The sequence below is a fragment of the Enterococcus sp. AZ126 genome (assembly GCF_051714545.1).
Lineage (GTDB): Bacteria > Bacillota > Bacilli > Lactobacillales > Enterococcaceae > Enterococcus_L.
Window position 1 is genome coordinate 1,153,426 of the sequence record NZ_JBIOSB010000001.1, and the last position, 230,686, is coordinate 1,384,111.

The 230,686-nt window shown below is 34.8% G+C and carries 204 protein-coding genes, 3 tRNA genes, 1 other RNA gene, 2 pseudogenes and 3 other annotated features (2 of these 213 running past the window's edge); of the genes and pseudogenes, 36 read left to right on the forward strand and 174 right to left on the reverse strand.

The genetic code is table 11. From position 1 onward, the window contains the following. The 3 genes in view from IGI43_RS05595 to pfkB are tightly spaced (at most 24 nt apart) and all read right to left on the reverse strand, a layout consistent with a single transcriptional unit that may run on beyond the window. Positions 1–234, reverse strand: partial view of a fructose PTS transporter subunit IIA gene (locus IGI43_RS05595; RefSeq protein WP_438756836.1) — the 5' portion only. 222 nt of this gene lie to the left of the window's left edge; only the first 234 of its 456 coding nucleotides appear in the window; the start codon lies at positions 232–234; the stop codon falls past the left edge of the window. Between the two features lie 24 nt (positions 235–258). Continuing rightward, positions 259–1,668 carry a PTS fructose transporter subunit IIC gene (locus IGI43_RS05600; RefSeq protein WP_438756837.1) on the reverse strand — a complete coding sequence of 470 codons (1,410 nt, stop codon included), beginning with the start codon at positions 1,666–1,668 and terminating at the stop codon, positions 259–261. A gap of 1 nt (position 1,669) precedes the next feature. Further along, positions 1,670–2,608 carry a 1-phosphofructokinase gene (gene pfkB, locus IGI43_RS05605; RefSeq protein ID WP_438756838.1) on the reverse strand — a complete coding sequence of 313 codons (939 nt, stop codon included), beginning with the start codon at positions 2,606–2,608 and terminating at the stop codon, positions 1,670–1,672. A gap of 162 nt (positions 2,609–2,770) precedes the next feature. On the opposite strand from pfkB, the gene IGI43_RS05610 reads away from it, so the two are divergent. Then, positions 2,771–3,514, forward strand: coding sequence for a MurR/RpiR family transcriptional regulator (locus IGI43_RS05610; protein ID WP_438756839.1), 744 nt, complete (start codon positions 2,771–2,773; stop codon positions 3,512–3,514). Between the two features lie 268 nt (positions 3,515–3,782). Here IGI43_RS05610 and IGI43_RS05615 read toward each other — a convergent pair whose 3' ends face one another. The 22 genes from IGI43_RS05615 to IGI43_RS05720 form a co-directional block, all read right to left on the reverse strand. Further along, positions 3,783–4,931 (reverse strand): hypothetical protein, encoded by a 1,149-nt coding sequence (locus IGI43_RS05615; protein WP_438756840.1) that lies wholly within the window; start codon positions 4,929–4,931, stop codon positions 3,783–3,785. Continuing rightward, positions 4,904–5,041, reverse strand: coding sequence for a hypothetical protein (locus tag IGI43_RS05620; RefSeq protein ID WP_438756841.1), 138 nt, complete (start codon positions 5,039–5,041; stop codon positions 4,904–4,906). The genes IGI43_RS05615 and IGI43_RS05620 overlap by 28 nt, the downstream gene beginning before the upstream one ends. Positions 5,042–5,300: 259 nt before the next feature. After that, complete coding sequence (locus IGI43_RS05625) at positions 5,301–6,731, reverse strand: PTS transporter subunit EIIC (protein ID WP_438756843.1); 1,431 nt, start codon at positions 6,729–6,731, stop codon at positions 5,301–5,303. Continuing rightward, the gene (locus IGI43_RS05630; RefSeq protein ID WP_438756844.1) at positions 6,721–8,412 is read right to left on the reverse strand and encodes a glycoside hydrolase family 13 protein; all 1,692 of its coding nucleotides are present in this window, start codon (positions 8,410–8,412) and stop codon (positions 6,721–6,723) included. Before IGI43_RS05630 ends, IGI43_RS05625 begins: the two co-directional genes overlap by 11 nt. Before the next feature lie 62 nt (positions 8,413–8,474). Continuing rightward, positions 8,475–9,473 carry a LacI family DNA-binding transcriptional regulator gene (locus IGI43_RS05635; protein WP_438756845.1) on the reverse strand — a complete coding sequence of 333 codons (999 nt, stop codon included), beginning with the start codon at positions 9,471–9,473 and terminating at the stop codon, positions 8,475–8,477. A gap of 573 nt (positions 9,474–10,046) precedes the next feature. Beyond that, complete coding sequence (locus IGI43_RS05640) at positions 10,047–10,727, reverse strand: amino acid ABC transporter permease (protein WP_438756846.1); 681 nt, start codon at positions 10,725–10,727, stop codon at positions 10,047–10,049. Further along, positions 10,728–11,573, reverse strand: a complete 846-nt coding sequence (locus IGI43_RS05645; protein ID WP_438756847.1) for a transporter substrate-binding domain-containing protein — start codon at positions 11,571–11,573, stop codon at positions 10,728–10,730. It abuts the gene before it with no gap. 9 nt (positions 11,574–11,582) lie between these two features. Beyond that, entirely contained in the window at positions 11,583–13,043 is a 1,461-nt protein-coding gene (locus IGI43_RS05650; protein ID WP_438756848.1) for an amidase, read from the reverse strand. Between the two features lie 170 nt (positions 13,044–13,213). Next, positions 13,214–13,456, reverse strand: coding sequence for a hypothetical protein (locus IGI43_RS05655; RefSeq protein ID WP_438756849.1), 243 nt, complete (start codon positions 13,454–13,456; stop codon positions 13,214–13,216). Between the two features lie 494 nt (positions 13,457–13,950). Beyond that, positions 13,951–14,715: a hypothetical protein gene (locus tag IGI43_RS05660; protein WP_438756850.1), complete on the reverse strand. Its 765-nt coding sequence runs from the start codon at positions 14,713–14,715 to the stop codon at positions 13,951–13,953. Between the two features lie 622 nt (positions 14,716–15,337). Continuing rightward, on the reverse strand, positions 15,338–15,766 hold the full coding sequence (locus IGI43_RS05665; protein WP_438756851.1) for a hypothetical protein: 429 nt from the start codon (positions 15,764–15,766) through the stop codon (positions 15,338–15,340). 179 nt (positions 15,767–15,945) lie between these two features. Beyond that, positions 15,946–16,332 (reverse strand): LPXTG cell wall anchor domain-containing protein, encoded by a 387-nt coding sequence (locus IGI43_RS05670; RefSeq protein WP_438756852.1) that lies wholly within the window; start codon positions 16,330–16,332, stop codon positions 15,946–15,948. Positions 16,333–16,411: 79 nt separating this feature from the next. Then, positions 16,412–16,999 (reverse strand): hypothetical protein, encoded by a 588-nt coding sequence (locus tag IGI43_RS05675; protein WP_438756853.1) that lies wholly within the window; start codon positions 16,997–16,999, stop codon positions 16,412–16,414. A gap of 8 nt (positions 17,000–17,007) precedes the next feature. Next, positions 17,008–18,039, reverse strand: coding sequence for a DUF916 and DUF3324 domain-containing protein (locus IGI43_RS05680; protein ID WP_438756854.1), 1,032 nt, complete (start codon positions 18,037–18,039; stop codon positions 17,008–17,010). 849 nt (positions 18,040–18,888) lie between these two features. Then, complete coding sequence (locus IGI43_RS05685) at positions 18,889–23,091, reverse strand: hypothetical protein (protein WP_438756855.1); 4,203 nt, start codon at positions 23,089–23,091, stop codon at positions 18,889–18,891. Between the two features lie 3 nt (positions 23,092–23,094). Then, positions 23,095–24,168 carry a DUF916 and DUF3324 domain-containing protein gene (locus tag IGI43_RS05690; protein ID WP_438756856.1) on the reverse strand — a complete coding sequence of 358 codons (1,074 nt, stop codon included), beginning with the start codon at positions 24,166–24,168 and terminating at the stop codon, positions 23,095–23,097. A gap of 169 nt (positions 24,169–24,337) precedes the next feature. Next, a complete protein-coding gene (locus IGI43_RS05695) occupies positions 24,338–25,057 on the reverse strand; it encodes a WxL domain-containing protein (protein ID WP_438756857.1) in 720 nt (239 codons plus the stop codon). Positions 25,058–25,363: 306 nt separating this feature from the next. Further along, on the reverse strand, positions 25,364–25,675 hold the full coding sequence (locus tag IGI43_RS05700) for a hypothetical protein (protein WP_438756858.1): 312 nt from the start codon (positions 25,673–25,675) through the stop codon (positions 25,364–25,366). A 12-nt stretch (positions 25,676–25,687) separates the two neighbouring features. Then, positions 25,688–26,761, reverse strand: coding sequence for a DUF916 and DUF3324 domain-containing protein (locus tag IGI43_RS05705; RefSeq protein WP_438756859.1), 1,074 nt, complete (start codon positions 26,759–26,761; stop codon positions 25,688–25,690). A 10-nt stretch (positions 26,762–26,771) separates the two neighbouring features. Next, positions 26,772–27,431, reverse strand: coding sequence for a hypothetical protein (locus tag IGI43_RS05710; RefSeq protein WP_438756860.1), 660 nt, complete (start codon positions 27,429–27,431; stop codon positions 26,772–26,774). A 128-nt stretch (positions 27,432–27,559) separates the two neighbouring features. Then, positions 27,560–28,264: a winged helix-turn-helix domain-containing protein gene (locus IGI43_RS05715; protein ID WP_438756861.1), complete on the reverse strand. Its 705-nt coding sequence runs from the start codon at positions 28,262–28,264 to the stop codon at positions 27,560–27,562. Positions 28,265–28,569: 305 nt separating this feature from the next. Beyond that, on the reverse strand, positions 28,570–29,673 hold the full coding sequence (locus IGI43_RS05720) for a tyrosine-type recombinase/integrase (RefSeq protein WP_438756862.1): 1,104 nt from the start codon (positions 29,671–29,673) through the stop codon (positions 28,570–28,572). A gap of 542 nt (positions 29,674–30,215) precedes the next feature. On the opposite strand from IGI43_RS05720, the pseudogene IGI43_RS05725 reads away from it, so the two are divergent. Next, positions 30,216–31,519: pseudogene (locus IGI43_RS05725) on the forward strand (ISL3 family transposase). A 160-nt stretch (positions 31,520–31,679) separates the two neighbouring features. Here IGI43_RS05725 and IGI43_RS05730 read toward each other — a convergent pair. The 8 genes from IGI43_RS05730 to IGI43_RS05765 form a co-directional block, all read right to left on the reverse strand. Further along, the gene (locus tag IGI43_RS05730; RefSeq protein WP_438756863.1) at positions 31,680–32,735 is read right to left on the reverse strand and encodes a DUF916 and DUF3324 domain-containing protein; all 1,056 of its coding nucleotides are present in this window, start codon (positions 32,733–32,735) and stop codon (positions 31,680–31,682) included. A 115-nt stretch (positions 32,736–32,850) separates the two neighbouring features. After that, positions 32,851–35,091 (reverse strand): RICIN domain-containing protein, encoded by a 2,241-nt coding sequence (locus IGI43_RS05735; protein ID WP_438756864.1) that lies wholly within the window; start codon positions 35,089–35,091, stop codon positions 32,851–32,853. A gap of 602 nt (positions 35,092–35,693) precedes the next feature. Then, positions 35,694–36,425, reverse strand: coding sequence for a WxL domain-containing protein (locus IGI43_RS05740; RefSeq protein WP_438756866.1), 732 nt, complete (start codon positions 36,423–36,425; stop codon positions 35,694–35,696). 72 nt (positions 36,426–36,497) lie between these two features. After that, positions 36,498–36,722 carry a hypothetical protein gene (locus IGI43_RS05745; RefSeq protein ID WP_438756867.1) on the reverse strand — a complete coding sequence of 75 codons (225 nt, stop codon included), beginning with the start codon at positions 36,720–36,722 and terminating at the stop codon, positions 36,498–36,500. A 9-nt stretch (positions 36,723–36,731) separates the two neighbouring features. Continuing rightward, positions 36,732–37,046 carry a hypothetical protein gene (locus IGI43_RS05750; protein WP_438756868.1) on the reverse strand — a complete coding sequence of 105 codons (315 nt, stop codon included), beginning with the start codon at positions 37,044–37,046 and terminating at the stop codon, positions 36,732–36,734. Between the two features lie 13 nt (positions 37,047–37,059). Further along, positions 37,060–38,133 (reverse strand): DUF916 and DUF3324 domain-containing protein, encoded by a 1,074-nt coding sequence (locus IGI43_RS05755; RefSeq protein WP_438756869.1) that lies wholly within the window; start codon positions 38,131–38,133, stop codon positions 37,060–37,062. A 10-nt stretch (positions 38,134–38,143) separates the two neighbouring features. Then, complete coding sequence (locus IGI43_RS05760; RefSeq protein ID WP_438756870.1) at positions 38,144–38,818, reverse strand: hypothetical protein; 675 nt, start codon at positions 38,816–38,818, stop codon at positions 38,144–38,146. A 56-nt stretch (positions 38,819–38,874) separates the two neighbouring features. Continuing rightward, a complete protein-coding gene (locus IGI43_RS05765) occupies positions 38,875–39,564 on the reverse strand; it encodes a winged helix-turn-helix domain-containing protein (RefSeq protein ID WP_438756871.1) in 690 nt (229 codons plus the stop codon). A 195-nt stretch (positions 39,565–39,759) separates the two neighbouring features. On the opposite strand from IGI43_RS05765, the gene IGI43_RS05770 reads away from it, so the two are divergent. Then, the gene (locus IGI43_RS05770; protein ID WP_438756872.1) at positions 39,760–40,518 is read left to right on the forward strand and encodes a LytR/AlgR family response regulator transcription factor; all 759 of its coding nucleotides are present in this window, start codon (positions 39,760–39,762) and stop codon (positions 40,516–40,518) included. A gap of 1,021 nt (positions 40,519–41,539) precedes the next feature. Here the strand turns inward: IGI43_RS05770 and IGI43_RS05775 are convergent. From IGI43_RS05775 to IGI43_RS05805, 7 genes are all read right to left on the reverse strand, one after another. Further along, entirely contained in the window at positions 41,540–41,890 is a 351-nt protein-coding gene (locus tag IGI43_RS05775) for a hypothetical protein (protein WP_438756873.1), read from the reverse strand. A gap of 51 nt (positions 41,891–41,941) precedes the next feature. Next, complete coding sequence (locus tag IGI43_RS05780) at positions 41,942–42,424, reverse strand: hypothetical protein (RefSeq protein ID WP_438756874.1); 483 nt, start codon at positions 42,422–42,424, stop codon at positions 41,942–41,944. Between the two features lie 282 nt (positions 42,425–42,706). Further along, positions 42,707–42,994, reverse strand: coding sequence for a hypothetical protein (locus IGI43_RS05785; RefSeq protein WP_438756875.1), 288 nt, complete (start codon positions 42,992–42,994; stop codon positions 42,707–42,709). 186 nt (positions 42,995–43,180) lie between these two features. After that, positions 43,181–43,954 (reverse strand): carbonic anhydrase, encoded by a 774-nt coding sequence (locus tag IGI43_RS05790; protein WP_438756876.1) that lies wholly within the window; start codon positions 43,952–43,954, stop codon positions 43,181–43,183. Positions 43,955–44,540: 586 nt separating this feature from the next. Further along, a complete protein-coding gene (locus IGI43_RS05795) occupies positions 44,541–45,686 on the reverse strand; it encodes an ArgE/DapE family deacylase (RefSeq protein ID WP_438756877.1) in 1,146 nt (381 codons plus the stop codon). A gap of 14 nt (positions 45,687–45,700) precedes the next feature. Next, positions 45,701–47,098: an MFS transporter gene (locus IGI43_RS05800; RefSeq protein WP_438756878.1), complete on the reverse strand. Its 1,398-nt coding sequence runs from the start codon at positions 47,096–47,098 to the stop codon at positions 45,701–45,703. Between the two features lie 2 nt (positions 47,099–47,100). Beyond that, positions 47,101–48,297 carry a M20 family metallopeptidase gene (locus IGI43_RS05805; protein WP_438756879.1) on the reverse strand — a complete coding sequence of 399 codons (1,197 nt, stop codon included), beginning with the start codon at positions 48,295–48,297 and terminating at the stop codon, positions 47,101–47,103. A gap of 189 nt (positions 48,298–48,486) precedes the next feature. Between IGI43_RS05805 and IGI43_RS05810 the strand changes: the two genes are divergently transcribed. Beyond that, positions 48,487–50,823: a helix-turn-helix domain-containing protein gene (locus IGI43_RS05810; protein WP_438756880.1), complete on the forward strand. Its 2,337-nt coding sequence runs from the start codon at positions 48,487–48,489 to the stop codon at positions 50,821–50,823. A 64-nt stretch (positions 50,824–50,887) separates the two neighbouring features. Then, positions 50,888–51,250 (forward strand): hypothetical protein, encoded by a 363-nt coding sequence (locus tag IGI43_RS05815; protein WP_438758818.1) that lies wholly within the window; start codon positions 50,888–50,890, stop codon positions 51,248–51,250. Positions 51,251–51,409: 159 nt separating this feature from the next. Here the strand turns inward: IGI43_RS05815 and IGI43_RS05820 are convergent, their stop codons facing one another. From IGI43_RS05820 to hisS, 23 genes are all read right to left on the reverse strand, one after another. Continuing rightward, positions 51,410–51,673 carry a hypothetical protein gene (locus IGI43_RS05820; protein WP_438756881.1) on the reverse strand — a complete coding sequence of 88 codons (264 nt, stop codon included), beginning with the start codon at positions 51,671–51,673 and terminating at the stop codon, positions 51,410–51,412. Then, positions 51,660–51,875 (reverse strand): hypothetical protein, encoded by a 216-nt coding sequence (locus tag IGI43_RS05825; RefSeq protein ID WP_438756882.1) that lies wholly within the window; start codon positions 51,873–51,875, stop codon positions 51,660–51,662. Before IGI43_RS05825 ends, IGI43_RS05820 begins: the two co-directional genes overlap by 14 nt. Positions 51,876–51,883: 8 nt before the next feature. Continuing rightward, on the reverse strand, positions 51,884–52,078 hold the full coding sequence (locus IGI43_RS05830; RefSeq protein WP_438756883.1) for a hypothetical protein: 195 nt from the start codon (positions 52,076–52,078) through the stop codon (positions 51,884–51,886). 559 nt (positions 52,079–52,637) lie between these two features. Continuing rightward, entirely contained in the window at positions 52,638–52,877 is a 240-nt protein-coding gene (locus tag IGI43_RS05835; protein ID WP_438756884.1) for a helix-turn-helix transcriptional regulator, read from the reverse strand. 420 nt (positions 52,878–53,297) lie between these two features. Next, a complete protein-coding gene (locus tag IGI43_RS05840; RefSeq protein WP_438756885.1) occupies positions 53,298–53,663 on the reverse strand; it encodes a DUF2200 domain-containing protein in 366 nt (121 codons plus the stop codon). Between the two features lie 225 nt (positions 53,664–53,888). Then, a complete protein-coding gene (locus IGI43_RS05845) occupies positions 53,889–55,055 on the reverse strand; it encodes an amidohydrolase (protein ID WP_438756886.1) in 1,167 nt (388 codons plus the stop codon). Positions 55,056–55,153: 98 nt separating this feature from the next. After that, the gene (locus tag IGI43_RS05850) at positions 55,154–56,353 is read right to left on the reverse strand and encodes an MFS transporter (protein ID WP_438756887.1); all 1,200 of its coding nucleotides are present in this window, start codon (positions 56,351–56,353) and stop codon (positions 55,154–55,156) included. Between the two features lie 13 nt (positions 56,354–56,366). Next, positions 56,367–56,600 carry a hypothetical protein gene (locus IGI43_RS05855; protein ID WP_438756888.1) on the reverse strand — a complete coding sequence of 78 codons (234 nt, stop codon included), beginning with the start codon at positions 56,598–56,600 and terminating at the stop codon, positions 56,367–56,369. A gap of 840 nt (positions 56,601–57,440) precedes the next feature. After that, on the reverse strand, positions 57,441–58,487 hold the full coding sequence (locus IGI43_RS05860; RefSeq protein ID WP_438756889.1) for a hypothetical protein: 1,047 nt from the start codon (positions 58,485–58,487) through the stop codon (positions 57,441–57,443). A 23-nt stretch (positions 58,488–58,510) separates the two neighbouring features. Then, positions 58,511–59,212 (reverse strand): response regulator transcription factor, encoded by a 702-nt coding sequence (locus tag IGI43_RS05865; protein ID WP_438756890.1) that lies wholly within the window; start codon positions 59,210–59,212, stop codon positions 58,511–58,513. Continuing rightward, complete coding sequence (locus IGI43_RS05870) at positions 59,213–60,688, reverse strand: sensor histidine kinase (protein ID WP_438756891.1); 1,476 nt, start codon at positions 60,686–60,688, stop codon at positions 59,213–59,215. A 79-nt stretch (positions 60,689–60,767) separates the two neighbouring features. After that, positions 60,768–61,727 carry a DUF4822 domain-containing protein gene (locus tag IGI43_RS05875; RefSeq protein ID WP_438756893.1) on the reverse strand — a complete coding sequence of 320 codons (960 nt, stop codon included), beginning with the start codon at positions 61,725–61,727 and terminating at the stop codon, positions 60,768–60,770. A 186-nt stretch (positions 61,728–61,913) separates the two neighbouring features. Further along, entirely contained in the window at positions 61,914–62,621 is a 708-nt protein-coding gene (locus tag IGI43_RS05880; RefSeq protein WP_438756894.1) for a DUF975 family protein, read from the reverse strand. Between the two features lie 432 nt (positions 62,622–63,053). Continuing rightward, positions 63,054–64,439 (reverse strand): aldehyde dehydrogenase family protein, encoded by a 1,386-nt coding sequence (locus IGI43_RS05885; protein ID WP_438756895.1) that lies wholly within the window; start codon positions 64,437–64,439, stop codon positions 63,054–63,056. A 231-nt stretch (positions 64,440–64,670) separates the two neighbouring features. Then, complete coding sequence (gene eno / locus IGI43_RS05890; RefSeq protein WP_438756896.1) at positions 64,671–65,969, reverse strand: phosphopyruvate hydratase; 1,299 nt, start codon at positions 65,967–65,969, stop codon at positions 64,671–64,673. A 158-nt stretch (positions 65,970–66,127) separates the two neighbouring features. After that, the gene (tpiA, locus tag IGI43_RS05895; RefSeq protein ID WP_438756897.1) at positions 66,128–66,883 is read right to left on the reverse strand and encodes a triose-phosphate isomerase; all 756 of its coding nucleotides are present in this window, start codon (positions 66,881–66,883) and stop codon (positions 66,128–66,130) included. Positions 66,884–66,946: 63 nt separating this feature from the next. Then, positions 66,947–68,137 (reverse strand): phosphoglycerate kinase, encoded by a 1,191-nt coding sequence (locus IGI43_RS05900; RefSeq protein WP_438756898.1) that lies wholly within the window; start codon positions 68,135–68,137, stop codon positions 66,947–66,949. Positions 68,138–68,266: 129 nt separating this feature from the next. Beyond that, the gene (gene gap, locus IGI43_RS05905) at positions 68,267–69,268 is read right to left on the reverse strand and encodes a type I glyceraldehyde-3-phosphate dehydrogenase (protein ID WP_069646063.1); all 1,002 of its coding nucleotides are present in this window, start codon (positions 69,266–69,268) and stop codon (positions 68,267–68,269) included. A 40-nt stretch (positions 69,269–69,308) separates the two neighbouring features. After that, positions 69,309–70,346, reverse strand: coding sequence for a sugar-binding transcriptional regulator (locus IGI43_RS05910; RefSeq protein ID WP_438756899.1), 1,038 nt, complete (start codon positions 70,344–70,346; stop codon positions 69,309–69,311). A 535-nt stretch (positions 70,347–70,881) separates the two neighbouring features. Then, complete coding sequence (locus IGI43_RS05915; protein WP_438756900.1) at positions 70,882–71,757, reverse strand: YitT family protein; 876 nt, start codon at positions 71,755–71,757, stop codon at positions 70,882–70,884. 221 nt (positions 71,758–71,978) lie between these two features. Further along, positions 71,979–72,767, reverse strand: coding sequence for an ankyrin repeat domain-containing protein (locus tag IGI43_RS05920; protein WP_438756901.1), 789 nt, complete (start codon positions 72,765–72,767; stop codon positions 71,979–71,981). A 206-nt stretch (positions 72,768–72,973) separates the two neighbouring features. After that, on the reverse strand, positions 72,974–74,743 hold the full coding sequence (gene aspS, locus IGI43_RS05925; RefSeq protein ID WP_438756902.1) for an aspartate--tRNA ligase: 1,770 nt from the start codon (positions 74,741–74,743) through the stop codon (positions 72,974–72,976). A gap of 33 nt (positions 74,744–74,776) precedes the next feature. Then, entirely contained in the window at positions 74,777–76,075 is a 1,299-nt protein-coding gene (gene hisS, locus IGI43_RS05930) for a histidine--tRNA ligase (protein WP_438756903.1), read from the reverse strand. Between the two features lie 238 nt (positions 76,076–76,313). After that, positions 76,314–76,521 (reverse strand) — a binding site (T-box leader). A gap of 177 nt (positions 76,522–76,698) precedes the next feature. Between hisS and IGI43_RS05935 the strand changes: the two genes are divergently transcribed. Next, positions 76,699–77,628: an aldo/keto reductase gene (locus IGI43_RS05935; protein ID WP_438756904.1), complete on the forward strand. Its 930-nt coding sequence runs from the start codon at positions 76,699–76,701 to the stop codon at positions 77,626–77,628. A gap of 88 nt (positions 77,629–77,716) precedes the next feature. Here the strand turns inward: IGI43_RS05935 and IGI43_RS05940 are convergent, their stop codons facing one another. From IGI43_RS05940 to IGI43_RS05975, 8 genes are all read right to left on the reverse strand, one after another. Continuing rightward, a complete protein-coding gene (locus tag IGI43_RS05940; RefSeq protein ID WP_438756905.1) occupies positions 77,717–79,477 on the reverse strand; it encodes a choline/carnitine O-acyltransferase in 1,761 nt (586 codons plus the stop codon). Positions 79,478–79,603: 126 nt separating this feature from the next. Continuing rightward, a complete protein-coding gene (gene dtd / locus IGI43_RS05945; RefSeq protein WP_438756906.1) occupies positions 79,604–80,050 on the reverse strand; it encodes a D-aminoacyl-tRNA deacylase in 447 nt (148 codons plus the stop codon). A 12-nt stretch (positions 80,051–80,062) separates the two neighbouring features. Next, positions 80,063–82,276, reverse strand: a complete 2,214-nt coding sequence (locus IGI43_RS05950; protein ID WP_438756907.1) for a RelA/SpoT family protein — start codon at positions 82,274–82,276, stop codon at positions 80,063–80,065. 191 nt (positions 82,277–82,467) lie between these two features. Beyond that, positions 82,468–83,115, reverse strand: a complete 648-nt coding sequence (locus IGI43_RS05955; protein WP_438756908.1) for a deoxyribose-phosphate aldolase — start codon at positions 83,113–83,115, stop codon at positions 82,468–82,470. A 17-nt stretch (positions 83,116–83,132) separates the two neighbouring features. Continuing rightward, positions 83,133–83,882: a 16S rRNA (uracil(1498)-N(3))-methyltransferase gene (locus tag IGI43_RS05960; RefSeq protein ID WP_438756909.1), complete on the reverse strand. Its 750-nt coding sequence runs from the start codon at positions 83,880–83,882 to the stop codon at positions 83,133–83,135. A gap of 1 nt (position 83,883) precedes the next feature. Further along, positions 83,884–84,831: a 50S ribosomal protein L11 methyltransferase gene (gene prmA, locus IGI43_RS05965; protein ID WP_438756910.1), complete on the reverse strand. Its 948-nt coding sequence runs from the start codon at positions 84,829–84,831 to the stop codon at positions 83,884–83,886. A 13-nt stretch (positions 84,832–84,844) separates the two neighbouring features. Next, positions 84,845–85,330 carry a DUF3013 family protein gene (locus IGI43_RS05970; RefSeq protein WP_438756911.1) on the reverse strand — a complete coding sequence of 162 codons (486 nt, stop codon included), beginning with the start codon at positions 85,328–85,330 and terminating at the stop codon, positions 84,845–84,847. Further along, positions 85,327–85,965: a DNA-3-methyladenine glycosylase gene (locus IGI43_RS05975; RefSeq protein ID WP_438756912.1), complete on the reverse strand. Its 639-nt coding sequence runs from the start codon at positions 85,963–85,965 to the stop codon at positions 85,327–85,329. Before IGI43_RS05975 ends, IGI43_RS05970 begins: the two co-directional genes overlap by 4 nt. Before the next feature lie 292 nt (positions 85,966–86,257). Between IGI43_RS05975 and IGI43_RS05980 the strand changes: the two genes are divergently transcribed. The 4 genes from IGI43_RS05980 to IGI43_RS05995 all read left to right on the forward strand — a co-directional run bounded on the left by IGI43_RS05980 (position 86,258) and on the right by IGI43_RS05995 (position 88,724). Continuing rightward, positions 86,258–87,550 carry a replication-associated recombination protein A gene (locus IGI43_RS05980; protein ID WP_438756913.1) on the forward strand — a complete coding sequence of 431 codons (1,293 nt, stop codon included), beginning with the start codon at positions 86,258–86,260 and terminating at the stop codon, positions 87,548–87,550. Positions 87,551–87,608: 58 nt separating this feature from the next. Then, positions 87,609–87,802: non-coding RNA, 6S RNA (ssrS, locus tag IGI43_RS05985), on the forward strand. A 68-nt stretch (positions 87,803–87,870) separates the two neighbouring features. Beyond that, positions 87,871–88,149: a hypothetical protein gene (locus IGI43_RS05990; protein ID WP_438756914.1), complete on the forward strand. Its 279-nt coding sequence runs from the start codon at positions 87,871–87,873 to the stop codon at positions 88,147–88,149. Positions 88,150–88,247: 98 nt separating this feature from the next. Further along, positions 88,248–88,724, forward strand: coding sequence for a universal stress protein (locus tag IGI43_RS05995; protein WP_438756915.1), 477 nt, complete (start codon positions 88,248–88,250; stop codon positions 88,722–88,724). A gap of 59 nt (positions 88,725–88,783) precedes the next feature. On the opposite strand, the gene IGI43_RS06000 is transcribed toward IGI43_RS05995, so the two are convergent. The 17 genes from IGI43_RS06000 to ulaG all read right to left on the reverse strand — a co-directional run bounded on the left by IGI43_RS06000 (position 88,784) and on the right by ulaG (position 103,116). Continuing rightward, positions 88,784–89,971, reverse strand: coding sequence for an acetate kinase (locus IGI43_RS06000; RefSeq protein ID WP_438756916.1), 1,188 nt, complete (start codon positions 89,969–89,971; stop codon positions 88,784–88,786). Between the two features lie 25 nt (positions 89,972–89,996). Then, positions 89,997–91,004, reverse strand: coding sequence for a class I SAM-dependent methyltransferase (locus IGI43_RS06005; RefSeq protein ID WP_438758819.1), 1,008 nt, complete (start codon positions 91,002–91,004; stop codon positions 89,997–89,999). Between the two features lie 254 nt (positions 91,005–91,258). Next, positions 91,259–91,597: a competence type IV pilus minor pilin ComGG gene (comGG, locus tag IGI43_RS06010; RefSeq protein ID WP_438756917.1), complete on the reverse strand. Its 339-nt coding sequence runs from the start codon at positions 91,595–91,597 to the stop codon at positions 91,259–91,261. Continuing rightward, positions 91,590–92,057 carry a competence type IV pilus minor pilin ComGF gene (gene comGF, locus IGI43_RS06015; protein WP_438758820.1) on the reverse strand — a complete coding sequence of 156 codons (468 nt, stop codon included), beginning with the start codon at positions 92,055–92,057 and terminating at the stop codon, positions 91,590–91,592. Before comGF ends, comGG begins: the two co-directional genes overlap by 8 nt. After that, a complete protein-coding gene (gene comGE, locus IGI43_RS06020) occupies positions 92,029–92,361 on the reverse strand; it encodes a competence type IV pilus minor pilin ComGE (RefSeq protein WP_438756918.1) in 333 nt (110 codons plus the stop codon). The genes comGF and comGE overlap by 29 nt, the downstream gene beginning before the upstream one ends. After that, positions 92,327–92,773, reverse strand: a complete 447-nt coding sequence (gene comGD / locus IGI43_RS06025; protein ID WP_438756919.1) for a competence type IV pilus minor pilin ComGD — start codon at positions 92,771–92,773, stop codon at positions 92,327–92,329. Before comGD ends, comGE begins: the two co-directional genes overlap by 35 nt. Positions 92,774–92,778: 5 nt before the next feature. Next, complete coding sequence (gene comGC, locus IGI43_RS06030; protein ID WP_438758821.1) at positions 92,779–93,051, reverse strand: competence type IV pilus major pilin ComGC; 273 nt, start codon at positions 93,049–93,051, stop codon at positions 92,779–92,781. Positions 93,052–93,056: 5 nt separating this feature from the next. Beyond that, a complete protein-coding gene (comGB, locus tag IGI43_RS06035) occupies positions 93,057–94,103 on the reverse strand; it encodes a competence type IV pilus assembly protein ComGB (RefSeq protein ID WP_438756920.1) in 1,047 nt (348 codons plus the stop codon). Further along, positions 94,057–95,019 (reverse strand): competence type IV pilus ATPase ComGA, encoded by a 963-nt coding sequence (gene comGA / locus IGI43_RS06040; RefSeq protein ID WP_438756921.1) that lies wholly within the window; start codon positions 95,017–95,019, stop codon positions 94,057–94,059. The genes comGB and comGA overlap by 47 nt, the downstream gene beginning before the upstream one ends. Before the next feature lie 505 nt (positions 95,020–95,524). Next, positions 95,525–96,856, reverse strand: coding sequence for an APC family permease (locus tag IGI43_RS06045; RefSeq protein ID WP_438756922.1), 1,332 nt, complete (start codon positions 96,854–96,856; stop codon positions 95,525–95,527). Positions 96,857–97,132: 276 nt separating this feature from the next. Further along, positions 97,133–97,822 (reverse strand): L-ribulose-5-phosphate 4-epimerase, encoded by a 690-nt coding sequence (locus IGI43_RS06050; RefSeq protein ID WP_438758822.1) that lies wholly within the window; start codon positions 97,820–97,822, stop codon positions 97,133–97,135. A 16-nt stretch (positions 97,823–97,838) separates the two neighbouring features. After that, positions 97,839–98,699, reverse strand: coding sequence for an L-ribulose-5-phosphate 3-epimerase (locus tag IGI43_RS06055; protein ID WP_438756923.1), 861 nt, complete (start codon positions 98,697–98,699; stop codon positions 97,839–97,841). A gap of 5 nt (positions 98,700–98,704) precedes the next feature. Beyond that, positions 98,705–99,343: a 3-keto-L-gulonate-6-phosphate decarboxylase UlaD gene (locus IGI43_RS06060; RefSeq protein ID WP_438756924.1), complete on the reverse strand. Its 639-nt coding sequence runs from the start codon at positions 99,341–99,343 to the stop codon at positions 98,705–98,707. A 175-nt stretch (positions 99,344–99,518) separates the two neighbouring features. Beyond that, complete coding sequence (locus IGI43_RS06065; RefSeq protein WP_010764215.1) at positions 99,519–99,818, reverse strand: PTS sugar transporter subunit IIB; 300 nt, start codon at positions 99,816–99,818, stop codon at positions 99,519–99,521. A 265-nt stretch (positions 99,819–100,083) separates the two neighbouring features. Next, entirely contained in the window at positions 100,084–101,562 is a 1,479-nt protein-coding gene (locus IGI43_RS06070) for a PTS ascorbate transporter subunit IIC (protein ID WP_438756925.1), read from the reverse strand. A 15-nt stretch (positions 101,563–101,577) separates the two neighbouring features. Next, the gene (locus IGI43_RS06075) at positions 101,578–102,036 is read right to left on the reverse strand and encodes a PTS sugar transporter subunit IIA (RefSeq protein ID WP_438756926.1); all 459 of its coding nucleotides are present in this window, start codon (positions 102,034–102,036) and stop codon (positions 101,578–101,580) included. A gap of 15 nt (positions 102,037–102,051) precedes the next feature. Next, positions 102,052–103,116 (reverse strand): L-ascorbate 6-phosphate lactonase, encoded by a 1,065-nt coding sequence (gene ulaG / locus IGI43_RS06080; protein WP_438756927.1) that lies wholly within the window; start codon positions 103,114–103,116, stop codon positions 102,052–102,054. A 194-nt stretch (positions 103,117–103,310) separates the two neighbouring features. Between ulaG and IGI43_RS06085 the strand changes: the two genes are divergently transcribed. The 3 genes from IGI43_RS06085 (at position 103,311) to IGI43_RS06095 (ending at position 105,853) form a co-directional block, all read left to right on the forward strand. Then, entirely contained in the window at positions 103,311–104,075 is a 765-nt protein-coding gene (locus tag IGI43_RS06085; RefSeq protein ID WP_438756928.1) for a hypothetical protein, read from the forward strand. 15 nt (positions 104,076–104,090) lie between these two features. After that, positions 104,091–104,858 (forward strand): DeoR/GlpR family DNA-binding transcription regulator, encoded by a 768-nt coding sequence (locus IGI43_RS06090; RefSeq protein WP_438756929.1) that lies wholly within the window; start codon positions 104,091–104,093, stop codon positions 104,856–104,858. 65 nt (positions 104,859–104,923) lie between these two features. Further along, entirely contained in the window at positions 104,924–105,853 is a 930-nt protein-coding gene (locus tag IGI43_RS06095) for a LysR family transcriptional regulator (RefSeq protein ID WP_438756930.1), read from the forward strand. Positions 105,854–105,921: 68 nt separating this feature from the next. Here IGI43_RS06095 and rlmN read toward each other — a convergent pair whose 3' ends face one another. Continuing rightward, positions 105,922–106,992, reverse strand: coding sequence for a 23S rRNA (adenine(2503)-C(2))-methyltransferase RlmN (gene rlmN, locus IGI43_RS06100; protein ID WP_438756931.1), 1,071 nt, complete (start codon positions 106,990–106,992; stop codon positions 105,922–105,924). A 201-nt stretch (positions 106,993–107,193) separates the two neighbouring features. Between rlmN and IGI43_RS06105 the strand changes: the two genes are divergently transcribed. Then, on the forward strand, positions 107,194–107,697 hold the full coding sequence (locus tag IGI43_RS06105) for a hypothetical protein (RefSeq protein WP_438756932.1): 504 nt from the start codon (positions 107,194–107,196) through the stop codon (positions 107,695–107,697). Between the two features lie 348 nt (positions 107,698–108,045). Here the strand turns inward: IGI43_RS06105 and IGI43_RS06110 are convergent, their stop codons facing one another. After that, positions 108,046–108,780 carry an arylamine N-acetyltransferase family protein gene (locus tag IGI43_RS06110; protein ID WP_438756933.1) on the reverse strand — a complete coding sequence of 245 codons (735 nt, stop codon included), beginning with the start codon at positions 108,778–108,780 and terminating at the stop codon, positions 108,046–108,048. Between the two features lie 724 nt (positions 108,781–109,504). On the opposite strand from IGI43_RS06110, the gene IGI43_RS06115 reads away from it, so the two are divergent. Both IGI43_RS06115 and IGI43_RS06120 read left to right on the forward strand, forming a co-directional pair. Further along, entirely contained in the window at positions 109,505–109,717 is a 213-nt protein-coding gene (locus IGI43_RS06115; protein ID WP_438756934.1) for a hypothetical protein, read from the forward strand. Positions 109,718–109,780: 63 nt separating this feature from the next. Beyond that, a pseudogene (locus tag IGI43_RS06120) lies at positions 109,781–109,927 on the forward strand (transposase); the annotation flags it as partial. Positions 109,928–110,151: 224 nt separating this feature from the next. Here the strand turns inward: IGI43_RS06120 and IGI43_RS06125 are convergent. The 6 genes from IGI43_RS06125 to IGI43_RS06150 all read right to left on the reverse strand — a co-directional run bounded on the left by IGI43_RS06125 (position 110,152) and on the right by IGI43_RS06150 (position 118,875). Further along, positions 110,152–111,975, reverse strand: coding sequence for an ABC transporter permease (locus IGI43_RS06125; RefSeq protein ID WP_438756935.1), 1,824 nt, complete (start codon positions 111,973–111,975; stop codon positions 110,152–110,154). Beyond that, on the reverse strand, positions 111,965–112,714 hold the full coding sequence (locus IGI43_RS06130) for an ABC transporter ATP-binding protein (RefSeq protein ID WP_438756936.1): 750 nt from the start codon (positions 112,712–112,714) through the stop codon (positions 111,965–111,967). The genes IGI43_RS06125 and IGI43_RS06130 overlap by 11 nt, the downstream gene beginning before the upstream one ends. A 108-nt stretch (positions 112,715–112,822) precedes the next feature. Next, entirely contained in the window at positions 112,823–113,524 is a 702-nt protein-coding gene (locus tag IGI43_RS06135) for a GntR family transcriptional regulator (protein ID WP_438756937.1), read from the reverse strand. A gap of 241 nt (positions 113,525–113,765) precedes the next feature. After that, the gene (locus IGI43_RS06140; protein ID WP_438756938.1) at positions 113,766–116,132 is read right to left on the reverse strand and encodes a DNA translocase FtsK; all 2,367 of its coding nucleotides are present in this window, start codon (positions 116,130–116,132) and stop codon (positions 113,766–113,768) included. A gap of 597 nt (positions 116,133–116,729) precedes the next feature. Then, positions 116,730–117,941 (reverse strand): NAD(P)/FAD-dependent oxidoreductase, encoded by a 1,212-nt coding sequence (locus IGI43_RS06145; RefSeq protein ID WP_438756939.1) that lies wholly within the window; start codon positions 117,939–117,941, stop codon positions 116,730–116,732. A 28-nt stretch (positions 117,942–117,969) separates the two neighbouring features. Beyond that, positions 117,970–118,875, reverse strand: coding sequence for a prenyltransferase (locus IGI43_RS06150; RefSeq protein ID WP_438756940.1), 906 nt, complete (start codon positions 118,873–118,875; stop codon positions 117,970–117,972). Between the two features lie 119 nt (positions 118,876–118,994). Between IGI43_RS06150 and IGI43_RS06155 the strand changes: the two genes are divergently transcribed. After that, positions 118,995–119,975, forward strand: coding sequence for a polyprenyl synthetase family protein (locus IGI43_RS06155; protein WP_438756941.1), 981 nt, complete (start codon positions 118,995–118,997; stop codon positions 119,973–119,975). A 203-nt stretch (positions 119,976–120,178) separates the two neighbouring features. Here IGI43_RS06155 and cydC read toward each other — a convergent pair whose 3' ends face one another. The 8 genes from cydC to IGI43_RS06195 all read right to left on the reverse strand — a co-directional run bounded on the left by cydC (position 120,179) and on the right by IGI43_RS06195 (position 130,060). After that, on the reverse strand, positions 120,179–121,939 hold the full coding sequence (cydC, locus tag IGI43_RS06160) for a thiol reductant ABC exporter subunit CydC (protein WP_438756942.1): 1,761 nt from the start codon (positions 121,937–121,939) through the stop codon (positions 120,179–120,181). Next, the gene (gene cydD / locus IGI43_RS06165; RefSeq protein WP_438756943.1) at positions 121,939–123,669 is read right to left on the reverse strand and encodes a thiol reductant ABC exporter subunit CydD; all 1,731 of its coding nucleotides are present in this window, start codon (positions 123,667–123,669) and stop codon (positions 121,939–121,941) included. Before cydD ends, cydC begins: the two co-directional genes overlap by 1 nt. Further along, positions 123,666–124,691, reverse strand: coding sequence for a cytochrome d ubiquinol oxidase subunit II (gene cydB, locus IGI43_RS06170; RefSeq protein WP_438756944.1), 1,026 nt, complete (start codon positions 124,689–124,691; stop codon positions 123,666–123,668). The genes cydD and cydB overlap by 4 nt, the downstream gene beginning before the upstream one ends. After that, positions 124,688–126,106, reverse strand: coding sequence for a cytochrome ubiquinol oxidase subunit I (locus IGI43_RS06175; RefSeq protein ID WP_438756945.1), 1,419 nt, complete (start codon positions 126,104–126,106; stop codon positions 124,688–124,690). Before IGI43_RS06175 ends, cydB begins: the two co-directional genes overlap by 4 nt. A gap of 410 nt (positions 126,107–126,516) precedes the next feature. Beyond that, positions 126,517–126,963, reverse strand: coding sequence for a hypothetical protein (locus tag IGI43_RS06180; protein ID WP_438756946.1), 447 nt, complete (start codon positions 126,961–126,963; stop codon positions 126,517–126,519). 87 nt (positions 126,964–127,050) lie between these two features. Then, the gene (locus IGI43_RS06185) at positions 127,051–127,350 is read right to left on the reverse strand and encodes a hypothetical protein (protein ID WP_438756947.1); all 300 of its coding nucleotides are present in this window, start codon (positions 127,348–127,350) and stop codon (positions 127,051–127,053) included. Positions 127,351–127,357: 7 nt separating this feature from the next. Continuing rightward, positions 127,358–127,852: a nucleoside deaminase gene (locus IGI43_RS06190; RefSeq protein WP_438756948.1), complete on the reverse strand. Its 495-nt coding sequence runs from the start codon at positions 127,850–127,852 to the stop codon at positions 127,358–127,360. Between the two features lie 126 nt (positions 127,853–127,978). Beyond that, positions 127,979–130,060, reverse strand: a complete 2,082-nt coding sequence (locus tag IGI43_RS06195; protein WP_438756949.1) for a DNA topoisomerase III — start codon at positions 130,058–130,060, stop codon at positions 127,979–127,981. A 186-nt stretch (positions 130,061–130,246) separates the two neighbouring features. Here IGI43_RS06195 and IGI43_RS06200 point away from each other — a divergent pair, with 186 nt between their 5' ends. Continuing rightward, on the forward strand, positions 130,247–130,960 hold the full coding sequence (locus tag IGI43_RS06200; RefSeq protein ID WP_438756950.1) for a DsbA family oxidoreductase: 714 nt from the start codon (positions 130,247–130,249) through the stop codon (positions 130,958–130,960). An 88-nt stretch (positions 130,961–131,048) separates the two neighbouring features. Here the strand turns inward: IGI43_RS06200 and IGI43_RS06205 are convergent, their stop codons facing one another. Beyond that, entirely contained in the window at positions 131,049–131,414 is a 366-nt protein-coding gene (locus IGI43_RS06205) for a DUF1033 family protein (protein ID WP_438756951.1), read from the reverse strand. Positions 131,415–131,639: 225 nt separating this feature from the next. On the opposite strand from IGI43_RS06205, the gene IGI43_RS06210 reads away from it, so the two are divergent. Then, positions 131,640–132,035 (forward strand): hypothetical protein, encoded by a 396-nt coding sequence (locus IGI43_RS06210; protein WP_438756952.1) that lies wholly within the window; start codon positions 131,640–131,642, stop codon positions 132,033–132,035. Between the two features lie 149 nt (positions 132,036–132,184). On the opposite strand, the gene mnmA is transcribed toward IGI43_RS06210, so the two are convergent. The 5 genes from mnmA to IGI43_RS06235 all read right to left on the reverse strand — a co-directional run bounded on the left by mnmA (position 132,185) and on the right by IGI43_RS06235 (position 137,166). Beyond that, a complete protein-coding gene (gene mnmA, locus IGI43_RS06215; protein WP_438756953.1) occupies positions 132,185–133,309 on the reverse strand; it encodes a tRNA 2-thiouridine(34) synthase MnmA in 1,125 nt (374 codons plus the stop codon). A 211-nt stretch (positions 133,310–133,520) separates the two neighbouring features. Further along, positions 133,521–133,862, reverse strand: coding sequence for a DUF1831 domain-containing protein (locus IGI43_RS06220; RefSeq protein WP_438756954.1), 342 nt, complete (start codon positions 133,860–133,862; stop codon positions 133,521–133,523). A gap of 82 nt (positions 133,863–133,944) precedes the next feature. After that, positions 133,945–135,090: a cysteine desulfurase family protein gene (locus IGI43_RS06225; protein WP_438756955.1), complete on the reverse strand. Its 1,146-nt coding sequence runs from the start codon at positions 135,088–135,090 to the stop codon at positions 133,945–133,947. 84 nt (positions 135,091–135,174) lie between these two features. After that, positions 135,175–136,071 carry an EamA family transporter RarD gene (gene rarD, locus IGI43_RS06230; protein ID WP_438756956.1) on the reverse strand — a complete coding sequence of 299 codons (897 nt, stop codon included), beginning with the start codon at positions 136,069–136,071 and terminating at the stop codon, positions 135,175–135,177. A gap of 129 nt (positions 136,072–136,200) precedes the next feature. Further along, positions 136,201–137,166 carry a ribose-phosphate diphosphokinase gene (locus tag IGI43_RS06235; protein WP_438756957.1) on the reverse strand — a complete coding sequence of 322 codons (966 nt, stop codon included), beginning with the start codon at positions 137,164–137,166 and terminating at the stop codon, positions 136,201–136,203. A 242-nt stretch (positions 137,167–137,408) separates the two neighbouring features. On the opposite strand from IGI43_RS06235, the gene IGI43_RS06240 reads away from it, so the two are divergent. The 4 genes from IGI43_RS06240 (at position 137,409) to IGI43_RS06255 (ending at position 141,333) form a co-directional block, all read left to right on the forward strand. Beyond that, positions 137,409–138,605 (forward strand): serine hydrolase domain-containing protein, encoded by a 1,197-nt coding sequence (locus tag IGI43_RS06240; RefSeq protein WP_438756958.1) that lies wholly within the window; start codon positions 137,409–137,411, stop codon positions 138,603–138,605. 192 nt (positions 138,606–138,797) lie between these two features. Next, complete coding sequence (locus IGI43_RS06245; protein WP_438756959.1) at positions 138,798–139,553, forward strand: metal ABC transporter ATP-binding protein; 756 nt, start codon at positions 138,798–138,800, stop codon at positions 139,551–139,553. After that, positions 139,550–140,407 (forward strand): metal ABC transporter permease, encoded by an 858-nt coding sequence (locus IGI43_RS06250; RefSeq protein ID WP_438756960.1) that lies wholly within the window; start codon positions 139,550–139,552, stop codon positions 140,405–140,407. The genes IGI43_RS06245 and IGI43_RS06250 overlap by 4 nt, the downstream gene beginning before the upstream one ends. Continuing rightward, positions 140,404–141,333, forward strand: coding sequence for a metal ABC transporter substrate-binding protein (locus IGI43_RS06255; protein WP_438756961.1), 930 nt, complete (start codon positions 140,404–140,406; stop codon positions 141,331–141,333). The genes IGI43_RS06250 and IGI43_RS06255 overlap by 4 nt, the downstream gene beginning before the upstream one ends. 42 nt (positions 141,334–141,375) lie before the next feature. Here IGI43_RS06255 and IGI43_RS06260 read toward each other — a convergent pair whose 3' ends face one another. The 6 genes from IGI43_RS06260 to IGI43_RS06285 form a co-directional block, all read right to left on the reverse strand. Further along, complete coding sequence (locus IGI43_RS06260) at positions 141,376–142,914, reverse strand: ABC-F family ATP-binding cassette domain-containing protein (RefSeq protein WP_438756962.1); 1,539 nt, start codon at positions 142,912–142,914, stop codon at positions 141,376–141,378. Between the two features lie 605 nt (positions 142,915–143,519). Further along, positions 143,520–144,716 (reverse strand): amidohydrolase, encoded by a 1,197-nt coding sequence (locus IGI43_RS06265; RefSeq protein WP_438756963.1) that lies wholly within the window; start codon positions 144,714–144,716, stop codon positions 143,520–143,522. Between the two features lie 15 nt (positions 144,717–144,731). Next, positions 144,732–145,565, reverse strand: coding sequence for a MetQ/NlpA family ABC transporter substrate-binding protein (locus IGI43_RS06270; RefSeq protein WP_438756965.1), 834 nt, complete (start codon positions 145,563–145,565; stop codon positions 144,732–144,734). Between the two features lie 23 nt (positions 145,566–145,588). Continuing rightward, a complete protein-coding gene (locus tag IGI43_RS06275) occupies positions 145,589–146,269 on the reverse strand; it encodes a methionine ABC transporter permease (RefSeq protein ID WP_438756966.1) in 681 nt (226 codons plus the stop codon). A gap of 27 nt (positions 146,270–146,296) precedes the next feature. Beyond that, positions 146,297–147,367 (reverse strand): methionine ABC transporter ATP-binding protein, encoded by a 1,071-nt coding sequence (locus IGI43_RS06280; protein ID WP_438756968.1) that lies wholly within the window; start codon positions 147,365–147,367, stop codon positions 146,297–146,299. Then, on the reverse strand, positions 147,364–148,212 hold the full coding sequence (locus IGI43_RS06285; RefSeq protein WP_438756970.1) for a MetQ/NlpA family ABC transporter substrate-binding protein: 849 nt from the start codon (positions 148,210–148,212) through the stop codon (positions 147,364–147,366). The genes IGI43_RS06280 and IGI43_RS06285 overlap by 4 nt, the downstream gene beginning before the upstream one ends. Positions 148,213–148,279: 67 nt before the next feature. Next, positions 148,280–148,531, reverse strand: a binding site (T-box leader). A 97-nt stretch (positions 148,532–148,628) separates the two neighbouring features. Continuing rightward, positions 148,629–148,863, reverse strand: a binding site (T-box leader). A 192-nt stretch (positions 148,864–149,055) separates the two neighbouring features. On the opposite strand from IGI43_RS06285, the gene IGI43_RS06290 reads away from it, so the two are divergent. From IGI43_RS06290 to IGI43_RS06300, 3 genes are all read left to right on the forward strand, one after another. Beyond that, positions 149,056–149,128 (forward strand) — tRNA-Thr (locus IGI43_RS06290). A gap of 256 nt (positions 149,129–149,384) precedes the next feature. Beyond that, positions 149,385–149,579 (forward strand): DUF2568 domain-containing protein, encoded by a 195-nt coding sequence (locus tag IGI43_RS06295; RefSeq protein WP_438756971.1) that lies wholly within the window; start codon positions 149,385–149,387, stop codon positions 149,577–149,579. Between the two features lie 75 nt (positions 149,580–149,654). After that, complete coding sequence (locus IGI43_RS06300; protein WP_438756972.1) at positions 149,655–150,149, forward strand: GNAT family N-acetyltransferase; 495 nt, start codon at positions 149,655–149,657, stop codon at positions 150,147–150,149. A 69-nt stretch (positions 150,150–150,218) separates the two neighbouring features. Here the strand turns inward: IGI43_RS06300 and rpoN are convergent, their stop codons facing one another. After that, positions 150,219–151,544, reverse strand: coding sequence for an RNA polymerase factor sigma-54 (rpoN, locus tag IGI43_RS06305; RefSeq protein WP_438756973.1), 1,326 nt, complete (start codon positions 151,542–151,544; stop codon positions 150,219–150,221). Positions 151,545–151,603: 59 nt separating this feature from the next. On the opposite strand from rpoN, the gene IGI43_RS06310 reads away from it, so the two are divergent. Continuing rightward, a tRNA-Arg gene (locus IGI43_RS06310) sits at positions 151,604–151,675 on the forward strand. Positions 151,676–152,485: 810 nt separating this feature from the next. Further along, the gene (locus IGI43_RS06315) at positions 152,486–153,790 is read left to right on the forward strand and encodes an ISL3 family transposase (RefSeq protein WP_438755906.1); all 1,305 of its coding nucleotides are present in this window, start codon (positions 152,486–152,488) and stop codon (positions 153,788–153,790) included. A 149-nt stretch (positions 153,791–153,939) separates the two neighbouring features. Here IGI43_RS06315 and IGI43_RS06320 read toward each other — a convergent pair whose 3' ends face one another. From IGI43_RS06320 to IGI43_RS06340, 5 genes are all read right to left on the reverse strand, one after another. Further along, entirely contained in the window at positions 153,940–154,917 is a 978-nt protein-coding gene (locus IGI43_RS06320) for a tetratricopeptide repeat protein (RefSeq protein WP_438756974.1), read from the reverse strand. Between the two features lie 102 nt (positions 154,918–155,019). Continuing rightward, complete coding sequence (locus IGI43_RS06325; RefSeq protein WP_438756975.1) at positions 155,020–155,310, reverse strand: hypothetical protein; 291 nt, start codon at positions 155,308–155,310, stop codon at positions 155,020–155,022. Positions 155,311–155,487: 177 nt separating this feature from the next. Further along, positions 155,488–156,162: an ABC transporter ATP-binding protein gene (locus IGI43_RS06330; protein WP_438756976.1), complete on the reverse strand. Its 675-nt coding sequence runs from the start codon at positions 156,160–156,162 to the stop codon at positions 155,488–155,490. Between the two features lie 4 nt (positions 156,163–156,166). After that, a complete protein-coding gene (locus IGI43_RS06335; protein WP_438756977.1) occupies positions 156,167–157,258 on the reverse strand; it encodes an ABC transporter permease in 1,092 nt (363 codons plus the stop codon). Positions 157,259–157,399: 141 nt separating this feature from the next. Then, positions 157,400–157,981, reverse strand: a complete 582-nt coding sequence (locus IGI43_RS06340) for a TetR/AcrR family transcriptional regulator (protein WP_438756978.1) — start codon at positions 157,979–157,981, stop codon at positions 157,400–157,402. Between the two features lie 340 nt (positions 157,982–158,321). On the opposite strand from IGI43_RS06340, the gene IGI43_RS06345 reads away from it, so the two are divergent. Then, complete coding sequence (locus IGI43_RS06345) at positions 158,322–159,221, forward strand: NlpC/P60 family protein (RefSeq protein ID WP_438756979.1); 900 nt, start codon at positions 158,322–158,324, stop codon at positions 159,219–159,221. Between the two features lie 292 nt (positions 159,222–159,513). Here IGI43_RS06345 and IGI43_RS06350 read toward each other — a convergent pair whose 3' ends face one another. The 14 genes from IGI43_RS06350 to IGI43_RS06415 form a co-directional block, all read right to left on the reverse strand. Further along, positions 159,514–160,791 carry an ISL3 family transposase gene (locus tag IGI43_RS06350; protein WP_438756097.1) on the reverse strand — a complete coding sequence of 426 codons (1,278 nt, stop codon included), beginning with the start codon at positions 160,789–160,791 and terminating at the stop codon, positions 159,514–159,516. A gap of 431 nt (positions 160,792–161,222) precedes the next feature. Then, positions 161,223–163,034: a glutamine--fructose-6-phosphate transaminase (isomerizing) gene (glmS, locus tag IGI43_RS06355; RefSeq protein WP_438756980.1), complete on the reverse strand. Its 1,812-nt coding sequence runs from the start codon at positions 163,032–163,034 to the stop codon at positions 161,223–161,225. Positions 163,035–163,545: 511 nt separating this feature from the next. Further along, positions 163,546–164,379, reverse strand: a complete 834-nt coding sequence (locus IGI43_RS06360) for an energy-coupling factor transporter transmembrane component T family protein (RefSeq protein ID WP_438756981.1) — start codon at positions 164,377–164,379, stop codon at positions 163,546–163,548. Next, positions 164,376–166,085 (reverse strand): ABC transporter ATP-binding protein, encoded by a 1,710-nt coding sequence (locus IGI43_RS06365; RefSeq protein WP_438756982.1) that lies wholly within the window; start codon positions 166,083–166,085, stop codon positions 164,376–164,378. Before IGI43_RS06365 ends, IGI43_RS06360 begins: the two co-directional genes overlap by 4 nt. A gap of 124 nt (positions 166,086–166,209) precedes the next feature. Continuing rightward, entirely contained in the window at positions 166,210–166,761 is a 552-nt protein-coding gene (locus IGI43_RS06370) for an ECF-type riboflavin transporter substrate-binding protein (RefSeq protein WP_438756983.1), read from the reverse strand. Between the two features lie 11 nt (positions 166,762–166,772). After that, a complete protein-coding gene (locus IGI43_RS06375; protein WP_438756984.1) occupies positions 166,773–167,630 on the reverse strand; it encodes an SAM hydrolase/SAM-dependent halogenase family protein in 858 nt (285 codons plus the stop codon). Between the two features lie 227 nt (positions 167,631–167,857). Beyond that, positions 167,858–169,213 (reverse strand): phosphoglucosamine mutase, encoded by a 1,356-nt coding sequence (gene glmM, locus IGI43_RS06380; RefSeq protein WP_438756985.1) that lies wholly within the window; start codon positions 169,211–169,213, stop codon positions 167,858–167,860. Between the two features lie 87 nt (positions 169,214–169,300). Further along, entirely contained in the window at positions 169,301–170,449 is a 1,149-nt protein-coding gene (locus tag IGI43_RS06385; RefSeq protein ID WP_438756986.1) for a CdaR family protein, read from the reverse strand. Beyond that, on the reverse strand, positions 170,446–171,333 hold the full coding sequence (cdaA, locus tag IGI43_RS06390; protein WP_438756987.1) for a diadenylate cyclase CdaA: 888 nt from the start codon (positions 171,331–171,333) through the stop codon (positions 170,446–170,448). The genes IGI43_RS06385 and cdaA overlap by 4 nt, the downstream gene beginning before the upstream one ends. Positions 171,334–171,489: 156 nt before the next feature. Beyond that, the gene (gene nifJ / locus IGI43_RS06395; protein WP_438756988.1) at positions 171,490–175,173 is read right to left on the reverse strand and encodes a pyruvate:ferredoxin (flavodoxin) oxidoreductase; all 3,684 of its coding nucleotides are present in this window, start codon (positions 175,171–175,173) and stop codon (positions 171,490–171,492) included. A gap of 203 nt (positions 175,174–175,376) precedes the next feature. Next, positions 175,377–176,402 carry a DUF3114 domain-containing protein gene (locus IGI43_RS06400; RefSeq protein WP_438756989.1) on the reverse strand — a complete coding sequence of 342 codons (1,026 nt, stop codon included), beginning with the start codon at positions 176,400–176,402 and terminating at the stop codon, positions 175,377–175,379. A gap of 129 nt (positions 176,403–176,531) precedes the next feature. Further along, entirely contained in the window at positions 176,532–176,840 is a 309-nt protein-coding gene (locus IGI43_RS06405; RefSeq protein ID WP_438756990.1) for an antibiotic biosynthesis monooxygenase family protein, read from the reverse strand. Between the two features lie 122 nt (positions 176,841–176,962). Then, positions 176,963–178,303: a type I glutamate--ammonia ligase gene (gene glnA / locus IGI43_RS06410; protein WP_438756991.1), complete on the reverse strand. Its 1,341-nt coding sequence runs from the start codon at positions 178,301–178,303 to the stop codon at positions 176,963–176,965. 44 nt (positions 178,304–178,347) lie between these two features. Then, entirely contained in the window at positions 178,348–178,731 is a 384-nt protein-coding gene (locus IGI43_RS06415; protein ID WP_438756992.1) for a MerR family transcriptional regulator, read from the reverse strand. A 309-nt stretch (positions 178,732–179,040) separates the two neighbouring features. Here IGI43_RS06415 and IGI43_RS06420 point away from each other — a divergent pair, with 309 nt between their 5' ends. Further along, entirely contained in the window at positions 179,041–179,211 is a 171-nt protein-coding gene (locus IGI43_RS06420; protein ID WP_438756993.1) for a hypothetical protein, read from the forward strand. A 304-nt stretch (positions 179,212–179,515) separates the two neighbouring features. On the opposite strand, the gene hflX is transcribed toward IGI43_RS06420, so the two are convergent. The 9 genes from hflX to IGI43_RS06465 form a co-directional block, all read right to left on the reverse strand. Further along, positions 179,516–180,745 (reverse strand): GTPase HflX, encoded by a 1,230-nt coding sequence (hflX, locus tag IGI43_RS06425; protein WP_438756994.1) that lies wholly within the window; start codon positions 180,743–180,745, stop codon positions 179,516–179,518. Positions 180,746–180,748: 3 nt separating this feature from the next. Continuing rightward, a complete protein-coding gene (gene miaA / locus IGI43_RS06430; RefSeq protein ID WP_438756995.1) occupies positions 180,749–181,669 on the reverse strand; it encodes a tRNA (adenosine(37)-N6)-dimethylallyltransferase MiaA in 921 nt (306 codons plus the stop codon). A gap of 936 nt (positions 181,670–182,605) precedes the next feature. Then, positions 182,606–183,124 (reverse strand): hypothetical protein, encoded by a 519-nt coding sequence (locus tag IGI43_RS06435; RefSeq protein ID WP_438756996.1) that lies wholly within the window; start codon positions 183,122–183,124, stop codon positions 182,606–182,608. 15 nt (positions 183,125–183,139) lie between these two features. Then, positions 183,140–185,506 (reverse strand): C39 family peptidase, encoded by a 2,367-nt coding sequence (locus IGI43_RS06440; RefSeq protein ID WP_438756997.1) that lies wholly within the window; start codon positions 185,504–185,506, stop codon positions 183,140–183,142. Between the two features lie 710 nt (positions 185,507–186,216). After that, on the reverse strand, positions 186,217–187,569 hold the full coding sequence (locus IGI43_RS06445; RefSeq protein ID WP_438756998.1) for a DUF6056 family protein: 1,353 nt from the start codon (positions 187,567–187,569) through the stop codon (positions 186,217–186,219). Positions 187,570–187,688: 119 nt separating this feature from the next. Continuing rightward, complete coding sequence (locus tag IGI43_RS06450; RefSeq protein ID WP_438756999.1) at positions 187,689–189,830, reverse strand: glycosyltransferase family 2 protein; 2,142 nt, start codon at positions 189,828–189,830, stop codon at positions 187,689–187,691. Positions 189,831–189,845: 15 nt separating this feature from the next. Next, positions 189,846–193,055 carry a glycosyltransferase gene (locus tag IGI43_RS06455; RefSeq protein WP_438757000.1) on the reverse strand — a complete coding sequence of 1,070 codons (3,210 nt, stop codon included), beginning with the start codon at positions 193,053–193,055 and terminating at the stop codon, positions 189,846–189,848. Further along, the gene (locus IGI43_RS06460; protein WP_438757001.1) at positions 193,045–194,268 is read right to left on the reverse strand and encodes an ABC transporter ATP-binding protein; all 1,224 of its coding nucleotides are present in this window, start codon (positions 194,266–194,268) and stop codon (positions 193,045–193,047) included. Before IGI43_RS06460 ends, IGI43_RS06455 begins: the two co-directional genes overlap by 11 nt. 21 nt (positions 194,269–194,289) lie before the next feature. Further along, positions 194,290–195,096 (reverse strand): ABC transporter permease, encoded by an 807-nt coding sequence (locus IGI43_RS06465; protein ID WP_438757002.1) that lies wholly within the window; start codon positions 195,094–195,096, stop codon positions 194,290–194,292. 285 nt (positions 195,097–195,381) lie between these two features. Here IGI43_RS06465 and IGI43_RS06470 point away from each other — a divergent pair, with 285 nt between their 5' ends. Continuing rightward, positions 195,382–196,356 carry a hypothetical protein gene (locus IGI43_RS06470; protein WP_438757003.1) on the forward strand — a complete coding sequence of 325 codons (975 nt, stop codon included), beginning with the start codon at positions 195,382–195,384 and terminating at the stop codon, positions 196,354–196,356. Then, positions 196,356–197,360 carry a glycosyltransferase gene (locus tag IGI43_RS06475; protein WP_438757004.1) on the forward strand — a complete coding sequence of 335 codons (1,005 nt, stop codon included), beginning with the start codon at positions 196,356–196,358 and terminating at the stop codon, positions 197,358–197,360. Before IGI43_RS06470 ends, IGI43_RS06475 begins: the two co-directional genes overlap by 1 nt. Before the next feature lie 796 nt (positions 197,361–198,156). Here IGI43_RS06475 and IGI43_RS06480 read toward each other — a convergent pair. The 14 genes from IGI43_RS06480 to map form a co-directional block, all read right to left on the reverse strand. Next, the gene (locus IGI43_RS06480; RefSeq protein WP_438757005.1) at positions 198,157–200,745 is read right to left on the reverse strand and encodes a hypothetical protein; all 2,589 of its coding nucleotides are present in this window, start codon (positions 200,743–200,745) and stop codon (positions 198,157–198,159) included. Positions 200,746–200,787: 42 nt separating this feature from the next. Next, complete coding sequence (locus IGI43_RS06485) at positions 200,788–201,738, reverse strand: glycosyltransferase family 2 protein (protein ID WP_438757006.1); 951 nt, start codon at positions 201,736–201,738, stop codon at positions 200,788–200,790. Positions 201,739–202,291: 553 nt separating this feature from the next. Next, a complete protein-coding gene (locus tag IGI43_RS06490) occupies positions 202,292–203,461 on the reverse strand; it encodes a nucleotide sugar dehydrogenase (protein ID WP_438757007.1) in 1,170 nt (389 codons plus the stop codon). Positions 203,462–203,499: 38 nt separating this feature from the next. Next, positions 203,500–205,698 carry a GH25 family lysozyme gene (locus IGI43_RS06495; RefSeq protein ID WP_438757008.1) on the reverse strand — a complete coding sequence of 733 codons (2,199 nt, stop codon included), beginning with the start codon at positions 205,696–205,698 and terminating at the stop codon, positions 203,500–203,502. A 97-nt stretch (positions 205,699–205,795) separates the two neighbouring features. Beyond that, positions 205,796–206,632: a dTDP-4-dehydrorhamnose reductase gene (gene rfbD, locus IGI43_RS06500; protein WP_438757009.1), complete on the reverse strand. Its 837-nt coding sequence runs from the start codon at positions 206,630–206,632 to the stop codon at positions 205,796–205,798. Between the two features lie 77 nt (positions 206,633–206,709). Next, positions 206,710–207,738, reverse strand: a complete 1,029-nt coding sequence (rfbB, locus tag IGI43_RS06505; RefSeq protein ID WP_438757010.1) for a dTDP-glucose 4,6-dehydratase — start codon at positions 207,736–207,738, stop codon at positions 206,710–206,712. A gap of 21 nt (positions 207,739–207,759) precedes the next feature. Next, the gene (gene rfbC, locus IGI43_RS06510; protein WP_438757011.1) at positions 207,760–208,332 is read right to left on the reverse strand and encodes a dTDP-4-dehydrorhamnose 3,5-epimerase; all 573 of its coding nucleotides are present in this window, start codon (positions 208,330–208,332) and stop codon (positions 207,760–207,762) included. Between the two features lie 13 nt (positions 208,333–208,345). Further along, positions 208,346–209,215, reverse strand: a complete 870-nt coding sequence (gene rfbA, locus IGI43_RS06515; protein ID WP_438757012.1) for a glucose-1-phosphate thymidylyltransferase RfbA — start codon at positions 209,213–209,215, stop codon at positions 208,346–208,348. Between the two features lie 120 nt (positions 209,216–209,335). Beyond that, positions 209,336–210,052: a glycosyltransferase family 2 protein gene (locus IGI43_RS06520; RefSeq protein WP_438757013.1), complete on the reverse strand. Its 717-nt coding sequence runs from the start codon at positions 210,050–210,052 to the stop codon at positions 209,336–209,338. Next, on the reverse strand, positions 210,053–210,886 hold the full coding sequence (locus IGI43_RS06525; RefSeq protein ID WP_438757014.1) for a glycosyltransferase: 834 nt from the start codon (positions 210,884–210,886) through the stop codon (positions 210,053–210,055). After that, positions 210,886–211,668: a glycosyltransferase family 2 protein gene (locus IGI43_RS06530; protein WP_438757015.1), complete on the reverse strand. Its 783-nt coding sequence runs from the start codon at positions 211,666–211,668 to the stop codon at positions 210,886–210,888. Before IGI43_RS06530 ends, IGI43_RS06525 begins: the two co-directional genes overlap by 1 nt. A 282-nt stretch (positions 211,669–211,950) precedes the next feature. Then, a complete protein-coding gene (locus tag IGI43_RS06535; RefSeq protein ID WP_438757016.1) occupies positions 211,951–213,087 on the reverse strand; it encodes a glycosyltransferase family 4 protein in 1,137 nt (378 codons plus the stop codon). A gap of 132 nt (positions 213,088–213,219) precedes the next feature. Beyond that, positions 213,220–214,134, reverse strand: a complete 915-nt coding sequence (locus tag IGI43_RS06540; RefSeq protein ID WP_438757017.1) for a YihY/virulence factor BrkB family protein — start codon at positions 214,132–214,134, stop codon at positions 213,220–213,222. A gap of 18 nt (positions 214,135–214,152) precedes the next feature. Beyond that, positions 214,153–214,917: a type I methionyl aminopeptidase gene (map, locus tag IGI43_RS06545; RefSeq protein WP_438757018.1), complete on the reverse strand. Its 765-nt coding sequence runs from the start codon at positions 214,915–214,917 to the stop codon at positions 214,153–214,155. Positions 214,918–215,266: 349 nt separating this feature from the next. On the opposite strand from map, the gene IGI43_RS06550 reads away from it, so the two are divergent. Continuing rightward, on the forward strand, positions 215,267–215,710 hold the full coding sequence (locus IGI43_RS06550; protein WP_438757019.1) for a flavodoxin: 444 nt from the start codon (positions 215,267–215,269) through the stop codon (positions 215,708–215,710). Positions 215,711–215,797: 87 nt separating this feature from the next. Here IGI43_RS06550 and IGI43_RS06555 read toward each other — a convergent pair whose 3' ends face one another. After that, positions 215,798–216,367 (reverse strand): TetR/AcrR family transcriptional regulator, encoded by a 570-nt coding sequence (locus IGI43_RS06555; RefSeq protein ID WP_438757020.1) that lies wholly within the window; start codon positions 216,365–216,367, stop codon positions 215,798–215,800. A gap of 255 nt (positions 216,368–216,622) precedes the next feature. On the opposite strand from IGI43_RS06555, the gene IGI43_RS06560 reads away from it, so the two are divergent. Next, positions 216,623–217,861, forward strand: coding sequence for an aminopeptidase (locus IGI43_RS06560; protein ID WP_438757021.1), 1,239 nt, complete (start codon positions 216,623–216,625; stop codon positions 217,859–217,861). Between the two features lie 583 nt (positions 217,862–218,444). Here IGI43_RS06560 and IGI43_RS06565 read toward each other — a convergent pair. Next, entirely contained in the window at positions 218,445–219,308 is an 864-nt protein-coding gene (locus IGI43_RS06565) for a hypothetical protein (protein ID WP_438757022.1), read from the reverse strand. Between the two features lie 412 nt (positions 219,309–219,720). Here IGI43_RS06565 and IGI43_RS06570 point away from each other — a divergent pair, with 412 nt between their 5' ends. Next, positions 219,721–219,978, forward strand: a complete 258-nt coding sequence (locus tag IGI43_RS06570; RefSeq protein ID WP_438758823.1) for a tyrosine-type recombinase/integrase — start codon at positions 219,721–219,723, stop codon at positions 219,976–219,978. Between the two features lie 71 nt (positions 219,979–220,049). Here IGI43_RS06570 and IGI43_RS06575 read toward each other — a convergent pair. Together IGI43_RS06575 and IGI43_RS06580 are read right to left on the reverse strand one after the other, a co-directional pair. Then, positions 220,050–220,123, reverse strand: a tRNA-Arg gene (locus tag IGI43_RS06575). 93 nt (positions 220,124–220,216) lie between these two features. After that, positions 220,217–220,339 carry a hypothetical protein gene (locus tag IGI43_RS06580; RefSeq protein ID WP_438757023.1) on the reverse strand — a complete coding sequence of 41 codons (123 nt, stop codon included), beginning with the start codon at positions 220,337–220,339 and terminating at the stop codon, positions 220,217–220,219. Positions 220,340–220,516: 177 nt separating this feature from the next. On the opposite strand from IGI43_RS06580, the gene IGI43_RS06585 reads away from it, so the two are divergent. Continuing rightward, a complete protein-coding gene (locus IGI43_RS06585; protein ID WP_438757024.1) occupies positions 220,517–220,663 on the forward strand; it encodes a hypothetical protein in 147 nt (48 codons plus the stop codon). Positions 220,664–220,716: 53 nt separating this feature from the next. On the opposite strand, the gene IGI43_RS06590 is transcribed toward IGI43_RS06585, so the two are convergent. The 11 genes from IGI43_RS06590 to IGI43_RS06640 all read right to left on the reverse strand — a co-directional run. Then, positions 220,717–221,910, reverse strand: a complete 1,194-nt coding sequence (locus tag IGI43_RS06590; RefSeq protein WP_438757025.1) for a GNAT family N-acetyltransferase — start codon at positions 221,908–221,910, stop codon at positions 220,717–220,719. 174 nt (positions 221,911–222,084) lie between these two features. Continuing rightward, positions 222,085–222,498 (reverse strand): DUF3284 domain-containing protein, encoded by a 414-nt coding sequence (locus IGI43_RS06595; protein ID WP_438757026.1) that lies wholly within the window; start codon positions 222,496–222,498, stop codon positions 222,085–222,087. Continuing rightward, a complete protein-coding gene (locus IGI43_RS06600) occupies positions 222,498–222,698 on the reverse strand; it encodes a DUF3188 domain-containing protein (RefSeq protein WP_438757027.1) in 201 nt (66 codons plus the stop codon). The genes IGI43_RS06595 and IGI43_RS06600 overlap by 1 nt, the downstream gene beginning before the upstream one ends. 23 nt (positions 222,699–222,721) lie before the next feature. Beyond that, entirely contained in the window at positions 222,722–222,940 is a 219-nt protein-coding gene (locus tag IGI43_RS06605) for a hypothetical protein (RefSeq protein WP_438757028.1), read from the reverse strand. A gap of 76 nt (positions 222,941–223,016) precedes the next feature. Continuing rightward, positions 223,017–224,471, reverse strand: a complete 1,455-nt coding sequence (locus tag IGI43_RS06610; protein ID WP_438757029.1) for a PTS sugar transporter subunit IIC — start codon at positions 224,469–224,471, stop codon at positions 223,017–223,019. Positions 224,472–224,705: 234 nt separating this feature from the next. Next, positions 224,706–225,026 (reverse strand): PTS sugar transporter subunit IIB, encoded by a 321-nt coding sequence (locus IGI43_RS06615; RefSeq protein ID WP_438757030.1) that lies wholly within the window; start codon positions 225,024–225,026, stop codon positions 224,706–224,708. Between the two features lie 222 nt (positions 225,027–225,248). Beyond that, a complete protein-coding gene (locus tag IGI43_RS06620) occupies positions 225,249–226,646 on the reverse strand; it encodes a glycoside hydrolase family 1 protein (RefSeq protein ID WP_438757031.1) in 1,398 nt (465 codons plus the stop codon). 193 nt (positions 226,647–226,839) lie between these two features. Continuing rightward, the gene (locus IGI43_RS06625; RefSeq protein WP_438757032.1) at positions 226,840–228,132 is read right to left on the reverse strand and encodes a PTS sugar transporter subunit IIC; all 1,293 of its coding nucleotides are present in this window, start codon (positions 228,130–228,132) and stop codon (positions 226,840–226,842) included. 106 nt (positions 228,133–228,238) lie between these two features. Further along, positions 228,239–228,559 (reverse strand): PTS lactose/cellobiose transporter subunit IIA, encoded by a 321-nt coding sequence (locus IGI43_RS06630; protein WP_438757033.1) that lies wholly within the window; start codon positions 228,557–228,559, stop codon positions 228,239–228,241. Positions 228,560–228,595: 36 nt separating this feature from the next. Further along, positions 228,596–228,916, reverse strand: coding sequence for a PTS sugar transporter subunit IIB (locus IGI43_RS06635; RefSeq protein ID WP_438757034.1), 321 nt, complete (start codon positions 228,914–228,916; stop codon positions 228,596–228,598). Positions 228,917–229,065: 149 nt separating this feature from the next. Further along, positions 229,066–230,686, reverse strand: the 3' portion of a protein-coding gene (locus IGI43_RS06640; RefSeq protein WP_438757035.1) for a sigma 54-interacting transcriptional regulator. The gene runs 1,094 nt beyond the window's last position; only the last 1,621 of its 2,715 coding nucleotides appear in the window; its start codon lies off the right edge, out of view; its stop codon occupies positions 229,066–229,068.

Genomic DNA, 230,686 nt, shown 5'->3' on the forward strand with positions numbered 1-230,686 from the left:
TACAATGAGGATACTTGCTTCATCGATGGCAGAACTCTTTGCATGGGGAATAGCAAATCCATCCATCATCCCTGTACTACCTTGTGTTTCACGGTCATTAAAACTTTCTAAAACAACGGAATTATTGGTCGTAATCTGTAAATCTTGTGCATTCTGTGCCAAAAATTGAAATACCGCTTCTTTTGTTTCAACTGGTATTTCGATAAAAACGTGTTGTGCGTTTAATAAAGCCATTTATTTTCAACCTCTTCCTATCACTTAAACTGTTACCTCTATCTTCTCTATTCGGCGTTTTTGAATGATTCCCAGTAAAAATCCACCAATAATTGAACCAACTAAAATAGCCAATACCCATAAAACGCCATGTGTCACAACAGGTAATACTAGAAATCCACCATGCGGCGCTGGTACTTGAACTTTAAATAGATAGGTTAAAACCGCAGCAATTGATGAACCTAGCATCATCGTCGGCAATACCCGCAAAGGATCTTTTGCGGCAAAGGGAATGGCTCCTTCTGTAATGTGCGTCGAACCTAAAATAAAATTGACCAACCCAGCATTTTGCTCACTTGTATCAAAATATTTACGGAAAAATAAAACCGCGAACCCTGTAATCAAAGGTGGTGCAATACACGCTGCGGAAACACCGGCCATAAAGCTGGTATTTCCTTGTGCTAAAAGTGCTGTTCCTGTAACATAAGCTGCCTTATTCACTGGACCACCCATATCAAAGGCGCACATACACCCAACAATGATGCCTAAAACTAAAGGACTCGAGTGTTCAAAACCAGCTAGAAAATCCATCATCCCTTCATTGATTGCAGACATCGGTCCGGCAATCCCAAACATGATCAATCCAGTGATTGCAACACCTAAAACTGGATATAAGAAAATTGCCTTTAGCCCGTCTAAAGATTTTGGTAAAACGTTAAATACTTTGACCAATCCCAACACCACATAACCTGCTAAAAAACCAGAAACGATCCCACCTAAAAAGCCAGTCCCGCCATTACTTGCGACTAACCCACCCACAAATCCAACGACTAAACCTGGACGTTTGGCAATTCCTTGTGCAATATAAGCGGATAGAATCGGCACCATCATCCCCATTGCCAAGCCACCGATATCTTTTAAGGTTGCTGCAAATTGATTGAATTGTGTACTTTCAGGATCTGCAGAATAAATGCCCCATAAAAATGAAATAGCGATCAATACCCCACCACTGACAACAAAAGGAAGCATATGAGAAACTCCGTTCATCAAGTTTTTATAAATACTATGACCGATTCCTTTAACTTCACTTTCCTTTTTCTCTAAATCAGCTACATTGATCGACTTCTCACCGCCCAAAATTTTTCCCTTTCCAGCTAGTGCATCCTCAATCAGCTGATTAGCTTCTTTGATCCCTTTACTAACTGGTACTTCGATGACTCGCTTTCCTGCAAAACGTTCCGCATGGACATCCTTATCCGCCGCAATAATGACTGCATCGGCTGCTTCGATCTCGGCTTTCGTCAATTCATTTTCGACACCGATTTGTCCATGCGTTTCAACTTTGATCGTAATACCTTTTGCTTTTGCAGCTTGTTCTAGCGCTTCTTGTGCCATATAGGTATGCGCAATTCCTGTAGGACAGCCTGTTGCTGCAATCAGTTGATACTTTGTCATATTAAATCTTCCCTTCTATTGTCTTGATCACAATTTGTTTTTCTAACTCTTTAATATCACTAAAATCAGTCAATCCTTTTCTAAAAGCAGTCGAACTGCCAGCAGCAATACTATGTTTCAACGTTTCGTCCAGCGCTTCCTCTTTTAATAATCCACTAATGAATGTTCCTAATAATGTATCACCTGCACAAGCTGTGTTGACGACTTTTCCTTTCGGTGAATTTCCGTAAATCATTCTGTTTTTATCTGCATAAAAGCACCCTTTACTGCCAAATGACAGCAGCACTCTTTGCGCACCTTGGTTGATTAATCGTTTTAAATACTTTGGACTTTCTTCTAAAGAAATTTCTTTTTGATCGAACCAACTTGCTAATTCTTCTTCATTAGGTTTGAGTAAGTAAGGCTGATAGACTAAACAATCCATCACACTGTGGTAACTACTATCTAATACCAAATTAAACTTATTCTCTTGCGCGATACAACTGATTTCCGGTAAAATCATCTCTGAAATTCCTTGCGGTAAACTCCCTGACACACAAAGATAGGAACCTGCTTCAATCGTTCTAATGATTGTTAAAAGTTCATTGATTTTTTCGCTAGGGATTTTAGGCCCTTTATTGACTAATTTGTATTCTGTTTGTTCTTTATTAACTTGAGTGAAGACATTGATTCGCGTGTTTTCTGGTACATGAATAAATTGTGTAGTGATTCCTTTTTCAAAGAGACACTCTTCAATATACCGACCTGTAAAACCACCACTAAATCCAATTGCGGTACTGTTTATATTTAGTTTTTTGAGTATCAACGATACATTGACCCCTTTACCATTGGCTTGAATGTCGTCTTCGAGCGTGCGATTGACTACCTTTGGTTTCATTGTTTCAGTTTCTATAAAGAGATCGATCGCCAAATTCATCGTACAAGTATAGAGTTGAACCATTTTCCTCCCCCTTTCCTCACACTTGTATTATCAACTACTTTCTTATGTAAATGTTTTCATAATCACGGAAATCAGCTGAAAAATGATACAATTTTTATTTCTTTGGGATTAAAATGGTATGATAGAGAAAGGTATATGAAGTAGAATGGAGGAGTCTTCAACATGGAAAAAGCCTTAAGTGATTCAGAAAAATATTTATGGAATTTTATTGATCAGCATCTTGTTGAGATCCCTAATTATTCCATCGTCAAATTAAGTGAAAAAGCGAATGTTTCTACCGCAACGATTGTTCGTGCTATGAAAAAGAAGGGATATGAAGGGTTTACTTCTTTCAAACATCATTTAAAAGACCAATCCAATACAACGATCAACTTTTCTGGTGTTGAAAAAATCGATGCAAAAATCAAACGAGCCATTTTAAAGAATGAACGTGAAGTTATCCGTACGATCAATATGCTGGATAGTGGGAGTATTGAAGATGCGATTCAAAAAATCAAAGCCGCACAAAAAATCGTGATTTTTGCCCGTGGCTTTTCTGAATTGATCGCCCAAGAAATGACGGTAAAATTTCAATTGTCGGGAAAATATTGTGAAATGCATGCTGATCCAAATATCATTACTAGTATGAGTAAAAAAATTACCAGTCATGATATTGTGCTATTGATTTCTTTGAATGGAGAAACGCCTGAATTAGTTACTGCTGTAAAAAATTGTTTGAAAAATGATGTTAGTACGATTACCTTGACTGCTAATTCAAGTAGTTCTTTGGCTCAGTTATCCGAAATCGTCTTCACTGGTTTTAAATCAGAAGGTTCTTATTTTCCAGAATATGAAGTTCGTTCTAGATTGCCGTTATCAGTTATGGCGAGAATATTATTAGATTCTTATGCGATCCGAACAAATTGAGGGGGACAACTCAAAAAGTTCTGAAAAAAATAGCCTATAAATAAGACCTATTAGAAAGACAAAAGAAGGCTAGGATATAACTCTAAGAGTTATATCCTAGCCTTCCCGAATCCGACTGACCGCTTCTGCGCCAATCTCCTTCCGAAAAAATCATCTTCTCACTAAACTTAACTTTATTATTTTATTAAAAGTTATCTATTATATAAAACAAGACAAATGATAGTATACAAAATGCACGTATCCTCATAGCCATATCGTCTCAATGAAACTATTCAGGATATTGTTTTAATAACCCCACATACTCAGGATATTCATGTAAATTATTCTTAAGATGTTTTTTATTATTGCCTAGGAAACTATGTCGTTTAACTGCAAAATAAATCCAAACGCCTAATCCAACTATAAAGAGCATCCCAAAAAGTGGTCCAGTAGCATCTGGAAGAATATCGAATACAGTAATTAACAAACTTAGCAAACTTCCTAAAAGACCAAATCGGCCATTTCTCTTCATTCTTTTTTCGACAGTTGAATCATCTTGACTTAATGGACGGTTGCCGTCTATTTCTATTTTATCCTTAGTTGCTGCTGTGATGATTACAATATAATCGATGCCTTCATACTTGTACGTAATTTTCCAGAAAGGAACATATGTGTATTTAGACGTTAGATCATAGGTAAACTTGGTTATTTTAGCATTTTTATTGCTATCACCAGGCAAAATACTAAGCATTTTTTTCTCTGCTTCTTCTTGGGCAAAACTTCGGACTGAACGTAGCACTTGGGAAACTTTATTTGATGAAATTTTCAACTGTCGAGTACCAGCCGTATAATGTTCATCAAATGGTTTCGTGTTCTCCAAAAAAGCCAAATGGCTGGAACGACTTGCAAATGTTGCAATAGAACCCGTTAGTTCGTCATTGATCATATGACTTTGGAATGTAGTCCCTGAAAAAATATCACTTGAATGATTCCAATCAACAACTGTACGTGTCTTTGTGATTGGCTCAGAATATTTATTGCCTTTCTTATCCTCTTTTGTCACATATTCTGTATAACTTTCAGAACGATTGTAGCCAATATCAGCACCCCACGAACCTTCGTAAGAAATATTTACGCCCATGTATGGTATAAAGACTTGCTCTAACTGAACATTATTGATCTTACCTAAAATGTCTAAAGGAACATTTTCACCTTTGATCAGCCATTCAAAAAAACGTTTCTTAGCTAATCCTTCTGGCACGTGAAATGGAATCAAATCATCAGCCTCATACGTCAGATTATCAAAATCTTTTTCAGCTTTCGTCGTAAATGTAGAATGACAAAAATCGCATGCAAACTGCTGCTTTTCAATATTAAACGTGACAGGTGAACCGCAGTTAGAGCAAAGTTCTATATTTTTATTTTTTTCATCAAGCATCTTTTGAACACTATCTTGTGATGTCCCACAATGAGGACATTTTTTACACTCGGATCAGCGATTGCTCCACCACAAGCAGAACACTGATTTTGAATGAATGAATCTCCCATTTCTTCCCCTCCAAAATTAAACTTTTTCACCTCTATTGTCTCATTGATTTTGTGAAAGGTAAATACATAAATCGCTCTACTTCAGTATATTTTTCACTTATTCCTAATTCATCTATACAAAAAAAGACATCTACAATTTCTATAGACGTCCTTAGTTACAATCAAGCTATCCATTTTTTTACAGTCTCATAATCAATTGCCACGGTTTTTCCTAAACAACTACAAGACCACATAATTCGTCCATTTATCTAGCCAATTGTTATTCTCCTAAATACTCATCATCTGACATCATTACCTCGTTAGGCACACCAAACAGATACGTTAAAATAAATGATAGGATAAAAATACAAATACCAACCACAATATAGGTCACCAATTGGTACGAACTATAAATGTACATTAATGGCGATAAAATAACTGCCAAACCGTATGAATTCGCTTGCACATTTAATAAGGATAAAATAGCTCCACCTAATGCAGAACAACCTAACATAATACCTAACGGCTTCATACCATAACGAATCGTTATTCCAAATAAAGCTGGCTCACTTACCCCTAAAAGTTGGGTCACACCCGCACTAGTCCCGATAACCTTCACATTCTTATCTTTTGCCTTCACACTGATTGCAAAACTCACCGCAGCATTAGCAAATCCATACATCGCACACAACGTGATCAATGGATTAAAACCCGTCGTTGCAAGTAAACTTGTTTCGATCATAATAAACAGATGATGCATCCCTGTCATAACCGCTAATGGATATAAAAATCCAATCAGCAACCCACCAATCCCAAAAGGCAATTTGATCAAGCCAGTAATCAAGTACACCAAACCATTTTCTACAAAGTGTAAAATTGGTCCTAAGACTAATAAACCCGTTAATAGCATCACCAAAATAACGACAAACGGTGTAAACATCAAATCCAAAGAATTCGGCATTTTTCTACGTAAAACTTTTTCCAATTTTGCCCCTAAAAGACCAATTACTAACGCAGTCAAAACACTCCCTTGGTAGCCAACAATTGGAATAAAACCAAATGCCATCAACGGTTCCACCCCGCTATTTATATCTGCTACAGAATAAGCATTTGGCAACATTGGCGACACTAGCATCAACCCGATCACAAAACCGATGATAGGTGTTCCGCCAAATTTCTTAAACGCTGACCAACAAATCAACGCTGGTAAAAAAGCAAATACCGTATCGGTCAACACATTCATAAGTACTAAAACAAACTCAGGAATTTTATCGGCTGAGGTGCCAAAAAATGAAAGAACACTTTCGTTTAAAAAGACTCCTTTCAAGCCTAAAAATAACCCCGTTGCAACAATTCCTGGAATAATGGGCACAAAAATATCTGAAAGCGTCCGAACCGCATATTTAATTGGATTACTTGGTTTTTTCATTTCTTCTAAAGAGGTTTGTTTTTCTAATAATTCATTGTTGTTTTGAACCAAAGAATCATAGACTTTATTCACGATTCCTGTACCTAAAATAATCTGATATTGTCCAGCATTGAAAAAGACTCCTTTTACTTGATCGATTTTTTCGATTTTTTTATCATCGATTGCTTCTCGGTCTTTTACTTCTAAACGTAAACGGGTGGCACAGTGGGTAATTCCCGTAATGTTCTTTTCCCCTACAACGTTTACGATTTCTTCTCCAATTTGTTGATAATTAATTGCCATTGTCACTCACCTCGTTGATTTTTTTTAACAAAACACTTTGATAAGGATGTAGCGTTATTTCGTTTGCTTCACTTACTAGCGTATCATGAGAATTTAAAAGGACTTGAACGGTATTTTTTTCCAAAGAAATCGTTTCTTGTGTGTCACTTAAATTCGTATAACAATACACGGCTACCTCGTTTAACACACGTTTATAGGCGATCACATTGTCTGGTACATTTTCTAAGAAAGTAATGGTACCACTGGTTAGAACCTCACTTACTGCTCCTTGTTGTCTCAGTGCAATCATCTGTTTATAATGGTCTAACACCTGATTTTGCAGTGCATTTCTACTTGGGTTTTCTTCGGTCATCGCTAGCCATGGCACTGTATTTGAAAAGCCACCGAACTGACTATCGTCCCAAGGAAATGGTGTACGCGTATTATCTCGACTCCGCTGATTCACAAATGTGATCGCTTCTTCCGGTGTATATCCTTCTTGAATCGAACGATAATAATTGTCGATACTTGAAATATCATTAAATTGATCAATTGTTTTACGTTCAGCATTTTGCATGCCCAACTCTTGTGCTTGATAAATAAATGGCGTTCCTCGTAAAAAGAAATAAAGCATCCCTATTGCTTTAGTCGCCTCATTTGTTTGATAATCAGGCTTGATAAATTTAGAGACAGCACGCGGTTGATCGTGATTTTCAATGAAATTAGCACCCCAACCATTTGCCTGTAATACCTCTTGTGAACGTTTCAATTTTTCTTTGAATTCCTTTGCGGTCCAATTTGTTCGTTTAAACCAATCAGAACCTGATTCAACATCGATATCTGAATAGTTAAAATCAAAAATCATAGAAAAATAACCATCATCTCCAATAAAATCACCATATTCTTCATAAGGTACACCAGGTGCTTCACCTACTGTCACACAATTATATTTCTCAAACGTTTCTTTTTTTAGTTCATTTAAAAATACTTCGATTCCTGGACGATTACGCGTTTTATTTTTACAAGAAGCTAAGCCATCAACACCATCAGCTGGAAGACTCTCAAAATCTTGGTCCTTTTTGATGAAGGTGATAGAATCGATCCGAAAACCAGCGATTCCCTTATCTAACCAACGATTGATCATTTCATATAAATCTTGGCGTAACTCAGGATTTTCCCAGTTTAAATCAGGTTGTTTTTTATCGAATGCGTGAAAATAATAGACATCTTCATTCGGAAGTTTTTCCCAAACAGAACCGCCAAAAATCGACCGCCAATTATTTGGCTCTGTGTTTCCTTCTTTAAAAATGTAGTATGATCGATAAGGGCTTTCCTTATCTTTTAACGCAGCTTGGAACCAAGGGTGTTCATCCGATGTATGATTAATGACTAAATCTAAAATCACTTTTATCCCTAGTTTATTCGCTTCTTTTAGTAGGCGGTCAAAGTCTGCCATCGTACCAAATTCAGGATTTATCCCTTCAAAATCAGAAATATCGTACCCATTGTCCACCATTGGGGAGGTAAAAATCGGACAAATCCAAATCGTAGTGATCCCTAACTCTTTTAAATAAGGTAACTTCTCTTGAATCCCTTGAATGTCACCAATTCCATCATTGTTTGAATCCTTAAAGCTTTTGGGATAAATCTGATAGATCACTTCTTTTTCCCACCATTTATTGTCTTTATTTTCTATACGCACTATTTATTCATCCTTTCACTACTTGTGGTATCGATATCATATTTTCACAAGAATAAATCCACCTATGTGGATTTACGCTCGATCAGCGATAAAATAAGTTCTTTTTTATTCACTTTATAGGTTGTTCCTTCGATCAAAGCTATCATTAATTTTGTTGCTTCGATTCCTAAGGCTGTCGTTGGCTGATTGATCGTTGTTAAAGGAACTGCAATGATACTTGTACTCGGTTGATTGTCAAACCCTAATACAGCCAAATCTTCTGGTACACGTAATCCTTGCTGAAGAACTTCTTGGATAATTCCAATACCAACCTCATCACTACCACTAAACACAGCATCCGGTCTATCATTTTTGGGTAGAGCCAGTATTTCTCTTGCTACTTTTTGTCCATCTTCCATATTATGGACTTGTTTGAAGATCCACTTATTTTTGATAGATAAATTCTGTTCAGCAAGTGCTCGTTCAAAGCCTTTGGTTCTTCGCTGCCCATGTCCTCCAACTGTTAAATTCCCCCCAGTACAATAAGCGATTTTGCGATAGCCTTTTTGAACGAGGTAGTTTGTTGCCTCATAACTGATTTCTTCTTGATTGGTAGAAATATTGGGAATTTTTGTTTCTGCCAATTTTTCATTGCACAACACAATAGGTCCAAAGTTTGTATAGCTTTCAATCACATGTGAATCGCTTTCAATCGATGTCATGATCACACCTGCGACAATTTGCTGTTTTAGATACTCTAACATTTTCAGCTCTGCTTTTGAGTCATCATAAGTTTGCATGATCAACAGTTGATACCCATATTCTTTTGCTTGTTTTTCGATGGCATCCACTAAATAAGAAAAAAATGGATTAGTGATTCTCGAAATCAGCACACCGATCGTGGTGCATTTTTTTGAGCGAAGTTGTGTAGCTATTGCACTTGGCGCATAATTTAGTTCATCCATTGCTCTTTGGATTCGTTCTTTCTTCTCATCAGAAATATACGGATGATGATTTAAAAAACGAGAAACAGTTGAAACGGATAAACCAGCTTTTTTTGCGACATCTTTAATTGTAGCCATTTCCGTCTCCTTTGTGATATCGATATCATAAATATAGTGTATTTTTTTATTTTTGTCAACAGTCTGAATAATGTTGCGATTGTCCTTTTTTGAATGAACAATCTTTTTAAAAAGTATCCAGACTCTTTTTCTAAAAACAATCAAATCAGAAAGCTTACGAAAACCACTTTTTAGATAAAAATTCACTTCCAAAACCCAAGCAAAATCCGACCACTTATTCCTCTTCTAGCGCTATAAAATCCACATCATTATCACTAGCAATTTCTAATAACTCGTCTACCTCTTCAAAAGATTAATATTCATCGTTCTTTTTTTAGACTCTTTTGCTAAGATGAATCCGCATAACCTCTTTCGTAAAATACCTAAGTCTCTTTTCAAAAATCTACACTATCTCTTAACACGTTTTCTCTATTCATATTCCCCAATATTTTCATTTCGATTCATCTTTATACTGTTTACTATACTCACTTTTTTAAATAAAAAACCTTAATTAGACTTTGCCTTATACCCACAGACAAAAATAAAAACTGTCCAAGCAGCCTCATTATTATCAGCTACTTACACAGAATTATTTTATACTCTCACTTCATTTTTTCCCTTGTAACGATTTAGATAATGCCTTTCTAACCAACCTTGTCCAAAGCCGATTGCTACACATAGTAACCAATAAATCACCGCTACTAGAATATACATCGACATATAATCAAAGGTTCGTCCACCAACGATTTTCGCTTTTTGAAAAATATCTGGAATTGTGATCATTGCAGCCAAAGACGTTCCTTTTAACAAATCCATCGCAACGTTTCCTAAAGCCGGAATCGAAATTCGAAAGGCTTGCGGCAAAATAATTTTGCGCATCACTTTTCCAAACGGCAACCCTAGAGCATATGCTGCATCCCATTGGCCTGCCTCCACACCAGCAATGGAGCCTCGATAGATTTCGGCAATAAAGGCACTACTGGTCAAACTAAAACAAATACACGCTGCAGTTAATGCACTTAACTGATAGGGTAAACCAAAATACAAAAGAAACAATAATACCAAACCTGGAACTCCTCGCAAAAAGGAAATATAAAAACGCACAAATCCTTTGATCAGCTTTGATGGCAACATTCCTAATACAGTCAACATAAGACCCAAGACATTTCCCATCAAAAAAGTCACTACGCTAATACCTAACGTATACGGCAATCCTGTCAGAATAAACGGAATAGAATCAATCATCAAGTGAAAATCAATTTTGGGTATATACATTTATTCTACCGAAACACTTTCTTCAACTTTTTCTTTTGGTTCAACAGAAACATCTGTTTGGAAATATGTTTCAGAAATTTTTTTCATTGTTCCATCTTCTTGCATTTCTTTTAGCGTTTTATCTATTTTTTCACTTAAAGAAACACTGTCTTTTTTCATTAAAAAGCCCGTAGAATTTGCATTAAAATAGACATTCTCTAAAATTTTCACTGGAATATTCGGCAAAGCTCCTACAGACATTTTTTGTAAATAATAGTCATTTAAAATAACATCCGTACGACCATTTGCGACATCAGTCAAATATTGATCATTTGTCGCATTATCGTATGTTACCAATTTTGCACCATATTTTTCGGCTATTTTCATATAATTTGTATTTGGTTCGCCGGCCGCTTTTTTCCCTTTTAAATCTTCAAGAGAGGCAATCCCGGAATCATCACTTTTTCGAACGATCATACTATCAAATGAGTACTTGATTGGAGAAGATAAGATGAATTTTTTCCCTCTATCACCTGACAAACCAAAATCATTGGCTGCCAAATCAGATTCCCCTTTATCCACTGAAGTGATTTGACCATCAACATTGTATTCTTTAAACTCAACATCAAGATTTAAACGTTTTGCCACTTCCGTGATAACATCCACATCATAACCTGTTAATTTATTTTCATCATTATAATAAGAAGAGGGGAATAACGTTCCTGACGTAGCAACAGTTAACTTCTTTGCATCCTCTACTTTTTCCCAGCTATTATCTTGCCCTGCTGACTTATCTTTTGTTCCACCACACGCAACCAACATTAATCCCAATGCAACAATACTTAAACTAGTAAATATTTTCTTCATTTGATCCTCCTATGCTCCACAATAATATTTTGGTAATAAGAATTTCTGCTCTTGTTCAAAAAGTTTTCCAACTTGGAAAAGAATATCTTCGCGGCCTTTAGAGGCCATAAATTGAATCCCCAGCGGTAAACCAGATCCAGCTACATGGGTGGGTAAACTGATCGCTGGTTGTCCCGTTAAATTCGCAAGCTGAGTAAACGGAGTGATTGTTAGACTTTTTTCAAACATGTCATAAATTAAGTCTTTTAGTTGTAAAATGGAAAGTGCCTCCGCTTGGGCTAAGTCTTTACGAATCCGATCACTCTGCAATTCTGCATCGATTTTAGGCGCACTATCAGCGGCGGTCGGCGTTAATAATAAATCATATTCCTCGAATAATTGCTCCATTTTATATGCCGCTTGATCCCACAGATGAAGTGATCTCGTATACTGACTTGCAGGTATCTGTAACCCATATTGGTAGATACCCCAAGTCATTAATTCCATATCATTCTTGGTAAGCGGCCGCCTAATTGCCTCTTGAATCCCTTCAAACATCGCAGCCGTTTCTGCGCCATTCATCAGATAATAGCTATCGATCAATTGACGACCATTGACTGGATACGGAATTTCGGTTACTTCATGACCTTGTTGTTCTAAAAATGTTGCTGCATTGTGTGTTGCTTTTATCGCTTCCGCTGAAACGGATGTTCCGACAGGTGATTCCGTTAAAAAGGCGATTTTCAAGACTTTTTTCCTTGCTGCTGATTGATGCTCCCATTCCGCTTTTGGTGCTTGATACGGTGCTGCTTTTTTTGTTCCACGCAAATGATAAAACAACGTTTCAGTATCTCTCATGGAAACAGTTAAAGCAAAGTCAATCGATGCACCTTGCCAACCGCGCCAACTATTTGGCCCGACTGGTATACTGCCGCGTGTTGGCTTTAGACCGATCAAACCACTAAAAGATGCTGGAATTCGAATCGAACCGCCGCCATCACTTGCACCAGCAATTGGGAATAATCCGCTAGCAACTGCTGCTGCTGCGCCTCCACTAGAACCTCCTGGCGAATAATCAAGATTCCATGGATTTCTAGTAGGTCCATAAATTATTGGATCAGAAATATTTTTAAACCCGAACTCCGGTGCATTTGTCTTTCCTAATGGAATCAGCCCCAATTGTTCTAAGCCTTTAACAAAATTATCTGTTGAACTAGCACGATTTTCTGTAAATAAACGAGAATCAGACGTAGATTTCATTCCTGCTTTGTCTTGTCCCAACATCTTTAAAGGAATAGGCAAGCCAAAAAAAGGACCAGTTTCTGCTCCTCTAGCTTCGTATTGTTCTTTTGCTGATTCTGCATCCCAATCAACAAATGCATTGAGTTCAGGATTCAACTTTTTTACTTGTTGTGTTCGCTCATCGATCCATTCTGTCACGCTTAGTTTTTTGTCTCTAAATTGTGTTGCGTAGTACAAGCCGTCTTTCATGATCATCCCCCTTACAATCCTGATGGTTTTATTATACAGGTTATTGGGGATTTTTTAGGAGTATTTTGCTTGAAGAGAGTTTCTACATATTAAAAGAAAAACTATTTAGAGCTATTATAAAGTACTCTTAGCTAACTTGATCCTTTGAAAATAACAATTAAGCTATTAATCTATTTTTTCCTTCTCTTGATTTTATAAAGAATCCAGCCAGGTACAATAAACCCAACAACTAACTGTATACCAACGATATAAACAGTCGCACGCTTATCATTTGAATCCTTTATATGTAGCTGATTGTCCTCTTTCTTAGCACTTTCCCCCTCTACCTTAAAAGGAATTGTCCACGTCCATTTCTTTTTTATATCCACTTGATAGTTCCCAGATTTTAAATATGCTCCTCTATTACCTATCATTTAAGAGACCATTAAAAATTTGAATTAGGAGCTATTTAAATTACTTCTTTACTTTATCTGGAAAATTTCTCATAAAAACAGTCAATCAGCCTTACTTCTATTTTCAATTCTTTAATAAATAAAAAGGAGTGATTTAATAAAAAAACTGATCGTCACTTAATCACTCGACATTTATTTTATTATCTATTTAAATTTAGGTATTTAGCTATGTTAAATAAATTTTAAAATATTCTCTCCTTTGTTCTCAATTCATTTATATTTTTTTATTTTAAAATTAACTATCATCTATACATTGAAGATAAGGAATATGAAATATTATAGGTTTTTACTGCATCGTAAAACTACTAAATTTCAAATATTTTTTTCTTTAAAATCTTCATCAATCTTTTATACCAGTTTAAGACAATTCAATTCCATGAATACAGCTTCTAGATTTCTTTTTATTCATTAGATATTTAGTTACAATTTTTTTAATTTCAACACATTTAAGTAAATTAATCTACATAAAAAATCGGAATTTTGTAGCTTCCACCATATTTGAACGGTTGATTATAATTTATACCTTCTAATCGTTCTGTTGTTGTTTCATAATATTCGAATGATAAAAAATCTGGTCTTCCTTCTATTGAATCCCAAGTTACACTAGAATTATCTTCAGATGCTTTTCCGTTATGAGATATATTAGAAATTTTCATAGGTTTTCCATCAATATTTTTACTTTTATTTAGCACAGTAACTGATCTAGGACAGTTAGTAAAATATATGATTGGAGCAAGTTCAATAAGATTAAGATTGTTATGCCAGTCTTGATTATTTACCCAAGCAGAATTTTGACACTTCCAAAAGTTTGCATATCTTAAAAGTGAAAAATCATCAATTTTATTTGAGCCAAAGGCAAACATTTGATTAGCTGACGGCAACTGTATAATATCTAGCATATCCGCATTGTCTAAATTAGTATCTGTTAAATCCAAATTCCAAATATCTGGACGGTATTTTTTAATATTTATTAATGGTTTTACATCTGAGATTGGGTTAAATCGAAGTTGGAGATTTTGCAAATTTTTTGGTTGCCACTCAGAGAGAGGTATTAGTGATTTGATATTGTTATCATAGGCGTGAAAAGCTTTCACTCTATCTAAATACTGTGCTCCTTCTAGCGAATAGATATTCGAACTTGAGATATTAACGTAGGTAATACTATTCAAGTCTGCCTGTGTAACAGTATCTGTAGTTTCTTTACCTAAATTTTTTTGCAATATAGTGTGCAAATGTTGGATCTGGAAAAAGTTTATTAATTGGCTCTTTTAAGCGTTGAGACTCTAAAGAGTTTGCTTGAGTCTCACTTATTCCTACAGATACATTTGCTAAAAGAAACAATAGGAAAATGCTCCCTCTTTTTGTATATCTAAACTAAGAGTTCTAGAAGCTGTATTTGCGAAAGCGAATTAAACAGTAATCTAATACTTTCAATTTATTTTTTTAATTTCTCTATTTATATGCTCTTTATTTAACTTAGACATTGTTCTACTTTTTACAACAACATTCTATTGAAAATTTAGTAAAACACCATCAATCTTTTATTTTCATTTATTCTATTCACCATCATAAAATAGTAGAACGTGTTCTTCAGGAATAGGATCTTTTCTTTTTCCCTACAGCCACTGATGTTATCAAAAAAATAGTTATGAATGACATTTAAATCTAAATATCATGATAAATTCTGAAGGAAATACCTTCAGAATTTATCATTCAGTCATCTTAGCTGTTGCATAAAAAGCGGGATTGCCTTTTATATCTCGACTACTTTTAACTGTGCTAAGGATCTAAATTAAAATAAAGAGTATAACTTTTATTGTGCATTTTTATTTTAATTCGGTCTTAAATAGAAAGAGAGTTAAAAACAGTAGAATAGTTCACACCATCTTCGCCCAATGCTCTTCCTTCTATACTGATGCTTACTCTTCCCATTAGATTAAGATTTAATTTGGTTTCACCAGTTTTTCCAGACATTCTAACTATTATTACACGACCCCCTCTTAAAGGCCGAACTACCATAGTGCCTTGAAAACTCTTAACAGAAGTTCTATCTAAGCCTATACTCCAGCGAACAGCCCCCTTGTCTGTATGATCTAATTGAATGTTACCGCCGTTCTTCCAAGAAGTACTGCAAGATATCGGATCAAAAACACTTTCTACTAAATTAATTTTATTTGAATCGTTGACTGTTGCTTCTACTTTTTCAGAAATACCGATATTAAAAAACACGACTGTTAAAAAAGTAATAGCCAAAATAAATTTTTTCTTCATAACTATCATTTCCTCCTTAATATAATCTATGCAATATCATAAATATACAGACTGAAGGAATTACCTTCAGACTTTATGATGTTCATCTTATTTTTTCAACTTTTCTTACCCAAAATTTGTTTATTAAGCGTCCTATTAATTTACCCTCTGTGCACGTATTAACAATGAGAAAACTGCTTTTACTCGTTTGACAAATTTAACTTTTTAAAATTCTGTTGTATTTGTTTTCTATTCAAAAAAAAGACAATTACAACGATTAAGAGAGTACTGCCTACAATCTTACCTAGTAGTGATGAATATTCCCCTGTATTTGGTAATTTTCCAAAATTTTTTTTTTGATTAAGTCTGCCTTTGGGTTTACGGTACATGTCGGTTTCTTCAGTATGATGGTTCTCATTATTTTCAGTATCCTTTTGATTTGGAGTAGTTATAATAATAGACGCGTTGCTTTGACTAGCCGCTGAAACAGCGTGCGCTTCTTTTGCCTGTACAATCATTGTAAAAGAAGATGAAAACGAGAAAATTAATATGATAGAAAGGAACAGTTGTTTCTTTACATCGTTCAAATTATTCACTCCTTTATCTCTATCTTTTCATTGCATTTCGCTCATTTTCTTCGTTCGATTTAATGGGTTAAGACTCGCTCTATTCTTTAACAGTTGGAACGGCAGTCCATGTAATCGACGTTCCATAATTTCCGGCTGTTAAATCTAAGGCATTTCCTGTAACATGTAATCGAGCGTTCAAATCTTTTTCGATTGGTGTTTTCTTATCTCCTGTCGCAATGATTTTTTCTTTAGCTCCATCTAAATCAATGGGATATGCTCCTTCACTCGTGTCGGTTTTCAACGATACATACATACCATTTTGTAAAAAGTTTTTATCACCATAATTTCCTTCTGCCATCTTAGCTGTTACATAAAAAGCAGGATCGCCTTTTATATCCATTCGTTCATCCACTACTTTTAACTGTGCTTTGGTTCCTTCTTTTTCTCCAATTCCCATTGTTTCAATTTCTTTTAGCGTTTTTTCACTTATCTCCATATCCGCAAATGTAATATTCAATTTTTCAGGTGTATCAAATCTCAATGAGCCACTTTCAGCTGCTCTTGTCACTGTCAAGGTCGCATCACTCTTACTACTCACTTCTGTTGCTTGTGCAACTGTTGGTAAAAGACTTCCTAAAACAGCTACTACAACTAAACTCGTTAATACACTTTTTTTCTCAAACATCATCTTTCCTACTTTCTTTTTTTCTTTTTTCGTTTTGGTATCGTTAGAATTACGTTGCGTTTCCACAATAATAGACTCATAAATAAGATGAAAAGCCCTAGTATATAAAATAGAAGATTTCCTCCAAACATTGTTGTTGAATTCTTTATATGGAAACCTTTCGATAAGGCTTTTACTTCATCTTTTTTCAGCGTAATCGTTTGCTCCCATGTCTCAGAAAGTTGTTTTCCATTCACTGATATTTCTACTCGATACTTTCCTGGTGATAATACGTTCTTATCAAGATAAATAACAGGATAGAAACTGGTATTGGGCGCTACTTGACGATTTTTTACTATTCTTTCTACTAATGGTTTTTGTTCTTTTTCTTTAAATACTTTTGTTGTTACAGCCAGCTCAGATAATAATGTTGGCTGAGGATTTTGCAGGGAAGCCCTTAGTTCCGTAGTATATTCATTTTTTTTGACAAGAATTTCTTTAAACACCAGTTCCTGCTTTACTGGACCTTCATTCATTCTCATTTCAATTGGTAAAACATAGGAAAATAGATTCGTCACGCCGCTAGTTGCTTTCTTTTCTTTGCTGTTTTCTGTTACTCTAATGCCACCTAATACTATTCCTTTAAAAGGTTTTTCTGGTGTTTTTATCGTAAAAGTAATAAGCTTCGTTTGATGAGAATCCAAGTCAACTGTCGCTGGTACCGTGACTAAATCGGTTAATTTAACCGTTAGTGTTGGATCATATTTTTTTGAATTTCCATACCCTATAGAAATGTCATCATTTGTATAACAGTTCTCTGCACTAACAGAGAATTGCTTAAATTCCTTGGTATTATTGACAATAGACAATTGAACTTTTTGAGTATGATTTGGTTCTACAACTAAATCATAATACGTATTTATCGCTTCCCGTTGATTCTCCGGAAAAATAGCTTTCACATAAAATCCTTCATGTTCAGACGCTTCACTGACCTGTATTCCTTGCGTAAAGAAAAACAGAAGGAGGAAAAAAAACGTACACCAGATATATTTTGTTTTCATAATTACCCTCCATTGCTAGCAATTATCAGGACAGAATAGCCTAATTTTTATCGTCTTTAAGTTTACATATTTCATTAGTTCTGTATCAACAAAATCAATTTGAGCAAATTTTTTTTTTTTGATTGGCTGCTTCCAATTTCAACGTGATTTATGATATTTCAGCAAAAGAACAATCTGTATTTAAGAAAAAAGAACTGTTGATTGTGGCACTCACTCCTTTATAGACATTATTTTTTTGTATCCGTTTAATTTTCTCCTTTCCTTTTATTAATTTAACCAAAAGAACTTTACATACGTATCAGTTACTTTTGAGTTATTTCTCATTTTAAAAGTCACTATTTTGATTTACTTGATTGAACAAAGTTTAGTTGCTATTTTTATTAACAAGATCATTCTGTATGAATAGATTCTTGATTAACTATGATTAAGTGCGATAGAAACGGTCGAACACTGTATACGTTCGCTACGTTCTTCTACTGGTCACACCAGTCATTCTAACTATCCTTTTTGATTAATTTAGTTGACTACTGTAGTTAAAAAATAGAATAGCCCATCTTAACTACAAAACGGCCTATTTGCTATAGCACAATCTCTCAATCTTTTTTTCAAATAAATACCAATCATCAATTATACTAAATTGACATATGATTCCTTTAAATTATAATAGAAAACAAACGTAATGTAAACTTTCAATATTCCCAACTATTATTTTATGATCTAAAGTGGTTATAATTTTCTACTCATTTCCCGCAAAAAGAGTGAGGAACAAAAAGGTTAGACGTTAGTTTAAAGTTAAACGTTATCCTTTTTGTCTTCTCTCCATTTTTATCCATTTGTTTATAAACTCTCTTATGGTGTATTTCCTACTTGCCATAAAATTTTGGCTTGATAACCACCTGCTACTTTGACCTCGTTTGTTGGAATTTCTACTCTAAAACCTGTTTTTCCTGATTTCCACTCTTCACTTAGCGTATATTCGTTTTTAGTCTCTTCGCTCGTTCGTTCTGCTAGTATTTCTGCATCGCCTTGTCTAAATTTGACTATATTATTATCGTCTTTTTTATAGCCAAGTACATCGTCTGGAAGTGTTTGGGCTGAATCTTGAACATTGGTAAACGGTGTTTCTAAGGTTGCCGTTACTTTCCAGTTTTTACTTTTCTTTCGACTGTCCCAAATGACTAGTGGTTTATCAAATTCGGCATTGTTCACTTTAATAAAATGAAGTCCTTTTTCAATCTTCTGCTTTCCAAAAGACATAGTGGATGGTGCCGACTCAATGAACAGTTTTCCGTCAAATGTATACGTAATGGTTTGCGGAGTTTCACCGATCGTTTGTTTATCCTCCGGTTGCTTTTCCGGTGCCAATTGGTAATGTTCATTACTTATTGTTTTAAGTGCTTCTTTTATCTGTTCGTTTTTAGAAAGGTCTATCTCAGTCCCGATAACCTCTTCAATTACGATTGGCTTCACCACTGGATCAAGCTCTTCATTATCGGTTGTTTTAAATTGAACTGTTAGTTTTTGTGTATTCTTTTTCAGAATCAATTGAATCGTATTATCCTCCGTACTCCCAATTGTATACTTAGGGTAGCTTGTTATAGTTTTTCCCTTCTTATCTGTTGCACCGATTACATTGTACGCTTTCCCCAATTCTGCTAGTTTTGCTTTGATAGCTGCTATATTTTGTAAATCTACTACTGTGCCGTCAGTCTCTGTAAACGTTATTGGGTCTCCTAGACTTTTTCCAGCATCATCAATGAATGAAACTTGAGTCGTTATTTTTGCTGGAGCTTTCTTCTGCAAGATCAACCTTACTGACTGCGTACTTCCTATTTTAAAGTTGGTCATATCTATTGATTTACTGCCAGTAAGAGCATCTTCAGCTCTTAAGACAGTGTATTCTTTTAAATCACCTGTTAGCTTTGCTTTGATAGCTGCTATATTGCGTAAATCTACTACTGTGCCGTCAGTCTCTGTAAACGTTATTGGGTCTCCCAGATTTTTTCCAGCATCATCAACGAATAAAACTTGAGTCGTTATTTGTTTTTCTATCTTTTTAAAGTAATAATTAACGGTATCCGTACCAGTCGAATTTGCAGGCACTTTATAAGCTGTTGGGTCTGGTACTTCTTTGAATGTAACACTTGCTAAATCAAATGCCTCCACTTTTTGAACCTCATAGTTTTGACTGTTTAATGTAGCAATAGTATCCTTCGCGATATCGTTTAAATTAATCGTATTTCCCGCATTATTTTTACTGGTTATAGTGGAAATGCCTTTGATTACTTCTTTACTATCTGAATCAAGAAAGTTAATCGTTGTTGTAATTGATTTCGCTTGCTTTTCCAATATCAACCTTACTGACTGCGTACTCCCTATTTTAAAGTTAGCCATATCTATTGATTTACTGCCAGTAAGAGCATCTTCAGCTCTTAAAACAGTGTATTCTTTTAAATCACCTGTTAGCTTTGCTTTGATAGCTGCTATATTGCGTAAATCTACTACTGTGCCGTCAGTCTCTGTAAACGTTATTGGGTCTCCTAGACTTTTTCCAGCGTCATCAACGAATGAAACTTGCGTTGCTATCTCGACAGGTGCTTTCTTCTGCAAGATCAACCTTACTGATTGTGTACTCCCTATTTTAAAGTTGGTCATATCTATTGATTTACTGCCAGTAAGAGCATCTTCAGCTCTTAAGACAGTGTATTCTTTTAAATCACCTGTTAGCTTTGCTTTGATAGCTGCTATATTGCGTAAATCTACTACTGTGCCGTCAGTCTCTGTAAACGTTATTGGGTCTCCCAGATTTTTTCCAGCATCATCAACGAATAAAACTTGAGTCGTTATTTGTTTTTCTATCTTTTTAAAGTAATAATTAACGGTATCCGTACCAGTCGAATTTGCAGGCACTTTATAAGCTGTTGGGTCTGGTACTTCTTTGAATGTAACACTTGCTAAATCAAATGCCTCCACTTTTTGAACCTCATAGTTTTGACTGTTTAATGTAGCAATAGTATCCTTCGCGATATCGTTTAAATTAATCGTATTCCCCGCATTATTTTTACTGGTTATAGTGGAAATGCCTTTGATTGCTTCTTTACTATCTGAATCAAGAAAGTTAATCGTTGTTGTGATTGATTTCGCTTGCTTTTCCAATATCAACCTTACTGACTGCGTACTTCCTATTTTAAAGCTGGTCATATCTATTGATTTACTGCCAGTAAGAGCATCTTCAGCCCTTAAAACAGTGTATTCTTTTAAATCACCTGTTAGTTTTGCTTTGATAGCTGCTATATTGCGTAAATCTACTACTGTGCCTTCAGTCCCTGTAAACGTTATTGGAGTTCCTAGACTTTTTCCAACAACATCAACGAATGAAACTTGCGTTGCTATCTCGACTGGTGCTTTCTTCTGCAAGATCAACCTTACTGATTGTGTACTCCCTATTTTAAAGTTAGCCATATCTATCGAATTACTGCCACTATAAGCATCTTCAGCTCTTAAAACAGTGTATTCTTTTAAATCACCTGTTAGCTTTGCTTTGATAGCTGCTATATTGCGTAAATCTACTACTGTGCCTTCAGACTCTGTAAACGTTATTGGAGTTCCTAGACTTTTTCCAGCATCATCAACGAATGAAACTTGCGTTGCTATCTCGACTGGTGCTTTCTTCTGCAAGATTAACCTTACTGACTGCGTACTTCCTATTATAAATCTGGTTATATCTATCGAATTATTGCCACCATAAACATCTTCAGCTCTTAAAACAGTGTATTCTTTTAAATCACCCGTTAGCTTTGCTTTGATGGCTGCTATATTGCGTAAATCTACTACTGTTCCTTCGGGCTTTATAAAGGTTATTGGACTTCCCAAACTTTTTCCATCATTGTCAACGAATGAAACTTGAGTTATGATTTGTACTTCTTCTGCTTTTTTCTTTTTAAAGTAATAATTAACGGTATCCGTACCGTTCGAATTTGCAGGTACATTGTAGGCCGTTGGATTTGAAATTATTTTGTAGCTTCCACTTGCTGAATCAAAGGATTCAACTTTTTCAACTTCATAATCTTGACCCCTTAATATAGCAATAGGATTCCTTGCTATATCGTTTAAATTAATGGTAGCTCCTGCATTATTTTTACTGCTTACAGGGGTAACTCCATTGATTGCTTTTTTACTATCTGAATCAAGGAAGTTAATCGTCGTTGTAATATCTTTTTTATCATTTTTGTTCCCAAACATATATCTAATTTCCGTAATACCATCATCTTTTGCTGTAAACCTTGAATCGTCAATCCAATTTTGAGAAGCTCCATACCCTAACTCTACTACTCCTACTAAAGAATACCATTTTGAGAGTTCATTAATGTAACCTTGAATCAGTTCACCGCCACCGCTAGCCGTACGTAAATTATAAGTAGAACCAATGTCTAACCTCAGTGTAAATGGTGGTCTTAAAGTCTGTAAATCGCCTTCATATAAAAAACTAATAGTATATCCTTTTTCCTGTGCTCTAGTTTTAATTGGTTTCGCTACTTTTTTTAAGTAAATATTAACAACATCCGTACCATTCGGATTTGTTGGTATGTTATAAGCTGCCATATCAGGGATTTCTTTATAGCCCAAACTTGCTAAATCAAATGTTTCAACTTTTTCAATTTTATAGCCTTGACCTTTTAATCTGTCGATAGAGTCCTTCGCTATATCGTTTAAATTAATGTTATCCCCCGCATTATTTTTACTGATTATAGGCTTAATACCTTTAATTGCTTCCTTGCTATCCAAATCAAAGATATTAATCGTCGTTGTGATTTCTTTTCTTTGCCCAAATAAATTTCTAATGATATTATTACCCTCATCTGCAGTAGAAAAATGAAAGTTCTCTTGATTGGAAACATAATCTGTTTTGATCTTTTTTTCTTTTGTTATCGGATACTCCTGAGCCTGTACTAGTATAGTATTTGAAACAAAAAATAGAGATAGAGCAAGGAATGCTAGAAAGATGCTCCAATAATACGTGCTCTTCTTTTTTTCAATAGCTTTCTTTTTCATTTTTTATCGTTCCTTTCTCTGTAATATTTTCTTTTGCTTCTTCTCCTTATATTTGGAAGCTCGCTTTCTTTTGTGTCTCATAAACATTAGTAGAAAAATGAACCCAATAACTAGAACAAGAAGCAACACTATAATATAATTCGATGTACTACGTATTTCTATCAGTTGTCTATTCAATTTAGGAATATCTTTCTCACTTACATCAAAATCCTGTTCCCATGACCAAGATTCACCATTTTTTAGGGCAACTTGTGTCTTCATTGTATAAGCACCTGACGTTTCAAGTTTATACTTGAGCGGAATTGGAACATTGATTTGAGTATTTGGAGCCATTCTCATATTTTTTTTGTTTAATTCAAAAATAGCTCGATGATTTGACTTTTTCGTGACTTCAACAGTTAGAGTCATGTCTTCGGCAAAAACTGGCTGACTATTTGAAAAATTTAAAATAAGTTGTGCACTCTTTTTAGCCGTATCAACTGAGATGGAATGAAATTCCAACTCTGGTTTGATCTTCTTAACATCCCCTTCACTCAATAAGACTCCTATTAAAAAAGCAAATTCATTGATAACGATGTCACTTCCCTTTTTTTTCTTCTCCAATGCGTTATCCAGAGGCTTGACTTGAATTCCACCTACTATGTATCCTTCAAATGGTTCAATTGGAGGACGAATGGTTAACGTCACTACCTTATTATTTTTTGGTTCAAGTTCTACCTTATCTGGACCAGTCACAATCTCAGAAAAATCATACGCTAAAGAAGGATCTTTCAGAAAATTATTTGGTCCATATTCAATTACCCCACTCCCATTGGTTTTAGCACTGTTAAATTTTAAGGATAATGTCATTTTATGGGTGGACAAATTATTTAATTTCAATTGAATTGTTTCGTTTTTACCAGGTTGTACAAGTAGATCATAATAGCCTACCTCTTTATTCCGTTGATTTTCTGGAAAAATAACTTCATAAGAAAAATCTTTTAAGGTACTGACGTTTCCTTCTTCGCCAAAACTTATCATTGGATGAACCCATAGAAAACAAACTAGTAGAATTAAATAAATAAGTCGTTTCTTCATGTATTGTCTCCTTTATGTGAACTAATATTAAGAGATAGAGTCTCTATAATCCCTAATTAACAGTCATAGATACTCTATCTTTGAATATGAACGATTTACAACAATAACTGTTAACTAATCCATCTACAATCTTTTCACATTATTTTATTGTTTTTTTATTTTAAATTGACTAGAATGTATCTTCTAAACTCCATGTAAGCTTTGCAGTAAACGTTTTTCCTGCTTGACTTTGAGGTAATGCTACTCGTAATTTTTTGTCTGTGATTTCAGTTGCATAAGCACCTTTAGCATCATTTGGTTTCGCTTTTGTTAAAACTGGAACAGCAGTTTTACTACCAGCAACTACTTTTACAGATTTTACAGTAGTGATATCAGAACCAGCATGTGTAGTCAAGACACCATCTGTAGCTGGATTTGGCGCTTTAGTAATATTACCCTCTTCATCTTTTTCAAGAGCATAGTCTTGTACGGCACCAGTATTAAATTCTAGTTGTGCGTTTGCTAATTTGTCTGCTTCTTCTGTACTACCGTTAACGGCAAAGTCGCTAAGTTCTGCAACAGTTCTCCATTTAGATAAACTTTCACCGTTTTGAACATTTCTATCATCACTCACAGCTAGATAAGTAGATTTGGTTAATGTATCTTTATATACATTAACCACGCCTTTACCTTCACCAGTATTCGGATTACTCCCGAAGTTCATATTGGCTGGAATCCAAGCAATAGCTAAATTGCCTTGTAAAGGATTTTCTCCTGGTTTGCTTCCACCATCTGGATCAATCGTAATTCGTAAATCTGTTTCATCTGCTGCATGTGCATCTGTTGGAACTAGTGCTAGAGAAAAAACCCCCGCTGATACTAGTAATGTTGCTAATAACCCTTTTTTCATTTTGTTTATCACCTTTCTTTGATTATAGACAGGTTAGTAACAGTTATTGTTGTAAATCGTTCATCGTTTTTGTTAACCTAGTAATTTAATTTGTTCTTTTAATAAGACGAATAAATAAATAATCAAGATCAAACTGATCAAAGTAAGAAGTAATAAGCTAAAATTGATCGCTAAATTTGATTTACTCAACTTCAGTCTTCTGATTAAAAAGACATCTCTAGAAAAAGACATTAAAAAATACACTAGTGTTATAAAGGAGATTGCTCCTAATATATACATCCATAAATAATCAATCATCTTCTGCTCCTATATACTATAATAAATTTTTTTGAAACTAATCACGCCGCAAAAAACAATTAGACACGCGATTCCCGATAATAAGAGAATAAACGAAGTAATCATTTGACCTAAATGGGGCAATGTACCATTTTGGAGATTACCTGTATTGGGAAACTTAGGTGTTGGTTTGACCACTTTTTCTTTCTGATTCGTTTGATCATCTGGCTTAATTTGTATGACCAAATCACCTGAGTCTTCATTTCCCACTGCTAACACCGTATGCATTGGAAAGATTGAAAGAATGCTTACCAAAACAAACATTTGCAAAAGCTTTTTCATTGTCATCATCTCCTACTTTTTATTCTTATTTTTCTTTTTCTTTTTTTTGGCAATTCTCAATCGTTTCCATGCCTTCTCCCATTTCTTTCTTCTATAGAATAGTGTACCCATTAACGCCAAGCTCGTAATTGCCATCACAATACTGACTACCTTTAACCAAGTAGGTGTCTTAATTTTAAAAACACTGGAAGCATTGATTTCTTTTGATTCTTCATTTGTAATTTTAAAATCTTTTGATAAATGCCACTCTTCATCATAATTTTTAGCATCCATTTTTAGCGTATAGGTTCCTGAAGGTAAATCATTGATCCCCCAATCCAGCTCAAAGTTAAAGTGACTGTTAGGTGCCAATTTGTAATTTTGAACTGTTTTTTCTTTAATGGCTTTGCCAGACTCTTTTTCTGTCATTGTTACCACAATGTTCAAATTGTCGATGACCTTTGGTTCTGGATTTTGTAAACTAGCTAATACCATTTTCTTACCATGGAAAATTGCGGCTTTAACTGTATTTAGTTTTAATGTTTTGCCATTGGTAAATTCATCTCCATTTTCTGCGGTAATTAAGCCTATTTTGTAATTGTATTCTGTCGACATTCCCTTTTGCTTCTTTTTATCCGGGATTAATCCAACAACAATCGCGCCCATTTTTACTCCTTCATAGTGTTCCTTAGGAGCAGTGACTTGAATATTAACCGTTTTCTCTTCAAAATTGCCTACTGTAATTTCTGGCGTCTCTACTTTTACTAAACTGGTTAAAGGTTCTTTTAGCGTGTCATCTTTATTGGTTAAATCTTCCGTGTAATTAATCGTTCCACTATTTGAGGTCATCGCGTTAACACCATAAATTTTTAAATGAACCTCTTCTTTTTTTGTACTTGCGACACGTACTTGTAGTGTTTGTGTTTCACCTGGCACTGTTTTTATATAGAAGTAACTTTTTTCCATATCAATTTGAGTATTGGGCTGTAATGGCGTCACCACATACCCTAAGTTATTTTCATCTTTCGCATATACTTCTCTCGTTGAAACCAGACTCACAATTACACAGCTGACTACAATGAGTGCACCATAAATTCTCTTTTTCAAAAAAATTCTCCTAACTAAATGAATTAGCTTCAGTATAGATTTCAACTAAATATCCCTCATCTTCCTGTTTGATTTCACTTACTAAGTTGAAGGACCTTTTTATAAAATAAGGTGCCCAATAAGCAATAAACTCGTTTGAATACCTCTCAGCCTCTTCTTGTTGAGAAAACGGACCGGCTTCTTTTATACATTCATTATCCGTATATTGCTCTTGATTATCTTCGTATAAATATTTGGTAATCGCATAGGTAATGTAGACAATCACAAAAGACGCGATGAGCATAACTAAGAAATAAGGCCAACAAAGTGTTGCAAGTAATGAGATAGAGCTGAGTAACGGTATGGTTCCAAAACCAATGATTGTCACTAAAGCCCCTTTCCCAAAACTAAATTCTTTTATATTTTTGAAAAAAAAGAATAAAAGTAAGAACAAACTGGCTAGTAATAATAAAAAATACAATGTGGTGAAGACCATAATTTCTGTTAAATAGAAACTTGATATAAAAATCAATTGAACAACATAGCGTACGTCCTTCCCCACCCAAAAATACATTTCATGATAAAAATTCCAAAAGAATATCAAATAGATAAGCCAACTAATGACAAGTGCTCCTCCAGCTAAATAATACCTTTTATACTTTTCAAAATAGTCCCTACTCGTTTTAGTCACACTACTTACCTTCCATTTCATTTAAATAATCGTTCATCATATTGATTTTTTCAGGTTATTTAAAGTTAGTATTAAACAAATTTGACCCTGAATATTTTGGTACTGTACAGATAATTTATTTCCTATAACTAAACGACAATTCGATAGCCACGCGAGCGAATTGTTTGTATATATTTTTTTTTAAGCCCTTCTTGATTTAGCTTTTTTCGTATGTGAAACACTAAGTTAGCAATTCGATACTTTCGTTTCTCACCTAATAATTTAGCTTCTTCTTTTTTTCCCCATAAATGATTGACTAATTCTTGATAGCTGACTGTCTCACTAGCGTGATCGAGTAGGAAATCAATCAATTTATATTCACTTTTGGTAAAATATATTTCTTTTCCTTCAATTACCATACTGAAATTTTGCAAATTCAACTGGATTTTCTCTTGATAACTAACTAATTCACTTTCTTGATTCGATCCTTCTCCCACGTTGGTTATCTTTTTATATAAATTAGTTGTAAATAATGCAAACTCTTCAATAGTATTATTATCTGCTAACTTTAAAGCTCCATCAGCCCCTAGCTTCATATACATCATGCGCATTGAGAGACTCTCTTCTGCTAACACCCAGATAAATGTTCGTTTATTTTTAATAGATAAGAGTAGCTCGATTGTTTGAGCCGTCTTTTCTTCTTCTTTTATGAAAATCATCTTTGGATTTCCTTCACCATCTAATGAAGTTTGCTCTTCCTTATGGTGAAGGACAGTCCATTGATACTTTTCAAAAACCATTGAAAATTCAGTCGCTAATGTTTGATCAAAGAAAAAGGTTTCTATTTGATTCATTTTCATCCTCCTATTTTCAAAAAATTCATTCAGTCTTATTATTTGCCTATTTCAATATAAGCATATAGACTTATGTTAAAATCATTTCTTGTTTTCTCTCAAAATAAGAAAAAACAACCTTATCCCTTATTATTTCAACTTTTCTAAAAAAAGATGACGGCGAAATTGACGGCGATGAAAAATAATAAAAAAGGTCAGATTCTAGCTTATGGACTAGGATCTGACTTTTTTTTGACACAGCAAAAAACGATTGTTATGTAAAATAGAAAAATGGAGTAGACATAACTGCATGGAACGTGATAATTTTATAATAAAATAGCGAGTTTTTTCATAGCTAACCGTTGGTCATCTATACATGAATGCGTATAAGTATCCAATGTCATTTTAATAGAGGTATGTCCTAATAGCGCACTAATCGTATGGATACTAACGCCTACTTCTAAACAGCGAGTAGCGAATGTGTGACGCAAAACATGGAATCCTACGTTAGGCAGGCCAATTGTTTTTCTTAATTGTGTAAAACGGTAGGTAATGGTTCGCGGTTCTAAGGCCTTTCCATGTTTTCCAACAACATAAGGAGAGCTAGATTGTCTTCTTGCTTTATTTAATTGAATTTTTAAAAGAGAAGACATCGGAATAACTCTACTCGCTCTCATCGTCTTGGGAGAGGTCTCAATAATTTTTGTTTTATGTCGACCTCCTGTGTAATCTAAAATCCGCTGTTGCGTCCGTCTAACATGGATGAGCTCTTGTTCAAAATCAATATCACTCCATTTTAATGCACTAATTTCACCAATGCGCATCCCTGTCTCTAAGGCTAGGAGTATTGGTAAATAATTCATTGATTGTTGGACCACTTTTATTAATTGAGCCTGCTGCTTTCGAGTTAACGCAGAAAGTTCCTTCTTCTGGATTTTTGGGAGAGAAATTAACTCTGCTGGATTTGTATACAGGTAGCCATGCTCTTTTGCACTTTTTAAACAACTCTTTACGAGACGAAAAATAACCTGAATGGATGATGGAGAAAGTGTTCCTTTCATTTTTTGGACTAATTCATCTAAGGATTCTTTTGTAACCTGGTTCAGGAGTAGATGACCAATCACCGGTAAAATATGTTGAGAAAACTTATTTTTATAACTCGCATACGTACTTTCTTTGATTTCTTCTTTCATCAATTGGTTCAACCAAATTGTTGCCCATGCATTAAAATCTCCTTGAAACTGTTGGTGAACTGACGTATGATAAGAAGCGTAGGCTGCTTTCTTTTCAATTAATTGTTTTCGAATTACTTGGTATGATTTACCATAGATATATCCATAATAAATAGAACCATCTTTTTTTCTGGCTTTCGGATAGCGACCTTCCCAGCGGCCATCTTTTCTTTTATAAATGTTTTCGCCTTTTGCCAAACTAACTCATCCTTTCAAAATAATGTGACGGCGGAACGACGGCGAAGAAAAACGAGACGTCATTCGCTAAACGGTAGTCAAAAGCCTATAATTAAGGTTTTAGAGAGAAAAAAACAATAGAAATCAATAACAGAATTAAAATTTTAAAAAAATATCTTGCAATTTCTTAAAATATTGGATAGAATGTTTATAGAGTTGAGAAGTTATTAAAAAAATAGACAATACTTAAATTGAAAGTTTCTTATTTTGAGAGAAAATAGGAAACTTTTTTATTAAAAAACAAGTTATTTTCGCTTCGTTCATTATTGCTCACTTGAATTTTCCTATATTTTCTACAGAATCTCTTCTATAGAAAATTGACCAGCAAAAATTTTTGAATCTTTATGATATAAAATAATTGAGACTGAAATAATAATTGGCTCTATACTTTTTGATGTTGGTGAACAATCACCGGCATCTTTTTTAATGCAAAATAATAGAAAAGACACCCTGATATCCTTTAGAATTAAGTCGTCTAAAACCAATCCAAAGGGGAAGTCAAGATGTCCTATACAAATCTTATCAAAGAAACCTTAGATATTCTAGGCTTAAACATTACTTTTAATGAAAATTCTTTAAAAAAAGAACGTATTAAAGGACGGATCTGCCAGGAATTTTCTGTTACGTTGGACTATTTAACGCACTCCTGTCCTCATTGTGGTGCCCATGAAGACGGATTGATTATTCGTTGGAGCTTTACAACCTGTCTGATTTTACTGAATGATGTTTCTGAATACCAAACATACTTACGCTTGAAGAAACGCCGTTTTTTCTGTCATTCTTGTGATAGAACCTTTGTCGCTGAAACGAATATTATCGAAAAGTGTTGTTCAATCTCAAAGAAAGTGAAGCTTTCGATTGCCGATCATTTAAGAAATACCACGTCTATGAGCGAAATTGCCCGTCAAAAGAAGGTCTCTGTTTCCTCTGTTTATCGCGTATTGAAACAGTTTTACGAACCCCAAAAAATCAATCGACTCATCTTGCCAGAAGTTCTTTGTTTTGATGAATTTAAATCAGTGAAACAAGTCGCTGCCTCTATGAGTTTCATTATGATGGATGGACAAACAAAACAATTACTCGATGTCGTTGAAAACCGCCAGTTGCCTTTTATTAGAACGCTATTTCTCACGATTTTCTTTATCTGTTCGTGAAGGTGTAAAGTACATTGTTTGCGATATGTACGCGCCTTATTTTTCTTTAGTTAAGAAACTATTTCCCATAGCTCAGATTGTTCTTGACCGCTTCCATATTGTGCAACACATTGGACGAACATTCTTAAAACACCGGATTCAACGGATGAATACCTTTCTCCATCAAGGATCTGTAGAGACAAAAAAATACCGTCACTTGAAGAAATACTGGAAACTGCTTCAAAAGAATCAATCGAAGCTTAAGTTTGAAAAACGCCCTTGGCGTCCTTCCTTCCGTGCCTATTTAACAGAAACAGAACTCGTGGATCGGTTACTTCCTATGATGAAGAATTAAAAGCTGGCTATACCTTTTATCAGGATTTTCTCTATGCCATACAAACAAGAGATTACACACGGTTTCACGCGTTATTAGAACAAGATTATTCTAGGCTTCCAGCTTATTATCAAACAACTATTACTACCTTTAAAAAGTGCAAGCTGGCATTAAAAATGCGTTGGATTTGCCTTATTCCAACGGTCCTTTAGAATGCTTGAATAACCATATCAAAGTATTAAAGAGAAATACCTATGAGTTTCACAACTTCTATAATTTTAAATTGAGAATTACTTTATGTTTTGGCACAGTACTTTTTCAACCGAATAAAAAAACCTAGAGGCATTTCCCTCTAGGCTTCATCATTGATTTAATTCTTTGGATTTTCTTCATCAACATTAGTTGGCAAAGAGCCTAATAATTATAAAAAAAGCCTGATTTTGATGCACAATATCAAAATCAGGCTTTTTTTATATCATACATGACTCTCTCTTTTTCTATTATTTTTTCTTTCTATTCATCCTATTTAAAACGGCATATAGTACAATAAACAGAATTACTATTGATAATCCAGTGATATAAACAGCCGCATGTTTATTATCGGAATCTTTTATGCGTAGCTGATTCTCCTCTTCCTCAGCACTTTTCCCCTCTATCTTAAAAGGAATTGTCCACGTCCATTTCTTCTTTACCTCTGCGGAATTTATTTTTATATTCACTTGGTAGTCCCCAGGATTCAAAGGAGTCCCTTCATCGTCTGTCCAAGTAAAAGGTAAGTAAAAGTTTGAGTTAGGAGCTATTTTTAGCTTAGTTTGTTTTAGTTCATGTGATGCTTCACCATTAGAATGATCAATAAGTCTCGCTTCAACCTCCACTTCTTTAATGAATAATGCAGAAGTATTTTGAATAGGTATGTTGATTCCGTTTAAATAATCAGAGTGAACTGGTATTATTTTTTTTGGATCGACTACTAATTTTGGCTCAACTCTTGTTAAATCAACGTTATTTCTTAATTGAACCCCTAAGGAATAAACAAATTTATTGTTGATTGATCCACCATCATAATTGGTTTTACTGCCCTCTTTATCATATATGTAGATTCCGCCTGCAATGATACCTTCATAAGACTTGCTTGGCATTTGAATCGTTACTTTAGTTATAACACTTGATTGCTTTGGTATTTTCACTTCATTAACCGTTTTACTTATATCAGAAAAAGCATTGATAAGTGAAGGGTCCTTTTTCTTATCATGTTGACTATAATCTACAATGCCATTATCATTTGTCGTTGCAGTATTGGCTTCTACTTTAACTATTCGATCTTCTTCGGTAAAATTTGATAATTGAACCTCTAACTCTTGCATTTGTCCAGGATTTAAAAGTAGATCAAAATATGTTTTTGATTTGTCGATTTGGTTTTCTGGTATGATTGCTTTTACTTCTATAGGCGTTACGATTCCAGTGTCTACGCCTTCTGACAAAGTAGTTATTCCCTCACTGAAAAAGATAACTACTATCAATAATAGTCCTCCAAAAATAGCATGCATTTTTTTCATGTCCGTTTCTCCGTTTCTACGTAACTTTGCAGTTATGTATCTTGTTAGTCAAAAATAATGATGCTCCTTATTATTGAATAGGCAGCAGCAGCATTTTTAAAAGGCCTACATCTGTTTAGGGTCCATTTTCAATTTCCCAAAGAATCGTTCCGGTGTAGTTCCCGACTTTATCCATTGAGTCTTTTGGAATAACAAGCTTGATATTAGTATCAAGATTAGCTATTTTACCTAATGTAAAATTATATAGATATTGCTTGGGATCTTTTGTTCCATTTGATTCTGCTACCGTTGAAAAATCCTTCGAGTTGATTTTCAAATGATTGGCAAACTTAATATAGCCATCTTTTATTGTGTAACTAGGATCCAATACGTTGAAAATATCTTTTTCAAGTTTCGCTTTTACTGAAAAATTACCTTGTCCCTCTGCTCTACTATCGTGAATTGTTAAAATAGTATCAGCTGTAGCAATCAATGGAATGATTTGCATTCGTTCTTTGCCAAGATATCTCCCTTTAAATTGAAAAGTATTTGGAATAGAGTCGATCGTCAGATTTCCTACAAACCTCACAATGATTTCTTGGGAAATTTGATCTTTCACTACATAGTTCTCTACTTCTGTTCGATTGCCCAAAGAATAGTCCCGTTTTTCTCCTTCAACATTTTCAACTTGATTTATGATCGATGCAATTTCTGGATCATCTAATAAATCGATTTTTTCACCGATTCTTCTTTTAACACTAGCATCTGCATATAGCTGAATAGATGGATCTTCCCCTTTTTGAAATTTCACTGTAACATTGCGCTCTGCCCCAATAACCGTAACAGGTACTGTAATTATTTCTGTTTTATATTTGTTCATTATAGTAACTTTAGCCTCTTGGGGCCCAAACTCATTTGTATTGATTCCTTCGATTTTTGTTGCCGTAACAACATTCCCCATCTCATCATGTAAATTTTTGACAAAATCAGAGGGTTTTAAAGTATTGATAGGTGTTCCTTTTTTGATCGTTTGTGGCACTGCCTCACCAGTTGGTGTCGGGTAAACTAATTTATATTTTTCATTGACTTTATTCGATTGAAACATTGAATCTGCTCTTGCATAAATTTCAATATAAAATGTCCCCTCTTTAAATTGACTTGTATCAATCTTACTAGAAAAAGTCGAATCGCCTAATTTATCTATTGCAATTCCTTTTTGGTTCAGTACAGGTTCATCTGTGTTAAATACTGAATATAGGTTATACGTATTATAACCAGGTCCTTTAAAATCTCCTGTTACAGTTAGTTCTTCTCCAACATAAAAAAATGATTCAGAATGTGGATAAACACTTGATATATTTAAATTTTTGATTTCTGGTTTTGGAATGTCTCTAACTTTATCTAAAATCCATTGTTGTTTTGTATCTTTTTTATTTAGATACACTAATGAGAGTGGACTTATACCAGAAGTAATATTGTTTTTTGAATAATAGTAATTGAAATTGCTGTTTTTAATCCGGACTATACTTTGCCCGGTTGGAGTATTTCCTATTAGTTGAAAGTCAAATGTGTTTTTATTCCCTAATGGTGTTTCGAAAGAGGCTTCATTTTTTATTACTTTTGGTGGGTTACTTTGGATTTCTTGCGACACTATTAAATTCTTTTGCTTGTAATTCGAAATTGTATAAGCATTATCACTAGGCTTAAATAAAATCATCCATTGTTGATTGCTCTGATCTGGACCTAAAGGATACGTAATAATCTCTCTATCGACGCCAACCCCACCAGATACATCCCATCCATAGCTATTCGTCGCTACGGAACGTATTTTATACACACCATTCATCGTTTTCAAATTAAATTTCTGAGCATCTCCTCCGTTATCTGGTGACAGTGTGATTAACGCATCATTAAGTGGTTTACTCACAGTAAGATAGGTTGCCGTCTTCCTATTCCTAATCTTATAATATATCCCTTCGGTTTGAATAATATCCCAAATATAGTCGTCAGTGAATTCAGTGTAACTATTGATAGGAACTGTAAATACAGTTATTTTTGCAGTATTTCCCTCTGTACTTCCGATAATTTTCTGCGTGTCATTTCCTGAATATATTATGTACCCATCTTTTTCTGGTCTATATTCATAGCCTAATAACTGGTTCCCTTTTCCATGAGCTGCGTATGTAATGAGCGATTCATAGTTTGGCGAAGTATTGTTTTGATTGATATCAACAGCCAATGTTTCATTTACTTTCGGATAAGCTACATATAAATCATCAGATATCACTTTTTCTGCTGATGCTGGTGTAGCAAAATAGAAACAGAAAAAAATAAAGCTAAGGATTTCAAAGATAAATAGTATTTTTTTCATAGACATAATTATGCTCCTTCCTCTCTTTAATGTCTTAATTGATGTTTAATATTAAATTTAACTAATTTGAATAAAAGAGTGGAAAACAAAAAGGCAAATCTTTATTTTAGAGGTAACAGTGATCCTTTTTTCCTTTCCATTTATTTTGTTCATTTATACGCTACTTTATGACATATTTCTTTCCTGCCATAAAATTCTTGTCTGATAAACACCTACAGCTACGATCTTATTTGTAAGAATTTCTACTTAAATTTCTATTTTTCCTAATTTTCAATCTTCACTTAACGCATACTTTTTTAATATCTTCGCTTTTTCGTTCTACTAATACTTCTGTAAAATGTCTGCACAACAATTTGCGAATGTTTACTAATTGTTCGTTTACCACTGGGGTGATCCATATGTTGATAGTGTTTTTACCTCTGCTTTTCTAATTTATAATTCAACTCAAGCTCTTGATAAGTTACTGAAACTGAAAGATAGAGTCTCTATAATCCTTAATTAGCAATCACAGATACTCTATCTTTGAATATGAACGATTTACAACAATAACTGTTAGCTAATCCATCTATAATCTCTTCACATTATTTTATTGTTATTTTTGTCTAATTTTATTGGAATGTATCTTCTAAACTCCATGTAAGTTGTGCAGTGAATGTTTTTCCTGCTTGACTTTGAGGTAAAGCTACACGTAATTGTCTGTCTGTAATTTCAGTCGCATAAGCACCATTAGTATCATTTTCTTGCGCTTTTGTTAACACAGGAACTGCAGAACCACCGGCAGTGGCTTTTACAGGTAAAGCTGTAATGTCAGTCCCTTTATGTATAGTCAACACGCCATTTGTTGATGGATCTGGAGCTGAAGTAATATTTCCTTCTTCATCTTTTACAAGAGCATAATCTTGTACGGCACCAGTATTAAATTCTAGTTGGACATTTGCTAATTTGTCTGCTTCTTCTGTACTACCATCAACAGCAAAATCGCTAAGTTGTGCAACTGTTTGCCATTTTGCCAATTTAGCACCTTCGGCAGCAGTTCTATCATCACTTACTACTAGATATGATTTTTTAATTTCTTTATCTTTAAATACTTTAACAGCACCTGAACCTTTACCAGTATTTGCATTTGTCCCAAAGTTCATATTACTTGGAATAAACGCAATAGCTAAGTTTTTTTGTAAAGGATTTTCCCCTGGTTTACTTCCGCCATCTGGGTCAATCGTAATTTGTAAATCTGTTTGATCTGCTTTTACGACTTCTTCTGCATGTGCATTTGTTGAAGCTGTTGCTAGGGAAAGAACCCCCGCTGATACTAATAGTGTTGCTAATAATACTTTTTTCATTTGTCTATCACCCTTCTTTGATTATAGACAGGTTAGTAACCGTTATTGTTCTAAATCGTTCATCGTTTCATGTTAACCAAGTAATTTAATCTGTTCCTTTAATAAAACAAATAAATAGATAATCAAAATTAAGCTAATTAACGTAAGAAGTAATAAACTAAAATTGATCGCTAAACTTGATTTGCTGATCTTTAGTCTTCTCACTAAAAAGATATCTCTTGAAAAAGTCATTAAAAAATACACGAGCGTCACAAAAGAAATCGCTCCTAATATATACATCCATAAATAATCAATCATTTTCTACTCCTACATATTATAATAAATTTTTTTGAAACAAATCACGCCACAAAATATGATCAAACAGGCGATTTCCGATAATAAGATAATATACGAGGTGATCATTTGTCCTAAGTGTGGTAATAAACCATTTTTAGATTCACTTGTCTTCGGATATTTAGCTGTCGGTTTTCCCGATATCTTTTTATCGGTTAGTTTATCGGTTGGTTCGATTTGTATGACCAGACCATTCGATGATTCTTCATTTTCCACAGCGAATCCTGTATGCATCGGAAAAAACGAGAGAATAGTTGCCAAAATTAGCATATACAAAAGCTTCTTCATCTTCTCCACCCCTTTACTTCTTATTTTTTCCTTTCTTTTTCCTTTTCTTGGCAATTCTTAGTCGTTTCCACGCCTTCTCCCATTTTTTTCTTCTATAAAAGAGCGTACCCATTAGCGCCAAACTTATCATTGCTATCGCGATACTGACTATCTTTAGCCAAGTAGGTGTCTTGATTGCATAGATACTTAATGCATTGATTTCTTTGGCTTCTTCATTTGTGATATTAAAATCCTTAGACAACTGCCATTTTTCATCAGCATTTTTTGCATCCATCTTTAAGGTATAGGTTCCTGAAGGTAAATCATTGATCCCCCAATCCAATTCAAAATCAAAGTGGCTATTAGGCGCTAATTTGTAATTTTGAACTGTTTTTTCTTTAATGACTTTGCCGGATTCTTTCTCTATCATCGTTGTCACAATGTCCAAATTGTCGATTACTTTAGGTTCTGGATTTTGTAGACTGGCTAAGACCATTTTCTTTCCATGGAGAATCGATGCTTTGACTTCATTTAGTTTTAACGTTTTCCCATTGGTAAACTCATCGCCATTTTCCGCTGTAATCAAGCCTACCTTATAATTGTATTTTGTCGAGATTCCCTTTTGTTTCTTTTTATCTGGCACAAGCTCAACAACGAGCGCGCCCATTTTTACTCCGTCATAGCCTTCTTTTGGTGCTGTCACTTGAACCTGGACCATCTTTTCTTCAAAGTTTCCAACAGTAATTTCTGGTGTCTCCACTTTTAGTAAACTAGATAGAGGTTCTTTCAGCGACTCATCTTTATTAGCTAAATCACCTGTATAGTCAATCTTCCCACTGTTTGAGGTCATCGCATCGACACCATAAATTTTCAAATGAATCTCTTCTTTTTTTGTACTTGCGACACGCATTTGTAGTGTTTGTGTTTCGCCTGGAATTGTCTTTATATAAAAGTAGCTTTTTCCTACGTCAATTTGAGTATTCGGTTGAAGTGGTGTCACCACATATCCTAAATTGTTCTCGTCTTCCGCAAAAACTTCTCTCGTTGACACTAGACTGACAATCATACAACTTACTATAAAGAGTGCGCTATAAATTATCTTTTTCAAAAAAATTCTCCTAACTAAATGAATTGGATTCGTTCTTATTCTTTAAAGTATAGATTTCAACTAAATATCCTTCGTCTCGATGTTTGATTTCATATACTAATCTGAATGAATGTTTGATAAAATAAGGCGCCCAATAGGAAATAAACTCATTTGAATACGTTTCAGCCTCCTCTAATTGAGTAAATGGACCTGCTTTTTTTATACATTCATTGTCTATATAACGATCTTGATTGTCCTCATATAAATACTTGGTAATAGCATAAGTGATAAAGAGAATCACAAATGAAGCAATAAAAATCGCTAAGAAATATGGCCAACAAAGAGTTATGAACAATACGCAAGAACATAAAAACGTAATGAAACCAAAGCCGAATATCATAACCCATGTTATTTTTCTTATTTCTCCTTCTTTTTTATTTTCAAAAAAATAGAAAAATGATAAAAACAAACTGGACAGTAGTAATAAAAAATAAATAGATGTGTATACCATGACTTCCGTTAAATAAAAACTTGATATAAAAATCAATTGAACAATATATCTAACGCCCTTATCTACCCAAAAAGACATTTCCTGATAAAAGTGCCAAAAAGATATTAAATAAATGAGCCAGGAAAAAATGAGCGTTATCCCAACCAGATAATACATTTTATACTTTTGAAAATCGGTATTACTTAATTTAGACACGTTGTTTACCTTCCATTTCCTCTAAATAATCGTTTACGGTACTATTTATTTTCAAGTTACTTATAATTATTATTGAACAAATACCCATTAGATCTGACTGTTTTGACAATTTGTGGAGAACTTACGTCTTTTTCTAATTTCAATCTTAAGTGAAAAATGATATTTGCTATTCGATAGTTTTGTTTATCATAAGGCAACTCCCATACTTGTTCGAAAAGCTCTTTATATGAGACTGCTTTTGGAGAACATGAATATAAAAGCGAAAGTGTTTTAAACTCCTTTTGTGTCAAATAAATCGTTGTTTTATTATCAAGTACTACACAGAGGTTTTCATTGATCAATTTAAATTTATTTTCATTCTTCTTTTTGATTGTTTCTTTCTTATTTTTCTCTAAGGTTTCCTGTATCAATACCAATCCATTATGTATCGCTTTTACTATTTCACCTTGATGCATCGTTTCATTGAAAACACTGATTGCACCTATGTTATATAATAATAACCGGTCATTTCCGTTACTCTTTTCTTTGTATATCCAAACTGGACAAGAATTAGATTCTACAATTTTCATATAAGTATTGCATATATCCGCAAGCTGAGAGGCTCCTCCTAAAATAAAGTAAGCATCACACTTATCTTTTTCAGTAAACTCCTCTTGTAAACTAGTTTCAATATCAGAATAGAACTGTAATTTGTGGTACCAATTTTCTTTTTCACCATTTAACGCAATAAAGCCTAATTTAACCATTGTTATCCTCCCAATTTTACTTTTATTAAAAATTAATTTGTTTTTTATATCACTTGACATAGTTTATTCTTTTTTCAAACAGAACGAAATACCTTGTAAGCGTTATAAATTCCTAACTACAAAAATAATTTATCTTTATTTTTCAAAAAATTAGTGTTACTATCATTCATAAATAAAAATATTAAGGAGAAACAAATGATTACATATGTTATTGAAGATGATAATCAGCAAAGAAAACAAATCATTCAATATTTAAATGAATGTAAAAATATTTTTTTTGATTTAGAGTTGTCAAACCTGTCTAATCATTTAACGTTTATGGAAGAAATTCCTAAATTGACGATTAACGACAATGATGTTTTTTTCTTGGATATTGATTTAAAGACTACCTATACTGGAATTGATTTAGCTTTAGAAATTCGAAAGTATAATACAAAATGTTCTATTATTTTTTTGACTAGTATAGAAGATAAAGCCATCAGTGTATTAAATAATAATATCTTTCCTTTAGGTTACCTGATTAAAAATTTTAAAAACCATTCCGAAACAAAACAAATAATTACTGAGATGATAAAAAAAAGTCAGCTAACTTCCAAAAATTTTTGGCGCTTTAAGCAAGACAAAGTTGAATTTTCTAGTGGTTCTGAAACGTTGTTTTTCAATGTGCGTGATATTTGTTATATTCAATCATTAAAAGGTTTTAATGGACGCGTTTTAGTCAAAACACTAAATGAGGAAACAATAATTGAAGCAAAAATCGGAGAAATTAAGAAACAGTTACCGCAGAAATATATGATGACTTCTTTACAATCCTATATCCTTAATCTTGAAAATATTATTTCTATTGATAGAAAAAATGAACAGATTTTATTTGATGGACAACAATTACTTCCAATTGGGGCCAAGAGCATTGACAAGGTAAAAAATGAGTTGCGGGTATATAGCGATGATTGATAATGATTAATTTATCTTTTTACTACGTCGGTTGATTTAACACTCGTGACACAGTATCTACGGTCTCATACGATAATCTTGATGATTTTCTATGATTAGCTCTTCCCAACTAAGAAAAGTTGATTTATATTGAAATTAAGAGCGAGCATGACTATCTAGTGACTACACTTAAAAATACTTACGTTAAAAACTCTAAAATCGCCTTACAGGATTTCTCTCAAACTTATTTTTTCCTACAAAAATCAACACACAGAATTTCAAAGGAAAACAACTTTTTGTTCTCGTATTTTCTATACTCAACATAAAAAATTCCAACGTACAAAACTTCCTGAGGACGTTTATACGTTGAGAAAAATTGAGTTGAATCGTTTAGAGTATTATTAGCTTTTTAAACGACTTGGTTTTTAGACTATAAAAAAATAGATGAGTAACAAACTACTCTCCTTCCCATATTTCTATTATTTCAACTATTTTTCAGATTTGGTTGCTCTAAACTATATTAAAAAAAGCTTAAGACTTGCATCCTAAACTCAATATCTATCTTTACTTTTACTTATTTCTAATTTGTATATTGTTGAAACGAAGACCCCTTTTTTTTATTGTCTCGTTGTAAAAATGCTAGTAACAAAGTTTATTATCATTAAATATCTCTTCACCGAAACTGATTTTTCTTCGGGTAAATCAGAAATAATTCCTTGTGGTATAAACTATCCATTCAACACTTTAAATCGATAAAACAAATCAGTACCATATTTATGAAAAAAAACACGTTCACCAAGGTCGGATGAATTTAAGCTAAACAGATTTTCTTTAATTCGACGGTCCACAAAAGCAATTATCTTATAAGGATTCATCGTTTCAAATACCTTTTACTATGACGTATAGGCAAATAAAGGTTAAATTCATTGATAGACAGCCGTAATTAGCACTCTAAAAGCTTTATCTTCCCAAATTAATAATTAATACCGACTATCTTTTCAAACGATTACTTGCCATGATCTCTGTTCTTATATAAATCAATTCAGACAACTGCCTCAGTTGTTTTTTTTGTATACGGACGAACATTCCATGCAACGATTGTTTTATCTTTGAAAAGAAATTGGATTTCTTGAGATTTATAAGTGCCTTTTGGTCCATGAATAATTGGTTCTAGTCTTGTTGAACCAATATCCGTTGGTAAACCAAATTTAATTAGTGTATTAAAACCTAACTTATCAACTTTTCGATATAATTCTTCAGCGTTTTCTTTCGCATAATAGCGACTTATGATAAGGCTATCCTCATTCATAATATAGTAGGTATTTACAAATCGCCATGGACAAAATAAGCATAGAACAAGATAGATTGGATTTTGTGGTCTGATTTTCTTCATCTTTTTTTCCTTATCGCTAAATTGATTTCACGTAATTTTTCACTTTTAATATTACTCTGTCGGACTGTTTTGATCAGCTAATTCATCGATTTTTTGTTTATGTGATAGAACTATGTCCTTAAGCTCTTTGACCGTTATACTATTTTTATCTGTCTTAGAATCAACCTTAGTACCATTTTCGTCTATAGTTGCTTGTCCTGATAGGATCAATCCGTCTGAAGACACTAAAATTCTATCCGAATCATCATGAGACATTTCTAAAAGATCGATAATCGAATCTGTATTTGGACCATTAAATGTTTCATATATCTTTTTTGCGTCAGCATTTTTAAGATCTACCGAAAATGCCTCTCTATTTCTTTCACTAATTTTTTTCATTGATCGTTCAATTGTCTCTTGGTCTAACACTTGCTTTTCACGTTTTGTTTCCTCTCTATTTTGGGTTTGTGCCTTCGATTTGTTATGGACCGTAACCGTTGCAAGACCAACTAGTAAAAATAGTGAGAAACTGATCAGATAAACCTTCTTTTTCATGATAACGACATCCCTTCTTGGTAAAAATCAATGCCAACCAATATCAACATTTTTATTAAACGATTTACTGCAAACTTTGCTGCATAAAAATAGTAATATCATTGATCGCAGATATACTTTTTCAAACAAAAAATATTCGTTTTCTTTATGTTTACAGCTTTGAGTGCTTTTTGTGTACCCTTAAATTGAAAAAAGTAAGAAAATAATCAGTTTTTTCTGATTAATGTCTTACTCTTTTTTCTTCTTATATTAATTTATATTGTTTTAATTCTTTTCATACGATTAATTGCTTAGTTTTATCAATTCAGTGCCTGCTTTATCCCATAAATTATTCATCATATCATAATACTCATCATCCATAGCAACATCCACTACCATTTTCGTTTGATTACCTACTGGCTCAAATACATAGTGTTCAGTCATCTCTGCAAACTCAGGCACTTCCACATACTTACCATCAGTAACTTCTCCTAAGAAGGCAAACTTGATTTCTTTATCTGGTTCAAAGATAACAACTTTAGAAACCAAACCATTCCCTGTCTCATCAACAAAGGAAATCGTTTCGTTCAATTTCATCTCACCAACATAGGTTGAACCTTCTTGAAAAGATGCAGCCCATAGTTTATATTTGCTACGATCAACAACGAGTTGCCAAGCCTTTTTGGGGCCACAATTAAGTATAATTTCTTTTTTTTAGTGGTTAACACTTTAATGGCTCTTTTTCACAACTTCTAATGATCAGAATTGATCCTATCATTATTCATCATGTTCTAAAATTGAACGATCATTTAACGGTTGAATCTTCCGATTATTGTGTGAATATAATTTTTTGAAGTCTTCTATTTGAGCTGACGATACCTCAACAGGTTCTTTCATCACATACCACTCTACATTTTCATTTAGTGGTGGCGTAGTTAATGAGCCTAGATAATGGTAATAGCTTCTATTAGAGGGAATCATATCGTTTATATCTGTAATTGGATCGTTTTTATCATTATTTACATCATCCAATACTTCTTGAAATCCTTTATTTTCAGTACCTTCTTTAAAGAAAACACCAATAACTGCAATTCGCCCATCTTGCGCAGTATTTACAAAATGCGCTTCGATTGGATAATGTTTTCCGTCAACTGTATGTTCACTTTCCGCATGAAAATGAAATTGGCTTAATTCAAAATTTCGTCCATTGATCACTGCTTTACCACCATCAGTGATTTGAATGCTATGCCCATTATTTTCGGCTTTTGTCACATCTTTTCCATAATCAATTGTGAGACTTCCAGCATCTGGTGTCATTTTCTCTGCTTTGTCGGTAACGATATCAATCGGTGATTGCATCTCTCCTGCAGAAAATTCCCAGTCTTCTTGATCCTCATAATCAATATGCTCAGATTTTTTTGCATGCGTTGTTGTTTCTGCAGTAGCTTCTTTCTTTTCTGATGCGTCACTCGTACTTTTATTTGATGAACAGCCGACAGCCAAAACAGCTATACAACTTAAAAGTAACAGAGAGGGTCCTTTTCTTTTCATTTTACATCCTTCTTTCTATAACATACTCTATATTATAATTTATCTATTATCAAAATAAAAGTTTTTTTTAAGATTAATCTAACTTTGATACATCTAAAACTAAGGTTTTATTTATATAAATTCAGTCAATAGAGGATATAATAGAACCACGGAAACTTCTCTTTCTTCGCTCGCCAAGTATTGCGCATCATTAGCTGTTCAAGTAACCGCTGTGATTTGCAATAAAAAACAGCTCATCTTAAAATGAACTATTCAAATCAGAATATAAAAATAAATTAGAAGTTCAACATCCTTTAGCAACCAGACAATTTATCACTAATATTATAAGCAAAATAATTCCTATGATCAAAGAAATTTTATGCTTCTTTTTTCATTTCAATCGCTCCTAGCTATTCCTCAATTTAAAATCTACAATCTTCCCTTGAATTGTATTCACCTCAGCTGCATAAGATCACTTTTGACCATACTCAACCTTTACACAAAAACAGCTTGGGACATATGTCCCAAGCTTCACAATAACTAATTTAATTCTTTAGATAATCATTCACCAACATTAGATGACCAAAGCCATCTTTTTGACTATTGTTTAATTCAAAAATTCTTTTGCAATATTTTCATTGATCGTGATCATTTGGTAAAAGTCATTGATGTTTACGAATTCATTTGGCTGATGAGCATATTTTGTTTCACCAGGTCCTAGGATCAAAATAGGGAATTCTTTTTTTACGCGCTCAAATTGTGAACCATCAGTATAACCAGTCATGCCAAACGTATTTGCTGTTTTACCAGTAACGTCAGAAACAATTTTTTGGGTCAATACAGTGAATGGATCGTCAAGTTCAGTTTTCATAGAAGGTAAATCATTGATAAACTCGATCTCTGCTTTAAAATTTGGAACGGTCGTTGTTAATTTATCCAGCATTTCTTTAAATTGTTGTTTTAATTCAGAATGATTTTGTGCTTTGATCGTTCGAATATCGATTTCTACTGTACATTTATCGGGCACAACATTGGTTCCATTACCGCCGTTGATAATATCCAAGCTGGAAGTTGAACTACCCACTAATTCGTCCACAGATTGAGAGAAATCAAACGTTTCTTTAAAGGCATTCAAAACTAAAAGCATATGCTCGATCGCATTGACTCCTTGATCAGGCATTGAACCATGCGCTGTTTTTCCATAAGTCGTGATGCGAGGCCATAAAGCGCCTTTGTGAGCCACACCGATCTCCACATCTGTAGGTTCACCGATTACTAATGCGTCTAAATCATCTGCATAGCCTTTATCGACTAATTGACCAGAACCGATCGCACTAGTTTCTTCTCCAACCGTAGCTAAAAGTTTGATCGTGCCTTTGAAGTTTGAACCAGCTTCTTTTAAACGAATCATCGCAACAACTGCTGCAATCAAGCCTGATTTCATATCACATGTACCGCGACCGTAAAGTAACCCCTCTTTTTCAATCGCTTCAAAGGGATCTTCATCCCAAGGAATTTCACCTACAGGAACCACATCTATATGCCCAGAAAAACCTAAGACAGGGCCTGCTTCATTGCCTTTTAGTGTTGCAACTAATTGATTTCGTCCCTCGCTATATTCTACTTGTTCACAGGGTATATCATACTGTTCAAAAAGGCTTTGTAGTTTATCCGCAACTAATTTTTCTTTGCCTAAAATACTTTTGATTTGAACGACTTCTTTTAATAATTGTAATGCTTTTTGATTATCCATGGTAATCTCTCTCCTTATACTTGTTTTTCTTTTGGAATAATAAATACGATTGAACCTAAGGCTAAAACACAGAAAAGAATATTTGTTAGTAAGCCAAATGTAGCTCCTTGTGTATAATTACCACCAGCACTAAAGCCATTGTAAACAGCAGCAGAAATCGCGACTCCTAACGCTCCACCAAGAGAGCTGGCCATTTTATAAATACCTGAAGCTACTCCAGCTTTTTCATTTGGGACACTGGAAATTGCCGTATCTGTTGATGGCGTCGCATATATACCAAGTCCCATTCCAAATAAACTATAGCCAATAAAAACTAAAATGAAATAGGAATTCCCTGTAACCATCGTTAAAGCCATCAACCCAATCCCTATGCCAGAAAGGATTGCTCCCCATAACATTGGTTTTTTCGCGCCGATCGTTTGCAATAATTTTTCACCGATCCGAATTGTAATCAAGACCAGACACAAGTAACCGATCGATAACATCCCTGTTTTAGCGGAAGAAAGACCCCGTCCTTGTTGAACATAGGTGTTAATCACAATCAATGTGCCAGCAATAGCATTCAACAAGAAATTAGAAATCGTTGCGCCAAGATAGCCACGGTTTTCAAATAAAGAAAAATCAACAAAACTATTATCGATTGCTTGTTCCATTTTATAAAAAGCGATCAGCCCTAAGACAACTATCACAACTAAAATAAGCACGATCGGACTTGTCCATCCTAATTCAGATCCTTTAGAAACGGCAACGTTTAAAGCAACCATTGAAACGATAAATAAAAGCAACCCAATTGAATCGAATTTACTATCACTGTCGCTAGTGACCTTACTTTCTGGGGTACCAAAAATCAATAACGCACTACAAATCGAAATAATAATCGAAAAAATAAAAACATAACGCCAGCCTAATGAACTAGCAATCGCTCCGCCAAAGAACGAACATAAACCAGAGCCGCCCCAAGAACCTATCGACCAATAACTTAGCGCGCGTTGACGATCTTTGCCTTCATAATACGTTTTGACTAAAGCCATCGTTGCAGGCATAATACAAGCGGCTGACAGTCCTTGTAAAATCCGACCGCCGATAAATAAAATGGGGCCGTGTGCAATCACTAAAGCAACTGAACCGATAACACTTAAAATAAGTCCAATATATGTTAATTTCATTCTGCCTAATTTATCCGCTAAACCGCCGGCTACGACGATAAAAATACCAGAGAATAAACCAGTCATGGAGATTCCTATGTTTAAAACACCAGAAGAAACACCTAAGTCACTTTGTACGGCTGGCGCCATATTCAGTAAAGATTGAGCAAACAACCAATAAGTCAATACGCTTAAAACGATCCCTATCAGTAATTTATTTGTCCCTTTATATGTTACAGCCTCAGCTGTATGTGTTGTTGCTTTCATGATTAAACTCCTTCAGATAAATAGTGTAAAACAGCTGCACCCATTGATTTTGCAGCTATCAATAAACAATCTTCATCGATATAAAACTTCGGATGATGATGTGGATACATCGGTGTTCCTTCTTTATGAGCACCAACAAAAAAGAAACAACTTGGTCGTTCTTTTGCATAATAAGCAAAATCTTCAGAAGGAGTTTGTGGCCCACATTCGATTAATTGCTTCACTTCTGGGATTTGTGCTTCTGTCAATGCTTTCACAACCATTTCAGTCGTTTTAGCATCGTTGACACAGACTGGATAATCATTGGCATAGTCAAGTTCATAGCTGATGCCAAATGTTTGGCAGATGCCGTCTAGAATTTGTTTGAATTCTTTTTCCACGATGGTGCGAGTTTCTTCTTTCATAATCCGTACATCGCCTTCTAGCGTAACAGAATCTTTGATGACATTGGCTGAACCTTTGCCGTCAAATGAACCGATCGTGACTGTTGCAGTATCAAAAGGATTGATTCTGCGGCTGACGATTGTTTGAACAGCTGTGACAAATTGAGAAGCTGCTACGATCGTATCATTTGCATCTTGCGGTGTTGAACCATGTCCGCCTTTTCCGTGCATCACTATTTTAAAGGTTGCTCGTCCAGTGTGAACAGGTCCTGAATGATAAAGAACATCGCCGACCGTCATCAAACTCATCACGTGAATCCCTAAAACATGATCCACGCCGTCTAAACAACCAGCTTCGATCATTCCTTTAGCACCACCTGGTGGTACTTCTTCGGCTGGTTGGTGGATCACACGAATCGTTCCTGCTAATTGCTCTTTTAGTTCAATCAGACAATCCGCCAAAATCATCATATAGGCGGTGTGCCCATCGTGTCCGCAAGCATGCATGACGTTTGGTATTTTTGAAGCAAAAGGCAGTCCAGTATCTTCTTGGATCGGCAACGCATCGAAATCAGCTCGAATTGCTAGGAACGGTCCTTTCTTACCTCCATGAATATCAACTAAAAGACCATTACCGCCGCCCACCTTTGTTTGAACAGCACAATCTTTGCCAGCGTAAAAATCAGCGATGTATTTTGCTGTTTCTGTCTCATGAAAAGATAATTCTGGGTTTTCATGAAAATGCCGGCGAATCTTGATTAATTCAGCTTCTTTTTGTTGCAGCAGTTTGAATAGTTGTGTACGTAAATCGTCCATTTGATTTTCTCCTTTCAAATACAATTCATATTCTATGCTTAATTAAAAACTTCACAATGCTAGGAATTTCCAAATTTCAGAAATTCCTTTTTAGAATAGTCAGATTGGAAAATAAAAGATCATTATTCAAACGATTTTTTCTCATTTAAGTGGTAAAATAAGATACAAATAACTAAAAGAGGTAAGTAAATGATTGTAAATGAAAATTATCAGATGAATTATCAACAACTGCAGACAGAACAAGAGGTGCAATGTAAAGAAACGACCATTTTGATTGTCTTGAAAGGAAGTATGTTTATTACTATAGAAGAAACAACTGATCAGGTAAGTGAAGGAGAAGTGTTTGTAATCAATATAGGAGATCGGATTCTCTTAGATAGCAATCTAGAACAAAGTTGTACTTATTTGGAATTAAGAATTAATAGTGTTTTCTTTGCGACTCAATTTCCTGCTTTTTTCTATACTCGCTTTGACTGTACACCGATCCAAAAAGAGCATGGGAAAATGCCTGCGATCGCAGCTTTAAGAAAGCAAGTTGCAGAGTTGTGTTTGGTTGAATTTAGCGATGAACCTTCAAAAAGACTCAAGATCACTTTATTTTTAACTCAGATTATTTTGTCTTTGGTTCATCATTTTCAAAAAGAAGAAGTCGCAGAGTACCATCCTTCAGATAATCAAAAATTAAGAGAGATTTTGGACTATATCGAAGAACATTACTTCGAAAGTATTTTACTATCTGATGCAGCGGAATATTTTTTTATGTCAGAATCCTCTTTATCAAAGTTTTTTAAAAAGGAAACTGGAGAGTACTTTTCTCATTATGTACGGACAGTTTGTGTGAAACATAGTTTGTCAGAGTTGCTCTATACAAAAAAAAGTATTGAACAAATTGCTTTAGATAGCGGGTTTAACAACAGTAAAACGTATCGTCAACACTTTAAAAAAGTCTTTAACGATTCGCCGACCCATTATCGCTCATCTCACTTAGAACAAACCAAGGCACCACAAAAAATCAAACACGACGTTCAGACAACAGAGCTTCAAATCAAAGAAATCTTGGTTCCCTTATACAGCTACATTCAAACGGGGTTAGAGGAATCTCACTCTTCAGAATTATCGCTACAGACCAAACAACTCCATATTAAAACGGAACAATCTGAAGCCGATTATTCAAAAAAAGACGTAATCATTCATGTAGGTTCGTGGGAAGCTTTAGCCTCTAAAAAAGTCCAAAGTGAAATTCTGGATCTAAAAAAACAAATTGGAATCAAGTATATTAGTATCCAATCTCTATTCACGCAAATTCCTTTAATGGTTCAGATTCACCAAGCTGCTGGAATGAATTCATTTCCCGCATTTGAACAGTGGGACTATATTCTGACCTTTTTAGAAAAAGCCCAGCTGAATATTTTTTTTCAATTGTCTCTTGTAGAATTTAACCAGCTAAGTGTAAATGTAAAAGATATCTTTTGTAAATTTTTTCGACATGTTCAAAATAAGTTTGGGACAAAAATGACTGAGCAATGGAAGGTCAATTGTTTATTTAAAGGTCAAAATCTTACAGAATATTATCCAGAATTTCTAGAAGTGAAAAAAATTCTATTTGAAATCGCTCCTAAAATAGCTGTAGGCGCAGAAATCCCTCTGACTGACCCATTCTTTGAGCAAAAGGATTTAAAACAAACGCGTTTTTTTTGCGAGACGATTGCACCAACGTGTGATTTTTTGTCATTTTCTGCTGAGCCTAATTATGTGTTTCAAAATTTAGATAGTACCTTTCCAGATTTAAAAAATTATCATCAATATGTACTGAATAAAACCTTTCATATCAAGCATATTCTAAAAGAATACGAAATCAAGTTGCCACTTTACCTTACTGAATGGAATACCTTGACTGGGATGACAAGAAATAGTAATGGAACATTCTTTAGAGGAGCGATTATCTTAAAAGACCTTTTTATGCTTGATACATTAGTATCTGGATTCGGATTCTGGTTGAATATTGAGTTGTATGAAAAACAAACACAAGAACGCGCTCTAAAAAATGATGGGTTGGAACTATTTCATTTTTACAGTGGGAAAAGACCGGTTTATTTTTGTTTGTGGTTGACTAGAAGAATGAATGGTAAGGTTCTGGCGCAAGGTGAAGAATATTTGTTGACCTATGTTGATGGAAAATATCAGTTATTGTTGTTTAATACGAATTATTTTGATCCACATCTTTCTTCAGAGGAGGCTTTTCTTGAAAGTCAGGCAGTGACATTTGAAATTGAATTAGCGGCCATAAAATCAGCCCATTATCAAATCAAACAAATTGACTTTAACCGTCATAATGGTGCACTATTTTACAAATACGAAAATTTTCATAATGCTGAAGCACTTGATCTAGAGACACAAGAATATATTGTAGGTAGCACTCGACCAAAAATCAAAGTCTTTGATACGCAAATCGATGAGACGTTTAATTATTACGTGACGCTAGATACAAACGGCATCGTGCTGTTGGAGTTGACACCAATTTTGTAATCAAGTAATGGTCGTTTCATTGGCGAAAAGCCCTTTACTGGCTAGTATTTAATCTAAACAGGTAATTAGAGAATCGGGGGAAGTACTTCTAATCGTAAATAAAGCGACAAGTTACGGTTTTCCCCTCAAGTATGAAGGGTTAGAAGCGTTATATAAAAAATATCGTGAGCAAGGATTAGAATTCTTAGCTTTTACTTGTGATCAATTTGGGTACAAAGTCTTTGGAATAAAGCAAAAATTCAGCGATTTTTGTCAATTGACGTTTCAAACATTTAGAAAAACCGATGTAAAAGTGAAGGCTTTTCAGATTACCCTGTTCGAAGCCTTTGTACAAAAGCGAAGAGTGGCAAGATTCAAAAAAGCATGGACTAGGAATACTGGAATTCACGTATCAGTGAAACGAAATTTTACGGTAGCAAGGTGTTGAAATAAATTCATGTATTTCTTTATTGTAAAATAAGTTTCCTGTTTTATAGTTTTCACTTTTATAATATCTATCGTCTGAAAAATACATTTTATACTTTAATTGTCCCATAGAAAAATTATCTTTAAGGTAATCTGCAATTATTCTTTCATTGTTCACTTTTTATTTTCTCCTTCTTACCTGTTGAATTTTTTTACTGATGCCAGATGGATTCAAGCTCTCTAATATATTAAAATAATCATTTTCTAGTATTGGCAAATTATTATATCGTGGATCATAGATATATTTCCCAACAGAATATACTATATGAAAATCAAAATCTTGTATTTTTTCGTACTCTTTGACTTGTAAGTCACCTGGAACACCTGATTTGGGCGTTATTTCACTTGATAATTCAGTCCATTCACTATAATCAAATTTCGGCATCTTGTCCCTCCTTTTCTTTTCGTTGCAGCATGAGCAGGTCACCTTCTATTTGATCTTGCTTCGTTTGTTCTGATTTTCTTAATGTATGTAACGCCTCTTGCCCGTCTTCGAAATGACGCATGACTGAATGATGTTCTTGTTCTAAATTTTCTAAGTTGATCGTTGCTGAACGTTCGGCATGTGTTGCTTTGCTGTAATACAAGATTTCATTTAAGACTTCTCTTTGTCTTTGATGTAAACGAACAATCTCCTGTACCAGATACGTCGTTTCATTAATCCAGAAACGGCAGAACTTTGAGAGAAAGAAAATGATTTTTCGGGTAAAAATGTAACTTCTGATAGACTATCGATAAATTGATTCGTAAGATCATTTACAACCCCTTTATCTGTACTAATTTTAGTCATTTAGAAACCTTGTTATACTTTTAGTTATAAAATACAATCATATAATTAACTAAATTATAAAAAAAGAGTGGAAAATTACTATTTTAGTAAAATTCTGCTTTTTTTCTAGATATTTTCGATTTTTCATTGTTTAATTAACTCCTTTTCTGCATTTAAATACGCAATAAATTTATTTTCCACTAAATAAATAGCTTACCTGATTTCAAGTTCATTGCCATTTATACAGTTTTTTTATTTTTTCTATATTCATATAATTTTCTTTTTGGCTATGCTGAATATATGGTTCTGAAATAAAAAGAGCCTACAAATTAGATGGAATCATCTAACCTGCAAACTCTAATTTATCAGTGGACAATTGCTGATAATCCCTACTCATCGGCCTGTTTATGCTCTCCATAGGCTGAATCTCCAATTCGAGTATCATAAGCATTTTTTATTTGTCCACTAGTGATCGTTTAAATAGCACGGATACGTTTTTCTTGTGATTTACCCAACCTCCTTGATAAATTATTCCTGTTCATTCTTTCTCACGTTTAAAGTCACTGGTTCATCAACTAGTCTATTCTTCATCCTCTCGTTGACTTTCTACCTCAATCATCAGGTCATCTCCTTTTAAAATTTCATCAAGAGAAAAATCAAAAAAGAAACTTAGTTCAACTAATGTATCAATATTAGGATATGACTTGTCATTTTCCCAACGTGACACTGTTTGTCTCGTCACATGAAACTTTGCAGCGACTTGCTGTTGTGTTAAATTCTTTTGTTCTCTGCGGATTTTTAATAATTTTCCAATCTCCATAAATTATCTTCCTACCTTCAAAACGTATTTATGTAAAAATTTTCTATAAGTGTCCACAAAAAGTTACGTAACAATTCCATTTATTCCTAACTCTGTTTGATTTCCCGAGAAACTTCCTTCATCAAAGAAGCTATTTACTTGATAACCGTAAAAAAAGTATTCCTTCATGTTTGTCCTCCATGTCTTCGTTATCTTAAATATTACATATTAAGACTAATTTAAAAAGCAATTCTGATGTTACGTCTCTCAAGTTATTATCACTTTTTTAAGATTATTTGTTGTTTTTTTTTAACCTTACGAAAATTTATCTTAAAAAAATCAAGGTATTTTAATAGACAAATAGCCCTATCAAATCTGTACGCTAGATCCTTTCTAGCTTGAAATGATAAGGCTATTTAAAATAATATTTATTGTTATTACTTATTTTCTCAATATTTTCTCCATTGATTTTCCTTTGGCTAATTCATCGATCAACTTATCCATATACCGAATTTTTTGCATTAGCTTATCTTCTATTTCTTCTACACGATAACCACAGATCACACCTTTAATCATTGAAACATTGGAATTTATCTCTGGTGCTTCATCAAAAAATATTTGAAAATCGACTTCAGTCTCTAGTTGTTTTTGCAATGTTGCTTCATCATAACCTGTTAGCCAAAAAATGATGTCATCCACTTCTTCTTTGGTTCGCCCTTTTTTCTCTGCTTTCTTGATATAAAGTGGATAGACACTAGCAAAAGACATTGTAAAAATTCTAGGTTTTTTCGCTTCTATTTTTCTCATCCCTTTATTAATTATTTTTATTGTATTCCATTATTATATCTTTATTTCAACATTTCTTGAACTTTATTGCCTTACTTTTTTTCAGCCTATTTAAAATAGGATGAGTTAGAAGTATTTAAAGTCGTATAAATAAGACAGCGTTGTTTCTGTTTCCATCTTTTATTCGTATTTAGGGTGTGAAACAAAAGTAAATTTCCCTTTTGTTTCACACCCTTTTTCTGCTAATTATTCTCCTAAGATATCTAAAATAAGCTGTACATGCATCCCAGCACCTACTGGAAAACAGTCTTCCATGATTTTAAATTTTGGATGATGATTCATATACCCGCACTCTTGTGCTGCAGTTCCACCACCTAAAATAAAGAAGGATCCTGGTCGCACATCTGTGTAGGCAGAAAAATCTTCTCCGCCCATCATTTTAGGTGCTTCAAACATTTCGTTTTTCCCGACAACTTTTTCTGCTGCGGCTATTACAATATCTGTCGCACGACTATCATTATTCACTTCGCTATAACCAAATAAATAATCTAATTCATAGCTAGCATCATACATTTTGCAAATCCCATCGATGATATCTTCAATACGTTTTTTTATAAATAGACGAACTTCTTTATCATTCGTACGAACGGTTCCTTTTATTTGTGCTGTATCAGGAATCACATTAGTTGTTTTTCCTGCATTAAACTCTCCAATTGAAATCACAGCATTGTCAAAAGGGCTAATATTTCTTGAAACAATATTATTTAGATTATTGATGATTTCTACACCGATCATAATCGGATCAATAGATAAATCTGGTGTTGAGCCATGAGAGCCTTTGCCTTTTATCTTCAACGTAAAGACATCTGAAGCCGCACTAACAGCTCCTTTTCTAGTTCCGATCATTCCAACTGGAATATTTGGGGCGATATGTAACCCAAAAACCATATCTACATCTTCCATCACACCTGCTTCAACTAACAATTTTGCCCCACCTGGTGGCACTTCTTCAGCAGGTTGGAATATAAATTTTACTGTTCCCGCAATTTTATCCTGCATGGTGCTTAACACTTTAACAGCACCTAAAAGCATTGCCGTATGTGTATCATGACCACACGCGTGCATTACGCCAGGATTTTCAGATTGAAATGCCACATTGGCTTCTTCCATGATTGGTAGTGCATCAATATCTGCTCTCAATGCAATCGTTTTGCCAGGTTTGTTGCCTTTCAAAATTGCGATAACGCTATTTTCTGTCAATGAACTGACTTGTAGATTAGAAAATTCAGCTAAAACTTTTTGAATATATTTCGCTGTTTCTACTTCGTGAAATGATAATTCTGGATAACGATGTAAGTGTCTTCTCCATTTGATCATATCCGTTTGAGGCATTTGTTCTTGAATCGTTGTCATTATGATTCCTCCTTATTTTTAAAAGCGCTATGGAGACCTTTACTTATAGGAATTGATGCAATCTATAAGAGTCGTGTTCACCCATGCAACTAGATCTTTTATTTTTGTTTAATAAACATAATTGTTATAGCAGTTAATAATCCTGCAACTAAAAAGAAAATAAACGTCGAAATATACTGACCGTTTGACATCTCAACTAATTTTCCGATAAGCATGGGAGAAACAAATCCACCAAGAATTCCTCCTGTAGCTAGCGTACCATAACTCGGGGCAAATTTTGCTCCTTCAAAAATACGTAAAGGAATACTCATCAACGTCACAAACGAAATAACTAAAAAGAAATTCGCAAAACCCATAACAATTGCTAGTAAAACAAGATTACCAATATAATAAAAACTAAAAGCGGAAATCGCTCCTAAAACAGCTGTAATTGCCACAACTACTTTTTCTTTATTCTGGAAATATCTTCCCACAATGTAGCTGCCGCCAATCGAACCGATCAACATAAATAATCCGCCCACGCTATTTATAATGGCAGCACTATTTAAATCTAATCCATGTTCTGCTATCAGAAAGCTCGGTGTCCAACTTGAAAGTCCATATAATAAATAGTTAATGAAAAATGAACTAGAAAATAAAATCCAAACCCGTACATCGGACCAAATAACAAAAATAGAAATCTTATCCGTTTTTGTTATGATCGCTTCAATTTTTTCTTCCTTCTTTTCACTTCTAGGAATAGCGATAATCAAAAAAATAGCAATTACAACAGCTAATATAGTTAAAATAAGATACGCATTTTTCCATCCAGCATTCGTAATAATTGGTGATAGTGCTAAAGGTCCAATAAAACTTGCAACTCCTGAAGATGAAATCAAAATTCCTTGTGCAAATGTTCGCTTTTCTTGCGGAATGTTCATCGTAACTTCCTTACTAGCTGATGAAGCAAAACCTGAATGAGCTAAAAATCCAGTTAAAAAGCGCAGTGATACAAACATGATTAGTGAGGTCCCAAAACCAAATAAGAAGGAAAAAATCCCTATCCCCAGAACCGACCCAATCAAGACAATACGTGATCCTACTTTATTAATGACTAATCCCATTGGAATCTGCATAATCGCATATCCAAGGAAAAAAGCACTCATGATCATTCCTTTTGCAGATGGATCCAAACCAAATTCAGTTGAGATCGGGATAAGTGAGTACCCAATTGAAATCTTATCAATGTACACCATGGTATAGCCTAAAAACAAGGCGATTAACAATAACCACGTTTTTTTCTTCTCTTTTCTTTCCATAAACCCTCCTAGTTTAAAAAAATATACCTAAAATTAAAAATAGCAAACCAATAAAAAATAAGGTGAAAAAACCAAAACAATTATGCATATTCAGACCGATCCCATAACCAACACGTTTAGGAATAAACATGCGAGACTCAGAAAAATAGTTGCCTTTTTCTCGTTTTGATTTCAAAATTGAAGGAATCGATAAAACTGGATAAGCAAGTAAAATCAGAGAAACCATAATATTTACTGTTCTATCCATCAAAAATATCTTCTTTCATTCTTAATTTATACCAATATCCAGTAGCCAAAGCAACACAACCAGCAACAGTCAGCTAGTCAACATTGTGAACAAAATCACTACGATTTCGCCTATGTTTCTAAGTTTCTCTGTCTTGCTTGTTTTGTCTATAGATTGGGTCAATAATCTTTTGGCTACCAAAGTCCTTATAAATTTTTATGGACGTTACTCCTTTTGATTTATTATATCACTTTGACCTTAGAAGTTGTCTACTTTTTTTGTGTTCTACCATTTTCTCTTTTATAAAATATTAATAAATAATTCCAAATTCGCTTGTTTTTTCTGTATTGATTTTACCAACACAATAAGATCAGTGATTTTAGCCTTTTTGACTATTAATAGAAAAAGTCAGCTAGGATAGTAAAATTGAACATCACGTTGAGTTGCTTTCGATTGCTGATTGGTTGATAGAATTTGCATATAACTTTGGGTGAAAAAGTTGACCGTTTATCTTTGAAGATTGAATCTATCCCTACTACGAATAATTTTCTGGTATAAGTATGCCTTCAAAATCAAGTAAAAAGAGGCTGGACATAACTCTACGAGTTATATCCTAGCCTTATAGACTTCGAATAAACGCTTCTGTCTTACCCTCTCTTTATCTTATTGCTTCAATGCCTTTTTTTTAAGTCACTATTTTTCTAGATTATTTTCGTTTGAAAGCTCTTTACATAGTACTCGCAATTCGGATGGATAGGCGGTTAAATCGTGTTATTTATTGGAAAGTTATTTAGTCCATGTTGATTTATTGCTCATCACATAAACCACACCAACAACGACCATTTCAATCACATGACTTCATTAAAGATCGATCTGCTCGGCTAATTTCTGATAAGAAGCAAATGAAGGATGTTTTGTCAATTCGCTGTTTTCAATTGTCAATCCTTGCTTATCGACGATTTCCTTGGTTAAGGCATCAGAAAATGTAACAAAATCATTATTTGTTGCTTCATTATAGGTCAAAGAAAAATATTTTGATTGACGATAGTATTGTTTTAGCTGCTCTGCAGTAATTTTTTCTGGTTGGTCCGCAAAATATTCATCATAACGGGCACTATCGATTTTTCCATCTGTTACCGTTAGCTGAAGTCTGCCGATCAAGCCATCGCCAAAGTCTTCAGCATAACCGATATATTTTGTTTTAGAGGGTTGTCTGATTTCATCTTTTAGTTCAGCAGCTATCGCCATTAACCCTTGTCTAGCGGATGTTGATGAGCCTCTGACGGTTTCAAAATTCCCTTCAACTCGATTTTCTTCCCGCATTTGATTTTCAACAAAGGTGATACCATTAACGACCGTTACTAATGTAGTATCTGTTCTAGGATTTTGAGCTTGGAAGAAGGCGTAATCAGAAAGTCGTTTGTTGGCCCCTGAGTATTTAGATTCGTAATAATTTTCAGCACCATATTCATTAAATTCAACATTGATGATTTTACTCGTATCATCCGTAACAATCTCTACGATTCCTTTATTTCCAACATCAAAATACCCATCATTTGTATAATAATTACCCTCCATCAAGCCTAATGGCGGCTGATTTGACCAGAACATTTTCTTTAATTTTTCTTCATAAGGATACAGAGGTTTTGGATTGGAGCCAAATGTCGTTTGGGTTGCGCCTGTTACAACATCATAATTGTACGATGTGTTTTCAAAGGTCAAATCATTTGCAGCTTTTTCTTTCTCTTCTTCACTTGGTACAACCTCAACAGATGAGGCAGGTGTAAAAAGAGCTGGTTCAGATGATTGACTTGTTTTTTCTGCCACTTTAGTTTGATCAGATTTACAAGCTGTTAACCCGAGAACTGCAAACAAAAAGACTGCTGCAAGTTTATGTGTGTGTTTCATGCGTTTTCTCCTTTAATAACGTATTAGGCATTAAAACGATAACCGCTGCCCCAAATAGTCTCTATAGGAATTTCAGATAATTTTCCTCTTTTTAGTTTCTCTCTAATTCGTCCAATATGCACGACGACTGTATAAATATCGCTATCCAGATCATCCATATCCCAAACTTGGCGAAATAACTGTTCTTTCATCCAAACTCGATTTGGGTGTTCCATAAAAAAAAGTAGCAAATCAAATTCTTTTGTGGTAAAAATAAGCTCTTCTCCTAAGACAAAAACTCTGCGAGAATTTTTATCAATCCTGATCTGACCACTTTCCACTGTATCATTGACTTGTTTTGTTTTGGTCAATAGTTGATAACGTTTGATATGAGCTTGGACCCGAGCCACAAGTTCGCTTGGACTAAAAGGTTTAGTCATATAATCATCTGCCCCAAGACCCAATCCTCTAACTTTATCAATATCTTCTTTTTTAGCTGAAACGATCATCAAAGGAATATTTTTCTTTTCTCTAATTCGACGACAAATTTCAAAACCATCCATAGATGGCAACATGATATCGACCACAATTAAATCAAATGCTTCATTAAGCGCTCGATTCAGACCAGCCAGTCCATCACTTTCAATTTCTGCCGCCATATGATTGATTTCTAAGTAATCCTTTTGTAATTCAGCAATACTTGCATCATCTTCGATCAATAAAATGCGTGAGACTTCATTTGACATTTAGCTGTCCTCCTCAAGTTTTTTTAATAAAATCGTTACGGTCGTACCATAGTTTAGTTCACTTTCAATTTTGACTTCGCCTTCATGCATGTCAATGATTTGTTTAACAATAGCAAGACCTAATCCACTACCTCCTGTATTTGTTGGTCTAGCTTCTTCACCTCTGTAAAAATGATCAAATACGTAAGGTAGTTGTTCTTTTGAAATACCTTGTCCATTATCTGAGAACTGAATCACTGTATTTTGAGCAGTTTCAAAAACATCTACTTGGATTGCAAGTGCCCGATTGCTAGATTTGAACTTCAAGCTATTTTCAATCAAATTAATAAATACTCGATTCAACTGCATTCGATCAGCTAAGACATAACTCGCTATTTCCTGATGATTAACTAATCTTAAAGAAACTTGATTCTCTTGTAATTGGAATTCTTCGATAATATGTTGTAAAAACTCATTGATATTAATTTTCTCAAAGTGAAAAGGAATTGCTTCAGCATCTAATTTAGAATAAAGAAATAATTCTTCGATCAATTCATTCAATGAAATGGCTTTTGTATGGATCGTTTGCAAATATTTTGCTTGTTTTTCAGGAGTATCAGCGACACCGTCTAGCAACCCTTCCACATAACCGATGATCGATGTGATCGGTGTTTTTAAGTCATGGGAAATGCTAGCTACTAGTTCTTTTCGGTTATTTTCAAGCTTCTCTTGTTCTTCGGTTGAATGAATCAAGGATTCCCGCATTTTTTCAAAATCATCTGTTAGTTGTTTCACCTCAGATGCTGTCGGCTTTGCTGGAGCTCCCACTGAAGCATCCAAATGACCATTCCGAATTTCCGCCATTCCTGCCCCAAGGTTCTCCAAAGGATGAATGATCGTTTTTCTTAATAGATGATTCAAAAACAGTAATCCACCAATCGTAACCAAAACAATCACACCAATCACCCAAACACCCCATTTAGTCATAAATTCCAAGAAATTGTTCTCTTTTTTTAGCACTAAAAGACTACCAGGTACTTGGTCCTCAAAATAAAAGTCGAATTTCATATAACGATATAAACGTCCATCATTATCAATTGTTCCTCTCGTTTCAATATTATTCGCATCAAATTGGGGAAAATGAACAATCAATGATTTTTCAACCAATTCTTGCGAGTAATAATCTATTGCTTCTTGCTTACGGACAACGACACCTAATGATTCAGCTTCAAATTTTTGAATTGTTTCCTTTAATTCTCCACTTGGTTTAAGCAACTGTTCTGGATCTGATTTGGCTATTCCTCGTAATTTGATATACGCAAGTTCTTCTTCTGGACTCAACGAACGTTGTTGCGTAAATGTTTTATAGACTGTCGCTGGTGTAGGGGTTTTTCCTGTTGTTACATAAAAAACAATGCAGATGATTGAAAATAAAGATACACAAGCAATCGCAATACCACCAATATATGAAATAAGAAATCGTTTTTTTATCGTCATAATTATCTCCTTTACATTATTTATGGTATTACGACTGTTGCTATCCGCTCAAACAGCCACATGATAAGTGAAAATGTTCTTAGAAACTAAAAGCTGGATCATATTCTCCAGAATAAGGTTCATGCTCAACGAAAACAGTAATATCATTGCCAGCTTGATCTTTACCCATTCGTTTGTAAGTAAATTTTTTATCGTTCAACTCAGTAAGTTCAAGTGCAGCTCCATATTTATTTTCACCGATAGAGACATGTGCTCGAATTTTATTATGATTCAAAACATCAAAGTAACCGAAATCACCACGACTAACCCCTGTATCTAAATTGAAAAATTCATATTTACTTGTATCTGCATCAAATTTAGCTAAGCTAATGAAATTCGCATTACTTTCTGTTACATCATTGCCCTCTTCATCCAAAACTTTTGTCCCATTCCACAACGTTTCACCTAAAATTTTAGTACCATTTTCTGTTGTTTCAATTTTTCCAGTTGTTGCATTAAGTGGTTTTTCTTGCTCTGTAAAAATTAGCTCTTCTTCATTATAAGGGATATGTTCCACAAATACATCTACTTCATTTCCAGCTTTGTCTTTTCCTTTTCTAGTGTACGTAAATTTTTTGTCTGTGAGTTCAGTAAGTTCTACAACTGCTTGGTAATCCATTGTCTCTGAAATTAGAATTCTTTTTGTTCCATCATTAGTGATAAAAAACGTCCCACGATCATCACGACTCTCTCCAGTTTGTGCATCGAAAAATTCATAACGTCCAGTGTTTCCATCATATTTTGCTAACCCAATAAAATTCGCATTTTCTTTCGTTAAATCATTATTATCTTTATCATATACTTTTGTTCCTTGCCAATTTGTTTCACCTAAAATCTTTGTCAGTTGCTCTCCTTTATTTTCACTATTGGCCTTTTTTGTTTGTTCCGTTTGTTGTTGACTACTGTCTTTTGAATCATTTGACTCTTTTGCTCCTGCATTACAACCTGCTAGTAATACCATTAAACTTGAAATACCTATGATGATTTTTTTATTTTTCATTATCTTTATTCCTCCTCATATAATCGACTGCAACTTCCTATTGCTTATCTTTAGTATACAGAGGAGTTCTAAACAGGTTCTAACAAGAAAATAAACAAATTATAAATTTTTGTAATACAGAATTCCTTGAAAGAACAAGAAAAAAGTTGAGATATAACTCTTAGAGTTACATCCCAACTTTTCGTTTTAAACTGTCGTTGTTTTTGGTAAGTTTTCATAAAAAGCGGCTTTGGTTGCTGTAATATATGGTGTTAACCAAAGATAACCAATACCAGCTGTTAAAATTGCTAAAATATGCCAGCCAATAAAGCTTAAGTCCAATATAAATAATTGGCCTTTGTATCCTTTCATCATGTGCTTACTACGAGTTATACACTCTAGAAAACCTGGTCGCATATCTGTTTCTTCATAACGATCATAGTAGATAAAATAGGCTTGTGAATAAGAATAGCCCTTAATAATTCCTGGGATAACTAATAGTAATGACCATAAGAAAATGAAAATAGCCATTAATAAATAAATGCATATCACACCTAACACTACTGGTCCTCCGAACCCTCTAAACGCATCAGAAAATGGACGAATATTTTGTCTTTTTCCTCTTATAAGGTCAAGGAATGTCCAAGAGATCCCTGCACTAAACAATGCACCTATGATACCACCGATAAAACTACCGCCGCTACCTCCAGAGTTTCCGTCGTAATTTGCAGTGCTGTTTAATAAATCTGAATTATTTTGAACAAAGGTAATCGTGGGTATTACTAATAAGAAAAATAAAAGCAGTCCGATTGCAATTGAGACTAATGTTGGTACCAAACTCATCAATATACTATCTTTCCAACGACCACGAAGTACTCCTTTTGCCTCATTTTTCAATTCAGCTCTTGTTTTCATAAAAATTTCCTCCTTTCACTTTAATAAACTTATTATAACAAATAAATTGTATTTGAAAAAAACATATGCGTCTAAAGTGTTTTTTTATCATATAACACTCTACATATTTTCATTTTATTTAAATAGTTTCCACTTTTTATCCACAACTTTATTAAAGATAAGGTTACACTAGTAAGCAAGAGGTCCATTTAAGATTGAGATATATTAATTGAAAGAACATTATCCGATGAGATTTGGCGAAAAGATCAAATGAGACAAAAATTGATCCTCCGTTTAAAGATAGCGAGGTAAGTTATCTTTAACTGTGAAAATAAGCTGAGATTCAAAATATTTGAAGAATAATTTTGTCAATTTCCGCTTATTTTTCGAGAGTTAAAGACCTCTATTCCAGCTTCTATTTTGTCTTGTTTATTCTTGATCTATTACATTTTTTTATAATAAGCGCTTTAACCAATCGAATTTTTTCTGGTCATAAGGCGGATAAATCAATTTTCCCATGGTATCTTTTCGACCGTAAACAATTGATTTTTTGTGAGAGAATGTTTCAATACTGTATCTTCCATGATAATTGCCCATCCCAGAGGCACCTACTCCACCAAAGGGCAGATCATCATTTGCTACATGAAGAATTGTTTGATTGATTCCACCACCGCCAAAAGAAACTTCATGTAAAATCTGTTTTTGCACGTCTCGATCATCTGAGAATAAATACAACGCTAAAGGTTTTTCACCGTCTTTAACAAATTGAATCGCATCATCTAACGCTCGATAGGTACAAATCGGTAAAAGCGGTCCAAATAATTCTTCTTGCATCAAACTATTTTCACGACTTAAGCCAATATCAAATAAACTAGGTGCGACAAATCGTATTTTCTGGTCAAACTCGCCCCCGTGAATCAAATAATGAGCATTTTCATCGATCAATTGAATAAACTTCTCAATAGCTGGTCCTTGAACAATACGACCATAATCGGGATTGGATTGAATGTTTTCCCCATAAAATTCAATGATTTTTTCTTTTAATGCGATAATTAATTGCTCTTTGACTTTTTCATCTACCAACACGTAATCTGTTGCAATGCATGTTTGTCCTGTATTCAGCAACTTACTCCACATAATTCGTTCAGCAGCTAACTCTATATCTGCTTGTTCCGTCACGATTGCCGGGCTTTTACCACCGAGTTCCAGGACGATAGGTGTTAAGTGTTGCGCCGCTGCTTCCATGACGATTTTTCCAACTTTAGTGCTTCCTGTAAAAAAGATAAAATCCATACGTTCTTTTAAAACAGAAGCATTGTCAATTGAATTAGGTGAAAGAACTTTTACATATTCTTCATCAAATGTTTCTCCAATGATCGCACCGATCACAGCAGCTACATTCGATGTTTTTGATGACGGTTTTACTATTGCACAATTGCCAGATGCTAATGCCCCAATCAAAGGAACTAAGGTCAATTGAAGAGGATAATTGAAGGGTCCAATAATATAGACTGTTCCATACGGTTCTAAAAATACAGTATTTTTATTTAATAAAGACGAGACAGCTCTTGGTTTATTTACTGGTTTGGTCCATTTATCAAGATTCTTAAGCATGTCTTTTATTGCTGATAGAACGAGTCCTAACTCTGTTGCATAAACTTCTGCTTTAGGTTTTTTTAGGTCTTTTTCAAAAGCCCAGTAGAAATCCTCTTCGTGTTTTTTTATGTTTACTAACAGTTGTTCCAATTGTTCTTTTCTAAACGGAATTGATTTTGTTTGGTTTGTGTTAAAAAAATCGCGTTGCTTTTTCATGATAGTCTGGAGATCTGATTGGTTCATGTTGCACCCTCCTCGTTTTTTTTTAGTATAACACCGATTTTTTATTTTTGATAATAGAACCTGTTTCCACTTTTTTAGCTGCTAAATAGCAGCTCTTTTTATAATCCATTCTGGTTATTAAAGATGTAAAAAAACCTCCTCTTACGAATGTAAAAGGAGGTTTTACGTATGAGTATAAGGAGAAGAGATCCAAGAATCAGTTGTCCCTTTTTACTTTATAATCAACGAAAATTATTTATTTTTTAAGTTGTAGAAAGATTTCAAGCCTTTGTATTCAGCAACTTCGCCTAATTGGTCTTCGATACGTAATAATTGGTTGTATTTTGCAATACGGTCTGTACGTGATAGAGAACCAGTTTTGATTTGACCAGCGTTTGTTGCAACAGCGATATCAGAGATTGTTGAATCTTCTGTTTCACCTGAACGGTGAGATACAACTGCTGTATAACCAGCTTCTTTAGCCATTTCGATTGCTTCGAATGTTTCAGTTAAAGTACCGATTTGGTTCACTTTGATAAGGATTGAGTTCGCGATTCCTTTTTCAATACCTTCAGCTAATTTAGTTGTGTTTGTAACGAATAAATCGTCACCAACTAATTGAACTTTGTCGCCTAAAGCAACCGTTAATTTTTTGAAGCCATCCCAGTCATTTTCATCTAATCCATCTTCGATTGAGATGATTGGGTATTTCGCACATAATTCTTCGTAGAATGCGATCATTTCTTCAGTTGTTTTTTCGCCTTCGCCTGAATCAGCTAAAACGTAAACACCTTTTTCTTTGTCGTAGAATTCAGAAGAAGCAGCATCCATAGCAAGAACGATATCTTTACCAGGTACATAACCAGCTTTTTCGATTGCTTCGATGATCACTTCAAAACCTTCTTCGTTTGAACCAAGGTTAGGAGCAAATCCACCTTCGTCACCTACAGAAGTAGCTAAGCCACGAGCTTTTAAGATTCCAGCTAATGCGTGGAATACTTCAGCACCATAACGTAATGCTTCTTTGAATGTAGGAGCGCCTACAGGCATGATCATGAATTCTTGGAAGTCGATACTGTTATCAGCATGAGATCCACCATTGATGATGTTCATCATTGGAGTTGGTAATACTTTCGTATTGAATCCGCCTAAGTAGTGGTATAAAGGAATTTCTAGGTAATCAGCAGCAGCGCGAGCTACAGCGATCGAAACACCAAGAATAGCGTTTGCGCCTAATTTACCTTTGTTAGGAGTTCCATCTAAATCGATCATTGCTTTATCAATAGCCATTTGGTCACGTACATCGTAGCCAATGATTGCTTCAGCGATGATGTTATTAACGTTGTCAACTGCTTTAACAACCCCTTTACCTAAGTAACGAGATTTGTCGCCATCACGTAATTCAACTGCTTCGTATTCACCAGTTGAAGCTCCAGATGGAACCATTCCACGACCAAAAGCACCGCTTTCAGTGTATACTTCTACTTCGATTGTTGGGTTACCGCGTGAGTCTAAGACTTCGCGTGCGTAAACATCAGTAATAATTGACATGTTTTGTCTCTCCTTTGAGTTTGTTTTATACTAAGGGGATTCGATTCCCTTAATTATGATTGTAGTGAATAAACGCGCGCTATGCAAACATTTTTTGCATAATTCATAGATTATTCGATGAATCTTTGATTAATTGCGTATATTGTTATAAGCCGTGATTATTTAACCGCATCTAACAAAGCTAAAAATGAGTCTGCTTCAAGGCTCGCTCCGCCGACTAAAGCACCATCAACGTTTTCTTTTGCCATATATTCAGCAATATTTTCAGGTTTTACAGAACCGCCGTATTGGATACGTACAGCTTCTGATACTTCTTTACCGTATAATTTTTCAACTGTTGCACGAACAACGCCACAGATTTCATCTGCAATGTTTGCATCAGCAGATTTACCAGTTCCGATTGCCCAGATTGGTTCATAAGCAATAACCATTGAAGATACTTGCTCATTTGATAAACCAACTAAACCATTTGTGATTTGACCTTCGATCCACTCGGCAGTTTTACCAGCTTCGTAAGTTTCTAAAGATTCACCACAACAAAAGATCGGTGTCATGTTGTTTGCAAAAATAGCTTTCGCTTTTTTGTTGATATCTTCATCTGTTTCGTGGAAATACTCACGACGTTCAGAATGACCAATAATCACATATTGAATACCCAAGTCTGCAATAGCAGCTGGTGAGTTTTCGCCAGTGAAAGCGCCTGAGTTTTCCCAGTAGCAGTTTTGTGCAGATAATTGTACTTCAGAATCTTTAAGACTCCAAGCAAGTGGTGCTAAGAATAACGCTGGAGATCCGATTACTGAATCAACAACATCTTTTGACGGAATAGCATTTTTTACTGCCTCAGCAAAGCTTTGCGCTTCTGCTAAAGTTTTGTTCATTTTCCAGTTACCAGCGATGATTGGTTTACGCATGGAAAAGCACATCCTTTTCTTATTATGGTATATATCGATCACAGTGTTCAAAAAGAAACCTTTTTATTTATCGTTAATTGCTGCTAATCCAGGTAATTCTTTACCTTCTAACAATTCTAAGCTTGCGCCCCCACCAGTTGAGATGTGAGTGAATTTGTCAGCAAAACCTAATTGAATTGCCGCTGCAGCTGAATCACCACCACCGATGATCGTTGTTGCATCTTCCAAGTTTGCGATTGCTTCACAAACACCGATTGTACCATTAGCAAAGTTACTCATTTCGAATACGCCCATTGGTCCGTTCCAAACAACTGTTTTTGCACCTTCTAATGCTTGAGCGAATAAAGCAATTGTTTCAGGGCCAATGTCCAGACCCATTTGGCCATCAGGAACATCACCAGTATGTTCTTCTGTTGGTACATCGTTTGAGAAATCAGCCGCTGTGATCGAATCTATTGGCAAGATTAATTTGTCGCCTGCTTTTTCGATCAATTCTTTTGCTAATTCAACTTTGTCTTCTTCTACTAAAGATTTACCAATGTTCATACCTTTAGCTTTATAGAAAGTATACGTCATTCCGCCACCGATAAGAATTTTATCTGCTTTAGAAATCAAGTTTTCGATAACGCCGATTTTATCAGAAACTTTTGCGCCACCTAAGATAGCAACGAATGGACGTTTTGGTGCAGTAACAGCTTCACCAACGAATTTGATTTCTTTATCCATTAAGAATCCAGCAACTGTTGGAATACCCGTTGACGCGATTCCTACGTTAGACGCATGCGCACGGTGCGCTGTACCAAAAGCATCATTAACAAATACATCGCCTAAAGAAGCCCAGTATTTACCTAATTCAGCGTCATTTCCGCTTTCTTTTTTACCATTGATATCTTCAAAACGAGTGTTTTCAAACACTAAAACGTCGCCGTCTTTCATGTTGTTGACAGCTGTTTCTAATTCAGTACCACGAGTTTCGGGAACGAAAGTTACTGGTTTGCCCAATAATTCACCTAAACGCTCAGCAACTGGTTTTAATGATTTACCTTCTTTATCTTCTTCTGTTTTCACACGACCTAAGTGAGAAAATAAAATCGCTTTTCCACCGTTTTCGATTACGTATTTGATTGTTGGAAGTGCCGCTACGATACGGTTATCGTTTGTGATCACACCATCTTTCAAAGGCACGTTAAAGTCAACACGGACAAGTACTTTTTTATCTTTTAACTCTACATCTTTGATTGTCTTTTTAGCCATTATGGAGTACTCCTATCTATAAAAAGTTTTTAGGTATTTTTAAACAAAATAATAAAAACGGAGAAGCGCGTTGCTTCCCCGCTTATTATTTCACAGTTGTTCAAATTTCACTAATGATAAGAATGAATCTTATAAGTTAGCGAAGTACTCTAAAGTACGAACTAATTGTGCAGTATAAGACATTTCGTTGTCATACCAAGCAACAGTTTTCACTAATTGTTGGTCGCCAACAGTCATTACTTTTGTTTGAGTAGCATCGAATAATGAACCGAAAGTCATACCTACGATATCAGAAGAAACGATTTCGTCTGTGTTGTAGCCGTAAGATTCGTTAGCAGCTTTAGCCATAACTTCATTTACTTCTTCAACCGTTACTTTTTTGTCAAGAACTGTTACTAATTCAGTCAATGAACCAGTTGCTACAGGAACACGTTGAGCAGCTCCGTCTAATTTACCGTTCAATTCAGGAATAACTAGACCGATTGCTTTAGCAGCACCAGTTGTGTTAGGTACGATGTTTTCTGCTGCAGCGCGTGCACGACGGAAGTCTCCACCTGGGTGAGGTCCATCAAGAGTCATTTGGTCACCTGTGTAAGCGTGGATCGTAGTCATAAGACCTTCAACAACACCAAAGTTATCTTGTAAAGCTTTAGCCATAGGAGCTAAACAGTTAGTCGTACATGAAGCACCTGAGATAACTGTTTCTTTACCTGTTAAGATATCGTGGTTAGTGTTATAAACGATTGTTGGTACGTCATTTCCGCCTGGAGCAGAGATAACAACACGTTTAGCACCAGCTTTTAAGTGTAATTCAGCTTTTTCTTTTGAAGTGAAGAATCCAGTACATTCAAGAACGATATCTACACCTAAATCGCCCCATGGTAATTCTTCTGGGTTACGGTTAGCAAGAACTTTTACTTCTTTACCGTTTACGTTGAAAGATCCATCATGAACTTCAACAGTTCCGTTGAAACGTCCTTGAGTCGTGTCATATTTTAACAAGTGAGCCAACATTTTAGCATCTGTTAAATCATTGATTGCTACTACTTCGATTCCTGCTACATCTTGGATACGACGGAATGCTAAGCGTCCGATACGTCCAAATCCATTAATACCTACTTTAACTGTCATTAAAGATTTCCTCCTTATGAAAATCAAAAATTTTTTTATTTTAAAGGGTTACCCCTTTTAAAATCTCATTTGCAGCAGCTTCATCCGTAATGAGCCACGTTTGTTTTGGTGCGTTTTTCATGTATGCGCGAATTGCTTTGGCTTTTGTCTTACCGCCAGCAATTGCTACGACATTCGGAATTTTTTGTACATCTTTTAACTGAAGTCCAATGCGAGGGATTTTATAAACAACTTTCCCCTCTTCATCAAAGAAATAACCAAAAGATTCTGCAACAGCGTTGTTTTGCTTTAACATGACCATTTCATCATCTGACATTTTGCGGCGTGCAGCCATATGCAAAGCACGTCCGATACTATGAACAACACAATTACTTTGTTCGATAAGTGTCAATACTTCTTGAATCGATGGTTCTTGCAGTAATGAATTATATGTTTCAAGACTCAATTGTTCTGGAACATATAATGCTCTATGATGACCACCAGTTTTGCTGGCCATTACAGCACTTACTGAGTTAGCTTGAACCGTCATTGCTTCTCCGATTCCGCCTCTAGCTGGAACAAACAAATTATGTCTTTTTTCCGTCTCTAGCGTGCCCATATGCTCAGCAGTCATTGCCATTGTAGTGCCACCCATAACAGCAATAATATTATTGCTTTCAGGTAAAAGTAAGTCTAATGAATCGGTCAAAATATCACCGAATTCGTAAAGAACTTTCTCTTGATTGTCACTATTACCGGCCACAACGATACAACGCTTGATCCCAAAATATTGACTGATTTCTTTTTCGACTTGATGCATACCAAGTAACTGATTCATAACAGCTTCTAAACCTTGATAAACATCTAATCCTTTTTCAGTTAATGTCATTCCGCTTTTAGAAGTCTCTATCAATTGTAAGTTTTTCAGAAAATCGGTCTCTGTTCTTAAGACCCGTTCTGTAATTCCCATACTATCCGATAGACTTCTACGTCCAATAGGCTGCATCCAGTATATATTACGAAGAATATGAAACCTTTCCTGCATTACATCGAGCAAATCTGGAGCAACTGCTTCAATCATTTTCAATTCATCTAGCATGATGCGCTCCTTCGTTGGTCTAAAAACGTCCAAGTAAGACTTAAAACGACCTATGAACTTTAAAAAAATAGGATTGATGTTCCTCTTTCGCATTGTTAAATTCTATTAACATCTTAAAAGTGCCCCTCAATCTTACATTCTAAGTGTACCAGTTTTCACTTTTCATTTCAAGAAAAAGAGATTATTTTTTTGAATTAGTCACTTGTTTCTTAATTTTGTATCCAGCCATTTTAACTAACCGTCAAAAAGTTTCTGACATTACTTGAATCAATACAACTAAAATTATAACCCGATAATTTATAGCCTGATCTTATCAATACAATACTTTATTCTATACTCTTATACTTCAAATATAATCTTAAAAAAGAAAGTGAGCGGGACACAACTCTCTTTCAGTCATATCCCACTCACTTGGAATCTTTATAAACGATTGGAACAGAAGTAATCTCTTTAGAAATAAGCTTAAATTCACAAAATTTTATTGAACAACTCCCGTTAATTCCTCCTTATTTCTTAGGATGAGAAACTTCTTTCCCTATAGATCCTCTTCATAAAACCGGCCAAGAATCTTGACATTATCTGAGATACTTACAAAAGCTGACGGATCAGTTTCTTTCATTGCTGCTTCCAATGACGGCAATTCAAACCGAGTGACAACTGTCAACAATAATGTCTGCTTATCATGGCGATAAGCACCTTCCGCTTCATGAATGATTGTGATTCCTCTTCTCATTTTCTGCTGAATCCCATCGATCACAGCATCTGGATTTTTTGTGATGATCATGACTTGCATTTTCTTTTGTTTCGTATAGACGGCATCTGTCACTTTTCCACTCACAAAAATCGATAACGCACTATAAAACATATACTGCCAACCAAATAAATAGCCTGCAACAAAAATAATCAAGGCATTAAAGTACATTGAAATAGAACCTACTGAGCGTCCTGTTTTTTTTCGGATCGTAATACTAAAAATATCTAGGCCACCTGAAGATAAACCATTTTTCAATGCAAATCCAATTCCAGATCCCATAACAGCCCCACCAAAAATCGCACAAATAATAGGATCATCTGACAGACTTGTTTGTGGCACGATTTGCATAAATATAGATGTCAACGTAACAGTTAAAAAAGTAAAAATTGTAAATTTTTTACCTATTTTACGCCATGCTATAAAAAATAAAGGAATATTCAACGCGTACAGCGTAATCGACACCGGCACATGGAATCCCACAACATTTGTTGATAATGTCGTTAAAATTTGTGCCAATCCAGTAATCCCACTGGAATAAATGTTTCCTGGTTGATAAAAGAAGTTCATTGCAACAGATGCCAAAATCGCGTAAACGATCGACACTGAAAGTTTTGTCGTATAATCATGGACAGGTAAACTTTCAAATAATTTTTTCATGTGGAAGCAGCCTCACTTTACTCGATTCATTTGAATTTCATTATACGTGCTTTAAGGGAAGAAAAAAAGCAGAATCTTTTAAATAAACCAAAAGTTTCACTATCTTTAATCTTTCTTTAGACATTTTTTATGTTTATACTATTTTTTATTCAAACTCATTGTGAATAAAAAAACGAAACAGAAGTAACCTCTTTAAAGGGAAACTTCTGTTCCATTATTGTTTAATACTCATTTAATGAAGTCAATATTTCAGAATAACCTAAACTTCTAGCATAGTCTTCAGCTGTTCGACCTGTATTATCTTTCAATGTTTTATCAGCCCCACCTTCTAGCAACGCTTTGACAATTTGTTGATAGATTGAAGAACCATCTGTTAATGCAACAGCTTCTATCAAAGCAGTGTAGCCATAATTATTTTGATGATCAACATTTGAGCGCCCATCTTTTAATAAAATGTTGACATTATCCAGATGTCCTTTTTCAGCAGCAGGTATCAGCGCATTTCCGCCAAACCGATTAACTTTTTGCTGATCAGGCACTTGTTTTTCTAACATATACCGTAAGATCTCTGTCTTACCTTGGGCTCCTGCATATAAATATGGGCTATCTGAAATTGTGTCTTGTTTATTAATATCTGCTCCTGCATCGATCAATGATTTTGCAATTTCAATAGAGTTTTGATGCGTTGCGATTAAAAGTGGCGTTTCATCTTGAGTATCAACTTCATCGATCTTGTAATTGTCATCTTTTAGTATTTCTTGAACTTGTTTCAAATCATTTTCTCTTACAGCTTGAATTAAAGATCCCTCAGCAAAAGATTTATTAGGTAACTCTGATGAATTTATTTCCACTGTTTCACTTGATTGATTTGTACTATTCTCTTCTTTTGTCATGGCTGTACTCTCCTTTGTTGGCATTGTTTGATCCGTTTTTTTTACTTGGCAAGCTGATAGAATAATTAAAAATAGTGTTATCAACGATACTTTTGTCAAAAGTTTCTTTTTAATCACCATATCCCTCCTTTGAAACGTTATATATTCAGTATAAAACATAAATATAAATATTTTATAAACGATGCTTACACTATCAAATTTAACGATATATCATTCTCTTTAACAACAAAAGGCTAGGAGATAACTCTACGAGTTATCTCCTAGCCTTAAAGAATCCGAATAAACGGCGAGAGCAGAAGCACCCTCTCTTCTTAAGTTTTTATTTACTCATCAACTGCTGTTACATCAATGTTCAACTCAAATAATTGTAATGGTGAAACCACACTTGGTGCGCTCGTCATCGGATCAGCCGCTTTTCCATTTTTAGGAAAGGCAATCACTTCACGAATATTATTTTCACCTGCCAACAACATTACTAAACGATCTAAGCCTAAAGCAATTCCGCCATGTGGAGGGAAACCATACTCTAAAGCATCCAATAAGAAACCAAATTGCTCCTGTGCTGATTCTTTAGTGAAGCCTAGTGTTTCAAACATTTTTTCTTGTAACGCACGTTTGTGGATACGCAGTGAACCGCCGCCTAATTCATAGCCATTTAAGACGATATCATATGCCTCAGCGTAAACTTTTGCTGGATCTGTTGAAAGTAATTCGATGTCTGATTCTTTTGGTTGTGTGAATGGATGGTGGGCAGAAACATAACGACCTGCTTCCTCATCGTATTCAAACAATGGCCAATCAACGACCCATAGGAAGTTGAATTTAGACTCATCGATCAATCCTAATTCCTTCCCTAAACGTGAACGAACCGCACCCAATGAAGCTGCAACCACTTCTGGTTTATCTGCACCAAACATCAAAATATCACCGATTTCAGCATTTGTTGCTTTGATCAAATCATCTGACACATCCGTTAAAAATTTTGCAATCGGTCCTTTTAGTCCATCTTCTTCTACTTTTAACCAAGCAAGCCCTTTAGCGCCAAATTGGCTTACGTAAGTACCTAAGTTATCCATATCTTTTCTTGAATATTTATCAGCTGCACCTTTAGCATTTAACGCTTTAACTTGTCCGCCATTTTCTAAGGCCATTTGGAACACTTTGAAATCAACGTCTTTTACCACATCCGCGATATCGATCAATTCCATATCGAAACGTGTGTCCGGTTTATCACTTCCATAACGTGCCATTGCTTCGTCATAGCTAATACGTGGGAACGGTAATGTAACTTCGATCCCTTTTGTTTCACGCATCACTTTTGCTAACATTTCTTCAGTCATTGTTTGGATTTCTTCTGGTGATAAGAAAGTCGTTTCGATATCAATTTGAGTAAACTCGGGCTGACGGTCCCCACGTAGATCTTCATCACGGAAACAGCGAACGATTTGGTAATAACGATCAAAACCAGCATTCATCAATAATTGTTTAAAAATTTGAGGTGATTGTGGTAATGCATAGAAATGACCCGCATGAACGCGAGAAGGAACTAAATAATCACGAGCGCCTTCAGGTGTTGATTTGCCAAAATAAGGCGTTTCGATATCAATAAAATCAGTATCATCTAAATAATGACGAATTGATTTTGTCACTTCATGACGTAATTTTATGTTGGCTGTCATTTGTGGACGGCGCAAATCTAAATAGCGGTATTTCATACGAATTTCATCGCCGACATTATTTTCATCTTCAATTAAAAAGGGTGGCGTTTTAGCTGTGTTTAAAATCGTGATAGCTGTCGCCATTATTTCAAACTCACCGGTTTTCATTTTAGGGTTGATAGCTTCTTTATCACGGTACGTTAATTCTCCAGTGATTTCAATCACATACTCGCTACGACATTTATCTGCAATTTCCCATGCTTCTTTTGAATGTGCTGGATTGAAAACAACTTGTGCGATGCCTTCTCGATCACGTAAATCGATAAAAATAACTCCGCCTAAATCACGACGTTTTTGTACCCAACCCTTTAATGTTATAACCTGCCCTACTAAATCTGCTGAGACTTCTCCGCAGTATACTGTTCTTTCTGTCATTGATCATTACTCCTCTTCATTTTTTATTCATTATTAATCAAACATCACTGTCATCATTTCATCATAAACTTCATCGAATCTTTCATAAATATCTGATAGTGGAAACGTTTTTTCATTACGATTAGCCATTGATTTTACATTTACAATCCCTTCAGATAATTCAGTTTCACCCAAGGTCAAAGCAAGTTTTGCATTTAATTTAGCCGCTGTTTTAAATTGAGCTTTTGCTTTACGATCCATAAAATCTCGATCTGCTGAGAAACCAAAGTTCCGAATAGCTTGTACAAGTTTTAGTGTTGCAACATTTGTTTGGTCACCAATTCCGACAACATAAGCATCGATTTCATTGATTACCGGAACTACGATCTCTTCTGCTTCCATTGTGATCAGCACACGTTCAATTCCTATTGCAAAACCAAAACCAGGTGTTGCTGGCCCACCCAATTCTTCGACTAAGCCATCATAACGTCCACCAGCACAAATTGTCGCTTGAGCGCCCATACCTGGAGCCTCACTCATCACTTCAAAAATTGTATTCGTGTAATAATCTAACCCACGAACCATGTTGCTGTCCACTTCAAACGGAATATTCAATTCGTTTAACATCGTTTGGACTGTCTCAAAATGTTCTTTTGACTCAGCACTCAGATAATCTAAAATAGAGGGTGCATCGGCGACGATCACTTGATCTTTTTTATCTTTGCTGTCTAGAACACGTAAAGGATTTTCATGTAAGCGACGTTTTGAATCTTCGCTTAGTTCAGCCATTTTTGGTTCTAAATAATCGATCAACGCTTGACGATAAGCAGCTCTTGTTGCTTTATCGCCTAAAGAGTTGATTACTAAACGAATTTGATTGATTCCTAATTGGTTGAAAAAGTCTAACGCCATCGCCATACTTTCAACATCCACCGCTGGATTCACACTGCCAAACGCTTCTGCACCGATTTGGTGGAATTGTCTCAAACGCCCTGCTTGAGGACGCTCATAACGAAACATGGGGCCCATATAGTATGTTTTATATGGTTTCGCAAATTCCGGTCCAAATAATTTATTTTCTACAAATGAACGGACAATTGGTGCTGTTCCTTCTGGACGCAAGGTAACATGTCGATCTCCTTTATCGTAAAAATCATACATTTCTTTTGAAACGATATCGGTCGTATTTCCTACACTGCGAGAAATCACTTCATAATGTTCAAAAATAGGGGTACGAATTTCTTCATATTGGTAGTCACGAAAAATCAAACGGGCAGTTTCTTCAACAAACTGCCACTTTTCAGAAGTTCCGGGTAACAAGTCATTAGTTCCTTTTGGTTTTTGATAACTCATTGGCTTCATCTCCTAGTTATTGTTTGCAATGTATTTTTATAACGATTGATCAAGATTTTGATCGGACGCGTCGGGCGCACTTTTTTATTGATTGACCTTGCTGTTTGTTTGAGAGCATAGCGTTTGATGAATTACTAGTATGGTCACTTCTCTCACTGCGTTCGCCAAGTATTGTTCATCATCTACTCTGGCAGAGCCAATCGTAGTGATTCACAACAAAAACTCGCCCTTGTATAAATACAAGGGCGAGTGAATAGACACACGCGGTACCACCTAAGTTTGAAAGATTGCTCTTTCCTCTAACGATTAACGCTCGCAACGGAACGGTTTTTTATCCGTTCATCTCCAGAATGTCTTTCAATTTCCCTAATGAAGTTGCTTTCAGCCTTGGCAACTTTCTCTTATACGATAAGTTTGAAATTTACTCGTTCTTTCATTGATTTTTTTGATATTACATATAAATTACTAAAATTTCATCGTAAAGTCAAGAGGGATTCAACTAATTCAACGCTGAAATCAAAAAGAATGCTCGTTTCTTGTTTCTAAAGTTAAAAATAAGTCAAAACACTTCACTGATTCACCGATATCAACTACACTAAAAGAAAAACTCAGGAGGAATTATAATGACACAAAACGTCCAAATTGGTAAAACCGAAGTTTTTTCAACACCTCTAGGTTTAGGAACAAATGCGGTAGGTGGTCATAATCTTTTTCCAAACTTGAATGATGACATTGGAAAAGAGATCGTCCGAACGGCTTTAAATAGTGGAATTACTTTATTAGATACCGCTTTTGCTTATGGAATGGGTCGTTCAGAAGAATTGATTGGTGAGGTTTTAAAAGAATTTGATCGTAGTAAAATTGTTATCGCAACTAAAGCTGCTCATGATCCAGCGAAAGGTGGCGCGTTCAATAATACACCAGAATTTTTGACACGTTCTGTTAATGAAGCATTAGAGCGACTACAAACAGATTATATCGATATTTTTTATATTCATTTTCCAGATGAAACAACCCCTAAAAATGAAGCAATTGCTGCCCTACAAAAGTTAAAAGAACTGGGAAAAATTAGAGCAATTGGCGTTTCTAACTTTAGTTTGGCGCAAATCAAAGAAGCAAATCAAGAAGGGAATATCGATATCGTTGAAGATGAATATAGTTTAATTCATCGTGAGGCGGAAAATGAATTACTGCCCTATTTAAAGGAACAGCAGATTTCCTTTGTTCCTTATTTTCCATTGGCTTCTGGCTTATTGACAGGAAAATACGAAAGCGATGTAACGTTTCCACCTGAAGATCTACGAAGTAAAAAACCAGATTTTCAGGGTGAGCGATTTAAAGCCGTTATCGACAAAGTCAGCCAACTTAAATTGATTGCAGCAGATTATAATGCCAGCGTTGCAGAAATCGTGCTTGCTTGGTATATCAAAAATCCCTTTGTAGCTGTTGTGATCCCAGGTGCGAAAAAACCTGAGCAAGTAATCAATAATGTAAAAGCTTTGGATGTCCATTTGACTCAAGAAGATTATCAACGAATCAATAAATTATTTTAGCTTGCCTTAAGGGCTCCGAATAAACGGTTGGACCAGAAACAACTCTTATTTTTCCGAGTTAAACGCTTCTGTCCAACCTCTTTTTTTACTAAATGTCTAAAAACTCAGTTAAAGCGATCAGTGCCTCAGAAATTGCTTCTAGCATTTGTGCCGCTTCACTTTCATGCGTTTTTTTAGCGGATAAGGTCAAAAGGATTTTTTCATTTAAAATGCCATAATAAAGACCAAAACCTGTTTTGTTGACCGGGCCAAAGCTAAATGATTCTAATAGATCATACGAAAGTCCAGTGGTTGAAATAAAATCTTCCCCTAATCGTTTAAGGGCTTCTGCTGAGAAGAAGGATTGACCTTCTTTAGGGTTACATACCATTTTTTGAAGTCCAAACAAATGACGTTCTAACCCTTTCCCTTTTTGGCATTGCAAGATTCGATCAGAATGTGCTGTTGCTGCTTCTACAAATAACTCCACTAATTTTTCCTCAGAAATCGATTTTGTTTCATCGTAGAATGCTTCTACAAACATTTTTTTCTCTTGACTGATTGAACGGGCAGATTCTGTTCGGCCTTCATAATACATACGCATAGCAACTGGTTCGTAAACAGATCTTAGCTTTCCAAAAACGCTGTACTGCGCCATTGCTAAGGCGATATGGAAGAAAGCATCCGGGCTTACTTTCGCTTTTTTCATTTGTTCTTTTCCAAATTCTTTGAAAACAAGATGTTTGAAGATATAGGAATTATTCTCTATTTCTACAAGTTTTTGCGCTTCTTTTAACGAACTGATCATTTGATCTGTCAGTGTCCATTCAATTTTTTGAACCAAATTTGAAGAGATTTTTTCAGTCTTTTCTAGTTTCAACTCATTAAATGATTGAAAAATTTGGGTAAGTAAATTCAATGTTGGTACACCATCAATCGCTGTATGTTCCATGTTAAAACCGATATAACCACTTTTGGTAATGACTGCTTGTGTCGTTTTGCTTAAAAATTGATGGCTTGTATTTAACAAAACATCCGTGATTCGATCTTCTTTTGACTCATCTTTCCCGTCTGAAAAGCTCAAAACGAATAGTGCTTCTTCGATTTGTTTTAAATTTTGGCTATTCAGCTCCTCCGCTTTGATCTGTTGATAAATCAAATTTGACTGTTCTCTTTCTACCCCGGTTAAATACGAAATCAGATCATCACCATGTTTTGGTATATGCTCTAACGATAAAATATAATTCACATTTTCTAGTATTTGTTCTAGAGCATTAATTTCTCCTAAATCGTTTGTCACATCTAAACGAAAATAAGTACCATTTGCAATAATCACGATATAATTTCCAGCAGTTTGTATGTCACCTCTGTAAAAAGAATCTCGGTCTTTTCCAGGTATTCTACAGCTTTTGAAAAAGTTTAAATAAAAGGACATATCGATATTTTGCTTATTTTTTGTATACTCGATCGGATAGGTTCCATTCGCTAAGCTAAGATAAATAGTAGTCATTTGATAGATCAATTGAGCTGCCAGTATTTCTTTTGATTCGATATGATCGTAGTAGCTTTCGTCAATGATCAAGGCGAAATTTGACTCACTTTGTAAATAGCCTCGGCTCTCTAAATAATTCTCTTCCCAAAGGGGTGCTAGCCAGCTACCAGCTATATTTTCCGCATAATCAACCAGACTTTTTTGCAATAATACGCCATCGGAGACACTGAAGGTTAATGCTCTTTTTTGAAAGTCCTTTAATTCGTCTACTGTAACCAATGGTCTTAACCAATCACTTAATGAAACGAGCGTTTCGTGTAATTCTGGTACTGGTAATTTTTTTAATTTTGCCAACAACTCTTCATTATATTTTTTCATTTCACACCTCGACAATCACTTTATAGTTTATTATACCAAGCATTTATTCTTAATATAACCTTTTCTAAAAACTTATCAAAAAACATTATCCCTGCTGCATTGCGTTGCAAGAATAATGTTTATCGATTATTTATCTTTTGTATCAATAATGATCGTCACCGGCCCATCATTAATGAGTGAAACTGCCATATCAGCGCCAAATTCTCCCGTTTCTACTAAAATGCCCAGTCCCTTAAGCTGTTTATTGAACAGCTCATACAAAGGAATCGCAACTTCTGGTCGAGCAGCTTCTGTAAAGCTAGGACGGTTGCCCTTTTTAGTGTCTGCATATAATGTAAATTGAGAAACGCTCAAAATACTACCTTTTGCCTCTTCAATACTTAGATTCATTTTACCAGCATTATCTTCAAACACACGAAGCTTGCTGATTTTGCGGACCAAATAAGTGACATCGTCTAGATTATCTGATTCATGAATCCCCAGTAAAATCATGAATCCTCGATTTATTTTCCCAACACTTTTTTGATTGATCTTAACTTCAGCTTGTGTCACTCGCTGGATGACTGCTCTCATAGCTTATCCCTCCTAACCATTGGTTCGACGAACATTATATACATCTGGTATATTTTTGATTTTATCGACAATTGTTTTTAAATGTGCTAAATTTTGGATTTTAACGGTCACATGGATCATCGCCATTTTATTTTTTGTTGGTTTTGCTTCCACACTCACTAGATTCTTGGTCATTGAGCTAATAACCTGCAAGATATCATTCAATAATCCACTACGATTATAACCATAAATTTCTAAATCGGCATCATATTCTTTATTTGAATTGTCGGTATCTTCCCATTCAACTTCAATCAGTCGTTGAGCAAGTTCTTCTTGATGCTGAACATTTGGACAATCTGCTCTGTGGATCGAAACACCACGTCCTTTTGTAATATAGCCGACAATTTTGTCTCCTGGTACTGGATTACAGCAGCGGCTAATGCGAACAAGTAGGTTTTCAACACCTTGAATCACGATTCCACCTTCATGGCGAACCTTCATTTTATCAGATTCTTTTTTGACAGGTTGCGTCATCAATTCCTCTGCTTCTTGCTTTTGGCGTTCTATTTCTTGTTCTTTGCGTTCTTTTTCAGTTAAACGATTAAAGACTACTTGGGCACTAATTTCTCCATAGCCAACAGCAGCATAAAGATCATCTTCTGTTTGAAAATTAAAACGATCCAACGCTTCTGCCATTTTTGTTTTACTCAAAAATTCTTTTGGAGCAAAACCATGTTCGATCAAGTATTTACTAATGGCGTCATGTCCTTTAATAATATTAACTTCACGGTCTTGAATTTTAAAGAAGCGTTTAATTTTATTTCTTGCCTTACTTGTGGCAACCATTTTCAGCCAGTCTCGACTTGGACCAAAGGAATTTGGCGATGTCAATACCTCAATAATATCACCATTTTTTAGTGTATAATCTAACTGAACCATTTTCCCATTCACTTTAGCACCAGTTGTTTTATTCCCGATTTCAGTATGCACACTATACGCAAAATCTAATGGACCAGAACCTTTAGGCAATTCTGTAACTTCGCCTGTGGGGGTGAAAACATAAACCTTATCGCTGAAAATATCCCCTTTGACACTTTCCATAAATTCAGAAGCATCATAGCTTTCATCTTGCAGTTCAAGAATTTCACGGAACCAGCTTAGTTGTTTTGTATCATTATCTTCATCGACTTTTTCAGTCTTACCTTCTTTATAAGCCCAGTGAGCTGCAACCCCGAATTCAGCGATTTGATGCATTTCATGCGTTCTGATCTGCACTTCTACTGGATTACCTTTTGGCCCGATAACTGTAGTATGAATAGATTGGTACATATTGGCTTTTGGCATCGCAATATAGTCTTTGAAACGTCCTGGCATCGGTGTCCATTTTGTGTGGATCGCCCCTAAGACAGCATAACAATCTTTGATTGAATCTACGATCACACGAATCGCCAGTAAATCATAAATTTCATTGAATTGTTTTTTCTGGTCTTTCATTTTGCGATAGATTGAGTATATATGTTTGGGACGACCATAGATTTCAGCATAAATATCTAAATCTTCTGTAGCCAAACGAATATCTTCCACCGCTTCTTCAACGTAAGCCTCTCGCTCATCTCGTTTGCTTTGCATCAGATTAACAATTCGATAATATTGATTGGGATTGATGTAGCGTAATGCCGTATCTTCTAGCTCCCATTTAATTCGACTGATCCCTAAACGATGAGCAAGCGGTGCATAAATTTCAATCGTTTCTTGTGCGATTCGGCGCTGCTTATCTTCACGCAGATGCTTCAATGTACGCATGTTATGTAGACGGTCAGCCAACTTCACCATGATTACACGTAAATCTTGTGCCATTGCCAATAACATTTTACGGTGATTTTCAGCTAATTGTTCTTCATGAGATTTGTATTTTATTTTCCCAAGTTTCGTCACGCCATCAACCAACATCGCAACATCTGCGCCAAATTCATTTGATAGATCGTCAAGTGTTACATCCGTATCTTCTACTACGTCGTGCAGAAATCCTGTTGCAACAGTATGTGGGTCCATCCGTAATTCTGCTAAAATCCCCGCAACTTGAATTGGATGAATAAAATAAGGCTCACCAGATTTTCTGAATTGACCTTCATGTGCCTTTTCAGCATAGTCGCACGCTTTTTGAACAAATGCAACATGTTGTGGTGTCATATATTTCGATACAAGTTTGATGACCCCTGGACCAGTCATAATTTCCTCTTTTGGCATTCTTGTCACTCCTTTGTCCCTGTGTCAAACATTCTCTAACATTTATGTCTGAACGATTTATGTACATAAAAACGCAAAATAGTCAATGCGTTACGCTCTTTAAAAAAAAAGAAAAGTACCACTTGAAACAGTAGCACTTTCAGCATCTTTTATTATACTAACATTTTTCTAGATTTTCAATTACTCAAATCTTAATTCCATTTTGAAATCAGAGGTAAAATCTCCCGACCGTTACTGATCCCTATATATGACGCACCTGCCTGGAAAAGAAGTTCAATTTCAAGTAACGTTGGTGCTTTGACATTTACTTGAAATGTCATTTGTTTTTTTCTGACAGTTCTAAAAATACTCATATCATAAATCGCTTGCTCCATCGTCAAATCAACGCCTAGAGAAATAGCACTAATACTTGTCTCTGCAATTTTCATTGTTAAGCCTTGCTTTTGATCATTCGTTAAATGGCTACTATCTAAGAAAAAACCTAGAGCATTTCGCCCAAATGACAGCTGTTCTAACGCTTGATAACTATGATTCTCATAACTTTTCAACTGCTCTGGCACCATAGTCACAAATACATCCGATGCCCCATCTCGATATAACTGCCCTGTTTCAAATGCTTTTTTTGCTAACGTTCCACCACTTAGCGGAAAATCAACGAAACTGCCTACTTGAATCATCGTCCCTGTTAATAATTGTTTTGCTCTTGGTACATTATATGGTAAAACAAAAATTGAACGAACTGGAAATTCTTTCAAAAAAAGGATTTCCTCTGTGAACTGTTGATCTGTAAGTGATTGATCCATTACCATAATGGAAAGCCTTTGTAACTCTAACTCCATAAATAACCCCCTAAACCTTACACTAATTCAAATTGATAACTGATAGCACTTAATACATACATTGGCGCCGTTTCAGCACGTAAAATACGTGGACCCAAGCCACAAATAATAGCGCTATGTTCCTGAAATGTTTCTATTTCAGCTGGTGAAAAGCCACCTTCTGGACCAAAAATAATCAAGACTGATTCCCCAATAGATAATTCAGAAAGTGCTGTAGCAAAGCGACTGCGCTCCCCAATTTTTGCAGACTCTTCGTAAGCAATCAAGACTTTGTCATAACTTGAAAAAACATCGATCAGCTCTTGTTCTTTCTCTAATAATACAATATCCGGTGCAAACTGCCGATGAGATTGCTCTGCCGCTTCGGTTGCGATTTTCTTCAAACGCTCCGTTTTTTTTGCTAACTTTTTATGGTCCCACTTTACAACAGATGCTTTAGCCGGAAATCCAATAAATTTATGACTGCCAAGTTCCGTTCCTTTTTGTACCACCCACTCCAGCTTGTCTCCTTTAGGATAACCGCAAGCAATCGTAACATTGACGGGTAATTCTTTTTCTGCTTGTTCTTTACTAATTTCTTTTAAATAAACAGCATCCTCTGTGATTTCGGTGATTTCAGCAACAATAGCCAAGCGGTCCCCAAACGCTAAGTAAACTTGCTGCTCTGGCTCCATTCTCATCACTCGAACGATATGATGATAATTTTCATCTTTGATCGTATAGCGTTCTTTTGCTTCATAAGGTTCAGTCAGAAAGTAACGTTGCATCTTACTCTTCCTCTGTTTTCTTTAAGATAATTGCGTACCAATCCCCTTGTTGGAAAATTTGATCCACAAGAAAACCCATTTCAGTCATTTTCTCAATGATCATGGCTTTTTTCTCCTGTATGATACCTGAAACAATCAACGTTCCTTCATTTTTCAGTAAACGCCAAGCATCTTCGATCATCAATGTAATGATATCCGCTAAAATATTTGCCACGATCACATCTGCTTCAATAGTTACTCCTTTTAGCAAATCATTTGCAGAAACATGAACTTCACTTGCGATCGGATTCATATCCATATTTTCTTTGGCAGCGGTCACCGCTACATCGTCCAAGTCATAGGCATAAACTTCTTTTGCCCCTAAATATTTACTAGCGATACTCAACACACCAGAACCAGTCCCAACATCAAGAAGCGTTTCGCCTCCTCGCAATACGGTTTCCAAAGCTTGTAATGTCAAACGTGTTGTAGGATGCGTTCCTGTACCAAATGCCATTCCCGGATCTAACGTTATGATTTTTTCAACTGTATCTTGTGGTTCGTATTTTTCCCAACTTGGTACAATTGTAAGAAAACGAGTCACGCGAACTGGATGATAATATTTTTTCCATGCAGTTGCCCAATCACTTTCTGCCACTTCACTCACATTCACTTCATTTTTACCGATTGACAGTCCAAATTCCGGCAAGCGAGTGATACTTTCTTTGATAAAGGGTAAAATTTCAGGTAAAAAAGTTGTTTCAGGAAAATACGCCATTACCAACGCACCTTCTTTAATATGCGTAAATTGCTCTTTATCCAGTAATTCTCCATAAATATCACTTTGAAAATTTTCTACGTCTAAAGAATCCTCGATTGCAACACCACTTGCTCCAGCTTCCATCATAATGTTTGAGATTGCTTCAACTGCTTCACTTGCTGTTTCAACTTTGACTTCTGTCCACTTCATATTATCACCTCTTTTAATAGCTTGGATACGCGATATAGGTATCGCCAGCTGTTTTTTGATGCTTTTGTACTGCTACTTCAAAGTCTTCATTCGACCATTTCAGTTCAAAAACTTCTTGCTCGTCGTCCGTTAAAAAGTCTAATAAATCACTTTGACCTTCTGCTAACACTTCGTTTAAATATTCGACAAACCCATCTAATACCGATTGTTTGATTCCTTTTTTTCCTTCATAAGGAATAACAGCTAAATAATCATTTTCATCCACAGGAGATTTCTCAGGATTATAAAATAAAACGCCGTCTTCAAATTCAATGATCTCCTCTTCAGAGATCGTCCCCGTAGCATCATCGATTTGTTCGTTCAGCTTATTTTCTGCAAATAAACGGAAAATTACTTCGATGGAATGATTTCTGGTATTCCAGTCAAGTGCTACATCGTATTCTGTGATCTTTTTAGTGATTTGTTGATCTAAATAGGTCAACATAGTATCTTTTTTCATCTATTTTCTTCCTTCCAGCCAAAAGCCTGTTTATCGATATCACTTCTTCTTTGCTTGGAAATGTAGGGATTCCCTGAAACCACATATCTTAAAGGTAAATCCGTCCAGATGCCTTTATTTGGGATGCCAATTCGAGGAAGTGCAATGATTTTCTTTGGTATTTTTCTTTTTTCCGGAACAATTCGCAATGAACTATTAAAAATCGATTGACCGTATAAATCTCGCTTGATTCCAAGAGCTGCAACAAGTTTCCCTGGACCATTAGTCAAATCAAGTCCATTGCGTCCTTTGCGATTTTCTTCCATTTTTGCGATTCCTTTAATAGGTTCGACAGCCCGAATCATGACCCCTTGTGGTTTCCCTTTTTCTTGCGTTACCATATTTAAAATCAAGTGCGTGTGCATTGTATATAAATAAATCGTACCTGGCTTTTCATACATTGCTTTTAAACGCGGCGTATCTCTCAATCCAAAACTATGAGCCGCTTCATCCTCCGGTCCTAGATATGCTTCTGTATCGACAATATATCCTGCGAGTGTACCAGATTCAGTCTCATGCTCTAAATACATCCCTAATAAAAACTGAGCAATTTCTTCAGTTGACTGTGTATTAAAAAAATTTATCGTATCATCCATTATTTTCACCACTTTCTATCATACACGAATCTAGGCCTATTATCCATTGAAATAACAAACGATTCGCAAGATAAATTCATATTTTCTTCCTACTCTAATAGACTAAACAAGCTTAAATACAAACGTACGTTCTTTGTGGTATAATCACTCTATAAAGAATTTTTTAGCTGGCTTTGAAAGCTTGCCTTTCGGAAAAAAGATAAAATTGGCTTGCGGCTTAAAACGCCACTCTCCTATTTTTCTGTCAAGGCTAAACGAGCTCGCTACGCTTTTATATTAAGGAGGTTCAACGATGCAAAAACCTTTAGCCTATCGTATGCGACCACGTAATTTAGATGAAGTCGTTGGACAACAGCATCTTGTTGGTCCTGGGAAAATCATTCGTCGGATGGTGGAAGCCAAGATGCTTTCTTCCATGATCTTATATGGTCCGCCTGGTACTGGTAAAACAAGTATTGCCAGCGCAATTGCTGGTTCGACGAATTATGCTTTTCGCTTACTGAATGCAGCAACGGATACAAAAAAAGATCTGCAAATTGTCGCAGAAGAAGCTAAAATGAGTGGTACAGTGATTTTATTATTAGATGAAGTTCATCGCTTGGATAAAACAAAACAAGATTTCCTGCTTCCTCATCTTGAGAGCGGTCGGATCATTATGATTGGAGCAACCACTGAGAATCCCTATATTACGATTAATCCAGCCATCAGAAGTCGAACACAAATTTTTGAAGTCAAGCCATTAACTGAATTAGATATTCAAGAAGCGATTAAAGTAGCTTTGTCTGATTCACAGCGCGGATTAGGAGAATTCCCAGTAATTTTAGAAGAAAAAGCACTACAGCATCTATCTCGAGCAACAAATGGTGACTTGCGCAGTGCTTTGAATGGACTAGAATTGGCTGTAAAATCAACTCCCGAGGATAAGGAAAAAGAAGTTGTGATCACTCTTTCAATCATCGAAGAATGTGTACAGCGTAAAGCACTTACTCATGATAAAAATGGTGACGCCCATTATGATGTGATTTCAGCCTTTCAAAAATCAATCCGTGGTAGTGATGTTGATGCAGCACTTCATTATCTTGCACGGTTAGTTGAAGCAGGTGACCTACCAATCATTTGCCGTCGTTTAATGGTGATCGCTTATGAAGATATTGGCTTAGGAAATCCGCCAGCTGCTGCTCGCACAGTAACAGCTATTCAAGCAGCTGAAAAACTTGGTTTTCCTGAAGCTCGTATTCCACTGGCTAGTGTGGTCATTGACCTCTGTCTGTCACCAAAATCCAATTCTGCCATCAGTGCAATTGATGCTGCACTCTCTGACATCCGTGAAGGAAAGGCTGGAGATGTTCCTGATCATTTGCGTGATAGTCATTATTCCGGTGCTAAAGAATTGAACCGTGGAATTGGTTACCAATATCCTCATAATTATGAAAATGCTTGGGTCGATCAGCAGTATCTTCCTGATAAAATAAAAAATGCACATTATTATGAACCCATCGATACAGGCAAATATGAACAAGCCTTACATCAACAATTCCAACGAATCAAAGACTGGAAAAAGGAAAAAACACTAGATAATAAATAACTTCCAATTTCAAGCGCTCTCGTTGCTGTTTGCGCTATGTTGTGCTATTATAAAGATGGTAAATCTGTGATGTACGCGTTGTCTTTTTTGTGTGTTGACCGAACATTTTATTGATATCTAGGGATCCTTCTGGTACCTAAGCTGGTAACATGCCTTTTCATTTGGTAGTTCAAAGCTGTCAGTCGTGGAACCCACCTGCTTTGTTTGCGGGTTCAATACTATAGGACGAATAACGGCATCGACGGATTTTACCATTTTTTTTAGATTATCGAACAATTTGCGGAGAGCAAATTGTTTTTTATTTGATGGAGGGGCAATGCATGGTACGCATACTTATTTTTGCATCTGTTGCGTTATTAGTGATTATTGGGATTTATTTATTAAAAAAAGCAACTGTTTTTTTGCCATTGATGCACAATGGGGAACCTGATGAAAATAAACAATTTTTGCATCAGTTTGGTGTTTTCTATTTAATCTTAGCTGCAATTGGAATTTTAGTTGGTATGTTTAATTTAAAGTTTTTTTCGTTGTTCTATATTTTTAGTTTACTTGTGATTTCAGCTGTATTCAGTATAATGTTTGCCAAGAAGATTCTATAATAGTATCTTCTTTTTTATTTTCCTTTTTCACTGTTTTGTTCTACAATTAAACTATTAAGAACAATGTGTTTTCAACTATTTGAAAAGGAGTGGTCACAATGTTACAAAATTATCGTAAAATCATGGTTGCTGTTGATGGATCATCTGAATCAGAATTAGCTTTTCAAAAAGCAATGAATGTTGCTATGAGAAATAATGCAGAATTACTATTAGCTCATGTTATTGATACACGAGCATTCCAATCCGTTTCTTCTTTTGATGGTGTACTAGCTGAGCAAGCAAGTGAAATGGCAAAACAAACACTCGAAGGTTACAAAAAACAAGCAAAAGAACTCGGCTGTGAAAAAGTATCCAGTATTATTGAATATGGTTCTCCAAAACCATTGATTGCAAAACAGCTGCCTCAAGATCACGAAGTTGATTTGATCATGTTAGGTGCAACAGGGCTGAACGCTGTTGAACGATTGTTTATTGGTTCTGTTTCAGAATATGTTATTCGCAATGCAACATCTGATGTATTAGTGGTGAGAACTGATTTAGACAATAAAATTCCTGTTCAACAAGACGAAGAATAATTTTTGAATAAATTTAAGAAGCAACCCGATTTTATCGAGTTGCTTCTTTTTTGTGATTATTATTTTCTTAAACGTTCAACATCGCGTGCAATCATTAATTCTTCATCTGTCGGAATCAACAATACTTTAACCTTAGAGTCTTCTGTAGAAATTACTGACTCTTTTCCACGAACATTATTTTTCTCATCATCTAGCTCACAACCAAACCAAGTCATACCTTTGATTACTTCGCTACGAACGTGTGAATCATTTTCGCCGATTCCAGCAGTAAAGACAATTGCATCTACACCGTTTAAAACAGTTACGTAACTACCAATGTATTTACGGATACGATCTGTAAAGATATCGTACGCTACTTGAACAGCTTCTTTATCCATGTTTGCTTCTAAATCACGCATGTCACTAGAAATGCCAGTCAAACCAAGTAACCCTGATTTTTTATTTAAAATATCAATCATGTCTTTGATATCAGTCAATTCAAGTTTTTCCATTAGGTAAGCGAGTAAAGAAGGATCAATATCTCCAGAACGAGTTCCCATTGTTACACCTGCAAGCGGTGTGAATCCCATTGATGTATCAACAGATTTACCACCATCAACTGCTGTGATTGAAGCGCCATTTCCCAAATGACAAGTAATGATTTTTAATTCTTCAATTGGACGACCCAACATTTCAGCTGCACGTTCTGCAACAAATTTATGGCTTGTTCCGTGTGCACCATATTTACGGGCAGCAAATTTTTCATAATACTCTGTTGGAATACTGTATAAGAAATTGTGTTTTGGCATTGTTGTATGGAAAGACGTATCAAACACAGCAACACTAATAATACCTGGTAAGATTTTTTTGAATGCTTTGATTCCCATTGCATTTGCTGGATTGTGTAATGGTGCAAGTTCTGCTAATTTTTCGATTTTTGCTAAAACTTCATCGTCAATTACAACAGAATCTTTGAAGTCTTCTCCACCTGCAACAACACGATGACCAACACCTGTAATTTCATCAAAAGAAGCTAAGATGTTCAATTCAGTTAATTTGTCTAATAACATTTTAACCGCAACATCATGGTTATCAATATCGATGATTTCTTCATATTTCTCGTCATTGCCAAATTTGATTGTAAAAATCGAATCATTCAAGCCAATTCGTTCAACGATTCCTTTAGCGATAACTTCTTCATTTGGCATTTGATATAACTGCCATTTTAAACTTGAACTTCCAGCATTGATTGCAATTGTTTTAGACATAATATTCTCCTCTTTATCAGTTGTTTTATTTTAAATTTGAAGACTTCCAAGCCTCAAATTGTTGAAAAAATTGTGTTACTTTTTCAGGATCTTTCAATGAACCTAATTTTGCAACAAGTACTTCTTTTACTTGTTTGCTATGATCACCTTTATTTTGCACAAACAAAATACTTTTACTTGATTGAACTGATTTGAAAAGCTCGTCGGGTAATTGGATCATTCCTTGTAGATAGACATTCTTTTGTAACCAATTTTTGAAAAACGAACTTTGTTCGGTCTCTAAAATATTAGTAGGTATCAAAAACAATCCAAATCCATCAGGTTTAACAAACTTCATTGCTTGTTCCATCAATAAGTGATGGGCATAACTATGACCTTCTTCTGCTGCTGAATCAAAATCTATTGCCTTTTCATCATTTGGATAATAACCAATCGGTAAATCACTAACTGCTACATCGACAGGATCAACGAGTAAGTCCTGTAACCCATCTTGATGGAATAGTTGAATCGCAGCCTTCGTCCACTCATTATTAGTTGCTGAAACAGAAAGTAAGGTATCATCGATATCTACACCAAACCCTTGAACTGTATATTTCGCTATGTTTAAATTTAGAATGATCGTCAAAAGAAGATTTCCCATACCATTTGCAATATCTAATATCTTTAGTGATTGCTCCGGGCTATAAAGTTGCTCGATCAAATAAACAAACAAGAAACCGATACTATCTGGCGTTAGTTGATGATTTGCTTGTAAAGACTCGACTTTATTCCCTTTAAGTAAAATCAACTGAGACAAACGCCTGATCTCTTCTGGTTCCAATTCGATTGCTTGCAGTTGTTCATAAATAGCTTTAAGTTTTTGAACAGTTTGTTCATTTGGAACACCATCTTGTACCCGTACTTGATAAGTATCGATGATATTCTCACCATTTTCAATATAAGCATCTAAGAAAGAAGTATCTAAAGATCGTTTAAGCAATCCGATGGCCTGTTCCATTAATCCGAAAGCCTTTTCTATTTTCTCAGGGAACAAAAGAAACACCTCAATTTCCTTCTATAATATAACAATTTTCATACCTGTTCTATTTTAACGAAAAACCAGACAATAATCAATCAATTTCCTATATAATATTTACAAATCAATGAACGACCCTTATTTCAGAAAAATAATAAAATGAGAATAATGAATTTTCATTTTAAAATTCCTCTCTGTATCAGTTTTTCTATTATTAGTTTGATACACATTTCACAGTTTTTTTGACCTTTAATTCAATGACTTCATCTATTTTATTTTCCCCCTTCTTTATCTTGTTGATATGCTTCTTGAAATGTATAGGTCATTTGGTTTAATTCAACGACAATACTAAGTGTTACTTGATCATAACGATACTTTAACGTACCTGTCGAAAAATTTTGATATCCTTGTTTTGCAAGCGATTGTTTTTCCTGTCGAACATCAGAAATAAACATACTTACCATCGTTTTGGCGATATAATACTCCTTGGTCTTTTTTGTAAATCGTTGTGTCAACTGAAAATCTTCCAAAACTAGTGTAAAAATGAAACTAAATAAAAAGACAAACAGTAAAGCAGTAAATAAAACGCCCCCTTTGTATCTTTTAGTCATGTTCGTGCTCCTGTGTAATGATCCATTTTGCCACAACATTCAAGTTATTTTCGAAGGCTACTTTTATTATGATCGTTTTATCTTGCTCCATAAAAGCTGCTTGTTTAACTCCAATTAAAAGTGGCTGATAACCGCCATTGTCTACTTTTACGAGTTTGTCTAATTTGTGCTCAATCCAAACTGGCTTATTATTTTTTTTATTTCTAAGAATGATTTTATTTGGTTGCGTTCTCTCGTAATGACAATTTTTCAGCTCATTTTCTAATTGGATCAAAAATATTTGCCATTCTTTTTCCCCTACATTATTCAAATGATTTGTCACGATCGCCGCATTTTTAATCGAAGCTGAAAAAAGCATGCAGATAATCGATAATAGTAATAACGCAAGCAAACATTCGAGCAAGGTGAAGCCTAAGAATCGATTTTGTCTCTTACTCTTTTTTAATTGTGACTTTCTCATCTCCACCGATAATCTCCACCTCAGCTAACTTATTTTCAGATTTATAAAAATGAAGTTGATAGCTATTATTTTCTATCTGTACCTCTTTAATCTGCGGACCACCATGATTTTCATAACGTTTCATTTCTTCATATAAAATTCTATGAAGCTGTAATTGATTGGTTGCTTGTTTATTTTTTTTTAATAAATGTGTATTTAATACGATATAACTTCCCGTTACTAAACATAGTAGACCTAACGCAATCAGACTTTCGAGTAAAATATACCCTCTAGGATTGCTTGATTTTTTTAATATAGCGACCACTCCCTAGTTGAAATTGGAATTCGATCAATTGTTTTTTATCTTTCCATAAAAAAGAAAACTTTGATAGTTTGCTAATATTTCCAGAACCTTTTTTGAATGTAAGTTTATCAGATCCACTTATTTCTAAAGATGCTGGAATCTCTAGTATTTCGTCTTCTACTATTTGTTCATTTTTGGGAATCAAAAAGTTGATGTGTTGGTTTTTCTCCAAAAATATGATCTGTGTATCAACTGCATTTACAACAGCCATTTGCTGAGTAAAAACCATTTTCTTTTCAAAAGAAGATAAAAACTGATCCACTTCTACTACCTGTCTCCATTTATTTATAGCAAGCGTTGGAAGTAGCATAAAAAGGGTACAAACCAGAAATACGACAAGGATCTCTATTAAAGTAAAACCTTTCATATTCATAATTATTACTTACTCGACTGATACTTGTTATATTGTTCTTGTGTAATATACTCTTCTTTTAGCAGTTGCTCCAGGGTAGGTGTTTGATTTTTTTCCATAGTGTAAAGATCGATCTGTGTTTCTACTATTTTGACAATGGCCTCATTGCCTTTTTTATCTACACCTTCTTTATGCTTAGAAAGATTTGGCACAAACAATAAGATCAACACTGAAATGATCAATAAAACGACGAGCATTTCTAATAAGGTAAATCCTTTATAATTTATTTGTTTTTTTATCTCTTTCATAAAAATTCCTCCATTCCACCATAAATCGGCAACAGCATCGCTGCATAAATACTAACTACTAATAATGCGACAACTAAAAATATAATTGGCTGAATCCATTGAATCATTTTTTCCATTCGCTTAAAGAAATGCTGCCAACAAAGTTCGCTATACAAAATCAACTCTTTTCCTAAATTCCCTTTAACTTGCCCCTGTTGAATAATCAAAGATAACTCAGGTGAAAAGAAAGTGAATTTGGGTAATTGTTCATAAAACGTATCCCCTAACATTGATTGCTCTTCGATTTTTGCAGCTAATTCACTCATTAAAGATTGCTGATCTGTCTCTTGCATCAATTGAATGATCATTTTAATTTCTAGCCCTTGAGAAAATAACTTACCCCACTCAAGTGCAAAGAAAGCTGAAATGTATACTCTGTAAAGTTTTCCTATCAATGGTAGCTTAGATATAAATACAGCTCTTTGTAAGTAAGCTTTTTTACTCAAATACCAACGTATAAAAAGAAGCATAATTATTACACTCAACAAACAGGTCAGTATGTAGTATGGACTTTGCTTAATAAATTGAATTCCTATATTCTCTCCTTGAACCGTTCCATTTGACATTAATTGAGGAAGCAATACTTGACGAATACTGATCAAAACAACGGTTAAAAAAAGGAGCAGTAATACAGGATAACTGATAACCTTATAGAAATTTTGTTGATGTTTCTCAACAATTATCATATGTTGTTTGATTTTGTTCAGTGTTCCTGCTATATCTCCATGTGTTTGAGCAAATTCAATTTGGGTAACAATTGTCGTCTTAAATCCAATATGCACCAAACCACTGTGTAACGAATCCCCACGTTCCATAAATTCAATCAAATAGTCGATTGTATAATTTGAAATCGAATGAGATTTCTTCATGAATAGCAAGCTTTCATGAATCGTAAAACCATTACTTAATAAATCTGCAAGTAATTGAATGAACAATTGTTGTTGTTGATTGGATAATTTATTCCTTTTTTTCATCCTCAAATGTTTGATCATTGATAAATCCATACGCCCAAACCTTCCTTAATTCTTTTGACCACTTAGAAGTCCTTTTTCTTGAAAAATCATAGTCCATAAGTAATCCACTAATCTGTTCTTGATTAGCAGTCTTAAAGGGTAATAATCTTTGATAAATAATCCCTGCTAAACATTCAACGATTTCTCTTTGCTCTACACCCAATTCAGCTAGCCGTTCATATACTCCGCCAATACTTCTCGCGTGAATCGTAGCAAATACTGTATGCCCTGTAAGTGCTGCTCTGATTGCAGCTTGCGCAGTAAGACTATCACGAATTTCTCCGATAATCAGAATATCCGGCCTATGTCGTAAGCAGGCTTTAATTAGCACATCATAAGTCAAATCGATTTTAGTATTTGTTTGCAGTTGCAAAAATGATTCCTCTTCGATCTCAACAGGATCTTCTATTGTGATCACTTGTTGAAATTGATCTGTCTCTTTTGCTAACTTATACATCAACGTAGTTTTCCCTGATCCAACAGGACCACAAAACAAATGTAACCCACGGCGTTTGACGTGGCTTCTAACACTTGTTAATTGTTGTGGCAAAAAATAGTTCTCTTGGCTGTTTCCAAAAATATGCAAAAAGCGAATGACTAAACTCTCTCTTTGCCTAAAATCACCAACTGTTGATAAACGTAACCGAATGTCCTGCTGATTGGTTGGATAAGTTGCAGCTCCAACCTGTGACTTTCTTCTTTCACCGACATCCATACTACCGATAAATTTAAAATGAAAAATTAATTTTTCCCCCTCATTTTCATTCAATTCTTCAAAAATAATTCGCTGTTTTCCTTTTCTCGCAAATATCTGTACCCTATTCTTATTAGGTAGTACATATATATCCTGTAAACTTTCCTTTATTCCCCATTCGATTAATCTCAGAGAAAGTTCTTTTATATCCATCTTTTTCCCTCCTTAAAATAATATACGCAGTTAAATACAAAGTCGGTGAAAAAAAAGAATCTAGGATATAACTCTGCAAGTTATATCCTAGACTTAATGAATCCAGATAAACGGTTGGCGTTAAACGCTTCTGTCTCAACCTCTTTACTGACTAAAAAATATTTATATATTACTTCTCTTATCCTTATTTAAAACAAAATAAAGCTATAAGTGTCAAAAATCAACACTTACAGCTTTATCAAGAGTTCTGATGCACTATCTTCCCCAAAATAGTTTATCGTTTTGATATATCTATTATACTAAAAAATTGACCAGAATAACTTTCAGAAATTATCAATTTTATTAAAATTTTTGAGAAAAAGGAACTCTTGCTTAAAAGGGTTAAGCAAGAGCACTGCTTTATCTAACGACAAAGACTTAGATCAATCTAATTATACCAAATAAATCGGGAAGATATTCTCAATAACTTAGTGTAAAGTGATAAATTTTTGACAATAAATGCTAATCATTTGATTTTTGATGCTTCTACTTTTTGATTTATCAGATAGACAGGGATACCAATCAAGGTTATGCCAATCCCAACACTAGCTAAAATTGTCTGTGTAAACAACGTAGTAATCAAAATAAACAAACCACCAACAATTGCAATGATCGGAACTATAGGATAAAAAGGAACTTTATAAGGACGATTCAACGCCGGTTCTTTTTTTCTTAGAATCAATACTGCAGAAAAAATCAATAAATTAAAAAGCCACATAACGAAAATCAACATATCTGTCAATAAATCAAAGCTTCCCAAAAACATCATGATTACTGCAACACTAAATTGAAAAATTCCTGCAATATAAGGGACAACATAACGTTTTGACAGTTTTTGAAATTGTTGACTAAAAGGAATCATTTCTTCCAATGCTAATGCATAAGGCACACGAATTCCTGTCATCGTGTAACCATTCAACGCACCATATACTGAAATCAGAATTCCAATAGTGACTAACTTACCGCCAATAGGACCAAAAATTTTATTTGAAGCATCTGAAGCAGCATTTAAATTTCCAGAAAGTTGTTCAATCGGTAATGCTTTTAAGAAAACAAAATTAATTAAAACGTAAACAATTGTAATAAATGTCAATCCTAAAAAAATGGCTTTGGGTAAATCTTTTTCTGGCCGTTTCATTTCACCTGCTACAGCCCCAACACCCAGCCAACCATCATACGCAAACATCGTTGCAAGTAAAGAACCGCTAAGTGCTTGGATAAAACCAGCATCTCCACCAGCCTTTATAGGAAATAGCGATACTTCAACATTTGCTGGCATAAATAATCCTACCAACACAATTAAAGCAATTGGGATCATTTTAATAATTAATGTGAATGATTGCAAATTCGAAGCTGTTTTGGTTCCTAATAAATTGATTAGCGTTACACTTAACCCCGTTCCGATTGCTATCGGCAAAAGAAATCCATTAGATAAATGAAATAAGTGAATAAATTGTGTACCGAAAATAATTGATAAAGCCGCAATATTAGCTGGAAAATAAATCACGCTTTGAGCCCAACCAAGTAAAAAACCTGGTAATTTTCCATAAGTATATTCAATATATTTGACAGCTCCTCCTGTTTTTGGAATAGCTGTAGCTAACTCAGCACTCGTCAAACCAGCGCATAAAGTTAAAATACCACCTAATATCCAAGCAAAGATCGTTAAACTGGGCGATTTGGCAAAACTTACCACACTTGCAGTTTTAAAAAAAACGCCCGCACCAATAACTGTACCCATAACTGTTGAAAAAGCACCAAATAAAGAAATTTCACGTTTTAACTGTTTCTCCCCCATATGCATTCCCTCTCTCTTTTTTAAGTTATTTTTCTAGTATAGCTATTCTGAATTTAAATTCAAGCACTTCACAAATAAAAAAGCAAAAAAAGCTAGAACATAACTCTACGAGTTATACCCTAGCCTTAATTAATCCGAATAAACGACGAGATTTTAAGCGGATCATTCGAAAATAAATTGAAATTTACAACAATTTGAATAGTAATTTTCGTAAATCCCCTCTTATTTCTTGGAGTTAAACACTTTTGTCCCAACCTCAATCTAAACGAACGTATTTTACTTTTCTTTTTGTCCATAATAAGCATTTGCACCATGTTTTCTAAAATAATGCTTATCTAGGAGATACTGAGGAATGGGGAGAACTTCATGATTTACGGCTTCCGTCATAGAAGCCATCTCAGCGATCTCATCTAAAACAATACTGTTTTCTACAGCTTTTTTTGGCGTTTCCCCCCATGTAAACGGACCATGGCCATACACCAATACTCCAGGAACAGCTAAGGGATCAATTATTTTTTCTTTAAATGTTTCTACGATCACCTTCCCTGTTCCAAGTTCATAAGCTGATGCAACTTCCTCAGATGTTAATTGACGAGTACAAGGAACAACACCGTAAAACGTATCCGCATGAGTAGTGCCGTATGCAGGTATTCCTCGACCTGCTTGCGCCCACATCACTGCATTTTTTGAATGTGTATGTACTACTGAATTAATTTCGTTAAACGCTTTATATAATTCAACGTGAGTTGCCAAATCAGAAGATGGTTTCAATCCGTCTTCTAGTATTTTTCCATCTAAATCAGTTACCACCATATCACAAATCTTCATCTGATCATAAGGAACTCCGCTAGGTTTAATTACAATCAAACCAGCTTCACGATTGATTTCACTAACATTTCCCCAAGTAAGCTTGACTAATCCCGCATCAGGTAAAGCCAAGTTTGCAGCAAAAACTCGGTCTTTCATTTCTTGAATCAGGTCTTTATTTATCAAGATATCCAACCTCCTTTAAATATGGAAATAGAAACTCTTTTGCCTGTTCGATTTCCTTTTCAGGCGTGTCACTAGTTTCACTCCACATCTCAATTAGAAAGGGACCATTATAATGCAATCGTTTCAATGTTTTAAGACAACCTAAAAAATCGACACAGCCTGTACCAAATGGAACTTCTTTAAATTTTCCGGCAAACTGCTCCGTTACAGCCAGAGTATCTTTCAAATGAACAGCGGAAATCTGGTCGATCCCAAGTTCTAATTCATAGCCAACATCATTTTCTGGCCACGCAGATAAATTACCTAAGTCAGGATATACTTGTAGATATGGTGAACGAATCTGTTCTTTTATTTTTAAAAACTTAGAAATAGAATTCATAAATGGATCATCCATGATTTCTATGGATAACACAATCTCTTTTGAAGCTGCCATTGCAACAGCTTTTTTTAAATTTTCGATAAAATATTCTCTTGATGTCAACGTTTTAACTTCATAATAAACATCATAACCAGCTAATTGAATGGTACGGATACCTAAGTCAGAGGCTAAATTTATAGCTTTTTCCATTAAAATCAACGCAGCTGTTCTTGTCTTTAGCTCTTTAGAGCCAAAAGGAAAGCGTCGATGTCCGCTTAAACAAATCGATAATATCGATACATTCGTTTCATGTATTGATTCTCTCACTGCCTTACGCTCTTCGTTTGTCCAATCTAATCTTTTAAGACGCTCATCCGTTTCGTCGATCGACATTTCAATAAAATCAAATCCCAATTTTTTTGCGAGCAAAAGTCGCTCTTTCCAGCTCATATTTTTAGGAAGCGCCTTTTCATAGATGCCTATTGAAGTCATCAACTTCACCCCCAAATCCGTTTTATTTCATCTTGAAAATCTTGTGCAGCTTTTTTAGGATCGGCAGAAGCTGTAATACCTCGGCCTGTAATAAATGTATATACATTAAGATCCTTGAATAGTTTTAACGTTTCAACATCCAATCCGCCAGTGACTGAAACCCTAAAACCCATTTCAATCAATTTTCTTACCTTTTCTAAATCTTTTTCACCCCATGTTTCACCTGCCAAAAGTGCATCTCGACTTTGATGATAAATAGCTTGAGAAATTCCCGCATCCAGCCATTTTTCAGCTTGTCCATATGTCCAATCTCCATATAATTCAACTTGAACTTCTTCGACTTCTTTCGCTGCTGCTTCCATAGTAGGAATCGTTGCACAACAAATGACCGTCATCCAATCCGCTCCAGCATCACGACAATTTTTTGCAACCGTCCCGCCAGCATCAGCACATTTTGTATCTGCAACTACTTTTTTATCTGGATATAATGCGCGAATACAGCGAACCGCTTCCGCTCCTGCTTGCAAACAAAGAATCGTTCCTACTTCTACAATATCTACAATTTCTCCAACTTGAACCACATCCTTGATTGCACTAGGCAAATCTGAATGATCTAAAGCTACCTGTAAATTTGGTCTACTCATTTCTCTCTCTCCTTGGTTGGTTTGTAATGATTTCGATTGATAAGGTTTGGATAGAAGCGTTAAACTGTGAAGACGTTACTTTTGCTCCCACCATCTATTTGGATTCCTTATAGCCAGGACATAGCTCGTAGAGTTATGTCCTAGCCTCATTGACCTGTTATTTACCTTACTTTGACTATTTGAATTTGGCCGCTAGCTCTGTCTCTTGCACGCGCTCACTGATTTCTTTAGCAGACATAACATTTTTTACCCCAACAACTGTGATGCCTTTTTTCTTAGCATCATCAAACATATTTAGAAAATTCATTGGACAAAATACAACATCATATTGTCCTGCCGTACTTTTTCCTTCTGAAATTGCACAATGGTGAATATTGGTAATGTTAAAGCCCAGTTCTTTCAGTGCTTTTTCCACACTTTTTTTCATCATTAAACTTGTTCCTGATCCATTTGCACACGATACTAATACTCTCATTTTAATTTCCTCCTAAATTTGAAAGCGTAGTAAGCTAATTTAGGCTCGTAGAAAAATAAGGACATACGATTGTGACTTTTTTTGTCATATACATAGTTCATCTTTTTTCCTAGAGACTAGCCTACGTAGCTAGATAATCGTAAAAGCTAAACGAGTTCGTCCAGCCTTGACTGGAAAATAGGAAAACATATTTGAGACGCTCTTTGTCTCTTTTATGTTTTATCTTTTTCCCGAAAAATTAATTCTTGAAGCTAGGTATTAATTGTTACGCACTCTTTGTCGCCATCTTTTTTACGTATTCATCATAATCATCAACAATCAAGAAATACCCTTCTGGATTTGCTCGATATTGTAATTGCGGAATTGCCAGCAATAAAACTACGACTAAAGCAACCCCGAAATAGCCTAAATATTTCATTAGGATAGTCATCACAGGCCAAACGGTTGCCCAATCAAACATACCGATATAACCACCGTATTGTGATAATCCGATGAAAGCTGCTATTAAAGCAGATCCTACAACTTGGATCACACCTGAAATAAAAGGGAATATACAAGCCGCTTTAAACCCTCCACGATTATTTGCATAAACAGCAATTACTGCATTATCAAAGAACAACGGAATAAATCCTGCAATCACGATCACAGGTGATTTAAACAAAATCAATAATCCAATCGTTATAAATTGACCTAAAGCACCAAATAAGAAGCCAATTGTCACGGCGTTGGGTGAACCAAAACCAAATGTTGCTGCAACATCGATCCCAGGAACGGCACCGGGCAACAACGTATTAGATATTCCTTGGAACGACTCTGTCAACTCAGAAACAAAGGTTCGTACACCTAATTGCAAAATAGCGAGACAAACGGCAAAATATAATGCTGTTTGCAAAATATAGAAAAAGAAACTTTGTCCTTCCACCATGAATCCTGCCTCAATTAAATACGCAGGTCCCAATACAACTAAAATAATGCCAAAGAAAAAGAGCATCAAGATTGACGTTGCAACCATGTTCTCATTGAAAATCGATAAAAAACCAGGTAATTGGACATCTTCCAGTTTGCGATTATTTTTATCTTTTTTAATTTTCTCTGCTAATCGAGCGAAGATATAAACCCCAAACATCTGCTGATGAGCAATTGCAAAACCTGCCCCTTCAGTTAAATCTTGTGTAATATCGACCGTTAGATTCGATCCAACTGCCCAATAGCAACCTAGAATAAGACCCATAATCAATAATATTTGAATTTGCCCTAAATCAGGAAAACAAAATAACAAAATCCAAAACGCTGTTGCCGCCTGTTGAATTTGAACATTTCCTGTTGTAAAAACCGCTCGTAATTTTGTATATTTTTTGAAACGTACCAATAAAATATTCATGACAAACGCAATCAATAATAAAATCATGGTATCACTAAATGTTCGTCCGAAAGTTTCTTCGATTCCTGCAGTTACAGCATTTTGACCAAAATAAGGATCAATGACCATCGCATCTAAATTAAAGCGTTCTTTTAAGCCAACTAGAATCGGTCTAAAATTATTGACTAAGCCGCCTGAACCAACAGTCAAAATCAAGTAACCGACCGTTGCTTTTAAAAAACCAGCAATACTTTCATATAATGGTTTCTTTAATAAAACATAGCCCAATAAAACAATAAATCCGATTAAAAATGCTGGCTGAGTTAAAATATTTGCAGCAAAATAATCCCATATCCCCATCAGAAAATTCAATACTTGTGTCATTTACTCCCCTTCTTTCTATCTGTCAAAAGTTGTCATTACTTTTTGATACTCTTCCATCGTTTCGATTGTCATCAAGGCATCAATTAAGCCATCGGTCATCAACATTTCTGATAATTTAGAAATATTTTCCACATGCTCTTCATTATTTTTAGCCGCTAATGTGAAAAATAAACGTGCATTTTTTTCTGAATTTCCTGCTTCAAAAACAACATCTTGATTCATTTTTGTAAATGAAATAGCTGTTCCTAAAACGCCTTGACTATCTTCTGATGAATGAGGCATCGCAACGCCTGGGACGATTACAATATAAGGGCCATATTTTTGAACACATGCTACGATCTCGTCTACATATTGTTGCGTAATGATGCTTTTTTCCAATAGCGTTTGACAGCTAAGAATCACTGCATCTTCCCAATTATCTGGTGTTTTATCACAAAAACGAATCAGATCATTATCATAAAAATACTTTAGCATTTACTTTCTCCCTTCTTATAGAAATGATGGAAATGGTGTATCATTTTCTCTCGTAAAGACATCGTCAAACCCACGATAAAAGTTGAATTCAAGCTTATCTTTATCATTTGGATACGTAAATTTCCCGCCGACTTGCCATATAAAGGGCTTAAATTGATAGTCCAAACGGTCTTTTTTAAATTTCCAAATTTCTGTGATTTCTTTTGGATCAGCCATAAAATTTGCCCAAATATCATAATGAACTGGAATAACAACCTTTGCATTCAAAGATTCCGCCATACGTAACATATCGACCGATGTGACTTTATCTGTGATCCCTCTTGGATTTTCTCCGTAAGCGCCTAAACAAACATCAATCTTGTGTTCATTGCCATGCTTGGCAAACATATTAGAATAGTGTGAATCGCCTGCGTGATAGATAGCGCCGCCACTCGTTTCAAACAAATAATTAACAGCAATTTCGTCCATATCTTGAGGTAATTTTCCTTTTAAAGTTACTTCTGGATCTTCACAAGTTACTAATGCCGTTCTATCAAACGCTTCTAAAGCTACAATATTTACATCTTTGATGGATACCTGATCACCAGGTTTTACGATTGTTGTTTTGTCTCTAGGTATTCCCCATTTCAACCAAGTAGCAACGACTTCTTTTGGGCCGATAAAACGCGCATTTGGGCAATTTTGGTGAACTGCTGCCGCCGTATTAATATCTAAATGATCGGAATGAATATGTGTCACGACTAAAGCATCAACGTCTTTGACTGCAAATGGATCAATCACAAAAGGCTGTGTTCTAAGATTTGGCTGCATATTTTCACAACCACTCATACGCATCATTTGATGGCCTTTTTTCATTTTTCCATTACCGTGAGCTCTTTTTCCAGTTCCGCACCATAAATCACATAAAATATTCGTTCCTTCATGTGATTTTAACCAAATTCCTGTACAGCCTAACCACCACATTGAAACAGTACCTGATTTGACATCTTCTTGTTCGATCTCTTCATTCAAATAGGTTCCCCATTCAGGAAAAGTACTTAAAATCCAACTTTCTTTTGTTACATCATGAATTGTTGCCATATAATCCCTCCATATCTCATTCTCGTTTACACTTTTTATTCTACAATATTTTAAACCGTTTTCAATCCATTTTTATGATCATTTATACATTTTTAAGAACATTTAAATCTGAATTAAGAAAATTAATGATTATAACATCTTTTTTTATGTTCATATTATATTTTTTATGATATAGTTTCGATGAGGTGAAGAAGATGAAAAATGTAGTTTGGAAAAGTATTTATTTTGGAAAAAAAGGATTGTTATGGGTCGTATATTCGTTGTTTGCGGCTTATATCTTTTATCTGGTCGCAACTACTCATGCATTCGGGGCAAAACTTATTTTTGGTTTTATAGGTGGAATCGTATTAGGGATCGTTGTCCTTTTTGAGTATCTAAAAAACATCTATGAAAAAATGATTTACGCTTTGACTGTTGAATGTGATTTAAAAAAAGCGATTGTTCTAAAAGACGATCTAAAGAAAAAAGATTTGTTTAATGGCTTCAAACAGTCTATTATTATTTTTGACAGCTTACTTTTGCTAGACGAAGGAAATTATCAGAATTGTTTAGATCATCTAGATAAAAACAAATCTTTTTTTCATTCCACATTTGATTACCTCTTCATTTATTATCATACGCAAATGTACTGCTTTTCTTTTTTAAACGAAGAAGAAAATCTAAATCATTGTCTAGAACATTTATTTAAGTTAAAAAACGTTAAGAAGAAGCAAATGCGTGGATTGTTTTCATGGAATGAAATTGCGGGAATGAGATATTTCCATCAAAATAGACATAAAAAATGTTTAAGTGAATTAGACTTGATCGATAAAAATAGACTAAATAATCGAGAATTAGCCTATCTTTTGTATTTAAAAGGTCAATGTTTACTTAAACTGAATGAACCATCAAGAGGTTATCGTTTGTTAAAAGAGGCAAAAGCGCTGGTAAATACACTTGTATTTACTCAAATGAGTTAGAAGGGAGGAATTTAGATGAAAAGTTCGCATAAGACAATCAAAAATCGTCGAGATAAACTACTTGAACTATTAACTGCAGAAGTAAGTTTACTGGTGAAAGAGATCAGTCGGGAATTGGCTGTTTCAGAGATTACTGTTCGACGTGATCTGATTGCATTAGAAAAGATGGGGTTGGTACAACGTGCCCACGGAAAAGCTCAAATTGTTTCGAAAATTGGCACAGAAGATTACAATGAAGAAATTGAAATTTTGAAAAATGCAATCGCAAAAAAAGCTGCAGAATTCGTTAAAGATGGCAATACGTTATTTATCAATACAGGTTCAACAGCATTATCTTCTTTAAAAAATCTGGAAAATAAACGCGTTACAATCGTCACAAATAATGTCAAAGTTGCCAATCTTGATCACAATCCAAATTCAACAGTTATTTTATCCGGAGGGGAAATTCGTTTTCCGAAAGAAGCTTTAGTTGGTGATATTGCAATTGATTCTTTTTCAAAAATGTCTTCTAATATTTCAATTATCGGCTGCTCTGGGCTTAGTGTTGAGAATGGAATCACGACGCCTGTTTTGCATGAATCTAAAATAAATTCGCTGATCATCGAGCGAACAAATGGTTTAGTGATCGTCGTTGCAGATTATCGAAAAATTGGTTTTTCGTCTAACTTTACTAGTGGGCATATTAAAGATATCAATTATTTGATCACCGATACTTTTGCCTCTCCTGAAGTGATTCGAGAAATTGAAAAACAAGGTGTACAAGTAATCCAAGTTGAAATCTAAAACGACCAATTTATTTGTTTTAAATTTTGTCTAGTTATGTTTTTATATTTAGGGAGGACGATACTATGCGAATTAAACAATTGGATTATATTGTAAAAGTTGTTGAATTAGGTTCAGTCAACGAAGCAGCCAAACAGCTATTTATCACTCAACCGAGCCTGTCAACTGCCATCAAAGAACTTGAGCAAGAAATGAATATTCAGATCTTTCAGCGAACACAAAAAGGGATGATCCTTACAACAGAAGGGACTGAGTTTTTATCCTATGCTAGACAAATTTTGGAACAAGTCGATTTGCTGGAAGAGAAATATAAAGGAACGGAGACTCGTCGAAGATTGTTTTCTGTTTCTGCACAGCACTATGCTTTTGCCGTACATGCATTTGTCCAATTGATCAAATCATACGAAAAAAATGAATACGAATTTACCTTTCGCGAAACGCAAACAAACAATATTATTGAAGATGTCAGTACTTTTCAAAGTGAATTAGGTATTTTGTATCTTAATCCTTTTAATGAAAAAGTTATTCGAAAATTATTAAAAGAGAAACAATTGATTTTTCATCCCTTATTTATGGCACATCCCCATGTTTTTGTGAGTAAAAAAAATCCCTTAGTTGGGAAAAAATCAGTAACGCTTACAGATTTAGAAGAGTTTCCATATCTTTCATTTGAACAGGGACAATTTAATTCTTTTCATTTTTCAGAGGAGATCTTGAGTACTCGCTATCATAAAAAAAGCATTCGTGTCAGTGATCGGGCGACGTTATTCAATTTTTTGATCGGGCTTGACGGTTATACGATAAGTTCTGGCGTATTGAGTCGAGAATTGAATGATGAAAATATTGTTGCCTTGCCTTTAGAAGTTGATGAAACAATGGAGATTGGTTGGATTCATCCTGCACAGATGTCGTTATCACCTATGGGAAACGAATATTTACGTTATTTAAAAGATCATATCATTGATTATGGATTTACAATTTTACCTGAAAAATAAAAAAATTCCTAATAAAACCGAAATTGGTTTATTAGGGACTTTTTTAATGGTTTAGTTTTTATTAAAAATTAAACACTTTTCTTTTCTCTTTTGATTTGCTTACTTCTCAATTGTCCACAAGCTGCATCAATATCTGTTCCGTATTCTTTTCTAATCACACAGTTGACACCATTCTTCTTCAAGATATCATAGAATTTCAATACATCCGCTTTTTCACTCCGACTGTATTGATCATGTTCACTAACTGGATTATATGGAATCAAATTAACAAACGTCAACTTTTTCTTATCCTTCAACAAATCTGCCAATTGTTGCGCATGCTCTGGGCGATCATTAACATTGCTCAACATAATATATTCAAATGTGATCCGACGATTCGTTTTTTCTAAATACTCATCAACAGCCTCCATTAACTTTTCAATTGGGAAACTGCGATTAATGCGCATAATAGAGGTCCGAACGTCATTATTTGGCGCATGTAGAGAAATCGCTAAGTTTACTTGTAGGCCGTTATTCGCAAATTCCTTGATTTTCGGCACTAAGCCACTCGTTGAAACGGTAATATGGCGAGCGCCAATCGCCAGCCCTTTTGGATCATTGATCGTATGTAGGAAATTCATTAAATTATCATAGTTATCAAAAGGCTCACCGATCCCCATCACAACAATATGACTGACACGTTCCCCTTGTCCACGCTCGTCGAAATAATGTTGGACCAACATTATCTGGGCAACAATTTCTCCTGCTGTTAAATCACGTTGCTTTTTAAGTAAACCACTTGCACAGAACGTACAGCCAATATTACAACCCACTTGCGTTGTTACACAAACAGACATGCCGTATTCTTGACGCATCAAAACTGTCTCGATCATATTTTTATCTGGTAACTCAAAAAGATATTTTACTGTGCCATCTTTCGCTTCTTGAACGATCACTTGACGCAATGGATTGATAATGAAGTTTTCTTCTAATAATTCAATGACATCTTTTGATAAATTCGTCATGTCGCTAAAGGCCATGACACGTTTGATATAAAGCCATTCCCAGACTTGTGTGGCACGGAACTTTCTTTCGTCATGTTCGATGAACCATGCGATCAACTCTTCTTTGGTTAAACCATAAATGGATGCTTTTTCCACTAATTTTCTTCCTCATTTCTTCTTAACATTCGCTTCATACTATAACGTATCGTATTGGATTTGTCTATATGTTATCTAGGTTAGGTAGCAAAATTAACTATTTTTTATGCCCTTGTTTCTAATATCAGCAGTACTCATTCTTATTGTTTGTTTCGTCCTTACATCGTTGATATAATTAAAGATAAGAAAAGAGGTTTTTTTATGAAAACGAATGTATGTTTCTTCGCAAGTCCTATCAATGAAGATGCCAGTAATTTTAAAGGTCATACTGACTTACTTTCTGGCTATATCCGAGATGTCTTTGCTAAAAATCAACTTGGATTTGAGCTGATCATGATTGATTTGAGTGAGGATCTTCAAGCAACAGAGCAAAAGATTCACAACGGTTTAGACAAAGCAGATCTAGTCATTGTTGATTTATCCAGTCATGACCCAAATATTTATTATGAATTGGGCTATGCTAAAGCATTAAAGAAGAACGTGATTCAAATTCAAAATAAACATCTTGATTCCTTAGCATTTGATTTAGGCCGCGCCACTATTTTATATGACACAACAACTGATGAGGGCCTTGACCAATTTAAATCAGACGTGCTGGAAGCTATAAAATCACCTTCAACTACGGATACGCCTTTGTCTTTTTATGCGGAACATGATGTTGAAATTTCCGGTCGAATTGATGATCAAGGAATTGTAGAACCTTAATTAATCAAAACAGATTCTCGTTTCTTTCTTGAATGGCTATCTTTTTGACAAACTATTCTCACGTACTGTATTAATTTTTTTAGAACTTTATTTTCTTTTTTCGTTATCTACTATGTAGCACTATCCAGCTTACTTTAATAATTGTATTTTTTTAATCACAAGGAGAACCCATGTATCAGTTGATATATAGGTTCTTTTTGTTTAATCGAGAGAATGAACATGAATTTATATTTTACTTGTGTTTCATTCCATAATTGCATATAAAAAGATACCTCTAATCTGACCTAGGGTATCTTCAACACTTCTATTTGATATGGGAATGAGTACATTGTAAAGTACGTTTTCAAGTTATATGGTCGTAATATAAAAATACTTTTCTAACGTATTTTTATAGTTAGTTATCTTTTGTTTAATTTGATCTGATCCTGTAGAAATTTTTAGTATGCTTTTATCTGTCAGAGTGACTCTTCCTGTATCAGTCGCTATCGTGATCAATTCTTTTTTATTAAATACTGATTTTGGACTATGGGTATTAAAATATAGTGCCTCAGAAAACGATTTTAACGATACTGAAGTATCAAAAAAATTGTAAAGAACAGTTTCCTCACTCTCTTTGATTCTAATTACACTATATTCGTCATGCGCAACATGTTTGATGTAGTAGCTTCCACTTACATCTTCAACCATTTTACCATCTAAAGGAATAGGTCCCTGATAAATATTTCCAAAGCCAACATCTACTAAAAATTTATTCGTATCAATCGTAGAAATAATACATGCATGCGTTTTTTCCATTTCACAATTCGTTATTGTGGCTGCAATTAAGTAACTATCGATCGTTAATTTGTTCAGTAACAAATTAAACAATCCATTAAGTTCATAACAAATACCACCTCTATTATTTTCAATTATTTTTTTATAAAACTGTTCTTCATCTAAAACAATCTCTTGATTGTTCATTATATCTATATTTTCAAAAGGGATTCTTTTAACATGGTTTCGTTGAAGCGTCGTTAATCGTTTAATAGTTGAGGTTAAATCATCTTCCATAGTTAAACGATTCAAATAATTTTTTATGTTCATTCGTTGTACCCTCTATTCTCAGTCTGTATATTTTTGTCAAATGTGTTATTCGAGTTAGCTGTAGTACTAGAAAACTTTGAAATAGATTCGTAAATCACCTAGATTGACTTTCCATTTCACACAGCTTCAAACTTACTTAAAGTAAGTATACTCTTGATTAAATTATTTATCAATATTAATATTAAATATTTTTTGTATAAGCTATCATTTTTATAATAAAATAGATAGAACTAAAATCTTATTGAGTTAATCGTTATACTGATCAATACGTTATTTTGCGCTATTTATTGATCTAAAAAAATAACAACCGCTAATCGCCATTTAGGTAATAACTTTAAAGTTATCATTAAGATTCACCTATCTTAGCATTTTTCCTCTGCTTGTTTGGCTATCTGTTTTTATTAATCATTCTTCACACTTACTTCTTATTTTTTAGGGTTGATTTGAGCTTTAAACGGTATTCTGTATGCATGGTTATTACTTTGGCTCTAAACTTTCTGATGTTGGTGAGAAATCACCGGCATCTTTTTTAATGCAAAATATGTGAAAGAATATTCGTCGCAGAAACAAGTCACGTCTATGAGTAAGATTGCGCGTCAAAAAACGTTTCTGTCTCGTCTGTTTACCGTGTCTTGAAACAATTTTATGAACCGAAAAAAATCAATCGCCTGACCTTGCCCGAAGTCCTTTGTTTTGATGAATTCAAATCGGTCAAACAAAACAGTTGATTGATATCGTTGAAAACCGACGTTGGCGTCCTTCCTTTCGTGCCTATTTAACAGAAACGGAACTCGTAGATCGACTTCTTGCGTATGATAAAGAATTAAAAGCTGGGTACACCTGTTATCAGGATATTTTTTATGCCGTACTAACAAGAGATTATACACGATTTCACACGTTAGTAGAAAAAGAATATCCTACGCTTCCTGACTATTAGCAAACGGTTTTTTCAACTTTTAGTAAAGTTCAAAATGAACTTAAAAACGACCTCGAATTATCTTATTCCAATGGATCGTTGGAATGTTTGAACAACCATATCAAAGTATTAAAGAGAAATGCGTATGGTTTTCGTAACTTTTATAATTTCAAATTGAGAATTGCTTTATGTTTTGGTACCGTTCTTTTTCAACCAAATAGAAAAACCTAGAGGTATTTTCCTCTAGGCCTTACAATAGTTGATTTAATTCTTTGGATTTTCTTCACCAACATTAGTTGACAAAGAGCCTAAATTTTAAAACAGAATGAAATTTTTGATACTATCTTTTGACTTTGTAGTCTAAAGTTTTGCTATTTTTTGTCTACTATATCAAGTACTATCCACTTTTAACTTTCTCAGAACTAAAGACATTTTTCATAATTTCTTTCTATGTTCTATGATTGAACTAAACGATAAACTTTTTTGAAATAGAACACCCGAGCAATAAGATAGTAAACGACTTGAATCAGAACAAAGACGCCTAACACTTGCCATCCTGCCAACTGCATACCTTGATCGAACATATGGTACATTGCTGTCAAAGCTACTGCTCCATGGATCACAGAAACAATGATCGGTGTAAAGAACAAGATACCTACTTGTTGATAAATCATTTTCTTCAACTCTTTTTTTGCTAAGCCCATTTTGTAAATCATCTTGAATTTCTCTACGTCTACATCCATATCGCTGTATAGTCTGAAATATAAGAAACTTCCAGCTGAAACAAAGAACACGATGCCAATAAAGATTCCAACAAATAAGATAGGCGCATACATATCAGTAATTGATTGTTGTGTATAGCTTTTTGCCGTAAACGGTATATTTTTTTCTTGGAATTTACCGATTGAAACTAATTGTTCGTAGCTTGTATTTTTGGGCTGCCAAACGGTCATTGTTGTACTTTCCATGTTTTGCAGATTAGTCGCATCTGGCACAACTAACGTTTTTTCATAGGCAGAAACAACCGTCGTTTTTTCTTTTTTGATCACAGGTAGCGAAGTTCCATCAGGAATTTTCACATCATGCATTGCTTCTTTGGTTCCATCTATAGCATTGGTTGATACTAGCTGAACAGCTTTGCCTTGCGTCTGAATCGTTGGTTGTTTAACTAATCCAGCAAGATGATTATACTCAGATTCTTTAATAAAACGAACTTGCTCCGCATCTGTATAAGTTGTTAGCTCTCCTTCTTCCACATGAATTCCTTTTTCTGCTAATAATTGAGTGAAGTCCTGTTTGATTGCTGCTGTTTCTTCAACTGTTCCTGAGATTTCAAACTCATATGGATTTTGCTTCATCCCTTCTAAAATCATATTTTGAAAACCATATAATGTTCCGATTGCAGCAAAAGCCACCGTTGAAATAATTGAGACTAAGAAAAATGAACGGGCATTATCCTTCATACGAAAGGCTAAATCAGAGAATACTACCATGTTTGTTTTTTTCCAAAAAATCGTTTCTTTCTTTTTCAATCGCTCAATTACTGAAACACTTAATTGATTAAATAAAAAGCGTGTCCCGACAACGACCAAGAAAATTACAGGAAACATGACCATTGCTACTAACGTCCCTTTAGCTAACAGTGCAATTGCATAACCTACACCAATCAATAGAAGTGCTAAAATAGTTTTAACATATGAGCTTTTGATTGTCCCTTTTCCAAGATCTCCTGCCTTCAATAATTCCTGTAAACTTAATTTTGGTAAACGGAACTGGATGAAAAACGAGATTGCTAAAAATAAAACGGCGAATGAAACAATCGTTAATAGAATCGCTTGTATTGGAAAATAAAAACCAAAGTTGACGTGCATCAATTTATTACTTAACCATAAAATCAGTTGTGAAAAACCGACTCCTGCAACACTTCCTATAATCGTTGCAAAAAAACCAATAACTAAATTTTCAATAAAAACCATTTTTTTTAGTTGCTTAGGACTCATTCCTTGAATCATCAACAGACCAAATTCTTTTTTCCGTGATTGAATAAACACATCCATCGAGTACAGAACAAAGAAAAAAGCAAAACCGTAAATGATAATCGCGGCTGCCAACATTCCAATTTGAGCTTTTTGATTTAGCCCATTTGACAATGCAGGATGAAATGCAAATACTGTAAATGTGAAAAAGACCATTACTGAAAATAATGTACTTAAAAAATATGCCATGTAGAGATGTTTATTTCTTAAGGTATTACGAATAACAAATTGTCTAAAATTCATCATCGACACCTTCAATCTCAGATAGTTTCACCATTAATTCATCATAAAACATCTTTTGATTTCCATTATGATGAATTTCATCAATCAATTCACCATCTTTGATAAATACGATTCGTTTGCAGTAACTTGCCGCTAAGGGGTCATGAGTAACCATCAAAATCGTTGCTTTTTCTTCTTCATTTAATTGCTGTAACAATTGCATAACATCTTTGGATGATTTTGTATCCAAATTTCCTGTCGGTTCGTCTGCAAGTAATAATTGAGGTTGGTGGATCATTGCCCGAGCTACAGCGACACGTTGTGCCTGTCCACCAGAAATTTCTGCAATTCGTTTCTTCAACAAACTAGTAATTCCTAATCGGTCGGCAAAAAGTTTTAATTTCTTCTTCATAACTGAAATTTTTTCTCCATCTAAGGTTAGTGGTAGAATAATATTCTCTTCAACCGTCAACGTAGGCATCAAATTGAAACTTTGAAAAATGAAGCCTAACTCTCTACGTCTAAACTTAGCTATTTCTTCTTGATTCAGCTGATTTGGATCACTGCCATTTAATAAAATGTGTCCAGATGTTGGTTGATCAATTGTTGCCAGTAGATTTAAAAATGTGCTTTTCCCACTTCCTGATGGCCCCATGATTCCGACAAATTCACCATCATTAACAGTTAAGCTCAAGCCTTTTAGTGCCTCATATTTAATTTGTTCTCCATATGTTTTAGTTAAATTTTCTACTTGTAACATGTCCATCTCTCCTTTTCTCTACTTCACTAGTTTAATGCAGCCTTGACGAATACACCATTGAAAAAAATAACAGATTGCTTACACTTTTGTAAGCAATCTGTTATTTTTTTATGCTTCATATTCAATCACATACGGATAAAGAGCCGTATTATAGATTGCTTCGGAAAACTCAACGATTTTTCCAGATAATCCGATTGATTTTCTAATTCGTTTTAACCCATTTTTCTCAGAGGTCGCTAGAATTTCTTGTTGCTCTGTTGTTAATTCAATCGTTTGAAAACTATCTTCAAATTTAATAATCTCGATACCATGTTGGTCCATCAAGCGATACAACGATTCCTTTTCAAACTCTTCCAATGGAACATCACTTAAACTGATTGGTAGAAAATAATTAAAATAGATATACGGTCGATCATCTAGTGTATATAAACGTGAAACTTTTACGGCTTTTTCACCTAGAGATTGATAGACGGGAGAATCAGAAGTTAATGTCACTTTTTCTAAATTCAATATTTTCTTTGCTACTTTCTGTCCTGAATCATTTAGATATTCTGTAAAGGTACCTGCTTTAGACAATTTATTGTACGGTCGATTACTTAAGACAGTTGTTCCTTTTCCACTTTTTTTCTCGACTAATTCTTCTGATGACAATAATTCGATTGCACGACGAACAGTGATTTTACTGACATCAAATAATTGTTCTAATTCAGCTTCTGTTGGTAATAAGGAACCGACAGGATATGTACCATTCATGATATCAGCTTTGATTTGCTCTGCTACGTCTAAATATAATACGCTTTTTCTTCTCATACGATTCATCCTCATACTCTTTATTTAATCGATCACTTCATTATAATTTGTCAGTCTTTTATATTGAACTATCTTAATTTTAATCGTATTTATGATTAAATTCAACTTTTCATCTATTTTTATGATAGTATTTCATACATTTTAAGAAGATTTATTAAAAAAAGTTAAAAATATATGTCTTGATCCATCGAAAAAATGAAGCTTGCTTTTAAGCTTACTCCATTTTTTTTGAATCTTATTTTTACTCAGGACCATGATCTACCGGCATCTCTTGCGTCTCTGGTTCAAGAAAAACTTTTCTTGGCTTGCTCCCTTCAGATGGCCCTATTACACCATGTCCTTCTAATTCATCAACCAAACGAGCTGCACGATTATAACCGATTCTAAAACGTCTTTGTAATAAAGAAATACTAGCTGTCTGCATTTCTACTACCAAAGCTTTTGCTTCTTCATATAATTCATCTTGTGACGCTTCACTGCTGCTAGTTGCTTCTTCTGTCGGCATCATACTTTCTTGGTAATCAGCTTCTTGTTGTTCCGTTACAAAAGCGACGATCCGTTCGACCTCATGATCTGAAATAAAGGCTCCTTGAACTCGGATCGGTTTATTTTCGCCCATCGGCAAGAACAACATATCTCCACGTCCTAAAAGTTTTTCTGCACCATTACTATCAATGATCGTGCGTGAATCAGTACCACTTGAAACAGCAAATGCCATTCTTGAAGGGACATTGGCTTTGATGATTCCTGTGATAACATCCACACTCGGACGTTGCGTTGCCAAAATCATATGAATTCCAGCTGCTCGAGCCATTTGGGCTAAACGAATAATTGCATCTTCCACTTCATTACTGGCAACCATCATCAAATCAGCTAACTCATCAACGATCACAACAATAAATGGTAATATCGGACGATTTTCCCCGTCTTCTAAATTATGTTGAATCACTAGTTCATTGTACCCAGAAATATTACGAACACCAGCGGCTGCAAATTTTTCGTAGCGCAATTCCATTTCTTGGACTACTTTTTGCAACGCTTGTGCGGCTTTCCGTGGATTTGTAACCACAGGCGTCAATAGATGGGGGATTCCATTATAGACATTCAGCTCTACCATTTTGGGATCGATCATCATCAGTTTTACTTCATGTGGTTTTGCTCTCATTAAAATACTGGAAATGATCCCGTTGATCGCAACTGACTTCCCGCTACCCGTTGATCCGGCAATCAATAAGTGAGGCATCTTAGCTAAATCGGCTGATTGAACCATCCCTGAAATATCTCGTCCAAGAGGTACTTCCAACAATTTATCAGGATGACTTGGTTGTGCTTCGATGATATCTCTAAATGAAACGGTACTGACCGTACTATTTGGCACTTCGATCCCAATTAATGATTTTCCCGGAATCGGTGCTTCCATCCGTACATCTTTTGCAGCAAGAGCTAACGCGATATCATCCGTTAAACTAACGACTTTACTCACTTTCACACCAACTGCTGGCTGGATCTCAAATTTCGTTACAGCAGGACCGAGACTTGCTTTTACAACTTTTGCATCAACACCAAAGCTTTTGAACGTTTGTTCCAAAACCCCAATATTTTTTTCGATTTTTTGGTATTCCCCACTTTGATCAGCAGAAGGAATCGAGTCTAATAACGTTGATGGAGGTAACTCATAATCACGATCTTCTGCCTCTTCTGAAATTTCAAAATCCAATTCGCCGCTTTCATCCATTTCAGGTTCAACAGCTACTTTTTGTTTTATGGGCTGTGCTTCAGCTTGACTTTGGAAGCTGTCAATTGGAACTAGCGTCAACTGTTCTGGTTCCTGTACTTTGTTTTCCTCTTGCTTCAGTGCCTCTTGTGCTAATTTTTCACCAGGTGTCAATTCTCGTACATCATTTTTCAGACGTTCTTGAGCTCGTTTTTCCATCTCCGCCTGTTTAGCTGCACGTTTTTCTGCTCGCTTCGCTTCTTTTTCGGCTTGACGTTCTTCACTTTTTGCAGTTAAACCACTAAGCTTTTCCCGAATGACTTGCAATCCATTCATGACTTGCTGTAAATCGAGCATACTCATTAAAAATAAACCGAATATTATCAGCAAACTCGCAATCAAGTAACTCCCAAACTGAGCAACTAAAAAGAACGTCAGGCTGTACAGTCCAGCCCCAATCATTCCACCGCCAACATTTTGTGCAACAAGATTTGCCTTTAAGTCCATTCTAAGAAATGCCCACGTAGTTCCCATAATATCTGGAGTTTGAGTACCGACATTACGAAACATGTACGCTTGTAGAAAAAGTAAAATACCTAAGTAAATAAATACGCCGCCAATAATTGGCCGACTCTTTTTGACAGGAAATTCTTTGCCGAAAATTACTAAAGAAAGTCCATAAAGCATCAGTAAAATAGCTGCTGCTGGAAATGTATTTCCTATAACTACACGTAAGCCATTGGCAATTAAAGTGCCAAGATATCCTAATTTTAATAGTCCAAATAATCCAAAGAAGATAAAAAAGATACCAAGAAAAATGAAATTAAGATGTTCTTGTTGTTGCTGTTGTTTTTTTGTTTTTTTCTTTTTCGCACTTTTCCTTTTTTGTGCCATGTAACATCCCTCTTTTCAATCAGTATCCATTATACCTAAAAAACGAGCCGAACAAAAGTACCCCCATTATTTCTCTTAAAATTTTAATGATTTAAAGCACTCTTCGCTGTATTAGCTGTCATGTTTTTTATGAATTTTGGTACCAAAAATAAAATCAACAAAATCATTGATACTGACCACATCATACTTTGGATACTGCCTCTCGTCAATCAGACATCGATTTGCTCCATTTAGGTTACTCAATCTTCTTGTAAACTAATTAAAGGCTAGGACATAACTCAAAGAGTTATAACCTAGCCTTAAAGAATCCGAGTAAATGCTTTTGTCCAACCTCCGAATGACGACAACAATAAAACCAGCACTTCTGAAATAAGATTTTTGTCTTGTGCGCTTCCATATCCGCGATACCACTTAAAGTTTAAATTAAAAAATAATTTTTTATCAAAAGGTGCTAACAGATCTCACACGAATAAGATATTTCGCTCCAGATTTGTAATTCAAGCATGTATTTTGGATAACTGCAGCCGTTGACTTTCTGTCATATCAAAACTGCACTTTACTTGGAATCTTTCATAGCATTCATTGTTATTCTACATTTTAACGGTAAAAATCAAAACGACCTTTTGCTAACATTTCTTTGATACCGCCTGTTTCAAATAATGAACGGTCCATGATCACTTTTTTGATCACAGAAGCTGGATATCCTTTAACTTCCATTTTTCCTACTTCACCAAATGCTTGGCTATTGCCAATTGACGCAACAGAACCCAATGATTTGAAAGTAAACTCTTTTGTTGCTTCGCCTTTTAATTGGGCTTTAATATTTTTACCTGCATGCTCACCCATTTTAAGTGAAATTTGGGCAGTTGTTGGATAAGGACGGTTAGATTCTTTATCCATCACAGCAGAACAGTCCCCAATAATATAAACATTACTATGATCTGCATCTGTTAAATCTGGTTTAACCATCACACGACCACGTTTTGCAGAAAAACCAGATGCTCCAACAACGTGACTTCCACTAACACCCGTTGTCCAAATAATTGTTTTCGCGTTTAATTCATTCAATTCATTTGTTTCTTGATTATCTAAATATACAACAGTATCTTGTTTGATTTCTTTGATTGGTTTTCCAACTAAGAAATTGACGCCCCATTTTTTTAGATGATCGATACCGTAACCACCAAGTTTTTCGCTGAACATTGGTAATAGACGAGTTACAGCTTCCACACAATATAATTGAATTTTATCAGGTTCAACACCTGCGATTTTTGCTAAGTTTTTCTTTCCTTCATTCAATGAACCTAATAGTTCAATCCCAGTAAAACCAGCGCCACAAACAACGATTTTCAGACAGTTTTCGTCTTTCGTTGCTTTATAAGCTTCCATTTGCTCTGTAAGATGTTGGTAAACTTTTTCTGATGTTGGAATATCCACCATTTTTAGTGAAAACTCTTCAACTCCAGGAATCCCAAATGATTCTGATTCATAACCTAAAGCTACGATCAAATAATCATAAGAAAGTGCTTCTTGGTCTTTCAACTGAACCAATTGGTTTTCACTATCGATTTTTTCTACAGTTCCTTGTACAAATGTCGTGCAAGCTGTTTTTACAACATCTTTAATTGGATACGTGATTCTTTCCGATGTTTGGATCCCTGCTGCGACTTCATGGATATCTGTGGCTTCAAAGTGGTAGTCATTTTGATCTACCAATGTGATTTTCAACTCGTTGTTTCCTCTTTGTAATTCATGTAATGCTCTTAATCCGGCATAGCCAGCTCCTAAAATAACGACGTGTTTACTCATTTAAATCCCCTCTTTATCTCTTTATTTATTATTTAAGCCACAATCCTATGGCAAAAAATACAACTTGTGCTAATGCGCCAACTGCTAAAATCTTCACAGCGCAACTAAATGTTTTCGTTTTGACCTGCTCGTTTAAAAATAACTTTGTTTGTTTCCAAATAAATGGCAGAACGAGCAACGTCAATAACATAGTAATTGGTGTTAATCCTAAAAAAGTACTCAAAACAATCGAAGCAAATGCAAGCACGATCAAACCGACAAACAAACCAATCGATGTTTTCTTCCCTAAATAATGAACTAAAGTAAATCGATGATTCAATTCATCTTCTTCTAAATCACAAATATTATTTGCTAACATTAGATTAGCAATCAGACAGGTGTTAGGCAATGACACCAAAAAGATACTGCCCAGATTGACCGTTGTCCATTGAAAAGAATCAAATGTATTGATGTAGACACAAATCAACATGATCATAAAGCCCATCGTAAATCCTGAAAAGAATTCACCTAAAGGCAGGCTTGATAATGGTTTTGGTCCAGAAGAATAAAAGATTCCAATCAAATAACAATACAGTCCTAGAAACAACAATGGCCAGCCAACAACCATAGTCAAACCAATACCCATTAACGCTGAAATAGCCACCATCCAAATGATCCAGCGACGAATCATTGATAAGGACAAATTTTCCCGACCGATAATATTGGTTTTCTCTTTATAATCATGCCCTTCTTTAGCATGGTGGTAATCATTATAATTATCTAAAATATCAACAGCCATATTAAAAATGAACATCGCAATAAAATAAATAAGAACATAAACTAAATGTAGACTTTCATAATGATACCAACTAAAACAAATCCCTAAAAGGAAAGGTAAAACACTGGCTGTCTTTGCTTTTAATTCAACTAATTCAAAAAAAACTTCTCTATTCAAATTATACTCTTCTCTCCTTACAATATTTAGTTTAATGCTCACAGAATAATTTGCTTGTATTTCTTTACCAACATCGTATACAATCAATAGTATTGAACTACTGAAAGGACTATTGCGTTATGAATGATTTTTGGAAAGAATTTCCTATTATCCAACAACAATTAAATGAAACGTGTGAATTGATCAAACAACAAGTTAAAATAAGAAACAAAGAAATTGAAGCTGCTTTAATTGAATTAACAACTTCCGGAGGTAAATTACTACGCCCAGCTTTCTTCTTTTTATTTGCTCAAATCGGTGACGAAAAAAAACAAGATTCCAACCAATTAATCAAAATCGCCGCATCAATCGAAATCCTGCACATGGCAACATTGATCCACGATGATATCATTGATGACTCTCCACTACGTAGAGGCGTCGTTACCATTCAATCCCGCTATGGTAAAGATATCGCTGTTTACACTGGTGACTTATTGTTTACAGAATTTTTCGCGTTACTTGCTGATACAATGAATGGGTCTGATTTTCTACATACAAACGCTTCCGCAATGAAAAGACTGCTACTTGGTGAATTAGATCAAATGCATATGCGTTACAAAAAAGATATGACTGTTTCTGATTACCTACGTAGTGTCAATGGAAAAACTGCTGAATTATTTTCCCTAAGCTGTCTGGAGGGAGCTCATTTTGGCCATGCTTGTGCAGAAGTACAACGTCTGGCCAAACGAATTGGCCGCAATATCGGGATCGCCTTTCAAGTGTATGACGATATTTTGGATTATACAGCAGATATCAATACCCTAAAAAAACCTGTCTTAGAAGATCTAGCACAAGGCGTTTACACGTTGCCATTGATCTTTGCCATGCAAAAAGCACCGGAACGTGTAAATGTTTATCTCCAAAAAGGTTCCTCTATCACGGCAGAAGAAGCGATTGAAGCTTCCCAACTCGTTCATGAACTAAATGGTGTCAATGATGCAAAATGCTTTGCAAAACACGTTACTGAGAAGGCCATGACGGATATCGAAAAACTACCTGATTGTTTAGGAAAAGAACAATTAACTTTACTAACACAATTATTGCTGCAACGATCGTTTTAATAAACGATTCCGGCTTTAAAAGTGTGAAGTTGGGACAAAAGTGTTCAACTCCGAAAAATAAGAAGGGATTCACAAAAATTGTGCTTCAAATTTTTGTGAATGCCAACTTATTTAAAAAATCTCAAACGGTTATTCGGATTCCTTAAGGCTAGGCTATAACTCTACGAGTTATGTCCTAGCCTTATCTTTTTTTCGTCAAATTATCAACGTTTGTTCATGCCTCGATCAATTGCATATAGCTGCTGATAATGAGAATTTCCTGCTAATAATTCTTGTGGTGAACCACTCATTTCCAATTGACCATCCTCAATAAAAATGACACGATCCATCATATGAACCCCCTGTAAGTGATGGGTGATCCAAATAATGGTTTTGTCTTTTAAGGCATCAAAAAATGTATCTAATAATTGTTGTTCTGTAATTGGATCAAGTCCTGTCGTTGGTTCATCCAGTAATACAACAGGCGTATCCTGCAGTAAAATACGAGCTAATGCCAACCGATGCCGCTCACCACCAGAAAAACGTAAACCTGCTTCATCCACCATAGTTAGTAAACCTTCAGGTAAGCTTTCGATCATCTCTTTTAAGCCCACTTTATCCAATACTTGCCAAACGTCTTCTTCTGAAGCTTCTTCACGACCGATTCTGACATTATTTAAAATAGTTGTTCTAAAGAGATAAGGTGCTTGGTGGATCACACCAATTGATTTCGTGATTTGATCCCCAAACTCAGCTGTACGAATGCCACCTAAGGTAATCGATCCTTTATTAGGTTCTAAATCCCCACGAATCAACGTTGCTAAGGTACTTTTACCTGATCCACTGCGTCCTAAAATCGCTAGCTTTTCCTTGGGATGGATTGTCAGATTCAGGTCTTTTAGAACGAATTTAGCTGTTCCTTCGTAAGCAAAAGAGACATCATTGATGTTGATTTGTGTCTCTGTGATCGTTAGATCTTTTAGCACAACTTTTACTTCTTCTGGTTCAGGTAAATCATTCAAGCGTTTGATTGAATCTTTATAAATATTTGTCTCTTGTGCTGCATCAGGCAGCGGTGCAAAAGCATCAATCAATGGAAATACGGTCAAGGTAAAAGCTGCGATCCAGTTAGCAGCACCTCCATGATTTCCTGGGAAACGAATGCTGGTCCAAGCTAAGATTGCGACCGTGATCACACCAAAAGCAACTTGTAAAACAAAATCCCGAATACGATTAAATCGTTTGATTTGTTCGTCTAATTGGCGTAACTTCGCTTCTTCTTTTTCATAAGAATGAACAAATTCCTGTCCACGTTGGCTAAATACCCAATCAGACACACCTAAAATATTATCAGTCAATGTTTTATACAATTCATTTTTAGAGACTTTTTGTTTCTCTTGTCTGGCTCCATTCACTAAAACTGAAATCAAAGGCAGTAGAAAAATCACTACACCTAACATCAGCAACATGCATAAACCAAACCACCATGAAAACAAACCGAGCCCAATGATAATAAAAATATATAACAACCAAGCAATCACAGTGGGAAAAATAGTCCGTAAATACAAGTTTTGTAAATGGTTGATATCCTCTGATAACAAACCTAAAATATCACCGGTTTGGTATTTTGATTTAAAGAAAATTGCATCTTTCTCTAAAACCATGTACAGCTTCAAACGCAAGTCAGACGTCATTTTCAAAACCCAATTATGACTAACTAAACGCTCGATATAACGGAAAACAGGACGACTGATCCCAAAGGCACGTGTTAAAACAATGGGAATATAGATCATTAAAATATTTTCTGGTAATGACGCTGCTCGGCTAATTAAATAACCAGAATTAAACATCAAGGCTCCTGCACTAAAAAAAGTTAAAAAGCCTAAAATCAACGCTAAGTACAATAACCCTTTATACTTTTTCAAGAATGGTTTGACCCATTGATCTTTTTCGTACAATTCTTTATTTGTTGGGGTATTTTCCATTATTTTGTCCCCCTCATTTGATTGACTAAATTCACATAGTAACCATTTTTCTCGGTCAATTCAGCTAATGTTCCAGCTTCAACCAATTGTCCTTTATCCATCACTAGAATATAATCCATTTCTGCCATCCAATGCAGTCTATGTGTGGCAAAAAAGACAAGATGATCTTGCATCAACGGCAACATTCTTTCTTTTAATTCTACTTCTGTTTCGATATCTAAGTGAGCAGTTGGTTCATCAAATAGTAGAATTCGACGTCCTTTGTCTAAAAAGGCTCTAGCAAGCGCCACACGCTGTGCTTGACCACCGCTTAACATTCTCCCACTTTCACCAATCACGGTGTTTAAATCGTCTGAAAGTTCTCCTAAAAGCGTTTCTAACCCGACTAATTGAACAGCAGCTAAAACTTGTTCATCTGTCGCATCTGGCGTATAGAAACGGATATTGTTCGCTAACGTATCTTGGAAAATATAAGGTGACTGAGGAATGTAAAGAACTTGTTTCTGCCATTCTTTTTGAAGAAAATGCGGAATTGTCTGTCCATCAACGTCGATATTGGTTATCTCAACATTTGGTTCTAAAAATCCACTTAATACATTGATCAACGTAGATTTACCAGAACCACTTGCACCAATAACTCCAATTTTTTGATACCCTTTTGCTAAAAAATTTACGTCCTTTAATGCTGGTTGTGTTGCTTCTTCATATTGAAAAGTCAATTGTTCAACAGACAATGCGCTCAATGCGGTCCAATCTTCTAAAACCAGACGATCCGTTTCAGTCATTTCTGGTAAATCCAATACAGCTTGAATTGCCTGGAATGAATTTTTTCCGTCTAATGTCGCATGATAATCACTGGCAAAATCACGAACTGGTAAAAAGAATTCTGGCGCTAAAATCAACGTCGTCAAAGCTGGAAACAATAAAATCCCACCATCTAATAAATTTAAGCCTAAAAACACTGCCACAACTGCTACAGACAATGTTGTAAAAAAGTCTAAAGCAAACGTTGACAAAATTGCAATTTTTAGCGTACTCATTGTCGCTTCTCTAAATCGTTCACTCGTATTATAAATGCTGCCTGCATATTTTTTGCTTAATCCAAACAACTTCAATGTGTCTAATCCGCGTAATGAGTCGATAAAGTGATTAGATAAAATCTGAAACGCTTTGTATTGTTTATCTGCTTTACTTTGTGCTGCATAGCCTAAAATAATCATAAAAATAATGATCATCGGAAATACAACCAGTAAAACAATACCTGATCGAATATCCAAGGTAAAAACAAAAATCAAAATGATCCATGGAATGATCATCATATTCATGATTTTCATCAAGATCAAATGAAGATAATTTTCAGCTTGACTGATTCCTTCGAGTGCCATTGTGATCATATTTCCAGTGCCATTTTTTTGAACCACTGTTGGTCCTAACAGAAAAACCTTTTGCAACAACGCTTCTCTTAATTCACGAGAACGATCATAACTAAATGTATCTAACATTTTCTCACGAAGAAATGTCACCACATGTCTGCCAGTATAAAACAAAAAGAACACCAAAATATTCAACAGCTGGTCCTTTAAATGACCACCTTCCCATAACCCAACAACGGCTTTAGATAAATAAAATGCTTGTCCTATAATAAATACTGCTTGCAGGAGAGAAAAACCTGCAAGCAAGATCATAATATTTTTGATTTTCGGCATTTTTAAGATGGCTTTATCGATCATCCTTCATACCCCACAGCAGCAATTGCTGGATGTTTGATACGTTTTCTAAAGACATAATAAGACCAACCTGTATAAGCTAATACAAATGGTAAAATCGTTAATGATAACCATGTCATTGTTTTAAGGGTATAAGGTGAACTTGACGCATCTTTAATTAAGATATCATAAAACCCTTCACTACCGACCATCACACGTGGGAATAGACCACTAAATAATAAAGCAACTAAAAGAATCAAGGTTAAGCCACTAGCAAGAAAAGCAACCATTTCTTTTTTCTTAAAGACACTAACATTTGCAATAACAGTCATCACAACAATTCCCAAGACAAGTACTAGCGTCAATAAGAAATTATTATCGAAAAAGTCTGTTTTAAAGTATAACAATACTGCAAATACAACTAATCCAACATATAAAATCCAATACAATAATGATGCATAATTACGTGCACGTTCTCTCACTGGACCTTCCGTTTTAAGTGTAATGTAGTTCAACCCATGTAAATAGCACAATAATGACAATGCAACACCACCGACAACAGAAAATACATTGATATAATCTGTAAATGAGGCCATCATATTACCGTCAACATCAAGTGGCATTCCTTGAACTAAATCAATGAATAAAACCCCAAAGAAAAACGGTACGATAAAACTACCGATCGATAATGTCCAATTCCACATTCTGCGACGTTTGCCATCTGGCATACGGTGACGGAATTCAAATGACACACCACGAATGATCAACCCAACTAAAATGATAAACAAAATCAAGTAAAATCCGCTAAACAATGAAGCATACCAGTATGGGAAAGAAGCAAACATTGCCCCACCTGCTGTTAATAGCCATACTTCATTACCATCCCAAACCGGTCCAATCGTTTGGATGATCTGTTCTTTTTCTTCTTCATCGTGCGCTAATGTTTGGACCGACATTCCCACGCCAAAGTCAAAACCTTCTAAAAAGAAGAAGCCTGAGAATAAAATACCAATCAGCACAAACCAAAGTAATTGTAACGTACTCATTCGCCAAAGACCTCCTTATCAAATGGATCTACATCAGTAGAGTTTGCCTCTGCTAATTTCTTTTCTTCGTAATCTGGTCCTTTTTTAAGTTCTACCGTGATCAAGTACACCATTACTGAACCAAGACCTGCAAAAAGAATAAAGTAAATAATGTTTGATGTTAATAGTGAAGCCACTGATACGTTTGGCGAAACACTATCTTCGATCGTAAATAAACCATATACGGTCCAAGGATAACGACCAAGTTCCGTGATCAACCAACCTGTTGTATTTGCCAAGAATGGTGCGAACGTACATAATGCCACGATCCAAACCATCCAACGTTTTTCATAAAGTGAAGGTTTTTTCTTACGACTAAAGAATAACCCTAATGCTGAAACTAAAAGCATCAATGCGCCAAATCCAGCCATGACTCTAAAGCTCCAGAATAATGTATTTACTGGCGGATAATAATTTTTATCATCTCCATATTCTTCTTTCAACCGTTCATTCACAGTGTCCATTCCATCAACAGAACCAGATAAACTATTATAAGAAAGAATACTTAGCATATAAGGGATTTGAATCCCAAATACTTGTTTATGTTGGGCTTCGTCTGCCCAAGCAATCAATGTCCAAGCAGCTGGATCACCTGAATCTTCGTAATCGCCTTCCATTGCTGCAAATTTCATTGGTTGATCATTGATCAATGCTTTCATTTGTAAGTCACCTGTAAATAAAACAGAGAGTGAACCAAATAAGGCAATCCATAAACCAATGCGCATAGATGTTTTGTGGAAATTCACATCACGTTTTTTCAAGATTTGGAACGCTGCCAAACCAGCAACGATCATTCCGCCCATCACAATTGCACCAGATAGAACGTGCGTAAACTCATACCAAACTTTCGGATTCCCAATTACGGCCCCAAAATCGATCAACTCTGCACGGCCATTATTTAATGTGTACCCAACTGGATGTTGCATAAAGCTATTTGCCGCTAAAATCCAGAAAGCTGACATCATTGAACCCACTACAACCAACCAAATAAATGTTAAATGCAGTTTAGGATTTACTTTATCCCAAGTAAAGATCCATAAACCTAAGAACGTTGATTCTAAAAAGAATGCAAGTAACGCTTCGATCGCTAGTGGAGCCCCAAAAATATCTCCAACAAAACGAGAATAATCTGACCAGTTCATCCCAAACTGAAATTCTTGAATAATTCCTGTTACGACTCCGACTGCAAAACTCAATAGAAAAATATTTCCCCAAAACTTCGCCATTTTGCGATAACGTTCATCTTTTTTTACAATATACATCGTTTCCATGACTGCAACTACAAGTGCTAATCCTATTGAAAACGGTACGAAAAAGTAATGAAAGACTGTCGTCATTGCAAATTGGAATCTTGCTAATGTTACAATATCAAACATCAATAATCCCCCTTGTTTTTTTCTGTTTCCACAAAAAGAAAGAAGCTAATTTTATTCAAAATAATTATTCACTTACACAGTTGGTTGGGACTGTCAAAATGAATCAAAACGAAGAATAAAATAAACCTACATTCATTATGTGTGTGTGGAAACTCTTTTTATTAAATTTAGAATGATTCCAATTTAGAGTATACTCCTTTTATTGCAAAATACAAATGTTTCTGTGCATTTTTCATTAAAATTTTCCTTTGTTCTTGCAAAAAAATAAGAAAAGTGGGTTTAAATGATGGAATATGAAAAAAACACTTCGAGCGAAATGCTTTTCTTCATTGTAAAAATTTTGTTTAGATAATAACTACACAGCTAATTTTTTTCAAAATGATCTATTTCTAGACCAGATGATTCCTATCTCAAACCCCGAAAGTCACAATTTCCCATGAATTCCAAAAGTGTTCTTTTTTCAATAACCACATCCAATTCGTATAATTAGAGCCTGGTGTAAAACCAGAATTTTGATTATTTTCTAATCCGACCTCGAAATCAGAGTACAATACAATAAAGTCATTTTTATCCGTATTTTTTACATTTCTAATTTCTTGATTCTCTTTAAAATAATTTTTGATTTCCCTATTCGATTTTTCTTCATCATAATAAAGGCTAGTCATCTCACAATGAACAAAATCTTTAAATTCTTTCCTCACACGAGCGACAGCTGTGTTGATTTCGCTCTCCTTAAAATTTCGTGATTCTCCAATAGTGATGACTACATTTTCAGTTTTCCCTTTTTTGCCACTTATTGAAATACTATAACCAATCACAAGAGTCAACAATAGAAAAATCCATATTTTTTTTGCCATCTACTTCACCTCAATAGCACTATTACTACAATATGATTGTTGTTTAAGTTCTATCCTTATTATCATTTCTGGTTAAAAATTTATCTTTTATTCCAACAGCCCTTTTTCTGCAGAATAGTCCATATATTTATAAACTTTCTCAATTTTGTCTTGCTTCACTTGCTTTATTTTCTCTTGCGTAAATCCTGAAATGATCCCTTGCTTATGCAATTCTTCGATCATCGCCGTCAATTGATAGAATTCAGTCAACAGTTGTTCTTCATTCGTTTCATCGGCTCTTGATGGATGATGATCGTCAAAGCCAAATCTGATTGCTTTTGACAATGCTTGCTGGATTTCTGCACATTCTTCCATCGCAACTAAGGCTAGATATTCATTTTTTTGCATCGTTTGACTACTCCTTTTCTTCGCGTTCTGTTTGAAAGTAATCGACATAAACTGGAACTGCCTCTTCTTTTAACACGCCTTTAGCAACTTCAGGTCTATTTGGGCTTTTAGAAAAAATTTCTTCACTTCCAATCATGATATTAAAACCGGCGATCGCGGCTAATTCATCGTGTGATAAACTAAAAACCATTCTGCCTAAAGTACTCCAAACCATCGCGCCTGCACACATACAGCAAGGTTCACAACTTGTATAAAGTGTGTATTCAGATAAATCAGTTATTTTTTGGTTAGAACAAAAATCACGGATGATCCCTAATTCGGCATGGTAGGTTGGATCACTTTCAGTATGTATCTGATTTTCTCCAGTCAAAACAACTTTATTATCTTTTACGAGTAATGCACCAAATGGTTCATTCCCGTGTTTTGCAGCAGCTTGGGCTAGTTCTAGTGCTTGTTTCATGAATTTCGTATCTAATTTTTCTTGCTCGGTATTTAGTATCATATTTTATACACTCTTTTCTGATTGTTATTTTGTCTAAATTATAACATGAAATCAAGCGGTTTCATGTTATAATTTTAAAACCATCAATCCTCACTGCTTCTGAGAATTGATGGTTTTGATTAAAAATCAATCTTGTTTCATTGCTGCTTTCAACGCTTGTGCCAACGCACTTTCTTCTGGTTCTTCTTTTTGCGAGTACTTTTTCATCAACTTACGTTCTTCATGTTTCGTAAGCTTCTTGTTGCGTTCTTTTTTATCCTGCATTTTTTCTGTGATTGAGCAGTATTTACATTTGAAATAAGCGCCATTTTTCCCATCAATGATTTCCATTTTACGATGGCATTGCGAACAACGATGGTTGGACACTTTAGGGTCTTTTCTGCGGCGATAGCTACAATCTTGATTGGAACACACGTAGATTTTACCATCCTTAGTATTTTTCTCACGTAAGTTTGAGCCGCATTCCGGGCATTTCTTTTGTGTGATTGAAAAATCTTGGTATTTGCTTTCGCTTTGTTTGATCTCATTGACTAATTTTTTTGTATCTTGTTCGATTTCTTTTAGGAAAACAGTACTACTCTGTTTGCCTTTGGCGATTGCTTCCAGAGTTTTTTCCCATTTTTCTGTTAGCTCAGGTGTTACTAAAGATGGGTTGACTAGTTCAAGCAACTGCTTGCCTTTAGGCGAAACATTCAGCCCGTTGGTATTACGTTCCATCAACTCTGACTTGATCAATTTTTCAATGATTTCTGCACGAGTGGCTGGTGTACCTAGGCTGTGTTTTTCCATCAAACCAAGCAACGTTCCTTCGGTCAATGGTTTTGGTGGTGCAGTCAGTTCTTTATTGATAGTGAAATTCGGTGGAATCACCATCCCTAATTTCCAGTCGACAGATGGGATAACATCTTCTTTTTCTTGTTTCCAGCCGGCAACTTCAACTTTGCTTTGACGGAAGATAAATTGCTCTTTGCCAAAGTTCACTGTTACTTTTGTTTGTTTTGTCCGATGGGCTTCAGCAAACATTCCTAGAAAACGAGTGACGATCATATTATAGATTTTTTGTTCATCTCCACTTAACTTCTCATAACGCGGACGTTGTTCAGTTGGGATCAACGCATGGTGATCTGTTACTTTTTCGTTTTGGAATACTTTGGTCAACTTGACTTGACCGCCCTCTTTGATATACGTTTTGACTTCTGGTGCAAAATCACTCACCGCTTGCAAACGTTCTTTCATCGTTGCTTTCATATCTGTGGTTAAATATTTGCTATCCGTTCTTGGATAGGTCACGATTTTATGAAATTCATAAAGACTTTGAACCAGAGAGAGGGTTTTCTTCGCTGAAAATTGATAGCGCTGATTGGCTTCTCTTTGGATTTCAGTTAAATCATAAGGCAAAGGAGCTTGTTCTGTTTTACTTTTTTCTTGTATATCTGTTACTTTACCTTTACCTTCGCTTAATTTTTTCACAAACGCTTCAACATCGTTACGTTCTTTAAACGCATATGGGTTATTTTGGACTAGTTTAGCTTTTTCTTTTTGAACTTGTAACTCTACTGAGAAATACGTTTGCGGTCTAAAGCCTTCGATTTTCTTTTCTTGTTGACGGACTAAAGATAATGTTGGCGTTTGTACACGTCCAGCAGATAAACTATCTTGATATTTCACTGTTAATGCTCTTGTGACATTCAATCCGACTAACCAGTCTGCTTTGGCGCGAGCTAATGCAGAATAATAGAGGTTATCATATTCTTTCGCTGGTCTTAATTTTTTAAATCCATCTTTGATCGCTTTATCTGTTTGAGAAGAGATCCATAAGCGTTTGACTGGTTTATTGAAATGTACATATTCTAAGATCCAGCGAGCAACAAGTTCTCCCTCACGTCCTGCATCTGTTGCAATAACTGCCTCGGTGACATCTTTGCGGTTCGCCAATTGTTTGATTGCCTTTAATTGATGCCCCGTTTTTGGTAAAGGTTTGATCCCTAAATTTTTAGGCACCATTGGTAAAGTTTCCATTTGCCAAGATTGCCATTCTTTATTGATATCTTCTGGCATTTTTAAACCTAAAAGATGTCCTAATGCCCATGTCACGATCACATTTGGACCTTCATAATAACTTTTATTTTTTTGATTTGCGCCTAGTACTTTACTTAAATCTTTGGCAACACTAGGTTTTTCAGCAATAATTAGTTGTTTATTTGCCACTTTATTCACTCACTTTCTCAATTCCCTATGCAAATTGAATCAATCTCTAAAAGGTCAATAGGTTAATTTTACCACACTCTGCTTATTCTTTTCGCCTCTTATTAAGCATTTTAATTGAAATGTAAATAGAAGAATTCTATACTTACTAATTGTAAGCACTAAAATAATGATTTTTAAGGAGAAACTATGATCACAATTGAATTTTTTCACGATGTTATCTGCAGTTTTTGTTTTCCCATGTCGTATAGAATGAGACAAGTCCAAAAACAAATGCCGGAAATAAAAATTATTCATCGCTCTTTTGCTTTAGCTAAAGATAACGAAGACCATGAGCAAATGTTTGGTTCAAGAGAAAATGCCAAAAACGAGATTTTATCCCACTGGGTCCACGCTAATCAAAATGACGATCTTCATCGTTTTAATATTGAAGGAATGAGAGAAGCTAATTTTCTTTTTCCAACTTCTATGAATGGTTTACTTGCTGCCAAAGCTGCAGGCGTCGTAGCAGGCGAAGCTGGTTATTGGATGATCTTTGATGCGTTGCAAACAGGGTTGTTTGTAGATAGTCAAAATATTGATGACCTCGCTGTGATCGAAGCGATTGTTAAAGAGAGTTCGATCGATTTTGATAAATGGCAACAAGCTTTGATTGATCCAGCTACTTTAACGTTAGTTGAAGATGACTTTCGTTTGGTAAATGCGTATCAGCTTACGGGTGTCCCAGCACTGATCATTAACGGGAAGTACCTAATAAACGGTGCCCAACCAATGGATCAAATCATCCAAGCAATTCAAACAATCAAAGAAAAAGAAATGACGACTCTTGAAGTGCTTGAAACTAGTGATTCGGAAAATAGCTCATGCAAGATGGAAGATGGAAAATGGGTCTGTAAGGATTAAATTGCCGCTCTATTTATATTATTAGACAAGTAAAAGTCAAGGAAACAATACACGTATACGTGAACTTGTTTTCTTGACTTTTACTTATCTAGACCAAACTTGATTTACAACATTTCGGCTTGGCACAATCATTATGGCGCTCATGAAAATCGTCGCCGCTTTCAAACGTTACCGCCTGTAAATCTTTCAATAAAGCTAATCCTTTATATTGTTGCAGATCCTCATCACACTCTTCACACCAGCGTTCATCTCCAGCATTCCAGAAGGCTGCTAAATAATTCACTTTTGTATTTATGTATTCATATGTTGAAGAGAGTTCTTGCCATTTTTCTATGTAGTAACGCTCTGCATCTTCTAGACAATCAAATGATTTATTTTCTTCGATATCTTCTTGCCAGTCTTCAAAAAACCACCAAGGTTCATTGTCTCCATATATTGTAACAACTTGATACATTGATCTATCACTCCAATTCTTTATACAATAGCTATTTTAGTCACTTAGTACAAAACTTTCAACTTAAGTGCTTGTGAAATCTTTTTTTGTTTTAACAAACATTATTTTGATTCTACAATGAAATTTATTATACGAAAGAATAAACCTCGATTTTTCTTTATTTGATTGCCAATAGAAATAGCATTTGCTAAAATATGGAAAGAACAGAAAGGAACATTTCTTATGATGAAAAAACCTGCATTTTGGAACTCTTTTGGAATTTATTTGCTTCTATACAATAATATCTTAATTATTATCGCTTTAATCATGACTTTAAAAGCAGTAGTTGAAGGTCATAGTTCCTTCACTTCTGAAATTTGGTATCAACTTTTGATTTTTCTTGTCTACATAATTGTCATTGCAGGACTATTATCTGGTGGAAAAAAAGGCTATCTTCTCACTATTCTTTTTATTCCATTTATTTTTTTGCAATACTTTTATCCACCGATTATGGTCAGTCTTTTTCCAAAATCAATTATGTTGGCTTTTCGCATAATTGAATTAGGTTCAGCTATTTACTTAATTTGTGCTTCTGAATCAAGGGCTTACTTAAGGAATTATAATAAAAATAATGACCATTAAACTATCGATCGAATCGAAGGAACGCTTTTTTACCAGCATAAAAACTCAAACAACTATATAACTGTTGAATGATTAGTCCAACAGTTATATAGTTGTTTTTTTTCACGAATACTCGTTACCGATCTTAAAGTTATTCTGATTCATAAAAATCAAATATATTGTAATACTTTTTCTTCTTGATAGGCTTGATCGATCAAGCCACCACCAAGACATTCCATGCTATCATAAAAAACAACTGCTTGTCCTGGAGTGATAGCGCGAACTGGCTCAGAAAAAATGACTTTAGCAGTCGTGCCGTCACCTGTCAACACAACTTTGACTGGTATGTCGTCTTGACGATAACGGAATTTTGCGCTGCATTCAAATTCTCTCGGCATTTCTGTGTCTACTGTGAAATGAATCTCGCTGGCATCCAAGTGTGTCGCATATAATTGTTCATGGTGAAAACCTTGGCCAACGTATAATGTATTAGTCGCTAAATCTTTACCGATCACAAACCAAGGTTCTTGCGAGCCTTTGCCACCACCGATACCTAAGCCTTGGCGTTGACCAATCGTATAATACATCAAACCGTCATGCTGCCCTTTGATTTCACCGTCTAAAGTGACCATATTTCCTTTGTTTGCAGGTAAATAGGTACTCAAAAATTGTTTGAAATTTTTTTCTCCAATAAAACAAATTCCTGTTGAATCTTTTTTCTTCGCTGTGGCTAAATCAGCTCGTTCAGCAATTTCTCGAACAACAGATTTTTCCATGCCGCCTAAAGGAAACATCGTTTTTGCTAATTGGGCTTGAGATAATTGGCTCAAGAAATAGGTTTGATCTTTATTATTATCCACACCACGCAACATGCGCACAGTGCCGTCTTCTTTTCGTTCAACTTGAGCATAATGCCCTGTAGCTACATAATCTGCTCCTAGTTGCATTGCGTACTCTAGAAAGGCCTTGAATTTGATTTCTTTATTGCACATCACATCAGGATTTGGTGTCCGTCCTAAGCGATATTCTTTAAGGAAATAGTCAAATACACGATCCCAATATTCCTTTTCAAAGTTGACTGAATAATAAGGAATACCGATTTGGTCAGCAACTTTCGCTACATCTTTGTAGTCTTCGGTGGCAGTACATACACCATTTTCATCCGTGTCATCCCAATTTTTCATAAAGATACCCACGACATCATAGCCTTGCTCTTTTAAAAGCAACGCCGTAACAGAAGAGTCTACACCTCCGCTCATGCCAACAACGACACGAGTTTTGCTGTTATCTGTCATTTGATCACCATCATTTCAATTTAGATTCTGAACTCATCTACGATTTGAAGGTCGTAACTTTTCAGTGATACTTATTATACTAGTATTTTATAAGAAGTAAAGATATTAAGGGCAATCAACTTGCTTCTTAGTATAATTTTCTTTGTTTTGTATGTTGGACTATAAAAAAAATAAGACTCAATCTTTTTCGATCTTGTCTTATTTCCAAAATTTAAGCTTTTTCCAAAACGCCTCGACTGATCATACCATCCATCAAGAAATAAAACTTCTCTTGACTCATTGCGTGAGATTCGTTTTTGAAAATATTCATCGCTTTCAAACCATTCGCTGTCGTTACTGACATTTTTAGTGTTTTCAAATCTTCAGCGATCGTGATTTTTAATTTAAAGCCTTCTTTACTTTGTGGTGTCCCATCCAATGGACGGATCAATTGAAAGTTTCCAGAATTCGTTTCTGTGAAGCCATTGTCTTTCAATGTATATTTTTTAGCTTGCTCATTTACTTTATAAAATACTGTACAGCCTTCTACTGTTGCTTTTTCTTTAAATGCCATTTTTCCACCTCTTCATTCATTGTCTCTTTTATTATAGATGGTATGCTTTCTTTTTACTAGCTCTAATCCTAATTTTCTTAAATTACTGCTTAATTTTTTTGATCGTTTCGATTAATATTGCTGTAAATTGTTGAATCTGTTTTTCATCATTGCCAAAACCAAAGCTAATGCGCACAGATTCTTTGATGGCTGAGTGATTTTTGCCGTACATTGCTTCTAAGACATGAGAAGGTTCCACTGTTCCAGCCGTGCAAGCTGAACCCGTTGATATCGCAACACCTTTTAAATCTAAATGCATCAGTAATAAGTCACTGGAGACACCTGAAAAGTGTACATTTAAAATATGTGCTAGCTTTTTTTTAGGATCGCCATTAACTTGGTAAGCAATCTGGGCTTTGTCTAGTTCGGTCAAAATAATTCTCTCAAAATCAGCATATTTTTCATGGCGGTATTCTTTTTCGTCGTCAGTCAAAAGTTCAACAGCTTTACCCATTCCTGCAATACCAGCTAAATTTTCAGTTCCTGCCCGACGTTTTTCTTCTTGTTCTCCACCATGTAAAAAAGAAGGTAGCGAAATCTGATCATTTTTAAACAAGAAACCGACACCTTTTGGTCCGTTGATTTTATGAGCAGAAATACTTAGTAAATCAATACCCAAGTCATGAGGTAAAATTTTTTGTGAACCATATGCTTGTACAGCATCTGTATGAAAAACTGCTGGATGAGTCTGTAACAATGTTCCGATTTCTTTGATTGGCATTAAATTGCCAATTTCATTATTACCATACATCACAGAAACCAATGTCGTATCTTCCCTTAATGCTTTCTCCACATCTTTAACTGAAAGGTTTCCCTTCTTATCCACAGGTAAATAGGTGACCTCAAAGCCCAAACTTTCCAGATACTTCATTGTCTCTAAAACAGCTGGATGTTCAATCGCAGTCGTAATCAGATGCATTCCTTGTTCTTTTCTAGAAAGTGCCGTTTCAATGATTGCTGTATTATCCCCTTCTGTCCCACCGCTGTTAAAGATAATTTCATGTGTCTTCACGCCAAGACTGGCAGCGATCACCTGACGTATATCTTCTAATTTGCGATGTGCCTGTCTGCCAAAGGTATGGATACTAGACGGATTACCAAATGTATTGGCTAATTCACTGGCCATTATCTCAATAACTGACGGATGTACTGGTGTTGTTGCTGCATGATCTAAATAAATGGGTTCCACTGAACTCGTCCTTTCTAAAACAGTTTTAATGAGATTAGTTTAACATAACCAAAAAGGTTCCTCAAAGATTGATTCTTATGCTATTTAATTGGCAAATCGTTTTTCTTTACGATAGGTATAAATATTACCATACGTAAAAATTGCAATACCAACCCAAATAAAACCAAAGGCGATAAATTGTTCTGAGGAATAAGGTTCGTGGTATAAAAATAGTGCAGATATCAACATTAACGTTGGGCCAACATATTGAATAAAGCCTAGAATAATATAAGGAATCTGTTTTGCTGCTTGCGCAAAAAGTAATAACGGAATCGCTGTAACAATTCCTGCGCCCATCAATAATAGATTAGCTGATACTTCGTAATGCATAAACCCTTGTCGCGAAAAGAATATAAGATAAATCAAGGCAACCGGCAAAATGACAAACGTCTCAATCGTCAAACCAGTATAGGAACTTACTGTAACACCTTTTTTTATCAATCCATAAAAACTAAATGTAACAGCCATAATCAGCGGTGCATAAGGAATTTCTCCTGTCTGGATCGTTAATAATAAAACTCCTGTCAACGCTGATCCACAAGCAATCATACCAGAACGACTCAATTTTTCCTTCAAGATCAGCGTTGCTAACAAAACATTGACAAGGGGATTCATATAATAACCTAAACTAGCTTGGGTCACATGCCCTTGACTGACCGTGTAAATAAACGTAAACCAATTGACTGAAATTAAAATAGCCGCACAAATAATCGCAACTAATTTTTTCTTATCTTGTAAAACAGTTTTGACCTCAGTCAAAAACAATGACCATTTTTTCGTGACTAAAATATAGATGATCATAAAGACAAAAGACCAAACAATTCGATAACACAAAATATCCAGCGGATCGACCATAGGTAACAACTTCCAGTAAATTGGAATGATCCCCCAAAAAACATACGCAACAAATCCTAATAAAACACCCTTTTTCTGTTCTTTCACATGTATAACTCCATTCTTTTATTCATACTCGTTTTCTTGACTATTTTTTATTTGACCGACATAAATACTAAAAGGAGGTTCAGTCTAAAACAATAACTGAACCTCCTTCTTAATTTAAACAGAACGTTATTATTTCTCTTCTAAACGAAACAATGGGCTCATTGGTGTGTTTTCATGAATTCGTTTGACAGCTTCACCCATCAGTTCAGCACAAGAAACAATGCTCAAAGCTTTTGGTTTACGCTCTTCAGAAATGAAGACAGAGTCAGTCACACAAATTTGTTCGATCGGTGATGCATCTAGCGTCTCTTTTGCCCCTTTAGATAGTAGGCCGTGAGAGGCACAAGCATAAATACTTTTTGCACCATTTTCTTTTAAAATAGCTGCCGCAGTCGCCATCGTACTGCCAGAATTTAAAATGTCATCGACTAAAATACACGTCTTATCTTTAACCTCTCCGATCACATAACCTGAGCGTACACCGTCTACTTCATCTTGATCGATGATCGCTAATGTTGCATCTAAATACTCAGACAAACTTCTAGCACGTTGTACACCACTGTTTTTAGGGGAAACCACAACGATGTCTTCTCCTGTCAACTGCTGCTGGCGGTAATTATGAGCGAATAATGGCATTGTGAACAGATTATCTACTGGAATATCAAAGAAACCTTGTACTTGAACGGTATGTAAATCTAACGTCAACACACGTGTAGCTCCTGCTTCTTCTAATAAATTGGCAACTAATTTTGCAGTAATCGGTTCTCTTGGTTTGGCTGTCCGATCTTGTCTAGCATATCCATAATATGGTAAAACGACATTAATTGTTTTAGCACTTGCTCGCTTTAACGCATCAATCATGATCAATAATTCCATTAAATTATCATTGACTGGCAGGTTGGTCGACTGAACAAGAAAAACATGGTCCCCACGAATACTCTCTTCGATATTGATCTGAATCTCTCCGTCACTAAATTGGCGCACCGTACTTTTTCCCAGTTCAGTCCCGACAACTTCAGCAATTCTTTCAGCTAAAGGGCGATTGGCATTCAAACTAAAGATTCGTAATGTTTTATCCTTGTATTTTTGGGTCATGATTTCCTCCGTGGTCTAGATATTTTCTATTCTTATCGTTAAAAACTTCAAATTCTATTCTAACATTGATTCCTAAAAAAATCATGAATCTTTTTCTTTCTTGTGACAAAAATTTGAAAATATAACGACTTTTGAGCGAAGAAAATTCGTACTTACAAAACTGTTCGTTAAATCCGCTACAATCATATTGTTTTTTTGCGCTGTATAGGTAAAATATATACTAGTCAGAGGAGGTTTTACGTATGCATCATAAGAAACACCATAAAAAAAGCAATCCTTTTATTCCTGCATTCATTCTCTTCATCTTAATCATTTTAATTGGAATTGAAGTCTATCTTTTATTTTTTCAACATCATCCTGAATCTGATATTAAGAGAAATTCAAGTGAGACGATTGCGAAAACAACAGAATCTACTCTCCCTTCTACTCAAAACATACAGCAAATTGAAAATAAAGACATTCAGCCTACTTCTGATTTTGCTAAAGAATTAAATCAAAAACTAGAGGATATTCAGTTTGTTGGTACAGCTTTAATTATTCACAACGGACAGATTATTTTGAAAAAAGGGTTTGGCTATGCTAATTTTTCTGAAAGCCGACTAAATAATTCTCAATCTACCTTTCAAATTGGTTCAATCCAAAAAGCGTTTACCGCGGCTCTTATTTCGCAACAAATTCAAGCTAAGAAGCTTTCGTTAGATGATACACTAGACCAGTTTTATCCAACTGTTCCAGATAGCAAAAAAATAACAATTCGTCAATTACTCTCAATGACATCTGGATTGCAACAAAAAATCAAACCCACGATCATGATGTCTGATGAAGACTTTGTTCAATTTGCCATTTCTAATGCAACCATGAGCGATTATGGTAAATATAGGTATGAAGCAGTCAATTATTCAATCTTAGTTGGCATTCTAGAGCAGTTGACAGGAGTTTCTTACCGTACACTATTTACACGAACATTTATTCACGAACTCAAGTTATCGCATACTTGTTTCTATAATGACTTTGTAAAATCAACAAATAGAACTTATGCCTATGAAAAATCCAACAATAAAAATGTTGCCTCTGAAATCAAAGATAATAATTTAACCTTTGATCAAGAAGTTGGTACCGGAAATGTTGGTATGACCGTTGATGACCTTTATTCATTTTATTCAGATTTATTTGAAGGAAAAATTATTGATCAACAAACCATCAATGAACTTTGGACTCCAGAAACTGAAGCAAAATACATGGGTGGTCTTTACAACTTTTCAACTTATATTAAGGGTCACGGAAATGAAGCAGGCTTTGAATCAAACTCAATGATTTCCAAAGATCGAAAAAATGCTGTAATTTTATTATCAAATCAATATCCTAAAAACAAATCACATTCAGAAGTGGTAAGTTCGATTTTCAATTTACTTGGCCCATATCAAAGCAAACCATATTAAGTAGGAATGGGTTGGGACAAAGGCGTTGCTTTTGCTCCCAACGTTTATTCGGATTCCTTAAGGCTAGGACATAACTCGTAAAGTTATGCCCTAGCCTTCTCTTTATTTTTAGGCTTACCTAAAAAAAGATTGATTTCAATTTAATTTTGTCATATACTCATTTTAAGGCGAACCTAAAAAGGAGGTTTTTTTATGTCTATAAATAATAATAACATTACAATCGAGCATTTAACTGTTAGTTATCAAGGCCAAAAAGCCTTAGTCAATATTTCTTTACAAGTTTCTGCTGGAAAAATCACTGGAATCATCGGTCCGAATGGTGCAGGAAAATCTACTTTTCTAAAAGGAATGCTAGGGTTGCTTAAGGTAGACTCTAGAACGGTATTTATAGGAGATCAACCTCTTAATACTCAAAAGAAAAGAATCGCTTACGTCGAACAACGTAGCGCATTAGATCTGTCTTTTCCTATCAATGTTTTGGAGGTCGTTCTTCTAGGGACTTATCCAAAACTTGGGATCATGAAACGTCCTGGGAAAAAAGAAAAAGAAGAAGCTTTAGCCGCTCTAAAAACAGTTCAACTAGAAGAATTTGCTAAGCGTCAAATTGGTGAATTATCAGGTGGCCAATTACAGCGAGTATTCATCGCTCGCGTCCTTGCACAAAAAGCAGATATCATCGTCTTGGATGAACCTTTTGTGGGAATCGATATGACAAGTGAGAGGGTTATCATGGATATTCTTAAACAATTAAAAGAAGCTGGCAAAACAATTTTGATCGTTCATCATGATCTTCATAAGGTCACTCATTATTTTGACGAAGTGATTATTTTAAAGAAAAAACTGATTGCAAATGGTCCTGTCGCAACAACGTTTACTAACAAAAATATTCAATTAGCCTATGGTGACACAATGGGCGATATTATTATCAAAGGAGTGGCTGACACATGATTGCAAATTTTATTGATGGTTTGGTTCGTTACCAATTTTTACAAAATGCTTTGATCACTTCGATCATTGTTGGATTGGTTTCAGGAATCATTGGTTCATTTATTGTTTTACGAGGAATGTCCTTGATGGGGGATGCGATTTCACATGCAGTACTGCCAGGAGTTGCCGCTTCTTATATGTTTGGTGTCAATTATATCTTTGGCGCATCGATTTTCGGAATTCTGGCTGCTTTATTGATCGGATTTATTACACAAAAAAGTCAATTAAAAAATGATACGGCGATCGGTGTGGTTTTCAGTTCATTTTTCGCCTTAGGAATCATTATGATTTCTTTCGCAAAAAGTTCAACTGACCTTTATCATATTCTTTTCGGAAATGTTTTAGCTGTTCGAGATTCTGATATTTTGATTACTGCAGTCGTTGGAATCATTGTATTGCTCTTTGTCGGAATCTTTTACAAGGAGTTGCAAATCACCTCTTTTGACCCAACTATGGCACAAGCTTATGGTCTAAATGTTCAATTTTTCCATTATGCATTAATGTTTTTGCTAACGTTAGTGGCTGTTTCATCTTTACAAACAGTCGGAACGATTTTAGTGATCGCTATGTTGATTACTCCGGCTGCGACTGCTTATCTATTGACGAATCACTTACCGACAATGATCGCTTTAGCCTCTCTCTTTGGGATATCTAGTTCAATCATCGGTTTATTCTTTAGCTATTCGTATAACCTGGCATCAGGCGCTACGATCGTTTTGACTGCCGCAGCATTTTTCATTTTAGCCTTTTTATTCTCACCTAAAAAAGGACTATTTTTTGTCAATAAACAGAAAACGGAGGAACCAACTTTATGAGAAAAAAAATACTCTTTATCACCGCTTTAGCTAGTTTATTTTTATTAGCCGCTTGTCAATCTAAGTCTACAGATACCTCAGACAAAGAAAAGATCAATGTTGTTGCTACTAATTCGATTCTTGCAGATATGATCGATAATGTAGGGAAAGATTTAGTCAATCTGCACAGTATCGTCCCTGTCGGAACAGATCCCCACGAATATGAACCACTGCCAGAAGATGTTGCCAAAGCATCAGAAGCAGATGTTTTGTTCTTCAATGGACTAAACTTAGAAACAGGCGGCAACGGTTGGTTCAACAAACTGATGGAAACAGCAAATAAAAAGGAAGATCAAGACTTTTTCTCCGTAAGTAAAAAAGTCGAACCTATGTACTTAACCAGCGCTGGACAAGAAGACGAACAAGATCCACATGCTTGGTTAGATATTCAAAACGGCATTTCTTATGTCGACTCAATCAGAGATACCTTAAGTGAAAAAGATCCCAAAAATAAAGCGACTTATGAAAAAAATGCCAAAGAATATACTGAAAAACTTGCCGCTTTAGATAAAGAAGCGAAAGAAAAATTTGCAGATATTCCAGAAAATAAAAAACTACTGGTCACAAGCGAAGGCGCCTTTAAATATTTCTCTAAAGCCTATGGATTAACAGCTGCCTATATTTGGGAAATCAACACAGAAAGTCAAGGAACACCTGATCAAATGAAACAAATCATCGATCAAATCCATGAAACTAAAGTTCCTGCTTTATTTGTTGAAACAAGTGTAGACAAACGTAGTATGGAGCGTGTGTCAAAAGAAACGAATCTACCGATTTACAGTACGATTTTCACTGATTCCATTGCGAAAAAAGGAGAAGATGGCGATAGTTATTATGCCATGATGAAGTGGAATTTAGATAAAATCCATGATGGCTTAATGAAATAAAAAATTGCTTCTAACATTGTTTAAAATGTTAGAAGCAATTTTTTATTGGATCATTTCTTCAATATTGATCACACGATCTGTGATATCAAGATAAAACTCTTCTTCATGAGAAACAATGACGATCGTTCCTTGAAATTGCTGAATCGCTTGACGTAAGCTTTCTTTTGCTGCTGCATCGATATGATTCGTTGGTTCATCTAAGAATATAATATTGCTAGAATCCATCGTCAACTCGCTTAGTTTTACCTTCGTCTGCTCTCCTCCACTTAATAGTCGTAGCTGTTGATTCACTAATTTATCAGGCAATCCACATTTGGCTAAATACGTGCGAATTTCTTTTACTGTTTTTTTCGGAAAGCAATCACTTAAATAGGCTAACGGAGTCAAATAATCATTTTCCCACGTCAAATCTTGTGAGAAATAAGCAATTTTTGTATTTGCTGGATACTGATATTCACCGCTAATTGGCTCAATTTTCCCCGTTAAAGTTTTGATCAATGTCGATTTTCCGATTCCATTAAAGCCCTTGATCGCCACTTTTTCTCCACTGTGAACAGATAGATCGATCGGTGCTAATAATGGGTCTGAGTAGCCGATCACTAATTCATCCGTAATCAATGCCAAACTCGCGACGATTGGTTGATAAGGAAATTGAATTTGTGGTTTTATTAAACTACCTGGCGGCGCCATGCGTTCTACCCGGTCTAATTGCTTTTGACGACTTTTCGCCATGGTCGCACGATTTCCTGCTTTGTATTTACGGATATACGCTTCCGCTTTTTCAATTTTGGCTTGTTGGGCATGGTATTGCTTTAAGTAGCTTTCTTTGTTTTGTTCTTTTTGAGCAAACGATTTTTCCACATTCCCCGTGTATTTTGTTAATTTGCCAAATTCAATATCACAAATACAATTCGTTACAGCATTTAAAAAGTGATAATCATGAGAAACTAAAATAAAGGTTCCAGCAAAATCATTTAAATAATTGATCAGCCACTGAATATGCGTGTCATCTAAATAATTGGTTGGTTCATCCAATAGTAAAACATCCGGTTCTTCTAAAAGAAGCTTTGCTAAAATAACTTTAGACCGTTGTCCACCACTCAATTCGTTCATTGGACGATCTAATCCAATCGCTTCAATTCCCAAACCATTAGCAAGATCATTGATGATCGTATCGACTTGATAAAAATCACTTTCATCGAGCTGCGTTTGTAAATTTCCTGCTCGTTCTAATAATTTGTCTGCACCACTTTCGCCATATTCTGCATATAACTCATTAATTTTATCTTTGATTTCGTATAATGGTTTGTATGCTTGGTGTAAAAATTCATTGATCGTACTATTTCCAATAAGCTCTACATATTGATCTAAATAACCGATCTTAGTATTATTTTGCCACGTAATCGTTCCATCATCTGCCAAGATTTCACCTGTTAAAATCTTAACTAAGGTTGATTTCCCCACTCCATTTTGTCCAGTTAATCCCATGTGATCTCCTTTATTGACACGAAGAGATGCATCTTCATAAAGAATTTTTTCGCCGAAGCGTTGGGTTAAGTGTTCGATTGTTAATAGACTCATATTTTTTCCTCTTTTCCATTGTCACAAAGATTTTTTTGCTCTCTTTGCTGTTCATTTATTGTAAATTTTAGTAAGTTTCTGTTTTATCTATTCAATATTTAAACGTTGTTCAAACAATGCTTTCGTACGTTTAGTTAAAAGGTCATTTGCTTATCAAACAAAAAAACAAGGAATCAAATAGGCTCCACCTATCTCATCCCTTGTCGTTAATAACAAAGGACAACGCACGAAACACGTTGTCCTTCAATCAGCTCTATAAAAATCAAGATCATCGTCAAAAGCAACACTAAATAAGACTACCGCTTAGTCTCAAAAATTCAGTATTTTTTTAGACGATGAAGCGTTCATTTTATTAGGCTCCACAACAATGCTTCATCACATTCATTTGTTGGGAGCTGCTTCTTTTTACAAATTTATCTGAAAGAAAAAACATTCTTAATCACCTTTCTTTACAAAAATAGTTTAACATAATTGTTTTTAAAAGCAAGAATATTGCTAAACTCTCTATCCTCTTTGTACAATTTAAGGAGTTTTTTAGCGAGTGCAATAAAAAAGTATAATTATTCAAGTTTATACTACTTCAATAATTATACTTTTACATGTTGCTATCCGATTGAATTCAAATACGTTAATGCATAGCGCACATGAAACTCTGTCGCCAACGCCAATCCTGCTTCATCAATATCAAACTTTTCATGATGATGGCCATAGTGTGTCTCCGGATCATCTAAATTTCGAGTTCCTACTCGACCATAAACGCCAGGTGCTTTCAGTAAAAAATCAGCAAAATCATCCGCGCCTAAGCTCTTTGTATGATCCGTTACGACATTTTGACTCCCGACAATTTCAGCTGCTACGTTTTGTGCCAATTCAGTTGCCGTATCATCATTTATCAGAGGGCCTGCTGCATCATGAATATGGAAAGACGAAATTTTGGTTCGATGGGCTTCAGCAATTTGATTGGCTATCTGCTCCACACGTTTTAAAACGAATGCCCGCGTTTCATGACTGAACGCTCTAACAGTTCCTTCGATTCTTGCATGATTGGCGACAATATTATATCTGGTTCCAGCATCAAGTACACCGATTCCAACAACAACAGGATCCAATGGACTAACTTCTCTTGCTGCTATTTTCTGTAATTCCACAACGATACTTGCCGCAGCTAATACAGCATCCCGCCCAACATTTGGTTGCGCCACATGACTGCTTAATCCTTCCACTTCGATTTTAAAAATATCACAAGAAGCATTAGTGGCTCCTTTAGTTGCAACTAATTTACCAACAGGAACACTTGAATCTAAATGAATCCCGAATACTTGATCGATATTTTCTACAAAACCACCCTCGACAAACTGACAAGCGCCAGCACCGATTTCTTCTGCTGGCTGAAACGCTAGTTTGATCGTTCCAGCAAAATCATCCTGATGGTTTTTCAACACTTTTGCGGCACCCAACAAAGCTGCCGCGTGACCATCATGACCGCATGCGTGATTTAATCCGGGATTTTTAGATTGGTACTCTTTTCCGGTTGCATCTTCTAATTCCAGCGCATCGATATCTGCCCTTAAAATAATTGTTTTACCAGGTTTTTTCCCTACAATAGTGCCCAGTACTCCTGTTTCTCCTACTTCTTCAAATGGAATATCTAGCTTGTTCAGTTCCTCTTTGATTCGTTTAATTGTTTCAAATTCTTTCAAACTTGCTTCAGGATATTGATGGAAATGACGTCTAAGTGCAATCACTTCGTCTGCATTTTGCTGAATTTCTTCTTGAATCGTTTGTTTTGTTAGTGTAGTCATATGATCATCCTCCTCTTATTTTCTGCCAAATGTTTCCCAAGCTGGAATACTTGACCCTTTTGTTGTTTCTTCAATGACTTTTTTTGTCGCTTCTTGTTGATAGGTGTCGACTACTTTGTTATACGTTTTATTGTCTTCATCCTCTTTACGGGCAACAATGATATTGACATAAGGTTTAGAGGTTTCATCCACAGGTTCTAAGAAAATCGCATCTTTTGTCGGGATTAAGCCAGCATCTATAGCCATTACGCTATTGATCACAGAGGCATCGATATCTTGAAGTGCTCTAGCCGTTTGTGATGCATCTAATTCCGTTATCTTTAAATTTAATTTGTTTTCTGTAATATCACTTACGGTTGGTATTTGTTTTTTCACAGAATCTACTTTGATCAGCCCGGCACTTTGTAATAACAATAATGCACGCCCGCCATTTGTCGTATCATTTGGAATCGCGATTTCAGCACCATTTTTAAGTTCTTTTACATTTTTGATTTTAGAAGAATAAATCCCTAATGGCGCACTGACCGTATTACCGATCGAAACAAGATCCGTTTTGTGTTCTGCATTATAGTTATCTAAGAAAATTTGATGCTGGAATGAATTCAAATCTATTTCTTTTTCTGCTAATGCAGCATTTGGTTGTGTAAAATCAGAAAATTCAACAAGCTGCAGGTCTATTCCGTCATCTTTCAAACGTTCCTTTACTGATTCTAGTACTTCATTATTCGCACCAACAACACCTATTTTTACGGTTTCATTCTTTTCACTTTTAGCATTTCCAGCAGAACAGCCTGCTAATACAAATCCAATGGTCAATGCTAATCCGATAATTTTAATTGTTTTTTTCATTTAAATTTCCTCTTTTCATTTTTTTAATGGGATGTTTTCTTGATCAATGTATTACTTATAAATTGACTGGCAAATACTAAAACTAAGATAATCAACGTCGCAACAACTGTCACATCCGTTTGGAACCGATTATAGCCTCTGGTGATCGCTAAGTTTCCTAACCCACCAGCGCCGATTGCACCAGCCATAGCGGTTAAACCGATCAAGTTGATGATCGTAACAGATGAGACTCGAATAATACTTGGTAGGCCTTCAATTAAGTACACTCTAAAAATAATTCCTAAAGGACTTGTTCCCATTGATTCTGCGGCTTCAATCACACCTGGATCAACTTCTAATAAGGCGTTTTCGATTTGACGTGCAAAAAATGGAATCACCCCTATCACTAGTGGCACTAAAGCAGCCGTGGTTCCAATCGTTGTTCCTGTTAAAAAACGAGTGATCGGCTGAATCAATGCCAACATGATGATAAAAGGAATGGATCTACAAACATTGATGATTTTTTCTAAAATACTATAGAGAACATTATTTTTTAAAATCCCATTAGGACTGGTTGCTACTAGAACAACGCCAAGTAATGTTCCTAAAATTCCTGCAATAATTGCTGTCCAAAAGACCATATATAAGGTCTCGATCGTGCTATCAATAAATTCTTGTTTTAATAATAAGACATTTGGAAAATATTGTTGTAAAAAATGCTGCATAATGATCACTCCTTCTCTTGTTTCCGTTTATATAACATGTAATGGTTGGATATTTTCTTCTGGTTCATTCTTTTTCAGCACTTTGATTTTTACACCTTGTTTTTGTAAAAAGTCTAATGCTTTTTCTCGTTGATGTTCTTCGCCAGAAAGTATTACGATCAAATTACCAATTGGAACCTGTTGCAAGATTTCCACATTTCCATATAAAATATTCGTAACTACATGATATTTACTATAAAGCTGAGCAATCAGCGGTTCACTTGTCTGCTCCCCTACATAAGAAAATTCTACCAATACTTCATTTCCACTCAGATTCGTCAAACTTGGATGCTGAATAATAGTTTCCAGCGCTTGATCGATATGTGTTGCTGTTCTTATAAAGTCCTTCGTCAAGGTTTCTTTTGGTTGACTGAAAATTGAAACAATATCTTTTTGTTCGATCACTTGTCCATCTTCCATCACAGCGACTTTGTTGCAAATTTCTTTCACAACTTGCATTTCATGGGTAATCAAAACAATCGTCAAACCTAATTCTTTATTTAACTTCTTCAATAAGTCTAAAATCTGAATCGTTGTTTTAGGATCTAATGCGCTTGTTGCTTCATCACATAACAATATTTCAGGATCATTCGCCAACGCTCTAGCAATAGCTACCCGTTGTTTTTGTCCGCCAGATAATTGACTCGGATAAGCCTCTTTTTTATCTGAAAGACCTACCAGTTCAAGCAATCGTTCAATTTTTTTTTTTCGTTGTTCTTTTGAAAGATTAGAATATTTTAGAGAAAAATCAACATTAGCAAAAATCGTGCGTTCTTTCATCAAATTAAAATGTTGGAAAATCATCCCGATATTTTTACGCTGTGCTCGCAGTTGCTTCGGTGAAAAACTAAGAATATTTTTGCCATTGATAATGACTTCTCCTGCTGTTGGTCGTTGTAGTAAGTTGATCACGCGAACTAAAGTACTTTTCCCGGCTCCTGAATAACCAACAATGCCAAATACATCTTCTTTTTTGATCGTTAGAGAGACGTTTTTCACTGCATCGATTTGTTGTTTTTTCTGATAAAAGGTGACATCTATATTTTTTAATTCGATCATTTTTGTTCCTCCTGTAATTCTTTTGGTATAAACCAGTAATCTCCTTGGTTATGTTCTTTCAAATATTTTTTGAATTCATTTGAATGATAAGCTTTCACTACAGCTTGTGCCCACTCACTCTCTTGATTTTTTTCATCGACCGTTGCGACTAATTCATATTCTTTTAACACATCTTCTGAAAGTAAACTGTCATTTGGATCAAGCTTCGCACTGTAAACAATACTTCCAGGGATTACTGCATAATCTAAATCTTGCAAACTTCTAGGAATTTGCGCTGATGACATTTGGATAAGCTCTAGATTCTTAGGATTACTAACAACATCTTCTTTTGTTGCTTTAACTGGATCAATTCCTGTTTTTAATTTGATCCAGCCAGCTTTTTGTAAAAGATTAAAGGCTCGTGCGGTATTTGAAGCGTCATCAGGAATTCCTATTTTATCGCCTTCTACTACTTCATCTAGTGTATTTCTTTTTCCTGGAAATAGTCCTGCTGGAACAGTCGGAATCGCTGTAATTCCAACCAAATGAGTTCCTTTATTCTCATTGAAATTAGTTAGATATGCGGTGTGTTGGTCGACATTTAAATCAATTGCGCCTTCTGTCAACGCTACATCTGCTTGGATCAATTCTGTAAATTCAGTTTGTTCTATTCGATAGCCATCCTTTTCTAAGATGGGTTTGACTGCTTCTAAAAATAATTCGCTATATGGCCCAGGTGAAGTCCCGACTCGAATAATTTTCACTTCTTTTTCTTTGTTTGCTGCAGAGTTTTCACTCTTAGCACATGCTGCAATCACAACGAACCCTAGCAAAATAAATGCTATATTCAAAAACTTTTTCTTCATGTATCGTCCCTCCATCATTCTTATTTATAAAAAGAAAAAAGCGTCCTCAAATGTATAAATTTATACATTTGAGGACGCTTTTGCGTGCTACCACCTCTATTTGATATCCACTCACATGGATATCCTCGTCAAGTACGTCGATCAATGATCGATTATACTCTAGCATAGTAACGGGTGCATCCGTCGCTGTCTTATGAATTACTCACTCGAAGCGCTGCTCAATGGCCATTTTCCAGATTTCGTTTATCGCTTGTTTTCAGCTACCCAAGCTCTCTGTTAGATATCGTTTCATCTGTACTTTCCATCTCATTGCTTTGTTTATTTAGTTGTTTGAAAACTCAATGTGTTTTTTACTCTTTTGTATTGTTGTATTCATTGTAACGAGCATAAAAATAGCCCTCCACCAGCTTATGCTAGTAAAGGGCGAATAATCGCGGTACCACCTTTGTTTTAAAGTAATAATTATTACTTTTCTTAGACCAAGTCTTATAACTTGTCGCTTTGATAACGGGTGCTTTCCCGAAGCTGCTTACCTATCAACAGCTTATCCTCATGAGACCATCTTCAACTCTTATATGCTTATCTCTTTTCACCAACCGAGACTCTCTACTAAAGCACGTCCAAATTTACTCTTCTCTTCAACGGACTATTATTCTTTTGTTGTTACGTTGTATTCTACTGGAAAATAAATACTATGTCAAACACTTTTTATTACAAAAATAAAAAAGACTAAAAAAGGTTTATTAAGTATGTCTCAAATCAAATTCGCTATTCTCTCCAGACTGAAAAAACGTTGACAAATATTTGGAACTAAGGTAATCTGATATCTGTATTGTGATTATTGCCGCCTTAGCTCAGCTGGTAGAGCACCACCATGGTAAGGTGGGGGTCGACGGTTCGAATCCGTCAGGTGGCTTATCAAAACATGCTGTATCCTTAGAGAATAGAAGGATACAGTTTTTTTATAGTTTTATTGACCGCACCTTAACACAACTGTTATCATTAAACAAAACAAAAAATCGCCAGAGAAAATAGGTGTCTAAAATGATCAAAGCACTCAACAATAGCATCCGATTCCTGCTTGAATTAATTTCGATTGGTTTAATCATCACCATCGCTCTTAAAGTAGATCCTCTTATTTTAAAAATTATATTTAGTTTCGGTTTTCCAATTTGTACCATTCTTTTTGGAGCAACTATATGGCTCCTTTAGCACCAAAACGTTTCAATAACATGCAACGAATAATAACTGAAATTATTTTGTTCGGAGGCATTGGCTTTTTGACCTACTTCATCGGAGATCAAAAAATTGCCTTGATTTATTTGATACTGATAACGTTCAATACTATTTTTGATCATATACTTTAACTATATGAATATGTTCTATTTTGATCTAAAAACAATTATACTAAAAGAAACTATATTTTTTAAGAGGTGAAAATAATGTCTACTAGTAAAAATATAATGCTCGAATTCTATCAGGAGCCTGATCAAGAACTCTATTCAATCCTGACCAAAGATATTCGTGTCATGCGTTATATCACTGAAAGAGCAGAATCTCAAAGAGAGGCTGCTGAAAATTTCAACAAAATTTTAGCATATAATGCGACTTATCATGATCAAACTGGTTATTACAAAGTCTTCGATCAAAAAAATTATATTGGTTTTGCAAAATTATCTTGGGATAAAGATAAGAAAATTGAGATTGGCTATATGCTATTGCCAGAATACTGGGGGCAAGGCTATGCTAACCAAATTATTGCTACTTTGTTGGATATAATAAAGCATTCTAAAGCATTATCCCAGGCTAAAGTTTATGCTATTATCGATCCAAATAATGGTGCTTCAAAACATCTTTTAAAAAAATATCACTTTGTATCTGTTTGGCAAGGAATTGAAGATGGATTACCTTCTGAACATTTAGTTTTGCAGTCTTAGTCCTTGATCCTTTATTAAATAGAACGAGAAGAAGAGACGCAACCATTGTTAGTTTTATCTCTTCTCCTTCTATTCATCGTATCTCTTTCGTTTAGAAGACGCTGGAATCCCTAATGCTTCTCGATACTTCGTAACCGTACGGCGGGAAATTTCGATTCCTTTTTCTTTTAACAAGTCTACAAGTTTCTGATCAGAAAGAGGTTTGGCTTTGTTTTCGTTATCAACTAAAACTTGTAATTGTTTCTTTATACTGCTGGTTGACGTTTCTTCCCCTGTACTCTCATTTGATAAGCCATGAGAAAAAAATGAGCGAAGTTCAAACACTCCAAATTCTGTTTCTAGATATTTACCATTAACTGTCCGACTGACCGTTGATTCATGGATGTTCAAAGAATCTGCAATTTCTTTAAGCGTCATTGGTTTTAGGGGGCGATCTTCTTTAAAAAAGAACTCTTGTTGACGTTGAACGATTTCTATCCCGACTCTTAAAATCGTATCACCCCGTTGAATGATCGTTTTTTTTAGCCATTCAAATTCATTTTTCTTTTCTTTAATATACTCTTGAACTTCTTTGTCATCTGTTGCTTGCATTCGGTCAAAATAAGCTTGTTGAAATTGAATTGTTGGCGTAGCCGTTTTATTAGAAAGAACTTTCAGTTGATTCTCTTTGATGCGTAAAGTTAAATCTGGACGGATATACAACCCAGAAGTTGACTCAAAAATACTTCCTGGAGCTGGTGTCAACATCTGAATATAATCAAAAATCGTTTGGATCTCTGACAATTCTACATCAAATTTTTTTGCAATCAATCCCCATTTTCGATTAGCCAAATGATCGAATTCTTCTTCAATAACAATATAAGCTAAATCAGGTGCAGTATCATCCCGTTCAATTTGCAGCAACAAACATTCACGCAAGTCTCTTGCACCAACACCTGCTGGATCTAATTGTTGGATCAACGTCAAAGCATCCAGCATTTCAATTGCTTTTGCACCTGTTTTTTCAGTAGCTTCATCTAAGTCGATCATCAAATAACCATTTAAATCAATATACTCAACTAAAAATAAAATCAGTGTTCGCAAATAAGTATCTCGATAGTTCAAATGAATCTGGTCAATCAAATATTCAAAAAGCGACATATGGTTGTCAGGAATTTGATTTAAATAATTAGTTTCTTCATTTGTATAGGTTCGACTGCCTGAATCGGGAAAATCTCCGTAATTTGTCTCTGTCTGAATGTCGATCAAAGGATTTTCCAACGATTTAGTTTCTATGTATGCAGAAAGTTCTTCTGTATTGTATTGTAAAATCTGTATTGATTGCTGTAATTGTTGGGTCATTGCAAGTTTTTGAACTTGTTTTTGTTGCTGCGATAGCTGTTGTTCAAATTTCATTATTTTTGTCCTTCCCCTTGTAATTTATTGAAATATCAGCTAAACTAGTATTCGTGCTTGCGCCCTTAGTGTAGTGGATATCACGTAAGATTCCGGTTCTTGAGACGGGGGTTCGATTCCCTCAGGGCGCGTTTTTTATTTTTTCACTATACGTTACATCGTGAGGATCACTAATAAATCCGTTCTAAAATTGATTATAACATATTTTTATAATGATTATTTAGTTGAATCTTTGAGATATAAATAGGTTAGCGACAAACTTGAACTTATTGAACTTTCTTGTTATTTCAAGAGAGTTTTTTTCTTGCAAAAATGGAACCTTATTTTATACGATTCCATTTTTAATACTCCAGCTATTATTTTTACATCATTAACTGACCGTACATCGGCCTTCGTCACGTCAACAATGCAACTCATCGTTATTACTGAAATAGCTAAGAATACTATAATATGACTAGTAATTTATATATATTTATCATTTTTCTATCGATTTCATGGAAAAATTGATGGAAAAAAATTGTTTTTTTATGTTATTATTATCTTTTGAAAAATACTTTAGATAGGTAGTGGATAACATTGAGCCATCGTCACACAAGGTTACTACTTGTTTCGCTTATTTTAGCTCTCACTGAATTTATTATCAGCCGTTATTTTAATCAATTTTCAATTATTGATTATCAGCTCTTATTTTTAGTTATTATTTGCGTTCAAGGCGCTCTTTTTCTTTACTTCCTACTCTCATTTGTACTGCAAATCTTTATTAATCACAAGATGAGACAATAGATCCCTACAAAAAAGGCTAGAACATAACTCTGGCTCTATACTTTCTGATGTTGGTGAGAAATCACCGGCATCTTTTTTTAATGCAAAATAATAGAAAAGACATCTCGATATCCTTTAGAATTAAGTCGACTAAAACCAATTAAAAGGAGGAAATCAAGATGTCTTACACCAATCTTATCAAAAATACCTTAGATATTCTAGACTTAAACATTACTTTTACTGAAAATTCTTTAGAAAAAGAACGCATTAAGGGACGAATTTGTCAGGTATTTTCTGGTACATTAGACTATTTAGCCCACTCCTGTCTTCATTGTGGAGAGAAAGAAAAAGGAAAGATTATTCGTTGGGGCTATACGACTTGTCTTATTTTAATGAACGATGTGTCTGAGTATCAAACGTATTTACGCTTGAAGAAACGCCGTTTCTTCTGTTATTCCTGTGAAAGAACGTTCGTCGCTGAAACAAGTCTGATCCAAAAAGGGTGTTCGATTTCTAAGAAAGTGAAGCTATCTATTGCCGATCGATTAAGAAAGGTCACGTCTATGAGTGAGATTGCGCGTCAAAAGAAGGTCTCTGTTTCTTCTGTCTATCGCGTCTTGAAACAATTTTATGAACCGAAAAAAATCAATCGCCTGACCTTGCCTGAAGTCCTTTGTTTTGATGAATTTAAATCGGTTAAACAGGTCGCTGCTTCTATGAGTTTTATCATGATGGATGGTCAAACAAAGCAGTTAATTGATGTCATTGAAAACCGTCAATTGTCCTTTTTACAACGTTATTTTTCACGATTCTCTTTGTCTGTTCGTGAACGTGTAAAATATATCGTTTGTGATATGTACGCTCCTTATTTTTCTCTCGTCAAAAAATTGTTTCCTATGGCTCAGATTATTCTCGATCGCTTTCACATTGTCCAACACATTGGACGAACCTTTTTAAAACACCGCATTCAACGAATGAATCTGTTTCTCCAGAAAGGAACTGTAGAGGCAAAAAAATATCGACACTTGAAGAAGTACTGGAAACTTCTTCAAAAGAACCAATCGAAGCTCGATTTTGAAAAACGCCAATGGCGTCCTTCTTTCCGCACCTATTTAACAGAAACAGAACTCGTTGATCGACTCCTTGCATATGATGAGGAGTTAAAATCTGGTTACACCTGTTATCAGAACGTTCTTTATGCGGTACAAACACGAGACTACACAAGATTCCACTCGCTATTAGAACAAGATTGTTCTGGACTTCCCGTCTATTACCAAACAGTTTTTTCTACCTTTAAGAAAGTTCAAAATGAAATTAAGCATGCTCTAGAATTATCCTATTCCAATGGCCCATTGGAATGCTTGAACAACCATATCAAAGTGTTAAAGAGAAATGCGTATGGGTTTCGTAACTTTTATAACTTTAAATTGAGAATTGCTTTATGCTTTGGTAACGTTCTTTTTCAGCCGAATAGAAAAACCTAGAGGTATTTTCCTCTAGGCCTTACAATAATTGATTTAATTCTTTGGATTTTCTTCACCAACATTAGTTGACAAAGAGCCATAACTCTACGAATTATGTCCTAGCCTTAAGGAATCCGAATAACCCCTTCTATCCCAATCTCTTTTTACCTCTATAAAATCATCGTTTCTAATTCTAAACGAATCTGGTTCTGGATCTTTTTTATTTTTTCGATTTCAGATTGCTCTTCGTCTACTTGATATTTTTGTGCAGTTGAATGGCTATAGGAACTAATATAGCTTATGGCCCACAACCTAGGATCTTTAATGATTTCATCTGCCAAAGGATAAAGTAACGCAAAATGCAAGCGAATTTCTTCCATGATATCAACCAATAAAATAGGGTCATCATTGATCAATTCTTTTTCTAAAAATAACAGTATTCTTTGGTATGCAGCACTATCTAACGGCGTTCCAATGCACGCTGGAATAACAGTATATTTTTTGTTATCTCTCCACAAAAATTGAACCTCTTCTTTTAAATGAAGACTTGCAAGTTCTTCAAGTATCCAAGAACGAACCAAATTATGTACATGGGCATCTAATAAAATCTTTTTCCCAATCACAATAAATTCATCATGAGGTAGTTGTCCCGCTTTTTTTACAATTGCTATCTGCTCATAGTAATTGTGTGTATTTAAATGATCTAATTCTTTCTGTAATTCTTTGATTTTACCGACTTCAAACTCCTGATACATTAATTCAACATGACGAATTTTCTTCTTCAAAGAAATCAATTTTCTCATTTCACCGCTTTGTTCCTTCAAAATTCGTTCATTTATAAGACTATGTGCTTGAATAAACATATGATTTTGGATCAAAATTTGAATGTAAATCTCCATATAATCTAAATTAGCAAAATACTTTTCTTTCATTTCTGAAGCCAATGACAATGCCTGCTCATTTTCTCCTAATTCTAAATATATATTTACTAACACCAAATTCAATGGAAAATCTTGTTGAATTGCATAAGCTTGTTCATAATAGTCAACTGCTTCAATCAAATTATTCTTTTTTATGGCTTCTTGTCCCAGCTCAATAAACCGTTCATAGTTTTTTGGAAATGGAATTTGATTTGTCAGAAGAAACACCACCTTCCTAATGATTATTTCCCATGATATAGTATACTATCAAAAAGAAACAGTGTGTATCTTTTAAAAAGGGAAAACCTTTACTTAAAAATCAATTAACATTTAATACAAATTTCTAATAATGACAGCCGTTTCTGTTTGACCTTGTGCCTGCATCCGTTCTGCTTTTTCTGTCAATGAATAGCCTACATAGAAATCTTTTGTCAATTCATCTTGTACTTTAAATTCTATGACCTCTTCTACATGAAATGCGTTTGGTTCAACTTCTTGAACACTGTCCCATCCAGTATCAATAAATACTTTTGTATTATCATTGATTGCATTATTTGTTCCAAGTTCTTCTACAATTTTTTTCAATTGCGAAAATGTCATTACTTCCACTCTATTATCCATTCTACTGCCTCACTTTCTGATATTTTGACCTTTTTTTCTCATACCAAATACATGTATATCCAACCTCTAATTTTTCTCCACTATTATCATAACCTAAAATTGATTTTTATTATACTCAAAATTCAAAAAGAAGATAAGACAAAACTAAAAATAGTTTTATCTTATCTTTTTTTATTTTTACGACTCTTTTGTCAATTCGCCATCCTCAATACGATAAACATTGTCACTCCACTCAACCATTCTAGGATCATGAGTGACCATGATTGTTGCTTTTTGTTTTTCATGCGCTTCTTTCGCTAAAATTTTTACAACTTCATACGCATGTTCTGTATCTAAACTAGCTGTTGGTTCATCCGCTAAAATCAAACTTGGTTCATTGAATAAAGCCCGGGCAATAGCAACTCGCTGACGTTCTCCACCAGATAAATCTCTTGGAAATTTGTGAATTAAATCGGCAATATCTAAAGAAGATAATAGCTCATTGATTCGTTTTTTCTCCGTTTTTTTCTTTTCAATTTTATCAACTAATCTGAACTGATTTTCCACAGTTAAAAATGGAATCAAGTTTGAGGATTGTAAAATAAACCCAATTTCTTCAAAACGTAATCTTGATCGTTTCTTTTCATTTAAATGTGTAAAGTCTTTTCCGTTGATCATAATAGTACCAGAGGTTGGCGTTTGTAACCCACCTGCAATTGTTAAAAACGTACTCTTTCCAGAACCAGAAGGACCGATGATACTGACGAATTCCCCTGCCTTAACCTTTAAGTTGATCCCTTTTAGTGCCTCAACTTTTGCATGTCCTTTACCAAAGGTTTTACGAATATCATCCATTAATAAAATATCAGTCATTTTATTACCCTCCTATCGCTTTCATGGGATCAACGTGTGTCACTGTTCGGATAGAGAAAACGCCGCCTAATACTGCAACAATAATCAACACTATACTATAAATAAACAGATTTGTACTATCTAATTCAAACGGCATAGCTGACGGTAAAACAAGATTTGTCAGTAAGGTCAAGACCACACCAATCATGACGCCGATAACTCCTAAAATAAAGGTTTGGGCAATGATCGATTTGATAATATATCCGTTAGAAATCCCTTGTGCTTTCATTACGCCGAATAAACTTGTTTTTTGTAGCGTCATCACATAGATAAAAATCCCAATGATTGCTGCTGTGATAACAAACAAGAAGTAAATCATCGCATTTAAGGTAAGATTTTGTTCACTGTAACCAGGCAATTTATCAATAAATGCGTCAATATCGTATTTAGCTAAATGACCATCTGTATCTTTTAGCTTGATGTTATTTGTTTTAGTAGAGCGTACAACGATGCCATTGATCGGTGCTTTTGAACCTTCAATGACTTTGCCAAACTTAAGCTCTTGCCATTGATCAAGTGAGGTATAAATCAACGGGACAATACTAAAGCTATTTTGTTTCGTAATACCCACAACTTTTAGCTCTTTATCTAGCTTACCGATTTTTACATGATCTCCGAGCTTGATTCCCTTATCTACTAAATTTTGTGGAATGATGATTTCTCCCATGTTTTTAAAATATCGTCCTTCAACTATTTTGGGTTTGATGGCACTATTTTCAGTCACACCAAAAAGAGAAATATTGATTTTGTCTGTATCTTTGTTTGCATTCGCTTTGTTTAATGCACCAGCATATTGTCCAAGCGGTTCTTTTTGCTTTGCTTCTACTTGGTTCAAGTCATCCATTATCAAACTTGAAGCATTTAAACTTTTATTCGCATCCTCAGATAAAATAATGCTCGTTGCATCCCACTGATCAACACCTTGTCTTACCCCTTCAGCAAGTCCATTAGCCAAACCAGACAGCATAAAAGCCACGTAAGCAACCAATACAATGACACCTATTACTAATGTGTACCTAAGCTTAAAATACTTCATCTCTTCTAAACCTAAAAACATTGATTCCACCTCTTTTTTTATCAACTGATAAAAAAATACTTAAAAAATAAGACACTTTTTTATCGCTTGATAAAAATAGTACCATGAAAAAAAGAATTAAACAATATTTTTTTATCAAATGATAAAAAACAATTTAATTCTTTATATTGATACACCATTCAAAACCATATCTATCAATTCAGCAATCTGTTCTGAACGCTCTTTTTCTGTTGAAAGTTGATGAACTGTTGAAAATAGTAACGACAAACTCATAAGATAAAATTGAGCTGCTTTTTTCGATGACACTTTACTGTTTAAGGTTGTTTGACTTGACTCAAAAATAGCTTGCAATGGTTTTAAATAATAATCATTCAGTATATAGAACAACTGTTGTTTGTTTTCTTGTTCCATTTCGGCTGCGCTTTGGTGGATAAAAGAAAAAATATCTCTATGGTAAACATTTAACAATGCATTCGTACATTTGATCAATTGATTTTCCAGAGAATCAGACTGAAGTTTTATTTGTTCTATCTCATATTTAAGTTGGCTGCCAATTTGTTTATTGATTTCAATAAACAAAACTTCTTTATTAGAAAAGTGATAGTACAAAGCTGGTTGTGTAATATTTACAGCTTTGGCAATGTCACGAGTTGAGGTATTTTTATAACCGTTTTTTAAAAAAAGCTCCTTAGCGATTTCTAAAATCGATTGATGCGTGATTTCAAAAACCTTTTCTTTTTTCATTGTCTTTCCTCCATTTTTCCTTGATTACATTCTGTTACTGTATGAACTATTTTAAATCAAAACCTGTAAAAAAGATAGCTATAAAAATTGAAGGTTCGTAATCTTAGACTTGAAAACAGGTGTTATCGAAATCTAATCCTGCTTAATATTACAATGAAGTCCTATTTTGAAATAAAAGAACCTTTTTTGTAAATCAAGAAATAAACATTTAACCCACCTTTTACAGACTTTTTGATCCCTCTATGTTTAAATAGTAGCTGGTCTTAAAATAGTGGAACTATATTTTAGACACTATCGACAATTTTAATCTAGAAAATTTAAATACTTAAGGAGCGTTTTTTTGAAAAAAAATAAATTGATAACTAAATTATTCCTCAGCTGCCTAACACTTTCTGCCGGTTTATTGCTAAGTGATGATGTCTTTGCTACCTCTATAGAAACGGATGCACAAGAAAAAATCGTTACCGAATATTCACAAAAATTAGTTCAATTAAAAGAAGTGAAACAAAAATTTTCAGAACAAAAAAATGAAAAAAACAACCAACTATCTAGGATAGAAAAAAATATTGAAACCATTCAAAGTGACCTTGATCAGTTAGCGAAATTAAAATCGATCACTACTATTACTGAAACATCAAAATCAGACATTGATCAAGCTGCAACACTTGTTTCCTCTTTGTCTCCACTAGCCATTCAAGAAGGTTCAATAAGCAAGAAAAAAGAGCAATTAACTGAATTAAAACAAACCCAAGTTTCATTAAAGCTAGACAGCCAATCCCTTTCAAAACAAGAATTAGAAGCAACGAAACAAGAAAACCAGTTATCCGAGAAAATTGCACAAGTAAATAAGGAAAAAGTGGAACAAGTAGAACAAGTAGAACAAATAGATACACGTTCCGCTGTTATTGATGCTGCAAAAACTCACTTAGGTAAACCATACGTCTATGGTGCTGCTGGACCAGACGCATTTGATTGCTCTGGTTTAGTTCAAGTCGCTTTTGCTAGTGCTGGACGCAATCTTGGTCGAACAACTGTTGACCAAGAAAGTGCCGGTACTACGATTTCTGTGGCAGAAGCTCAAGCGGGTGATTTAGTTTTTTGGGGTAGCCAAGGTGGAACGTATCATGTGGGGATTTCAACTGGCGACGGTTCATACATTCATGCACCTGTTCCTGGTGATGTTGTGCAAGTAGCCACGGTAGCTTCTTATACACCTGATTTTGCTGTAAGAGTTTTATAAACTATTCGTTCATTTTTTCGAAATGTCCATTGATTCACCAGCAAAACTTCACGATTGTAGTAAACTATATTTTTCTATTGAAAGCTTTCTCATTTTTTTAAATGAACATCGAAATTGTTGAGAATTAAGAAAAATTATGGTATTTTATGGTTGTGTGTAATTTGATTTGTGTTTCCTCCGTCTCTCTGATGGGGGAAATATTTTTGGTTCTACGTCAAATTGTGTTGGTAAGCCAAATAACTGAATAGAAATCTAGGTCTGGTAAGGATAGAACATTCTTATCAGGCTTTTTTTATTGTTGTGAAAAAATAAGACCTTGAATAATATAAATACGTGAACGAAAATGATAAAAGTTTCGATAGCCATAGGCTACCCGTTTGATTACCTTAAGTTTATTGTTTAACCCTTCAGTGACACCATTAGAATAAGGGAAGCGAAAAGAATTTTTAATGCCTTCTTTATATTTGTTAAAGAAGAGTAATTTCTTTTTGAACCAGTGTGGTAGCTGATTATCTAGCTGTTGAAGATACTCAAAAAAGAGTGTATGTTCCCGATGAGAAAAAGCATATTTTAAGTATTGAACCGTATCATAGCCTGTCCGTAGGACAGCATCATAGTGCAACAGTTCATCGACAATATCCTGTTGACTTAATGGTCGTTTAAATAAGGGCTGGTATGCTCGACAGTTTATATCTAATTTATCGGAATCTTTCAATAGTAACTTCCAATAGCGTTTTAAGCGACGGTATTGTTTTGGTTTAGAACTTTTTAAGCGGTTCATCGTTTGAATTCGCAATTGGTTCAACGTACGATTCATTTGTTGGACGATATGAAAGCGATCCGTCACTAATTGAGCATTAGGAAAGACCGTTCGAAGAAGTTGATGGTAACTAGCGTTCATATCTGTTACGAGATACGCTACATGTAGCCGAGCTTCACGTGTAAAGCGCATGAAATGAGCGGTCAATTTGTGTAGTCGTCTATCTTCCAACACTTCTAACAACTGATTCCGTTGTCCATCCACACAAATAAAGCTCATACTTCCTTGGCAAGATTTCATGGATTTAAATTCATCAATACATAAAATTTTAGGGAGGAAGTTCCAGTTTGTTCGATAATTTTGTGATAGTCTATCCATCATTCTAAGGACTGTTATGTCTGAAACAAAGTGCTTTTGAGCAATCATTTTTCTTGAAACATTCTTTTTCAAGTCAAGCATAATTTGGTATTGAAGCTGTTTAGATAAGTGATGATGTTCTTCAATCAGCTCTGTATGAGCGTGAAAAGTAGTACCACATTCATGACAAAGAAAGCGTGTCCGTTTTAGCTCTAATAGAGTGAAACGTTCATTAAAAACAGGCAATTGAGCTGTTGTTGTATGACTGCCATTTTTGATGATTTGTCCATGATCGAGGCTTCCACATTTCTCGCAATGGGTAGGTGAATAGGTCAGCTTGGCTTTAATCACTTGAGCTTGCACTCCTTTTACTGTTCTTTGTTCCAACCAATTTTTTTCAAACCAGAGGTTTTTGTCTGTAAGTCCGAGCAATAATCTGGTATTCTTATCCATAGGGAACAACCTTTCTGATGATTTGTGGTTTTTGTCGATTTCATTTTATCAGTTAGTTGTTCCTTTTTTGTGTTTAAATGCTTAAAAAAGTGCTGGTAGAAAATCTTTTTTGATTTCCACCAACACAATATATTATAGAACCATATTTTTTTGCTTATTTACTATGCTATCGATTACATTTTTTCACTGCACATCATTATTTGTCTACAAAAATTTACTTACTTCATCTAGCTTCCTTATAAAATCCATTAGATTTTACTGAATTAAGCTTAGCAATAGTGACTAATTCACTCCATACTATCATTTTGATTTCGATATCTGCTATGAGAACAAAGCTAGAACAACCTTTTATATGAAAAGTAAAACGGAATAAAAAGACACAGCCAGAAGTACTCGCAAGAATACTGTCAGCTGTGTTCTTTGATTCCGTTTTATTCCACCGTAACACTTTTCGCTAAATTACGTGGTTTATCAACATCATAACCTCTTTGTAATGTTGCAAAGTAAGCAATCAATTGTGTTGGAACAATACTCACTAACGGTGTTAGTAAAGGATGCACATCCGGTATGATCAATTGATCTGTTTCTTTTGCAAGGGATGCCAACGCAATTACAAAATTATGAGCACCACGACTTTCAACTTCTTTTAGATTGCCTCGAGTATGAGCTGCTGTAATGTTGTCTGTAATAATACCGAAAACCGGTGTTCCTTCTTCAATCAACGCAATCGTACCGTGTTTTAACTCTCCTGCAGCGAAACCTTCTGCTTGAATGTAGGAAATTTCTTTTAATTTTAGCGAAGCTTCCATCGATACATAATAATCAACGCCTCGACCGATATAAAACGCATTTCTTGTATGTGACAAATAGTCTTCTACTAACTGGCTGATCAGCATTTTTTCATCGATGATTGTTTCCATGATTGCGGCAATCACACTTAGTTCATGTGCAATGTCAAAGGCTAACGATGATTGATTCCCTTTATTGTCACCTACGGCTTTAGCAAGGATTCCTAATACAGCAATCTGTGCAGTATATGCTTTTGTTGAGGCAACAGCGATTTCCGGTCCAGCATGGAGAAGTAATGTATGATCAGCTTCTCTAGATAAGGTAGAACCTGCTACATTCGTTAATGTCAATGACGGTAATCCTAGTTCATTCGTCTGAACCAATACTTGACGGCTATCAGCTGTTTCTCCACTTTGACTTAAATAAATAAAAAATGGTTTTTCTGATAATAACGGCATATTATAACCAAACTCACTTGAAAGATGGACTTCAACGGGGATGTTGGTCATTTTCTCAAGGATCGCTTTCCCTACCCACCCAGCATTATAGCTAGTACCGCAGGCGATGATATAAATACGATCACTATCCGTTATCTTTTCGACAATGTGTTTATCAACAATTGTAGTGCCCTGCGCATCGGTGTATTCTTGAATAATTCGACGCATAACAGTCGGCTGATCATCAATTTCCTTTAGCATATAATATGGATATGTGCCTTTTTCGATGTCACTCAAGTCGAGTTGGGCTTCATACGATTCACGATAAACAAGATTGCCTTTTCTATCTTCAATTTCAATTTTATCCGCTTTGACAATGACCATTTCACCATCAGCAATTTCGACAAAATGATTGGTTTCAGCAAGCATCGCCATCGCATCGCTACATATTACATTAAAATGATCGCCCAAACCAATTAATAATGGACTTTTATTTTTAGCCACATAGATGATATCTGGATTGTTTTTGTCAATCAACGCAAATGCATACGAACCCTCGATCACTGTCAGAGATTTTTTGAACGCTTCCTTTGTTGTCATACCCGTTTCAGCAAAATACTCAATCAAATGGACAACAATTTCAGTGTCCGTCTCACCTTCAAGCTGCTTATTTTGAAGAAATTCCTGTTTTATTTCTTCAAAATTTTCTATAACCCCATTGTGCACTAAAATAAATTGGTGATTGCTTGATGAATGGGGATGAGCATTTCTTTCACTTGGCTTTCCGTGCGTTGCCCAACGTGTATGACCAATTCCAACTGTTCCTTGCACCTCTGGACTTATTTTACTCTTTAAATCAGCAATTCTTCCTATGGATTTGACTAAATAATCCTTCTTATCCTTCCCTGTTACAAAAATTCCAGCTGAATCATATCCTCTATATTCTAATTTCTCCAATCCTTGAATCAGACTATCTGTTGCATTCTCTTTTCCAATAATTCCTACGATTCCACACATACTATTTTTCCTACTTTCGCGATTGTATTAGGTCATAACTCGATAAATAAAAATGGATCAATAAAAAATATTTCTAAAGCCTTTTCCTGTTATAAAGGCTTGTCCTTTATTAATCCAATAGCTTATTCTTTCAAGTCTTCATCATAGGTTTCTATTCTGCGTAGTTGGATTTTTGTTATAATTTCGCAATTATTTTTTCTCTTCAACTTGTAGAGTGCAGTCCCTAGAGCTATCCGCCGAATCTTTCGATAAGCTCTTTCCTCGTCACCTGACTAATCAGGCCTGGCGCTATTCCATATTGGTCTACCCAACTCTCCTTCTTTTTTTATCAATAGAAACTTTATTAATAATACAATAAACAAAATACAAATGTCAACATTTTAACAAAAAAAATAAATTGGTATAGTTTAAATAAAATAAAAAAAAGTGTGAAATAAAAGTAACGTTCACTTTTATTCCACACACTAATATCAGAATCAGAAGCCATCTATCTTGATCTTATCTCAACTAGTTAATTAAATGGATTGTAAAATCTCCCACCGTTGACTTTAAATAGCAAGAAACTTAGGACGGTCAATAAAACGCCGAATCCGATCACAAGAAAATCAGAAGCATGAAACGGCTGTTGTGCGTACCATGTTCTTTTCTTTTTTTCACCAAATCGACGCAGTTCCATCGCTGTACTGATCGTCTCAATGCGATCTAAACTAGATAAAATTAAAGGGAAAACAATTTGAGCAGTTCCTTTCAATCGTTGTGTCAGTTTCCCTTTTTTAGACATTTCAAACCCACGTGCCTGTTGCGCAAGTGAGATATTGACAAAATCTTCTTGAATATCTGGAATATAGCGAATAGCCAAAGCTACCGCATAACTGATTTTATAACTAACACCTATTCGATTCAAGCTAGAAGCAAATTCACTTGGATTCGTCGTCAACAGAAAAATCAATACTAAAGGAATCGTACACAAGTATTTTAACACTAAATTAAATTCATAAAATAACTGCTCTTGTGTAAGGGTAAACCGACCCAAACCTTCAAAAATTACTGTTCTTGAGTGATAAAGTTCTACACCATACTCAGGTGCAAACAAATAAACCGCAATAATATTCAATAAAGAAAAGACAAAAATAAATTTTACCACAAATGAAATTTGGTGCCACTTAATATTCGATAGTTTAAATAAAACGAATGAAAATAGCGTCATACCAATCAAAAAACGGGTATCATACGTTGTCATACACGCCACAGATAATAGAATCAAAAAAATTAATTTAGCAGTCCCATTCAATTTATGAATCACTGTATGATCAGGAATATAACCTAACATTTGATGTTCATTCATTTCAAACGCACCTCCTGATCATATGTCATAAAGTTTTCTGTAAACAAAAATGGATCCTTCATTCCTAAATGTTGTGCAAATGTAAATAAACTTGTTTCTTTCAATGATGCGCGTTCCACTAACTTAGAATCAGTCAATACTTTCACTGGCGTTGTATCCGCGATAATTTTACCATCATGTAAAACAATTGCCCGATCCGTATATTCTAACATTAGGTGCATATCATGCGTGATCATCGCAATCGTCACACCCATTTTATTTAATTTTTCTAAAAACGTCATCATTTCAGTATAATGTTTGAAATCCTGGCCTGCAGTTGGTTCATCTAAAATAATCATTTCCGGTTCCAGAACTAAAATCGATGCAATAGTAACTCTCTTCTTTTGACCAAAACTAAGTGCTGAGATTGGCCAATGACGAAATGAATACAAGCCACAAATTTTTAAAACCTTTTCAACTCGCTCGTTGATTTCTGTTTCTGGAATTCCTTTTAATGTCAAACCTAGAGCAACTTCTTCAAAAATCATCTTCTTAGAAATCATTTGGTTCGGGTTTTGCATGACAAAACCAATCTTATCGGCACGTTCTTTGATTGAAAATTGAGTAAGATCTTGTCCTGCCCACCTCATTTCACCTGATTGAGGTGTAATAAACCCACAGATAGCTTTACTCAAAGTAGATTTACCCGCTCCATTTTTACCAACAATACTCAACATTTCTCCACGATTGAATCCAATGGAAACATCATTCAAAACATACTGATTATTTCGATTATATTGATACGTAATACTTTTCAGCTCCAATAAAGGTGATACTTTTTTTTGCTCTGTCGCTTGGGATTGATTTTTCATCCATTTTTCCATTTGTGCTTTCAAATTAGGTGCTTGGACTTTTTCAATGTCAGATAAATGCTCAACTGTTTCTAAATCCACACCAGCATATTTCATCGCTGTTATATAGAGCGGTTCACGAATGCCTTGTTCGGTCAATGTATTCGTCTTAAGCAATTCATCCGCAGGTAAATCTGCGACTACTCGCCCTTCATTAAAAACAATCACACGATCAACTGAACGATATAAAACATCTTCTAAACGATGCTCAATAATCAAAATAGTTGTCCTCGTCTTTTGATGGATTTTTTCAATCAGATCAATGGTTTCTTTCCCAGCTTTTGGATCAAGATTAGCTAATGGTTCATCAAATAACAAGATCGGTGCTTCATCGATCAAAACACCGGCCATTGATACTCGCTGTTTTTGCCCACCAGATAAATCTTGTGGACGATGTTGTAAAAAGTCATTCAGTCCGACGATTTTCGTCCAATGATCCACTTCTTCTTTCATTTTTTTTTGCGGCACTTCATCGTTCTCTAAAGCAAACGCAACATCTTCTCCCACTGTTAATCCAATAAATTGACCATCTGTATCTTGTAAGACTGTTCCAACGTCAAAAGATAAATCAAACAGGCTAGTGTTTGTTAAATCTTTACCGCCAATCATTACGTTCCCAGTTATTTCCCCTTCATAGCTATATGGAATCAACCCATTGATACATTGGGCAAATGTTGATTTACCGCTTCCGCTTGGGCCGACGATCAAGACTTTTTCTCCTTCATAAATCGTCAAATCAATAGTATGCAATGTTGGTTCAGCCTGACTATGATATTGAAAAGTAAAATTTTCGAAAGTTATCAGTGGTTTTTTCATCGATGACGCTCCCTTATTCTATGTAAAAAAGGACAAGAAAAGGCTATTAAATCAAGCTTGCTTTTTCTCGCCCTTAATTTTATTTCAGTAAGTATAGTTGTACTACTCTCATTTTACTACATAATCAATCTTTTGTTAAACTACCTTTTTTTGTCCGCGTTCCAGCATAAGCTGCCATTAATAATGTACCAATGATTCCTACTGCGATAATATTCAACACCACAGCGATCACACCTTGTGTGTAAACTTTACTGGCTGGTTCGCTATAAATCAGTACGTCTAATGTGGGTGCAATCAGCCCCCAAACTACGGCATTTCCAATCACTTGATAAATATTAAAATAAATAATGTCTTTTTTATGGAATTCGCCATGTTGAAGATCGATCTTTCTACCCGCAAAACCATAGATTACTCCTATAATACCAGAACAAATGATCCAACTCCACCATGCACTGCCATAAGTTGTAAAATCTTTTAATGTATGACCAATCAAGCCGATCAAGCCACCAGCGACTGGACCAAAAATAACAGAAATCAATGCCAAAAACGGGTAGGCTGTTTCTAAATTTGTATTAGGAAATCCTGTCGGAATCACAACAAAACGGCCTAAAATGACAAATACAGCTGATCCAATACCGATTGCTACAATTGTTTTAACTGAAAAATCTTTCTTCATATTCTCCACTCCTATTCAAAAATAATTTTTGGCGCTTTTCTTAATTGGATCGTCCAATCTGTTCCTGTACCGATATGATACAGTTTAGAAAATGAGTCCTGATTGACTGCGACACCGATATTTACCAAAGAATTGACGTATACTAAAGGTTCTCCAATATTTACATCTGCAAACGATTTCGCAAATTTCATAATATTTTGATACACTTTTTTTCCTTGATGATAAATCGTTACTTGTAATTGATCATCATGAACAATTTTTTCTTCTTTCATAAAAGCTAATGGGATATTTGTCCATAATGAGCCAAAACGAATATCTAAAACATCAATACTGCCTTCTAAAATATGTTCACCATGTTTCGCTTCAATCAAGTGCAACCGTTCAATCGAATCATTCTGAACAATACTGCCAAGTTCCCCAAACGAAATCTCACCACTAGCCAAACGCGCCCCATTATAAGCATAGATATCTCTACCATGAAACGTGTGACTTTCCTCTGAATGAGGCAAGCGGCTTGTTACTTCATCAATCGAACGAATCTCTTCAATTCCTTGATAGTGGTAAATATGCGTCAATGATCCATTATCCGGCGTAATAATATAATGTCCAGAATTTGTTTTCGCTACGAGACTTCGCCTTGTACTACCTACACCTGGATCGACAACAGAAACAAAAACAGTTCCTTTAGGCCAGTACTTTACTGTTTGATACAGGCGGTATGATGCCGCCCAAATATCATAAGGAGGAATTTCGTGGGTCAAGTCGCCAATGATGATCTCGTCACTTACCATATGAGCGACACCATACATCGCACTTACTGCTCCATCGCCAAGCCCAAAATCTGTTTGTAAAACTAAATAATTTCCCATCTGATTATCCCTCTCTAACTATTTATATCTATTATATTTTGTGAAGAAATAGGTTGGATTCTGATTATTTTCCTATCAATTCTAAAACATCGTACCTTTTTCTGTTTATTCTGTCAATAACAGTATCGAACAATTCTTAATTTATAGAAATGATTATTCGTCTTTTTAAATAAATAGAAAAATAACCTGCAACATGTTCCCATGCAAACAGGTTATTCTAATTTTTTTTAGCCTATGCCGATTTCAGCTTTTACAATCTCTGCGATTGTATCTACATAGTAATCAACTTTTTCTTGTGTCGGTGCTTCAGCCATCACACGTAGTAATGGTTCAGTTCCAGATGGACGAACCAAGATACGACCGTCGCCATTCATTTCAGTTTCCATCAATTCAACGATTTCTTTGATGGCAGGAACATCCATTGCCCCATGTTTGTCTGTTACTCGAATATTGACTAGCTTTTGTGGATAAACTGTTAGCTCTGAAGCCAATTCGGATAATTTTTTCCCAGTTTGTTTCATTACATTCAACAACTGGATACCAGATAACATTCCATCACCTGTTGTGTTGTAATCTAAGAAGATCATATGTCCTGATTGTTCTCCACCAAAATTATAATCATTTTTGCGCATTTCTTCAACAACATAACGATCGCCAACTTTTGTGATGACATCTTTCATTCCTGCCGCTTCTACCGCTTTACGGAAACCTAAATTACTCATAACTGTAGTAACGATTGTATCTTTTTTCAAACGATTCTTTTCAGCAAGGTATTTTGCACAGATAAACATGATCTTATCGCCATCCACGATATTTCCTAATTCATCTACTGCAATGATACGATCTCCATCTCCATCGAAAGCAAGCCCTGCATCAGCACCTTTTTCAACGACCATCTCTGCTAATTTTTCAGGATGAGTAGATCCCACACCATCATTGATGTTCAATCCATTCGGACTTGTACCCATCGTGTAAAAATCTGTTTCTAAATCAGCAAACAATCGATTTACAGAAGTTGCTGTAGCACCATTTGCAGCATCGATGCAAACGGTTAGATCAGATAAATCACCTGGAATCGTTTGTACTAAGAATTGAGAATACTTTAATAAACCTTCTGGAAACTCATCAAGTGAACCTAAGCCCTCTGCTGAAGGACGTGGTAAATTGTCTTCTTCTGCATCCAGTAACGCTTCGATTTCAAGTTCTTGCTCATCTACTAACTTAAAACCGTCCGAACCGAAAAATTTAATTCCGTTATCTTCTGCCGGATTATGAGAAGCCGAAATCATGATACCAGCCGAAGCTTTTTGCAGCCTTGTTAAGTAAGCAACGCCTGGCGTTGAAATCACACCTAATTGAAATACTTCGATTCCAACAGATAACAGACCTGAAATCAAAGCTTGTTCTAATAATTGACCTGAAATACGTGTGTCACGGCCGACTAATACTCTTGGACGGCGTGTGGAATCTTCATGTTGACTTAATACATATCCGCCGAAGCGACCTAATTTAAATGCTAATTCTGGTGTTAGTTCCTTATTGGCAATCCCTCTAACACCATCTGTTCCAAAATATTTACCCATGATAACTCTCCTTCTACTTACTAAGCCGTTCTCAATTATTTTACTGATTACAACTCAGAAAATAATCAATTAACTTAGTCAATCAACTTAATTTTCTGGAACTGAATTACTCCCAATTTCTGTCTCATCTTCCTCAGTAGGTTTTGAACTAGACGTACTTGATGAACTTGATGTACTAGAGGAACTGGTTGTTTTTTCACTAGAAGGCACTGGCGCCGGTACTCCTTGACCCGAATTCGATGTCGTTGAGCCTTGTCCGCTAGTTTCAGAAAAACTGGTATTCGCTCCTGAAAAGACTGGATTGATTGTCACTTCTACTTCCTCAGGTGAAACAATGTACTCTGAATTTGTTGGAATCTTTATTTTTTGTTTCGTTGATGATTTTATGTTGCTTACATCAACAGGTAATTCTATTGTGTCGATTGCATCTAAAATTGATTTTTTCCCTCTAATTTCGATTTTTTGCTCTGAAAAATTGAAGCTATAATACTCAATACCTGATGGGGGCGAACCCGTCGGAGTAATTGTTAATCCTACTTCTTTTGAAGGCAATATCAAATCAACGACAACTTTTACCTGAGGTGCTGGATTTTCAATACTCAATACTTGTCCTTTTGCATCGATAGCTTGAACATTAACCGTTTGTTTGATCGTATCAACGGATTGTTTGACATTTGATAGCGGGGCAATCACACGGGTAATAGCTTTAGCTGTTTCTTCTCCAGTTGTAATTTCTACTTTTTCAGGACTTAAAGTTGTTTTTTCTACTTTGTACCCTTCTGTCTCGATTGATTCAGGCAATTGTGCCTCTACATTAAATGTTTTTGTTACTTTTTTCTCCATTGTCACCGTTATTGTTTTGGGTTCAATTTCGGCCGTTACGGCTGTACTCAATCCTTTTACTCTCAACTGAATTTCGGATGTTCCAAGTGGTATTTCCGTCAGATCTGCAACTACCTGAAAGTTTCTAGTATCTTCATTCGATTCTAAATCCAGTTGAATTCGATTAGCACTAGTTAAATGGACATTGACTGTATCTTCATAACCAGAAACAAAATACTTATCTTGATCATAATCTAATTGAACAGGAACATTATACAACATTTCATCATATACTTGGCTGGTCCCTGACATAGTACCTATATTCCCAGAAGAATTAGCATTGAAAAACAACAACAAGGCAAAAAGTAATGCAAGCAACCTTGAGAACCAATTGCTTTGAGAGGCTTTTTTCATTTCTTTTTCGCCCCTTTCGATACACCTTCAATAAAGTGTTGCAAAAGATTTTTTTTATCTTTACTATCTTCTTTTGGAACCAATTCTGCTCGAAGAATTTTTAGATATTCTTCTTGTGTTAATCGAGGAATCAGATCATTATTCAATGTCAGGCTAACGTCACCTGTCTCTTCTGATACGATAATTGTTACAGCATCACTTACTTCACTAATACCAACGGCTGCTCTATGACGAGTCCCGAATTCTTTAGGAATCAAGTTACTTTCTGACAAAGGTAAATAGGCACTTGCCACGGCGATTTTTCCTTGTTTTACGATTACTGCACCATCATGCAACGGCGTATTTGGTATAAAGATATTGATCAGTAATTCTCCTGAAATATCAGCGTCTAAATCGATACCTGTTTCAATGTACTCATCTAATCCGGTATTTTTTTCAATTGTAATCAGTGCGCCAATTTTTCGTTTAGCCATGTACTGAATAGCTTTATCAAAGGCAAGAATCATTTTCTCATCTTCTTGCTGTTCTGATCGACTCGGACGGAAAAATGAACTTCTACCAAGATGTTCTAAGCCTCGCCGGACTTCTGGCTGGAAAATCACGACAGCGGCAATAACACCATACATAATGACTTGGTTCATTAGCCAAGACAATGTATGCAGTCCGATAATTTCACTAAGTATGCGAATCACAATAAAAACAGCGACTCCCTTTAACAGCTGGACAGCCTTTGTTCCTCTAACGAGCATGATTAATTTGTAAACAAGATACCATACTACTAAAATATCTATAATATTGATGATAAAATCACGCGACAAGAAATCTGATGAGATCAATTGCCGCCAATAATCTAAATGAAATAATTGACTAAGTTGAAAAGACATCATAAACCTCACTTCTCTCTCAAGATTTCTTAAATAAGTATACCATAATCTTTTGCTTGGTTACAGGCTGAGAACAAATGATATAAAAATTTAAATAAAAAAGAATGAAAGAAGAAGACCTCAGTGATCCACTTCTTTCATTCTAACCTAATTCAATTATTCGTCTGTTTTCCCGCGTTTTGCTGCACGTTCTGCTCGTCTGGCAGCTCTTCTTGCATCTGCTTCTGGATCAACCACACGTTCTTTTTTTTGTCGTGGTAGAGGGGCTTTTTCAGCCTTGATTTTATCCGTTGTCTTTTCTAATTTTGCTCGAATTTTTTCTTCTTGTCCAGCCATGCGTGCATAATTGTAAAAACGATTTTTTGCATCAGCAACTGTTTTTTCAAAAAGTTTACCTGCAAATTCAGGCTGTGTAGATTCTAACGAAGAAAAACGGACTTGTTTTTTCATAAAGTTTTGCATTTCTTCAAAATTCGGTTTTTTATAATCTAATGTCATTGGATTTTTTCCTGACTCTCGTAGTTCAGGATTATAACGATACAATGACCAGTACCCAGAATTAACTGCTTCTTTGGCTTCTTCTAATGTTTTACTCATCCCACCAGCTAATCCATGTGTGATACATGGCGTATACGCAATAATAATGGAGGGTCCAGGGAAGCGTTCGGCTTCTTCAAAAGCTTTAATTGTCTGCATTTGATTCGCTCCTGAGGCGATTTGTGCGACATAAACATTACCATAAGTCATCGCCATCATGCCTAAATCTTTTTTAGAAACATATTTTCCACTTGCAGAAAATTTGGCAATTGCAGACGCTGGTGTAGCTTTTGAAGTTTGCCCGCCAGTGTTAGAATAGACTTCATTATCTAAAACGAGCATATTAACATCTGCTCCACTAGCAAGAACATGATCGATCCCACCATAACCAATATCATACGCCCAGCCATCTCCACCAATCATCCACTGACTATTTTTCACGAATAAATCTTTATCCGCAAAAATTGCTTCTAATAGCGGTTGATCATTTTTTTCATCAAGTAATGCAGCTTTTAATTTGGCAGCACGTTGCTGTGTTCCTTCACCCGTGTGCATATGATTGATCCAATCTTCCATTAATAATCTTAATTCTTGAGAAGCAACATCCATGGCTTCACTCATCTTCATTGCTAAATGTTCACGACGTGTTTGGCTAGCTAATAGCATGCCGTAACCAAATTCGGCATTATCTTCTAATAACGAGTTAGACCAAGCAGGACCTTGTCCTTCAATATTTGTCGTATAAGGAGAAACAGGCGCCGCACCACCCCAAATAGATGAACATCCAGTAGCGTTTGCAATCATCATGCGATCACCAAACATTTGAGTCAATAATTTTACATAAGGCGTTTCTCCACAGCCAGCACAAGCACCTGAAAATTCTAATAGAGGTTTGTTGAACTGTGTTCCTAAAACGGTATTTGGTTTAGCTGGATTTTCTTTTTGCTTCAAGGTCATAGAAAAGGCCCAGTTCATCGCTTGCTCTTTTTGCTCTTCGTAAGGTTTCATGACTAAAGCTTTGCCTTTTGCGGGACAGGCATCCACACAAAGACCGCAGCCTGTACAATCTTCCACAGAAACTTGAATACGGTATTTCAATCCGTCAGCACCACGCATTTCCCTTACGATATATCCTGCAGGTGCTTCTTCCATTTCTTCATCATCTGCCAAGAATGGACGGATCGCTGCATGGGGACAAACAAACGCACATTCATTGCACATCGTACAACGATCGCTATTCCATTCAGGAACTTCTACAGCGATACCGCGTTTTTCTATAGCTGTTGTACCTAGCGGCATACGTCCATCTGTCATGTCATTTTTGATAAAAGCACTGACCGCAAGCTCATTACCTTCTTGGCGATTGATTGGCTCTACGATCTCATGAACATAGTCAGTAATATTCTCTTTACGGACTTTTGGTTTAACTTCAATTGTTTTCCAAGCAGCTGGCACTTCGACCTTATGCAGAAGTTCAACCGTGCGTTCAATTGCTTGAACATTTTTTTCAACAACTGACATAGATTTTCTAGCATAGCTTTTGAATGCTTCTTCTTTTAAGATTGGTAAAACTTCATCAAACGGCATGATGTCCGCCAATTTAAAAAATGCTGTTTCCATTGCTGTATTGATTCGTCCGCCTAAACCTACTTCACTGGCTAATTTTACGGCATTGATCGTATAAAAATCAATCTCATTTTCAGCTAAATAACGTTTTAATTTATTTGGCAAGAAGCGTTCTAATTGCTCATCATTCCAAACCGTGTTCAGTAAAAAGGTTCCGCCTTTTTTCAACCCTTTAACTAAATCATACGTATTTAGGTACGCGGCTGTATGACACGCAACAAAATCTGCGTGCTCAATCAAGTAAGTCGAACGAATCGCTGAGTCTCCAAAACGCAAATGAGATACCGTTAAGCCACCCGATTTTTTTGAATCATAATAAAAGAAGCCTTGAGCATATTTATCTGTATGATCCCCAATAATTTTGATTGCTGATTTATTTGCACCAACGGTACCATCTGAACCAAAACCCCAGAATTTTGCTTGATAGGTTTTAGGATTGGTTAAATCAAGTGCGTCTCCACAGTCAAGAGACGTGTAGGTCACATCGTCTACGATTCCGATCGTAAAACGAGATTTCGCCGTTTTTTTATCTTTTAATAGTTCATCATAGATTGCAACGATTTGATTTGGTAAAACATCCTTTGAACCCAATCCATAACGTCCGCCGATAATCATCGGACGCAAGTCAGATTCATACATCGCACTTTGAACATCTAAAAGTAAAGGCTCTCCACCTGCTCCAGGTTCTTTCGTACGATCCATCACGCCGATTGCTTTAACCGTTTTAGGCATTTTTTCTAAAAAGTTTTCAATTGGGAACGGACGATACAAATGAATATTTAAGAAACCAACTTTTCTCCCTTGTTTCGTTAGGAAATCAATGGTTTGCTCGATTGCTTGTGCAGCTGATCCCATCGAAACAATCACTTCTTGCGCATCTTCTGCACCATAATAGGTAACTAGATCGTACGATGTTCCTCTAAGCAAATTGATTTCATCCATATATTTTTTCACAACAGTTGGAATTTGTTCATAGTAGCGATTGATCGTTTCACGTTGTTGAAAATGAATATCTGGATTTTGGTTTGTTCCGCTAACAGAAGGATGATTAGGATTCATACTTCTGCTACGAAACGCATTCACTTTTTCTTGATCCAATAACGGGGCTAATTCGTCATAGTCCAATACTTCGATTTTTTGTATTTCATGACTTGTTCTAAAACCATCAAAGAAGTTGATAAACGGTACACTCGATTCAATTGAAGCCAAGTGAGCTACCGCAGATAGATCCATAACTTCTTGTACACTGCTTTCGCATAGCATCGCAAACCCAGTCTGACGAGCAGCCATAACATCACCATGGTCACCAAAAATATTCAACGCATTTGTCGTTACCGCTCGACTCGCTACATGAAAGACGGACGGAAGGAGTTCTCCTGCAATCTTATACATATTTGGAATCATTAATAATAGTCCTTGTGAAGCTGTATATGTAGTTGTAAGTGCACCTGTTTTTAGCGATCCGTGGACCACACCTGCAGCACCTGCTTCTGATTGCATTTCAACAATTTTAACAGGTTGTCCAAAAATATTTCGCTTTCCTTCTGCCGACCATTGATCAACAAGTTCCGCCATTGTTGAGCTAGGTGTAATTGGATAAATAGCGGCTAATTCAGTAAACGCATATGAGATGTACGCAGCAGCCGTATTCCCATCCATTGTCTTCATTTTTCGCATTATAATAGTCATCATCCTTCTATCTAAAAGTAGAATAGTTGCACGCATATTCTTTTCTATTATAACGGAAATACACCAAATTTGAAATGTTTTGTGAAAATATTTCACAAACTTATTATTTGGGCTATGTTTCTTTTCCTATAATATAAACGATTTTTGTGAAAAAAAAGACTAAGTCAGTCGAAATAGAATGCTGACTTAGCTTATTTTTCGGTCAAATTTTTTACCGTTGATTTTTTATATTTGATTCCTTTTTCTGCTAGTCTTCTAACAACTTGGTAAACCCAATTATCCGTTGGTGAAAGCCAGGTACGTTTCACTTCATTTCGCTTGTTTGTATCAAAATATCTAGGTGGGGTTCCGTCTAATTTATCATGTGTATGCTGTTGATCTGCTCTCGGCCGTTCTCCGTAATTAAATGTTTCGCCATTTGCGATTGCATTTTCTAAGGAATCTCTTGCTTCAATATCGTCTTTCCATTGGCTTAAAAGCTGTCCTTGTTCGTCTACAATAAACTCACTATGATAATCACTGGATAGAATCTTTCGATAAAATCCATGTTTTCTGACTTTCTTTAATAATCCTTTGTTTGTAAGACTTCTAGATCCCTTTTTGAGATCTTCCATCGCTATATCAAAGCCTAATTGAGCACGATTATGGTATTGTGGATCTGCATAAAACCAATCATTACCAAGAATCATTTTTATTGCCGTTTCGTCATTTTTTAAACCGTATTTATTTTTATAGTTTTCCACGTATTCAATCGTACATTTGTCTAAATAATTTCTAAATTGATGGATTTTTGTTTCATTTGCGTATTTTTTCTTAAGAGCGGTCTTTGTTAATTTTTTATCTGCAGGATCTATGATCAAGCCATCTGGATACGCTCGCTGTACGACTTTTGAGTAACAATCAAAAAAAGGAGCCCCAAGTGGCATTTCATCAGAAAATCTATATTCTGTTGATACAAACTGTAAATCGCCTGAATTATCTAAATGACCACCCAAATGACCAATAACAAGCATGGCTTTTTCTTGATCAGACAGCTGACTTTTTTTAAACATTTCTGTGTAAATTTCAGAACCAACTAAAAAAATCTCATGATCCGTGTTCACTTTTTTTTCACTTATGTTCCTTATGTAGACATTTAAAGCGTCTTTATCCCATCCGTGTTGTCGAAGTATTTCTATTTTCTCTAGGATAGTTGAAGAAAAATTTAATTCTTTCACATCTTTTCTCCTTAGAATTCGTATAAGAGCTAGGATACCAATCTTCTTTTCAAATCCATATTTATTTGAGCAAATAAAAAGAAAGAATCCAAAGTAGATAGGTCACTCTCAGATTCTAACATATTCTTTTTAAAAAGAAACTTCGTAGCTTTTTCTAATTTTCTCTATTACAAAGGACGGCTTAGTTTCTTTCTTTTTATGTGCCTCTCGATGTTCTTGTAAATGTTCAGGACGCTTCAGCCAGTTTTGAAAATCTTTTTTACTCTCCCATTTAGAAACCAACATAAACTCACAAGTATTTTTTTCTTCTAGAAACCAGCATTCACTTGATATGCAACCTGAAAATTCCAACATTGAAGTAACATCCTTACTTGTTTTGGTTTCGAAAATTGCTTTACCTTCTTTTTTTATGATAAAGGTAACGGTTTGAACAATCATCCTTCTAGCTCCTTCCATTTAATTGATAATGATTCTCACTTAAAATTATAGCATACTTCACCATTTTTGACTGAAGGTTTAAAAAAATGGATAAACCAATTTTCGGTTTACCCACACATTTTTTAGTATAATTCTAAATATTGTTCTCTTTCCCATTCAGAAACCGTTTGGCGGAACGCAGCCCATTCCATACGTTTGGCTTCAACAAAATTTACATATATATGTTCACCTAATGCGTCCATCATTACCTCATCTTTACGTAATTCTTTGATTGCATTATGGAGTGTCGAAGGTAAATCATGAATTTCTGCTTCTTTTCGCTCTTCCTCGTTCATCACATAAATATTGCGGTCAACTGCTTGAGGTGGCGTAATCTCATTTTTAATTCCATCTAAACCAGCTTGTAAAAGAGCTGCCATTGTTAAATAGGGGTTTGCTGATGGATCAACAGATCGTAATTCTAAACGAGTCGATAACCCACGTGACTCAGGAACTCGTACTAAAGGCGAACGATTGCGGCCGCTCCATGCAACATAAACGGGTGCTTCATATCCTGGTACTAAACGTTTATACGAATTAACAGTAGGATTGCATATTGCGGTGTAAGCACGCGCATGCTTCAACAAGCCACCAAGAAAGTGATAGGCGGTTTGGCTTAATTGCATCGGACCATTTTCGTCGTAAAAGACATTTTCATTCTCTTTAAATAAAGACATGTTGCAATGCATACCAGAGCCATTGATCCCATACAGTGGTTTTGGCATGAAGGTTGCGTGTAATCCATGTTTTCTAGCAATTGTTTTAACCACTAATTTAAAAGTTTGAATATTATCACAAGCTTCAATGACATCTGCATATTTAAAGTCAATCTCATGTTGCCCCGGTGCTACTTCATGATGAGAGGCTTCTACTTCAAAACCAAGACTTTCTAATTCAAGGACGATATCTCTACGGCAATTTTCACCAAGATCTGTTGGTGCAAAATCAAAATAGCCACCTCGGTCATTTAAATCCGTAGTAATTTTACCATCTTCATCCAATTTGAATAAGAAAAATTCTGGTTCAGGCCCAAGATTGAATGAAGTAAAACCTAACGCCTCCATATCAGCCAATGCTCGTTTTAAATTGCCACGAGGATCTCCAGCAAACGGTGTTCCATCTGGATTATAAATATCGCAAATCAATCGAGCAACCTTCCCGTGGTCACTTTCCCATGGAAAAATCATCCACGTCGATACGTCTGGATACAAATACATATCACTTTCTTCAATTCTCACAAAACCTTCAATAGAAGACCCATCAAACATCATTTTATTGCTTAACACTTTGTCCAATTGGCTCACTGGAACTTCCACATTTTTGATTGTTCCCATAATATCTGTAAACATTAATCTTAAAAATCGAACATTTTCTTCATCTGCTATTCGTTTGATATCTTCTACTGTGGTTTGTTTATTCGTCATTGTATCCTTCACGTCCTTCATTTTTTTTGTCTAAAGCGCAACTATTATAATTTTGGTCCTCTTGATTGGAATGGATTTTGTTGAGTAAGCCCACCTTGAGAAATCAGTTCATCATATAAAATCTTCCGAACGTCTTCATCAGTCAATGGTTTGTTTGATTCTTGCGCATGCATTTGTTCTTCTAACTTCATCTCATAAACGCGCTTGATCCCTGCCATATTTAGACCATCAGATAAATAATCTTTGATTTCCAACAATACATCTATATCATTTAGTGAATACATGCGTCGGTTTCCATCACTTCTTTCAGGATGAATCAAATCTTGCTCTTCATAATAACGGATTTGACGTGCCGATAGATCAGTCAGTTTCATAACTGTACCAATTGGAAAAACTGACATTGATCTTCTCAGTTCCTTTTCTCTCATATCCACCCCCCTCTCTTAGATAAATATAGAATATCAATACTTTTTTCTGTTGTCAATGATTTATGTAAGGTTTTCTGACATAAAAATAAAAGAGCTATTGAAAAACCTTTAAATCAGGTATTCTTCACAAAATTTGGATTAAAACAAAAAAGAGGTTAGGATATAACTCTACGATTTATATCAGCTCTATACTTTATGATGTTGGCGAGAAATCACCGGTATCTTTTTTTATGCAAAAAAATAGAAAAGAAACCCTGATATCCTTTAGAATTAAGTCGTCTAAAACCATTCAAAAAAAAGGAAATCAAGATGTCTTACACCAATCTTATCAAAAATACCTTAGATATTCTAGACTTTAACATTAGTTTTACTGAAAATCCTTTAGAAAAAGAACGCATTAAGGGGCGAATTTGTCAGGTATTTTCTGGTACATTAAACTATTTAGCCCACTCCTGTCCCCATTGTGGAGAAAAAAAGTGAAGCTATCCATTGACGATCGATTAAGAAAGGTTACGTCTATGAGTGAGATTGCGCGTCAAAAGAAGGTCTCTGTCTCTTCTGTTTATAGTGTCTTAAACAATTTTTGGAATGCTTGAACAACCGTATTAAAGAGAAACGCGTATGGATTTCGTAATTTCTACAATTTTAAATTAAGAATTGCTTTCTGCTTTTGGTAACGTTCTTTTTCAATCGAATAGAAAACCTAGAGGAATTTTCCTCTAGGTTTTCTTAACCAACATTAACTGACAAACAGCCTCAAATAAAATTTTGAATGATTAAAAATCTATCTTGTCCACTTAGAAGTTTTCGATGCAAATCCCTTTACATGATACACATTTTTATCTTCTTCAAAAACTTTAGACAGAAGTAATGTATAGCGAGTTAATTGACTCAACTCCAATCCTTGATCTGATGATATATCGAATTCATAAGGCACTAGCAATTCCATCATTTTTTCTCGCACAGATCTAGTAAGTTCTTCTTTTCCCAATGTACTTTTGGCCGAAACTAACACGTTTGGAAACAAGGTCGGAACAAATTCAGTTTCATCAATTTGATCACTTTTATTATACACAGTTAAAACGGGAATTTGTTCTAAATCTAAATCATTAAGTAATTCTACAACCGTTTGTTCATGCTGTAAACGATCTTCTGCACTGGCATCCACCACATGTAATAATAAATCCATGTTGCGGCTTTCTTCTAGTGTTGATTGAAAGGATTCAATCAATTGCGTAGGTAAATCTTGAATAAACCCTACCGTGTCAGTTAATGTTACAATCATTCCTTGAGGTAATTGCCATTTTTTAGTTAATGGATCCAATGTTGCAAATAGTTGATCTTCTGAGTAGGCTCCAGCCGTGGTCAACAAGTTTAAAATTGTTGATTTTCCTGCGTTGGTGTATCCAATCAACCCAATCTGAAAAATATCTGACAAACGACGCTTTTGTCGGCTTCGTTCACGATGTGCAGTCACTTCTTTTAATTCTCTTTTGATTGCAATAATTTTATTTCGAATGTGTCTTCGATCTGACTCAAGTTTGGTTTCTCCTGGTCCCCTTGTACCGATTCCTCCGCCTAAACGAGATAATTGTTTCCCTTGGCCAATCAGTCGGGGGAGCAAGTAATTCAGCTGAGCTAACTCAACTTGTAGCTTTCCTTCTTTTGAACGAGCCCGCATCGCAAAAATATCTAAAATCAACTGAACTCGATCAATTACTTTCACTCCGACAGCCTCAATGATCAATTGAGTTTGTCTCGGCGTTAGCTCATGATTGAAAATGACGATATCGGTTTCATATGCATCAACCAACTGTACTAATTCCTCTAATTTTCCTTTACCGATCACTGTTTTCGAATCAATTCGAGTTTTTTTTTGCGTTAAAGAAAATACGACTTCTCCTTGTGCGGTTTTAGTTAAATTTTTTAATTCTTTCATAGAACCTTCGAATCGAGTATAATTTTCCTCTGTTTCTACCCCTACCAATATGACTTTTTCTGCTTTTTTTTTCATTATTTATCCTTTCGAAGAATCTAGCCAGTTCTCTATTTTATTTTCTAACTCCGAAATACTAGCCGGCGCTTGTACTAAATCCCACCAACTGGCATTCATGCGATTTTTAAACCAGGTCAATTGTCTTTTCGCATATCTTCTTGAATTTTGCTTTACTTGATTGATTGCTTCTTCTAACGTTTTTTCACCTTCAAAGTAAGGGAAAAATTCTTTATAACCGATTCCTTGAATCGATTGTTGTGTTTGCTTTTTGTACAGTAATTTTGCTTCATTTAGAAGCCCTTGATTGAGCATTATATCCACCCGCTCATTGATTCTATCATAAAGAATAGTACGATCTGTCTCTAATCCTACTAAAAAGTAATCATATAATGGTTTAGGCGTTTCTTTAGGGCTTAAGATACTATAACCTGTTTTATCAAACACTTCCAAGGCTCGAATTATCTTTTTTCGGTTATTAAAATGAATACGTTCTGCAGCTGCAGTATCCTTTTCTTTTAACAAATCCCATAAGTACTGATTTCCATGAACTTCAGCAAACAAATTATACTTCTCTCGAATTTCTGCTGATTCATCCTTAACACCTAATTCAAAGTCGTACAGCAGTGCTTGAATATAAAGACCTGTTCCACCAACAACGATCGGCAATTTGCCTTTCTCTATGATCGAATCGATTGCTTGACGACCTTCTTTTTGAAAATCAGCTACGGAATAGGTTTGTGTTAATTCACGACAATCAATCAAATGATGCACAATACCAGCACGCTCTTCTTCTGTTGCCTTTGCAGTTCCTATATCTAATTGTTTATAAACCTGCATAGAATCACCACTGATTATTTCTCCATTCAATTTTTCAGCTAATGAAATACTTAAAGAGGTTTTTCCAACTGCAGTTGGACCTGCAATCACTAATACTTTTTTCAATCTGTTCATCCTTTATTTTGTATGTTTTCTCGTATTTTCAATGCTAACTCTGGAAAATCTGTGTAGATACCTACTAAATATGATAGTTAAAACAAATTTTCATCTTTTCCTTGTCATTAACAGTCCAAGGTCGAATTACTTTAGGATAATCAGCCAAGTCATTCAAATGCTCTAACACCCATGTGATTTCAGGATGAATTCCTTCGACAAATGTTGATTGAAGAGCTTTTATTTTATCTGTTTCTGATTACTTAAACAATGAAATGATTTTTTGTTCTTTTTCTATTTTCCCAATTTTTTCTAAACTTTTAAAATAAAAATTTGAATACATCTAGTTAAACGTTCTGACTTGGAAATGTAGTAACTGAATTATTTGCTACTCAATTATTTCATATTGTATCTTTTCAGTTTTGATTTCAATAGTTAATAATCTTTGAAAATTCTTTTTTTAACGCGATCAATACTTCTTGTCTAATCGTAATTCCCTGGAAAATCGAATTTTTTCAAACTAACTGCCAACATCCAGCTATTTTAATCCGACTAATGTCAAGCATCCCACTTTTCCATGACCGTTGGTCGTACGATCGACAATTTCATCATGAATCAAAACAAGCAGATGTTTTTTGATAGTTGGACGTCTAATTCGATCCCGGTAATTTTAAATTGAACAGCTTCTTTAAAAGCAACTAAAGTATTTTAAGATGGGTTCCTTTAATGCCGCGATAGGCGATCATTTTTGTCACAATAGTCCCTTCAATCGGAATTATTGTATCACTCTTAAGAGCGAGTATCAAACAATTAGAAGTATTTCTGTTTATAAATGAGAGCTTGTGACAAAGGGAATGGTTGAACTAAAACCCGCACGATGCATAAATGTATTGTGCGGGTTTTTGGGATTTAAAAAGCTTTCAATCCTTATTTTTGATGATTATTTTTTTATCTTTTGTACTCTTTCACAACATCTACTATTGTTTTTTTCTCTTTTTTGGCTTGTTTTATAAAATCAACGATTTCATTGTTATGAAACTTATTTGGATCAATATCCGCTGCTTCTAATTCTTTACGAACTTTTTCAATCTCAGATTCATCAAAAATTTTTTCTGGTTTGTTTTTCAAATAATCAGAAATAGATTGGTCATTTTTATCTAGTTCTAAATCCATTATTTGAATCTCCTGATCTGAAAATAAGGTACTATCAAAACCAGCTTTTTCAATTTTTTCTCTGTAATTTTTTAGTTCTTCTATACTGAGAGTGATCTTCTCATAGCTATATGACGTTTCTGTCTCACTAGAATAATCAATCACTGACTGTACTGATTGTTCAACAACCTTAGATAATGTTGTCTCTGAACTTTGACTATCTACTTTTTTCTTATTATTCGTTTTAACAAAGAAAAATAGACCAATTACTAAAATGATGATAGCAGACAATATCAAAATCTGTTTATTTTTCATTATCCATCCTCTATTCTACTTATCAATAGCAACTGCCATTTTATTAGGACTATAAGACAGTCCCACCGTTCCTTCACTAACCGTAAGCTTACCATAAATTGGATCCGCCACATAAAAAGTATTACCATCAAATCCAGTTATTAGCCAAACATGAAGATTCGCAACTTTCAAAGATCCATAATAAGTTCCATCAATAATAGGTGGCGCCAAATATGGATATGTTCCCCAAACAACTAGAGGATTTCCTTTCATTAATTCTTCTTTAAATCGAGCGGTATTAACTCCGCTAATATCTTTAGAATTAGGTGCATATCTTTTCGCATATGGTGTAAATGCTTTCGGGTAAATAGTATGGAATCCGTATCTGTCTGTCGGGTTCCCATTAAACCCATCATGCGGATTTCCTGATGAAGGAACTTTAGGAACAGCATTTGTAACTTGATGAACGTTTTGTCCCTTCGTGGCACCTAAATACTGCAGTGCCATGTACAAAGAAAATTCTTCACAACCATTTGGATAGCCATAAGTATTTTGATTATAAAATGGTACATCCATAAATGTTTTTTGTCCTTTATTTGTAGAGACAACTATGTTTCTATTAGCTGTAACATTACCATAGGGAGTGACTAAAAGTGGATAACCATTTCTATCTAAAATTTTTCCTCTTACGTTTATCACGGTTCCGGCAGCAATATCATTGCCTCTTCGTAATGCTTGGTCTGTATAATAGTGCTTCGTCTTCAATTCAATTTTCGCAGGAACATCAAGGTAATAATTACTAATATTGGATGGTGCCTTTTTATAATTATTTGAAACTTCTGGCCCAGAAGATGTTTTTTTAACTATAATAATCTTAAAAGCTTCCATTCTAAAACCATAACCAGAAGTACCACTGACACCACCATTTTTATTCCAGCCTAACCAACCAAAGTATTCTGTGTGTGTTTGATAGTATATATCAAAATGTTTTGCTAATTCTCCAGTCAAATGAACATCATAAGCTTCAACACGTTTTGATTGACCAACAGTACCACTCAATTGATTATTAGAAACATAGTTTTGCCAGCCGATGCCTTGAACATGGCTACGATACTCAATTCCACCTGAAACCGGAGCATTCTCAACATTTATCTTAATCGCTTCAATTCTTTTACGCTGATTTGTTGTACCGCTGCCTTGACCATTTTTACTAGTTGCTTGCCAACCAATAGATTGAATATGACTTTGATATAAAATTTCAGGTTGCTTAAATTGTACAAAGTGTCTTGTTGAAGGTTCCGAAACCTCTATACCTTTTTTGACTAATTTGATTTCTACCGATTCTAACTGGTATCCAAACCCAGCCGTGCCAGCATCTTCTCCATTTTTTGCCCAATCTAACCAACCAAAGTTTTTAGCATGTACACGATAATAGACATCAAAGTGTTTAGCGATATCCCCGATTAATCTGATACTGATTGCTTCCATACGCTTCGCCTGACTAACCGTTCCAGTAATAGAATTATTTGATACATAGTTTTGCCAACCAATGCTTTGCACATGACTTCTGTATTCAACTCCTCCATCAACTGGCAAATTATCAAGTGCTATTCTCATTGCTTCCATACGTTTGGATTGGCCAATCGTTCCACTAGTCTGTCCATTAGACTTTACAGTCTGCCAGCCGATGCTTTGTATGTGACTTTGATAATTAACATTCGGCTGCTTAAAGTCTAATGAAGGTCGCGTTGTTTCTCCTGGTGCCGCTAATCCTTTTTCGATTAGTTTAACTTGAATCCTTTGAACTTCATACGAAAAAGCAATAGTTCCAGCATTCTGTCCATTCACGGCCCAATCCAACCAACCAACATTTTGAACTTGAACTCTATAATAAAGATCATATCTTTCTTTTAAAATTCCCGTTAATTGAAGCGAAATAGCTTCTAGTCTTTTTCCAGCTACACCACTAATTTCATTAGCATCTACATAATCTTGCCAGCCAATACTCGCCACATGTGAACGATATTGAACTGTACCTAATTCTGGCTCTATACCGTCTAAATTAATTTTAAAAGCTTCAATTCTGTTATCTTGAATTAAACTAGGCCCGCCTTCTTCCTCTCCAAATTGCCAACCTGTTTTTTTATTGTAAACTGAATAGCTTAATTTGACTTCCTTATCCTTTGTTTCAGAATCTTCATATCCAACTGTTTCATTTGTATCGTCAATTGTACTTGCTTCTATAGCAGTGTTACTCTTTTCTTCATTTTCAGTACTTTCTTGCGTCAATTGACTTTCAATAGTACTAGTCGACTCACTTATTTCTTCTGCTAAAACAGATGATGGCGTAACCATCATACATATCATCATACCAACAAATAAACATCCTAATTTTTTTTTCAATTTTACACCCCTTCTTATCATATTAGCTTGATTGTAGCAAAGTATTTTTTTTTTGTCTATGAGCAAATCTCCTGCTATATCTAATTATCATCTAACTGAAAAATTTCAGAAAACAAAATGAATCACTCAATATTTTCTTAGAATACATGGAATCATTTCTATATTTTATTCGATTAAATTATTTCAAAAAAATAGAACAGACTAAAAGGAGAATCTTTTCGATATTCTCTTAAAGGAAAATAAGTGAATAGATTTAACCATTATATTTTTATATCTTGTCTGATTTCACTGAAAGATGTTTCTGAGTAACAAACCTATTTAAGTCTATAGAAACAATCTGTTTCCTACGAATCCTGTGACAGAGTTTTTGTTACTGAAATGAGTCTTACTGAAAAATAGTATTTGATTTCGAATAAGGGTGACGCTATTCATTCCTAAACAGCTCAGAAAAGTCACCCATATAAGTGTAATTGCTTGTCAAAAGAAGATATCTGTTTCTCCTATTTATCGTGCCTTGAAACAGTTTCATGAACCAGCAAAAATCAATACTGAGTTTTGAAAAAAAATGAGCTTGGGACCTTACGTCCCAAGCTCTCACAATATTTGATTTAATTCTTTGAATTTTCTTCACCAACATTCGTTGATAAAGAGCTTAGATCACTATCTATTTATAGTAGATTTCAACTTCTATTTTTATATTACTATTTAAATCAAATTTTTTCAATACTTCCTAAAAGTACTGGTAATAATAGGTTAAATATTGGATAAATAGCAAGCATTATTAACAGCATATTTTTGGGAATTTGTATATCATTAATCTTTTTATTCACCAAGTCATATGCGACAATAACAAATAACACTCCCGCACAAACAAATACTCTACTACCAGAAGCAAAAAGAGTAGGCGAAAACCATAACATGATAATTGAAAATAAAGAAGCTATCATACACAATAATGAGAATTTTTTATAAGTAGCACTTCTATAAACTGCAATTCCTGTAATAATAAACAGAAGAAAAGCAACAAAGAAATTCTTTATCACTACAGTAAATGCATCAATACTAAAAAGTTGCTTTATTGAGTAATTATAAATTTGACCAAGTCCACTTGAAAATCCTGGAAACAGATACATGCAAGACAAACAAGCAATAACGATACTTATTATAAAAAATGAAGACCTATTTAGTTTCAATAAAAGTAAGGATGACAGAATAACTAAAAGAAATAGAGAAAAGATATTATTGTAAATTCCCATGACCATAAAGTTTAAACCTACTTTTATATGTGAAAAAACTGATAATTCATTGAAGTCAGGATACCACTTTTCAGTTTCTCTTTGAAGGCGCAAAGCATTACCAGGAGCAAAATACATGAATAAAATCCCTAAAAACATAAGTACTGTTTTAAATAAAAGAAAAAATAATTGCTTTTCTTTTTTTATAAATAACATCAAATGTCCAGTCAATGCAGCACAAAATCCAACCATTAAGTATTGTTCATTGCTCAATGAAAATAATACTGTCGATAGTATACTGAAGAAAATCCAACGATTTTTACCCCATTTATCTCCTCTAAACACATAATCTGCATAAGGTATCATTGAAAACAATCCTAAGGCTAATGGCCATAAATAATTGACTGCTCCTGTAATCCATAAGAAAGAATGGAAAAACATTTCAAAGTTCATAAATCCAAATAAAGTACAGACAACAAAAATATCAAAAGTCTTTACTTCACTTTTAATTATACGAACTACTGAATAAGAAGTTAAAATTACGGCCAAAGAAGTAATTGCCCAATACATAATCATAGGTACAGAAAAAACAAAATACATTACGCTATCAGGGAAAAACCTTGCAGACCAAGTCATATAACGATTTGATATATAATCAAAATAATTTTGTTGCTGACTTATTCTTTGAAACCATTCATCATCTGTCCCTTTTTGTAAACCAAAAAAAGATAAATAATAAGTAATACTTAAAAATAAAATGACAAGAGCAATCATAGATTGATTTTTCACAAGCCAATTTTTAACCTGATCTTTCTTTATTTTATCCATTTTTACCTCCTTTTGACCACACAACATTTTTTATCAAAGACTAAAAATAATAAATCCTGCCTTCTTGTCTTGACTATCAAATACTTTTTAATTCTTATATCTTATTGTACGACTAACTTTTAAGACTCGATACGAATCGTAAAATTACCAGTCCCTCTTGTCAAGTTTGGGCTATAAAATGGATCATTATCAATATACTTACGCCATTTCTTTTGCAATAATTTTTTTTCACCATCAAAACGTGTTATTTTTTCTGGAGTGTTCTCATATCCTCTAGACTTTGATTCAAAGTGATATAATTCAGCTTGATGAACCCATACGTTATAGCGTCCTAATTCATATATCTTCATACATAAATCAACATCATTAAATGCAATAGTAAATTCCTCATCAAAACCACCAACTAATTCAAAGTCAGCATTTTTCACTAATACACACGCTGCAGTAACAGCTAAATAATCAACATCCAAATATAGACGCCCAAAATATCCTAAGTCTTTGTCTGGGAAATAGTGATGTCCGTGACCAGCAACGTCACCTAATCCCATAACAACTCCCGCATGTTGAATTGTGCGATCTGGATAATATAATTTGGCACCAACACAACCAATACGATCAAATTGACCATAAGAAACCATACGTGTCATCCAATCAGATGAAATAACTTGGGTATCATTATTCAAAAATAATAAATATTTTCCTTTTGCTTTACTAGCAGCAATATTATTGATACGCGAGTAATTAAACGGGATATCAATTTCATACACAATAAACCGACTTCCAAGCCTTTTTTTATAACTAGAATACAATTCATCCATTTTAGGGTCATCGCTATCATTATCTGCAATGATTATCTCATAATTTGAATAGCTAGTTTTATCAATTATAGAGTCAACACATGTTTTGACATCTTCATAGCCATTTTTAGTTGGAATGATAATACTTACTAATTCTTCACTTATCACTTCATAAGATATGGTATAAAAACCTGGCGCAATCCCTTTAGAGACACTCCCTTTTATACCTCTGCGATACAAAGCATCTTTCAAGACTTTTATACCCACATCGTTAGCATATGTTTTTTCTGAAGCTGATAATGCAGTTGAACCAGGGATTGTGCGCCAATGGTACAAAACTTTTGGTATATGTTTAATATTTTTTTCTGGAATCTGTTCAGTAAAACGTAAGACTAAATCATAGTCTTGAGAACCTTCAATACCCGTTCTAAAACCATCTAAATCCATTAGTACACTACGGCGGTAAACACTTAAATGTGAAATATAATTGGTTCCCATCAACAAATCAGGAGACCAATCTGGTTTAAATGCAGGCTCAAATCGATTTCCATCTTCGTTGATTTTATCTTCATCACTATAAATGAGATCAACATCTGGAGTCTGATTTATAATCTTGACAACTTCTGAAAGTGCATTGATTGCAAGTTCGTCATCATTGTCTAATAGCGCAACAAATTCACCTGAAGCTAATTTCAATGCATCATTACTTGCTGCACTGATGTGACCATTCTTCTGACGATAGACAACTTTTATTCGATCATCTTTTAAAGAAAATCGTTCTATGGTTTTTTTAACTTCATTATTAGTAGATGCATCATCACAAATACATAGCTCCCAATTTTTATATAATTGTTTTTGTACAGATTCAATACATTTAGCTAGCCATCTCGGCTCAACATTATAAACAGGCATAACAATAGAAATAAGCGGTTGAACCTTAAATTGATCTAACTCTTCTTGTAATTCAGCAATATTCCAATTCTCATTTTGCGTAATCCATGCTCGATATTCATCACCATTGATAAATTTTTCTAGTTTGTAGCGATTTAAAGCATTTTTTACTCCATTGCGTTTTAAGTAACTTAGTCCTTTCCGAATTTTACTAATTTTCAGTTGAGTAGGTGTTTCTGTTCCTAGCTCAATCGAATACTTTTTACCAAGTTTTATCGTGTAGTCGGATACTACTTTATTTGCAGTAAACTGAATCGTAACTTTTCCTTTTAATGATTTAGGCTTGATATTAATTTCAAATCCAACACACATTTCATTTGGTAAATCAAACAAAATATTCACATCTATTCGGTAAAACTGAGTAATTTCAACTTCTGCATTTGGACTTGATTTTACAGTAATGACTGGTGCTACCTTGTTTTTCTGATCAAAAGCCCAGCCTTTTACAGTAATTGTTTTATCTTTCCCATTTCGGAGAATACTATCAATAGTGATTGTTACTTTATTTGTCATAATTTCCTCCAAAATTTAAAATGATAATGGATTTCCGTATGGATCAATCAATCCATCTTTTGTCCACTTCTTCTCTAGTTCAATCAATATTTCTGGAACAAAGTGAAAATCGATTGATTCAGATTCTTTTAATTTAGCATATGACGCATAAACAATATCTTTTTCTAACAATTTTCTTACTTTCAAACTAAAGTCAAATCCCATCACTTGAGAACCAAATTCTTCCGATATTCCATTTACTTGTTCAAAATCATTTTTTCTAAATATCATACAATCTTCAGTTGCAGCATGGATTCCTCTTGGAAGTCCAGCACGATAATAATAACCCAGATTTTGTGCTGGATTGTTCCTTTCTGGATAAATGATTTTGCTATTTTCTATATCATAAGTTACACCAATGTTTGAGATTAAGTTATCATTGCTACTAATTTTTCCACAAACAATACCACTCTCTTCTAATTGAGCAAAATTCATTAGTTCATTTAACCATGTGCCAGATAGTGGTGACAGATTTTCATTTAGTAATAAAATAAATTCACCTGTAGCTTGTTTCACACGTGCATTGATATCACCATCTACAAATCGAACTCTAGCATCTTTAATGGACATAGTAAATTTTGAGGATGTAGGAACCAAAATTTCAAAATTAGGATAGTAAGTTTTTCTCAATAATGACTCTAAGTTATTATTAAAATTTTTGCTATTCCCAACAAATACAACTGAAACTTTTGGCGTCGTATCATGGATAAAATCAATTTTATAACATCCATAAAACTCAGCAATTTTAACATTTCCTTTTAGATTTCTTCGTTTTAGTGCAGCTTCAAGTGCACGTTGTCCAGCTACATAAGCATATGTTTTACTTTCAGGATTTAGTGCTGTAGAAGTCTCAATTGCCCGCCAATGATACAAGATACCTTTGATATGGTGAATTTTTTTTGCTTTCTCAGTCGCACGTAAAACAAAATCATAATCTTGACTACCATTATATTCCGTTCTCAAACCACCTACTCGATTTAAAAGTTCATTTTTTACAACAACAAAGTGTGTGATGTAATTATGTTGTAAAATTAATTGACGATTCCAATTGGGCTTAAAGAATGCATCAAACCTTCTTTCTTCGAGAGTCATTTTATCTTCATCTGTATAGAAAAAATCTATATCTCTATCCTTGTTCAGCGCTTTTACAATTTCATATAGCGCATTGGGTGCTAATTCATCATCATTATCCATAAAACCAACATAATCGCCAGACGCAATTTCCAACGCTGAGTTAGTTGCCTCTGAGATATGCCCATTTTTTTCTCTGAATACTAATTTTATTCTTTCATCACTAGCAGCATATTTTTCAAGTAACGGTCGGATATATTTTTTTGGGGAAGCATCATCTGCTAAACATAATTCCCAATTAGTATAAAATTGATTTTTTAAGGAACTTATACATGCATCTAACCATTTTTCCTCAACGTTATATACTGGTACTGCAATTGATATTTTGGGTTGATACTCAAAGCTCATTATTTCCGTGAGTATTTTCTCCTTGTCAAACACTTCATTTTGAGCAATCCATTTTTCATAACTATTCTTTTGTACTTGATTATTTAATAGCCACTTAACTGAGCCTTTTATTCCTTTACGTTTCACAGCACCTAGAATCCTACGTATTCTCGAAGAAGGTTTAGCTGGGAAATATAAACCAATATGACGATTAATAATCACATCACATGATTCACCATCTTCAGTAGAAACGACAAAATTAAAAAATTGTTCTAATTTGTAATCTGCTACTTCAATTTCGAAACCATAATCCAGATTTTCTGGAAAACCAAATCCTTCATTTATTTCAGTACGATGTATTCTCTTTAATTTGAAATAAGGTGCGTTGTTCGCTTCTAATTCAAAATTTAGTGGCATTTTATCTACATTAGAGACACCCCAACCTTTAATAGTAGATGTCTTGGTTAGTTCATTTCTCACTGTACCATCAATGTTTAGCGCCATTACTCTATTCAACTCTTCGACAGACGTCTGAGAGAAAGCTCTCTCTGATTTACGTCTAGCAGGTTCCCATTTTTCACTAGATACTAAATCATAATATCGATTTATAACCATTTGCTTTTCTGCTTCAACTTCTTTTAATCTTTCCATCATTAGGTTCATTTCATACAAATATTGACCTTGATAAATAAAATCAAAATTCAAAACAAGGTCCTTCCCAGCAACATCTTCTCCAGAAAGAGAAAAATATGCTGGTTGCATATTAGTGAAAATATATTTTTCATTATGTTCAAAGACAGCACTAGTTTCAACATTATGACTTTGCTCTCCATTTACATCGACAAAAAATCGAATAATTCCACCAATGTTCTCTGGGAAAGGCATAATTTTTAACGATTTCACACCTAAAGGAACTTCAATAGGCAAACTTTTGTTTTCACCAGTAAAATTATTGACTGAAATCACAATTTCTTCAATATTATCTTCTAACTCATACTGAAGTAATACTCGTCGATGGTAATATGAGTTTTCAGGTATTACTCGTATAGGAGATTCAACTGGGCTTTTCTTAAGTGCGTAAAAATACTGGTATACTTCACCAAAAGGTCTTTTTCTAAACGCATCCACCACTTCTATAGGTAAGTCTTCATAGTGAGCATCAATCTCGTTATTTCCAACTACATTTATCGTAAAATCTTCTTTATTAATGTATAAACCTATTGAATCAAATACTTTTTCAAATCCAGACTGTGTATAAAATGTCTTGTGTGTGGCATCTAACAAACCATACTTTGTCCAATTAAGTTTATTGTTGAACAGATTGATAAGTACTGAATTATGAGCGATATTTGGAAAAGTAATCAATACTTCTCCATCATCTTTCAAAAATTGTTTTACAATTTCCAATGTCTTAATTGGGTCCATTAAATGTTCCAATACATCTGCAAATACGATATAATCAAATTTTTTCCCAGCATAATAATCTGCCCATGTATACTCTTCTATATTCCCATAAAATCCGTCATTAGAAAATGAGATGACATAGTCATACAATTCTTTATCTAACTCGACGATTGACACTTCACATTTTTTAGCCTCTATTAAGTATTTAGTCATTCGTCCGTTTCCTGGTCCAAATTCTAATACAGAACTTTGGTTTTTGATGTAAGAAGCAATTTTTCCTACACTAGTACTTTCATCAATATCCATTTCAAAATCATATTTCATTTTTTATGGTATCCTTCCACTCATGATCTAATATAACAATTCCCTCGCCTGTATATTGGCCACTAATGAACATTTTCAAATATTTTGTTTTGTATTCCAATGGAACAGTTGCATGTTCTTCAAAAAAAGCAATATCAAAATAATATTCACCTGTCAGCAATGACATCTTCTCATACTCAATATAAAAAGTATTCTCTCCTTTTCGCCAAGGTATAGTCACTTTATCTAATAATGTATTCAAACCACAAACATAATGATTATCAACTGTACGAATAGCCACACCACAAACCGGATTTTTTATTGACTCTCTTTTTACTGTATAATTAATTTTTACAATTACTTTTTGATCTTGCTCAACTATTTCAATTGGAGACAAATCAGAGTTTAAAAGTTCTGCACTATTTACTTCAACAATGTCTGGAACAGTATTTTCCTGATCAGTTTGCTTTGATTTTTCAGTATCAATAGTTTTGATAGATTTTTTCTTTAAGAAATTTTCATAATTTGATGAGACGTTCATTACATCGCCTTCTTCAACCACTTCACCATTCTTTAACCAATAGACTCTATCACAAAAACGACGGACAGAATTGATATCATGGGAAACAAATAAAATAGTCTTTCCAGAATTTTTTATTTCAGTAAATTTATCCATACATTTCAGTTGAAACTCCAAGTCACCTACAGCCAAAGCTTCATCAATAATTAAAATATCTGGATCAACATTGATTGCAACAGCAAAGGCAAGGCGAACAAACATTCCACTAGAGTATGTTTTTACTGGCTGATATAAGTGATCTCCGATATCTGCAAACGTAATAATGTCTTCAACCATTCCATCAATTTCCTCTTTTGAAAAACCTAAAACCATTCCATTCAAATAAATATTGTCATAGCCACTATATTCTGGATTGAATCCTGAACCTAATTCTAATAAAGCAGAAATTTTACCTTCGATTTCAATTGAACCAGAAGTAGGTGTTAAAACACCTGTAATGATTTTTAACATTGTCGATTTACCAGAACCATTCTCTCCGATAAACCCAATCATTTCCCCTTTTTTTACATGAATATCAACATCTTTTAATGCATAGAATAAATCATGGTAACTTTTACGTCTTGGATCCAAAGCTTCTTTAAAACGATCTGTTGGTTTAGCATACATGTTATAAGTCTTAGTAATTTTGTCTATTTTAATTGCATAATCTGACATAACTGATTCTCCTTAAGTTTCTTATAGAACATCTGAGAAATGAGGTTTCAATCGTTTAAAAATAATTGAACCGATCAATAACATTCCTAAAGTAAATATCCAAAAATAAAGTCCTAGTGCCCAATGTTCCCAGAACCAACCTTCGCTTAAGAAAGATTCTCGATATCCTTGAATGACATAGTAAAGGGGGTTAAATTTCAAAAACTGAACAACTTTTGGAGAAAATTGGCTTGGCGACCAAAGAACTGGCAGTGTCCACATAACTGTTTGTAAAATAATACTTATAAACTGCATCACATCAGGCAAAAACGGCTGAATTGAAGTAGTAATCCATGTAAGACCTGTTAAAAAAGCACCTAAACAAATTAAGTAATAAAAAAGCTGCAAGGTTTGCAAAGTAGGTGCAAATCCATTAAGAATACAAATAACCAATGTGATAAAGATAAAGAATAAATGTGTATACAAATTTGCTAATATTTTTGTTGTTGGCAAAATTCGAATATTAAACACAACTTTTTTTACTAAATAAGTATACTCTCTAAAAACATTCGTTGCTGATGTGAGTGAGTCTGAAAAAAAGAACCAAGGAACAATCCCAGTAATCAGAAAAACTATAAAAGGATATTTTCCGTCCGTTAAACCAGCCTTGATTCCATAACCAAAAACAAACCAATAAGTTAATACTGTAACTAAAGGATTTATAAAAGCCCAAAATATCCCGAAAAATGAACCAGCATATCTAGCCTTAAAATCGTTTATTGAAAATTGTAATACTAATTTTTTATTTCTGTAGATATCCATTATAAAAGAAAATAGATCTTTAATCATTTGAATTTTATTCCTTCCGACACTAATGTATTTTTACGCAGAGTTTCTAACTTGTTAATTATCATCCTTCTTTCTAATAGACTATTTTATTCTATAATTAAGAAGCGGTGCATGAACCTCAATAAAACTTTAACACTACTATTCTACTTAAAAGAGACACACAAATCAAGTTTTGTATAATTTTTTAAGGAAGTTAATATGAAGTTACTATTATATAGAAGTAAATTGATTAATTCACCTATATAGAGTAAACTTGATTTTGGTAAAAAAGAAAGTGAGGTATTTATGAAAGTTGATACAAAAAATATTATAAAGATTATAGGTAATATCGTAACTGTTTTAGCAATCTTCTTTGTCTTAAAAAAATTGATTAGCAGTGACATCGATTATAGCACATTATTCCAGTTCAAAAATATCATTCCTGTTCTCATTATAGTAATCATACAATCTATTATTGTTATTACGAATAACTATCCTTGGAAAAAGTTAGTCGAATTATTTTCTAATGTAAGCATTCCTTTTAAAGATAGCATTGTAGTTTATGTTAAATCCAACTTATTAAAATATGTTCCTGGTAACGTTTTTCAGTACGTCGGTAGAAATGGCTTGGCAGTAAAAAAAGGTATCCCACATATTGAAGTTGCTTCAGCAACTCTAGTTGACGTGGGCATGACTGTTCTATCAGCATTACTAATATCCATTTTTTTCCTGTACGACTACATTTTCACGTTTATCGTAAAAAATAACTATGTCCTATATATTCTTCTTGGTATCTTAGCTTTTTTAGTTATTCTCGCAATACTCTTCTTTTTGTTTAAAGAGAAAGTAACTTCATACTTTAGTAAGTATGCATATTTGCTACATCCAAGAAGCTTAAAAACTATTTTCATCTGTCTATTTTACTATATTATAGTAATGATGATTTCAAGTTTGATGTATATTATTACACTTGTTTATATTTTAGATGTCCCACTTGATTTTTCATTATTTTTAAAACTGTTTTCTGCATATACTCTTTCTTGGCTTGTTGGTTTTATCACTCCAGGAGCTCCCGCAGGCATTGGTATTAAAGAAGCCGTAATGGTTGGTGTAACAGGTGGCTTACTGAATATCTCGACAATTACTCTTTCCATGGTCATTCTAAGAGTTCTAACAACTATATCAGATGCTTTGGCATTTATTATCATCATTTTTTGGGACAAATTTATCAATAAAGAAGAGACTACCACAAAAACAATTATTGATGGAGGCAATCAATAATGACACAAAATTTAACCGACTCTTTAAAAGGAAAAGATACTGTTTTCGTATCTACAAAAAATATTGATTATATAAGAAATACACAAGAAATAGAATTAATAAGTAAATATAGTAATTCTATAAAAATTATTGCATTTTCCACAAAAAACTATTTACTTCGGGTTTTAAAAGTTTATTTCCATTTAATTCCTGTTCTTTTTAAGAAAAAATATGATGTTCTATTTTTAGGTTTTTCACCACAATTACTTTTTCTACTATTTCCTTTTTTTCCTAAAAATAAATTAATTATTATAGATTTTTTTATTTCTGTCTATGACACGCTTGTCGATGATAGAAAAAAATTCAAAAATGGTGGTATCCTTTCAAACTTAACTCATTGGCTAGATACTAAAACAATTCACAAAGCAGATTTGGTCATTACGGATACTCTAACACATGGAAACTACTTCTCAAAAGAATTCCAATTTCCAATTGATAAAATTGAAACTATTTATATATCAGCTGATACTAGTATCTACCAAAACAATAGGACAATAGCTGAAACAAAACATTCACAACCTTTTGAAGTTATTTATTTTGGTAGTATTTTACCCGTTCAAGGAATAGAGATTATACTTGATGCCATGAAAAAGTTAAAAGATGATCCTTCAATAAAATTTACTATTGTAGGTCCTATTATAAAAAAATATCAGCTTGATAGTAATGATTTTCCTAATACAACTTTTATCGAATGGTTGACACAAGAACAATTAGCGTTGCAAATAGCTAATTCAAACTTAGCATTAGCTGGACATTTTAGCGCTACTATTGGAAAAGCAAATCGGACAATTGCCGGTAAAACATATATCTATAAAGCAATGAACAAACCAGTGATATTAGGAGATTCTGAAGCCAACAGAGAACTTTTCAAAGAAGATAACAAGAATAACTTCTATGTTGAACGTGGTAACCCAACTGCTTTAGCAGAAAAAATCAAAAAGATCAGTAAAAATGAGTTAGAATAGCATATATCTTTAGAATATCAAAGACGTAATGAGTTCGTAATATATTTTTAACCCTTTGTCAACTAATGTTAGTGAAGAATATCTACAGAATTAAATCAATGATGAAAAAAACCTACAGGAAAATTCCTCTAGGTTTTTCTATTTAATTAAAAGTGTCGATATTTTTTGCTCTATATTTCCTTACTGGAGAAACAGATTCATTCGTTGAATGCGGTGTTTTAAAAAGATTCGTCCAATGTGTTGGACAATGTGAAAGCAATCAAGAATGATTTGAGCCAGAGGAAACAATTTTTTCCTGTTTAACCAATTTAAATTCATCAAAATAAGACAAATAGTATATTCCCAACGAACACTCTTCCCTTTTTCTTTCTCTCTAAAATGAGGACAGGAGTGGGCTAAATAGTCTAATCTACCAGAAAACACCTAACAAATTCGCCCTTTAATGCGTTCTTTTTCTAAAAATTTTTCAGTAAAAGTAATATTTAAATCTAGAATATCTAAGGTATTTTTGATAAGAGTGATGTAAGACATCTTGATTTTCCCTTTTGATTGGTTTTCGTCGACTTAATTTTAAAGGATATCAGGATGTCTTTTCTATTATTTTGCATTAAAAAAGATGTCGGTGATTTCTCACCAACATCAGAAAGTATGAAAGGAAATAACTTGTAAGTCGATTACTTTTTTATTTTCATTCTGTTTGGTAAAGTTGATAGTCATCATGGATTTTCTTCACCAACATTAGTTGACACAGAACTTTTTTAAGGTAATGCTTCTGAAATTACTCAAAGGCACTTTTCTATAGTATATATGCAAACAAGAATCCACCAAAAAGAATAATCGTCGAACTAAAAAATAGAAGATGTGTTTGCACTGTTGATAATTCTGTCATTGGTCTCAATAAACTTCCTCTTGTTTTATTCCCAACAAAATTATTATTTTTTAATTCAGAATTTTTTTCAACTAACATTTGTATAAACCATGTACACGATAGCGCAATGATCGGAACAGCATACAAGAAATACCTTCCTTGTACACCACCCAAATAACCGTCTAGATAGTACCTATTATACGTATTTAAATAAAGATTTATTAAAAATATAAAACTTCCGAATGATGTAAAACGTATAATCAACCATTTATCTCCCCATGACTTCATTCTAATTAAAAAAGAACCAAGATAAATACAAATAGATAACTGTGTAAGGGTCTTCCAAATAATTGTCAAAAGGCCATTATTATTTTTTAAAGGTTGAAAAGAAAAATTATCAACCAAAGTTGCATAAAACCAATAAATAAACTCACTAATACTCTTTACAGATTCTCTATAAATAAACTCTTGATAAAACGATCCTTGATAAAAACCAACCGGATCAATTTTAGCAAAAGATTGCATGAATACACCATACACCATATACATTTTTAAATAAAAATATAATGGGCCAACATATATTAATAGCGTAGCAAAAAATTTCCAATTAAATAAGATTTTAAAATTTCTTTGTATCAGTTGGTGTATAAAGAATAGTCCAGTTGTTATAGCTACCACTGCACCAACATTCACTTTTGTTAGCAAGCCAATGCTAATGCCCAGTGCTAGTGCAATGTAATTCACTAATGTATATTTTTTATTTGAAAGTCCAAATAATGCAAAAATTGTTAATCCTACAGCTAATAATCCAATGACATCATTCCCTAATTGCGAACTTGCATAGATTAAAATCGAAGATCCTGTAATGATAGAGACATAGAGCCAATGGAAAATTGGATCTTTCTTTATATACAAGTAACCAATAACAAACCAAATAGAAACGGATAGCAACGAAATTATATTAGAAATAAGCAACAGTCTAGAAAAATTCACATAGACACGTTTATCATCTATTTTTTTCGTACCACCTAAAAATCTTAATATTTGATGGTACAACGGCGGGTGTCCCTGATAATTTGTATTACCATCTTCTAGTTCAACAATACCAGATAATTCGTCAGACTTCCCTAATTTTTTTGCTGACGAAGCAAAATCATTTTTAGTCATAAATTGTTTGCCATAATCAGGCAAAATATTGGTTTTTGTATCTTCTAACGAAGCAACAAAAGATAAATGAGCATTAGGATCCCAATATCCTTCAAGTACATTTTGTTCAACTTTCATTTGAATTCCAAAAATACATATTCCAATGATATAAATCGGTACAATTATAAATGCTGGATTATTGACATATTTTGACAATACAACAACTAGTAAATACACTAATATCACTAAAACAATGATTAACATTCCAATGACATTAACAGGATAAGTATTGAATAAGAGAGTTAGTTTCAATTTTTCGTTTGAAAGTGAAGATTCTTTTATTATATTGGAACTTTCTGTAGCAGTTTCCAATTGAATATTTTGATTATCCGTAGAAATATTTTCAATTACTATTTCATAATTTTTGTTCTTAGAATTTTTTGTACTATCATTTATACCTAGAGAAACAATAATGCCGTCTTCGTTTTCACTATCGAAAACATATTGTTCATCGATTACATCATTATTTGCTTTATCAATTAATTTAACAAAAGCTTGTGGTTTAGTAGATAGTTCTTCTGATTCTTTACCATTGTCGTTTGGAAAAAACAAATTGAAGTCTACACTAGAAAATCTCTTTCTTGGAGTCTCAAAGTTTTGTGTAAATTTCTGACTTGGTAATAGCTCAAACTTATTTAATTCTCCAGAATTATAATAATAGGATTTACCAAAAAAATAATTTCCTTGTGCACTTAATGCGAAAAAAGAAATACACAAGAAAAACGCGGCTATTGATGTGTATAAAAATCTGTTTTTACTTAAAAAAAAGAAGATCAAAAGTGTTGCAATTACAATCGCGGCTAACAATATTTTCACATTCCAATTTTGATATGCGATATCTGCTAATTGTTTGGATACACCTTTTTCAATAATAATTTTCCCATCTGAATAAGAGACTCCTTTCTCAAACTCAGATTTTACTATGCTGCCTTTTAATTTGAATCCGTTCCCTTTTTTTTCTAAAATATTTATTTTATTTAAATGGACTGACTCAAACACTGACAAATCAGGAGAAAATAACATCATTGAATTAGATTCCATACTTCTTGGATCTATTGGAAACTTTACCTTATTTGATAAGACATAATTAGTAGACTGTTTATCAATCGGAATATTGTCGTATTTACTTGAAACATCTATATCCAACGTAACTGGTAATTTTTCAAGTTTCGTCGTCTCACTATCGAACTGGAATTCGTAATAAATGCTTGAAGACGAGATATTCATTTTAAATATAAAAACTATCAGAACTAACGATATTGTAGCTATAATGCTATTTATAATAAATTTCTTAGAATAAATTTTACTCATTTACATTTCCTCTCGCTAACACTCACTGATTAAGTTAGAATACTATTTTTCATCTTTATCGTAATCCATTTTTCTGACACGATATTGAATATCTTCTAAAATTTTTCTATTTGCAGAAATCAAATCGGCTTGTAGTCCAATAACAAATGTTTGAAAACCAATTAATAAAAGAGTACTTGCCAAAATCAATGATTGAATGTGACCTGAGCCAGCTCCCTGTGCTAGAAATATTAAGAATCTAATCCCAATAATGGCTCCCAAAGCAAACATTACACTACCTAAAATAGTAAAAAACATTAATGGTTTATACATCATAAATGCTCGGAAAATCGTTAGCATTGATTTTTTTACATAGCCAAACATACTGCTAAACAGCCTTGATGGTCTTAACTCACTATTAGTTCTGATCGGTACAGAGGTCATAGCAATCTTATTTCTTCCTGCTTGTACAATCGTTTCTAATGTGTAGGTATATTCATTCGCTACATTTAGCTTTAGAGCGGCATCTCTGCTATACGCACGAAAACCACTCGGTGCATCAGGAATATCTGATTTCGATGCTTTCCTTACCACCCAGCTACCAAATTTTTGTAATTTCTTTTTCAGCGGAGAAAAATGTTCAGTTTCAGAAATTGGTCTTTCACCAATAACAATATCTGATTTACCATCTAAAATTGGTCGTACTAATTTTTCAATATCCGCTCCATTGTATTGATTATCAGCATCCGTATTAACGATGATATCTGCCCCATTACGCAAACATGCATCTATCCCTGCCATAAATCCTTTAGCTAATCCTTTATTCCGTTTAAAATCAACGACATAATTAACTCCCCAATTTTTAGCAACTTCTACAGTGTTGTCCTTACTACCGTCATTAATGATCAAAACTTCAATATCATCAATACCTTCAATCTTTTTCGGTAAATCGTTTAATGCAATTTCTAGTGTCTCTGCTTCATTATAACAAGGAATTTGAATTATTAGTTTCATTACGTTCGTCCTTTTCCATTTAGTTCGAATCTAAAAATAGAATACCACAAGAAAGTATAGCATTTTCATAAGTATTTTTCAAGTTACCCTAATTTTTATGCATTTCTGTGAAAACAACTATTCATTTGCTACTATCATTTACTTTAACTATTTCTATTTTACTTTTTTTAGTATGGGTCACTTTTTATATACAATTTTTCTTTGTATTTTTTATCTATATATTCAAAAATTGAAAGTTACTTGATTTTTCATCTGACATATCTGTGAAAATAATTGCGGTTAGCAGCATTCAATTGAGTTTATCACTCTTATATATTGCCTTATATTATGCTTCACAATTATATCCGAAGCAACTATTTGAATTACTTTTATACTGATGTCTTTTTCACAATCCTCACTAGAGTATAGAAACCTATATTTTGCTTTTCAATGAGGTAATCGACGTATAAAACCAAAAAAAGTCAGAATGACGAGTGATCCTCCATTCTGACTTTTGATTAGTTTAGCACATCAGTTCTGAATAAAAAATAATAGAAATCAAAAACTACATCTATTAATCTCTTTTGAAAATATCCCGTGTATAAACTTTCTTTTCAACATCTGATAATTCTTCTTCCATTCTATTCGTAACAATGACATCAGATAGCTCTTTGAATTGAGTTAAATTTTTTTCTACACGTGAATTATAAAATGTTGTTTCATCCATAGTAGGTTCAAAAACAATTACCTCAACACCTTTTGCTTTCAAACGCTTCATGATACCCTGTATGGATGAATATCTAAAATTATCAGAGTTTGATTTCATTGTCAGGCGATAAATTCCCACTACTTTTGGACTTCTAGCTAAAATTTGTTCTGCTATAAAATCTTTACGTGTTGTATTCGCATCAACGATCGCACTAATGATATTATTTGGAACAGTATCATAATTTGCACGCAACTGCTTTGTATCTTTAGGCAAACAGTAACCGCCATATCCAAATGATGGATTATTATAATGTGTCCCAATTCTAGGATCTAATCCCACACCTTCAATGATTTGTTTTGCATCTAATTCTCTTGATTCAGCATACGTATCTAATTCATTAAAATATGCGACACGCAAAGCCAAGTAAGTGTTTGAAAAAAGTTTTATTGCTTCGGCTTCCGTTGAATGAGTCAATAAAATTCGTGAATTTTTATCCATTGTATTTTCTAAAAACATATTAGCGATTTCTTCGCCTTTCTTAGAGCACTCTCCTACAATGATTCTAGAAGGATAAAGATTATCATACAACGCCTTTCCTTCTCTTAAGAATTCAGGTGAAAAGATAATATTGTTCGTGTTGTATTTTGCTCTTAAGCTATCCGTATATCCAACTGGTACAGTAGATTTGATAATTAAAATAGCTTCTGGTTTTATAGACAATGCTTTTTCGATAACATCTTCTACGGTGGCTGTATTAAAATAATTTTTCTTTTCATCGTAATCTGTTGGTGTAGATACGATTAGATAGTCAGCAAATTTGACAGCTTCTTCAAAGTCTTTAGTAAATTTAAGATTCAAGTCTTTTTTTGACAAAAATTCTTTTACTTCTTTATCTTCTAATGGAGATATTCCTTGATTTAACAGATCAATTTTTTTATCTACTATATCATAAGCCATAACATTTTCTTTCTGACTTAACAATAGCGCATTTGCTAATCCAACATATCCTAAACCAAATATAGAAACGTTTTTCACAAAAAAACCTCTATTCTTATATAATTATTTTTAATACTTTATTTTGTAACATAAGGTCTGGCAGTCTCTCCTGGAGCGGCTTTTGCTTTTTCAACTACTTTAATTTGCAAAGCTTCCATACGCAATGAGTAGCCAGCAGTTCCTGCTTCTTGACCATTTTTTGCCCAATCTAGCCAACCAAAACTTCTAGAATGAACTCGATAGTATATATCATATCTTTTAGCTAACTGATCTGTCAAATTAATTTTTATGGCTTCAGCTCGACGCTTCTCACCAATAGTACCATTTAATTCCCCATTTTCAGTTACATCAGCCCATCCTTTTTTTTGAAGGTATAACTGATATTGGATAGTTCCAGTCAAGTCTGTATTTTTTGTATTTATTTTTATCGCTTCTATCTGCTTTTGAGCCCCTATAGTTCCTGAAAAATCGCCAGAATTACTAATAATTTGGGACTGCCAACCAATTGATTGAACATGTGATTCATATACAATATCAACAGGTGCTTTGTATGGAGTTGCTGTAGCTCCTGGTGGCTGTGCTCCTTTTTTTACTAATAGAACTTGAATATCTTCAACTGCATAACTATAATTTACTGACCCAGCCTTCTCGTTATTTTTGGCCCAGTCTAGCCAACCAAGTTTAGCAACATGAGTCCTATAATAAACATCATATTGTTTTGCCATTTCACCTGTCAATCTAATTTGAACAGCTTCTACACGTTTCCCGCTATTAACTTTCCCAGAAATCGCATCGTTTTTTTGATAGTTTGGTTCCCAACCAGATGATTGCGCGTGAACGCGGTATTCTATGTCACCACTATAACCAGTGTTACTGTTATTTAAAGATAACTTGAGTGCTTCTATTCTTTTCCTTTCACTGCTTGTTCCAGCGCTTTGACCATCAAAAGCAGAATATTGCCATTCATTTCCTGCAACATAAGCAGAATAATAAACACTACCTGTAGTTAAATCAAATGTTTTACTATTTACCCAGCCAATCGTTCGACCGTTAATTGCAAATTGATACCATGTCGCTTTTACTGTTTTAGCAATACGAGTGATTTGTACAGTTTGCCCCGCATATAAAGAAGCTTGTCCCAAGACATTCACTCCTGGTTTAGTGTCCAAAATATCGTCGTAAATCGTATGTCTCGCTGCTTCTCCATTATTTTTTATTTTTGCATTAAAATTCACTGGATTGTTATATTGAACTTTGTCATAAACTATCCCGCCATTAAAGATATCATTATAATCTATACTAATATCAAATACACCATTAATTCCTGGGAAAGTTAGTTCTGATGACCATTGCCATGCTCCATAATTTCTATTTAACAAATTACTGGCTAGAGGGTTGTAAGGGTATTGAGCTACCCATATATTATTGTAGCCTAATGTATTGGCATTCATAACACCTGTGTTAAACCAATTTAGCATAGAATAATGCATCGTTCTACTATAACCGTTTACTTTTAATTGATTAGCAAAAACTAAGGAATTATTGGTTACATTGCCTGCAGCCATCTCTCCTTGCTCCGCATCATTGACCATTAGCGTATCAGCTGGTAAGTTTAAACGTTTAGCCACAGCTGCAAAATAATTTGCTTCAGCCCTAGCACCACCTTCTGTATTAAACCAACTGTAATGATAAACTCCTACTTTTAAACCTGCAGCTTTAGCATTTGCAATCTGTGATGCTGCATATGGATTTTCATAGGTTGTGTATTCGGTCAATTTTACGATTACTCCTTTAACACCATATTGTTTCATCGTATTATAATTCGCAACGGTTAAATTTCCGTTATGAGATGATACGTCTACAAAATCTTTTGCAGGGCGTGTTGTATCACCTGCACCTACGTACGCATCAACACTAGCTGCTCTAGCAGAAATAGCAGGTGACAAATCAGAGCGTTTGTTTGGTATGTAATCATAAAAACCTTCTCTATCTTTACTTTGAGCTCCTAATTCTTTATTATTTTCTTCCGTTATGTTTGGTTCATTGAGCATAGAGCTTGTTGGAGTTTCTTCTTTTTCCTTAACTGTTTCTTCTTTAGAATCGTTAATTGATTCTGAAGTTGAACTTTCTTTAGTGGCTGAAGTTGTTTCTGTACTATCTATGTACTCCGTTGTTTGCTCTTGTAAATTTTCTTGTGCCAGACCTATAATTTCTCCAAAAGATCCTCCTAACAAAATAACTGATGTGGCAATAATCATTAATTTCTTGTTTTTCATCCTTACCTCCTAAAATAGTATAAGCATAGCTAAAATCATCCTTTTAAATATACGTAGCATAGATCACTCAACAAAGTAATACTATGCTACACTAATTTTAAACTTTTTCCAACATTTTCGCTAAAGCTTCTTGCCAAGTTGGAATTTTAAAGCCCAATGCTTCAGCTTTACTCAAATCCATTACTGAATATTGTGGACGCTTCGCTTTTTGCGGAAATTGTGTTGAATCTACAGGTAATACTTCCACCTTTGTATCTTTTAAAATTTCTTTTGCAAATTGATACCAATTACAACTATTTTCATTTGATAAGTGATAAACACCAAATGGCGCTTTTTCTTTTACAACAAAGGTCATAAATTCAGCTAGGGTTCTAGTCCAAGTTGGACGGCCAAACTGATCATCCACTACAGTTAATTGATCACGTGTCTCAGCAAGTTTTTGCATAGTAAAGACAAAATTATGTCCATATTGACCGAACACCCATGACGTTCGAATAATATAATAATCTTCCAAAATAGCTTGAACCGCTTTTTCTCCTAATAATTTAGTACGGCCATATTCATTTTGCGGATTTGTTTGTTCATCCTCTGAATACATACCAGCTTTTTTAGTGCCATCGAAAACATAGTCAGTACTAATATAAACTAATGTAGCACCAACAATCTTAGCTGCTTCAGCAACATTTTTTGTTCCATTTACATTGATTTTTTCATCTAATTCTTTACCTTCATCTTCAGCTTTATCGACTGCCGTGTAAGCAGCACAATGATAAATCACATCTGGATTTATTTCTTTGATTTTTTGCAAAGTCACTTTTGCGTCCGTAATATCCATTTCGCTCGCATCCGTTGAAATATAGTCTAAACCTTGCTCATCTAAAAGGTGACGCAATTCTGTTCCTAGTTGTCCATTTCCACCTGTGATTAAAATCATTTTATCTACTCCTTCTGAAAAAAGGCAGGAATTGTCCCGCCTTACACTTGCTTATTCATTTATTGTCAGCTAAATTTTTATTGACCATTTTTCGCATAATTGGCTTCAACAGCTGCTTTGTCTGCTTCCCACCAATCTGGATTTTCCGTGTACCATTTAATTGTATCTGCTAAACCATCACGGAAATTCGTGAATTCAGGCGTCCATCCTAGTTCTTGACGTAATTTTGAAGAATCTATTGCATAACGTAAATCATGTCCAGGACGATCATTTACATGTTCATATGCATCTTTTGGTTGGCCCATTATTTCTAAGATAAGTTCCATAACTGTCTTATTATCTTCCTCACCGTCAGCTCCGATCAGGTAAGTTTCACCTAGTTTTCCTTTGGTCAAGATTGTCCAAACAGCAGAGGAATGATCGTTTGTATGAATCCAGTCACGAACATTTTTACCCGCACCGTATAATTTCGGCGTAATCCCGCTTAATACATTGGTAATTTGGCGTGGAATAAATTTTTCAATATGTTGATAAGGGCCATAATTATTGGAACAATTGGAGATCGTAGCTTTCAAGCCAAATGAACGTCCCCACGCTTTTACTAGCAGATCTGAACCTGCTTTTGTTGAAGAATATGGGCTAGATGGGTTATAAGGTGTTTCAGCTGTGAATTTTTCGCCAGCTCCTTCACCATGCCCTGGTAAATCCTCACGTAAGGGTAGATCACCATAAACTTCGTCTGTAGAAACATGGTGATAACGTACATCATGTTTGCGACAAGCTTCAATCAACGTATAGGTTCCGATAATATTGGTTTGTACAAAAGGAAACGGATCATTTAACGAATTATCATTGTGAGATTCTGCCGCATAATGAACCACTGCATCTGTTTTTTGAACCAGACGATCGACCAATTCAGCATCCGCGATATCACCGACAACTAATTCAACACGATCGGTTGGTAATCCTTCAAGATTTTTTTTATTTCCCGCATACGTTAATTTATCTAATACCGTTACATGAACTTCTGGATGGTTGTTCACTACATAATGAACAAAGTTTGATCCGATGAATCCAGCTCCACCAGTAACAATGATGTTTTTCATCTTCAAGATCTCTCCTATTTTTTAGATTTCACCATAGACAAAAGGATTCTCTGATTCAAATTCCTTTAATGTCGGATGATTTGTATCTTTTTCAGACGTGATTGCTTTTTGGATATCGATTGGCCAATCAATTGCTAGTTCCGGATCATCAAAGGCAATACCACCATCTGCAGGTGCATTATAATAATTGTCGCATTTATACATAAAATTAACATTTGGTGTCAATGTTACAAAACCGTGTGCATAGCCTTTAGGTACCAATAATTGACGATGGTTATGTTCCGATAAAATATACCCTTCCCACTGTCCATAAGTAGGGCTGCCTTTACGGATATCCACGATCACATCTAAAACCGCACCCGTCACAACACGGATCAGTTTTGTTTGAGCCGCTTCCCCTTTTTGAAAATGCAAGCCACGCAAGACGCCTGCTTCACTTGAAAGAGAGTGATTGTCTTGTACAAAATCAAAATCCAACCCTTGTTCAGCAAATTTTTCTTTGGAATAGCTTTCGGTAAAAAAACCTCGATGATCGCCAAACACGTCCATTTCAATGATTTTTACATCTTTTAGTTTTGTGTCAATAACTTTCATTGTCTATTCGCCCCTAATCTGTTTCTGCCAATCTTAATAAGTACTGTCCATAGCCATTTTTCTTTAATGGTTGGGCCAATTCAATAAGTTGCTCTTTTGTGATATAACCCATCCGATAAGCGATTTCTTCTAAACAAGCGACTTTTAAATTTTGACGTTTTTCGATTGTTTCGATAAATGTCGATGCTTCTAGAAGTGATTCATGAGTTCCTGTGTCTAACCAAGCGTAGCCACGTCCCATCACTTCAACAGATAGTTTATTTTTTTCTAAATAAACTTTATTTACATCTGTTATTTCTAATTCTCCACGATCAGAGGGTTTGATATTTTTAGCGATCTCGATTACTTCGTTATCATAAAAATACAGACCAGTAACTGCATAATTTGATTTTGGTTTTTCAGGTTTTTCTTCAATTGTAATAGCCTTCATCTGACCATCAAATTCCACTACACCAAATCGTTCTGGATCATTTACATGATAGCCGAAAACAGTTGCTCCACTTTCTTTTGATGCCGCACGTTGTAGCAATTCAGACAACCCACCACCATGATAGATATTGTCGCCTAAAACAAGACAAACACTATCGTCACCGATGAAATTTTCACCGATAATAAATGCTTGCGCTAACCCATCTGGGCTTTCTTGCACTGCATATTCAATATGAATGCCAAAATCTTTTCCATCGCCAAATAAACTTTCAAAACGTGGCGTGTCATCAGGAGTAGAGATAATCAAAATTTCTTTGATACCTGCTAACATCAATGTTGACATAGGGTAATAAATCATTGGTTTGTCATAAATGGGCATTAATTGTTTTGACGTGGCTTTTGTTAAAGGGTACAGTCTAGTACCGCTGCCACCAGCTAAAATTATTCCTTTCAATGGGAAAACTCCTTCAAATTTAATTATTTCGTTTAATTACTTACACCATTAACATTATCGCATTATCATAGAGACTTGTCATGCTTTTTAGAGTTATTTTACAAAACTGTAAAATAACTCTCATTTAACTTTTAATATTTTTCGACGTATAAGTGCCACAATAAGTACCTTTCGCCATCTCAATTGTTGTAAACGGCTAGCTTTTGTATTAATTTCACTTGTGTTACAGTCATGTCTGCGATAGAGCACAAGTTTTTGCGGGATCATTGCACTGGTTTTATTACTATCTGCAATTAAACCAAACCACATATCATGCATCGGGATCTTATCAGGGATTGGCAGTATTTCTTTCTTTAATAGCCCACGAAACGCCATTCCAGCACCTATATAGTTGTTTTTCAAAATATTCTGAAAAATCCCGAGTTTAACTTTACGATAATCAAAGTATGATTCTTCTATAACTTCTAGTTTTTCGTCGACAATTACCAAATCACTGATCACTAGATTTATTTCATCATGTTTTTGAAAAAAATCTAATATTGTTTGAACTTTTTCAGGCAGCCAGACATCATCTTGATCAGCCAAAAAAATAAAATCTCCTTGACTTTGATTGATAGCAAATTCAAAATTAGCAATCACCCCTTTGCCAGGTCCTTTAAAGAATTTTATCCGCTGATCTTGTGTTGTATATCGCTTGATGATATCCACCGTTGCATCTTTAGAACCGTCATCTGATATAATCAGCTCATCATCCGAGTTCATTTGAGGTAAAATACTATTAAGTTGTTCTTCTAAATACTTTTCTCCATTATATGTGGCAATACAAACTGAGATCATTTATTTTCCTTTCATTAGTGATCGATACTCTAAAAACGTCCGCCGCCAAATTTTACGATTTTTGACCCGCAAAAATTGTTTAGCTGTCCTTAAAAGCAAATGTCTTCTGTGATTGTAAAATTTATCTTGTTCATACTTCTTATAAAATAACGTTTCCCCACTTATGATTGATTCATATCGTTTGCTATTGATCGTTTGGTAATCCAGCACAGATAGGTCATGTGCCAGATGATGATCTAAAACGCTGATTTTTTTATCTAATTGATGAATCTTCCAAAAAAGCCAATGATCTAAAAAGTCCAAAGGAAACTCTAAGTTGAATGAGCCAATACTGTTCAGTGTGGTAAAAGGAATCACTGTTCCAGAATTAATGCCCATAAGTCTTTTAGAATAGATACCTGCTTTTGGCAACTCAGACTTTCCTCCAACATATTCATCAGAAAAAACGGGAGATATTTGTCGACCATGAGAACTGACAATTGGAACATAAGCTCCAATCGCCTCATCTAACGGCAAATCTAAAAGTGTCTCAAGGTACTTTTCATCAAGCAAAGTATCTTGATCCAGCAACAACATCAACGTACCTTGAATTTCATTCAGATACTGCGCTCCTGCGTTATAGGCTTTGGCCAATCCTGGATTCTCTCCATCATGTATATAACGAACATTTTCCTGATGAAATACTTCATCATCTTGCACGTTTTGACTGTTATCGTAAATAAACAGATAAGCTGACTTTTTTTCTGATATGACTCTTTTTAGGCAAGTATAACTGGGTGTTTTTGAGAATTCAGTTTGATATAAAACAATTGTAATAACCAACTTATTCTCCACTAGAAAAACCTCCAGCCCCATTTATTGAAAAATTTAATCATTGATTGTAAAAATATTTTAAATAGTTTCTTGTTTTTATGTGCACCTTTTTCATACAAATGAATCACCGTTTCAAAAGGTGTATACAAAATTTTATAGCCTGCTTTTCCAAAGCTCATACAAAGATCATTATCTTCAAAATACATGAAGTACCGTTCATCGAAACCATTGATCTGGTTAAATTTATTGATATCAATGACCATAAAACAGCCGGAGCCCATCTTAATATACGTTGTTTGATCCTCTGGTAAATCGCGGCATTCATAATAACTTAAACGCTTATCAAATAACTTTTTGATCGATTCAAAAGGTACAAATCGCAACATATAATCAAACACATCTAGTTTTTGACGCACTAAATACTGTGTTGTACCATCCGAGTTCAGCACTTTAGGACAAACTGCGGCCGACTGCTCATCTTCTTTTATCCGTTGAATCATTTCATCCAATGCATCTTTTGTAATCAAAACGTCTGGATTAAAAATGACGGCATAAGATGTAGAGGCCTTTTTTAACACCTGATTATGCCCATAACCGAATCCCTTGTTTTCTCCAGATCTATGTAAAAAAATAAAAGAGCCGTAACGTTCCAGTTTGTCAATATAGCTTGGCTCAGAAGCATTGTCAAATATATGTATATCGTAATTTGATTCTAGACCTAATTCATTTTTCAAATTATCAAGCACATCAAAAATATGACGGCTATTATGAGTAACAATGGAAATCGTTATTCTATCATTCATATTTTTGCACCTCATTTAAACTAAAAATAAATCCAGCCTGTAACAGGCTGACCCTCACCAAAAATAAAGCAATCGTTGCCTATAATTTTAGGTACTAAGATTCGCTAATTCAGAACTAGTTCCTTGTGAAAGAAAATAGACCAGGAACATAGGCACTTGTTACTTAGCTGAACTCTATGAAAGCGGGGCAAAACTTACTGAGTCTTGTCCCGCTCTCTCTTTTTACTCAATCAATGAATTATAACACAGCTTAAAATCTCATAAAAGATTCTCTTTGATTATTTACTTTTTTTTAGAATGTTTGCCTAATCTTTTTTCTAATTGTTGATGACGAAATTCACGATTTCCAAACATACGTAAAATATACATCAATGGTTGATGATTTTCACCAACTAATCCAATCATTTCAATAAACAATTCCAAGCCGATCGCACTAAAAACAATCAGTAGAATTGATGCCAAATTACTTGCGTAACTAAACAACAGTGCTACAAATGAAAAGACCAATGCTAAACCATAAATCGTCATCACTGCGCCTTTATGCGTAAACCCAAGAGAAAGCAAACGATGATGTAAATGCATTTTATCAGCTGATGAAATCGGCCGCTTATTCATCAAACGACGAATAATTGCATACACAGTATCGGTAATCGGAACACCTAAGATGATCATCGGTGTAATCACCGTGATAAACGTAGCATTTTTCAAACCCTGCAAGGACATCACTGCAATCATAAAGCCTAAAAACAAAGCACCCGTATCTCCTAAAAAAATCTTAGCTGGATAAAAATTATACGGGAAAAAACCTGCAATACTGGCTACCAAAACAAAAATTACGATTGGAATATAGACCGTTTTGGCATGAAGAAAAAAGTACCCAATTACACCGATCGTCGTTAAACTAATGATCGAAACGCCAGAAGCAAGTCCATCTAAGCCGTCGATCAAATTAATCGCATTCGTAATTGCCAGTATCCAAAATAAAGTCAAAGGTAAACTAAACCAACGTAAATCAATATGTCCAAAAAAAGGTAACGTTACAACATCGATCCTTATTTCTGCTACAAAATAAATAACTAATGCCCCAAGTAGAATACCGAGCGTTTTTTTCTTTGGAGACAATTCATAAATATCATCGATCAAACCTGTTGCGACAACAATTCCTGCGCCTAAAATAATTGGCCATATATAGTCAATCGGTATAATCGATTGAAACATGATTAGACAGGAAAATGAAAAGACAAAATAAATTCCTAATCCACCAGCTGTAGGCATATTCTTAGTATTTACTCTTCTTTCACCTGGAGCATCATAAGCTCCTATTCTAAACGCCAGTAATTTAACGATTGGCGTTGTAATCAATGATAAAATAAACGTCAGAAATAGACGGATAACAATTTCATAAATAAACATAGACATGATGAACCCACTTTCTTAATGTACATCGTATATTATACCGAATCATTCCACATTTACAAGTTGGAACAAGTGTTTCCACCGTTAAAAAAATTCAAAAGACTTACTTGTTTATTTAAAGCAATAGTATTTAGCCTACTTCTTGAATTTTTCTTTTATTTTATCTGCTAGTCGGTTGATCACTCCATAGCGGTGCTGAATTTTTTCATTGGATATGTATTCTTTAACAACTGCATTGATAATTCCACCTAAAATAATAATCGTTGCGGCAATGTTCAACCATAACATCAATATAATGAAACTTCCTATGATTTGATAACTAGCAATTTTTGAACTGAAATACTTAATATAAATCCCAAAGGCTTGTGATAACAACATCCATCCGACTGTCGCAAAGACCGCTCCAGGAATGATTGAACGAAAAGTCAGCTTCGCATTCGGAACTACACGATAAATCAAACACATGATAACAAGTAAAACAAATGAAGTAATGGGCCATTTCAAGGTCTGAAAGTTATCTATAAAATCAGTTGAAAAATGAAAAATAGGCTGTAAAAAATCTAAAATCGATTTACCTAAACCTAAAACACCTACAACACCCACGATTGCAATCATAAACAATAGAATCACAAGCAAGGACATGATACGGACAATAATAAAATTTTTACGCGGCTCAACACCAAACGCTTTATTCATAGCTGTTTGCAACGCATTGATACTTTGACTAGCACTCCATAACGCTGCTAGAGCAGAAATTGATAACAATCCACCCGAACGTTGTGTCAACAAGGATTGGATCGCTGGTTTTAAGTCATTAAAAATAGCTTCTGGAATTGCTTCTGCTATGTAGGGCAATACTTCATTTGGATCAATATGTAAGTACGGCAGAAGATTTCCTACCGCAATCAATAGAGGAAACAGGGACAAAAGTAAGTAGTACGCCACAACCACTGAGGTATTTCCAATCTCTGAATCAATCATGCGATGTTGCGTTGTTTCAATGAAACGCATTAATTTTTCATTATTCTTTACTTTGTCCACCAGTTTCATAAAATTCTCCTCTAATGTTTAGTAGGTTCCCTCTTCTCCTTGAGAAGTCAAAATTTTGGGACCATCTTTGGTAATAGCCAGTGTATGTTCAAATTGACAGCTGATACCGCCATCTAACGTGTATGCTGTCCAACCATTTGGATCCATTTTCATGCGCCACGTTCCCGTATTGACCATAGGTTCGATCGTAATGACCATTCCTTCTTTTAAACGTAAGCCTTTTCCCGCTTCACCATAATGAGGAATAACAGGACTTTCATGAATCGTTGGACCAATACCGTGTCCTACAAAATCTCTTACAACAGATAGGTTTTCACTTTCAACATAGGTTTGAATTGCATGTCCGATATCACCGATACGATTACCGACTTGGGCTTGCTCGATTCCAAGATATAACGCTTTTTTAGTCACTTCCATTAAGTGGTCCAATTCAGGCGTCGAGTTACCGACTACATAAGCCCAGCAAGAATCTGATACTGCACCTTTTAAATCAATGCACATATCTACTTTAATTAAATCGCCATCCTTTAATGGTTTTTTTCGAGGAAAACCATGGCAAATTTCATCATTAATACTGCAACACGTTGCATATTTATAGTCTTCAAAGCCAATTTGTGCGGCAATTCCGCCATGACTTTCAATAAAATCTCTCACAAACACTTCTATGTCCCAACTTGTAACACCTGGTTTGATAAAGCTACGTAAATGACGATGAACATCTGCCAATAACTCTCCAGATTCATCCATCATTTCAATTTCTCTTGGTGATTTTAGTGTAATCATTCAATATCGTCCTCCTAAAATTTAAAAGCTGAAATAGCATAGTCAGCTTTTTCTCGAAACCTTCAATTCTTAGAACTTTAGCTCTTAGAAATTGATGCGATCGAAGCAAAGCGTAATGGCTAGCTTTTGAAGCTAGGTAATCTTTATATAAGTGTATTTTATCATAATTTGTGAAAATTTCACTGAAAAGTAGTTGTAAAAAATAGATTTCATTCTTTTTTAATACTATTACTGCTCATAAACAGCGGTATAAAAGCAACCTATTAATTTCTTCGCTCAATTTTGTAATTTACACAACCTTCATTCTTCTGATATAATCAGAATTGTATTATTTGAAGGAGGAAATCTAATGACCTTAGCTAAAATCGTTTACGCAAGTATGACTGGAAATACAGAAGAAATAGCGGATATCGTCGCTGAAGCTCTTGAAAATTTAGATATTGAAGTTGAAATCAATGAATGTACACAGGTTGATCCTGAGGATTTTGAAGATGCAGACATATGTGTTATTGCAACATACACATATGGTGATGGCGAATTACCTGATGAAATAGTAGACTTCTATGAAGAATTACAAGAAATCGATCTATCGGGAAAAACATATGGTGTGTGCGGATCCGGCGATACTTTTTACGACGAATTCTGTAAATCAGTGGATGACTTTGATGCAGCTTTTACAAAAATCGGGGCAAAAAAAGGAGCAGACAGCGTAAAAGTCGATCTTGCTGCTGAAGAAGAAGATATTCAAAACCTTGAAGCCTTTGCTAAAAAATTAGCAGAAGCGGTAAAATAAGTATTGAGCTGATTAAACGTAAATAAATAGAGACTGAAAGAAAACTCTCTGAGCTTTCTTTCAGTCTCCTTTTTTAATTCATTTTAGCTATTCGATATCGATTGGGTGATCTCGCTCTAGTATCTGATCAATTGCTTCTCTCATCAAACGTTCAATTTGTTGATCACTTGGATGAATGATGCCAGAAGTCATCAATGCTGCAATTCCTGTGGCAACAATCCACGTTCCCATATGAAGCGAATTGATTTCTGTATCATTTAATTTTTCATAATCAGAATCTTTCTTAACTGCATTTGAAAAATAACTATACGAAAATTCTTGCATTCTTTTTCCGCCACCATATTCTTCTAAGTATAGCGCTCGGTATAATTTACTTTCGTTTTTAGCAAAGTGAATGTAATTCAATGCTAAATCCACAATTGTATTGTCTGTATGCGTGACAGGAAATACTTCTTTTGCCAAATATTGATGGATTTTTTCAAATAATTCTTCTTTTAAATCATCCATATTTTTGAATTCTAAATAAATGGGTTGCGTTGAGCATTTCATTTTGGTTGCAATGTTTCGTGCGGTGAATTTCGAAAAGCCTTCAGTGGCCACTACTTCGTATGCAGCATTTAAAATCTGATCTTTAGTAATTGTTTTTTTTCTTGCCATAATCTTTCAATCCCCTCTACCTATCCTTTACAACGCTTCCATATAAATACTACAGTTATTGTAACATGATTTGTTTATTCTGCAAAATACTAGTCCTTCGATTTATATTATTTTATTTATTTGATTACACGGGACTTTCCAGCACTTTTACACACAATTAAATACGAAACTAACCCTACTCGATTATTTGAGTTCATACACGCTACGTGTTATGATATTCCCGATTATGCAAATGAAAAACTAGGAGGTTATTCTATGACATTACCAAATTTTAATGAGACATTAAAAAAGTATGCTCGATTGATTGTTGAAACAGGGGTCAATGTTCAAAAAGGACAAAGTATTGTTTTACAAATCAGTGTTGATCAAGCACCTTTAGCACGTTTGATTACAGAAGAAGCATATAAATTAGGGGCTGGTGAAGTGACTGTTCAATGGACTGATGATATTGTTCAACGTGAATTTTTGCTTCATGCAGATGAAAAATATTTAGAAACTATTCCTCAATACAAAATAGATCAAACAGATGATTGGGTAAATAAAGGGGCAAGTAGAATCAGTGTTGTTTCCGCTGATCCTGACGCACTCTCTGGCGTCGATACTGATCGAGTTGCGACTTTCCAATCAGCTTCAGGTAAAGCTCTAGTCAACCTAAGAAAAGCGACTCAAGCCAATAAAGTCAGCTGGACTGTTGTAGCTGCTGCTGGAAAAGAATGGGCAGCTAAAGTTTTCCCAGATTTAAAGACCAATGAACAACAAGTCGATGCTCTTTGGGATGAAATCTTTAAAACAACACGTGTTTACGAAACAGATCCTGTGGCTGCTTGGAAAGCTCATGACAATAAATTGGCAACCAAAGCGGATGAATTAAACAAAGAACAATTTAAAGCTTTACATTATACTGCACCAGGTACAGACTTAGTGATCGGCTTACCAAAAGATCATTTATGGGAAGGTGCTGGTAGTGACAATAGTCGCGGTGAAAAATTCATGGCTAATATGCCGACAGAAGAAGTTTTTACTGCGCCTGATAGTCGTCATGTTGATGGTGTTGTTTCTAGTACCAAGCCATTAAGTTATGCCGGAACAACTATTTCTGGTATGAAATTTACATTTAAAGACGGTAAAGTTATTGATTTTTCTGCTAAACAAGGTGAAGAAGTATTAGCAAAGTTACTTGAAACCGACGAAGGTGCACGTCACTTAGGCGAAGTGGCTTTAGTTCCGGATCCATCCCCGATTTCTCAATCTGGAATCATTTTCTATAATACTTTATTCGACGAAAATGCTTCAAATCACTTAGCATTCGGATCTGCTTATGCCTTTAATTTACAAGGCGGAACTGAAATGAGTGAAGAAGAATTACAAAACGCAGGTCTAAACCGCAGTCATACTCATGTTGATTTCATGATTGGATCAGACCAGATGGATATTGATGGTATCAGAGAAGATGGTTCTCGTGTTCCTATATTCCGTAATGGTGATTGGGCTTAGCCATAAATTGAAATATAAAAAATACAATCTATGAACAAGGCTGATCTCATAGGTTGAGATAAATACAAAAACACCTCCGTTAAATCCATGCAGGAAAAACAGAGGTGCTTTTTGTGGTGAAATGAATTTTATAGGCTGTTAAAATCAAAAAAGCTATGATTAAAATAAAATTAGAAGTTAAAAAAACAAATAAAATCTTAAAAAATATAGTAGAAATCTTATTTAATTGGATAATCTTATCAATTCTCATAAACTATAGGTAAAAAAAGTAGTTATTAAAAAATTCAAAAATAGCTCTTTAATTAAAAATTACTATAAAAAGTATTCATGATAGGAAATTGATTGATTGAAAAAAATGAATAGTTAGATACAAAAAGAGAATTTGGCAAAATTGATTTTCCAAATATATAGAACGCTCATAGAGTGATTCAATACATTATGCAAACCTAAGAATGAAAAGTGAACTCAACAAAACATCTAAGGGTTGCTTATTCTCGATAGATTATCGAAAACAAGCAACCCTTAGATGTTTTGTTACGTCTCATTTTAAAATTTAAGCTCTAAAATATAATTTGTGATTTTTTTAATAAGGTCCGAAAAACTCAGCACTGTAGCCAATTGTTTTAAGACCTTGTGTAATTTTGTATGTTCTAGCATAAATAGTTTTACGATTAGGATCATTTACTTCAGCCAAAGCAAATTTATTAACTGAATTTTCATCCTTAAACAATTTTAGCCCATTTTTTAATAATCTATCTGGAACACCCAGTTTCACGGCATTTAGTTCCCCCGCATATGTTCTCTTTTCTCTAAATGAAACTTGAGATGAATAATCAACATAAACATAACTTTTTTTAGGTACAAGTTTCACCTCAATTGCTTCTAAACGATACGCGTACGCTGCTGTCCCAGAAGAAAGCCCACCTTTTTCCCAGCCCATCCAGCCAAATTTTTGTGCATGAACACGATAAAAGACATCATATCTTTGCCCTAATTCACCTGTTAACTGAATTTTGATTGCTTCCAATCGTTTTGCCTGACCGGATGTTCCTGACACCTGTCCATTTTTTTTAAAGCCTTGCCAACCGATTTTTTGAATATGCGTACTATATTGAATCTCCCCACTATAAGGTGAATTTTGAACTTTCAGTTCAATCGCTTCTAGCCTTTTAGCCTGACCGGATGTTCCAGCTGCTTGTCCATTGCTTTTCCAACCTTGCCAACCAATTTTTTGTACATGTGTTCGATAAGAAACAGTTGGTGCCACAGCAGCTCTTTCATTTTGAGAGAACTCTTCTATTGGATTTGACTCATCGTTCGATAAAGCATTTTCATTTTCAAACTCGCTATAGGGCTCAATAGTAAGTTCCTCTTCCGCATAAACATTTGTTATTCCAAAAGTAAAAATTCCCAGCAAACCTAACATTAATAAATTAACTTTTTTCATTTTCTCACTATCCTTTCTTTTCAACTACATAATTATATAATCAATACTCATTATTTTGCAATACTTATTTCAAAAAAGCCATAATAAAATATTATCTTTATATTTAATGACAAAATATTAATTGCAAAAGAAATTAGTATTTTGTATTCCTCACTAAAGTTTAACTTTTAATAAATATGTGACTCTTGCTTATTTTTCAGAGTTAAACATTTAGATTCAAATTCCTTTACGCAACTAACTAAATATTACTACAAACAGAGATGAAAGCTTACTGCTAAGCCTTTATCTCCAAAGAAACCACATACAAAGAAATACGTAAATTACCAAACGTATTAGAAATATTTTTGAGTTGCGCAAACAAAAAAACAGTTGTTCAGCTTAATTTAATAAATCAAAAATTAAAAAAAACGGAATCACATCACATAATGCCGCTAACAAATTTTTAAAACGGATGCTCAATCATTTAGATTTAGACACTAATTTAACTATACACGGACTAAGACACAAATATGAATCTGTCTTACTATACAAGCAAATCAACATTCTTACAGTCTCTATATTTTTAGGACATAGAGATACAACGACTAGGCAGGAAACGTACGCTCACATCGCTAAAGAGCTAGAAGATCAAGACCTAGAAAAGATTAGCGATATTATGAAATACTTATAACCTATTTGGCACAAATTTGGCACAAAAAAATAAAAAGACCCATGAAACCAACGTTTCAAAAGCCTTTTTTACGTTCCCGACTGGAATCGAACCAGCGACCTATCGCTTAGGAGGCGATCGCTCTATCCTACTGAGCTACGAGAACATTCTTTATTTATTTTAGAAGTCTTTTCATTCAGTGTCAATAAAAATAAAAAAAGCAACACTGATATAAAAATCAGTATCACTTTCTCATCTTTTATTTTTTACTACTCTTTTTTCCTTTTAACATTTTGACTAAATAAAGGCTGCCTATAACCACTGCTAATGTTTTGCCGATTTTACCATTTCTTGCAACTTTTTCTTCTTTGGTTTTACTCATGCTCTCCACTGCCTTTCATTTTCGTACGTTTATTTGAGTTCTTATCTTATATTATAAGGACTTTTAACTGGTTGTGCTAATCATTTGCTTATAATCAAAATACTCGTAAAGTTTGCCCACGGATGTTACGCTTGAACTATACCATTTAAGGTAAATAAAATAGTGGAGGGCCCTTGTATGACTGATAAAACGAAAGAAAAAGTTTTTGCTGAGCGTCAAGATAACTATAAGCAGGAAAAAGAAGAGATTTTCAAAGAAGCTTTAGAAGAATATCATGAGGATGATTCAGGAGAAACAACAGAAGATGACAATCATAACGCATAAATTTAAATAGGCTAAGTGAGTATGTTACAGAATCAACTCACTTAGCCTATTTTTTAAAAGTAATCTGCTAAAACTGGTATCCCTTTTACTAAACGTTTATCTAATGACTGTATTAGGTATTTATTTCCTTTAACTTTACTATAAAAATTTAATTCAGTTCCTGTTTTATACCCCATAAAAAGTTGTGTCAATGCTTGAATCGTACTTATGATTAAATCATCTTCTCTAAGAGAGTCAGGAAGTGAATCTAATTTTCTTATACTACTGTGTCCATTTTCATCTATTGACAATGACCAAATTCCCTTATTCCATGAACCATAATCGTCTTCAACTTTAAAATAGTAGTCCTCTTTATGTCCTGTTGTAAATGGATATTTGCTTAAAAAACTTTCTAAACTTACAATTCTTCCCATCATAATAGGGGTAACATTCATCTCAGCTAATGGAGAGGACATTAAATAACTTAGATTTTCACCACCAAAACCTGTTTCAAGATGAAATTCCTGAGATGAACCGTTATGAGAATCAATAAAACGAATAATTGATTGGAAGGCTTGATTGTCTAAATACCCCCACTCCTTAATAACAAAACGTTCAGCACTAGATTGGTAAATCAAGTATCCTTGAGGCCTTCCTTGTTCATCTTCGTAAAGCGCAAAAAGATTTTTTTCATCCAGACCAACTGAATAATCAAACCACCAAGACTCCCGAATCACGGCTCCTCTTTGATTATCTGGTAAAACAGCATAAATCTGCTGGCAGATTTTTTTTGCGTCTTCATAGCTGACCCGTTTCATCGAGCCTTTACTCGCTTTTATATTTGGCCAATCTGCCGCTTTGATCGTGTAGCTAATTTGTTCGAATAATTGCTCAAAACCATATTTTCTATAAAAAGGATATGAAAACGGCGCTAAGTATGCTAATTCAACTTTGTTTTCAGCTAATTCTGCTAACAACTGTTTCATAATAGCTGAAATGCCCCCTTGACCACGATATTCAGGATAAGACGAAACACAACCAATTCCAGCCATTTGATAACTCACTCCGTGAAAAGCGACAGTAAACGGCGTAGAAATCACTTGACTGGTTAAGTGATCCCCTGAAATATAGCCATAATTCCTTGAATGCTCAACAATCATTCTAAAGCGTGCTTTGCGTTTTTCATTCGTTTCGGCATTGAATGCGTAAGCGGCTAATTGAAACATTTCTTCTGTGTCGTCTTTATCCATTTTTATGACTTCACTCATTGTTTTTCCCTCCTTGTCTTTCACATTTAAGCATAACGCAAAAAAGGGATTGTTTAAATAGATTTGGCTTTTTTTAAAAATGTAGGGTGTGAAACAAAAGGAACACTCACTTTTGTTTCACACCCTACAGGCGGATAAACGATGGGGACAAAAACACCCCTTTATGTTCCAGTCTCAATACGATTCTTCTATCATCTGCAACATTTTACTAAATTGACGTTTTTTAAAATACATTAAAATCGTACCTAAAATTGCGTCATTCATTTTTTGCAAAAATCCAAACGATTCCATTTTTTCTGTATAACGTACTTCGCAAGATTTATCATCGATGGGTACAATTTCATATCCTACAGAAAAATTATTTTTAGTCGTTGATGTCTGAAAATGATAGGATGAATTGTCAATGATTTTTTCGACTTTGATTTTTGCCCTGCTGTTTTTAGAAAATGATTTCACATATTCAAAATTGTTCAATTGTTTTTTTGTCAAACTTTTCCCAGTATGTTTGCGAATATCAAAAAGAACAGAATCAATCACTTTTTCATAAAAGTAAGGCGCCGGAATATTGAGTTTTTTTGTAATTTCCATTATTTCTTCACCTCATTATGTTGTTTTTTGACTTTGGATTCTTCAATCTTTCTCCCTTTGAAAAAGAAATAACCGCCAACCATTACTAAAAAAACTCCTGTTGTCATACTCAACAAATCATATTTCATTGAAGCAGGATTTACTGTATACAAAATTATTATAAAACCGATACTACACATAAACAAGCCGTTTCTAATCATTTTTCATCCATCCAATCTATTTTCTAAAGTGCTGCCGCTTGGAAGAACAAGACGCTGCCCCAAGGTTGTGCTTTGATTATTTCTTTTGCTTTTTTAGCAGCTTCTTCTTTGTCTCCCGTTACATCAAATGCTAATTTAATTCCTTTTTTTTCTTTGAATGTATAGGTGAAATCACCTTCATCATAGGTTTCTAATAATTTTTTTATTTCTTCTTGTTTCATTGCACTGGCAATTGTGATCATGATACTCTCTCCTTAGTAATAAAGCTGTTGCTTTCACCCAAATAGAAATGAAAGCAACACGCTATTAAATTTTAATTTATTCGAAATCAGTTGGTTTCATTCTGTTAGCTGCTATAACAAATGGTGTCCAAATAAGGAACGTCACGACCATACATACGATTGTAACAATTGGTGCTCTCCAGTCAGCTCCTGTCGCCAAGAATGATAGTAATACAGGAGGCACAACCCATGTTACTTGTTGTGAAACGGGTGCTACTAAACCGAAGTATGTTGCTAACCAGCCGATTGTAGTTGCCACAACTGGCGCTACTAAGAATGGTATAAACATGATAGCATTTAACACGATAGGTAATCCAAACATGATCGGTTCGTTGATATTGAAGATACCAGGGCCCAATGACAATTTACCAACCGTTAAATAATCGGCACGTTTAGAGAATAACAAGATAGCGATGATCAAAACGATCGTACCACCAGATCCGCCAAACCATGCAAAAGCATCAAATGAACCACGAACCCACATATATGCTTTTCCATCGTCAATGGCTTTTAAGACCGCTGGCGTACCTGTCAACCCTTTGTACCCTTTTTGGAAAATATCGATATTGATTAATTGCGCTTGACCCCAAATACCCTCTAAAACTGGTGCCAATACGTTTGGACCATGAATACCGAAGAACCAGAAAATTTGAACGAAAATCGTTACGATCAATACAGCACCTAACCCTTGTGATAATCCCAAGAAAGGTTCCGCAATATATTTTTGAACTAGATCAATAATCAATTGTCCATTTGTCAATTTACCTACTACAAAGTTGATAATTGCAATAACATATAATGCGATCGTTGCTGGTAAAATCGCAGCGAACGCTTTTGATACTGCTGGCGGAACCGAATCAGGCATTTTGATCGTAATGTTCGCCAACATTAATTTACAAAAAATAATTACTGAAATAGCACCCATGATCATCACTGTAAAGTAAGCGTTACCATTCAAATGATCTAATTTTAACCAACCCCAACCTCCAGCTGTTAAGCCTCCAGCCGTTGCTGACCAACCAGAATCTGCAGTTCCCGCATTAATTGTGTTCATCAATTCTTTAGGAACAGCTGTTTCTAATGTATTGGAATAAGCAAACGCGATTCCTTGAATCAATGTCGCTAAACCAACGATACCACCTGCTAAGTCGTTTACTTTGTATGCTCGAGCAAGATTATAGCCCCAAGAAAAGGCAAAAATCAATCCAGCAATAGCCAAAGTCCCGTTCCAAACAAATCCATTGATCCCAATAATCACATTAATAACTGCAAAGATTCCTTTATCTGCAGCAAGGTTTGCTGCATAATCAGAGAAAAACTGTTGCGGTAAATCACGAATAATCGCATTGATCATTACTGCAATTGATCCTGCCATCGTTGCCGGCATTGTCCCGATAAAAGCATCACGTAGTGCAACCAAGTGTTTTTGCGCACCGATTTTACCGGCCACAGGTAGAATGTACTTCTCCATCCAGGCTGTTAATCCATCCATTTGTTAGTTCCTCCTATAAATAATATTTATTTAAAGAGCGGTTAAACTCCTTAAAACAAAGTAGTTGTTAAAGTTCCGTTCAAAAAACTCTAACGTCTATTTTCTCCCGTTCAAAAAAGAAAATAACACAGCTTATTCATTGTCGATTCGAAAAAAAAAATCGCTTTCAAACTACTCTATAACTTTCCTCGTATAGGCTCAATCTCATGATCGTTTCTAATATTTCTTATTTAGCTATTTTTCCATCAAAGTAATTGCTTGATCTAATACTTTTTCGCCGTTCATCATACCGTAGTCTGACATATTGATTACGTCGAATGGAATTCCTTTAGGTGCTAGTTTTTGTTCGAATTGTGATTTCATAAAACGAACTTGTGGACCTAGCAATAATACGTTTACATCTTTCGCTTCTAAGTTATTATCTGCATCGGATGCCGATACTGCAAAGATATCTGCTTCCATTCCACGATCTTCTGCTGCTTTTTGCATTTTTGTCACTAATAAACTTGTACTCATTCCTGCTGAACAGACTAACATAATTGTTTTTTTAGCCATTTTTGCCACTCCCTTTAATTTTGTTGTATTTACACTTTTATATAAAGCAAGAAGTGTGCCAAAAAATATATAGACCAAACCTTATAATGATAGGGTTTTGGTCTATACAAATTGTGTACACACTACTTTTCAAAACTCTACACACTATTTTTTGTGTGCGCTTTCTTCTTTGTTATAAAGGCATTTTCATTAATTCCTAAAAATTGTTTACTATTTTATTTTCTAGTTAAAACCATTATTTTCCGTTAGTTCTTTGAACCAATAGCCACTTTTCTTGATAGTCCTTTTAGCCTCTTGCTCTAAATCAACGGCAATAAACCCGTAACGATTTTTATAAGCATTCAACCATGACCAATTGTCCATACATGTCCACATATGATAGCCTTGAACGTGGCTTCCTTCTTGAATTGCTTGATGCACCCATTTTAAATGATCTTTTACAAACTCGATTCGATAATCATCTTCGATCATTCCCTCAACATTCACAAAACGCTCTTCACCTTCTACGCCCATACCATTTTCAGAAATGTAACACCGTATGTTGTCATAATTTTCTTTCAAATTCATCAGAGTATCATAAATACCTTTTTCATAAATTTCCCAGCCACGATAGGGGTTCATTTTTTTCCCTGGCATATCGTATACATCATAAAAATCTTCTGGCAATATGCTATTTCCAGCTATTTCTATAGGGGTTTCTTTCGCTTTAACTCTGCGAGGTTGGTAATAATTCACCCCTAAAAGATCGATTGTATTCTCAGCAATCGTTGCTAGATCCTCAGGAGTTGTTTCCGGCATCAAATCCTGTTCTTTGATCCATGCTACAATATCTTCTGGAAAATGGCCTTTTACCGCAGGATCTAAAAAGGAACGATTAAATAACCCATCCACTAAACGAGCAGCCTTAACATCTTCTTCATTTTGAGCGTCTCTAGGATAACTTGGGGTCAAATTAAGTATGATTCCGATTTCTCCTGTTACATTCATAGCCTGATACACTTCGATGGCTTTAGCACTGGCTAAGGCTTCATGATAGGCCACCTGAATACCGTGTTTCAAGTTTACCTCTTCTGGATAATGCCAGCCATATAAGTAACCCCCTTCGACAGGTACGATCGGCTCATTGTGTGTAAACCATTTTTTCACACGATCTCCGAATAATTCAAAACAAGTTTTAGCATAATAAACATAATGATCAACAACCGCACGATTCAGCCAGCCGCCTTCTTTTTGTAGGATCATCGGCATATCAAAATGATACAAGTTCATGAAAGGTTCAATGCCTTGTTCTATCAAGCTATTAATTACATCATTATAGAAATCGACTGCTTTTGAATTAACTTCTCCAGTTTTCGGATCAGGGATCAGTCTACTCCACTGGATAGATGTTCGAAACGAATTATGACCGGTTGCTTTCATTAACTGAATATCTTCATGATATTTTTTATAGAATCGGGACGTTTTATCTGGTCCTACCTCATTAAAAAATTTTTCAGGTTTCTCTTCATACCAAAAATCCCAGATATTTTGTTCTTTTCCATCGCCTGCAAAAACCCCTTCTGTTTGAGGCCCACTAGCAGCGGAACCCCACCAAAAACCTTCTGGAAACTGATAATTCATATTCGTCATCTCCTAAAATAATTTTATTTAAAAATAGATAAAATTCCTCAAAGAGATTGCAGCAAACACAGTTAGCGATCAGACCCAAATAGGTGCTTCTGCTTCCACGACTTATTCGCATTTAGGGTGTGAAACCAAGGTAACTTTTACTTTGGTCCCACACCCATTCTCTTGAGAAAATTTTATCTATTTATTAAGCTTGAATTTTTTCTTCTTGCGCTTGTGCTGCTAATTCTTGTTTTAAGAATTGATCGGTTGCCACTTTAACAAATGGAATATAGATCAACACAGAAATCACCAAGTTCACTGCAGCCAACACACCGCCTGCGATGCTCTTCGTTGCCAAGAATCCACCAATAATCGGCGGTGTTACCCAAGGTGGCATAAAGGTTGCTGCTGGAACCCAACCTATTGAAGTTGCAATATAGGCTGTTGTTACAAGAACCATTGGTGTAATGATAAACGGAATAAACATAATCGGATTCAATACGATCGGTAGTCCAAACATAACTGGTTCATTAATATTAAAAATACCAGGTGCCAAACTTAAGTTTGTAATGACTTTAAATGGTTTATTTTTACGTCCTACTATAAAGATAGCAATCAATAGTCCTAACGTAGCACCTGTTCCACCTAAGTTTACAAATGAATCAAAGAAAGGTTTATTCACAATATAAGGAATTTTTTCTCCTGCTTCTAATGCTTTGATATTTGCATCGATCGCTGGTACATTGATCGTTTGCATCAATGGATCGACCATATTCGCACCATGTAATCCAAAGAACCATAAAAACGGTGTGATAAATGCTAATAGTAACGCAGATGGGTAACTATTTGCTAGTCCCATAAATGGTTTTTGAACAGCTTCGTAGAAGGATACTACGATGTTATCAATCCCAAATCCAAATAAAATTGATGTAATCAAACTAAAGAAACTGATTGTGATCATTGCAGGTAATAATGCTGCAAATGATTTAGCAACTGCTGGTGGAACACCATCCGGCATTTTGATGACTAATTTATCGTTTCCAACTAATCTTTGGAACATTTCTCCTGAAATAAGTGCAATAACTAAAGCAATAAATAATCCTGTAGCATCTGTTCCGCTTAATCCGCCAACTGCAAAGAATGAAGCCACTGAAACTGTTCCTGCTGCAATTCCATCTTTACCGTAAGATTTTACTAAATTATACGCTACTAAAAATGCAACTAAAATTGAAAAAATCGCGAATGTTCCATTCCAAATATTTCCACCGAAACTTTTCCAAATCGGTGCATCATTGACGATCATTGGAAATAATTTATCCATCAATTCTGGAAATCCAGGTATTGGTAAATTGTTAATCAGTACCGCTAATGCTCCTAAAATCATTAATGGCATCGTAACGACAAACGCGTCACGTATTGCTACTAAGTGGCGTTGAGCCGCAATTACTGATGCTTTTGGCATAAAATGCTTTTCCATCCATTGAACAAATCCGTCCATTTCTTATAAATCCCCCTTGACAATATTTATCTAAAAAGCATTGAAGCTCTTCAAATCGATGATTATGACCGTCTAGTTGACTAGACGGTCGATTTTCTTTTTTTTCTTATTCATTATCCATGCGACGATAAAGATCGATGATTTCTTTTGCTAAATCAGTAAACGCGATTGATGTCATTAAGTGATCTTGACTATGAACTGTCAATAACGTTACTTGAATATGGTTCCCTTGTGCTTCTTGTGTCAACATTCCTGTTTGAGAATGGTGTGCTTGAACTAAAGATTCCTCAGCATCAGCAATTTTTTGGTCTGCTAATTCAAAATCTCCCTTTTTCGCTGCAGCAATCGCTTCCATCGCATCGCTTTTAGCGTTACCTCCATACATGATCAATCCCATAATTGCTTCTAAATTTTGTTGCTCTTCCATATCCGAAAACTCCATTCATTTTTTATTCTTATTTGGTTATTTTTCCATCAAAGCAATTGCTTGATCTAATACTTTTTCGCCGTTCATCATACCGTAGTCTGACATATTGATTACGTCGAATGGAATTCCTTTAGGTGCTAGTTTTTGTTCGAACTGTGATTTCATAAAACGAACTTGTGGACCTAGCAATAATACGTTTACATCTTTCGCTTCTAAGTTATTATCTGCATCAGATGCCGATACTGCAAAGATATCTGCTTCCATTCCACGATCTTCTGCTGCTTTTTGCATTTTTGTTACTAATAAACTTGTACTCATCCCTGCTGAACATACTAACATAATTGTTTTTTTAGCCATTTTTGCCACTCCTTTTATTTTTGTTGTATTTACACTTTTATATAAAGCAAGAAGCGTGCCAAAAAATATATAGACCAAAACCTTGTAATGATACGGTTTTGGTCTATACAAATTGTGTACACACTATTGTTTTTAAAATTACACACTAATTACTTTTGTTTGTTTTCTGTACTTAATTTGATTCTATTGTCCAAAAACAGTTGCGTTAAATGTGCGATATCCGACTCGCTAAAGACCATACGGTAGGCTTTTTCGATGACCATCAAATTTGTTCTCGTAACATCTGTTTCTAGACGGTTCTTTTTCATAAATTCTGGAAGCTCTTCAAATTCTTTTGATTTCTCCCCTTTTAAAATAGCCTCTACCAAGAATGCTAAGTGGATCACGATTCCTGCATCAACACCTGGTTCTACAATAATATGCATATCCGTTTGGATTTGATGGACTGTTTTTTGCAGTAAAACGATTAATTTTTGTAATGAATCCACCGCTGTGATCGTTCCACCTAATGATTTCACAATTTTTTCCGTTGGCACTTCATCGCCAGCAATCCGCTTCAAAACATTTAATTTTTCATCATCAAAGATGTCATAGGCTGAAAAGAATGGAATGTTCTGGTATTCTACATCAACAGTTCCAGCTATGGCCTTGATTTCATACTCTTCCATCAAACTATCAATATGTTTTTTAAATGCTTCACGCTCTAAAAACTGCATTTGGATGATTTCTACTTTGTTTTCATCTATTACAGGTAAAATTCGTTGATATAATTTGGCTGCAACGCCTTCACCGGTGAAACAAGTGACAACTACTGCCTTTTTTACATCTTCGCGATTTTGAGGACTCGTACGAAACTGTTCTCTGATAATGCTTTCAAAAGACATTTGGATGTTTTGATAGATATCTTCTAAACTTCGTCCCACACTAGCCATCCGAATCGCTTCTAAAACAATCATCGTACTCGTCATTGTGATTGCTTTCGTCCGGACTCCTGTTTCTTCAAAAATCAGATTTCCAAAAGAATTCAAAGAACCCATATCCGTTAAAAGTAACATACCATTCAATAATTTTTCACGATGACTTAAAACAAATTTCTTTAACTGCTCATACATAGCTTGAACTTCCATTGTAAGTGGCATGTTCATAGCTACGCCTGTTTGTGTTCCAAGTAACTCTTGTGCTGTTTTAAGCATACTTGAAGCAGTGGAATCACCATGCATCAAAACAACTACGCCAACATTATTGGCATGGACTTTTTCAACACTTCCAACATTGATCGATAAAAACATACTGATAAATCCAATTTCATCAAAAGGAATTTCGATATTGTTTTCCTCTTCGATAATGGCAGATAAATCCATCGCTACTTGAAATTCTTTTTTCATTTTCTTTCGGACATTATTTAAGTTAGGATGAATGATGATGTGTCCGTCTTTTACTCGATCAATTGTACTTTGTAAGTGTAAGGCAAAGGCAAAACGGGCTTTTTCGTTATACTTACGCTCTAATCTTTTTTCTGCTATATCATATAAATGATCTGTCAGTTTCCAAATTGGTTCCGGCAATAACTCTTTGTGTACAGGATTTTGCGTCAATTCATCAACATATGTTTGGAAATAGGCATCCATATCGCTTGAGATCAGTTGTTCTAAATTAACGTTTTCTAGCTCATTTGCTGATAAGTTTGCCACTTTTTCTTCGATTTCATTGTAGACTTGCATATCACGGGCTGGATCTTGCGACCAGACAACTTCATTTGTTCCTGGTTCA

Bases quoted from the DNA above. Each gene is read 5' to 3' on its own strand.
- IGI43_RS05600 (WP_438756837.1), bottom strand. From the start codon at position 1,668: ATGACAAAGTATCAACTGATTGCAGCAACAGGCTGTCCTACAGGAATT.
- pfkB (WP_438756838.1), bottom strand. From the start codon at position 2,608: ATGGTTCAACTCTATACTTGTACGATGAATTTGGCGATCGATCTCTTT.
- IGI43_RS05610 (WP_438756839.1), top strand. From the start codon at position 2,771: ATGGAAAAAGCCTTAAGTGATTCAGAAAAATATTTATGGAATTTTATT.
- IGI43_RS05615 (WP_438756840.1), bottom strand. From the start codon at position 4,931: ATGCTTGATGAAAAAAATAAAAATATAGAACTTTGCTCTAACTGCGGT.
- IGI43_RS05620 (WP_438756841.1), bottom strand. From the start codon at position 5,041: ATGGGAGATTCATTCATTCAAAATCAGTGTTCTGCTTGTGGTGGAGCA.
- IGI43_RS05625 (WP_438756843.1), bottom strand. From the start codon at position 6,731: ATGGCAATTAATTATCAACAAATTGGAGAAGAAATCGTAAACGTTGTA.
- IGI43_RS05635 (WP_438756845.1), bottom strand. From the start codon at position 9,473: ATGGCTACAATTAAAGATGTCGCAAAAAAAGCTGGTTTATCCGTTTCA.
- IGI43_RS05640 (WP_438756846.1), bottom strand. From the start codon at position 10,727: ATGTATATACCCAAAATTGATTTTCACTTGATGATTGATTCTATTCCG.
- IGI43_RS05645 (WP_438756847.1), bottom strand. From the start codon at position 11,573: ATGAAGAAAATATTTACTAGTTTAAGTATTGTTGCATTGGGATTAATG.
- IGI43_RS05650 (WP_438756848.1), bottom strand. From the start codon at position 13,043: ATGAAAGACGGCTTGTACTACGCAACACAATTTAGAGACAAAAAACTA.
- IGI43_RS05655 (WP_438756849.1), bottom strand. From the start codon at position 13,456: ATGATAGGTAATAGAGGAGCATATTTAAAATCTGGGAACTATCAAGTG.
- IGI43_RS05665 (WP_438756851.1), bottom strand. From the start codon at position 15,766: ATGAAGAAAAAATTTATTTTGGCTATTACTTTTTTAACAGTCGTGTTT.
- IGI43_RS05675 (WP_438756853.1), bottom strand. From the start codon at position 16,999: ATGTTTGAGAAAAAAAGTGTATTAACGAGTTTAGTTGTAGTAGCTGTT.
- IGI43_RS05680 (WP_438756854.1), bottom strand. From the start codon at position 18,039: ATGAAAACAAAATATATCTGGTGTACGTTTTTTTTCCTCCTTCTGTTT.
- IGI43_RS05685 (WP_438756855.1), bottom strand. From the start codon at position 23,091: ATGAAAAAGAAAGCTATTGAAAAAAAGAAGAGCACGTATTATTGGAGC.
- IGI43_RS05690 (WP_438756856.1), bottom strand. From the start codon at position 24,168: ATGAAGAAACGACTTATTTATTTAATTCTACTAGTTTGTTTTCTATGG.
- IGI43_RS05695 (WP_438756857.1), bottom strand. From the start codon at position 25,057: ATGAAAAAAGGGTTATTAGCAACATTACTAGTATCAGCGGGGGTTTTT.
- IGI43_RS05700 (WP_438756858.1), bottom strand. From the start codon at position 25,675: ATGAAAAAGCTTTTGCAAATGTTTGTTTTGGTAAGCATTCTTTCAATC.
- IGI43_RS05715 (WP_438756861.1), bottom strand. From the start codon at position 28,264: ATGAATCAAATAGAAACCTTTTTCTTTGATCAAACATTAGCGACTGAA.
- IGI43_RS05730 (WP_438756863.1), bottom strand. From the start codon at position 32,735: ATGAAAAAAATGCATGCTATTTTTGGAGGACTATTATTGATAGTAGTT.
- IGI43_RS05735 (WP_438756864.1), bottom strand. From the start codon at position 35,091: ATGTCTATGAAAAAAATACTATTTATCTTTGAAATCCTTAGCTTTATT.
- IGI43_RS05740 (WP_438756866.1), bottom strand. From the start codon at position 36,425: ATGAAAAAAGTATTATTAGCAACACTATTAGTATCAGCGGGGGTTCTT.
- IGI43_RS05745 (WP_438756867.1), bottom strand. From the start codon at position 36,722: ATGATTGATTATTTATGGATGTATATATTAGGAGCGATTTCTTTTGTG.
- IGI43_RS05750 (WP_438756868.1), bottom strand. From the start codon at position 37,046: ATGAAGAAGCTTTTGTATATGCTAATTTTGGCAACTATTCTCTCGTTT.
- IGI43_RS05765 (WP_438756871.1), bottom strand. From the start codon at position 39,564: ATGGTTAAATTAGGCTTTATTGCGTTAAATGGTGAAAAAGAAAATTGG.
- IGI43_RS05770 (WP_438756872.1), top strand. From the start codon at position 39,760: ATGATTACATATGTTATTGAAGATGATAATCAGCAAAGAAAACAAATC.
- IGI43_RS05775 (WP_438756873.1), bottom strand. From the start codon at position 41,890: ATGAAGAAAATCAGACCACAAAATCCAATCTATCTTGTTCTATGCTTA.
- IGI43_RS05780 (WP_438756874.1), bottom strand. From the start codon at position 42,424: ATGAAAAAGAAGGTTTATCTGATCAGTTTCTCACTATTTTTACTAGTT.
- IGI43_RS05790 (WP_438756876.1), bottom strand. From the start codon at position 43,954: ATGAAAAGAAAAGGACCCTCTCTGTTACTTTTAAGTTGTATAGCTGTT.
- IGI43_RS05795 (WP_438756877.1), bottom strand. From the start codon at position 45,686: ATGGATAATCAAAAAGCATTACAATTATTAAAAGAAGTCGTTCAAATC.
- IGI43_RS05800 (WP_438756878.1), bottom strand. From the start codon at position 47,098: ATGAAAGCAACAACACATACAGCTGAGGCTGTAACATATAAAGGGACA.
- IGI43_RS05805 (WP_438756879.1), bottom strand. From the start codon at position 48,297: ATGGACGATTTACGTACACAACTATTCAAACTGCTGCAACAAAAAGAA.
- IGI43_RS05810 (WP_438756880.1), top strand. From the start codon at position 48,487: ATGATTGTAAATGAAAATTATCAGATGAATTATCAACAACTGCAGACA.
- IGI43_RS05820 (WP_438756881.1), bottom strand. From the start codon at position 51,673: ATGCCGAAATTTGATTATAGTGAATGGACTGAATTATCAAGTGAAATA.
- IGI43_RS05830 (WP_438756883.1), bottom strand. From the start codon at position 52,078: ATGACTAAAATTAGTACAGATAAAGGGGTTGTAAATGATCTTACGAAT.
- IGI43_RS05835 (WP_438756884.1), bottom strand. From the start codon at position 52,877: ATGGAGATTGGAAAATTATTAAAAATCCGCAGAGAACAAAAGAATTTA.
- IGI43_RS05840 (WP_438756885.1), bottom strand. From the start codon at position 53,663: ATGAGAAAAATAGAAGCGAAAAAACCTAGAATTTTTACAATGTCTTTT.
- IGI43_RS05845 (WP_438756886.1), bottom strand. From the start codon at position 55,055: ATGACAACGATTCAAGAACAAATGCCTCAAACGGATATGATCAAATGG.
- IGI43_RS05850 (WP_438756887.1), bottom strand. From the start codon at position 56,353: ATGGAAAGAAAAGAGAAGAAAAAAACGTGGTTATTGTTAATCGCCTTG.
- IGI43_RS05855 (WP_438756888.1), bottom strand. From the start codon at position 56,600: ATGGATAGAACAGTAAATATTATGGTTTCTCTGATTTTACTTGCTTAT.
- IGI43_RS05860 (WP_438756889.1), bottom strand. From the start codon at position 58,487: ATGAAACACACACATAAACTTGCAGCAGTCTTTTTGTTTGCAGTTCTC.
- IGI43_RS05865 (WP_438756890.1), bottom strand. From the start codon at position 59,212: ATGTCAAATGAAGTCTCACGCATTTTATTGATCGAAGATGATGCAAGT.
- IGI43_RS05870 (WP_438756891.1), bottom strand. From the start codon at position 60,688: ATGACGATAAAAAAACGATTTCTTATTTCATATATTGGTGGTATTGCG.
- IGI43_RS05875 (WP_438756893.1), bottom strand. From the start codon at position 61,727: ATGAAAAATAAAAAAATCATCATAGGTATTTCAAGTTTAATGGTATTA.
- IGI43_RS05880 (WP_438756894.1), bottom strand. From the start codon at position 62,621: ATGAAAACAAGAGCTGAATTGAAAAATGAGGCAAAAGGAGTACTTCGT.
- IGI43_RS05885 (WP_438756895.1), bottom strand. From the start codon at position 64,439: ATGAACCAATCAGATCTCCAGACTATCATGAAAAAGCAACGCGATTTT.
- eno (WP_438756896.1), bottom strand. From the start codon at position 65,969: ATGTCAATTATTACTGATGTTTACGCACGCGAAGTCTTAGACTCACGC.
- tpiA (WP_438756897.1), bottom strand. From the start codon at position 66,883: ATGCGTAAACCAATCATCGCTGGTAACTGGAAAATGAACAAAACTTTA.
- IGI43_RS05900 (WP_438756898.1), bottom strand. From the start codon at position 68,137: ATGGCTAAAAAGACAATCAAAGATGTAGAGTTAAAAGATAAAAAAGTA.
- gap (WP_069646063.1), bottom strand. From the start codon at position 69,268: ATGACAGTTAAAGTAGGTATTAATGGATTTGGACGTATCGGACGCTTA.
- IGI43_RS05910 (WP_438756899.1), bottom strand. From the start codon at position 70,346: ATGCTAGATGAATTGAAAATGATTGAAGCAGTTGCTCCAGATTTGCTC.
- IGI43_RS05915 (WP_438756900.1), bottom strand. From the start codon at position 71,757: ATGAAAAAATTATTTGAAAGTTTACCTGTCCATGATTATACGACAAAA.
- aspS (WP_438756902.1), bottom strand. From the start codon at position 74,743: ATGACAGAAAGAACAGTATACTGCGGAGAAGTCTCAGCAGATTTAGTA.
- hisS (WP_438756903.1), bottom strand. From the start codon at position 76,075: ATGAGTTATCAAAAACCAAAAGGAACTAATGACTTGTTACCCGGAACT.
- IGI43_RS05935 (WP_438756904.1), top strand. From the start codon at position 76,699: ATGACACAAAACGTCCAAATTGGTAAAACCGAAGTTTTTTCAACACCT.
- IGI43_RS05940 (WP_438756905.1), bottom strand. From the start codon at position 79,477: ATGAAAAAATATAATGAAGAGTTGTTGGCAAAATTAAAAAAATTACCA.
- dtd (WP_438756906.1), bottom strand. From the start codon at position 80,050: ATGAGAGCAGTCATCCAGCGAGTGACACAAGCTGAAGTTAAGATCAAT.
- IGI43_RS05950 (WP_438756907.1), bottom strand. From the start codon at position 82,276: ATGCCAAAAGAGGAAATTATGACTGGTCCAGGGGTCATCAAACTTGTA.
- IGI43_RS05955 (WP_438756908.1), bottom strand. From the start codon at position 83,115: ATGGAGTTAGAGTTACAAAGGCTTTCCATTATGGTAATGGATCAATCA.
- IGI43_RS05960 (WP_438756909.1), bottom strand. From the start codon at position 83,882: ATGCAACGTTACTTTCTGACTGAACCTTATGAAGCAAAAGAACGCTAT.
- prmA (WP_438756910.1), bottom strand. From the start codon at position 84,831: ATGAAGTGGACAGAAGTCAAAGTTGAAACAGCAAGTGAAGCAGTTGAA.
- IGI43_RS05970 (WP_438756911.1), bottom strand. From the start codon at position 85,330: ATGAAAAAAGATACTATGTTGACCTATTTAGATCAACAAATCACTAAA.
- IGI43_RS05975 (WP_438756912.1), bottom strand. From the start codon at position 85,965: ATGGATGATACGATAAATTTTTTTAATACACAGTCAACTGAAGAAATT.
- IGI43_RS05980 (WP_438756913.1), top strand. From the start codon at position 86,258: ATGCAAAAACCTTTAGCCTATCGTATGCGACCACGTAATTTAGATGAA.
- IGI43_RS05990 (WP_438756914.1), top strand. From the start codon at position 87,871: ATGGTACGCATACTTATTTTTGCATCTGTTGCGTTATTAGTGATTATT.
- IGI43_RS05995 (WP_438756915.1), top strand. From the start codon at position 88,248: ATGTTACAAAATTATCGTAAAATCATGGTTGCTGTTGATGGATCATCT.
- IGI43_RS06000 (WP_438756916.1), bottom strand. From the start codon at position 89,971: ATGTCTAAAACAATTGCAATCAATGCTGGAAGTTCAAGTTTAAAATGG.
- comGG (WP_438756917.1), bottom strand. From the start codon at position 91,597: ATGACTAAAAGATACAAAGGGGGCGTTTTATTTACTGCTTTACTGTTT.
- comGF (WP_438758820.1), bottom strand. From the start codon at position 92,057: ATGAGAAAGTCACAATTAAAAAAGAGTAAGAGACAAAATCGATTCTTA.
- comGD (WP_438756919.1), bottom strand. From the start codon at position 92,773: ATGAATATGAAAGGTTTTACTTTAATAGAGATCCTTGTCGTATTTCTG.
- comGB (WP_438756920.1), bottom strand. From the start codon at position 94,103: ATGGATTTATCAATGATCAAACATTTGAGGATGAAAAAAAGGAATAAA.
- comGA (WP_438756921.1), bottom strand. From the start codon at position 95,019: ATGGATATAAAAGAACTTTCTCTGAGATTAATCGAATGGGGAATAAAG.
- IGI43_RS06045 (WP_438756922.1), bottom strand. From the start codon at position 96,856: ATGGGGGAGAAACAGTTAAAACGTGAAATTTCTTTATTTGGTGCTTTT.
- IGI43_RS06050 (WP_438758822.1), bottom strand. From the start codon at position 97,822: ATGAAAGACCGAGTTTTTGCTGCAAACTTGGCTTTACCTGATGCGGGA.
- IGI43_RS06055 (WP_438756923.1), bottom strand. From the start codon at position 98,699: ATGACTTCAATAGGCATCTATGAAAAGGCGCTTCCTAAAAATATGAGC.
- IGI43_RS06060 (WP_438756924.1), bottom strand. From the start codon at position 99,343: ATGAGTAGACCAAATTTACAGGTAGCTTTAGATCATTCAGATTTGCCT.
- IGI43_RS06065 (WP_010764215.1), bottom strand. From the start codon at position 99,818: ATGAGAGTATTAGTATCGTGTGCAAATGGATCAGGAACAAGTTTAATG.
- IGI43_RS06070 (WP_438756925.1), bottom strand. From the start codon at position 101,562: ATGACACAAGTATTGAATTTTCTGATGGGGATATGGGATTATTTTGCT.
- IGI43_RS06075 (WP_438756926.1), bottom strand. From the start codon at position 102,036: ATGCTAAAGTATTTTTATGATAATGATCTGATTCGTTTTTGTGATAAA.
- ulaG (WP_438756927.1), bottom strand. From the start codon at position 103,116: ATGGCAACAATTCATGATGTAACAAAAGAAAGTTGGATTTTAAGTACT.
- IGI43_RS06085 (WP_438756928.1), top strand. From the start codon at position 103,311: ATGAAAAATGTAGTTTGGAAAAGTATTTATTTTGGAAAAAAAGGATTG.
- IGI43_RS06090 (WP_438756929.1), top strand. From the start codon at position 104,091: ATGAAAAGTTCGCATAAGACAATCAAAAATCGTCGAGATAAACTACTT.
- IGI43_RS06095 (WP_438756930.1), top strand. From the start codon at position 104,924: ATGCGAATTAAACAATTGGATTATATTGTAAAAGTTGTTGAATTAGGT.
- IGI43_RS06105 (WP_438756932.1), top strand. From the start codon at position 107,194: ATGAAAACGAATGTATGTTTCTTCGCAAGTCCTATCAATGAAGATGCC.
- IGI43_RS06110 (WP_438756933.1), bottom strand. From the start codon at position 108,780: ATGAACATAAAAAATTATTTGAATCGTTTAACTATGGAAGATGATTTA.
- IGI43_RS06125 (WP_438756935.1), bottom strand. From the start codon at position 111,975: ATGAATTTTAGACAATTTGTTATTCGTAATACCTTAAGAAATAAACAT.
- IGI43_RS06130 (WP_438756936.1), bottom strand. From the start codon at position 112,714: ATGTTACAAGTAGAAAATTTAACTAAAACATATGGAGAACAAATTAAA.
- IGI43_RS06135 (WP_438756937.1), bottom strand. From the start codon at position 113,524: ATGAGAAGAAAAAGCGTATTATATTTAGACGTAGCAGAGCAAATCAAA.
- IGI43_RS06140 (WP_438756938.1), bottom strand. From the start codon at position 116,132: ATGGCACAAAAAAGGAAAAGTGCGAAAAAGAAAAAAACAAAAAAACAA.
- IGI43_RS06145 (WP_438756939.1), bottom strand. From the start codon at position 117,941: ATGAGTAAACACGTCGTTATTTTAGGAGCTGGCTATGCCGGATTAAGA.
- IGI43_RS06155 (WP_438756941.1), top strand. From the start codon at position 118,995: ATGAATGATTTTTGGAAAGAATTTCCTATTATCCAACAACAATTAAAT.
- cydC (WP_438756942.1), bottom strand. From the start codon at position 121,939: ATGGAAAATACCCCAACAAATAAAGAATTGTACGAAAAAGATCAATGG.
- cydD (WP_438756943.1), bottom strand. From the start codon at position 123,669: ATGATCGATAAAGCCATCTTAAAAATGCCGAAAATCAAAAATATTATG.
- cydB (WP_438756944.1), bottom strand. From the start codon at position 124,691: ATGAGTACGTTACAATTACTTTGGTTTGTGCTGATTGGTATTTTATTC.
- IGI43_RS06175 (WP_438756945.1), bottom strand. From the start codon at position 126,106: ATGTTTGATATTGTAACATTAGCAAGATTCCAATTTGCAATGACGACA.
- IGI43_RS06180 (WP_438756946.1), bottom strand. From the start codon at position 126,963: ATGGCAAAAAAAATATGGATTTTTCTATTGTTGACTCTTGTGATTGGT.
- IGI43_RS06185 (WP_438756947.1), bottom strand. From the start codon at position 127,350: ATGCAAAAAAATGAATATCTAGCCTTAGTTGCGATGGAAGAATGTGCA.
- IGI43_RS06190 (WP_438756948.1), bottom strand. From the start codon at position 127,852: ATGATACTAAATACCGAGCAAGAAAAATTAGATACGAAATTCATGAAA.
- IGI43_RS06200 (WP_438756950.1), top strand. From the start codon at position 130,247: ATGATCACAATTGAATTTTTTCACGATGTTATCTGCAGTTTTTGTTTT.
- IGI43_RS06205 (WP_438756951.1), bottom strand. From the start codon at position 131,414: ATGTATCAAGTTGTTACAATATATGGAGACAATGAACCTTGGTGGTTT.
- IGI43_RS06210 (WP_438756952.1), top strand. From the start codon at position 131,640: ATGAAAAAACCTGCATTTTGGAACTCTTTTGGAATTTATTTGCTTCTA.
- mnmA (WP_438756953.1), bottom strand. From the start codon at position 133,309: ATGACAGATAACAGCAAAACTCGTGTCGTTGTTGGCATGAGCGGAGGT.
- IGI43_RS06220 (WP_438756954.1), bottom strand. From the start codon at position 133,862: ATGGCATTTAAAGAAAAAGCAACAGTAGAAGGCTGTACAGTATTTTAT.
- IGI43_RS06235 (WP_438756957.1), bottom strand. From the start codon at position 137,166: ATGACCCAAAAATACAAGGATAAAACATTACGAATCTTTAGTTTGAAT.
- IGI43_RS06240 (WP_438756958.1), top strand. From the start codon at position 137,409: ATGCATCATAAGAAACACCATAAAAAAAGCAATCCTTTTATTCCTGCA.
- IGI43_RS06245 (WP_438756959.1), top strand. From the start codon at position 138,798: ATGTCTATAAATAATAATAACATTACAATCGAGCATTTAACTGTTAGT.
- IGI43_RS06250 (WP_438756960.1), top strand. From the start codon at position 139,550: ATGATTGCAAATTTTATTGATGGTTTGGTTCGTTACCAATTTTTACAA.
- IGI43_RS06255 (WP_438756961.1), top strand. From the start codon at position 140,404: ATGAGAAAAAAAATACTCTTTATCACCGCTTTAGCTAGTTTATTTTTA.
- IGI43_RS06260 (WP_438756962.1), bottom strand. From the start codon at position 142,914: ATGAGTCTATTAACAATCGAACACTTAACCCAACGCTTCGGCGAAAAA.
- IGI43_RS06265 (WP_438756963.1), bottom strand. From the start codon at position 144,716: ATGACTACACTAACAAAACAAACGATTCAAGAAGAAATTCAGCAAAAT.
- IGI43_RS06270 (WP_438756965.1), bottom strand. From the start codon at position 145,565: ATGAAAAAAACAATTAAAATTATCGGATTAGCATTGACCATTGGATTT.
- IGI43_RS06275 (WP_438756966.1), bottom strand. From the start codon at position 146,269: ATGCAGCATTTTTTACAACAATATTTTCCAAATGTCTTATTATTAAAA.
- IGI43_RS06280 (WP_438756968.1), bottom strand. From the start codon at position 147,367: ATGATCGAATTAAAAAATATAGATGTCACCTTTTATCAGAAAAAACAA.
- IGI43_RS06285 (WP_438756970.1), bottom strand. From the start codon at position 148,212: ATGAAGAAAAAGTTTTTGAATATAGCATTTATTTTGCTAGGGTTCGTT.
- IGI43_RS06300 (WP_438756972.1), top strand. From the start codon at position 149,655: ATGTCTACTAGTAAAAATATAATGCTCGAATTCTATCAGGAGCCTGAT.
- rpoN (WP_438756973.1), bottom strand. From the start codon at position 151,544: ATGAAATTTGAACAACAGCTATCGCAGCAACAAAAACAAGTTCAAAAA.
- IGI43_RS06315 (WP_438755906.1), top strand. From the start codon at position 152,486: ATGTCTTACACCAATCTTATCAAAAATACCTTAGATATTCTAGACTTA.
- IGI43_RS06325 (WP_438756975.1), bottom strand. From the start codon at position 155,310: ATGGATAATAGAGTGGAAGTAATGACATTTTCGCAATTGAAAAAAATT.
- IGI43_RS06330 (WP_438756976.1), bottom strand. From the start codon at position 156,162: ATGACTGATATTTTATTAATGGATGATATTCGTAAAACCTTTGGTAAA.
- IGI43_RS06335 (WP_438756977.1), bottom strand. From the start codon at position 157,258: ATGTTTTTAGGTTTAGAAGAGATGAAGTATTTTAAGCTTAGGTACACA.
- IGI43_RS06340 (WP_438756978.1), bottom strand. From the start codon at position 157,981: ATGAAAAAAGAAAAGGTTTTTGAAATCACGCATCAATCGATTTTAGAA.
- IGI43_RS06350 (WP_438756097.1), bottom strand. From the start codon at position 160,791: ATGGATAAGAATACCAGATTATTGCTCGGACTTACAGACAAAAACCTC.
- glmS (WP_438756980.1), bottom strand. From the start codon at position 163,034: ATGTGTGGAATCGTAGGAATTATTGGAAAAGAGAATGCAACAGATAGT.
- IGI43_RS06360 (WP_438756981.1), bottom strand. From the start codon at position 164,379: ATGAATGAACATCAAATGTTAGGTTATATTCCTGATCATACAGTGATT.
- IGI43_RS06365 (WP_438756982.1), bottom strand. From the start codon at position 166,085: ATGAAAAAACCACTGATAACTTTCGAAAATTTTACTTTTCAATATCAT.
- IGI43_RS06370 (WP_438756983.1), bottom strand. From the start codon at position 166,761: ATGAAGAAAGATTTTTCAGTTAAAACAATTGTAGCAATCGGTATTGGA.
- IGI43_RS06375 (WP_438756984.1), bottom strand. From the start codon at position 167,630: ATGGGAAATTATTTAGTTTTACAAACAGATTTTGGGCTTGGCGATGGA.
- glmM (WP_438756985.1), bottom strand. From the start codon at position 169,213: ATGGGTAAATATTTTGGAACAGATGGTGTTAGAGGGATTGCCAATAAG.
- IGI43_RS06385 (WP_438756986.1), bottom strand. From the start codon at position 170,449: ATGAAAAAAGCCTCTCAAAGCAATTGGTTCTCAAGGTTGCTTGCATTA.
- cdaA (WP_438756987.1), bottom strand. From the start codon at position 171,333: ATGTCTTTTCAACTTAGTCAATTATTTCATTTAGATTATTGGCGGCAA.
- nifJ (WP_438756988.1), bottom strand. From the start codon at position 175,173: ATGCGAAAAATGAAGACAATGGATGGGAATACGGCTGCTGCGTACATC.
- IGI43_RS06405 (WP_438756990.1), bottom strand. From the start codon at position 176,840: ATGATTGTTCAAACCGTTACCTTTATCATAAAAAAAGAAGGTAAAGCA.
- glnA (WP_438756991.1), bottom strand. From the start codon at position 178,303: ATGACGAATAAACAAACCACAGTAGAAGATATCAAACGAATAGCAGAT.
- IGI43_RS06415 (WP_438756992.1), bottom strand. From the start codon at position 178,731: ATGAGAGAAAAGGAACTGAGAAGATCAATGTCAGTTTTTCCAATTGGT.
- IGI43_RS06420 (WP_438756993.1), top strand. From the start codon at position 179,041: ATGTCTTACACCAATCTTATCAAAAATACCTTAGATATTCTAGACTTT.
- hflX (WP_438756994.1), bottom strand. From the start codon at position 180,745: ATGAAAAAAAAAGCAGAAAAAGTCATATTGGTAGGGGTAGAAACAGAG.
- IGI43_RS06435 (WP_438756996.1), bottom strand. From the start codon at position 183,124: ATGAAAAATAAACAGATTTTGATATTGTCTGCTATCATCATTTTAGTA.
- IGI43_RS06445 (WP_438756998.1), bottom strand. From the start codon at position 187,569: ATGGATAAAATAAAGAAAGATCAGGTTAAAAATTGGCTTGTGAAAAAT.
- IGI43_RS06450 (WP_438756999.1), bottom strand. From the start codon at position 189,830: ATGACAAATAAAGTAACAATCACTATTGATAGTATTCTCCGAAATGGG.
- IGI43_RS06455 (WP_438757000.1), bottom strand. From the start codon at position 193,055: ATGAAATATGATTTTGAAATGGATATTGATGAAAGTACTAGTGTAGGA.
- IGI43_RS06460 (WP_438757001.1), bottom strand. From the start codon at position 194,268: ATGTCAGATTATGCAATTAAAATAGACAAAATTACTAAGACTTATAAC.
- IGI43_RS06465 (WP_438757002.1), bottom strand. From the start codon at position 195,096: ATGATTAAAGATCTATTTTCTTTTATAATGGATATCTACAGAAATAAA.
- IGI43_RS06470 (WP_438757003.1), top strand. From the start codon at position 195,382: ATGAAAGTTGATACAAAAAATATTATAAAGATTATAGGTAATATCGTA.
- IGI43_RS06475 (WP_438757004.1), top strand. From the start codon at position 196,356: ATGACACAAAATTTAACCGACTCTTTAAAAGGAAAAGATACTGTTTTC.
- IGI43_RS06480 (WP_438757005.1), bottom strand. From the start codon at position 200,745: ATGAGTAAAATTTATTCTAAGAAATTTATTATAAATAGCATTATAGCT.
- IGI43_RS06485 (WP_438757006.1), bottom strand. From the start codon at position 201,738: ATGAAACTAATAATTCAAATTCCTTGTTATAATGAAGCAGAGACACTA.
- IGI43_RS06495 (WP_438757008.1), bottom strand. From the start codon at position 205,698: ATGAAAAACAAGAAATTAATGATTATTGCCACATCAGTTATTTTGTTA.
- rfbD (WP_438757009.1), bottom strand. From the start codon at position 206,632: ATGATTTTAATCACAGGTGGAAATGGACAACTAGGAACAGAATTGCGT.
- rfbB (WP_438757010.1), bottom strand. From the start codon at position 207,738: ATGAAAAACATCATTGTTACTGGTGGAGCTGGATTCATCGGATCAAAC.
- rfbC (WP_438757011.1), bottom strand. From the start codon at position 208,332: ATGAAAGTTATTGACACAAAACTAAAAGATGTAAAAATCATTGAAATG.
- IGI43_RS06520 (WP_438757013.1), bottom strand. From the start codon at position 210,052: ATGATCTCAGTTTGTATTGCCACATATAATGGAGAAAAGTATTTAGAA.
- IGI43_RS06530 (WP_438757015.1), bottom strand. From the start codon at position 211,668: ATGAATGATAGAATAACGATTTCCATTGTTACTCATAATAGCCGTCAT.
- IGI43_RS06535 (WP_438757016.1), bottom strand. From the start codon at position 213,087: ATGTCTATGTTTATTTATGAAATTGTTATCCGTCTATTTCTGACGTTT.
- IGI43_RS06540 (WP_438757017.1), bottom strand. From the start codon at position 214,134: ATGAAACTGGTGGACAAAGTAAAGAATAATGAAAAATTAATGCGTTTC.
- map (WP_438757018.1), bottom strand. From the start codon at position 214,917: ATGATTACACTAAAATCACCAAGAGAAATTGAAATGATGGATGAATCT.
- IGI43_RS06550 (WP_438757019.1), top strand. From the start codon at position 215,267: ATGACCTTAGCTAAAATCGTTTACGCAAGTATGACTGGAAATACAGAA.
- IGI43_RS06555 (WP_438757020.1), bottom strand. From the start codon at position 216,367: ATGGCAAGAAAAAAAACAATTACTAAAGATCAGATTTTAAATGCTGCA.
- IGI43_RS06560 (WP_438757021.1), top strand. From the start codon at position 216,623: ATGACATTACCAAATTTTAATGAGACATTAAAAAAGTATGCTCGATTG.
- IGI43_RS06565 (WP_438757022.1), bottom strand. From the start codon at position 219,308: ATGAAAAAAGTTAATTTATTAATGTTAGGTTTGCTGGGAATTTTTACT.
- IGI43_RS06580 (WP_438757023.1), bottom strand. From the start codon at position 220,339: ATGAGTAAAACCAAAGAAGAAAAAGTTGCAAGAAATGGTAAAATCGGC.
- IGI43_RS06585 (WP_438757024.1), top strand. From the start codon at position 220,517: ATGACTGATAAAACGAAAGAAAAAGTTTTTGCTGAGCGTCAAGATAAC.
- IGI43_RS06590 (WP_438757025.1), bottom strand. From the start codon at position 221,910: ATGAGTGAAGTCATAAAAATGGATAAAGACGACACAGAAGAAATGTTT.
- IGI43_RS06595 (WP_438757026.1), bottom strand. From the start codon at position 222,498: ATGGAAATTACAAAAAAACTCAATATTCCGGCGCCTTACTTTTATGAA.
- IGI43_RS06600 (WP_438757027.1), bottom strand. From the start codon at position 222,698: ATGATTAGAAACGGCTTGTTTATGTGTAGTATCGGTTTTATAATAATT.
- IGI43_RS06605 (WP_438757028.1), bottom strand. From the start codon at position 222,940: ATGATCACAATTGCCAGTGCAATGAAACAAGAAGAAATAAAAAAATTA.
- IGI43_RS06610 (WP_438757029.1), bottom strand. From the start codon at position 224,471: ATGGATGGATTAACAGCCTGGATGGAGAAGTACATTCTACCTGTGGCC.
- IGI43_RS06615 (WP_438757030.1), bottom strand. From the start codon at position 225,026: ATGGCTAAAAAAACAATTATGTTAGTCTGTTCAGCAGGAATGAGTACA.
- IGI43_RS06620 (WP_438757031.1), bottom strand. From the start codon at position 226,646: ATGAATTATCAGTTTCCAGAAGGTTTTTGGTGGGGTTCCGCTGCTAGT.
- IGI43_RS06625 (WP_438757032.1), bottom strand. From the start codon at position 228,132: ATGGACGGATTTGTTCAATGGATGGAAAAGCATTTTATGCCAAAAGCA.
- IGI43_RS06630 (WP_438757033.1), bottom strand. From the start codon at position 228,559: ATGGAAGAGCAACAAAATTTAGAAGCAATTATGGGATTGATCATGTAT.
- IGI43_RS06635 (WP_438757034.1), bottom strand. From the start codon at position 228,916: ATGGCTAAAAAAACAATTATGTTAGTATGTTCAGCAGGGATGAGTACA.